Genomic DNA, 230,686 nt, shown 5'->3' with positions numbered 1-230,686 from the left:
AAGGCGCCCCGGGAGCCGCCGTGGTCGTGCCACCCGGTGCCCGTACCGGGCGGCCAGCCGATCAGCCACGCCTCGCTGCCGCCCGGGCCGTCCAGCCGGATCCAGGTGCGGCCTTCGGGGTCGAGCGGGAGGGAGGCGACGAGCGCGGTGTCCGCGGCGGTGCGGCGGGCGAAATCGAGGAGCGCACGGGCGCTGGGGCCGCTGTCGGCGGCGGCGTCGTTCGGGCGCGCGAGGGCGTGTACGTCGGGCACGGGAACCGTCCTGGTGATCGATCGCGAAAGCGCGCGGTCGCGTCGCCAGGAAAGGCGGAAGGCCGCGCGGGGAAGGGGATGCGGATCAGTGGGACGGACGACACGTGCAGCCCGCGTAGCGGACCAGGTCCAGATGGACCCTCCGCCACAAACGCGAGCCGTGATCAGTCACCTTCGGAGTGAAACACGCGGCTTCCCGCACGGTCAACCGCCGTACCGTCCCCCTTCCCCGCCCCGGCCCCCGCTCCCGCGCCGGCCGTCACCTCGCGCCCGTACGCGCCGCCCCGTACCGCGTTCGCGCACGCGTACAGGTCTGCCGGACGCACCCCGGACAGTGCCGTGACCAGATGACCGTCGGGCCGCACCACCAGGACGGTGTGCGCCGCCGCACCCGGATACGCCTCGGTGACCAGCACCTCGCCGGGCATCGGCAGCGCCGAGACCGCGCTGGTCAGCCGCGGCATCAGACCGGCCGACTTCCAGTGCCGCCGGTCCCACACGCCGGTCCCGGGCGCCACCAGCACCACCAGCAGCCCGCGCCCCAGCCGGTCGCGCAGCCGCACCGCGGCACCGTCCGCCGCCGTCACCGGAACGTCCGCGACCGGCGCGCCGGGGAGCGTGGCGACGGGCACCGTCGTCGTCTGCCCGGCGGGGGGCGCGAGGGGGGAGCGCGCGTACGCGGGCGGTGCGCCCAGCGGGCCGCGGCCCAGATGCCCGTCCGTCAGCAGCGCGCCGCGCCCGCGCGCCGTACCCGGCAGCAGCGGCCGCCAGCGCACCCCACCGCCCTCCCGCAGCAGCGGAAGCGCCTGGTCCGCGGCGCGCAGACGGGCCGCGACCGCGCCCCGCCGTTCGATCTGATAACTGTCCAGCAGCGTCTCGCACGCGCCCTGGTGCCAGGCCAGGGCCAGCTTCCAGGCGAGGTTCTCGGCGTCCCGCAGACCCTCGTCCAGGCCCTGTGTGCCGAGCGCGCCCAGCAGATGCGCGGCGTCCCCGGCGAGGAAGGTCCGGCCCTGCCGCCAGCGTCGCGCCAGCCGGTGGTGGACGGTGTGCACGCCGGTGTCGAGGAGTTCGTACGGCGGGACGGGGCGGCCGGGGCCGCGTCCGCGCCCGTACCCGCCGCCCCCGGCGGACGGCTCCGCCGTCCAGCCGGCCAGCGAGTCGCGGATCCGGGCGACCAGCGCGTCGGGGGTGACCAGGTCCCGGCCGGGCGGCAGCAGCCAGTCCAGCCGCCAGACGCCGTCGGCCAGCGGCCGGGCGCTGGCTTCGGCGCGGGGCCCGCCGTGCCGGGTCGGGGAGCGGTGCAGCAGCGCCTCGCCGGGCCAGGGGAGTGTGGTGCGCAGCGCGGCCACCGCGTGCCGCTCGACGGCCGTGCGGCCGGGGAAGCGGATGTCGAGCAGCTTGCGGACCGTCGAACGCGGCCCGTCGCAGCCGACCAGGTAACTCCCGCGCCACCAGGTGCCGTTGGGCCCGCGGGTGTGCGCGCCGACGCCGTGGTCGTCCTGCTCCAGCTCGGCCAGCCGGCTGCCGGTGACGATCTCGGCGAGCTTCTCGCGGGCCAGCGCCGCGCGCAGCGCACCGGTCAGGGCGTGCTGGGGCACATGGACGGGTGAGACGGTGGCGGTGCCGGCCTCGTCGAAGGCGACCCGCTCCAGCAGGCGACGACGGTGCATGGTGCGCCAGGCCGCCCAGCGGGTGCCCGCGCTGTCCAGGGTGTCGGCGCAGCCGAGCCGGCCGATGAAGTCCGCGGTGTCCCGGCGAAGGACGGCGGTGCGGGCCGGCCGGGTGTCCTCCTGGCCGGCGGTCTCGTCCAGGACGACGCACGGAACGTCGAGGCGGGCCAGGGCCAGGGCGAGCGAGAGGCCGACCGGCCCGGCCCCGACGACGATCACCGGGTCCACGGCGTGGCTCCCCGAGTCCAGCGGTGCTTACGGGGCGTGCGGGAACTGGCAGTTGGAGCCCGGTGCGTGATCACACAGCGTATGCAACCCATTGCGGCCGTCCGCGTCAAGTGAGCAAAGGCGGCGGCTGGTGCGCCGCCGCCTTCGGACAGTCGCCGGACGGTCCGGTCCTACCGTCAGCTCTTCTTCCCGGCCGGCCCGTCGGGAGCGGCGTCGGAGACCTCCAGCGCGTCGGCGGCCGTCACCGGCTCGCCGGCTCCGGTGACCGAGATACCGGTCTTCGCCCGCCGGCCGCGCCGCTCGATCCAGTTGGCGACGGCGGACAGCGCCAGGCACATCGCGACGTAGATGGTGCCGATGACGATGACGAACGGGACGTAGGTGTCGTCACCGTTGACGATGACGGTGGTGCTCATCTGGCGGGCGGTGTAGAGCAGTTCCTCGAAGGTGATGATGTAGCCGAGGGAGGTGTCCTTCAGCGTCACCACGAGCTGGCTGACGATCGTCGGCAGCATCGCCCGGACGGCCTGCGGGATCAGCACCGTCGTCATGACCTGCGTCTTGGTCAGCCCCAGCGCGTAGGCGGCCTCGCTCTGCCCCTTCGGCACGGAGTTGATGCCGGCCCGCAGCACCTCGGCCTGCACCGAACCGTTGTAGACCATGAGGCCGATGACCAGCGCCCAGAACTGCGGCGCGCTGCCCGTCAGGCCCAGGCTCTCCCGGTTGCTGAGCAGGATGACCCACAGGACGTAGATCGTGATCAGCAGCGGGACCGCGCGGAACAGTTCGATGAACCCGGTCGCCAGCCAGCGCACCGGCTTGTGGTCCGACAGCCGCGCCACGGCGAGCAGGACGCCCAGGAGCAGCGACAGGACCGCCGCTACCGCGAAGACCTCAAGGGTCGTCAGCACGCCGTCGCGGATGTTGGTCCGGACGCCCGCGTTGTTGAAGATGTTCCACTTCTCGGCCTCGAACTGGCCCTTGGCCTGCAGCCGCAGCACGAGGAACGCGAGCAGGGCCACCACCGCGAGCGACCCGACGACCGTGTAGAGACGGTTGCGCGTCCTGCTCTTCGGCCCGGGTGCGTCGTAGAGAACTCCGGCGCTGCTCATGCCCATACCTCGCTTCGTTCCGCCGCGCCTGCGCGTGGCACCCACGTCGTGCGCTCCCGCCTGTCGCGTCCGTTCATCGGGCGACTCCCATCCGGCGCTCCATCAGCCGGAAGAGACCGCTGATGGCGAAGGTGATGACGAGGTAGGCGAGCGCGGTCCACAGGAAGATCCACGCGACGGCGTATCCCTTGTCGTTGAGCAGCTTGGAAACGTTGAACAGCTCACCGAAACCGAACGCGCCGGCGATCGCGGAGTTCTTCGTCAGCGCGATGAAGATGCTGCTCAGCGGCGGCAGCACGGTGCGCGTGGCCTGCGGGAGGATCACCAGGCGCAGCGTCTGGGCGAACGTCATGCCGATGCTGCGCGCGGCCTCCGCCTGCCCCAGCGGCACCGTGCTGATGCCGGACCGCACCGCTTCGCACACGAAGGAGGAGGTGTAGAAGCCGAGCGCCAGCGTGGCCAGCACGAACGGGCTCGCGCCCTGGAAGAGGATCTGCGGCACGACGAAGAACGCGACCAGGAACAGCAGCGTCAGCGGCGTGTTGCGCAGCACCGTGACCCAGGCCGTTCCGAAGGCGCGCAGCGGCGGAATCGGAGAGACCCGGAAAGCGGCTATGAGAACGCCGAGCACCAGGGCGAGCAGCGCGCTGGACGCGGTGATCGCCAGGGTTCCGAGGAACCCGTCCCGGAACTCGGGCAGATAATCGAGGAGTACGTTCATGGGGTCTCCGCGGTAGCGGTCAGGTCGGCGGCGGGAAGGACGGCGGGAAGACGGTCACAGCGGCGCGGGGCGGAAGACAGCGCGCCCCGCACACCCGCCGCGGCGGGCGTACGGGGCTGCGTCGGCCGGGTGCGCGAGCGCCTTCAGTACCGCGGCAGCGGCGTCTCGGGGGCCTCGTACTTCGAGCCCGACTTGCCGAGCGTGCCTTCGTAGGCCTTCTTGTATTCGCCGTTCTTGATGTGGCTCTCCAGGGCCTTGGTGATCGCGTCGCGCAGGGCCTTGTCGTCCTTGTTCATCCCGACGCCGTAGGGCTCCTTGGTGAACGGCTGGCCGACGACCTTGAGCTTCTCCGGGCGCTGGGCGGCGTAGCCCTTGAGGATCGCGTCATCGGTGGTGACCGCGTCGACCTGGCCGTCGAGCAGGTACTTCACACAGTCCGAGTACTTCGACGCCTCGCTGGTCACGGCGCCGTACTTCGGCTTCTTGATCTCCTGGAGGGGGGTGGACCCGGCGATCGAGCAGACCTTCTTGCCCTTGAGGGCGTCCGGTCCGGTGATGGCCTTGTCCTCCTTGCGCACCAGGAGGTCCGCACCGGCGGTGTAGTACGGGCCCGCGAAGCCGACCTGCTTCTTGCGCTCGTCGTTGATCGTGTACGTACCGACGTAGAAGTCGACCTGTCCCTTGGAGATCGTCGTCTCACGGACGTTGGAGTCGATCGTCTGGAACTTGATCTGCTTCTCCGAGAAGCCGAGGTCGGCCGCGACCATCTTGGCGATCTCGATGTCGAAGCCGGAGTACTCGCCGGAGGTGTCCTTGAAGCCCAGGAACGGCTGGTCGGCCTTGACGCCGACGACGATCTTCTTGGCCGCGTGCGCCTTCTTCAGCACCGCCGAGTCGATCTTCGGCGCCGAGGCGACCTTGTAGGTGCCCTTGAACACATCGCCGCCGGCCGGCTTGTCGCCCGCCGCCCCGCCCTCGCCGCCGCAGGCCGTCGCCGTAGCCGCCAGGGCCAGTACCACCGCACCGGCCGCGGCCGTCTTACGAATCCTCATGGTGAACATCCTTTGGTTCAGCAAGTGTTGGCAATCATGGTGGCCCAACTACGGCCTCAGTGGTGAAGGATCTTCGACAGGAAGTCCTTCGCCCGGTCGCTGCGCGGGTTGTTGAAGAACTGGTTCGGCTCCGCCTCTTCGACGATGCGGCCGTCCGCCATGAAGACGACACGGTTCGCCGCGGAACGCGCGAACCCCATCTCATGGGTGACGACGATCATCGTCATGCCGTCCCGGGCGAGCTGCTGCATGACTTCCAGCACCTCGTTGATCATCTCCGGGTCCAGCGCGGAGGTCGGCTCGTCGAAGAGCATCACCTTCGGGTCCATCGCCAGCGCGCGGGCGATCGCCACGCGCTGCTGCTGGCCACCGGAGAGCTGGGCGGGGTACTTGTCCGCCTGCGTGCCGACGCCCACCCGGTCCAGCAGCGCGCGCGCCTTCTCCTCGGCGGCCGCCTTGTCGGTCTTGCGGACCTTGGTCTGCCCCAGCATCACGTTCTCGAGCACCGTCTTGTGCGCGAAGAGGTTGAAGGACTGGAAGACCATGCCCACGTCGGCGCGCAGCCGCGCCAACTCCCGCCCCTCCTGCGGCAACGGCTTGCCGTCGATGCTGATGCTGCCGGTGTCGATGGTCTCCAGGCGGTTGATCGTGCGGCAGAGCGTCGACTTGCCGGACCCCGAGGGCCCGATGACGACGACGACCTCGCCGCGGCGGATCGTCAGGTCGATGTCCTGGAGCACGTGCAGCGCGCCGAAGTGCTTGTTCACGTTGTCCAGCACGACCAGATCCCCAGCCGGCGCGGGACCCTCGGCGTTCTTGGTCACCGATACTTCGCTCATCGGCGTGTAGCTCCGTCCTCCTCGGTTGGGAGGACCCTAGTAACGGCCCGCGACCAGCGTCATTACATCTGAGGGGAAATTGAGCATAACGATCCGGCCGCAAAGGGACACACCGCGTGAAGGGGACGCGGGCGAAGGGGGGAAAGCGGGTGGCGCGGCGTACCGGCTGGGTAACGGATCGTGGCGCGGAGGTGGCCCCCTCTTGACGCGCACGCCCCCTATCGCCGTAGATGCCCTGTGGCCTGTACGCACGCACCGAAGGAGGAGGCCGATGAGACTGCTGCTCGTCGAGGACGACGACCACGTCGCCGCGGCCCTGTCCGCGGTGCTGGCCAGACACGGCGTCGCGGTGGTGCACGCGCGCAGCGGTGAGGAGGCCCTGCGGGCCCTGCTGCCCGCCGACGCCGAACCGTTCGCCGTGGTCCTGCTCGACCTCGGCCTGCCCGACCAGGACGGTTTCGAGGTGTGCGGCCGGATCCGCAAGATCTGCGCCACCCCCGTCATCATGGTCACCGCGCGGGCCGACGTCCGCTCCCGCATCCACGGCCTCAACCTCGGGGCCGACGACTATGTCGTCAAGCCCTACGACACCGGGGAGCTGCTGGCCCGTATCCACGCGGTCAGCCGGCGCAACGCCACCGGCGGCGAGCAGCACGCCGAGGAGGGCGGGCCCGAGGACGCGCTGCGGATCGGCGCGGTCACCGTCGAACTCCCCACCCGCCAGGTGTCCGTGGACGGCACCGCCGTCCCGCTCACCCGCAAGGAGTTCGACCTCCTGGCCCTGCTCGCCCAGCGCCCCGGCGTGGTCTTCCGCCGGGAGCAGATCATCAGCGAGGTCTGGCGTACGAGCTGGGAGGGCACCGGCCGCACCCTGGAGGTCCACGTCGCCTCCCTGCGCGCCAAGCTGCGGATGCCCGCGCTGATCGAGACGGTGCGCGGCGTCGGCTACCGCCTCGCCACCCCCGCCGCCCCGGCCCCGCGCCCGCCGGCCCCCTGACGCCCGCCGCCCGCCGTTGCGTACCCGCCTCCTCCCGCTCCTCATCGTCCTCATGGCCGGTGTGCTGCTCGCGCTCGGCATCCCCCTCGGCGTGATCACCGCGGGCGTCGAACAGCAGCGGGTGGTCGTCGACCGGATCGACGACGCGGCCCGCTTCGCCTCCCTCGCCCAGTTCGTCACCGCCCGCCCCGACCCCGACGACAAGGGCGCCGAGGAGGACGAGCGGCGCGCCACCCTGCGCTCGGAACTCTCCCGCTACCACGACCTCTACGACATCCGCGCCGGTGTCTTCTACCGCGACCACACCCCGATGGCCGCCGCCCCCAGCGGCCTGCCGGTGCCCACCGACAAGGAGGGCGCGCAGGCTTTCAGCGAGGCGCTGGCCGGCCGCCGCAGCCACGATCCGCACCAGATCTGGCCGTGGGACGACGACGGCCGCCTCCCGGTCGCCTCGCCCGTCATCCGCGACGGCGACGTGGTCGCCGTCGTCCTCACCGACTCGCCCACCGGCCAGATGCGCGCCCGGATCCTGCACGGCTGGCTGCTGATCGCCGCGGGTGAGGCCGCGGCGATGCTCGTCGCCGTCGCCGCGGCCTTCCGCCTGACCGGCTGGGTCCTGCGCCCCGTACGCGTCCTGGACGCCGCCAGCCACGACATCGCCACCGGCCGGATGAACTCCCGCGTCGCCGCCACCGCCGGACCGCCCGAACTGCGCCGCCTGGCCCGCTCGTTCAACGAGATGGCCGACAACGTCGAGGACGTCCTCGAACAGCAGCGCGCCTTCGTCGCCGACGCCTCCCACCAACTGCGCAATCCGCTCTCCGCCCTCCTGCTGCGCATTGAACTGCTGGGCCTGGAACTCCCCGAGGGCAACGAGGAGATCGCCGCGGTGCGGACCGAGGGCAAGCGGCTGGCCGGGGTCCTGGACGACCTCCTCGACCTCGCGCTCGCCGAACACACCGCCGCCGACCTCCAGCTCACCGACGTCGCCGCGCTCGCCGCCGAACGCGTCGACTCCTGGCGCCCGCTGGCCGACGACAAGGGCGTCCGGCTGACGTACGAGGGCCACCGCGCCGTCACCGGCTGGGCCGACCCCATCGCCCTCTCCAGTGCCCTGGACGCCGTCGTCGACAACGCCCTGAAGTTCACGCCGGCGGGCGAGCCGGTGACGGTGGCCGTCGCGGCGGACGGCGAGAGCGTGCGGGTCACCGTCGCCGACCGGGGACCGGGGCTGACCGATGACGAGCTGGCCCGGATCGGGGACCGCTTCTGGCGCAGCGGCCGCCACCAGAACGTCTCCGGCTCCGGCCTGGGACTGTCGATCACCCGCGCCCTGCTGGCCGCCGGCGGGGCCGCCATCGCCTACGCGCCGCACCCGCCGCACGGCCTGCGCGTCACCGTCACGGTGCCCCGCACAGCGCCCTGAGGCCGGTCCTCCGGCCCCGCGGCGGCCCTGTGCTACCGTTAACAGCGTTGCAGTTGTGGTACCCATGAACTTTGTGTGCGCCCGGATGGCTTGTAGCCCCGGGCGTTCATTGTTTTCCGGACCTTTTCCGGTGTGGGGCAATCATTTCGGCGACACGGAGTTCGCGAGGTGCGGACTCCGGTTTGCCCCATGAAGGAGAAAAAAGATGGCTACTGGCACCGTGAAGTGGTTCAACTCGGAAAAGGGCTTCGGCTTCCTCGAGCAGGACGGCGGCGGCCCCGACGTCTTCGCCCACTACTCGAACATCCAGGCTCAGGGCTTCCGTGAGCTGCTGGAGGGCCAGAAGGTCTCGTTCGACGTGACCCAGGGCCCCAAGGGCCCGCAGGCGGAGAACATCATCCCCGCCTGACGCACCCCGCGTCTTGACAGGACGGGGCTCGCACCGGCAGGCCGGTGCGAGCCCCGTCCCGCATGTGCGGGAGCCGGAACGTCGCGGACGCCCCCGGGACCGGCACCACCCACCTCTCTCCCGTGAAGGGCCTTCAGTGACACGAGCGACCGCACCGCGTCAGAGCGCCGCCGCCCCCCGGACGCCCGCCCCGGCCTCCGAGCCCACGCCCGCCGGCTCCTTCGAGGAACTGCCGCTGGCACCGGCCCTGCTCACCACGCTGCGCGCGCAAGGCGTCACCGCGCCCTTCCCCATCCAGGCCGCCACCCTCCCCGCCACGCTCGCGGGCCGGGACGTGCTCGGCCGCGGCCGTACCGGCTCCGGCAAGACCCTCGCCTTCGGCCTGGCACTGCTCAGCCGTACGGCGGGCAGGCGAGCCGTGACCAAGCGCCCGCTGGCGCTGGTGCTCGTGCCCACCCGGGAACTCGCCGGCCAGGTCACCGAGGCCCTCGCGCCGTACGCCGCCGCACTGGAGCTGCGCACCGCCACCGTCGTCGGCGGCACCCCGATCTCCCGCCAGGTCGACATCCTGCGCAAGGGCACCGAAGTGCTCGTCGCCACCCCCGGCCGGCTCGCCGACCTGCTCGACCGCCGGGCCTGCAAGCTCGACCAGGTCGCCGTCACCGTCCTCGACGAGGCCGACCAGATGACCGACATGGGCTTCCTGCCGCAGGTCACCCGGCTGATGGAGAAGGTCGACCCGAACGGCCAGCGGATGCTGTTCTCCGCGACGCTCGACCGCAATGTCGACAAGTTGGTGCGCCGCTTCCTGACCGATCCGGTCACCCACTCCGTGGACCCCTCGGCCGCCACCGTCACCACCATGGACCACCACGTGCTCTACGTGGACGATGCCGACAAGCGCGCCACCGCCACCGAGATCGCCGCCCGCGAAGGCCGCGTGATCATGTTCGTGGACACCAAGCGCGGCGCCGACCGGCTCACCAAGCACCTGCTCGCCCAGGGCGTGCGCGCCGCGGCGCTGCACGGCGGCAAGACCCAGCCGCAGCGCACCCGCACCCTGGAACAGTTCCGCACCGGCGACGCCTCCGCGCTGATCGCCACCAACGTCGCCGCCCGCGGCATCCACGTCGACGGCCTCGACCTCGTCGTCAACGTCGACCCGCCGAGCGAGGCCAAGGACTACCTGCACCGCGGCGGCCGCACCGCCCGGGCCGGCGAGTCCGGCACCGTCGTCACCCTCGTCACGCCCGACCAGCGGCGCGACATGACCCGGCTGATGCACCAGGCGCAGATCACGCCGGGCACCGCCGAGGTCGGCCCCGGTCACACCGAGCTGATACGGATCACCGGCGCCCGGACACCCACCGGCGTGCCCGTCGTGATCACCCTGCCCGCCGGGGCCGCCGGTGACGCCCCGGCCGGCGGTGGCGGCCGGCGCCGTGCCCGCCGTGGCGCGGCCGGGCGCCGTCCCGCCAAGGGCCCGCGCGCCTGATCACGGGCCGAGCCCCGGGCGCCGCGCGGGCGCGTGGGGAGGCTCAGGGCTTGACCGACACGTAATACCGGCGTGCGCCCTGGTGCAGCGGCAGGGGATCGGTGAAGACCGCCGTGCGCAGGTCGACCTTCTGCGCGGCGTGCACCTGGCGCCCGATCCGGTCCCGGCTGCCGATGACGGTCCGGGTGATCCCCTCCGTCAGCGCGGCGTCCTCCCCGTCCGTGGTCACCAGGAGGTTGGCCACCGCGATCGTCTTCACCGCGTGACCGTCCTGGGCGCCCGGGTAGGCGTCGGCGGGCATCACCGCCGCCCGGTAGTGGCGGGTGCGCTCGCCCTGCCGGTGCAGCGCCTGGCTCAGGTCCCCCAACTGCACCAGCCGTACCGGGAAGCGGTGCACCAGGTGCTGCACCGCCGTCGTCGGCAGCCCGCCCGACCAGAAGAAGGCGTCCAGCTCCCCGCGCTCCAGCAGCCCGGGCATCTTGTCGATGCCCACCCGTACCGGCTCGATGTCCTTGTCGAAGTCCAGTCCGGCCGCCTCCAGCAGCCGCCGGGTGATCAACTGGACGCCCGAGCCGTCGGTGCCCACGCCCACCCGCAGGTGCCGCAGCCCCTTGGCCGAGCGGACCGGGGAGTCCTTGGGGACCACGAGCTGCATGTAGTCGTCGTAGAGCCGGGCGCAGGCCCGCAGCCGGTCGGCGTCCCGCTCGCCACGGCTGCGGTACGTCGAGACCGCGTCCGCCGTGGCGATGGTGAACTCCGCCCGCCCGGCGACCAACTGCCGCAGATTGTCGATGGACCCCTCGCTGCGCGCCAGCCGCAGGTCGACCTCCGGCATGTCGCGGGCCAGGTCCTGCTTCAGCAGCTCGCCGTAGCGCGCGTACACGCCCGTGGGCACACCCGTCGCGAGCGTCACCCGGCCACCGGGTGACGGCGGGCCGCCCATCGACAGCAGTCCCCACAGGAGCAGCCCGAGCGCGACCGGCGCGGCGAGGGCGGTCATGAGCGCCCGGCGGCCGGCGGTTCGGGGGAATGCGGAGACCATGGGCGGGATCCTGCCAGGAGCGAGGCCGGAAAGGGAGGGGTGACCGGTGCGCGGGACGCGGTACCGCCGTGCGGCGTACCGGCCGTATGCCGCGAAGTGGGACATCTTGACAGGCGGGGTGGCGCGGTCTATGAGGGGAAGCGAGAAGGTTCGCCCCCGTTCGGCGGGTCAGAGCGCCGCGGGGTCTGAGCGCTGCGAGGTGAGGACGGTGGCAGAGGCGACGGGACCCGGCCGCGGGCGTGATCACTACGCGGTCCTCGGAGTGGCGCCGACCGCTTCGCCCGCCCAGATCACCGCGGCCTACCGCCGGCTCGTCCGCCACCTGCACCCCGACGCGCACCCCCGGGGCGCGGCGCCGGACGGCGGGCTCGCCGAGGTGGTCGCCGCCTACGGCACGCTGCGCGATCCCGCCCGCCGCGCGGCCTACGACGCCGGGCGGCGGGACGGCGGCGGCCCGCGGAAGCCGGCGAGGCGTCCCGTCCCGGTGAGAGTCACGGCGGACCGGCACCGGCCAGGGGCGGTCGTGGTCGTCGAGGTGTCGGTCTCCTCGGCGCGCGCGGACCGGGCCGCACCGCTGCGCGCTGGCCCCACCCGGGTGGATCCGCGGGGCGGCGGGCCCGACACGCCGCGGCGGCACCCGCCCTCGGCGTGGGACCTGCTGTGGAGTTGGACCACAGGGTGAGGAGCAAGCCATGGCACGTGCAGTGGGTATCGACCTCGGAACGACGAACTCGGTGGTCTGCGTACTCGAAGGCGGTGAGGCCACGGTCGTCACCAACACCGAGGGCGCCCGCACCACCCCCTCGGTGGTGGGCTTCGCCAAGAACGGTGACGTCCTGGTGGGCGAGGTCGCCAAGCGGCAGGCCGTGACCAACATCGAGCGCACCGCCCGCTCGGTCAAGCGCCACATGGGAGAGGGCCCGTGGCGGTTCCCGGACACCGGCGACATCGACGGCAAGCGCTACACCGCGCAGGAGATCTCCGCGCGGGTGCTGCAAAAGCTCAAGCGGGACGCCGAGGCGTACCTGGGCGAGGACGTGACGGACGCCGTGATCACCGTCCCGGCCTACTTCAACGACTCCCAGCGCACCGCGACCAAGGAGGCCGGCGAGATCGCGGGCCTGAACGTCCTGCGGATCATCAACGAGCCGACGGCCGCGGCGCTCGCCTACGGGCTGGACAAGGAGAACGACCAGACCATCCTCGTCTTCGACCTCGGCGGCGGCACCTTCGACGTCTCGCTGCTGGAGATCGGCGAGGGCCTGGTCGAGGTCAAGGCGACCAACGGCGACACGCACCTGGGCGGCGACGACTGGGACCAGCGGGTCGTCGACCATCTGACCAAGCAGTTCAAGAACGCCTATGGGGTGGACCTGTCCAAGGACAAGATGGCCACCCAGCGGCTGCGCGAGGCCGCCGAGAAGGCGAAGATCGAGCTGTCCGCCGCGACCGAGACGACGATCAACCTGCCCTACATCACCGCCTCCGCCGAGGGCCCGCTGCACCTGGACGAGAAGCTCACGCGCTCGCAGTTCCAGCAACTGACCGCCGACCTCCTGGAACGCTGCAAGGATCCGTTCCACAACGCGGTCAAGGACGCCAGGATCAAGGTCTCCGACATCAACCACGTCATTCTCGTCGGCGGCTCCACCCGGATGCCCGCGGTGACGGAACTGGTCAAGGAACTGACCGGCAAGGACCCGCACAAGGGCGTCAACCCGGACGAGGTCGTCGCGATCGGTGCGTCGCTGCAGGCCGGTGTCCTCAAGGGCGAGGTCAAGGACGTCCTGCTCCTCGACGTCACCCCGCTGTCCCTCGGTATCGAGACCAAGGGCGGCATCATGACCAAGCTGATCGAGCGGAACACCACGATTCCGACGAAGCGGTCCGAGACGTTCACGACGGCCGAGGACAACCAGCCGTCCGTGCAGATCCAGGTCTACCAGGGCGAGCGCGAGATCGCGGCGTACAACAAGAAGCTCGGGATGTTCGAGCTGACGGGTCTGCCGCCGGCCCCGCGCGGCGTGCCGCAGATCGAGGTCACCTTCGACATCGACGCCAACGGCATCATGCATGTCACCGCCAAGGACCTCGGCACCGGCCGCGAGCAGCGGATGACGGTCACCGGTGGCTCCGCGCTGCCCAAGGACGACATCGACCGCATGATGCGGGAGGCCGAGCAGCACGCCGAGGAGGACCGCAGCAGGCGCGAGGCCGCCGAGACCCGCAACCAGGGCGAACAGCTCGTCTACCAGACCGAGAAGTTCCTCAAGGACAACGAGGACAAGGTCCCCGGCGACGTCAAGACCGAGGTCGAGACCGCGGTCGGCGAGCTGAAGGAGAAGCTGAAGACGGAGGGTGAGAACACCGCCGAGATCCGCACCGCCACGGAGAAGGTCGCGGCCGTCTCGCAGAAGCTGGGCCAGGCCATGTACGCCGACGCCCAGGCCGCCGGTGGCGCCGAGGGTGCCGCGGCGGGCGACGCGGGCCGGTCCGCGGGCGAGGCCGGCGGTACGGGCGACGCCGAGGACGTCGTGGACGCCGAGATCGTCGACGACGACAAGCAGGAGGGACGCTCCGGATGAACCGCCCGACCGACGTCCGCGGCCGCCCGCCGCTGATGATCGTGCGGGACGGCCCGTCCACCGACCCCGGCCGCGACACCGCCGCCACCTCCCGCCCGGCGTCCGGCGGCGAGGAGGCGCTCCGCGCAGAACTGGCGGCACGCACCGCCGAGCTGCGCGAACGCACCGCCGACCTGCAACGGCTGAAGGCCGAGTACGACAACTACCGCAAGCGGATACGCCGCGACCGCCTCGCGATCCGCCAGATCGCGGTCGCCAACGTCCTCGACCGGCTCCTGCCCGTCCTCGACGCCCTCGCCCAGGCCACCGGCCAGGGCGAGGTGACCGGCGGCTTCCAGCGCGTCGCCCGCCTGCTGGAAACCGAACTGGCCGCCCTGGGCCTGGAACCCTTCGGCACACCGGGCGACCCCTTCGACCCGTTCGTCCACGAGGCCGTCACGTACACCGTCAGCGACCGCTTCGACCGCCCCACCTGCACCGCGATCCTGCGCCCCGGTTACCGCGTCGGCGACCACCTGCTGCGCCCCGCGCAGGCCGCCGTCGCCGGACCGCCGCCCGCCACCAGGTGAGGGCGGCGGCCCCGTTTCCCGGCGCGACCACTGTGACCCGCGCCATTGACGACACCCCGTGCCATAGGCCCACGATGACGGACGATCCCGCACACAACGGAAGGCGGCTCCCCATGGGTGAGCACGTGCACGTCCGACATCGCCAGGCCGTGGCCGTCTCCGAGGACGGCGAGCTCATCGAGCACTCCCACTGCCGCTGCGGCGCCACCTGGACCGAGACCTACCGCGAAGAGGACACCGGCCGGGACTGAGCCCCGCCTTCGCCCGCGCCCCGCACGCCCGGCGGGGGTGAGTGCTTCTCCGGCGCCCCCTTACCCTTGAGGGATGACCACCAGCAGTGACCGGAGCCATGACGTGGGCGTTGAGCGAAGCTACGAGATCCGCACCTACGGGTGCCAGATGAACGTCCACGATTCCGAACGGCTTTCCGGCCTGCTGGAGGACGCGGGCTACGTCCGCGCGCCCAAGGACGCCGAGGGCGCCGACGTCGTCGTCTTCAACACCTGCGCGGTCCGGGAGAACGCCGACAACCGGCTCTACGGAAACCTCGGGCAGCTCGCCCCGAAGAAGGCCGCGCGCCCCGGCATGCAGATCGCCGTCGGCGGGTGCCTGGCGCAGAAGGACCGCGACACCATCGTCAAGAAGGCCCCCTGGGTCGACGTGGTCTTCGGCACGCACAACATCGGCAAGCTGCCGGTCCTCCTGGAGCGGGCCCGCGTCCAGGAGGAGGCGCAGGTGGAGATCGCCGAATCCCTGGAGGCGTTCCCCTCCACGCTGCCCACCCGCCGCGAGAGCGCCTACGCCGCGTGGGTGTCCATCTCCGTCGGCTGCAACAACACCTGCACCTTCTGCATCGTCCCGGCGCTGCGCGGCAAGGAGAAGGACCGCCGCACCGGCGACATCCTCGCCGAGATCGAGGCACTCGTCGGCGAGGGCGTCTCCGAGATCACCCTGCTCGGCCAGAACGTGAACGCCTACGGCTCCGACATCGGCGACCGCGAGGCGTTCAGCAAGCTGCTGCGCGCCTGCGGGAAGATCGAGGGCCTGGAGCGGGTCCGCTTCACCTCCCCGCACCCCCGCGACTTCACCGACGACGTCATCGCCGCCATGGCCGAGACGCCCAACGTCATGCCGCAACTGCACATGCCCCTGCAGTCCGGCTCCGACACCGTCCTCAAGGCCATGCGCCGCTCCTACCGCCAGGAGCGCTACCTCGGCATCATCGAGAAGGTCCGGGCCGCGATGCCGGACGCCGCCATCTCCACCGACATCATCGTCGGCTTCCCCGGCGAGACCGAAGAGGACTTCGAGCAGACCCTGCACACGGTCCGCCAGTCCCGCTTCGCCCAGGCCTTCACCTTCCAGTACTCCAAGCGCCCCGGGACCCCGGCGGCCGACATGGAGGGCCAGATCCCCAAGGCCGTCGTCCAGGAGCGCTACGAGCGTCTGGTCGCCCTCCAGGAGGAGATCTCCTGGGAGGAGAACAAGAAGCAGGTCGGCCGCACCCTGGAGGTGCTGGTCGCCGAGGGCGAGGGCCGCAAGGACGACGCCACCCGCCGGCTGTCGGGCCGCGCGCCCGACAACCGCCTCGTCCACTTCACCCGCCCCGAGGAGCCGGTCCGTCCCGGCGACATGGTCACGGTGGACATCACCTACGCCGCCCCCCACCACCTCCTGGCCGAGGGCCCGGCGCTCGGCGTCCGCCGCACCCGCTCCGGTGACGCCTGGGAGCGGCGCAACGCCGCCCCGGCGCCCGAGACCAAGGGCGTCCTGCTGGGCCTGCCCACCGTCGGCGCCCCGCCCGCCACCCCGGCCCCCGCCCCGGGCTGCGGCTGCGACTGAACCGCCCGCCGGCGACGGCCCCCGGGGGCGTTACCCTGCGTGGCATGCTCGTTGCCGCCGCCCTCTGCCCCTGCCCGCCGCTGCTCGTCCCGGAGGTCGCCTCCGGGGCCGCGCATGAGCTGGACGCGCTGCGCGCCGCCTGCCTCGACGCGGTCGGCGTGCTCGCCGCGGCCCGCCCGGACCGGCTGGTCGTGCTCGGCCCGGCCGAACAGACCGGCAGAGGCCCGCACCCGCAGGGCGCACGCGGTTCCTTCCACGGCTTCGGCGTCGACCTGGAGGTCACGCTGGGCGCCGCGGAGACCACCGCTCCCGACCGGGAACTGCCGCCCTCACTCTCCGTCGGCGCCTGGCTGCTGTCCCGTACGGACTGGGCCGACGCGCCCGTCGAGGGCCTCGGCGTCGGCGAGCCGCTGACCCGTGACCGGTGCCTGCCGGTGGGCCGGGAGATCGCCGCGTCGGCCGCCCGCGTGGCGCTGCTGGTGATGGGCGACGGCAGCGCCCGCCGGACGGTGAAGGCGCCCGGCTACTTCGACGAGCGCGCCGAGCCGTTCGACGCGTCGGCCGCCCGGGCCCTGGGAGCCGCGGACCTCGACGCGCTGACCGCGCTGGACGAGGAGCTCGCCGCCGAGCTCCAGGTCTCCGGCAGGGCCTGCTGGCAGGTCCTGGCCGGCGCCGCCGAGGGCGCCGGCCTGACCGGCCGGCTGCTGCGCGAGGAGGCCCCGTACGGCGTCGGCTACTTCGTCGCGACCTGGTCCTAGACCGCGAACCGATCCGGCGCCGCGGCCCGGCCCCGAACGGGACCCGGGCGGCGGAGCCTCACATCGCCCCGCCGCCGGGCTTCTCCGGGCCCGGCATGCCCGTGTCCCCGCCGCCGGGCTTCTCGGGGCCCGGCATGCCCGTGTCCCGGCCGCCCGCCGGATGCCCGGCCTGCTGGGACAGCCGTTCCAGCGCGTTCCTGGCCTTGTGGGTGCCCGTCTCGATCCGGCTGCTGTACTTGTGCTTGGTCTTGTCGTCGACCACCCTGGCGGCCTTCTCCAGACCGGACTCGATCTTGTCGCCGTGCTGCTGCGCGAGATCGCCGGCCTTGCCCTTCAGGAGGTCGGCCTTGGCCTTGAGATTGTCCTTCAGACTCATCGGGACCACCTTTCGTCCGCCGCTGTCAGCCGCCATGCCTACGGCCGGGCGCCCTCCGCGGAGACCGCGCGAACACGCCCATAACTGCTTTTACCCTACTCATCCGGACGAAATCCCGCGCTGCCCGGGCATCCCCCGCCACGCGCCGCCACCTCCTCCGTGGCCCGGCACGTCGCTCGTTCGAGATGGGGGCGTGATGTTTGCGAGACTGGCCGGGTGAACATCGCCGTTCCCGCTCCGCGGGTCATCGCCGTCGTCGGTCCCACTGCTGCCGGAAAGTCCGATCTGGGCGTCGCGCTCGCCCGGCACCTGGGCGGCGAGGTCATCAACGCCGACTCCATGCAGCTCTACCGGGGCATGGACATCGGCACCGCCAAACTGACCCCCGAGGAGCGCCAGGGCATCCCGCACCGCCTCCTCGACATCTGGGACGTCACCCGCGCCGCGAGCGTCGCCGAATACCAGCGGCTGGCCCGTGCCGAGATCGACCGGCTGCTCGCCGAGGGCCGCACCCCCGTCCTCGTCGGCGGCTCCGGCCTCTACGTACGCGGCGCCATCGACGCCCTGGACTTCCCCGGCACCGACCCCGAGGTCCGCGCCCGCCTGGAGGCCGAGCTCGCCGAGCTGGGCAGCGGCGCCCTGCACGCCCGCCTGGCCGCCGCCGACCCCGAGGCGGCCCGGGCGATCCTCGCCGGCAACGGCCGCCGCATCGTGCGCGCCCTCGAAGTCATCGAGATCACCGGCCGGCCCTTCACCGCCAACCTCCCCGGACACGAAGCGGTCTACGACACCCTCCAGATCGGCGTGGACGTCGAGCGTCCCGAACTGGACGAGCGGATCGCCCGGCGGGTGGACCGCATGTGGGAGGCCGGGCTCGTCGACGAGGTGCGCCGCCTGGAGGCCCAGGGACTGCGCGAGGGCCGGACGGCGTCCCGGGCGCTCGGCTACCAGCAGGTCCTCTCCCAACTGGCGGGGGAGTGCACCGAGCGGGAGGCGCGCGAGGAGACCGTCCGCGCCACCAAGCGCTTCGCGCGCCGCCAGGACTCGTGGTTCCGCCGGGACCCGCGCGTCCACTGGCTCAGCGGCGCCGCCGACCGCCGGGCGGAACTCCCCCGGCTCGCGCTGGCGTTGCTCGAACGACCGGTCACAGCCTGATCACGTCATGGCATCGGGACGCTCCGGCCGTCCTCCGGGCCCCTGAGAGCGTGTCATCATCGACCTTCGATCGAAGCGTGCAATCTGCAGTGGGGAGGGCGCGTGGCAATGGAGGCCGGCCCTCGCAACAGAGCGCAGCAACCGGACCGCGACGACATGGCACCGCCGGCCGGGGACGGCCTGGACGACCTGTCCGGTCCGGCCGCGCTGGACGACTCGGACAGCCCCGAGGGGCCCGCCGAGGGCGGCGAGTCCTTCCGCGAACTGCGTCCGCCGCGCAGGCTGCGCCTGTGGCAGCTCGCGCCGATCGTCATCCTCGCCGCCGTCGGATCCCTGATGTTCGCCTTCCCCCTCGCCTTCGAGTTCGGCGGCGACGGGGGCGCGGTGATAGCGATGCTCGGCCTGCTGCTGTGCTGCTGCGCCGCCGGCTGGGGCATGATGGCCGCCCGCCGCGTCGGTCACACCTGGCCCGGCTTCCCGGCCCGCGACTCCGGACGCCGCCCGAGCTGGCGCGTCATCGTCCTCTACACCGCCGTGGTGGCCACCCTCGCCGCCCTCGCGATCTGGCGCGTGGCCCGGCTGCGCTGACCCGGGCCCCGCTCCCGGCCGCCCGCGCACCCCGTACGATTCAAGGGTGACCACGCGCATCGCCTTCCTCAAGGGCCACGGCACCGAGAACGACTTCGTGATCGTTCCGGACCCGGCCGGCCGCCTCGACCTGTCCGCGTCCGCCGTCGCGAGGATCTGCGACCGCCGCGCCGGCCTGGGCGGCGACGGCCTGCTGCGCGTGGTGCGCTCCGCCGCCCACCCCGAGGCCCGCGCGCTGGCCGGCGAGGCCGAGTGGTTCATGGACTACCGCAACGGCGACGGCTCGATCGCCGAGATGTGCGGCAACGGCGTCCGCGTCTTCGCGCGCTACCTGCTGCACGCCGGCCTGGCCGAGGCGGGCGATCTCGCCCTCGCGACCCGCGCCGGCATCCGCCGCGTGCACCTGGCCAAGACCGGCGACGTGACCGTCTCGATGGGCCGCGCCGAGCTGCCGCCGGAGAGCGTCGTGGTCACCGTGGACGGCCGCAGTTGGCCGGCCCGCAACGTGAACATGGGCAACCCGCACGCCGTCGCGTTCGTCGAGGACCTGGCCCACGCCGGTGAGCTGCGCGGCGTACCGCCGTTCGGCCCAGCGTCGGTTTATCCCGACGGCGTGAACATCGAGTTCGTCGCCGACCGCGGCCCGCGCCATGTCGCGATGCGCGTGCACGAGCGCGGCTCGGGCGAGACCCGCTCCTGCGGCACGGGCGCCTGCGCGGTCGCCGTGGCCACCGCCCGCCGGGACGGCACGGACCCGGCCCTGACCGGCGAGCCCGTCACGTACACCGTCGACGTGCTGGGCGGCAGCCTGTCGATCACGGAGCTGCCCGACGGCACGGTCGAGATGACGGGCCCCGCGGTGATCGTCGCCGAGGGCACCTTCGACCCGGCCTGGCTCACCACGGCCCTCGCCTGAGGGACACGGCCCACCCCGAAATATTCGCTCGAATGGGTGATCCGTTTCACTCTGGGCGAGAGGGGGACAGCGCTGCGTGATGGGCTCGATAGCATCAAGCACCGGCCCGGACGTCCGACTGACGACGCCCCACCGCCGGTCGACGCTGCCGGAGGTGCCCATGAGCGCAGAGGCCACTAACCCTGGTAACCCTGAAGCAGCGGGCCGCAGGCGCGGCCTTCCCCGTCTGGAGCTGGCGGGGCTGCGCAGGATCGGTCGCGCCGCGCTGCTCGGCCCCGCGCCCCGCGACGGCCTCCCGGACGCGCTGGAGCACGTCGCCAAGGTCCACCGCGGCCACCATCCGGACGCCGACCTCGACATCCTCAGCAAGGCGTACGCGCTGGCGGAGTCCTCGCACCGCGGCCAGATGCGCAAGAGCGGCGAGCCGTACATCACGCACCCCCTCGCGGTGACCCTCATCCTCGCCGAACTGGGCGCCGAGACCACGACGTTGACCGCCTCGCTGCTGCACGACACCGTCGAGGACACCGAGGTGACACTCGACCAGGTGCGGACGGAGTTCGGCGCCGAGGTCTGCTACCTCGTCGACGGTGTCACCAAGCTGGAGAAGGTCGACTACGGCGCGGCGGCCGAGCCGGAGACCTTCCGCAAGATGCTGGTCGCCACCGGCAACGACGTCCGGGTGATGTCCATCAAGCTCGCCGACCGGCTGCACAACATGCGCACCCTGGGCGTGATGCGCCCCGAGAAGCAGGCCCGGATCGCCAAGGTGACCCGCGACGTGCTGATCCCGCTCGCCGAACGCCTGGGCGTGCAGGCGCTCAAGAGCGAACTGGAGGATCTGGTCTTCGCCATCCTCCACCCGGAGGAGTACGCCGCGACGCGCCGCCTGGTGCTGGAGCACGCCGGCCGGCCCGGCCCGCTGGACGCCCTCGCCGAGCGGGTGCGCCACACCCTGGACGAGGCCGACATCGGCGCCGAAGTCCATGTCGTCCCACGGCACTTCGTCTCCGTCCACCGCGTCCGGCTGGCGCGCGGCGAGGTGACCGGCGCGGACCTGGGGCGGTTGCTGGTCCTGGTGGCCGAGGACGCCGACTGCTACGCCGTCCTCGGCGAACTGCACACCTGTTTCACCCCGGTCGTCTCCGAATTCAAGGATTTCATCGCCGCCCCCAAGTTCAACCTCTACCAATCCCTGCACACCGCCGTCACCGGCGAACGCGGCGAGATCGCCGAGACGCTCATCCGCACCCACCAGATGCACCGGGTCGCCGAGGCCGGGGTGATCGCCCTGGGCAATCCGTACGCGCCCCCGGACGGCACCGACACCCCCGACGGCGAGCGGGCCGACCCGACGCGCCCCGGCTGGCTGTCCCGGCTCCTGGAATGGCAGCGGACCACCCCCGACCCGGACACCTTCTGGACCTCCCTGCGCGACGATCTCGCCCAGGAGGGGGAGATCACGGTCTTCTGCGCCGACGGCCTGCCGGAGGCCGCCGAGGGTGGCTCGGGCGGCGCCATCGGGCTGCCACCGGGCGCCAGTTGCGTGGACGCCGCGTACGCCCGGCACGGCGAGGCGGCGCACTGCTGCATCGGCGCCCGGGTCAACGGCCGCCTCGCGACGCTCTCCACCGTCCTGCACGACGGCGACAGCCTGCATCTGCTGATGGCCCCGGATTCCGCGACCGGCCCCTCACCGGAGTGGCTCGATCACGCCCGGACGCCCGCCGCGCGGCTCGCCATCGCCCGGTGGCTGGCCGACGCGCGGCGGGGCGGCGGACGCCAGACCCCGCACCCCACGGCCCACCCCGTCCGCCACGCCCACCCCACCCGCCCCGTGGATGGCCACGGTGCCTCCGCCGCCCACGACACCCCCGCCCCGGACTCTGCCACACCCGCCGCCGGCCTGGCCGTCGCGGACCTGCCCGGCGCCGCCGTACGACTCGCGGGCTGCTGCACCCCCGTACCGCCCGACACCGTCACCGGCTTCGCCGTCCGCGGCGGCACGGTCACCGTCCACCGCGCCCTGTGCCCGGTCGTCGCCCGCATGGCCGCGACCGGACGGCAGCCGGTGGGCGTGCGCTGGCGGGGCGCGGGCAAGAGCGGCCAGGGCTGCCGGGTGACCCTCCTCGCCGAGGCGTTCAGCCGGCCCCACCTGCTGGCCGACCTCACCGAAGTGATCGCCACCCAGGGCGCCGCCGTGGTATCGGCCGCCGTCGAACCCCCGCACGAGCAGCGGGTCCGCCACACCTACACCCTCCAGTTGCCCAACGCCGCCGGCCTGCCGTCCCTGATGCGCGCGATGCGCCAAGTCCCCGGCGTCTTCGACGTGTTGCGCGCCGGCCGCGCCCGGCCGGCCGCCGCCCTGCGCCCGTAGCGGCCGCCGGAGCCGGCAGCGTAAGCCGGACGCACCAACCGCCGCCCGTTCGGGTGCAGTAGGGCCGCGCCACCCACGGGCGGGCGGGTCACGCTGATAGCGGTAGCCCATGTCGCTTCCCTCGCGCCACCCGTCCGGCGATCCCGACCAGCCCGACCGCGCCCTGGCGCGCGCCCCGCGCGGCCGGCTCCCCGCGCGGGCCGGCCGCCGCGCCGCCGCCGTGGGCCTCGCCGCCCTCGTCACCCTCGGCGCCGCCGCGCCCCCGGCCACCGGCCCGCGCGGAATCGGTGACCGCCTCTTCCCCACCCTCGGCAACCCCGGCTACGACGTCCTGTCCTACGACGTGGCCCTGGACTACTCCGGCCACAACGACCGCCCGCTGACCGCCGTCACCGAGATCACCGCCCGCGCCACCACCGAGCTCGACCACCTCAACCTCGACTTCGCCCACGGCACCGTCCGGTCCGTGGAGGTCGACGGCCTGCCCGCGCGCCACGAGCGGCACGGCGAGGACCTGGTCGTCACGCCCATGATCCCCGTCTTCGCCGGCGACGAGATGGAGATCGTCGTCCACCACACCAGCGACCCGCGGGGCAAGAGCGACGGCGGCTGGATCCGCACCTCCGACGGACTGGCGATGGCCAACCAGGCCGACGCCGCACACCGCGTCTTCCCCTGCAACGACCACCCCTCCGACAAGGCCCGCTTCACCTTCCGCGTCACCGCGCCGCGCGAGCTGACGGCCGTCGCCAACGGACTGCTCCTGGACAAACGCGCGGGAGACGGCCCGCGCCGCACCTGGACGTACCGCACCGCGCACCCCATGGCCACCGAGCTGGCCCAGGTCTCCATCGGCAGGTCCAGCGTGGTCACCCGCCGCGGTCCGCACGGCCTGCCGGTGCGGGACGTCCTGCCGACCGCGGACCGGACCGCGCTCGGGCGCTGGGCGGCGAAGACCCCGGCCCAGATCGCGTGGCTGGAACGCAAGATCGGCCGCTACCCCTTCGAGACGTACGGGGTGCTGATCGCGGACGCCGAGACCGGCTTCGAGCTGGAGACCCAGACCCTGTCGCTGTTCGAGAAGCGCCTGTTCACCACACCCCGCCTGCCCGCCTGGTACGTCGAGTCGGTGATGCTGCACGAGCTGGCCCACCAGTGGTTCGGCGACAGCGTCAGCCCGCGCCGCTGGTCCGACGTCTGGCTCAACGAGGCGCACGCCACCTGGTACGAGGCGCTCTACGCCCAGGAGCGGAGCGGAAAGCGGGGCACCCTCCAGGAGCGGATGCGCCGGGCGTACGAGTCCTCCGACCGCTGGCGCGCCGAGGGCGGCCCGCCCGCGGCGCCCAAGGCGTCCAGCCCCGGCAAGAAGATCAGCATCTTCCGTCCGGTCGTCTACGACGGCAGCGCGCTGGTCCTGTACGCCCTGCGGCAGAAGATCGGCCCGGCCGCCTTCGACCGCCTGGAGCGCGCCTGGGTGGCCGAGCACCGCGACAGCGTGGCCGGCACCGCGGACTTCGTCGCGCTGGCTTCCCGCGTCGCCGGCCAGGACCTGACCGGCTTCCTCAAGAGCTGGCTGTACGGCACGAAGACCCCGCCGATGCCCGGGCAGCCCCAGTGGAAGGCCCTGAAGCCTCAGAAAGCCCAGAAGGCGGAGAAGCCCCACAAGGCCCACAAGGCCCGCTGAGGCCACGGCTCGCCCCCGAAGCCGCCGCCCGGGCCCAGGGCGGCGGCTTCGGGGGCGAGCGCCCGGAAAACCCGCGTGACGGCCGCCACCGCCCGTGGGACCATCGACGGGTCGACGCCGGCGGGCCCGGGAATCTCCGGGACGGTCCGGGCGTTGTCACCACTGACAGTCCCAGGGGGCCGGCAGGTCCCCGGCGAGGACTTCCCAACGACACAAAGGATCAAATGACCTCCTCTTCTTCCCTTCCGCAGGACCGACAGCGCCTCCCCGAGAGCCTTCGGGCCGACGCCCTGATGGAAGAGGACGTCGCCTGGAGCCACGAGATCGACGGGGAGCGTGACGGCGACCAGTACGACCGCTCGGCGCGCGCGGCGCTGCGACGCGTGGCGGGCCTTTCCACCGAACTCGAGGACGTCACCGAGGTCGAGTACCGCCAGCTCCGCCTGGAGCGCGTGGTCCTCGTCGGCGTATGGACCTCGGGGACGGTGAACGACGCGGAGAACTCGCTCGCCGAGCTGGCCGCGCTGGCGGAGACCGCCGGTGCTCTCGTGCTCGACGGCGTCATCCAGCGCCGCGACAAGCCGGACCCGGCCACCTACATCGGCTCCGGCAAGGCGCTGGAGCTGCGCGACATCGTGCTCGAATCCGGGGCGGACACCGTCGTGTGCGACGGTGAGCTCTCCCCGGGCCAGCTCATCCACCTGGAGGACGTCGTCAAGGTCAAGGTGGTCGACCGCACCGCCCTGATCCTCGACATCTTCGCCCAGCACGCCAAGTCCCGGGAGGGCAAGGCGCAGGTGTCCCTGGCGCAGATGCAGTACATGCTGCCCAGGCTCCGCGGCTGGGGCCAGTCGCTGTCCCGTCAGATGGGCGGCGGCGGATCCAGCGGTGGCGGCGGCATGGCCACCCGCGGCCCCGGTGAGACCAAGATCGAGACGGACCGGCGGCGGATCCGCGAGAAGATGGCGAAGATGCGCCGGGAGATCGCGGAGATGAAGACCGGCCGCGACATCAAGCGCCAGGAACGCCGGCGCAACAAGGTCCCCTCGGTCGCCATCGCCGGCTACACCAACGCCGGCAAGTCCTCCCTGCTCAACCGCCTCACCGGCGCCGGGGTGCTGGTGGAGAACTCCCTCTTCGCCACCCTGGACCCGACCGTCCGGCGGGCCGAGACGCCCAGCGGGCGGCTCTACACCCTCGCCGACACCGTCGGATTCGTCCGGCACCTGCCGCACCACCTCGTCGAGGCGTTCCGCTCCACGATGGAGGAGGTCGGCGAATCCGACCTCATCCTCCACGTGGTCGACGGCTCCCATCCGGTGCCCGAGGAGCAGCTCGCCGCGGTGCGCGAGGTGATCCGCGACGTCGGAGCCACGGACGTGCCCGAGATCGTGGTCGTCAACAAGGCGGACGCCGCCGACCCGCTGGTCCTCCAGCGCCTGCTGCGCAACGAGAAGCACGCCATCGCGGTCTCGGCGCGCACCGGCCAGGGCATGACGGAGCTGCTGACCCTCCTGGACGAGGAACTGCCGCGCCCCGAGGTCGAGATCGAGGCACTGGTGCCCTACACCCAGGGCGCCCTGGTCTCACGGGCGCACGCCGAGGGCGAGGTCATCTCCGAGGAGCACACCGCCGACGGCACGGTGCTGAAGGCGCGGGTGCACGAGGAACTGGCCGCGGAGTTCGAACCGTTCGTGCCGGCCGCGTAGCGGCCCCGGCACGGAACGGCGGCCACGGCACGAACCGTTCCGGACAACACGAAGGCCCGCCCCCGGGAACACGGGGGCGGGCCTTCGCACGTCGGGCGTCAGGGGCGGTGCCATTGACCGGCACCGCCCCGTGGGGCGCTTACTGCTTGGCGGCCCACTTCTTGCTCATGCTGTCGAAGATCGACTTGGCCTCCGGGCCCAGGTGCGGGCCGGCCGACCAACGGGCCGGGCGCGGCCCCATCGACATGTTGGAGACCAGGACGGGCTTGCCGTCCTTGCCCTTGACGAACCAGGGGCCACCGGAGGAACCACCGGTCATGGTGCAGCCGATGCGGTACATGGTCGGCTTCTGCGCGTCCATCGACAGGCGGGTCGGCTTGTCGGTGCACTGCTGCTGGACGGCACCGTCGAACGGCGCCTCGGCCGGGTAGCCCTGCGCGGTCAGGCTCGGGATCTTGTTCATCGCCGGAGCGTTGAAGTCCACCGCGTACGCGCCACCGGCGACCTCCTCCAGCGACTTGCCGCCGGTGTTCGCCTCCGGCTTGACGTGCATCAGCGCGTAGTCGTACGGGGCCATCGGAACACCCGGAACGGCGCCGCCGGCCTTGATCCACTGGTCGGACGTCGCCATGTCGTCCGCCCACCACTTGCCCGACGGGACGCGGTCCTCGAAGGGGGTGGTCTTCATCTTGGTGGCGGGCTGGCCGGTCCGGTTGAAGTTCGGCACGAACATCATGTTGCGGTACCAGCCGCCGTTCTTACCGGCGTGCACACAGTGCGCGGCAGTCCACACCAGGTTGGACTTGCCCGGGTGCGCCGGGTCCTTCACGACGGTCGCCGAACAGCGCGACTCGCCCTCGGGGGTGCTGAACAGCAGCAGGCCGACGCCCGGAGCGGTGGAGGTGTACGGGGTCCGGACCGGCTGGGCCGGGACCGCGGCGGGCTCCGGGTCGGTCTTGCCCTGGTCCTCGGAGATGTCCTCAGGCTTGCTGGGGTCCTTCGGCGGCTTGACCTTGTCGATCTTGTCCGGGTTCCAGAAGTCCTTGATGATCGGGTTGATGAACTCCCCGGCCTCGCGGAGCCACTTGTCCTTGTCCCAGTTCTTCCACTCGCCGTTCTTCCACTTGTCCAGGTCGATGCCGTGTTCCTTCAGCTTGTCCTGGATCTCCTGGGGAATCTTGATGTCACCCCCACCCGTGGTGTCCTGACCCGCGGACTGGGTGGGCTTGGAGTCCGCCTGGTCACCCTCGGGGCCGCAGGCGGTGACGGTCATCGCGAGCACGGCGGTGAGGGCTGCGGCGGCCAGGACTGGCCGACGTATGGATCGCATGGGTGGGTTCCCCCTGGTCAATTCGCTCTTCAGGCTGGTGTGGCCGGTGTGGACTCGCGCCGAGGTGCCTCTTGTCATGAACCTCAAGATCCCGGCGCAAGCCACCACTATGCCGGTGCCGATGGGGACGGCGGCAGCCGGGTCCCCGGTTCCCGGAGCAAGGATCTTGGCGCCGACCGTGATCCGGCACCCGCACCGTCGTTGGTACGTACGGGGGAGCGCCGGGCTGTCCGCAGCGGGCCGCGCGGCATCATGCAGCTCATCAGCAGGAGGACACAACTGCCGTGGCCCTGACCGAAACCGCGCCGGCGGCGGCACCGCCGGCCCATGAGGGGATCCTGCGCCGGCAGTCCCTGCGGGAGTCCGCCGCCCGCACGTACGCGCGCTCGCTGCCCATCGTCCCGGTGCGCGCCCGCGGCCTGACCATCGAGGGCGCCGACGGCCGGCGTTATCTCGACTGCCTCTCCGGCGCCGGCACGCTGGCCCTCGGGCACAACCACCCGGTCGTCCTCGAAGCGATCCGCACGGTCCTCGATTCCGGCGCGCCGCTGCACGTCCTGGACCTGGCCACCCCCGTCAAGGACGCCTTCACCACCGAGCTTTTCGCCACCCTGCCACCGGAGTTGGCGCGAAACGGGCGCATCCAGTTCTGCGGCCCGGCCGGCACGGACGCGGTCGAGGCCGCGTTCTCCCTCGTACGCACCGCCACCGGCCGCGACGGCCTGATGGCCTTCTCCGGCGCCTACCACGGCATGACCTCAGGAGCCCTGGCCGCCTCCGGCGGAGCGCGCCACCCGGGCGTGACCCGGCTGCCCTACCCGTACGACTACCGCTGCCCGTTCGCCACCGGCGGCGAACGCGGCGCCGAACTCTCCGCGCGCTGGACCGAGAGCCTGCTCGACGACCCCAAGAGCGGCGTGCCGCGCCCGGCCGGCCTGATCGTCGAACCTGTCCAGGGGGAGGGCGGGGTGATCCCCGCACCGGACGCCTGGCTGCGCCGGATGCGCGAGATCACCGCCGACCGCGGGATCCCGCTGATCGCCGACGAGGTGCAGACCGGCGTCGGCCGCACCGGCACCTTCTGGGCGGTCGAACACAGCGGGATCGTGCCCGACGTCCTGGTCCTGTCCAAGGCGATCGGCGGCAGCCTGCCGCTGGCGGTGATCGTCTACCGCGAGGAACTGGACCTCTGGCAGCCCGGCGCGCACGCCGGCACCTTCCGCGGCAACCAGCTCGCGATGGCCGCCGGGGCCGCCACCCTCGCCTACGTCCGCGCCAACGGGCTCGCGCGGCGCGCCGGGGAGCTCGGCGCCCGCATGCTCGCCCGGCTCGGCGGCCTCGCCGCCCGCCACGACTGCGTGGGCGACGTGCGCGGCCGCGGCCTGATGATCGGCGTCGAACTCGTCGACCGGGAAGCCGACGCCGACGCCACCGGCGCCCGGCCCGCCGACCCCGCCCTCGCCGCCGCCGTCCAGCGCGCCTGCCTGGACCGCGGCCTGATCGTCGAACTGGGCGGCCGGCGCGGCGCCGTCGTCCGGCTGCTGCCGCCCCTGACCATCACCGACGAACAGGCGGACGCCATCCTCGACCGCCTCGCCGACGCCATCGCGGCGGCGGTCCGCACCACCCCCGGGCCGACGGGCTCCTCCCCCACGACACTGCGAGGCACCTCCCCATGAACGAACGCCCCGGCTCCGACGGGACCCCGGCCGCCGAGCGGCTCCCCGCCCACCCCCAGGGCGCGGACACGATCGAGCAGGCCGTACCGCGCCAGCAACGACGCGCGGCGGACGACACCCGCCCCGCCCCGGCCGCCCCCCTCGCCGGCGCGCCCCACGACCGCGCCACCGGCGACGACCCTCTCGACCACCCGGACCCGGCCGCCGCCGCCGACGCCGCGGGCGTCGAGAACCTCCTGCGCTGCTGGATCCGCGAAAGCGGCGCCCGCCGCCCGGCCGACGGCTCGCTGCGCCTCGTGCTGCACGCCAGCGCGAGCGCCCTGCACATCCCCGTCCGCTACTGGTCGCCCACCGGCTGGCACCGGCTCGGCGCGCCCACCCTCGAAGGCGCGCCCGATGACGCGGCACCGGTGGACGCCGTCACCCTCGCCGCGCTGCTGTGCCGCGAAGCCGCGTACGGCGACGCGTGCCAAGGGCCCCAGGGCGAGCAGGGGGTCCGCGGCAACGGCGGCACGCCCCCCGGCGGGGACGGCGCCGACCTGGTCGGCCGGGTCGCCGACTCCGTCCGCGGCACCGCGCTCTTCCTCGCCGACCGGCGCGCCCACCCCGCCGACGACCACGGCTCCCTCTTCCTCGACGCCGAACAGTCCCTGCTCCTCGGCCACCCCCTGCACCCCACCCCCAAGAGCCGCGAGGGCCTCAGCGAGGCCGAGACCCGCGCCTACTCACCCGAGCTGCGCGGCGCCTTCCCCCTCCACTGGGTGGCCGTGCACCGCTCCGCCGTCGCCGCCGACTCCGCCTGGACCGAACGCGGCAAGACGGTGCCCGCCGAGCGGCTCGCCGCCCGCCTGTGCGGGGACGCCCTGATGCTGCCCGTCGACACCGTGCCGCTGCCGCTGCACCCCTGGCAGGCCCGCGAACTCGACGCCCGCCCCGACGTCGGCGCGCTCCGGGAGGCGGGCCTGCTGCACGACCTGGGCCCCCGGGGCCCCCGCTGGCACCCGACCTCCTCGGTCCGCACCGTCTACCGCCCCGGCGTGGACGCGATGCTCAAGCTCTCCCTCGGCCTGCGCATCACCAACTCCCGCCGGGAGAACCTCCGCAAGGAACTCCAACGGGGCGTCGAGGTGCACCGCCTGCTGCGCACCGGCCTCGCCGAGCAGTGGCAGGCCGTCCACCCCCGCTTCGACATCGTCCGCGACCCGGCGTATCTCGCCGTCGACGGACCCGACGGCCGGCCCGTCCAGGGACTGGACGTCGTCATCCGCCACAATCCCTTCAGCACCACCGACGACGCCGTGTGCATCGCCGGCCTCACCTCCCCGCGCCCCTGGCCCGGCCACGAGCGGATGCGCTCCCGGCTCGCCGCGGTCGTCACCGCGCTCAGCGCCCGGACCGGCCGCACCGCCGGCGCCGTCGCCACCGAATGGTTCCTGCGCTACCTCGAAACCGTCGTACGTCCCATCCTCTGGCTCGACGGCACGGCGGGCGTCGCCCTGGAAGCCCACCAGCAGAACACCCTGGTGCTGCTGGACCCCGACGGCTGGCCGACCGGCGGGCGCTACCGCGACAACCAGGGCTACTACTTCCGCGCCTCGCGCCGCGCGGAGCTCCAGCGGCGGCTGCCCGGCATCGGCACCGCCAGCGACACCTTCGTCGCCGACGACGTCACCGACGAGCGGTTCGCCTACTACCTCGGCATCAACAACGTCCTCGGCCTCATCGGGGCCTTCGGCGCCGAGCGCCTGGTCCGCGAGGAGATCCTGCTCGCCGCCTTCCGGCGGTTCCTCACCGCCGCGGCGGCCGCCCCGCGCGCCCACCGCTCCACCCTCCCGGAGCGACTGCTGACCGCCCGCACCCTGCGCTGCAAGGCCAACCTCGCGACCCGGCTGCACGGCCTGGACGAACTGGTCGGCCCGGTCGACACCCAGTCCGTCTACGTCACCCTGACCAACCCCCTCACCCCATAGCCGCCCCGTCTCCCTCCGTCCCGCCGCCACCCACCCGTCCCCGATCCCGGACCCCGGTCCCCGACCGCCACGACCCCTGACCGCTCCGACCCGTCCGCTGTCACCGACCGGCCTCCGTCCGACCCGGCACCGCCGCCCCCCCGACCCGGGGGGCCGCGTGCCGGACGGCCACGAGAGGAGAGAGTTGCCGTGCACTCCACCGACTCCGCCCTCAGCTCCAGCTCCGATGACACCCTCGACCTGCAACTCGCGCCCGAATGGGGCACATTGCTCGCCGAGGCGGAGTGCCGGCCGGTCGCGGCCGGCACTCCCGCCGCCGGTCCGCTGCTGGACAACCCGGCGGGCTGGGGCCCGGCCGACACCCCCGCCGGCCCGTTCGAACTCCTCCCCGTCCGGCTCGGCCGCGACCTCGACCGGATCACCCGCTGGATGAACGATCCCGCGGTCGCCGCCTTCTGGGAGCTGGCCGGGCCGCCGGAGACCACCGCGGCCCATCTGCGCGCCCAGCTCGACGGCGACGGCCGCAGCGTCCCCTGCCTGGGCGTGCTGGACGGCGTGCCCATGAGCTACTGGGAGATCTACCGCGCCGACCTCGACCCGGTGGCCCGCTCCTACCCGGCCCGGCCCCAGGACACCGGCCTGCACGTCCTCATCGGCGGTGTCGGCGACCGCGGCCGCGGCCTCGGCGCGACGCTGCTGCGCGCCACCGCCGATCTCGTACTCGACCACCGTCCCCGCTGCGGCCGGGTCATCGCCGAGCCCGACCTGCGCAACACCCCCTCCGTCGCGGCGTTCCTCGGCGCCGGCTTCCGCTACGCCGACGAGATCGACCTGCCCGGCAAGCGCGCCGCCCTGATGATCCGCGACCGCGCCCACCGCCGCCTGCTCTGACCCAGGGGCCGCCGCCACCTGCCCGGCCGCGCCGCCGTCCGTCCGACGGCCCCGTCACCCGCACCGGTTCGCCACCCGGGGCCCGTCCCGGCCCTCGTACCCGCCCGCTTCCCCGCTCTCGCCCCTCGTCCACCGTCCGCCCAGACCCTCCCCATCCGTCCCGCCGCCCCGGTTGTCCCCCCGCACCCGCCGGGCCGGTTCCGACCAGAGGAGTCCCGCCTTGTCACCTGCGCCCCGCCCGTCACACACCGCCTGGCAGCACGCCGCCCGCCGGCTCTTCGCCAAGACCCTGGCGGAGCTCGCCTACGAGGAAGTGCTCACCCCCGAGCCCGACGGCACCGCCCCCGACGGCACCCCGCGCTACCGCCTGCCCGTCACCGACGACCTCGTCTACCGCTTCCACGCCCGCCGCGGCGCCTACGGACACTGGCGCGTCGACCCCCGCTCGCTCACCCCGGACACCGACCCCCTGCGCTTCCTCGCCCACGCCCACGACACCGTCCTGGGCCTGTCCGGCGACACCACCGGCCATCTCATCCGCGAACTGACCGCCACCCTCGCCGCCGACACCAGGCTCGACGCGACCGCCCTGAGCGCCGCCGACCTCGCCGACCTGGACTACGCCACGCTCGAAGGACACCAGACCGGCCATCCCTGGCTCGTCGCCAACAAGGGCCGGCTCGGCTTCTCCGCCTCCGACGCGGCGCGCTGGGCCCCGGAAGCCCGCACCCCGCAGCGGCTGCCCTGGCTCGCCGCACACCACACCCTCGCCCACTACCGGGGCGTCCCCGCCCTGGCCACCCCCGACCGCCTCTACGCCGAGGAACTCACCCCCCGCGCCCGCGCCGCCTTCGCCCGCACCCTCCGCGACGAGGGCCGCGACCCCGCCGACTACCTCTACCTCCCCGTCCACCCCTGGCAGTGGGACGAGACCATCGCCCCGCTCTTCGCACCGCAGCTCGCCGACGGCTCCCTCATCGCGCTGCCCACGGACGACGACCTCAGGATCCCGCAGCAGTCGATCCGCACCTTCCTCAACACCAGCCGCCCCCAGGCGCGCACCGTCAAGCTGCCGCTGTCCATCCTCAACACCCTGGTCTGGCGCGGCCTGCCCACCGAACGCACCCTCGCCGCCCCCGCCGTCACCCGCTGGGTCCACGGCCTGCGCGACGAGGACCCCTACCTGCGCGACGAGACCCGGGTGATCCTGCTCGGCGAAACCGCCTCCGTCACCGTCGAGCACCCCCTCTACGACCGGCTGCCCGGCGTGCCGTACCAGTTCAAGGAGCTGCTCGGCTGCATCTGGCGCGAGCCCGTCACCGCCCACCTCGACCCCGGCGAGCGCGCCCGCACCCTGGCCTCCCTCCTCCAGACCGACCCCGCCGGCCGCGCCCTGACCGCCGAACTGGTCCACCGCTCCGGGCTGGCCCCGCGCGCCTGGCTGCGCCGCCTGTTCGCCGCCCTGCTGCCGCCCCTGCTGCACTTCCTCTACCGCTACGGCACGGTCTTCTCCCCGCACGGCGAGAACGCCATCGTCGTCTTCGACGAACACGACATCCCCACCCGGCTCGCGGTCAAGGACTTCGTGGACGACGTCAACACCAGCTCCGAGCCGCTCCCGGAACACGCCTCCATGCCCGCCGACGTGCGCGCGGTGCTCCTGACCGAGCCGCCCGGCTTCCTCATCCAGTTCCTCCACTCCGGCCTGTTCGTCGGCGTCTTCCGCTACCTCGCGCCGCTGTGCGAGGAACAACTCGGCGTCCAGGAGGGAGAGTTCTGGTCACTCGTACGGGCGGAGATCCTGCGCCACCAGGCGCGTTTCCCGGAGCTCAAGGAGCGCCACGAGACCTTCGACCTGCTCACCCCCCGCATCGAGCGGCTGTGCCTGAACCGCAACCGGCTGCACACCGACGGCTACCGCGACCGCCGCGACCGCCCGCACGCCGCGGTGCACGGCACCGTCCCCAACCCCCTGCACTTCCCGTGACGGACCCGGCTGTCAGTGGTCCCGCGTAGGCTTGCCAGCGCTATGACGAAGCCCTCCCTCCCCGATCTGCTCCATGCCGCCGTCACCGCCGTCGGCGGCACCGAGCGCCCCGGCCAGGTGGCGATGGCCGAGGCCGTCGCCGAAGCCGTGGACGAGCAAGCCCATCTGCTGGTGCAGGCCGGCACCGGCACCGGAAAGTCCCTCGGCTATCTGGTGCCGGCGCTGGCCCACGGCGAGAGAGTGGTCGTCGCGACGGCCACGCTCGCCCTGCAGCGCCAGCTCGTCGAGCGCGACCTGCCGCGCACGGTCGAGGCGCTGCACCCGCAGCTTCGCCGCCGGCCGGAGTTCGCGATGCTCAAGGGCCGGTCGAACTACCTCTGCCTGCACCGCCTGCACGAAGGCGTCCCGCAGGAAGAGGAGGACGGCCTGTTCGACCCGTTCGAGCAGGCGACGCCCACCAGCAAGCTCGGCCAGGACCTGCTGCGGCTGCGTGACTGGGCGGACGAGACCGAGACCGGCGACCGGGACGCCCTGACCCCCGGCGTCTCCGACCGCGCCTGGGGCCAGGTGTCGGTGTCGTCCCGGGAATGCCTGGGCGCCTCGAAGTGCGCCTACGGCGCGGAGTGCTTCGCCGAGGCCGCCCGGGAGCGCGCCAAGCTCGCCGACGTCGTGGTCACCAACCACGCGCTGCTGGCGATCGACGCCATCGAGGGCGCGCCGGTCCTCCCGCAGCACGAGGTGCTGATCATCGACGAGGCCCACGAGCTGGTTTCCCGGGTCACCGGCGTCGCCACCGGCGAGCTGACCCCCGGCCAGGTCAACCGTGCCGTGCGCCGGGCCGCCAAGCTCGTCAACGAAAAGGCCGCCGACCAGCTCCAGACCGCCGCGGAATCCTTCGAGCGCCTGATGGAGCTGGCCCTGCCGGGCCGTCTGGAGGAGATCCCCGAGGACCTCGGCTACTGCCTGATGGCGCTGCGCGACGCGGCCCGCGCCGTCATCTCGGCGCTCGGCTCGACCCGTGACAAGTCGGTGCAGGACGAGGACGCCGTCCGCAAGCAGGCCCTGGCCGCGGTGGAGAACGTCCACTCCGTGGCGGAGCGCATCGCGAACGGTTCCGAGTACGACGTGGTGTGGTACGAACGCCACGACCGCTTCGGCGCGTCCTTGCGCGTCGCGCCCCTCTCGGTCTCCGGCCTGCTGCGGGAGAAGCTCTTCGCGGACCGTTCGGTCATCCTCACCTCCGCCACCCTCAAGCTCGGCGGCGACTTCAACGGCGTCGGCGCCTCCCTCGGCCTGGCGCCGGAGGGCACCGAGGGCGAGGACGTCCCCGTGTGGAAGGGCCTGGACGTCGGCTCGCCCTTCGACTACGCCAAGCAGGGCATCCTCTATGTCGCCCGCCATCTGTCGCCGCCCGGCCGTGAGGGCGACCGTGCGGACATGCTCGATGAGCTGACGGAGCTGATCGAGGCCGCCGGCGGCCGGACGCTCGGCCTCTTCTCGTCGATGCGCGGCGCGCAGGCCGCGGCCCAGGCGCTGCGCGGGCGCCTGGACATGCCGATCCTCCTCCAGGGCGAGGAGACGCTCGGCGAGCTGATCCGTACGTTCGCCTCGGACGCCCGTACGTGTCTGTTCGGCACGCTGTCCCTGTGGCAGGGCGTCGACGTGCCGGGGGCCAACTGCCAGCTTGTGGTGATGGACCGGGTGCCGTTCCCGCGTCCGGACGATCCGCTGATGAGCGCCCGGCAAAAGGCCGTGGAGGAGGCCGGCGGCAATGGCTTCATGGCGGTCGCCGCGACGCACGCGGCGCTGCTGATGGCGCAGGGCGCCGGCCGTCTCGTCCGCGCGACGGGTGACCGGGGTGTGGTCGCGGTCCTGGATCCGCGGGTGGAGCGGGCCCGCTACGGCTCGTTCCTCCGCAAGTCGATGCCCGAGTTCTGGTACACCACCGACCGCAATCAGGTCCGGCGGTCCCTGGCCGCCATCGACGCGGCGGCGAAGGCCGCGGAGGCGGAGTGACGGGCTCCCTCTGGGGCCCGGGCGCGGGGTAGAGGCCCCGCTCCGGGCAAGGGCAGAGCCCCGGAACCGGCGCAGTGGTTCCGGGGCCCAGTCGCGCGGGCGGGGTCAGACCCGGCGGAGCACCGCCACGACCTTGCCGAGGATGGTCGCCTCGTCTCCGGGAATGGGCTGGTAGGAGGCGTTGTGGGGCAACAGCCAGACATGGCCGTCCTCGCGCTTGAAGCGCTTGACGGTGGCCTCGCCGTCGAGCATCGCGGCGACGATGTCGCCGTTCTCGGCGACGGGCTGACGGCGGACGGTGACCCAGTCGCCGTCGCAGATCGCGGCCTCGATCATGGAGTCACCGACGACCTTCAGGACGAACAGTTCGCCGTCGCCGACAAGCTGGCGGGGGAGCGGGAAGACATCCTCGACCGACTCCTCGGCCAGGATCGGGCCGCCGGCCGCGATCCGCCCGACCAGCGGGACGTAGGACGCGGCGGGCTTGCCGGCCGTCTCCGTGGCCGCGCTGGTGGACTGGTCCGAGCCGCGGACCTCGTACGCCCGGGGGCGGTGCGGGTCGCGCCGCAGGAAGCCCTTGCGCTCCAGGGCCATGAGCTGGTGGGCGACGGACGAGGTGCTGGACAGCCCGACCGCCTGGCCGATCTCGCGCATCGACGGGGGATAGCCGCGCCGCTGCACCGAATCCCGGATCACTTCGATCACCCTGCGCTGGCGATCGGTGAGCCCCGAGCTGTCGGCGCGGATTCCTGGGGGCCGGCCGGGCAGCGAGCGGGTGGGCTTCGGCTCTTCGGAGTCCAACGTGGCGTCGTCCATCGTCGTGTTCCGTGCCGATTGGGAAGGCTCGAATCGGCTCTGGGAGTGGCTTTGTGCGGTGATGGTCGCGCTGTCTGCGGTGGTGGTCACGTCGGCCCCTCTCGAAATGTTCTCCCTAGTTAGCCAACGGTAGTTGCTTTCGAAAGGTTGCGCCAAACACACGTTCGAGTGAAAAAGTCACTGATTTAGTGACCTGATCAAGATGCTGGGTGTATGGCCGCCGTCCGATCCGGCCCTGCGCGGCACGCTCTCGCCCGGCCGTCCCGGGCGCGGCCGATTCTGTCATCCCGGCCCCCGCGCCCCGCCGACCGGGTGGCTTCCCGTACCCTCGTGGGCGACCCCCCGGCCCGCCTGCGTCACGACACGCCGTAGGCAGATATAAGCGGCCCGACACCACATGTAGTGCTTGCATGCGTTCGACCGCCTACAAGTTGTGGTGCTGGTCCCTGAGGGTCCCCCGGATCACCTATGCTGGTGGCTGCTCCGAAGGGCCCGTACGGACCGGCCGGAGGCTGTTTCGCCGTACGCCGGAATCATTGGCGTGCGTCCGTATCCGAGGGTGAGGAGGGTGAGCCGTGCACTGCCCCTTCTGTAGGCACCCGGACAGCCGGGTCGTCGACAGCCGCACCACGGACGACGGCACGTCGATCCGCCGGCGCCGCCAGTGCCCCGACTGCTCCCGCCGTTTCACGACCGTCGAAACGGCATCACTGATGGTGATCAAGCGGAGCGGGGTCACCGAGCCCTTCAGCCGCAACAAGGTCATCGCCGGCGTGCGCAAGGCGTGTCAGGGCCGCCCGGTCACCGAGGACGCCCTCGCCAAGCTCGGCCAGCGGGTCGAGGAGGCGGTGCGCGCCACCGGCAGCGCCGAGCTGTCCACCCATGACGTCGGGCTCGCCATACTGGGCCCGCTGCAGGAGCTCGACCTCGTCGCGTACCTGCGCTTCGCGTCCGTCTACCGGGCCTTCGACTCGCTCGAGGACTTCGAGGCGGCCATCGCCGAACTGCGGGAGCAGCGCGAGCAGGAGCCGCCCGGGCGGGACCGCGGGACCGGCGGCGAGGCCGGCGGCCCGGCCGTTCCCGTGCCCGCCACCGCCGCCGACTGAGTTCGGCGCGCATCCAGGACCTGGCCGGGGCCACAGCAGGACGCCCCGGCATCGGAAAGACATAACCGTGCCACGGAATGAGTGTGCACATATGGGCGTTTTGCCCGTATAGGGAGGCGGAATGACAGAGACGACGAGCGGCCCGGCACGAGGCTCCCGCGCCAAGGGCAGCAAGGCGAGCAAGGGTCTGCGCATCGAGCGCATCCACACCACCCCCGGCGTACATCCGTACGACGAGGTGGAGTGGGCGCGCCGTGACGTCGTCATGACCAACTGGCGCGACGGCTCGGTCAATTTCGAGCAGCGTGGCGTCGAGTTCCCCGACTTCTGGTCGGTGAACGCGGTCAACATCGTCACGAGCAAGTACTTCCGCGGCGCGGTGGGTTCGCCGACGCGGGAGGCGAGCCTCAAGCAGCTCATCGACCGTGTGGTCAAGACCTACCGCAAGGCCGGCGAGGACCACGGCTACTTCGCCTCCCCGGCGGACGCCGAGATCTTCGAGCACGAGCTGGCGTACGCCCTCCTCCACCAGGTCTTCAGCTTCAACTCGCCGGTCTGGTTCAACGTCGGCACCAAGCAGCCGCAGCAGGTCAGCGCGTGCTTCATCCTCTCCGTGGACGACTCCATGGAGTCGATCCTGGACTGGTACAAGGAAGAGGGGATGATCTTCAAGGGCGGCTCCGGCGCCGGCCTGAACCTCTCCCGCATCCGCTCCTCCAAGGAACTGCTCTCCTCCGGCGGCAACGCCTCGGGACCGGTCTCCTTCATGCGCGGCGCCGACGCCTCCGCCGGCACCATCAAGTCGGGCGGCGCCACCCGCCGCGCCGCCAAGATGGTCGTCCTGGACGTCGACCACCCGGATGTCGAGGCCTTCATCGAGACCAAGGTGAAGGAAGAGGAGAAGATCCGCGCCCTGCGCGACGCGGGCTTCGACATGGACCTGGGCGGCGACGACATCACGTCCGTCCAGTACCAGAACGCCAACAACTCCGTCCGCGTGAACGACGAGTTCATGAAGGCCGTCGAGTCCGGCTCGAAGTTCGGCCTGCGCGGCCGGATGGACAACGAGGTCATCGAGGAGGTCGACGCCAAGGGCCTGTTCCGCAAGATGGCGGAGGCCGCCTGGGCGTGCGCCGACCCCGGCATCCAGTACGACGACACCATCAACCACTGGCACACCTCGCCGGAGTCGGGCCGGATCACCGCGTCCAACCCGTGCAGCGAGTACATGCACCTGGACAACTCCTCGTGCAACCTCGCCTCGCTCAACCTCCTGAAGTTCCTGCGCGCCGACGACGACGGCAACCAGGCCTTCGAGGCCGAGCGCTTCGCCAAGGTCGTCGAGCTGGTCATCACCGCGATGGACATCTCCATCTGCTTCGCCGACTTCCCCACCGAGAAGATCGGCGAGACCACCCGCGCCTTCCGCCAGCTCGGCATCGGCTACGCCAACCTCGGCGCCCTGCTGATGGCCACCGGCCACGCCTACGACTCCGACGGCGGCCGCGCGCTGGCCGGTGCCATCACCTCCCTGATGACCGGCACCTCCTACAAGCGCTCGGCCGAACTCGCCGCGGTCGTCGGCCCGTACGACGGCTACGCCCGTAACGCCGACGCCCACAAGCGCGTCATGAAGCAGCACTCCGACGCCAACGGCACCGCCGTGCGCATGGACGACCTCGACACCCCGGTGTGGGCGGCCGCCACCGAGGCATGGCAGGACGTCCTGCGCCTCGGCGAGAAGAACGGCTTCCGCAACGCCCAGGCGTCGGTCCTCGCGCCGACCGGCACCATCGGCCTGATGATGGACTGCGACACCACGGGCGTCGAGCCGGACCTGGCCCTGGTCAAGTTCAAGAAGCTCGTCGGCGGCGGCTCCATGCAGATCGTCAACCAGACGGTCCCCAAGGCGCTCAAGCGACTCGGCTACCAGCCCGAGCAGGTCGAGGCGATCGTCGCCCACATCGCCGACCACGGCAACGTCGTCAACGCCCCCGGCCTCAAGCAGGAGCACTACGAGGTCTTCGACTGCGCCATGGGCGAGCGCGCCATCTCCCCGATGGGCCACGTCCGCATGATGGCCGCGGCGCAGCCCTTCCTCTCCGGTGCGATCTCCAAGACGGTCAACGTCCCGGAGTCCGCCACCGTCGAGGAGATCGAAGAGGTCTACTTCGAGGGCTGGAAGCTCGGCCTGAAGGCGCTCGCGATCTACCGCGACAACTGCAAGGTCGGCCAGCCGCTGTCCGTCAAGAAGCGGGACAGCGCCGAGGCGAAGGCCGCCGACACCGCGGCCGCTCCGGCCGCCGAGAAGAAGGTCGTCGAGTACCGCCCGGTGCGCAAGCGCCTCCCCAAGGGCCGTCCCGGCATCACCACCTCCTTCACCGTGGGCGGCGCCGAGGGCTACATGACCGCCAATTCCTACCCGGACGACGGTCTCGGTGAGGTCTTCCTGAAGATGTCCAAGCAGGGGTCGACCCTCGCGGGCATGATGGACGCCTTCTCCATCGCGGTCTCGGTGGGCCTCCAGTACGGCGTGCCGCTGGAGACCTACGTCTCGAAGTTCACCAACATGCGCTTCGAGCCGGCCGGCATGACGGACGACCCGGACCTGCGGATGGCGCAGTCGATCGTCGACTACATCTTCCGCCGCCTGGCGCTGGACTTCCTGCCCTTCGAGACGCGTTCGGCGCTCGGCATCCACTCCGTCGAGGAGCGCCAGCGCCACCTGGACACCGGCTCCTACGAGCCGTCCGACGACGTCGACGTCGAGGGCCTGGCCCAGTCCGCCCCGCGCCAGACCGAACCGCCCAAGGCCGCCCCCGCGGTCAAGGCCGTCGAGAACACCGCGGTCCCGGCACCGAAGCAGGCGCACAACAACGCCGAACTCGTAGAGATGCAGCTCGGCATCAACGCCGACGCGCCGCTCTGCTTCTCCTGCGGCACGAAGATGCAGCGAGCCGGTAGCTGCTACCTGTGCGAGGGGTGCGGGTCTACCAGCGGTTGTAGCTGACAGCGGGTTGTAGTTGACAGCGGGCGGAATCGCGGCTGATGCGACATTGAGCGGGGAGCGTCTGCCGCCGAGCGCGCCGAGCTGTGCTTGAGAGAGGGTGCCGACCACGAGGTCGGCACCCTCTCCGGCGTTTTCGTCCGCGGCGCGCGTTTGTCGCTGCTCTTCTCCCTGCCTTCCTCGCGAGTACCCGTACGCGGCTGGCATCCCGCGCGCACGCCGTCACGTCGGTCGGTCGGGAAGGATGGGGCGCGTGGTGAAGGAGAAGCCGGTGCTGAGGAACGGCTCGGTGTGGGAACGGTCGCTGCATCAGAGGGGGACCGCTTCCCGAGTGGCGGCCACGGGGGAGGACGTCGTCGTCCATGAGCGCCACACCCGTCTGGTCTGCCTGCGCCGCCGTGACGGTTCCGTCCGGTGGGACGTCCCGCTGGGTACCTGGCCGCGTGGCCTGGTCCTCGCCGACGGGCGCTGCCTGGCGCTGGCGCAGGACACCGACATCCTCTCCTGCCTCGACCTCGCCACCGGGGCGGTGGTGTGGCGTGCCCAACTGCCGCCCTTCTCGGGCCACGTTGTGGTCGCGGACGAGACAGTGATCGCGGGCGGCTGGCGCGGTTACACGCCCCTGGCCGCCTTCGACCTGCGGGACGGGCGGCCGCTCTGGCAGACGCCGCACCCGGTGGAGACGGTGCTTCCGGTGCGGTGGGGAGGGGGCGTGCTGCTCGGCACCGGTACGGAGGCGTGGCTGATCGATCCGCGCGACGGCCGCGAACTGGCCCGCTGGCGGTTGCCCGAGCCACTCGCCCCGACGGATCACCGTTCGGCGTTCACCGTGCTCGGTGCGGAGCGGTGCCTCGCACGGTGTGGCGGGCGGTCGCTTGTGACCTTGCGACAACGACAGACGGGCCTCGCCGAGCGGTTCTTCCGTCATGAGGCCGATCTCGCGACGGCACCCGCCGCGTTCACGGGCGGTGTGGTGTGGCTGCGGGAGCGGCGGGCGGCCGGCTATCTGGCAGTTGATCCCGTAGACGGCTCGGTGTTGGGGGACGTGGCTCCCCGGCAGGCGCTCGTCGACGGGGTCGTGGCGATGGTGGGCGGCAGGGGGTTCGTGGTGGGGGGAGTGGACGGCGCGCTGTTTCGTCTGGCCAGTGACGGGGGGATCCGCGAGCGGTCCTCATTGGGCGCCCGGCTCATCGCGCTGCGAGATCTTGGAGCGGGGGAGATGGTCGCGGTGACCCGGGGGACCGTGAGGATAATCGCCGTTGATGAGCGGGTTGGCGGGGGAGTTGACGGGCTGTAGGGGGAGGGGTGGAGGAGGGCTTCGGCGGTCGCGTGGGTTCAGGGGTGAGAGGGGGGGCGGGCGCGGCTGCCGGGCTGCCGGGCTGCCGTCGGTGGCGGCTGGTGCCGCGCCTGACGTCGGGGTAGCCCGGATACCTGGTGCTTTCGCTGTCTCGACCCTCCCTGTTGCCTCTTCTGTCTCGGCCGTCCCCGTTGCCTCTTCGGTCTCCAGTTCCCCGCTATGCCGGGTTCCCTTCCCGCCCGTGTTCCCCGGCCGATCGCGGCACCGCCACCGGCCCCACTTCTTCCCGCACCGCCCCTGGGCCGTCACCGGCCGCTGCTCCCGGCCCTCTGGCTCCTATCGCTGCTGCTCCCGGCCCACGGTCCGCACCAGGGCCCGCGCGACGAGCTCGGATCGCGACGTACAGGACTGCCGCCGCAAGCTGAACCCCCGCGATTACGAGCAGCAATGCGGGCGGTGGCAGCGCGGCGGCCGAGCCGATGAGGGCGGCTCCGCAGGCGGCCGCCGACAACTTCAGTCCGGCGCCGATTGTGAAGACCTGCGCCCGCAGACGTGGTGGGGCGTGGTCGGCCCGGATGCGGAGGGTGGCGGTCAGCAGCGGCCCGTCGCACACTCCCGCGAGGACGAACAGGGGCGTGCAAGCCGACGCGGCGGGCACGAGTGCGGCGGCGGCCAGCGCGAGTCCGGTGCCGAACAGGGCGGCGGTGGCCAGCAGATGGACCGGCGGCGGGCGGCGCCACCTCGCCACAGCCTCCTCCAGCGCGCTGGCGCTCGCTCAGATCGTCACCGAGTACGGCCGCGTCCCCTGGGGCGAGTGCGCCGCCTCCCGGTGCGCCACCCTCTACCTGGGCACCGGCCCGGGCAGCGCGCGCCGCTACTGCTCGACCGCCTGCGCCTCGCGCGAGCGGGTGGCGGCCCATCGTCGGCGCAGGCGGGAGGGTGAAGGCACGGCGTAACGGTCGGCCCCACGCGTATACGGAGGTGGTGTGTCCGCCCCGCCTCGGATGGGTGGTGTGCCCGCCCTGCCTCGGATCGCAGGGGTGTTCGCCTGCCTCGGATCAGCGGTGTATTCGTCCTGCCTCGATCAGCCGCGCCCCATCAACCCGGCGAACGCGTTCGGGTCGGCGTCGAACCCGCGCAGGCCCGCGCGGAAGCGCCATTCGCCGGTCTCGTCCCGGACGAACTCGGCGACGGTCGCGGCGGTGGCGTCGGCCACGTCGGCGAAGTCGCTCTCCGCGAGGTCGGTGCGGCCTTCGCGGATCAGTACGCCGGTGTTCTCTATGTCGCCGAACACCTTCCGGCCGTCGCCCTGTTGGATGGCCACTCCCACGACGACGCGCGTGTAGACATCGGCGAGCCGTTCCAGCTCCAGCGTCATGACCTCATCGGAGCCGAAGCCCTGACCGGTCCGGCTGTCCCGGTTGAGCGTGATGGTGCCGTCGGGCGAGCGGCTGTCGAAGTGCACCAGGTACGACGGATCGCCGTTCGGCGCGTCCGCCGTGTAGGTCGCGGCGACGAGATCGAGGTCGTTGTCCGGCATGCCGAGGGGACTGGGGTCCCACTTGAGCGTGACCTCGACCTTCCCGATCCCTTTGTTGAGAGTGCTCACCGGGCTTCCCTTCCGTCGAGTGTGCGGAGTGCGTCGAATGCGCTCGCGGGAGCCCGGGACAGAGCGGCCCGGCCACACGGCCGGACTGTCCACATGCTCCAACTGTCCGCATGGCCGTGCGGGCAACTCCCCAGAACCCCCGTTGATGGACCATCGTGCCATGCCCGGCCGTCTTGCAGGGTGGGTGAAGTGCGCCCGCTCGCGGTGAGGTTGGGACCTGACGCGTCTCGCCGTGGCTGGATAGCGACGTCCGGCCAGGAGATGGCGAAGGTGCGGGCGCTCGGGCCGTACGAGGCGCGGGCGTAGAGGGGGTGGGGGCGCTCGGCGTACGGATCGGCGAGGGGCGTGCGGGGGCGCTCGGCGTACGGGCCGTGCGCACCGCTCGCCTCAATGCGCCGACTCCCCCCACAGGCGGCCGAGATGACCGTCAAGGACGTCGAGCGCCGCGCCGGGGGAGAGGTGTCCGATCAGGACGTGCGCGGTGAGACCGTCGGCGAGGGCCAGCAGGGTGCGTGCCTCGCGTTCCGGGTCGCGGGTGTCGGTGGCTTCGGCGACGAGCCGGGCGAACATCCGCTGCAAGCCCGCGTAGTTGGAGCGCAGAATTTCGGCCAGTGACGGACTGACCGCCGCCTGGGCCACGAAAACGAGCCAGACCCGGGCCTCGGCGCGATGCTCCTCCTGGAGCAGCGAGACCTCGGTCGTGGCGTGCCCGAGCGCCGTACGGGCCGACTGGGCGGGCGATTCGACGAGCCGGGCCGTCACGCGCGCGGCGATCCGCTCGCCGACATGCGTGAGCGCGAAGACCAGCATCTCCTCCTTGGTGGCGAAGCACCGCTGGACGGCGCCCATGGACACCTCCGCCCGGGCCGCCACGTCCCGGAGCGTGACGCCTTCCAGGCCGCGTTCGTCGGCCAGCCGGCAGACGGCCTCGGCGATCAGCCGGCGTCGGCTCTCGTGGTCCACGTGCTTGGGCATGCCGCGCTCCGCTTTATTCGATGCGTATGTATCGGAAACAAGGTTACGATGCCGAAGCGATGCAACCGCATCGGAACGTCCGGTGAGTCCTGAAGTCGGCGGCCGGCCCAGGTCGCGGACCAGATCGCGGCCCCGCCCGTGGCCTCGGCGCGGCGGCGTCCGGCCTCACCACGCCACAAGAAAGTAGGAAAAATGCCCGACGCGCTGTGGAAAAGGACGGCCCGCGCCCAAGCAGCGGCCGTACGCGACGGCGAGGTGACGGCCGTAGAGCTGGTCGACAGCCACCTGGAGCGGATCGCCGAGGTCAATCCGACGGTCAACGCCGTGACCCAACTGCTCGCCGAACGGGCGCGGACCGAGGCGTCCGAGCTGGACCGGCGGCGGGCGGCGGGTGCCGAGCTGGGTCCGCTGGCAGGTGTGCCGTTCACCGTCAAGGAGAGCACCGCGATCGAGGGCGTGCCGACGACGTACGGCGCGGAACGTTTCCGCGACTTCACGGCGAGCACCGATGCGCCCCCCGTCGCGCGCCTACGCGCCGCCGGAGGCATACCGATCGGGCACAGCAACATGCCGACGCTCATCCTGGCCGGCGTCCACACCCGTAGCGAACTGTTCGGCGACACCGCCAACCCGTGGAGCCGCGCCGTCACACCGGGCGGCACCAGCGGTGGTGACGGCGCGGCCGTGGCGAGCGGCATGGCCGCGCTCGGGCTCGGCAACGACTCCGGGGGATCGGTACGCATTCCCGCCTCCTTCTGTGGTGTGGCGGGGCTGAAGCCGACCTACGGGCGGTTCCCGGCCGACCACCGCATGGGACCGGACGACCCCGCGTTCGGCTCCCAAGTGCTCGTGGTCGACGGGCCCTTGGCGCGTTCGGTCGGTGACCTGCGGCTCGCGTACGAGGTGCTGGCCGGCACCGATCCTCGCGACCCGAGGGCGGTGCCGGTGCCGCCCTATGGAGAGCCGCTGCGACCTCCCCTGAGGGTGGCGATGGTGACGGACCCCGGTGGCCGCGGCGTGCATCCCGCCGTCCGTGACGCCGTGGAGAGCGCGGCGGACGTGCTGCGGGACGCGGGCTACGAGGTGTGCGAGGTCGCGGACGTGCCGCGGCTCTCCGACGCCCTGGAGGTCTACGGCCAGATGACGCTCACGGAGTTCGCCCCCTCCTGGCCGGTGGTCAAGACGCTGCTGGGGGAGGGTGGCCATCGCTATATCGAGCGCGGGATGGCGAAGTACGCGCCCGTGGAAGTGGCGGAGTACCTGCGGCTGACCGGAGTACGGCTGGGCATCCAGAGGGACTGGGCGGCGTTCCTGGACACCTACCCGCTGGTCCTGGGTCCGGTCTTCACCGATCCGCCGTTCGAGCCGGGGGAGGAGGCGCGGGACGCGCAAAGCTATGAGCGGGTGCAGACGGCGATGCGGCTGTGCACGGCGACGAGCTTCGTCGGCGTCCCGTCGGTCGCCGTGCCCACCGGCGTGGTGGACGGCCTCCCCTATGGCGTGCAGTTGATCGGACGCGCCTACCGGGAGGACGTCTGCCTGGCGGCGGCGGAGGCGGTGGAGCGGCGGCTCGGGGTGCTGACGCCCATCGACCCGCGAACGTAGGGGAGTTCGTCGTGACGAGGGCGTGACGGGCAGCGATGCCGGGCCCCCGGGGCCGTACGATGGCGCGGTGCTGGTCAAGTGGATTCGCCTCACCGTTGTGGACCGTCGAGGGTTCGAGCGGGGGCAGCGGAAATGGGCGGGGCTGCTGGGTGAGCCGGGGTTTCGGGGGCAGGGCGGGGGGTGGAGCCGGAGCCGGCCGGGCGTCGCGCATCTGGTGGCCTTCTGGGAGAGCCGCGCGTTCTACGACTCCTTCATGGCGCGCTCCCACGACCGGCTGGCGGCCGCGCAGGTGGGTACCTTCAAGGATGCCCAGGTGCGGCTGTTCGCGCACGAATTCGACGTGAAGGTGGGCTTCCGCCCGGTGTTCGGCGACGCGGACGTGCTGCGGCTGGCGCACTGCCAGGTGCGCCAGGACCGGGTCGATCACTTCATGCTGATGCAGGAGAAGGTCTGGAACCCGGCGATGGCGGGGTCGCCGGGCATGCTGCGGGGGATGTTGGGGCGGGCACCGGGGGAGGAGTTCTTGGTGTTGTCGATGTGGCAGTCGGCGGCCGAGCGGGGAAAGTACCGGCCGGAACGGGTGGAGCGGCTGGCGCTACGGGCCCAGATAGCCGCGGATGTGCGGGCGATCGCGGGAGATGTGATCCAGCTCGAACCTTCCTGGACGGTGTAACGGTGTGGGGGCGGGCGTGCCAAGAGAGCGAGCATGTCAAGAGGGCGGGCGCGCCAAGAGAGCGGGCGCGCCGAGGGATCAGGCAGGCCAAGGGATCAGGCGCCAAGAGAGCGGGCGCGCCGAAGGAGCAGGTATGCCACAGGATCGGGCGCCAAGGGCTCAGGAGGCGGCCCCGGACGCTGTGGTCGAGGTGAACGCCCCGGCGCGGGCGGCCGCCAGCGCAGCCGCCGCCGACTGGTCGGCGAGCGCGTCGTCGACCGGCTCCCTGGTGATGAACAACCGGAAGAACAACGGCGCGCACGCCGACCGCGCCAGTGCGCCCACGTCGATCACCGCGCCCGAGGCCGGATCGGGCACCGGCAACTCACCCCGCTCCACCGCGCGTTCGACCAGGACCTCGCAGCGCGCGAACCGTTCGCTGTAGTAGGCGCGCAGCGCCGCGGCGGCCCGTTCCGACTGGAACGCGGCGGCGATCATCGCGGAGCCCGAGGCGGCCACCGCGGGGTCGGTGAAGGACGCGACGACCTCCCGCGCCAGGGCGCGCAGATCACCGCCGAGCGAACCGGTGTCCGGCGGGACCCAACTGTCCTCGCCCGCCAGGTCCAGGGCGTCGGCGACCAGCCCCTCGACGTCCCCCCAACGACGGTAGAGCGTCGTCTTGTGGACCCCTGAATGCTCGGCGACGTACTCGACGGTCAGGCCGGGATAGCCGTGTTCGGCCAGCCCCGCCAGGACGGCGTCGCGCACCGCTGCCCGGGTGCGTGCGGTACGGCCGCCGGGGCGCCGGGTGCCGGCCTGCTGGCTGCCCGCGGCGGCCGCGGGCTCTTTCTCGGCGGTCAATTGCAACTCCTGTTGCGTTAGCTGGCTTCGCGTGCCATCATCATCGTAACGCAACAAGAGTTGCTTTTACGTCTTCTTCGCGTGCCCTGCGCCCAACTCCCGCCCCCCTCTCCCCCTCTCCTCGGAGGATTGCTTGCCCACTCAGATCTCGCTGCGCGACGTCACCAAGTCCTACGCCGACCGACTTCTGCTCGACCACGTCTCCTTATCGATACGCCCCGGCGAACGTGCCGGCATCGTGGGGGAGAACGGCGCCGGAAAATCGACGCTGCTGCGCATCATCGCGGGCGCCGAGCAGCCCGACGACGGTCATGTCGTATGCCGCGCCGACGGCGGCATCGGCTACCTCGGCCAGACCCCCGATCTGCCCCCCGACCGCACCGTCCAGGACGCGATCGACGCCGCCCTCGCGGACCTGCGCGCGATGGAAGGCCGCCTGCGGGAGCTGGAAGAGCAACTGGGCCGCGCGGACGCCGGGCAGTTGGAGGAGTACGGCCGACTGCTCACCCTCTTCGACATGCGCGGTGGCTACGAAGCCGACGCCCGCGTCGACAAGGCCCTGCACGCCCTGGGCCTGGAGCGGGTGACCCGCGACCGCACCCTCGGCAGCCTCTCCGGAGGAGAACAGGCCCGCCTGGGACTCGGCTGCCTGATCGCCGCCTCACCCGAGGTCATGCTGCTCGACGAGCCCACCAACCACCTCGACGCCGCCGCCCTCGACTGGCTGGAAGACGCCCTGCTCGCCCATCGGGGCACGGTCCTCGCCGTCTCCCACGACCGCCTCTTCCTCCAGCGGATCGCCACCTCGATCATCGAGGTCGACGCGGACCGCCGCGACACCATCCGCTACGGCGACGGCTACGGCACCTTCGTCGCCGCGAAGACCGCCGCGCGCCGCCGCTGGGAACAGGACTACGCCCAGTGGTGCGAGCAGATAGCGCGGCTCACCGACTTCGCGACGGGCGCGGCCCACAGCGTCGCCAAGGGCCGGGCCATCAAGGACGGCAACAAGATGGCCTACGACCGGGACAAGGGCCGCGTCCAGGCGTCGGTCTCCAGCAGGGTGCGCAACGCCCAGGAGCGCCTGCGCAGACTGCGGGAGGAGCCGGTCCCCAAGCCACCCGATCCCCTGCGCTTCCGGGCGGCTCCGGGCGCCGGCGATACCGAGGGCACCCTCGTCCGGCTCGACGGCGTGCGCGTGGGCGACCGCCTCACGGTGGACTCCCTCCACGTCGCGGCCGGCGAACGGCTGCTGGTCCACGGCGCCAACGGCGCGGGCAAGAGCACCCTGCTCCGGGTCCTGGCGGGCCGTCACCGAGCCGGACAGCGGCACGGTCACCCGACGCGGGCGTACGGCCTTCCTCGCCCAGGAAATACCGGTCTCCCGCCCCACCGAACCCCTGCTGGCCGCCTTCCGCCGGGGCCTGACCGGAGACGCGGAAGAGCTTTCCGCCCTGCTCCTGTCGTTCGGACTGTTCCGTCCTTGGGATCTACGAGTGCCCGTCGGCGCCCTCTCCGCCGGTCAGCGGCGCCGCCTCGCCCTGGCCCGGCTGCTGGCCCGCCCCGCGGATCTGCTGCTGCTCGACGAGCCGACCAACCACCTGGCCCTCGGACTGGTCGAGGAACTGGAGGAAGCCCTGTCCGCCTGGCCCGGAGCCCTCGTCGTCGTCTCCCACGACCGCCTGCTGCGCCGCCGTTTCACCGGCCGCACCTACGAGATACGCGACGGCCGCCCGGCCCTGGCGGGGGAGCCGCGCCCAGGAATTCCTCGATCAGCGCGCTGACCTGCCGCGTCAGGCAGATCTTCTTGATCCGGTCGGGATGCGGCGCGCTGCGCACCAGACCCTCCGGCTCGTCACCCCGCAGCAGGATGTCCGCGCCGCCGTCCACCGGCGGGCGAGGAGCCGGCTCGGGGTGCGGGGGGGGGCACGGCAGATGACGGCGCCGGCAGCGTGCGCCACGTACCGAGCAGGCGTTTTAGGCTGGCCGCATGGCTCGCCCCCGACGCATAGTCCTCATACGCCACGGAGAGTCGGAGGGGAATATCGACGACACGGTCTACGAACGCGAACCCGACCACGCGCTCAGCCTCACCAAAGCGGGACTGCGGCAGGCGGAGGAAGCCGGAGTGACCCTGCGCGAGCTGTTCGGCGGCGAACGGATATCCGCCTACGTCTCGCCCTACCGCCGCACCCACCAGACCTTCGCGGAACTCGGCCTCGACCAGGAAAAGGTCCGCGTCCGCGAGGAGCCCCGCCTGCGCGAGCAGGACTGGGGCAACTGGCAGGACCGCGACGACGTACGCCTGCAGAAGGCATACCGGGACGCCTATGGCCACTTCTTCTACCGCTTCGCGCAGGGTGAGTCCGGCGCGGACGTCTACGACCGGGTCGGGGCGTTCCTGGAGAGCCTGTGGCGCAGTTTCGAGGACCCGGACCACCCGCCGAACGTCCTGATCGTCACGCACGGTCTCACGATGCGCCTGTTCTGTATGCGGTGGTTCCACTGGTCGGTGGCGGACTTCGAGTCGCTGTCCAACCCCGGCAACGCCGAGTGGCGGGCCCTGCTCCTCGGACCCGACGGGCGCTACTCCCTGGATCGGCCATTTGAGCGCTGGTGTAAACCGGAGCCTTACGGCATCACCGGTTAGAGTGCACACCGATGACCGCCGACCACCGTGACGCAGACCGCAGTGAGCGGGCCCTTGCAAGCCTGCGGGGACTGTCCGTGGGTGACGCCCTCGGGTCCCAGTTCTTCGTCCCCGCCCACTACCCCTCCCTCAAGCGCCGAGAGCTGCCCCCCGCCCCCTGGCAGTGGACCGACGACACCGAGATGGCCTGTTCCGTCCTGGCCATCCTCACCACCCACGGCCGGATCGACCAGGACGCGCTCGCCCGCTCCTTCGCCGACCACCACGACTTCGACCGCGGCTACGGCCCGGCCGTCAATCGCATGCTGCGGCTGATCCGCGAGGGTGGCGACTGGCGGGAGCTGGCGTCCGGGCTCTTCAACGGCCAGGGCTCCTGGGGCAACGGCGCCGCCATGCGCATCGCCCCCCTGGGCGCCTGGTACGCGGACGACCCCGAGCAGGCCACCCACCAGGCGGAAATCTCGGCGTACACCACGCACCAGCACCGCGAGGCCGTCGTCGGCGCGATGGCCGTCGCCGCCGCTGCCGCGCTCGCCGCCGACCCCGCGCGCGGCCTGCGCCCTGAGGAGCTGCTCGACGGCGTCATGGAGCTGATCCCCCGCAGTGCCGTCCAGGCGGGACTGCGCCGGGCCCGGGACATGCTCGACTACGCCGACTCCGGCACGGTCGCCGCCGTCCTCGGCTGCGGACGGCGCACCAGCGCCCACGACACGGTCCCCTTCACCCTGTGGGCCGCGGCGCGGCACCTCGGCGACTACGAGAAGGCGTTCTGGACCACCGCGCAGGCGGGCGGCGACGTGGACACCACCTGCGCCATCGTCGGCGGCATCGTCGGCGCGAGCGGCGGCGGCGCCCCGCCCCACGCGTGGCTGGAGAACACCGAGCCGCTCCCGTCCTGGACGCCGAACCTGTCGGGCTGACCTCCGCCCGCCGCCGACCCGGCCGCATCACATCGGTGCGGGCGGCCGCTCCCGCACGCCACCCCCGCCGTCGGCGCCGCCCTCGCCATCAGCCGCGCCGTCGTGGTCAGCGGCACCTCGTCGCGCCGAGCACGCCGACCAAGCGGCCGCGCCACCCGGCGACTTCACGCCCGTCCGGTCCTGCCATGCCGCCGTCCCGCCGTCCCGCCGTCCCGCCATGCCGCCGTCCCGTCACGCGGCCGGCGCCACGCGGCCACGCCGCCCCTCAGCCTCTCCGTCCCCCACCCACGTTGCCCCCAGCCACGCCGCCCAGCAGTCAGGCCGCACGCCCCGCCTCATCCCGCCCGCCATGGCCCCGCTTCGCGACCAGTGCCGACCGCCCGACATACCCATCGGTAGCCCCGCCGATGGGCGCCGCCCGCCCGGCCGCGGCACCGTTGCGCGCAAGGTGCGGATCCGGTGCGGACGCCCGAGCCGAATAGGCGTAACCTGGCTGCGCCATGCCGTACGAGCCTCCCACCCATACCGTCGAGCGATCACTGCGCGCCACGACCGGCGCCCGGACAATCGCCGGTGTCGACGAAGTCGGGCGCGGAGCCTGGGCCGGCCCGGTCACCGTCTGCGCGGCCATCACGGGCCTGCGCCGGCCACCCCCCGGACTCACCGATTCCAAGCTGCTGACCCCCAAGCGCCGCACCGAACTCTGCGAAGTGCTCGGCGAGTGGGTCACGTGCTACGCCCTGGGGCACTCCTCCCCGCAGGAGATCGACACCCTGGGCATGACCGCGGCCCTCCGGCTCGCGGCCGTACGCGCCCTGGAGGCGCTGCCGGTCGTCCCGGACGCGGTCATTCTCGACGGCAAGCACGATTACCTGGGCGGGCCGTGGCGGGTCCGTACGGTCATCAAGGGCGACCAGTCCTGCGTCGCGGTCGCCGCGGCGTCCGTGATCGCGAAGGTGCGACGCGACGCGATGATGGCCGAATTGGGCCTGGCATACGCCGACTTCGGCTTCGATGCCAACGCCGGCTACCCCTCGCCGACCCATCGCATCGCCCTGGAGGAGTACGGTCCTACGCCGCACCACCGGGTGTCGTGGTCCTACATGGACGCACTGCCCCGGTGGCGGCACCTGAAGAAGGTGCGCGTCACCCCCGAAGCAGCCGCTCTGGAGGCCGGTGGCCAACTCGGCTTCGACTTCTGAGCGGTGCGGGCACAAATGCGGTACCCGCTGACATGTCCCGCACTAACGTTTGATAGACATCCCTTTATGCCTCTCATCCCCGAGGAGCCTCAGATTCACGAGAGTGTCCCGGGTCCCCGCGCTACTCCGGCCGCCGGCCGCACCGCGCCGACCCCCCGTCCCGTTCCTGGCCCCGGCCCCCGCCCCGCTCCGCCGCGTGGCGGTGCCGCGACCAGTGCCCGTCCCGGCAAGCCCGGGCCCGCTGCCCCGCCTCGTGGGCCCGTCGCCGCTCCGCCGGCGCAGCGCACCGGCTCCCAGCAGCCCGCCCCCGCCGACCCCGGCACCCCCGCCGGAGCGCAGCTCCAGTTGATCCCGGCCCCCGCCGACGGCGCGATCGACGCCGCCGACGAGGCCGTTGATCTCCTGCTGGACTCAGGCCGCGCCCCCGGCGAGATCCTGGTGCTGACCACCGGCGAGAACCACCCCTGGGCCGCGCATGAGCTGTCCTTCGGCGAGGCGTCCTACTGGGCCCAACACGACGCCGCGGACGACGTGTTCTACGCGGACGCCGCCGCGGAACGCCTCACCGGGCGCCCCGTCGTGGTCGTCGCCGTCAACGGCGGTAGTGACGAGGTCACCGCACAGGCGCTGCCCGCCGCGATGACCCGTGCCGGAGTGCTGCTGATCGTCTGCGGTGACCCGCAGCGGATCACCGCCGTTCTCGGCGCGAACGCCTAGCAGCCGTCGCTCGCAGAGCCCGCCGGCCCACACGGGCCGGCCGGGCTCGCTGGCGTGCCCGCACCAACACCAGGCGTGCGCCCGAGAGTTCGGCGCCGCGGCCGGGCTCGGCGGCCGGCGCCCCGTGGCCCAGGCCGTCGACGCCGAGCGCGGTGCGGGTGGCGCGTCAGCGGACCGCCGCGCGCCGACGGGCCTCCGCGGCGCCACTCCCCGTACGCCGGGGCGCCGCCCGGGTGCCGCTCCGGGGCGGCATGGACGGCTCGGCCGGCGCGGACGCCTGCGCGGCATCCGGCGTCCCCGACCGCCCCGGGCCACCCGTACCTGCCGTACCTTCCGGCCCGCCCGAGACCCCGCTCCGCTCCCGGACGCCCGCCCGCCCACCAGGCGCGCGCTGCGCCGGCACGGACGACACGGCGACCGGCTCGCTCCGCCCGCCCGCCTCCGCGGGTGAATCCGTACGCGATCCATGGGGCGCAGGGGAGGCTTCCGCAGCCCCCAAGGCCGTCGCGGACCGCCGTGGCCGGCGCCCGCCCCGGTCTTCCCCCAGCACCTGCCAGCGGTCGCGGGTCAGCGTGATGTACGCGCCGCACCGGAGGCCGTGCAGCGTGCAGGCGTCGCGCAGGCCCCACATCCACGCCCCGTCCGCCTCCGTCCAACGCGGCTCGCCCTCACGGCAGTAGAGCAGCACCGCCGTCCGGACCGGGGCGCGCCGGCGCAGGTCGTGCGGGATTATCCGGCGCAGATGCGACAGCAGCACATTGCGGAATTCCCAGCCGTCCGGAGCGGCCGCCGGCTCGGTGAACGACGCGCTGGCGGCCACCCGCTCCTGCGGGTCCAGCACCGCCACGATGGCCGTCGACGGCCCCGGAAGGTGACGTTCGTACAGGCCGGCGACGACCTCACGGGGGTTGCGCAGCAGGGGGATACCGGCCGAGGCCCACTCGGAGGGCTCCAGCATCCGGCTCAGTCGGGCGGCGGAATCGGCGTACGGGGGCAGAGACCCATTCGTGGGCGGGGCGAAGCCGAAGGCCACGGTCCTCCCTTCGTCTACGCGTCCACGCGTCGGGCCGTGGCCGGGCGCGAGAGCGCGCCACGGCATGGCCCTGCCGGACCGCGGACGGCCGGTACGGGGATGCGACGTCAATTCTTGCGGTCGCACACGCATGCGGCAACGAGCAATTCCCACGCACAACCCGGAATCGCCCGGTGCGTCACCTAAATACTTGCCCGCCGCATCGGCCTCTGATACCCGATGGCCCCCGTCATCTCCGCTCCGACGGTTCACCCCTGTACGGCGAGGACCAGCGGAAACACCCCGTCGGCTCCCGCCCGGCGCAGCAGCCGGGCAGCCACGGCCAGCGTCCAGCCCGTATCGGCGTAGTCGTCCACCAGCAGGACCGGGCCACCCGCCGACGCCAGCGCCTCCGCCAGCTCCGGCGGCACGCTCAGCGCACCGTGCAGGGCCCGCAGCCGCTGGGCGCTGTTGCTCCGCGGAATCCTGGCGGCGTCCTCGTCATGCGCCGACGTCACCGTGCCCAGGAACGGCATCCTGCCGACCGTGGAGATCCGCTCCGCGAGCGAGTGGATGAGCTGCGGACGGGAACGGGAGGCGACACACACGACACCCACCGGGCGGGCCGGCGCGTCCGCCGCGCCCGAGGCCCAACCCCCGGGCCCCTTCGCCCAGTCGGCGAGGACGGTGACCACCGCCGCGGCCACATCGTCGGGGACCGGGCCGTCCGGGGCCTGCGGCGCGAGCATCGGGCGCAGACGGTTGCCCCACCCGATGTCGGAGAGCCGGCCCAGCGCCCGGCCGGTCGCGGCCAGCTCTCCCGCCGGGATACGTCCCTTGAGATCGACGCCGATGGCGGGCAGGCCCGTGGGCCACATCCGACGGGGCTCCACCTCGACACCAGGGCGGCCCAGCTCACCGCGCGCCGCGTCCAGCGACGCGGCGGACACCTCGGTGGTGAACCGGGCGCCCGCGCAGTTGTCGCAGCGGCCGCAGGCCACCGCCGCCTCGTCGTCGAGCTGCCGGCGCAAGAACTCCATCCGGCAGCCCGTCGTGGTGGCGTAGTCGCGCATGGCCTGCTGCTCGGCTTCCCGCTGGCGCGTCACCCACGCGTAGCGTTCGGCGTCGTAGGACCACGGCCGGCCGGTGGCCGTCCAACCGCCCTTGACCCGGTGCACCGCGCCGTCCACGTCGAGCACCTTGAGCATGGTCTCCAGCCGCGAGCGGCGCAGCTCCACCTGCGGCTCCAGCGCCGGCAACGACACCGGCCGACCGGCCGCCGCCAGCACCTCCAGCGTCCGGCGCACCTGCTCCTCGGGAGGGAACGCCAGCGACGCGAAGTACTTCCAGATCGCCTCGTCCTCACGACCGGGCAGCAGCAGCACCTCGGCGTGCTCGACCCCGCGCCCGGCACGCCCCACCTGCTGGTAGTACGCGATGGGCGACGACGGCGACCCCAGGTGCACCACGAACCCCAGGTCGGGCTTGTCGAACCCCATCCCGAGCGCCGAGGTCGCCACCAGCGCCTTGACCCGGTTGGCGAGCAGATCGTCCTCGGCCTGCTGGCGGTCGGCGTTCTCCGTCTTGCCGGTGTACGAGGAGACGGTGTGTCCCCGGTGCCGCAGAAACGCCGTGACCTCCTCGGCCGCGGCGACGGTGAGGGTGTAGATGATCCCCGAGCCCGGCAGTTCGTGCAGATGGTCCGCGAGCCAGGCGAGGCGGTGCGCGGCGTCCGGCAGCGGCAGCACGCCCAGACTCAGGCTCTCCCGGTCCAGCGGACCGCGCAGCACCAGGGCCGCGCCGCCCTCACCCGTCCCCAGTTGCTCGGCGACATCGGCCGTCACCCGGGCGTTGGCCGTGGCGGTCGTGGCCAGCACCGGCACCCCGGGCGGGAGGTCGGCGAGCATCGTGCGCAGCCGTCGGTAGTCGGGCCGGAAGTCGTGGCCCCAGTCGGAGATGCAGTGCGCCTCGTCGACCACCAGCAGACCGGTGGCCGCCGCGAGCTTGGGCAGCACCTGGTCGCGGAAATCGGGATTGTTCAGCCGCTCGGGGCTCACCAGCAGCACATCCACCTCGCCCGCGGCCACCTCGGCCTGGACGGTGTCCCACTCCTCGGTGTTGGAGGAGTTGATCGTGCGCGCGCGGATCCCGGCCCGCGCGGCCGCCTCGACCTGGTTGCGCATCAGCGCGAGGAGCGGGGAGACGATCACCGTCGGGCCGCTGCCGCGCTCGCGCAGCAGGGCGGTCGCGACGAAATAGACGGCGGACTTCCCCCAGCCCGTGCGCTGCACGACCAGGGCTCGGCGGTGGTCGGCGACCAGCGCCTCGATCGCCCGCCACTGATCTTCGCGCAGCCGGGCCTTGCCGTCGGGGTGCCCGACGAGTCGGGTCAGGACGGCATCGGCCGCGGCACGCAGATCGTCGTTGCTCATGCCCCCATGCAACCCGATGCCACTGACAAAGCGCGAACTTCCCTCCGGAGCTGTGGATAACCGGGCCTGTGGATAACCGCGTCACCCGAGAGTTATCCACAGGGGTCGCGGCGGGACGGACCGACGCGGGATCTTCGAGCCATGAATCCGCACAGCGAACCGCCCAAGTCCGCCCGCACCTCTCACAACGCCTCCGGCACGAGCCGCCCCACCCAGCCCAGCACCGCCCCCGACGCCGCGCCCGGCCGTCCCGAGCCCGCCGAAACCCCCACCCAAGCCGATGCCACCAAGCCCACCAAGCAGCCCCCCAACCCTTCCGACCCCACCACCCCTCCCGCCGCGTTCGTGCCTTCCCAACCGTCCGGGCAGGCGGGCCGCGCACATTCCTCCCCGCCCGACGACACCCTCCCGGACACCACCGAAGCCCAGGTGACCCTGCGCAGCGCGGCCGAGCTCGCCGACGCACTGCCGTATCTGATGGGCTTCTATCCGGACGACAGCGTGGTTCTGGTAGCGCTCCACGGCCGGCGCGGACGCTTCGGTGGCCGGGTCAGGCTCGGCATTCCCAAGGACACCGCCCAGTGGCCGGATGTCGCCGACCAGCTCGCCGACTGCCTGGTCTCCGCGGGCAAGGACCGCGATGCCCGCCCCGACGGCATCCTCGTCTTCCTCTGCCAGGAGCCCGCCGCGGGGGAGAGCGGCAAGGACGTCAAAGACCGTCTCCGCCCCCTCGCCCAGCGGCTTCGCACCGCCTGCGGCGCGCTCGACGTGCCGGTCCTGGAAGCCCTGTGCCTCTCCAACGGCCGCTACTGGTCCTACTGCTGCCCCGACTTCCGCTGCTGCCCCGCCGACGGCACACCCATGGTCATGCCCGGCACCTCGGTGATGGCCGCGGCCGCCGCGTACGCCGGAATGCGGGTGCGCGGCTCACTCAAGGAAATGGAAGCCCGGCTCACACCGCGCACCGGACGCCGGGCGGCCGAACAGGAAAAGGCCCTCGACGCCGCGGCCGCCGCGCTGGTCCCGCGCATGCTCCGAAGCGACGGCGCGGTGCGCGTCCGGCGCGACACCCTCCGCCTGGCCGAAGCGATGATCCACCGCTTCCGGCTGGACACCCCCGCCGGCAGCGACCGGGCCCGGGACGCCTGCGACGACGCGCTGCTCACCGACGGAGAAGCCGCCGAACTCGTCCTCGGGCTCCAGGACCGGGTCACCCGTGACCGGGCCGCCGAGTGGATGGACGGTTCCGCCGCCGCGCCGGCCCTCCGCCTCTGGCGCGCCCTCGCCCGCCGCTGCCCCGGCGGCTACCTCGAACACGCCGTGGCACCGCTCACCCTCGCCGGATGGGTCTGCTGGTCGACGGACGACGTGCCCTCGGCGCGGATCGCCCTCAGCCGCGCCCTGTCCATCGACCCCGACTACCTCTTCGCCCAGTTGCTGCACCGCGCCATCAACGACGGCCTCGACCCCGACCCGCTGCGCCGCTGTCTCCTCGAACAGCGGACCGACGAGGAACGGGCAGCGGAGGAGCGCGCAGAGAACGAGCGTGCAGACGAGGAGCGCGCAGACGAGGAGCGGGCGAAGGAGAAGGAGCGGGCGAAGGAGAAGGAACGGGTATCGGAAAGCGGTGCGCCGGCCGGTTCCGTCAGCGCAGCCCCTCCGGCCACCGGCCAGACACCGCCGCCCGCCAAGCGCCGCTCGGCGGGGCGCGGGGGCGCCGCCGAGCGGCCCCGCGCACCACGCGGCAGCACGGGCCCCGGCACCCGCACGACCGGCGGCCGAGCCAGGCGCCGGGCGGGCCAGGAAGATGGCCGGAGTCGGCGGTGAGCGCGCCGTCGCGGCGCGGCCGGCGTGACCTGGATGCCGACCGGGCCGTTCAGCTCTGTGGCGCAGGCCGTACGAAGCCCCGACCACACCAGGGAGCGCAGAGCGTGCCAGGCATCGTCCCCACCACACAGCCGGCCCGTCGGTCACCGGGAGAACGGCGCCCCACCCCGCCCCCGGCCCCCCAACCCCAACCCGTCCACTCCGCCCTCGTCTGTGTGGCCCTCCCGGCCCTCGCCGTCTCGTCCCCCTCCGGACAGCTCACCGGCCAGGGCCTGGACGGCTACTACCGCGACGGCCTGCGGATCCTCTCCCGCTGCGAACTGCGCGTCGCCGGCGGTGAACCGCTCATCGTCCAGTCCAGGCTGCTCGGCGCGGACCGCGCGCGGTTCATAGGCACGGTCCGCAGGCCCGGCGAACGCGGACCGGATCCGGAGATCCACATGGAGCGGCTGAGGTCCGCGGACGGCATCGAACGCATCACCTTCCACAGCAGCGCCGCCCGGCCCGTTCGGCTCCCGGTCGAGATCCGGCTCGGCACCGACCTCGCGGCGCTCGGCGCCGTCGCCGTCGGCCTGGCGGGCGCCGAACTGCGGCCGGCGGTACACGGCCCGGGCCTGCGCTGGCCCGGGCCGGACGCCCACGTGGTGGCCACCGTAACGCCCACCCCCCAGGACGCCGTGGCCTCTGCCGGCCTGCTGCGGTGGGAGCTGGATCTGCCGCCGGACGGCCGGCGCACCATCGAACTCCACATCCGACTCGACCGCGACGCCCCCGCACCCGACCAGCCCACGGCCGTCACCAGGCTCCGCGCGCCCTTCCCGATTCCCCGCCCGCGAAGCCGGCCGATCGTGCCCCGGCCACGCGGTGACCGGCCACCGCTCCCCTGGGGAGCCGCACGCCTGGAGTGCGACGACCCACGGGCCGACGCGCTGCTCGCCACCAGCCTCGACGATCTGCGCGGCCTGCTGCTGCGCGCACCCGGCGCGGCATCAGATGTCTACGTCGCCGGCGGATTCCCCTGGCGGTGCGGCCTCGCACCCGCCGAAGCACTGTCGACCGCCCGGATGACCCTGCCGCTGGGCACCAGGCTCGCCGCCGGCACCTTGCGCGCCCTCGCCCGCACCCAGCACACCGCGGGGGCGGATTCCGGCCGAATTCCCGGCGCCTTAAGAGACGCGGGACCGCACGCCCCGCCCCGCTGCACCGCCGCCGAAGCCACCCTCCTGTTCCCCACCCTCCTCGCCGAAGCCCGCCGCTGGGGCCTGCCCCAACAGGAAACCGAGCGGCTGCTGCCCGCCGCCGAGCGCTGCCTGACATGGCTGCGCCGAGCCGCCGCGCGGTCACCGGCCGGCCCCCACCACGGCTACGTCCCCGACCCCGCACCCGACGGGCCGTACCGCTGCGAAACCCAGGCCCACGCCCACCGCGCCGCCCTGCTCGGTGCCGACCTCCTCGACGCCTTCGGCCGACCTGACGCGGCAGCACTGCGCGAGTGGGCCGCCGACCTGCGCACGCGGTTCCGCGACGACTTCTGGCTGGAGGACCACGGGGGCGGCCGGCCCGCCGCCCTCCTCACCCGCGACGGCCGACGCCTGCCGCACCTCGGCTCCACCGCGGCGCATCTCCTCGACACCGGCCTCCTGGGCGGCGGAACCCTCGCCCCCGGCCTGCTGGACGCGGCACAGACCGGCCGGCTCGCCAGGCTGCTGGGCAGCCCCGCCCTGGACTCCGGCTGGGGCCTGCGCGCGCTGGGCACCAACGAGAACGGCTACAACCCCTTCGGGCACCGCAGCGGAGCGGTCCGCGTCCACGAGACGGCGATCGCCGCGGCCGGGCTGGCGGCAGCCGGCCACGACAAGGAAGCCGCCGCCCTGACCCGGGGCGTCCTCGAAGCGGCGGCCGGCTTCGGCTACCGCCTCCCGGAGATGTACGCGGGCGAACAACGCACCGCGGACGGCGAGGCCCCCGTCCCGCACCCGGCGGCCTGCCGCCCCGCCGGTTCCGCGGCGGCCGGCGCGGTACAGATACTCGTCGCGCTCGCCGGCCTGCGCCCCGATGCCCCCGCCGGTACGGTCGCGGTGCGCCCGCTAGGCAGCGCCCCCCTCGGAGCGATGCGGTTCACCGGACTGAGCGTCGCCGAGGAGCCGTTCGCGGTACGCATCAGCAGGCTCGGCATGGGCATGGTGGAGGCCGCGTCCGATGGCCTGCGACTGGGTTCCTGAACCGCTTCGGGGCCTGTTTATCGTCAAGCGGACGACTATGATCGCGCCATGCCTCCCTACGACCCGTCGGCCTTCCCGCCGTTCGCCGTCACTGTCGACCTGGTCGTGCTCACCGTGCGCCGCCACGCCCTGTGCGCGCTGGCCGTGCGCCGCGGTGAGCAACCCTTCCAGGGCCGTTGGGCCCTGCCGGGTGGATTCGTCCGGGCCGACGAGGATCTGGAAGCCGCGGCCGCCCGGGAACTCGCCGAGGAGACCGGCCTGCACGCCCACGCCCCCGCGGGCCCGCCGCCCGCGTACGCCGCCCACCTCGAACAGCTCGCCACCTACGGCGACCCCAAACGCGACCCGCGGATGCGCGTCGTGAGCGTCGCGCACCTGGTGCTCGCCCCCGACCTGCCCGCCCCACGGGCCGGCGGCGACGCCCACAGTGCCCGCTGGGCGCCGGTGGAGACCCTGCTGGACCAGGACGGCGCGCTCGCCCGCGAAGGGGAGATGGCCGCCCCGCTCGCCTTCGACCACGCGCGAATCCTCGCCGACGGCGTGGAACGCGCCCGCTCGAAGATCGAGTACTCCTCCCTCGCGACAGCCTTCTGCCCCCAGGAATTCACCGTCGGCGAGCTGCGACGGGTCTACGAAGCCGTGTGGGGCGTCGCCCTCGACCCCCGCAACTTCCACCGCAAGGTGACCGGCACCCCCGGCTTCCTCGTGCCCACCGGCGGGACGACGACCCGTCAGGGAGGCCGCCCCGCCCAGCTCTTCAGAGCCGGCGGCGCCACCCTCCTCAATCCGCCGATGCTGCGCCCCGAGGTCTGACCCCGGGCCCGGACGCTCGGGCTCAGCCGGCCGGCAAGTGACACGGCGTCACCCCATCGGCCTGCGGCCACCCGGGACACGATGCCCGCCAAGCCGCCCAATTGCCAATAAATAGGACATGTAGCGTTACCTTGGCCGGGTGAGTCCTCTCGTACCGCCCGCTGCTTCCGAACGGCCTCACGCCCCGCGAGGGACGCGATGATCCAAGCCATCGGACTGACCAGCGAACCCCGTGGCGAGCACCCGCCCGCCGTCGACGACCTCACCTTCGAGGCGCGGCCGGGCCGGGTGACCGTGCTGCACGGCACCCCCGGTGCCGGCAAGACCACCGCCCTGCGCCTGATGCTCCAACTCCAACGAGGCCGCGGCGTCGCCCTCTTCCGCGGCCGCCCGCTGCACCGCGTCCCCCACCCCGCCCGCGAAATCGGCGTCGTCCTCGGCGACGTCCCCGGCGACCCCTCCCGCACGGCCCGCGGACACCTGCGCATGCTCAGTGCCGCCGCCGGAGTGCCGGCCACCCGCGCCGACGACGTGCTCGACCTCGTCGGCCTCAGCGGCCTCGCCGACCAGCGCCTGGGCGCGCTCTCCCGGGGAATGGACCGCAGACTGGGCGTGGCCGCGGCCCTCATCGGCGACCCCCACACCCTCATCCTCGACGAACCTGCCCAAGGCATCTCCCCCCGCGAGGCGGCCTGGCTGCACGGACTGCTGCGTGAGTACGCCGACCAGGGCGGCGCCGTACTCGTCACCTCACGCGACGCCAAAGAAGCGGCGCGGATCGGCGACCGCGTCGTCACCGTCAAAGACGGCCGGCTCGTCGCCGACCAGGAAGCCGCCGACTTCGCCCGCACCCGCCTGCGCCCCCGGGTCGTCGTCCACTCCCCGCAAGCCGACCGTCTCGCCACCCTCCTCCTCGACGAATCGCAGCGCGCCCACCGCGCCGACACCCCCACGGTCGGCCGCGCCGTCGAAGTCGTACGGGAGAGCGGCAGCCGCATCGCCGTCTACGGCAGCAACTGCGCAGCGGTGGGGGAGACGGCGTTCCGCCACGGCATCCTGGTGCACCGCCTCGCCGACGAGGTGGGCGACACCGCACCGCTCACCCCCCTCCCCCGCGCGGACGGCCGCCCCGGGGACCGGGCCGCCGGTGCCTCATCCCCCACCGACCCGACCCCACCACCCCAGGAAGCCGCACCCACCCCACCCCCCGGAGCCGCCCACCACCCTGCCCGCACCACCACCCCCACCACCCCCGTCGCCGACACTCCATCCGGCACTGACGCGGACTCCGGCACCCGCACGACCCCCGGCACCCGCACGACGCCCAACATCCGCACGGCATCCCACCTCCGCACCCTCCCAACCCTCAGCAGCGCGGACCCCTCGGACCGCCCGCCCCGCCCGCCACCCCCCATCACGCCCGTCACCGCACGCCTCACCATCCCCCGGCTGCCCGCCCCCGGCCCGGTCTGGCCGCTGCGTTACGAACTGAGTCGCACCGCGAACGACCGCGCCGGCGCCCGCGTAGCGGTCGCCGCCCTGCTCGCTTCCCTGGCGCTGGCGCTGCTGCTGGCCCGCCAAGGGCAGGCCCCGATGTCGCGAGTGCTCACCGGCTGGCCGCGTCAACTGCCCTTCCCCCCGGCCGCGCTGGGCACCGGCCTGCTCGGAGCGCTCGCTTTCGGCCAGGAGTTCCGCTACCCGACCCTGGCACCGGAAGCCGGCAGCGTGCCCCGCCGCCTGGGCGTGCTCCTCACCAAACTCACGGTCAGCGGCGGCACAGCGCTGGCCCTCGGCACATGCGTACTGGCCGCGAACGCGGCGACGGCCCGCCTGCTGTTCGGACGACAGGCCGTCGCCGGCCTCGCCGAATGGCCTGTTCTCGCTGCCGGTTGGGCCGCTCTGCTGGTCGGCTGTGCCTGGGCGGGCGTGCTGGCGGCCGGCGTATTCCGGTCCACCGCAATGGGATTGGCGGCGGTACTCGCCGTACCGGTCCTCGTCGTACCGCTCGTGCAACGGGTGGCGGCCGAGCCCGCGGCCCGCTCCCTGGCCGGACTGCCCGCCCGACTGGGTGCGTCAACTCTCCTGATGTGGCCTTCCGGAATCGACCACGCCGTATCGGTCGCGTTACGCCTGGCGACCCAACCGGTCGGCGGCGCAATGGCGTTGTCGCTGACCGCCCTGGTCTGCGCCTACGCCCTCACGGTGCTGCGCGGCCGGACGCGCTGACCGCCATGGCGCCTGTTTCGGTCCCCTGTTGTGGTTCTCGCTGCCCAAAAACCGCCGGAGAAAGCGCATTTCTTTCCGATAAAGCGTCAATTGCGAGATGGCGGGCGATCACCCTTTCGTGTGCTTTTCACCAAAGACCTCAAGGCCGTTCAGGGTGTCGCCGACAAAAGATGCGTGAGTACCCTTGCGCACACCATGATGACCGCGGCTCGCCCCGGCGACACCGGCCTCGCAGGCCCGGGCGAGCTTGACCGCTACCCCTATGCCGGCGCCAACGCCGCCGCCAACGCGGCCGGCGCGGACCGCGCCGAGCGCGTTGCCCCGGTCTGGGACAGCTCCGAAACAGACATGGGCCGGGCCGGCCGCCGCGCGGCGGGCAGCCGCGGCCGCGGCCTGCACGGCCAACTCGTCCAACAGCTCGGCCAGATGATCGTCTCCGGCGATCTCGGCGCCGACCGCCCACTCGTCCCCGAGGAGATCGGCCAGCGCTTCGAGGTCTCCCGCACCGTCGTCCGCGAGTCGCTGCGCGTCCTCGAAGCCAAGGGCCTGGTCAGCGCCCGCCCGAACGTCGGCACCCGCGTACGCCCGGTCAGCGACTGGAACCTTCTCGACCCCGACATCATCGAGTGGCGCGCCTACGGCCCCCAGCGCGACGACCAGCGCCGCGAGCTGTGCGAGCTGCGCTGGACCATCGAACCCCTCGCCGCCCGGCTCGCCGCCTGCCACGGCCGCGAGGACGTCCAGCAGCGCCTCGCCGACATGGTCGAGATCATGGGGCACTCCGCCGCCCAGGGCGACACCATGACCTTCGGCCGCGCCGACGCCGAGTTCCACTCCCTGCTGCTCCAGCTCGCCGGGAACCGCATGCTGGAGCACCTCTCCGGAATCGTTTCCTCCGCCCTGCACGTCTCCGGCGGCCCGGCCGGCGGCTGCGAGCGCCCGATCGAAACGTCCGTGGGCCAGCACATGCGGATCGTCGACGCCATCGGAGCCGGCGACGCCACGGCGGCCGAGTCCGCGATGCGCCAGCTTCTCGCCGCCCACGTCGAAGCCGGCGGCCAGGGTCCCGGGTCGCCCGTCGACCACGTCGTCCCCGCGCCCCGCGAGCACTGAAGGCTCGTACCCGCGCGTACGGAACGAAGGCACCGCACGGCCGTCGCCCCGCACTCCATCGGGCGCGGGGCGCGTCGCACGCGCCGCAGCAGCCCACCGCCGGATCCGGGAGGTCGCCCGGATCCGGCAAGGGAGCCTTGAGAGGGTTGCATGTCATACGACCGGGAATGGGTCGGTATGAGGTGTGACTCGGGCCACGTGGATTGGGCGTAACGCTCTTCGGGGAAGCGCGATGACTTAAGAGGTGATAGCCGAGGAGGAATACGAACCGCGTTCGTGACGCTGTTCAACTCCCCGGTTACCCCCCGCGCCGTCGGTCCATCCCCACCGGCGGTCGTCGGCTCCGATCCACAGTGGACGGGGTCGGAAGCCGTTTCCATCGTTCCGAGAGGTTGTTCGTGTCGGCCAGCACATCCCGTACGCTCCCGCCGGAGATCGCCGAGTCCGAGTCTGTGATGGCGCTCATCGAGCGGGGAAAGGCTGATGGGCAGATCGCCGGCGATGACGTGCGTCGGGCCTTCGAAGCTGACCAGATTCCGCCAACCCAGTGGAAGAACGTTCTGCGCAGCCTCAACCAGATCCTCGACGAGGAGGGTGTGACGCTGATGGTCAGTGCCGCAGAGGCGCCCAAGCGCACCCGCAAGAGCGTCGCAGCGAAGAGTCCGGCGAAGCGCACCGCCACCAAGACCGTCGCGGCCAAGCCCGCCACGGTCAAGAAGGCCACCACCGCGGCCGCCGCCCCCGTGGCGGACGGCGCGGTCGATGAGTCCGAGTCCGCGCCTGCGAAGAAGGCCGCGGCGAAGAAGGCGACCGCCAAGAAGACGGCCGCGAAGAAGACGACGGCCAAGAAGGCCACCGCGAAGAAGTCCGCGTCCAAGAAGGACGTCGACGAGCTCCTCGACGACGAGGCGACCGAGGAGACCCCGGCGCCCGGCAAGGGTGAGGCGACCGAAGCCGCCGAGGGCACCGAGAACGCCGGCTTCGTCCTGTCCGACGACGACGAGGACGACGCCCCCGCGCAGCAGGTCGCCGCGGCCGGCGCCACCGCCGACCCGGTCAAGGACTACCTCAAGCAGATCGGTAAGGTCCCCCTCCTCAACGCCGAGCAGGAGGTCGAGCTCGCCAAGCGCATCGAGGCGGGCCTGTTCGCCGAGGACAAGCTGGCGAACGCGGACAAGCTCGCGCCGAAGCTCAAGCGCGAGCTGGAAATCATCGCCGAGGACGGCCGCCGGGCCAAGAACCACCTCCTGGAGGCCAACCTCCGTCTGGTCGTCTCCCTCGCCAAGCGGTACACCGGCCGCGGCATGCTTTTCCTGGACCTGATCCAGGAAGGCAACCTCGGTCTGATCCGCGCGGTCGAGAAGTTCGACTACACCAAGGGCTACAAGTTCTCGACCTACGCGACGTGGTGGATCCGCCAGGCCATCACCCGCGCCATGGCCGACCAGGCCCGTACGATCCGTATCCCCGTCCACATGGTCGAGGTCATCAACAAGCTCGCCCGCGTGCAGCGCCAGATGCTCCAGGACCTGGGCCGCGAGCCCACCCCGGAGGAGCTGGCCAAGGAACTCGACATGACCCCCGAAAAGGTCATCGAGGTCCAGAAGTACGGCCGCGAGCCGATCTCGCTGCACACCCCGCTGGGCGAGGACGGCGACAGCGAGTTCGGTGACCTCATCGAGGACTCCGAGGCGGTTGTCCCGGCCGACGCGGTCAGCTTCACGCTCCTGCAGGAGCAGCTCCACTCGGTGCTCGACACCCTCTCCGAGCGCGAGGCCGGCGTGGTGTCCATGCGCTTCGGCCTCACCGACGGCCAGCCCAAGACGCTGGACGAGATCGGCAAGGTCTACGGCGTCACGCGTGAGCGGATCCGCCAGATCGAGTCCAAGACGATGTCGAAGCTGCGCCACCCGTCGCGTTCGCAGGTGCTGCGGGACTACCTCGACTAGCCGTACCAGCACAGAGACGCCCCGAGCCCGGTCCCTCCTTCGTGGAGAGGCCGGGCTCGCCGCCGTCCGGGTGCGGGGCGCCGCCGTTTGGCTCACTCTGGGTGGGCGACCACTGTCCCAGAGTCAGGAGTCCGTATGCGTCCGCCCGCCCACGCAGTTCTCGGAGCCCTCGCGCTGGTCCTGGCCACGCCGTCAACGGCGGCAGCGGACGGTTCGGTGATCGGCGGCAAGCCCGTACGGGTCTCGCAGAGCCCCTGGGCGGTGGCACTCGCCTCCCGTGACCGCTTCGGCGCCCAGCGGTCCGGACAGTTCTGCGGGGGCGTCCTCGTGGGCCGCTCCACAGTCGTGACAGCCGCGCACTGCCTGAGCAAGGAAGTGCTGGGGGTGCCCTGGCGGCAGGTCAACGACCTGCGGATCGTGATCGGACGCGACGACCTCGCCCACAGCGGGGGGCAGGAGCTCAAGGCCGCGAAAGTGTGGGTGAACCCGCGCTATGACAGTTGGACCAACGAGGGGGACATGGCCGTCCTCACCCTGCGGGAGCCCGCCCGGAAGCAGCCGATCCGGCTGGCCGGGCCTGGCGACGCCGCCTACGGGCCCGGCGGCGCGGCCACGGTCTACGGCTGGGGAGACACGACGGGCGAGGGCGCGTACGCGACCCGGCTGCGGGCGGCCCACGTGAACGTCCTGAAGGACTCTGTGTGCGCCCACGCCTATCCGGGCAGCCCCGATGGCACGTACAAGGCCGACTCGATGCTCTGCGCCGGCGAGCCCCGCGGGGGCCGGGACGCCTGCCAGGGGGACAGCGGCGGGCCTTTGGTGGTGGACGGGCGGCTGGTGGGCCTGGTGTCGTGGGGGACCGGCTGCGGGCGGGCGGGAAACCCCGGCGTCTATACGCGGGCCTCGGAGCTCGTGCCGGCGGTATCGGAGCACGGGGCCGGGTGAGGAACGCATGTTTTCCGGGCGTACGAGTGCGGGCGGTCTCCCCGATGGTGCCGGGGAGACCGCCCGCCGCACGGCCCTAGGCCGCTACTCGCTCGTCGTGGATGCTGCGATGTGTCAGCGTTCCTCTTCGGTCGCAGACGCCGGAGGGGCGGTCAGCCGCTCCGTCTCGTCCTGTATTTCCGCGGCGATCTTCTTGAGTTCTGGCTCGAACTTACGACCGTGGTGGGCGCAGAAGAGCAGTTCTCCGCCGGACATCAGGACGACGCGCAGGTAGGCCTGGGCGCCGCAGCGGTCGCAGCGGTCAGCGGCCGTCAGCGGGCTCGCGGGTGTCAGAACAGTAGTCACGTCGCCTCTTCTCTAGCTCGACGAGCTGTCGTACCAGGGTCAACATCCAACCAGGCCGAAAACGTTCCCGCTCGTGCCTTTTCCTCGAAAAAACTTCTCCGAGGGGGCCGGGTGCTGCCGGGTGGCGGCGAATGAGCCGTATTGCTTGGTCTGATTCACGTTGGTTGGGGGTGCGTCCTCCCGGCTGGCTTGCCGGTTGTTGATGAGGACGTGCCCGGAGCCTAAATGGTTCATGCCTCGAAGGGAACGTGATGTGCACGTCACTACGACGTCACCCCATCGAGGGATCGAACGCACGAGCGAAATTCTACTACCATGGGCGTGCTTACGGGTGGCGTCACATCGGCTCTACCAGGCCTCGGTACCCTCTGACGGGCGACACCGCCACAACCGAGTCCGCGGAATGCGGACTGCCAGAAATTCAGCGAGGAGCGAACCGCGTGACCGCCGAGATGTCCGTGCCGTCCACCGCAGTGCTGACCGGGGCAGACCGGGACGGTTCCAACTACACCGCGCGGCATCTGCTCGTCCTCGAGGGGCTGGAGGCCGTTCGCAAGCGCCCCGGCATGTACATCGGATCCACGGACAGTCGCGGCCTGCTGCACTGCCTGTGGGAAATCATCGACAATTCCGTCGATGAGGCGCTCGGCGGCTACTGCGATCACATCGAGGTGATCCTCCACGACGACGGCTCGGTGGAGGTCCGCGACAACGGCCGCGGTATTCCCGTCGACGTCGAGCCGAAAACCGGCCTCAGCGGCGTCGAGGTCGTCATGACCAAGCTGCACGCCGGCGGAAAGTTCGGCGGCGGCTCCTATGCCGCCTCCGGCGGTCTGCACGGCGTCGGCGCCTCCGTCGTCAACGCCCTCTCCGCGCGCCTCGACGTCGAGGTGGACCGCAACAGCCGGACCCACTCGATCAGCTTCCGCCGCGGCGTCCCCGGCATCTTCACCGAATCGGGCCCCGACGCCCCCTTCGACCCGCGCAACGGCCTCCTCAAGGGCAAGCGCGTCCCCAAGACCAAGACCGGCACCCGCGTGCGCTACTGGGCGGACCGGCAGATCTTCCTCAAGGACGCCAAGCTCTCCCTCGAAACGCTCTACGCCCGCGCCCGCCAGACGGCCTTCCTCGTGCCGGGTCTGACCCTCGTCGTCCGTGACGAGCGCGGCATCGACGGCGCCGGCAAGTCTGAGGAGACCTTCCGCTACGACGGCGGCATCAGCGAATTCTGCGAGTACCTCGCCCAGGACAAGGGCGTCAGCGACGTCCTGCGGCTGACCGGCCAGGGCACCTTCAAGGAGACCGTGCCGGTCCTGGACGACCGTGGTCACATGACACCCACCGAAGTCACCCGCGAACTGGGCGTCGACATCGCCATGCGGTGGGGCACCGGCTACGACTCCACCGTGAAGTCGTTCGTGAACATCATCGCCACACCCAAGGGCGGCACCCACGTCGCCGGCTTCGAGCGCTCGGTCACCAAGACCGTCAACGAAGTGCTGCGGTCGAGCAAGCTGCTGCGCGTCGCCGAGGACGACGTCGTCAAGGACGACGCCATGGAGGGCCTCACCGCCGTCGTCACCGTGCGGCTCGCGGAGCCCCAGTTCGAGGGCCAGACCAAGGAGGTCCTCGGCACGTCCGCCGCTTCCCGGATCGTCGCCCAGGTCGTCAGCAAGGAACTCAAGGCGTACCTGACCTCCACCAAGCGGGACGCCAAGCAGCAGGCGCGCTCCGTCCTGGAGAAGATCGTCGCCGCGGCCCGTACGCGCATCGCCGCCCGCCAGCACAAGGAGGCCCAGCGCCGGAAGACCGCGCTGGAGACCTCCTCGCTGCCGGCCAAGCTCGCCGACTGCCGCAGCGACGACGTCGAGCGCAGCGAGCTGTTCATCGTCGAGGGCGACTCCGCGCTCGGCACCGCGAAACTCGCGCGCAACTCCGAATTCCAGGCGCTGCTGCCCATCCGCGGCAAGATCCTCAACGTCCAGAAGTCGTCGGTCTCGGACATGCTCAAGAACGCCGAGTGCGGCTCCATCATCCAGGTCATAGGAGCCGGATCCGGCCGGACGTTCGACATCGACACCGCCCGCTACGGCAAGGTCATCTTCCTCGCCGACGCCGACGTCGACGGCGCGCACATCCGCTGCCTGCTGCTGACCCTCTTCCAGCGCTACATGCGCCCGATGGTCGAACAGGGCCGGGTCTTCTCCGCCGTGCCCCCGCTGCACCGCGTCGAACTGACCAACCCCAAAAAGGGCCAGGACAAGTACATCTACACGTACTCCGACAGCGAACTGCGCCAGACGCTGCTCGAGCTCCAGCGCAAGAACGTCCGCTACAAGGACAGCATCCAGCGCTACAAGGGCCTGGGCGAGATGGACGCCGACCAGCTCGCCGAAACCACCATGGACCCGCGCCACCGCACCCTGCGACGGATCAACATCAGCGACCTCGAAGCGGCGGAGAAGGCCTTCGACCTCCTCATGGGCAACGAAGTCGCCCCCCGCAAGGAGTTCATCACCAACTCCGCCTCCACTCTGGACCGTTCGCGCATCGACACCTGAGCGGCTCCGCGAGCCTCACCGGGCGCCTCTCCACCCACGGGGGGAGAGGCGCCCGTCGTCATGTCCACCCCCTCCCCACCCTGGCTCCGATCCGGGTGGCGAGCCGGCTCCGTAGCGTCGGCGGTGTCGTCACAACTCGCCCCACGGAGGCTGAAGGACATGAGCGGCTCGCTCAACACTCTGGTGATCGTCGGTGTCGTCGCGATCGTGTTCATCCGGCAGTTCCAGGCACAGCGCCTCACCGCGGACAGCAAGACATGGTGGGCGGCGCCAGCCGTCCTCACCGTCATGGCCGTCAGGGAACCGGGAATCCTCGGTCCGACGCACCACACCGCCTCCGCCGTACTCCTCGCCGCGGAAGTCGTCGTCGGACTGGCCGCCGGCGCCGCCTGGGCCTGGACCACCCGGATGTGGACGGACGACGAAGGCGCGGTGTGGACCAAGGGCGGATGGGCCACCGCCGCCGCGTGGCTCGGCGGCCTCGTGCTGCGGCTCGGCCTCGCCGGCGTCTCCGCCGCCCTGGACGTCCACCAAGGCAGCCCCGCCATGATGCTCTCCCTCGCCGCCATGCTGCTGACCCGCACCGGCGTCACCACCTGGCGAGCCCAATCCCTACGTCCGACGTACCGTGTTCCTGTCGCCGGCTGAACCAGGTCACCGGCCGGGGGAAGGACCGTTTGTGCCGCCCAACCCCTGGACGAGCTGGCCGTCTCCGGAGGCGCTCTCCCGTGACGGCATCAGCGAGACCCGGCTGTGGATCGGGCGGGCAGTCCGCGTCCTGCTGCTGGCCGGAGTGCTGTGGGGCGCCCTCACGGAGCCGGTCTTCCGCGGTTGGGGACTGCTCGCCGGCGGCACCGGAATCATCCTGAGCGCGCTGGCCTTCAAAGGCTTCTTCCGCACCACTCTGCGACGCCGCCTGTGGCCGTCCATCGGCCTGTTGACGCTCCTGGAAGGCGGCGCGTACGCCTTCCACGCCTCGGGCGCGCGGATGCCGGCGATCGTCCTGTGGTGCGGCTGCGCCATCACCTGCATGGAACGCCTGCCCCTGGGAGTCGCGATTCCATGCTCCGCCGCCGCCCTCGGCGCGTACGCCGCGGTCGCCCACGACGACTTGATGACGACCCTGGCCACCACTGCGGGTCTGGGCCTGGCCGGATACGTCCTGCGGCTCGACGCGGAGGCGCGCGGCAACACCCAGCGGCTCCTCGCCCAGGAACGCGCCGCCCGCGAAGCGGAGGCCGAAACCGCGGCACTCGCCGAACGCGGGCGGATCGCCCGGGAGATCCACGACGTGCTCGCGCACAGCCTGAGCGCCCAACTGGTGCACCTGGAGGCGGCCCGGCTGCTGATCCGGGGCAGCACCGACCTCGAAGCCGACCGTGACCAGATCCTTCAACGGGTGGTGGCCTGTCGGGGGATGGCCCGCGACGGGCTCGAAGGCACCCGTGAGGCGCTGTCCGCGCTGCGCGGTGAGATGGCCCCCGTCGAGGACTTCCTGCGCCGGCTGACCACCGCTGAGGGCGCGCGCCTGGACGTGGTGGGGGAGAGCCGGCCCCTGGCGGCCGAAGCGGGCCTCGCCGTCCGCAGGGTGGCTCAGGAAGCGCTGACGAATGTCCGCAAGCACGCGCCGGGCGCGCGGGTGAGCGTGCGGCTGGAGTACACGGAGGGAGAAGTGGGACTCGTGGTGAGTGACTCGGGCGGGCGCGGCAAGGCCGGCGCGCTGGCGAAGAGCGGGTCCGGGTACGGTCTGCTCGGGATGCGGGAGCGCGCCGAACTCCTCGGCGGAACGCTGGAGTCCGGTCCCGCCCAGGAGGGTTTCGTGGTGCGGTTGCGGGTGCCCGCGTGACGGCGCGCGCGGTGGCACGCGTCGTGGTCGCCGACGACCAGACAGTGGTGCGTGAGGGAATCGTGATGCTGCTGGGACTGTTGCCGGGCATCGAGGTCGTCGGCTCCGCCGGTGATGGCGAGCAAGCGATCCGCCTGGTCGCCGAACTCGCGCCCGACGTCGTCCTCATGGACCTGCGGATGCCGCGCTGTGACGGCGTCGAGGCGACCCGCCACATCCGTACGGAGCACCCCGGCACTCAGATCGTGGTGCTGACGACCTACGCCGACGACGACTCCCTCTTCCCCGCCCTGCAGGCCGGTGCCCGCGGCTACCTGACCAAGGACGCGGACGGCGACGAGATCGTCCGCGCCATCGACGACGTCCTCTCCGGCGAGGCGGGGCTGTCCCCGAAGATCCAACGCAGACTGCTGGAACGCCTGGCGGAGCCCGTACGGACCCTCCCGGACGCCACGGCCGCGCCCCCGGACGGGCTGACCGCGCGCGAGGTGGAGGTGCTGCGACTCATCGCCGAGGGGAAGTCGAATCCGGAGATCGCGCGGACGCTGCATGTCTCCACGGCCACCGTGAAGACGCACATCAACAACCTCTTCGCCAAAGCGGGGCTGAGGGACCGGGCCCAGGCGATCCACTACGCGTACCGCAACGGTCTCGCACAGCCGCCCGGATAGTCCATCACCTTATGGAGTGAAGCATTCGGAATGAAGAGTCCCGGATCTTCCTTTCTGTCCATCCTTGGGGCACACGGTCAACAGGCCCGTGCAACAAGGAGTGTTCGGTGGACAAGCAGGACGGCTACGCGGCCGGTGAGTCAGGAGCCGTGCGGCTCGACGACCCCTGGTACGACGCTCTCGCCTCCGGTTGGGGCGAGTTGGACGACGCGGCGCACGAAAGGGGCGAGCCGGAGCGCACACAACCGCCTGCGCCCGTGCCCGTGCCCGCACCACGATCCGCGCCCCACGACGAGGTGTATCTGGCGGTCCAGCGCAGCCCCGCCTTCCAGGAAGTGCGCCGCCGCTACCGAAGCTTCGTGGTACCCGCCACGGCCCTCTTCCTCGCCTGGTACCTCGCCTACGTAATCGCCGCGACGGCAGCACCCGGCCTCATGGCGCATCGCGTCGCCGGCGCCCTCAACGTCGCGATGGTCGCCGGACTCGGCCAGTTCGCCACCACCTTCCTGCTCACCTGGGCCTACGCCCGGCACGCACGGCTGCGCCGGGACCGCGCCGCGCTCGACATCCGCTGGGAGACCCAGGAACTGACCGGAGGGAACATCCGTTGACCGGCCACCACCAGACCCTGGCGCTGGTCCTGTTCAGCGCGTTCATCGCCGTCACGCTCGCGATCACCACCTGGGTGAGCCGCCGCAGGCACGGCTCGGCCGAGGAGTTCTACGCGGGCGGCCGGCTCTTCTCCCCCATGGAGAACGGTTTCGCCATCGCGGGCGACTACATGTCCGCCGCGTCCTTCCTCGGCATCTCCGGGCTCATCGCCCTCTTCGGCTACGACGGCCTGCTGTACTCCGTCGGCTTCCTCGTCGCCTGGCTCGTCGTCCTCTTCCTCGTGGCCGAACTCGTCCGCAACTGCGGCAGATTCACCCTCGCCGACGTCGTCGCCTCACGAATGCGCGAGCGCCCCGTCCGCATCGCGGCCGGCGCCGCCTCCGTCACCGTCTCCGTCCTCTACCTGGTGGCTCAGATGGTCGGCGCCGGCAGCCTGGTCGCCCTCCTCCTCGGCGGCGCCGGCCCCCACGCCCGCACCTGGATGGTGATCGGCGTCGGCGCGCTGATGGTGATCTACGTCGCCTTCGGCGGCATGCGCGCCACGACCTGGATCCAGATCGTCAAAGCCGTCCTCCTCATGGGCGGCGCCGTCGCACTGACCGTTCTCGTACTGGCCCGGTTCCACGGCGACCTCAACACGCTGCTGAACACCGCCGCCGAACGCAGCGGCCACGGACGGGCCTTCCTCGCACCGGGCCTGAAGTACGGCGGCGGCTGGACGGCACGCCTGGACTTCATCAGCCTCGGCATCGCCCTCGTCCTGGGCACGGCCGGACTGCCGCACATCCTGTCCCGCTTCTACACCGTCCCCACCGCGCGATCCGCCCGCCGTTCCGTTGTCTGGTCCATCGGCCTGATCGGCGGCTTCTACCTGATGACCATCGTGCTGGGCTTCGGCGCGGCCGCGGTCCTCGGCAGTGATGCCGTACGCGCGTCCAACGCGGCCGGGAACACCGCGGTCCCACTGCTCGCCCTGGACCTGGGCGGCGGCGCCGGTTCGACCGGAGGAACGGTTCTGTTCGCCGTCGTGGCCGCGGTCGCGTTCGCCACCATCCTGGCCGTGGTCGCCGGCATCACACTCGCGTCGTCCGCCTCGGTGGCCCACGACCTCTACGCCTCTGTGCGGCGTCCGCGCGGCACCGCACAACAGGGACAGCGCGGTGAGGTGATGGTCGCGCGCGTCGCGGCTGTGGGCGTGGGCGCGGTCGCCATCGGCCTCGCGCTGCTCGCTCAGGACCTCAACGTCGCCTTCCTGGTGGGCCTCGCCTTCGCCGTCGCCGCATCGGCCAACCTGCCGGTCCTGCTCTACGCCCTGTTCTGGCGCCGCTTCACGACCCGGGGCGCGGTCTGGTCCGTCTACGGCGGTCTGATCCCCGCCATCACGCTCGTCCTCCTCTCGCCGGTCGTCTCCGGCAGCCCGGAGTCACTCTTCCCCGGCGTGGACTTCGCTCTCTTCCCGCTTCAGAACCCCGGAGTCGTCTCCATCCCGCTGGGCTTCCTGATGGGCTGGCTGGGCACGAGGCTCTCCCCGGAGTGCGCCGACCGAGCCCGACACGCCGAGACCGAGGTCCGGGCGCTTACGGGGGCGGGGGCGGTTTAGGGCGTGGGGACGTCGGGTGCGGAATGGGACGCGACTACGTCGATGTGTGTCTCGCTGGTGGGCGGGCACGGGGGCGCCCGCTCGGACGGTGCCCGTGGACGGTGCGGAGCCGAGCGTGGGCCGCGAGGTGAGCAGCGGCCAACCGGCCGCACGGGGCTGGGCCCTACACCCACTCGTAACGGTGCTCGGGGCGGCCGGTCTCGCCGTAGCGGAGACTGAGGCGGACCCTGCCGGTGCGCTCCAGCAGCTTGAGATAGCGCTGGGCGGTCTGCCGGCTCAGCCCCGCCTGGAGCGCGACGTCCTGGGCGGACAACGGCGTCTCCGCGGAGCGCAGCACCGAGCGCACGCGGTCAGCGGTGGCTGTGGAATGCCCCTTGGGCAACTCGGCGGGGCCGGCGTTGGCGGCCCCGAGTGCACCGAATATCCGGTCCACTTCGGACTGTTCCGCCTGACCGCCGCCTTCGAACGTACGGTGCAGGGCCGCATAACCCTCCAGCTTGGAGCGCAGGCCCGCGAAGGTGAACGGCTTGACCAGGTACTGCAGGGCGCCATGACGCATGGCGGCCTGTACGGTCGCGATGTCGCGGGCCGCCGTCACCATGATCACGTCGGTGAGCATGCCGCGCCTCCGCAGATCGGCCACCAGCTCGAGCCCCGTCTCATCCGGGAGGTAGTGATCCAGAAGGATCAGGTCCACGGGGTGGGTGTCGAGGGCGGCCAGGGCCTCGGCGGCGGTATGAGCCAGGCAGCGGACACGGAACCCCGCGATCTTCGCGACGTACGCCGCGTTGATCTCGGCCACTCGCACGTCGTCGTCCACGACCAGTACGTCGATCATCCGGCGGCCCCCGCTGTGTCGTCGGGACGATGAGCGTCCCCGGCGTCAGGGGAATACCCGGCGTCACGGGGAGCTCTTGGAGGCATGGTGGCGGAGGCGCCGCAGTGCGGGCCGCCACGGCGCGTCTCCTGCGGTCCGGTGAGTTCGTCTGCCAGTGCGTCGGGCACGGTGACGGTGAACACGGCGCCGCCACCGGGGCGCTCGCCGACCTCCGCGGTGCCTCCGTACCGCTCGGCGAGCCGGCGTACGAGTGCGAGGCCGATACCGCGCTGCCCATGGGCGGGCGGTTCCTTCGTCGTCCAGCCCTCGGTGAAGATCTCTCCCCGCCGAGCCTCGGGGACGCCCGGCCCGTTGTCACTGACGCGGATCACGGCGGTGCGTCCTTCGGCGCGGACTTCGACCTCCACCTGCGCGTCGCGGTCGCCGGCCGTGGCGTCCAGGGCATTGTCGACAAGGTTGCCGAGGACGGTGACGAGGCTGGGCGGATCGATCAGCCGGTCTGGCAGGTGGGAGTCGGCAGAGATGCTCAAGGAGACGCCGCGTTCGGTGGCGACGGTGGCCTTGCCGACCAGGAGGGCGGCCAGCAGGGGATCGTGGACCCGCTCGGTGACCTGTTCCGCAGTCGCGCGGTGCACGCCCACCGCCTGCGTCACAAACTCCGCGGCCTCCTCGTAGAGCCCGAGTTCCAGCAGGCCGAGGAGCGTGTGCAGCCGGTTGGCGTGCTCGTGGTCCTGTGCTCGGAGCGCGTCGATCAGGCCGCGGGTGCCGTCCAGCTCGCGGCCCAGCCGCTCCAGCTCGGTGCGATCCCGCAACGTGATCACTGCGCCGCCGTCATCGGTCGGCATGCGGTTCGCCACCAGGACGCGCTGCCCGCTGACCGCCAGCAGGTCCGCACCCGACACCCGGCCGGCGAGGACATCGCTCGTACGACCCGGCGGAAGCGTCGCCTCCAGAGGGCGGCCGGTGTCCTCGGATCGCAGGTCCAGCAGACGCTGAGCCTCATCGTTCATGAGACGGATCCGGCCGTGCTTGTCGAGTGCCAGGAAACCCTCCCGGATGCCGTGCAGCATTGCCTCGCGCTCGGTGAGCAGCGCGGAGATATCGGAGAAGGCGAGGTCGTGGGTACGGCGCTGGAGGCGACGGGAGACGAGATAGGCGGCCAGGACTCCCGCAGCGAGCGCTCCACCCGCGTAGGCGAGCAGCTCGGGCACGGTGGAGAGCAATCGATCCTGCACGCTCTCGTACGCGATGCCGACGGAAACGGCGCCGACGACCTTGCCGTCCTCATCACGCAGCGGCACCTTGCCGCGTGCCGAACGGCCGAGAGTCCCCTCATCGATCTGCATCACCTCCTGGCCGGCGAGCACGACGCTTGGATCGGTGGAGACATGGTGGCCGATCTCGTCCGGATCGGTGTGAGACCAGCGCACTCCTCGCTCATCCATGATCACTACGTACTCCGCTCCCGTGGCGACCCGAATCCGCTCCGCTTCGTTCTGCACCGGCCCGTTGCGCGTCGGGCGAGAGCCTTCAAGGGCGTCATCGAGACGCGGCTCGGCGGCGGTTGTCTGAGCGATGGCCAGCGCGCGGCGCATCGCCTGGTCATCGAGCTCGGCACTGAGCGGACGCAGAAACAACCCGGTCGCCAGCGCCGTGACACCAGTGGCGATGGCCAACTGCATCAGCAGGACCTGGGAGAAAACGCGACGCGGCCAGCCGAGGCGGGGACGAGCGAGCTGCAGCCGACGGGGGCTGCGCGAGCTTTCGCCCGGGGAGCGGCCCTGGCCGGGTAGCCGTGCTGAGCCGAGCTCGTCTGCTGTACGTGACCGGCTCGTGGCGGCATGGGACGGGGGCGTATCCCGGGAATACGGTGCCGACCCCGAGCGCCGCGCGGCACTCGGGCGCGGAGCCGATGCTTCCTTTTCGCCCATCGCACGAACAGTAAGCGGGACGACAGTCGGGTCGGTAATTCTTGGTGCTTCGACTTCGGAGGGTGGCGGAGGCGCAACTAGCCGCTGTGAGTGGCGCTGGCCGCCCGTGAAGATGGGGGCTTCCGGGCTTCAGGCTGTCTTCTTCTTTCCGCCGCGTCACGCGTGGTCTCGGATGTCCGCGGTTCTGCGCTCCCTCGGACGACTCCGGTTGTTCGTATGGCCTGCCGGACCGATCTCGGGCATAGCGCGGCCGTCGGCCTTCTGACCTGCGTCTTCGCCTCCGCACGCAGACGGAGATGTAGACGGGCAGGTGGCACCCGCGAGAGTTATCCACAGGGCTGTCGGACGCAAGCTGTCCGCGCTTAATCTCGCGAGTGTGAGTGCACCGTGACCGCAGGGAAAGAGCTGCGGGCCTGGTCTTCGGCGCGCGGTACTGAGCGTGCTCGGAAGGTGGGTGAGGGGGCGCGAATGTGCGGGGGTCGGTTATGTGGTCGGTGGGGGACCGGTGGGGCAAGGGGCGGGGCGCGGGAGGTCGCGGCGCCGGGTGCCGCAAGGTGGCGTTACAGGTGGTGGGGCCGATGTTCAGCCTGAGCGTCGGTCTGACGCTCGGACTGACGGTCGGGGCTGTGCTGGCCGGAAAGCGCGTAAGCCGAGAGCGAGGCAGAGGCGGGCAGAGATCGAAATTCCTCTGCGGGCCTCGGCGTAAGACCGATGACCGGGGGCGGTCTCCGGTTTCAGGGACGCCGGCGGGCGGAAGAAGGGGGACGGCCCGGGCCGGAGCCGTCCGGGAGCGCGGTGATCGACGTGACCGCCATACGAGCCGGTGGACCGAGCGGCGCACCACAGCTAGCGGGCGCCGGAGCACTGTCGGACCGTTGCTCCACCGCGACCCGCCAGCGGCGGCCGTCGGCATGGGCGACGCAAAGGACCCAGGCGGGGAGGCTAGCGGTCAGCGGCCCGCCCGCGGTCGCCGAGCTGTCGCGCCGCATCGGTTCGGCCCGCACCGCGTCGGTCCGTACGATGTCGAGTGCGTCCGCCCGCTCCTCACGGATCAGCTCGCGGACAGCGAGGTCGGCGGCCTGCGCCGGTCGGTCCCAGGTCGAGCGGCCGCGGCAGTGGTCGATCGCGATCCGTCCGTGGCGCGCCGCCTCCACGGCGTCCTTGACGAGATGAGCGGAGGCCCGTCCGTAGGCGTAGCCGTAGGGGAGGACGAAGAGGGTGGGGGAGAAGCGGTGACCACCGATGTGGGTGACCTCCCAGGTCTCCGTTCCACTGGTGGCGAGCTCGGCGGCCAGGGGCCTTCCGAGGAGAGCGCAGCAGCGGTCCCGCTTGCCGTTGGTGCAGACGAGGACCAGCGGCTCACCGGTGTACGGCTCCCACACGCCTCTGTGTTCGCCGCCGCCCAGAGCGGCGAAGTCCAGGCCGAGAGCGGTGCGGGGGTCCGTCGTGGTGATCGTCCGGATCCAGGAGCGGCCGGGCGCGGTGTGGGCGAGGAAAAGGCGGCGCCTGGGGGCGCTGTGACAGTCGGCGTGGCGTCCAGGCCGGCGGATCAGGGCGACGCGTACGTCCGTACCGTCTGTCGCGGCCTCCAGTGCCCGCCCGATGTCAGGGTCGAGGTGGCTGTCCGTCAGCGCTTGGGCCCCCCAGGGTCCTGTCTGCTCGATCAGCAGCCAGGTCCGGGCAGTGGCCGCGGTACCGGCCAAAGCTTCGGCCGCTTCGCGGGAAGCGGTAGCGCATGTACTCACAAAGGTGAGCCTAACTCGGCGCGTCCGACATCGACGCCCGGGAGGCAGACCAGGGCTTCCGCTCAGCGTCCGAAGGGCCGACAGCGCGACGCTCGGTGACGGGAGCGACAGCGTTCACCGCAGGCGCTGACGCCATCCGCTATCAGGGCGTGACAGTCGCCAGAGAGGGCCTTCCCCGTAGCCCACCTGGGTCTCCCCACGAGTGGGGTGAGCCCAGCGTCGGCCGGAGAGTGAGGGCCCGCACCCGGCGCCTGGCACCTGCGCCTACGGGCCCGTTACGATCGGTAGCTCGTTCGCCGGCGGTCCGCGCGGCTCGCCGCCCGCACCATGGAGGCGCTCCCTTGGCCACGCAGCAGATCCCGGTCGTCGTGCTCGCGGGCTTCTTGGGGTCGGGCAAGACCACGCTTCTCAACCACTTGCTCAGCGCCGGCCACGGCACGCGCATCGGCGCGATCGTCAACGACTTCGGCAGCATCGAGATCGATGCCATGACTGTCGCCGGGCAGGTCGACTCGATGGTCTCGTTGGGCAACGGATGCCTGTGCTGTGCGGTCGACACCAGCGAACTCGATACCTACCTGGAGCGGCTCGCCCGCCCGGCGGCCCGCATCGATGTGATCGTCATCGAAGCCAGCGGCCTGGCCGAGCCGCAGGAGCTCATCCGGATGATTCTCGCCAGCGAGAACGACCGGATCGTCTACGGCGGGCTCGTCGAAGTTGTGGACGCGGCCGAGTTCGGAGCCACCCGCGCCCGTCATCCGGAACTGGACAGGCATGTGGCTATCGCTGACCTGGTGGTCCTCAACAAGGCCGACCGTATCGGGGAGGCGGCACGCCAGGAGCTGAGGGAAATCCTCGCCGATCTTGCTCCTGGCCGGCCGGTGGTGTGCACGGCGTATGGGCGGATCGACCCGGAGCTCTTCTTCGACCGTGGGGCGGGGGAGGACCTCGATGCGACCGTGCGGCAGCTCTCCTTCGAAGACCTGCTTCGGGAGGCCGCCGCCAGCCGCGACGCCGGCGCGGCGGGCCCGGTCGGCGGTGGCCATGGGGACGAGAGCGCCCAACCGGGCGGCTCGGCCTGCGCGGGCGGTCCTGTTGGCCCTTGTGATCCGGCCCATCACCCTGATGACTGCCACGAGTCCGGCCCCTGCGACCACGCCGACCACACGGACCACCTGCACGCCGCCTATCAGAGCGTCGAGTTCAGCTCCTCCGAGCCGATGAACCCACGTCGACTTATGGACTTTCTCGACAGCCGGCCCGCCGGTCTCTACCGCATCAAGGGCTTCGTCCACTTCGACGTCCCGGGCAGCCGGCAGAAGTTCACCGTTCACGCCGTCGGCGACTTCCTGCGCTTCTACCCCTCGCCCTGGGGCCGGGACGAGGAGCGCAGCACGCAGTTGGTCCTCATCGGCAGCGGTATCGACGCCTCGGCCCTGCGCAAGGAGCTGTCAGGCTGCCGCGAAGCGCTCCCCGAGGTCGCCGCCGGCTCCGGAAAGGCGGAACGCCCCACAGCCGAACACAGCATGTGGGGCGTCCTGCGCTACGTGGCCTCCCGCGAGGAGTGACCCCGGGGGGAGGCGCGGCGGCAGCCGGTTAGACCGGCCCCGCCAGCGCTGCGACCGGCTTCGCCAGCGGCACGCCGGATCCGTCCCGTCGCGGGTCCACCTCGGGCAGCGTCACCGGAGCTCCCTTGGCGTCCGCCGCCCGCACCGGTGCGGGCCCGGCCCAGGCCAGCGTCAGGCAGTCCTCGCCCTTGAGGAACCGCTGGCAGCGCACACCGCCGGTCGCCCGGCCCTTGCGCGGATACTGGTCGAACGGGGTGAGCTTGGCCGTCGCCACCGAGTCGTCCAGAGTGCCGTGCGAGCCGGCGACGGTGAAGACCATGGCGTCGGCGGCCGGATCGACCGCCGAGAAGAAGATCACCTTCGTGCCCTCGCCCAGCTTGATGCCCGTCATGCCGCCCGCCGGCCGGCCCTGCGGCCGTACCTGCGCGGCCGGGTAGCGCAGCAGTTGGGCCTCGTCGGTGATGAAGACCAGGTCTTCGTCGCCGGTGCGCAGCTCGGCCGCGCCCACGATGCGGTCACCGTCCCTGAGGGTGATGACCTCCAACTCGTCCTTGTTGGCCGGGTAGTCGGGCACCACCCGCTTCACGACTCCCTGTTGCGTGCCGATCGCCAGGCCCGGCGAGGACTCGTCCAGTGTCGTCAGGCAGATCAGCGTCTCGCCGTCCCCCAGCGTCAGGAACTCGGAGATCTGCGCGCCGCCGGAGAGGCTGGGGGCCGCCGCGGTGTCCGGGAGCTGCGGCAGGTCGATCACCGCGATCCGCAGCAGCCGGCCCAGGGAGGTCACCGCGCCCACCTCGCCGCGGGTCGTCGCCGGCACCGCGGAGACGATCACGTCGTGCTTGACGCGCTTGGCGTCGGTGTCGAACGGCACCTCGCCGGTGGCCGTACGCGCCAGCAGGCCCGTGGAGGACAGCAGCACCCGGCACGGGTCGTCGGAGACCTCCAGCGGCACCGAGGCGAGGGAGGTGCCCGCCGACTCCAGCAGCACCGTGCGCCGTTCCGTGCCGTACTTCTTCGCGACGGCGGCCAGCTCCCCGGAGACGAGCTTGCGCAGCTCCGTGTCCGACTCCAGGATCCGGGTCAGCTCCTCGATCTCCGAGCGCAGCCGGTCACGCTCCGACTCCAGCTCGATACGGTCGAACTTGGTCAGGCGGCGCAGCGGGGTGTCGAGGATGTACTGCGTCTGGATGTCGCTCAGGGAGAAGCGTTCGATCAGCCGCTCCTTGGCCTGCGCGCTGTTCTCGCTGGAGCGGATCAGCCGGATGACCTCGTCGATGTCAACGAGGGCCGTCAGCAGCCCCTCGACCAGGTGGAGACGGTCGCGCCGCTTGCCGCGGCGGAACTCGCTGCGCCGGCGCACCACGTTGAAGCGGTGGTCGACGTAGACCTCCAGGAGTTCCTTCAGGCCCAGCGTCAGCGGCTGGCCGTCCACCAGCGCGACGTTGTTGATACCGAAGGACTCCTCCATCGGCGTGAGCTTGTAGAGCTGCTCCAGGACGGCTTCGGGGTTGAAGCCGTTCTTGATCTCGATCACCAGCCGCAGGCCGTGTTCGCGGTCGGTGAGGTCCTTGACGTCCGCGATGCCCTGCAGCCGCTTCGCGCCGACCAGGTCCTTGATCTTGGAGATGACCTTCTCCGGGCCCACGGTGAAGGGGAGTTCGGTGACGACCAGGCCCTTGCGGCGGGCGGTGACGTTCTCCACCGCGACGGTCGCGCGGATCTTGAACGTGCCGCGCCCCTTCTCGTACGCGTCCCGTACGCCGCCCAGGCCCACGATGCGCCCGCCGGTCGGCAGGTCCGGGCCCGGCACGAAGCGCATCAGCGTTTCGAGGTCGGCGTTGGGGTGCTTGATCAGGTGGCGGGCGGCGGCGATCACCTCGCCGAGGTTGTGCGGCGGCATGTTCGTCGCCATGCCGACCGCGATACCGGAGGCGCCGTTGACGAGGAGATTCGGATACGCGGCGGGCAGGGCGACCGGCTCCTGCTCCTGGCCGTCGTAGTTCGGGGTGAAGTCGACGGTGTCCTCGTCGATGGACTCCGTCATCAGGGACGTCGCGGACGCCATCCGGCACTCGGTGTACCGCATCGCCGCGGGCGGGTCGTCGTTGCCGAGCGAGCCGAAGTTGCCGTGGCCGTCCACCAGCGGCAGCCGCATCGAGAACGGCTGCGCCATGCGCACCAGCGCGTCGTAGATCGACGCGTCGCCGTGCGGGTGGAGCTTGCCCATGACCTCGCCCACGACGCGGGCGCACTTGACGTAGCCACGCTCGGGCCGCAGGCCCATTTCGTTCATTTGGTACAGGATGCGGCGGTGCACGGGCTTGAGGCCGTCGCGGGCGTCCGGCAGGGCGCGGGAGTAGATGACCGAATACGCGTACTCGAGGAAGGAACCCTGCATCTCGTCGACGACGTCGATGTCGAGGATCCTCTCCTCGAAGTCGTCCGGCGGCGGGGTCTTCGTGCTGCGGCGGGCCATCGCGGCTGCGGCTCCTTCTGCTGCGTCTACTGCCGATGTGTGATCAAGCAGATGTGGGATCACGCCGGGGCTGGACCAACTGGCGTGATCGGCCGGTTGATCGACCGGCCTGATCAGCCGGTGTACCACCCGGCGTGGTCAACCGATGTGATCAGCCGGTGGCATCGACCGGTGAGTCTGCCCGAGTCTGACGCCCACCATTGTGGACCGCCCCACTGACAACGCCGACCGCGACTCCCCCTTCGACCGCGCCGCGACCGTGCGCGGCCGCCGCCCGCGACCGCGCATGCTCTTCACAGGCGAGCGCGCGCACCCCTCTTACGCGACGACGCGCACCCCTCTTGAGCGACGATGCGCGGCCCTCTTACGGGGCGGCTCGATCGGGAACTTCGCCAGATGCCGACGCGCTTGCATACAGTGACAGAACTTCCTCGCAAGCGGATCGAAGGGACGTACATGCCCATGGGTCACACGGCCACAGAACAAGCCGGCTCCGGCGGCCTGACAGCGACCGAACACCGGCTGGCCAATGGCCTGCGCGTGGTGCTCTCCGAAGACCACCTGACCCCCGTCGCCGCGGTCTGCCTGTGGTACGACGTCGGTTCCCGCCACGAGGTCAAGGGCCGTACGGGCCTGGCTCACCTCTTCGAGCACCTGATGTTCCAGGGTTCCGCCCAGGTCAAGGGCAACGGCCACTTCGAGCTCGTCCAGGGCGCCGGCGGCTCGCTGAACGGCACCACGAGCTTCGAGCGCACCAACTACTTCGAGACCATGCCGGCCCATGAGCTGGAGCTCGCGCTCTGGCTGGAGGCGGACCGGATGGGCTCGCTGCTCACCGCGCTCGACGACGAGTCCCTGGAGAACCAGCGTGACGTCGTCAAGAACGAGCGCCGCCAGCGCTACGACAACGTGCCCTACGGCACGGCCTTCGAGCGGCTGACGGCCATGGCCTACCCGGAGGGCCACCCCTACCACCACACCCCCATCGGGTCGATGGCCGATCTGGACGCGGCTTCCTTGGAGGACGCGCGGGCGTTCTTCCGTACGTACTACGCGCCCAACAACGCCGTCCTGTCGATCGTCGGGGACATCGACGCCGAGCAGACGCTGGCCTGGGTGGAGAAGTACTTCGGGTCGATCCCCTCGCACGACGGCAAGCAGCCGCCGCGCGACGGGTCGCTGCCCGAGATCATCGGCGGCGAGCTGCGCGAGGTCGTCGAGGAGGACGTCCCCTCGCGCGCCCTGATGGCGGCCTACCGGCTGCCGCACGACGGCACCCGTGAGGCGGACGCCGCGGATCTGGCGCTGACCGTCCTGGGCGGCGGCGAGTCCTCGCGCCTCTACAACCGTCTGGTACGCCGCGACCGCAGCGCCGTCGCGGCCGGTTTCGGCCTGCTGCGGCTGGCCGGCGCGCCGTCGCTCGGCTGGCTGGACGTCAAGACGTCCGGCGGCGTCGAGGTCCCGGACATCGAGCGGGCGGTCGACGAGGAACTGGCCCGCTTCGCCGCCGAGGGGCCCACCCCGGAGGAGATGGAGCGCGCGCAGGCCCAGTTGGAGCGCGAGTGGCTGGACCGCCTGGCGACGGTCAGCGGCCGCGCCGACGAACTGTGCCGCTTCGCCGTCCTGTTCGGCGATCCGCAGCTCGCGCTGAGCGCCGTCCAGCGCGTCCTGGAGATCACCCCGCAGGAGGTGCAGGCCGTGGCCAAGGCGCGGCTGCGCCCCGACAACCGCGCGGTGCTCGTCTACGAGCCGACCGAGGCCACCGATCCGTCCCAGTCGTCCGAGGCTGCCGAGCCGGCTGAGTCCGCCGCGTCCGCCGGCATCAAGGAAGAGGAGGCGGCCCAGTGAGCGATGCCACGACCCGCGCAGAGTCCGCCACGAGCAACGGTTCGGTCATGAGCAGCATGGAATTCCACCCGCGCCCCCAGGGCGGCGCCCCCAAGCCGTGGGCCTTCCCGGCCCCCGACCGCAGCCAACTGGCCAACGGGCTCACCCTCCTGACCAGCCATCGCCCCGGCCAGCAGGTCGTCGCCGTCGAGATCAACCTCGTCGCTCCCCTGGAGGCCGAGCCGGCGGGCCTGGACGGCGTCGCCACGATCATGGCGCGCGCCCTGTCCGAGGGCACCGGAAAGCATGACGCCGAGGAGTTCGCCGCCGAGCTGGAGCGCTGCGGCGCCACCTTGGACGCGCACGCCGACCACCCCGGCCTGCGCGTCTCTCTGGAGGTGCCGGCGTCCCGGCTGGCCCGCGCGCTGGGCCTGCTCGCCGACGCGCTGCGCACCCCCGCCTTCCCCGACAGCGAGGTCGAGCGGCTGGTGCGCAACCGCCTCGACGAGATCCCGCACGAGCTCGCCAACCCCGCCCGGCGCGCCGCGATGGCCCTGTCCAAGGAGCTGTTCCCGGCCACCTCCCGCATGTCCCGGCCCCGCCAGGGCACGGAGGAGACCGTCCAGCGCATCGACGCGGCGGCCGTCCGCGCCTTCTACGACGCCCATGTGCGCCCGGCGACGGCCACCGCCGTCATCGTCGGCGACTTCACCGGCGTCGACCTGGACGCGGCGCTCGCCGACACCCTCGGCGCGTGGACGGGCTCCACCGCCGAGCCGGTGAAGGCCACGCCGATCACCGCCGACGACACCGGCCGGGTGGTGATCGTCGACCGCCCCGGCGCGGTCCAGACGCAACTGCTCATCGGCCGCATCGGCGCCGACCGGCACGACCGCGTCTGGCCGGCGCAGGTGCTCGGCACGTACTGCCTGGGCGGGACGCTCACCTCCCGCCTGGACCGCGTGCTGCGCGAGGAGAAGGGCTACACCTACGGGGTGCGCGCCTTCGGGCAGGTGCTGCGCTCGACCCCCGACGGCAGCGGTGCCGCGATGCTCGCCATCAGCGGCTCGGTGGACACCGCCTCCACCGGCCCGGCGCTGGAGGACCTGTGGCAGGTGCTGCGCACCCTGGCGGCCGAGGGGCTCACGGACGCCGAGCGTGACGTCGCCGTGCAGAACCTCGTCGGCGTCGCGCCGCTGAAGTACGAGACCGCGGCGGCCGTCGCGGGCACGCTCGCCGACCAGGTGGAGCAGCACCTCCCGGACGACTTCCAGGCGCAGTTGTACGCCCGGCTGGTCGAGACCGGCACGGTCGAGGCGACCGCGGCGGCGGTCAGCGCCTTCCCCGTGGACCGGCTGGTGACGGTCCTGGTGGGCGACGCGGCACAGATCGCCGAGCCCGTCAAGGCGCTGGGTATCGGCGAAGTGACGGTCGTCGGCGGCTGACTCGCCGAGGCGGTGCGCGGGCGGCTCGGCCGCCCTCCTGAACCGCTGGTCATAGTGTGACAAAAGGGATCCCGTGGCGTTCGCGCGCCACGGGATCCCCTTTATGTCCGGATTGCTGTGGATGGTTGCGTGGTGCCCCTGTGGCGTGCGGCACAAAGAGCCGGTTCTGTTTGCCGATTGAAAGATGTCCCGTTTAGCGTCAGTCCGGCTGTTCGTCAGAAGTACGCCGCAACCGCGGCACCGGGCAGTCATCGCCGAGTCCCCGTACGGCGCGAGCCAGGGGAGCCGGGGACCCACACGTCCCTTGGGGTGAATCGGGCCTCTCTTTGGAGGAGCCCGTAGGAGACCTTCCTGCTCCGAACCCGTCAGCTAACCCGGTAGGCGAGAAGGAAGGAAAGGACAAGCCAGCACATGGCGTTCACCCGTGCCACCGGGAAGCATCGTCGTGCGAGCCGCACCGCTCGCGCGACCCGCAACATCGCCGGCATAGCCACCCTCGCCGCCACCGGCGTCGTCGCCTCCGTCGCCTCGCCGGCGCTGGCCGCCACGGACGAGGCGCGCATCAGCGACACCGGCCTGCGACAGGCCGTCGTGCTCGGTGACGAGCTCGCCAACCGCATCGAGGCGCAGGCCGACGCGCAGCAGGCCGCCGCCGAAGCCGCCGCCGCGAAGGCGAAGGCCGAGGCCGAGGCCAGGCAGCTCGCCGAGCAGGCCAAGCAGCGCGCCGAGGAGGCCAAGAAGAAGGCCGAGGCCAGGGCCAAGGCCGAGCGTGAGGCCAAGGAGCGGGCCGCCCGCGAGGCCGAGCGCAAGCGCCTCAACGCCTTCGCCTCCCCGATCGAGGGCTCCTACGTCTCCACCGCCTACAAGGCGTCGAGCGGCCTGTGGTCCTCCGGCAGCCACACCGGCATCGACTTCCACGCCGCCTCCGGCACGTCCGTCCGCGCCGTCGGCGCGGGCACCGTGGTCGAGGCCGGCTGGGGCGGCGCGTACGGCAACAACGTCGTGATCAAGATGAACGACGGTACGTACACGCAGTACGGCCACCTGTCGTCCCTCGGCGTCTCGGTCGGCCAGACCGTCACCCCGGGCCAGCAGGTCGGCCTGTCCGGCGCCACCGGCAACGTCACCGGCCCGCACCTGCACTTCGAGGCCCGCACCGGCCCGGACTACGGCTCGGACATCGACCCGGTCGCGTACCTGCGCGGGCACGGCGTCAACGTCTGACCCACCGCTTTCCCCGAAGCCCCGGCCCACCCGGCCGGGGCTTCGGCGTTTCCCGGCCGGAGCCCGACCGGCGAAGCCCGCACCATGAGGGGTTTGCCCTCACCCTCCCGCGTACGCCGTTGGCCAAAAAATATCCATGAATACCCGGTCCCTGTCGGAAAAGCCGTCCCGGTCGAATAGAGTCACGGAAAAGTCGCCGATCGGCGGCGTTTCCAGGGGATTACGGCGGAGGCACGGACAATGCGAGGCCATATTTCCGCGCATGCGGTGTGCACGGCGATTCGCGACGACATTGTCTCCGGTGCGCTCGCGCCGGGGAGCCGGCTGATCGAGGACATCCTGGCGGCCCGCTACGGCGTCTCCAGGGTGCCGGTGCGCGAGGCGCTGCGCACCTTGCAGTCGGAGGGGTTCGTCACCACGCGCCACCACGCGGGCGCCTGCGTCGCCGAACCGACCGAGCAGGAAGCCGCCGATCTCCTCGACATCCGCGCCCTGTTGGAGCCGCTGGGCGCCGCCCGCGCGGCGACCCGCCGCAGCGCGGCCCACCTCAAGGTGCTGCGCGGCCTCGTACGGCTCGGGCGCGAGCGGGCCCGCCACGGCCACCCGGCCGACCTGCGCCAACTGGACGGCTGGTTCCACGAAACGCTCGCCCAGGCGGCCGGCAGCCCCAGCCTCACGGCGCTGCTCACCCAACTGCGGCGGAAGATCGAGTGGATGTACGTCGTCGAACTCCCGGCCCGTGTCGCCGAGTCGTGGGAGGAACACGGCGCGGTGCTCGACGCCGTGGCCAGGGGTGACGCGGACCGGGCCCGCGCCCTGATGGCCGCTCACATCGAACGCGCCCTGCCGGTCCACCGGCTGCGGCGGCCCGCCGGGACCCAGGTGAGCGTTTCGAAACAGCCCGTCAACACCGCGCGCGTCCGGCATTAACAATCGCCCCGTATACAAAGAAGGGCTCGGCAGGGTTCGGGTGGAGGGGCGGCATGGTCCGCCGCTATTCGACCCGGTGCCGTCTCGCCATGCGGGGTAATTCGCCATTCCGCGCGGGAGAGGGATATTGGGCGGGCCGCCTATTCGGCTTTCCCGCCGACCCCGCCCGCCCGACGTTCCGCCGTGCGCGCTTCGACTTTGACGCGTCCGGGAGAGATTCCGCTATTCCATGACGGCGAGGCTCGGCATTTCCGTATGCGGAAATCCCGCCGGGTGCCGGTAACGCGCGTTCCGCGCCCTCTCGTCCGTTCCGCCGCCGCCCTCTTCCTCGCCCCCGCCTCCCGACACGCGAAACGGCCCCGCGGCGGCAACCGGAGTGCGGTCGCCGCGGCGGGGCCGTGAGCGCGGGAGCCCAGGGGGTCCCGTACGGACTCAGACGGTCTCGGGCAGCTCGTCGAGGCCCTCGGCGACGAGCTTGGCCAGGCGGTCGAGCGCGACCTCGGCGCCCTCGGCGTCGGAGGCCAGCACGATCTCCTCGCCACCCTGGGCGCCGAGGCCCAGGACCGCGAGCATGGAGGCCGCGTTGACCGGGTTGCCCTCGGCCTTGGCGATCGTCATCGGGACGCCGGCCGCGGTGGCCGCACGGACGAAGATCGAGGCGGGGCGGGCGTGCAGGCCCTCGGCCCACCCGACGTTGACGCGGCGCTCAGCCATGATGTTGCCCTTCAAGTCGTGACTGTTGTCTAGACCAGTCTCTCACGCTGCCGCGACTGCTCCGGCAGCCCGCCGTCCCGGCCTGCTTGCCCTTCGTTCCCCAGCGGGGACCACGGAGCGGACGGGTCCCGTACGGCTTCCCCACGGCACCCTCGGCCCGCTCCGCACCCAGAGCGTACGCACGCCGGGCCGGTTGTCGGTGCCCGGCCGTACCCTGTCCGCATGCAGACGCCGCCGGACCTCGCCTACCCGACCCACTGGGAAGCCGATGTGGTGCTGCGCGACGGCGGAACGGCGCGCATCCGGCCCATCACCCCCGACGACGCCGCGCGGCTGGTCTCCTTCTACGAACAGGTCTCGGACGAGTCGAAGTACTACCGCTTCTTCGCGCCCTACCCGCGCCTGTCCGACCGCGACGTCCACCGCTTCACCCACCACGACTACGTCGACCGGGTCGGCCTGGCCGCCACCGTCGGCGGCGAGTTCATCGCCACCGTCCGCTACGACCGGATCAACGACCAGGGGCTGCCGGCCAAGGACCCCGAGGACGACCAGGCCGAGGTCGCCTTCCTCGTGCAGGACGCCCATCAGGGCCGCGGTGTGGCCTCCGCCCTCCTGGAGCACATCGCCGCGGTCGCCCGCGAGCGCGGCATCCGCCGCTTCGCAGCCGAGGTCCTCCCCGCCAACTCAAAAATGATCAAGGTCTTCACAGACGCCGGCTACACCCAGAAGCGCACGTTCGAGGACGGCGTGGTCCGCCTGGAGTTCGACCTCGAACCCACCGAGCAGTCCATGGCCGTGATGCGCGGCCGCGAGCAGCGCGCCGAGGCCCGCTCCGTCCAGCGGCTGCTCGCACCCGGCTCGGTCGCCGTCATCGGCACCGGCCGCGCCCCCGGCGGCCTGGGCCGCACCACCCTGCGCAACCTCCTCGACTCCGGCTTCACCGGCCGCCTGCACGCCGTCAACCACGCCTTCGCCCCGGGCATGGACCGGCTCGACCCCGAGGGCGTGCCCGCCGTGCGCTCCCTGCGGGAGATCCCCGACCCGGTCGACCTGGCCGTCATCGCCGTCCCCGCCGCCGGAGTCCCCGACGTGGTCCGCGACTGCGGTGAGCACGGCGTCCAGGGCCTGCTGATCCTGTCCTCCGGCTACGCCGAAGCGGGCCCCGAGGGCCGCGAACGCCAGCGCGCCCTGCTCCGCCAGGCCCGCTCCTACGGCATGCGGGTCATCGGCCCCAACGCCTTCGGCCTGATCAACACCGCCCCCGAGGTCCGGCTGAACGCCTCCCTCGCGCCCCGGATGCCCGGCGCCGGCCGCATCGGGCTGTTCACCCAGTCCGGCGCGATCGGCATCGCGCTGCTCAGCGGACTGCACGCCCGCGGCCCCGGCGACGGCGGCATCGCCGGCATCTCCTCGTTCGTCTCGGCCGGCAACCGCGCGGACGTCTCCGGCAACGACCTCCTCCAGTACTGGTACGACGACCCGGACACCGACGTGGTCATCCTCTACCTGGAGTCGATCGGAAATCCGCGCAAGTTCACCCGGCTCGCCCGCCGCACCGCCGCCGCCAAACCGGTCGTCGTCGCCAAGGGCGCCCGCCACCACGGCGCCGCGCCGCCCGGCCACGCCGTCCCCACCGTCCGTATCCCCGACAGCACCGTCGCCGCCCTGATGCGCCAGGCCGGCGTGATCCGCGTCGACACGGTCACCGAACTGATCGACGCCGGCCTGCTGCTGGCCTCCCAGCCTCTGCCACCGGGCCCGCGCATCGCCATCCTCGGCAATTCGGAGTCGCTGGCGCTGCTGGCCTACGACGCGTGCCTGACCGAAGGGCTGCGCCCGCAGAGCCCCCGGGTGCTGGCCTCCGCGGCGACGCCCGGCGACTTCCGCGCGGCGCTCGCCGAGGCGCTCGCCGGCGACGGCTGCGACGCCGTCGTCGTCACCGCCATCCCCTGGGTGGGCGAGGGGGAGGGCGGCTCCCCGGGCGAGAGCAACGGCGCCGCGCTGGCGGCGGCCCTGCGCGCCGCTGCCACGATGGCCCCGGAGAAGCCGGTCACCGTCGTCCACCTGGCGATGGACGACCTGGCCGAGACGCTCGCGGCACCGGGGGAGCCGGCACTGGGGGAGCCGCAGCCGGGGGAGCCGGCACCGGACCTGCCCTCCGGGCCGTCGGAGACGTCTGAGCGGTCCGATCCGGCCGAGCCGCCGAGCCCACCGCAGGCCGCGCCCCAGGTGCCCCAGGCCGAGCCCCCGTCCGCGCCGCACTCCCCGGCCACCGGCCACCCACAGCCCCCGCACCCGCCAAAGCCCCCGCACCCCCCGTCCCGGCCGTACGCCGCGGACCCGCCCCGCCCCCTCACCCCGCCCGGACCGCCACCCGCGCCCTACGCCTCCCCGCCCTCCCCGGCGCCCGAAGGCCCGCCGCCCGCCCCGCCGCACACCCGCCGCGCGCCCGTCCGCATCCCCGCCTACCCCGCCGCCGAGCGGGCCGTCCGCGCGCTCGCCGAGGCCGTCCGCTACGCCGCCTGGCGCCGGGAAGCCGCCGAACCGGGCCGCGTGCCCGAATACGACGACATCCAGGAAGCGGCGGCCGGCGCCGACATCGAGCGCCTCCTGGACCGGCTGCTGCCCGACCCGGACGCCGACCGGTCCGTCCCGTTGCCGCCCGACGCCGCGGCCGCCCTCCTCGCCCGCTACGGCATCCGCACCCACCCCGCCCTCCCGGCCCCCGACCCGGACGCGGCGGTCCGCGCCGCCGCGACCCTCGGCTATCCCGTCGCCCTCAAGACCACGGCCCCCCACCTGCGCCACCGCGCCGACCTGGGAGGCGTCCGCCTCGACATCGCCAACGAGGCCGAACTGCGCCGCACCTACACCGAACTCACCGATTTCCTCGGCTCCCCCCAGGAGCTGCGCCCGGTGGTCCAGGCGATGGTGCCGCGCGGCGTCGACACCGTCATCCGCGCCGCCATCGACCCGGCGGCCGGCGCCGTCCTCTCCTTCGGCCTGGCCGGCGCCCCCTCCCAGTTGCTCGGCGACATCGCCCACCGCCTCATCCCTGCCACCGACCGCGATGTCGACGGGCAGATCCGGTCGATCCGCACCGCGCCGCTCCTGTTCGGCTGGCGCGGCTCCCAGCCGGTGGACACCGCCGCACTCGCGGAACTGCTGCTGCGGGTCTCCCGGCTCGTCGACGACCACCCCGAGGTCGTCGGCGTCGACCTCGAACCGGTCGTCGTCGCGCCGCGCGGCCTGTCCGTCCTGGGCGCCACCGTCCGCCTGGCCCGGCCGCCCGCCACCACTGACCTGGGCCCTCGCCGTCTGCCCGTCTACTGAGCCGCCACGCGCGGGCCCCTGCCGCCGCCCGGCGCCCGAAGAGCCGCCGACTGACGCGTCCTCGCGGCCCGGTACGCCCCGTAAGATGGACCCCATGGCTAAGACCGGTACGACGACCCAGGGGCTGCGCGCGGCGATCGAGCGCAGTGGCTACTACCCGACGCTCGTGGCCGAGGCGGTGCAGGCCGCGGTGGGCGGCGAGCCGGTCGTGTCGTACCTCGTGCACCAGGAGACGACCTTCGACGCCAACGAGGTCCGCCGCCACGTCACCGTCCTGGTGCTGACCGGCACCCGCTTCATCGTCAGCCACACCGACGAGCAGGCCGCCGACGCCACCTCCCCGTCGCCGTACGCCACCACCTCCACCGAGTCCGTCAAGCTCGGCCGGATCTCCTCCGTGGTGCTCAGCCGCGTCGTCGCCAACCCCGAGTCCTACACCCCCGGGCAGCTCCCCCGCGAGGTCGTCCTGACCATCGGCTGGGGCGCCGTCGCCCGGCTGGACCTGGAGCCCGCCAGTTGCGGCGAGCCCAACTGCGACGCCGACCACGGCTACACCGGCTCCTCCACCGCCGACGACCTCTCGCTGCGCGTCAGCGAGGCGGGCGACGGCCCGGACTCGGTCCGCGAGACGCTCGCCTTCGCCCAGGCGCTCTCCGAGGCCACCGCGGCCACCACAAGCACCCGCTGATGGTCCACGCCGCCCCCGCCTGGCCGGAACCCGAACCGCTCGACCCGCTCACCGCCCCGGTGCCGCGCTACGGCACCGCCTCGCTCGCCGACCTGCTGCCCGCCATCGTCGCCGGCCAGGGCCTGACCGGCCTCGCCGCGCCCATGGAACTGGCCCCCGCCGACCGCGCCTGCGTCTTCCTCATCGACGGCCTCGGCTGGGACCTGCTGCGCGCCCACCCCGACGAGGCGCCGTTCCTGACGTCCTTGCTGGGTACGTCGTTCAACCGCAGCGGCCGCCCGCTCACCGCCGGCTTCCCCTCCACCACCGCCACCTCGCTCGCCTCCGTCGGCACCGGCCTCCCGCCGGGCGCCCACGGCCTGCCCGGCTACACCTGCGAAAATCCGGCCACCGGCGCGCTGATGAACCAGCTCCGCTGGCAGCCGTGGACCGATCCGTACGCCTGGCAGCCCCACCCGACGGTCTTCCAGTTGGCCGACGCCGCGGGCATCCACACCTGCCAGGTCTCCGCGCCGCACTTCCAGCAGACCCCGCTGACCAAGGTCGCGCTCAGCGGCGGCACCTTCCACGGCCGGCTCTCGGGCGAGGAACGGATGGACCTCGCCGCCGAACAGCTCGCCGCCGGCGACCGCTCGCTGGTCTACACCTACTACTCCGAGGTCGACGGCAAGGGCCACCGCTACGGCGTCGACTCCGACGCCTGGCGCGGCCAACTGATGTACGTCGACCGGCTCGCGCAGCGGCTGGCCGAGCAGCTCCCGCCGCGCTCCGCCCTGTACATCACCGCCGACCACGGCATGATCGACATCCCCTTCGACCCCGACTCCCGGATCGACTTCGACGAGGACTGGGAACTGCGCGCCGGCGTGCGCCTGTTGGGCGGCGAGGGCCGGGCCCGGCACGTGTACGCGCATCCGGGCGCGGCCGCCGATGTGCTCGCCGTGTGGCGCGAGGTGGTCGGCGAGCAGATGTGGGTGGCGAGCCGCGACGAGGCCATCGCCGCGGGCTGGTTCGGACCGCACGTCGATGACAGGGTCCGCGGTCGTATCGGCGACGTCGTGGCGGCCGCCCACGCCGACATGGTGATCATCGCGAGCGAACGTGAGCCCCGCGAATCGGAGATGGTCGGGATGCACGGCTCGATGACCGCGGTGGAGCAGCTCGTGCCGCTCCTGGAAGTCCGCACCTGACCCGCGCGCCCACCGCCCGCCCTGTCTCCAGCCCCGTCCGCACACGCGCCCGAAAGGCCCGCAACCCCCCATGCCCGAGCTGGTGTTCTTCAGCGGAACGATGGACTGCGGCAAGTCGACCCTCGCGCTCCAGATCGAGCACAACCGCTCGGCCCGCGGTCTGCAGGGCATGATCTACAGTCGCAACGACCGGGCCGGCCGCGGCAAGCTGTCCTCCCGCCTGGGCCTGGTCACCGAAGCCGTCGAGGCGGCGTCCGGCATGGACTTCTACGCGCACCTGGTCGGCCACCTCACCTCCGGCGGCCGGGTCGACTACGTCATCGCCGACGAGGCGCAGTTCCTCGCGCCCGAGCAGGTCGACCAACTGGCCCGCGTCGTGGACGATCTCGACCTGGACGTCTTCGCCTTCGGCATCACCACCGACTTCCGCAGCAAACTCTTCCCCGGCTCGCAGCGCCTGGTGGAGCTGGCCGACCGGATAGAGGTCCTGCAGGTCGAGGCGCTGTGCTGGTGCGGTGCGCGGGCCACGCACAACGCCCGCACCGTTGACGGCCGGATGGTCGTCGAGGGTGCGCAGGTCGTCGTCGGCGACGTGGTCGGTGAGGCGGCGGGCCGTCAGGCCGAGGTCGGCTACGAGGTGCTGTGCCGGCGTCACCACCGCCGACGGCAGACCTCCGCCACCGCCCGCGCGGCGGCCCTCTCCCCGGACGTGCTGCCGGTCGACGCGCCGCGCTAGTCCCGGTCTCGCGGCCGGGGTCGGCGGCTGACGGGGGATTCGGCCGTTCAGGGCCGTTCAGCGCTGCTGGATGATGGTGAAGACCGCACCCTCGCTGTCGGCGACCGTCGCCAGCCGTCCGTGCGCGGAGTCCCGTGCCGGCCGCAGCACATGACCGCCCAGCTCGGCGACCCGGCGTGCGGCGGCGTCGGTGTCGGAGACGGCGAAGTACGTCATCCAGTGCGGCCCGCGGTCGTGCGGCAGGGCGGCCCCCACCCCGTGAATGCCCGCGACCGCGCGTCCCTTCAGATGGAGCGTCACATAGTCCTCGCCGTCGGCCGTTTCCGCGGTGTCGGCCTCGAAGGCGAAGACGTGCTCGTAGAAGGTGCGGACGGAGTCACTGTCCTGGGTGAGGAGTTCGTTCCACACCGGGGTGCCGGGCTCGTCGCTGACCGCGTTGCCGGTCATCGACTTTCCCTGCCAGATGCCGAAGATGGCACCCTGCGGGTCCGAGACGATCGCCATCCGCCCGGCGTCGTCCGCTTCCAGCGGTCCGACGCCCACCGTTCCGCCGCAGGAACGGATCTGCTCGGCGGTCGCGTCGGCGTCGTCGCTCGACAGGTAGGTGGTCCACGCGACCGGGAGGTGACGGTCGGGTGCCAGCTCCCCGACTCCCGCGACTTCCCGGCCGTCGAGAAAGGCACGGGCGTAGGGACCGAAGTGCTGCGGTCCGGGGCGGAACTCCCAGCCGAAGAGCGCGCCGTAGAACTCCTGCGTCGCGGACAGGCTGTGTGCCAGAAGGCTCACCCAGCAGGGCGCGCCGGGCAGCCGCCGAGTCGCTGGCTCGGTTGTCATTCGTCACTCTCCTCGGACCAACGGATGGTGGCCATATGGGGTACGGGGGCGGTACCGAGCAGATGCTCGCACCCTGCGACGTGGTGTGTGCCCCGGCCGCGCCGTCCATGGCACGTTCGCAAAAGAGAATGACCGTTTTGCTATTTCACGTCCGTTTCGGTCACGTTGCCCTTCGGCGTAACTCCGCCATACGGAGGGTGCGCGCCCGCCTTCCGAACGTAGCCGTCGCTACGCAAGGATGAGGGTCATGAACGCCATCATCACCGCTACCGAACTCGCGAGCGAGTTGACCGGGCCCGCCGCCCCGGTGCTCCTGGATGTCCGCTGGCAGCTCGGCGGTCCGCCCGGCCGCCAGGAGTACGAGGCCGGGCATCTGCCCGGTGCCGTCTTCGTCGACCTCGAACGGGAGTTGGCCGGACCGGCCGGCGCGGCCGGCCGGCACCCGCTCCCCGACCTCGCCGTGTTCGGCGAGGCCATGCGGGCGGCCGGCGTCCGCGCGGACCGCCGCGTCGTCGTCTACGACGGAGGGCAGGGCTGGGGCGCCGCCCGCGCGTGGTGGCTGCTGCGCTGGACGGGCCACCCCGATGTCCGGGTCCTCGATGGCGGCCTGGCCGCCTGGCGGGCATCCGGCGAGGCCGTGAATGTCGACAAACCGACTCCGCGAGCCGGTGACTTCACACCGGTGCCCGGGTCGCTGCCGCTGCTGACCGCTGACGACGCCGCCGCGCTGGCCCGCCGCGGAGTGCTCTTGGACGCGCGGGCGGGCGAGCGCTACCGGGGCGAGGTCGAGCCCATCGACCGGATCGCCGGCCACATCCCCGGTGCCGTGTCCGCACCGACGACCGAGAACGTCACCGAGGGCGGCACGACCTTCCGCGACGCGGCCGAGCTCGCCGAGCGCTTCGCGGCGCTGGGCGCCAAACCCGGGACGGAGGTCGGTGTCTACTGCGGCTCGGGTGTCTCCGCCGCCCACGAGGTGCTCGCCCTCGCGGTCGCGGGCATCCCCGCCGCGCTGTACGTCGGTTCCTGGAGCGAATGGTCGTCCGACCCGGACCGTCCGGTCGCGACCGGCCCCCAGCCGGGCTGAGCGCCCCGCCCGCCGCCTCCGGCCGCACGCGCGTCCACTCGCACACGCGTCCGCCCGCCCCTCGACAACAGGGGCGGGCGGACGAGCGACGGGGGAACAGGTGCGATGTCGCTACGGCAGACCGCCGTAACGGTTCACCAGGCGGAGGCGGAGGCTGCGGCGGAACGGCCGGTAAGGGCGGAGCGGGTAAGGCCCGCCCCCGTCATTCCGGCTTCTTGCGCCGGGTGCCGAAGACGATCTCGTCCCAACTCGGCACCGCGGCCCGGCGCCCGGGCCGCACGCCGTCGGCCTCGGCCTGCCGGTCCGTCGTCCCGGTCAGCCGGTCGCGATGACCGGCCACGGCCCGCGGCATCAGCACATCGGCGTACGCCGAACCCGCGCTCGCGCTCGCCGCGGGCGGCTCCTCGACCTCGGCCTCCGACGCCTCCTCGCTCTGCGGCGCCTTGGCGGTCTCGGGCACGACCATGTCGCCACGGAAGCTCGGCACCGCCTCCAGCAAGCTGGTCAGCGAATCCCGCTCGCGCTCCCGCTCGCCGACGGCTTCCTCCAGCGCGCGCGCCTCGTTGTCCTCCTCGGACGCGGCGGCACGCTCCGCCCGCTCGGCGCGGTCGGGCATCTGGCGGTCCAGGGCACGGTCCAGCGGCCGGTCGCGCGGCAGCCGCGCGATCCGGGGCACGAACGGGAAGCTCGGCTCGGGCGTGTCGTCGGTCTCGCCGATCAGCGCGCGCGCCTCGTCGTCCACGGCCTGGACGAGCCGGCGGGGCGGGTCGTACGTCCAGCTCGCGGAGTGCGGTTCGGCCGCGACGCGGTAGACGAGCAGCACCTCCCAGGTGCCGTCGTCCCGGCGCCAGGAGTCCCACTGGACGCTTTCCTTGTCGGCGCCACGCAGCAGCAGCCGTTCCGCGACGGCCTCGCCGAGCGGCGGGCCGGCGTTCTCGCCGGGGCGTCGTACCGGTGTCTTACGGGCGCGCTCGGCCATGAAGGCGCGCTCGGCGAGTACCGGACCCTCGAACCGGCGCACCCGGTCGACGGGGATGCCGGCGAACTGGGCGACCTCTTCGGCGGAGGAACCGGCTCTTATACGGGCCTGGATGTCCCGCGGGCGCAGGTGGCTCTCGACCTCGATCTCGATCTGGCCGAGACGCGCACGGTCGTTGCGGACGGCGGCGCGCAGCCGCTCATCGATCGGAAGCGTGTACTCGGTGCTGTCCGCAGCTTTGAGCACCAGCCGTGTGCCGTCGTTGGAGACGGCCACGACACGCAGTTCGGGCATGGGGACCTCCCGGGTGGTGCCTGCCGACGTCACGTGCGTCGCTGCTTCCGCTAGTCGAGTGTGGCCTGCCCGGGTGCAGCCTGCCACAACATTGCCGAGTTGCCCGGCGCGTCGGGGTCTGGCCCAGAAACGCCGTCATGACACGGTTACCAGTTCGCAACGTTCGGTGACCATGTCGCTGCCCTGTGACCGATCACCCGTGCCGAGCGACGGCACCCCAGGGAGAGTGCCGACTTCAGGGCCCCTCCCGCGGGTCCGGGCAGCCGGACGGGAACCGGGGCCAGGGCTCGCCACAGTACTCCATTCGGGCCACCGAGGTGGACCGCCGCGCCGCCGAAGTTCTGGCGCGCCAACGGAGTTGGGTCGTCTTGTCGATCTCTCTACCTGCCCAGGCGTGGCGATGTTCACACAATCACCGGAACAGGAACTATCGACTCCGCCGAATGGTCTCTTCTCCGTGCAAGATGGATCGAAGGGGCGATCAGAGGCTGGAGATGGACGAACAAACCAAAACGGACACGAAGAAGAAGGAGAAGCGGTTCGACCTGAGCGTCGCGCAGGTCGCGGGCAGCGCGCTCGCGGCGGCCATCGCCGCGTACCTGGCGGGCCGGCTCGGCGTCTACGGAACCATCATCGGCGCGGGTGTCGTCAGCGTCGTCGCCACGACCGGCGGCTCGATATTCCAGCACCTGTTCCGACGCACCGGCGAGCAGCTCAAGGAGGCGACGGTCACCACCCGGCCGAAGCCACGCCGTTTCTCCACCGCCGACTCCCGATCCACCACCGGCGCACCACCCGCCGAACCCACGATGGTGCTGCCCACCTTCGACAAGCAGGGCGCGGAGGACGAGGTCACCTCCGTCGCGGCCAGGAGGCCGGGCGCCGACGCCGACCGTACGCAGCTCCTCGCGCGGGCAGCTCCGCCGCACCGCCGGGACCCGGCCGGCGCCCACCCCGCACCCGACGGCGCCCACCCCGCACCCGACTACGCCCACCCCGGGTCCGACGGCGACGCCGAGGGCGACGACTCCACGCGGATGCTGCGGGCCGCCGACCGGACGCAACTGGTGCCGCGCCTGGACGAGCGGACCATGGCACTGGGCCACGCCGATTCCCGGCCGGCCGCCAACGCCGCCGCCACCGCCATGATGCCCGCGGCGCGGGCCGAAGAGGTCAGCACCGCCACCTACGGCACCCGGCTGCGTGGCTGGAAACGGCCGGCGCTCGCCGCGCTCGCCGTCTTCGTGCTCGCCATGGGCGTGGTCACCGCCACGGAGCTGATCACCGGTCAGACGCCGAGCGGGGAGAAGGGCACGACGCTCAGCAACCTCACCCGCCCCGGCGGCGCGGGCCGGCACCAGCCCGCCACCCCGCCGTCGCCCGGCCCCGATCACTCGGCGGGCACCGGCACCGGCGATGACAGGGGCGACGAGCCGTCCCCGGACCCCCGTGGCTCCGACGGCTCCGGCACCGGCGAGGAGACCGGCCCCGGGCAGCCGTCCCCGTCGCCCACACCCTCCGACGGCGGCAGCCGCTCGCCCGACCCGGAGTCCTCCCCGTCAACCAACCCTTCGCCAAGTCACTCTTCCGGAACGGGCACGGGCACGAGCGGCGACGGTTCGACCACCGACCAGGACGGCGGAACTCAGCAGCGACAGCAGGACTCCGGCGCCCAGGGAGCACCCGCGCCCGGCGCCTCCTGAGACCGGACGCCTCCCGGGTAGGGGCGGACCGCGTGGCCGTGAACCGGCGCCCCGTTGAGAGGGCGGCGGGTCATGGCCGTCGGCGCGTCAGTCGCCCAGGACCCGCCGCAGATACCCGTTGGCGAAGCGGCGCTCGGGGTCCAGCCGGTCACGCACCGCCGTGAACTCGCCGAAGCGGGGATAGGCGGCCGCGAGATACTCCGCGTCGCGGGTGTGCAGCTTGCCCCAGTGCGGGCGCCCGTCGTGCGCCGTCATGATCCGCTCGGCGGCCGTGAAGTACGCCTCGTACGGCGTCCCCCGGTACATGTGCACGGCGATGTAGGCGGTGTCCCGGCCCGAGGCGGTGGACAGCGGGATGTCGTCGGCCGGCGCGGTGCGCACCTCCACCGGGAAGCTGACCCGGAAACCGGAACGCTCCACCAGCGCCTTCAGCTCGCCCAGCACCGTCACCGCCGCCTCGCGGGGCACCGCGTACTCCATCTCCACGAACCGCACCCGCCGCGGGGAGGTGAACACCCGGTAGGGGATGTCGGTGTACGTACGGGCCGACAGCGCTCGGCTGGAGATCTTGGCGATGCCCGGGACGGCGGCCGGCACGGTCCGGCCGGCGCCGCACGCGAGCTGGAAGACGCCGTTGGACAGCAGCTCGTCCTCGATCCAGCCGCTGAGCCTGCCGGGCGGCGCCGCCGGGCCGTGGCTGCGGTTGTTGCGCTTGGTGTTGCAGCGGAGGGTGTGCGGGAACCAGTAGAACTCGAAGTGCTCGTTCTCGGCGAACAGCTCGTCGAACCGGGCGGTGACCTCGTCGTAGGACATCGGTTCCTCACGGGCGGTCAGCAAGAACTCCGGCTCCACGGCGAAGGTCAGCTCGGTGATGACGCCCAGCGCGCCCAGGCCCAGTTGGGCCGACGTGAAGACGTCGGCGTTCTCCTCGGGGGAGCAGGTCAGGACCGAGCCGTCGGCGGTGACCAGTTCCAGGCCGGTTATCTGGGCGGATATGGAGGCCGAGTCGCGGCCGGTGCCGTGGGTGCCGGTGCTGGTGGCCCCCGAGACGGTCTGCTCCATGATGTCGCCCATGTTGGTCAGCGACAGTCCGTGCGCGGCCAGCGTCTGGTTCAGCACCTTCAGGGGCGTGCCGGCGGCCACCGTCACCGTGCCCGCCGCGCGGTCGATCTTGCGTACGCCGGTCAGCCGGTCGGGGCGGATCAGCAGCCCGTCGGTCGCGGCGACCGGGGTGAAGGAGTGGCCGGTGCCGGCCGCCTTGACGGTCAGGCCGTCCGCAGCGGCCGCGCGGACGGCGGCGGCCAGTTCCTCGGTGGTGGCGGGGGCAACGGTGCGGGTGGGGCGGGCGGTGACGTTGCCCGCCCAGTTGCGCCACGGACCTCCCCGGCCGCGTCCTCCCGAGCCGCCGACGGCGTTGCTGGCTGCCATGGTGACGTCCCCTCCCCTCAGCGCGGGCCGACCGGGCTCCGGCGGCCGTTGGTGTGAGCGCATGATGTCAGTCGGCGACGTGTCATCCAGGTGGGGTGACGGGAATCACACGATCAAGGAATCGGCCGGAATCGCCCGCCTCTCGGACATCCCGCCTCGGCCCTCGGCGGCCCGTCTCCGGTCACGCGACCCGCTCCCCGTCCGGCTCCTTCGCGGCCCGGCCCGCCGCCTGGTCCGCCGCTATTCCGGGACCCGTCGCCGGCGCGGGCGGCGGGCGGAGCCTGCGGTAGCCCGCGAACGCCACCAGCGCCGCGATCAGGCCCGCCACGCACGGCACGAGATAGCCCCGGCCGGCCCCGGCGGCGTCCACCACCCAGCCCGCCGCCGACGCGCCGAGCGCGACGCCCACCGCCAGGCCGGTGCTCGTCCACGTCATGCCCTCGGTCAGCTTGGCGCGCGGTACGTGCTCCTCGATGAGCGCCATGGTCGTCACCATCGTCGGGGCGATGGAGAGGCCCGCGACGAACAGCGCCACCGCCAGCAGCGGCAGGGAGCCCACCAACTGGAGCGGCACCATGCTCACCGCCATCGCGCAGACCCCCACCACCCAGCGGCCGGACGGGTGCCCCTTGAGGTGCAGCAGCCCGAAGACGGCGCCGGCCAGGCACGAGCCGAGGGCGTAGACGGCCAGCACCAGGGAGGCGGCGGCCTTGTGGCCCTCCTCCTCCGCGAACGCGACGGTCACCACGTCGATCGCCCCGAAGATCGCGCCGGTCGCCACGAACGTCACCACCAGCACCTGAAGGCCCCGCGAGCGCAGCGCGGACCCCTTGGAATGCTGCTCACGCGGATGCGGCACCGGCTCCGTGGCGCGCTGCGCGGTCAGCCAGAAGACGCCGACGGTCAGGAAGGCCGCGGCCAGCAGCGGCCCCGCCTCCGGGAACCACGCGGTGGACAGGCCGATGGACAGGATCGGTCCGACGATGAAACACGCCTCATCGACGATCGACTCCCAGGAGTAGGCGGTGTGCAGCTCGCGCGGCGAGCCGCGGTAGATCTCCGCCCAGCGCGCCCGGACCATCGAGCCCACGCTCGGCACGCATCCCGCGCAGGCGGCGAAGAAGAAGAGCGTCCAGTCCGCCCAGCCCTGCTGCGCGCTCAGCAGCAGACCGGCGACCGCGGCGATCGACACCAAGGTGGCCGGACGCAGGACCCGCCGCTGGCCGTGCCGGTCGACCAGTCGGGAGATCTGCGGGCCGAGCACGGCGGCGGACAGGGCGAGGGTCGCGGACAGGGCTCCCGCCAGGCCGTAACGGCCGGTGAGTTGGGAGACCATCGTGACGATGCCGATGCCCAGCATCGACAGCGGCATACGGCCCAGCAGTCCGGCGGCGGAGAACGATGTGGTGCCGGGGCGGCCGAAGATGGCGCGGTAGGGACTGGGCAACGGGGGTGCTCCGCCGGGTGAGGACCGAAGATCGGTAAGGGACGACTGACGTCTATACAGCTTACGGGCGGCGGGATGCCGGACGCTCCCGGTTTTCGCCGCCCGCCCGCGCACCGCGAGGACCGGGCCGCGACCGCGCCGCCGCGCGGATCCACCGCGAACGGGGCCTGTCCGCCGCGTCCCGGGGAAGGGTGGCAGGATCGGTGACATGCCCGAACAGTGCGATCGCGCCCCTCGCTCCGCCGGGGGGACACCCAGCCCTTACGACGCCCTGCTGCTGCTGTCCTTCGGCGGCCCCGAGGGTCCCGACGACGTCGTGCCCTTCCTGGAGAACGTCACCCGGGGCCGCGGCATCCCCCGCGAGCGCCTCAAAGAAGTAGGACGGCACTACTTTTTGTTCGGCGGCGTCAGCCCCATCAACGGCCAGAACCGGCTGCTGCTGGACGCGCTGCGCAAGGACTTCGCCGAGAACGGCCTGGACCTGCCGGTCTACTGGGGCAACCGCAACTGGGCGCCCTACCTGACCGACACCCTGCGCACGATGGCCGGTGACGGCCACCGCCGCATCGCCGTCCTGGCGACCAGCGCCTACGCCTCGTACTCGGGCTGCCGGCAGTACCGCGAGAACCTCGCCGACGCGCTCGCCGTCCTGCACTCCGAAGGGCTGCCGGTGCCGCGGGTCGACAAGCTCCGGCACTACTTCAACCACCCCGGGTTCGTGCGGCCGATGATCGACGGCGTGCTGTCCTCGCTCGCCGAGCTGTCCTCGCAGGCCCGGGCGGGCGCCCATATCGCCTTCACCACGCACTCGATCCCCGTCGCCGCGGCCGACACCTCCGGCACGCCCGAGGACCACACGGCCAACGGCGCGGGCGGCGCCTATGTGGCGCAGCACCTGGAGGTGGCGGGGCTGATCGCGGACGCGGTGCGCGCGGAGACCGGCGTGGACCACCCCTGGCGGCTGGTCTACCAGTCCCGCAGCGGCGCCCCGCACATCCCGTGGCTGGAGCCGGACATCTGCGACCACCTGGGGGACGCGCGCGACGCGGGCGCCACCGCCGTCGTCATGGCGCCCATCGGCTTCGTCTCGGACCACATGGAGGTCAAGTACGACCTCGACACCGAAGCCACCGCCAAGGCCGCCGAACTGGGGCTGCCGGTCGTCCGGTCGGCCACCGTCGGCGCCGACCCGCGGTTCGCCGCCGCCGTACGCGACCTCCTCCTGGAGCGCGCGGCGGCCGAGCGGGGTGAGTCCCCCGAGCGCTGTGCGCTGGGCGCCCTCGCCGCCTCCCACGACCTGTGCCCGGTGGGCTGCTGCCCCGCCCGGACGCCGCGCCCGGCCGCCGCCGGCGCGGACTGGCAGGGCCCGTCGGCCACGGCTCCCGTATAGCCCCAAGGCCCGGGAGCCCTGCAACCGGAAGCCCGGCAGCCAGGAGGCTTGGAGGCCAGACCGATCCCGGCGCCCCGATCGGCACCGGTTACCCGGCCGGCCCCGGCCCGACCGCCCCGCCTCCCGCCCGACCACCGCTCACCCGAGCAAGGAGCACCGTGTCCGACCCGCTGCACCCCGACCCGCACGCCGACCGGTTGAAGGACGAACTTCTCGAACTGGCGCTGGAGGCCGCCCGCCGCGCCGGGGCCCTGCTGCGCGACGGCCGGCCGGCCGATCTGGGCGTGGCCGCCACCAAGACCAGCCCCATCGACGTCGTCACCGAGATGGACCTGGCCTCCGAGAAGCTGATCACCGGCTTCCTCGCCGAGCACCGTCCCGACGACGGCTTCCTGGGCGAGGAGGGGGCGAGCGTCGAGGGCAGCAGCGGTGTGCGCTGGGTCATCGACCCCGTCGACGGCACCGTCAACTACCTCTACGGGCTGCCGTCCTGGGCGGTGTCCATCGCCGCCGAGAAGGACGGCGAGACCGTCGTCGGGGTCGTGGCCGCCCCCGAGCGCGGCGAGACCTGCGAGGCCGTCCTGGGCCGCGGCGCCTTCAACAACGGCGAGCGGCTGCGTCACCGGCCCGCTCCACCGCTCTCCCAGGCACTGGTCGCCACCGGCTTCGGCTACCTCACCGAGCGCCGGGTCGCCCAGGCCGAGGTGCTGCGCACCCTCATCCCGCGGGTCCGCGACATCCGGCGCGGCGGCTCGGCCGCCATCGACCTGTGCGACGTGGCCTGCGGCCGGGTCGACGCCTACTACGAGCGCGGCCTGAACCCGTGGGACCTGGCGGCGGGTGTGCTGATCGCCCGCGAGGCGGGCGCCCTCACCGGCGGCCGCCCCGGCCGGGCCGCCTCGGGTGAGCTGACCGTCGCCGCCTCACCGGCCGTCTTCCACGAGCTCCAGCCGCTCCTGGAGGAGCTCGGGGCCTGGCACGACTGACCGGCGGGCGCCGGTGTAGTCCCGCTCGCCGGTGTAGTCCCGCTCGGGGCACGACAGCGCCCCGGCACCTCCACCGGGTGCCGGGGCGCTGTCGTACGGGAAAGCGGGATCAGGCGGGGCTGGCCACGCCGACCTTCACTCCGTGCTCGGTCGCCAGTCGCTGCAGGTCTTCGAGCTCTGCCTGCTCGACCTCGGCGAGGAAGTCGTCGCCCGCCGCGCGGGCCCGGTCCAGATCGGCTTCGGTGTTCCGTATGCGCTGCAGAATGCCTGCGGTGAACGCGTCCATGGTGCGCCCCCTCGTCGTGGGTCGGTGGCACGGGGGTGTGCCGACGGGTGGGTCGATCACGGCGTGGTCCCTGTTGTGCGGAGCAGGCTGTGGCATGCCGCCGCACAGGGCGTGATCGCGGGTGTGCAGTCGTCCTCCCCGCACGCAACCTCAGGGAAACCTCAACCCGTACGGGAATCCCCCCGATCGGGCGTCGCGCACCCGCCCCGTACGCCCGTGGTCCCCCCTTACCGCCGGTTTATCGCTCTTCGGGGCAGGATGGAAGGGCTGTCAAGACATTGTTGTGCTGCCCGTGAGGGCCCTGAGGAAGGACTAGCGACGTGCGTGTTCTCGTCGTCGAGGACGAGCGGCTGCTCGCCGATGCGGTGGCCACCGGACTGCGCCGGGAGGCCATGGCCGTCGACGTGGTCTACGACGGCGCTGCCGCCCTGGAACGGATCGCGGTGAACGACTACGACGTCGTCGTCCTGGACCGCGACCTCCCGGTCGTCCACGGCGACGACGTGTGCCGCAAGCTCGTCGAGCTGGGCGTGCCCACCCGGGTGCTGATGCTCACCGCCTCCGGTGACGTCAGCGACCGCGTGGAGGGCCTGGAGATCGGCGCCGACGACTACCTGCCCAAGCCGTTCGCGTTCACCGAGCTGACCGCCCGGGTGCGCGCCCTGGGACGGCGTACGACCGTCGCCCTGCCGCCGGTCCTGGAGCGGGCCGGCATCAAGCTCGACCCCAACCGCCGCGAGGTCTTCCGTGACGGCAAGGAGGTCCAGCTCGCGCCGAAGGAGTTCGCGGTGCTGGAGGTGCTGATGCGCAGCGAGGGCACGGTCGTCTCCGCCGAACAGCTCCTGGAGAAGGCCTGGGACGAGAACACCGACCCGTTCACCAACGTCGTCCGGGTGACGGTCATGACGTTGCGCCGCAAGCTCGGCGAACCCGCGGTGATCGTCACCGTCCCCGGCTCGGGATACCGGATCTGACCGGCGATGCCTTCCCTTCCCTCGTTCTCCAAGGCGCCCACACCGCCCCCGGGCACGCCTCCCAAGCCCACCTGGGACCCGCAGCCGGTCCCCCTGCGGCCGTTCCCCTGGCTGCGGCCCACCATCCGGATACGGCTCACGCTGCTGTACGGCGGCATGTTCCTGATGGCCGGCATCGTGCTGCTGTCGATCATCTACATGCTGGCGGCGGACGCGCTGAGCGTCGGCAACCAGTTGCCCTTCAGGATCGTGGACGCCGACGAGCTGCACATCACCAGCACCACGTGTCCCCGGCTGTCCGACGTCACCGTCGTGGAGCAGCTCAACGGCGCCGTCGGCCAGTGCCTCCAGACCCAGCGGGCCGTCGCGCTGAACAACCTCCTCAACCGTTCGCTGCTGGCCCTGCTCGGGCTGACCGTCGTCGCCTTCGCGTTCGGCTACGCCATGGCGGGCCGGGTGCTGTCGCCGCTGGGCCGCATCACGCGGACCGCCCAGCGGGTGGCCGGCTCCGACCTGCACCGCAGGATCGAGCTGGGCGGACCGGACGACGAGCTCAAGGAGCTCGCCGACACCTTCGACGAGATGCTGGACCGCCTCGACCGGGCCTTCGAGTCACAGCGCCGCTTCGTCGCCAACGCCTCGCACGAGCTGCGCACGCCACTGGCGATCAACCGCACGCTGCTGGAGGTGCAGCTCGCCGACCCGGACGCGTCCCCGGAGCTGGCGCAGTTGGGCAAGACGCTGCTGGCGACCAACGAGCGCAGCGAGCAGTTGGTGGAGGGGCTGCTGCTGCTCGCCCGCAGCGAGAACAAGATTGTCGACAAAAAGCCCGTCGATCTCGCGGAGGTCGCCTCGCAGGCGGTCGAGCAGACGCGTGCGGAGGCGCAGGAAAAGGGCGTGGAGTTCCGGGGGGCCCGCCGGCCGGTCGTCGTCCAGGGCAACGGGGTGCTGCTGGAGCGGGTCGCGCTGAACCTCGTCCACAACGCCGTCCGCTACAACGTCCCCGAGGGCGGCTGGGTGGAGGTCACCACCGAAGAGCAGCCCGGCTGCGCGGTCCTGGTGATCGCCAACACCGGCCCGGTGATCCCGGCCTATGAGGTGGAGAACCTCTTCGAGCCGTTCCGGCGGCTGCGTACCGAGCGCACCGGCAGCGACAAGGGCGTCGGTCTGGGGCTGTCCATCGTGCGCTCGGTGGTCCGGGCGCACGACGGCAGCATCATGGCCGAGCCGCGCGAGGGCGGCGGACTGGTCATGCGGGTCGTACTGCCGCTCTGACGGACCCGCCGGGGCGCTCCCGCGGGGCCCGCAAGGGGGTTGTGCGGCCCGTGGAGGGCCCGCGGGAGGCCGCGGGTGACCTCGGACATCTGTGCGTGAGGTCGCCCGCGGGGCGGGCGCACACCGCTTCGCCTCGCGGTTTGACGTGAGGGCGGGTGGGCGAGGATCCTTCGCCTCGTTCGCTTTGCGCGGAATTCGGCTGGTCCGCCCGCCACCTTGACCGTGTGTGATCCCTCACAGGCGCGAAATTCCGGCCATCTACCCTCCGTGATCGAAATGCCCGGTGGAAAGCCGGGAAAATCCGGGTTTCCCGGGGCCCTGATCACGGGAAGTACACGGGATGGGCTGCGCGAGGTGCGACTTTCGGACCGTGTACGGTCCTGATCGCATCCAAACCGATCGCCTCTTCAGAGGTGCGGTTGGGTGTCGATTGAGTAACAGACCTTGATGTGAGGCAAAATCTCCGCCTCAGGTCGGGCACAAGTCCGGCCTCTCACGCGTTACGAGCGCTGAGACACCGCAGACACCCAGAGGGGGAGAGCGACACATGGCTACGGATTACGACACCCCACGAAAGACCGATGACGACCTCAACGAGGACAGCATCGAGGAGCTGAAGGCCCGGCGGAACGACAAGTCCACCTCGGCCGTCGACGTCGATGAGTTCGAGCAGGCCGAGGGCCTGGAACTCCCCGGCGCCGACCTCTCGAACGAAGAGCTCGCGGTCCGCGTGCTCCCCAAGCAGCAGGACGAGTTCACCTGCATGAGCTGCTTCCTGGTCCACCACCGCAGCCAGCTCGCGGCTGAGGACAAGAACGGCCAGCCGATCTGCCGCGACTGCGCGGCCTGAGCAGCGGTCTACGCCGTGGCAGGCGTGAACCCGTTCCGTAAGGGCCACAAGGGCGAGAAAGGCTCGGCGGCCGGCGCACGATCACGCGAGGAAACCGCGCCCGTGCCCGCCGACCCGACCGCCCTCCCCGCGGAGCGGACGACCGGTGCACCGCAGGAGCGAGGCCGCACGGCCTCGCTCGCGGGGGCGTTCGGCCGTGGCGCGAAGAGGGGCGGAGTCAGCGCGCGGGCCACGCTCGCCGTCATCGCCGACCGGATCATCGCCGCCGCACCGAGGATCCCGGTCCGCGATCTCGCCACCCTGCGCGCGCAGTTCCCCGGTCTGACCCCCGAGGAACTCGCCGACAAGCTCGTCGCGGGCGCCTCCCGCGCCGCCGCCACCGTCGGAGCGGGCGTGGGCGCGGCCGCGATGCTGCCCGTGCCACCCGCCATGCCGGCCGAACTGGCCGCCGAGGTCGCCGGCGTCGCCTCCGTCGAGATCAAACTGATCGCCGAACTCCACGAGGTCTACGGCCTGCGGCCCCCGGGGAACCTCAAACAGCGCGCGATGGCCTACCTCACGTCCTGGACCGAGGAGCGGGGCGTCGAGATCAGCAGACCCGCGTCGCTGAACGCCGCGCTCGGCGGGCAGCTCAGGCGCGAACTGCGCCAGCGGATCATGAAGCGCACGCTGCGCAACCTCCCCAACCTCGCGCCGTTCATGGTCGGCGCCGCCGTCGGCGCGTTCATGAACCGCCGGGACACCAGAAAGCTTGCGCACAAGGTCCGCGAGGACCTGCGCTCCCGGCAGATCCCGTGGGACGCCCTGCCCGCCTCCGCCGCGCACGCCCCGCAGGACGACGCGACGGCCGGGAGCGGCCCGCTCCCGTAGAGGAGCCCCCGGAGCACCCGGCGTCCCCCCGGCAGCCGCCCGTCAGGTGTGGACCGCCGCCAGCGCCGCCACCAGGCGCTCCGGTTCCCGCGTCGAGAGATACGCGTACGGCGTCGGGTCCGCCGGATCGATGATCTCCACCCGCACCGCCGTCGGGATGTAGCCGCGCAGCAGCATGAACGCGCGGGCGTCGGCCTTGTGCGTCCGCCAGGCCCGCGCCTCGTCGGCGTCCAGCACCACGGCCTCGCCGAGCGCCGTCGCCGGGATCTTCGCGTCACCCGCGATCAGCGCACCGCCCACCACCCGGATCCGGGCCGAGCCGTAGGCGCTGACCACCACCGCGGCCAGCGCGCCGCCGCCGATCAGCCCGCCGAGCATCGGCAGCGTCCCCAGAGGGAGCAGCATCAAGGCGCAGGCGACGCCGATCAGGGCGGCGATCACCCACCAGGAGCGGGGCGCGGTGAGGCGTTCTTCGTACGACTGCATGGCTCCAGCTTGGCACGGCGGAGCGGGCCCCTTACCCGCGCGGGTAGGGTCTGCACTCGTGAGTGCAACTGACGAACCCAGGGCGCGGCTGACGCCACCGAAGGACGCCGTCGCTCCGCTCCGGCATCCCGACGCGCCGGCCCCCGGAGAACTCCTCGGCGCGCACTACGACCGGTGCTTCGGCTGCGGAACCGGCCAGCCGCACGGCCTCCACCTGGAGGCGCGGGCCGGCGACGGTGTGAGCGTACGCGCGGAGTTCACCGTCAAGGAGGCCCACCAGGGCGCGCCGGGCCTGGCCCACGGCGGTGTCCTGGCCACCGCGCTGGACGAGACGCTCGGCTCGCTGAACTGGCTGCTGCGGGTGATCGCGGTGACCGGCCGGCTGGAGACCGACTTCGTGCGGCCGGTGCCGCTGGGCACGGTGCTGCATCTGGACGCGCGGGTCACCGCGGTGCACGGGCGGAAGATCTACTCGACGGCCGTGGGGCGGATAGGCGCTCCGGACGGTCCCGTCGCGGTGCGCGCGGAGGCGGTGTTCATCGAGGTGAAGGTCGACCACTTCATCGACAACGGACGGCCCGAGGAGATCCAGGCGGCGATGGCAGACCCGGACCAGCTCAGGCGCGCGCGTGCATTCGAGGTGAACCCGTGAGCGAGGTACGCAATCCGGTGGATGTGCTGCTGCGGCGGCTGGACGCGGACGTGCCCGTCCCGTCGTACGGGCATCCCGGCGACGCGGGCATGGATCTGGTGACCACGGTGGCCGCCGAACTCGCGCCGGGGGAGCGCGCGGTGCTCCCCACGGGAGTGTCGATCGCCCTGCCTGACGGTTACGCGGCATTTGTGCACCCGCGGTCGGGGCTGGCCGCCCGCTGCGGGCTGGCGTTGGTGAATGCCCCCGGGACGGTGGATGCCGGGTACCGTGGGGAAATCAAGGTGATCGTGGTCAATCTGGATCCGCGCGAGAGCGTGCGATTCGAGAGGTTCGACCGGATCGCCCAACTGGTCGTCCAGCAGGTCGAGAAGGTGCGCTTCCACGAGGTGGCGGAGCTTCCCGGCTCGGCGCGGGCCGAGGGGGGATTCGGTTCCACCGGCGGTCATGCGGCGGTGGGCGGCTCCACGGGCGGGAATGGATACGCATCGGTCGGTGCCGACCGGGAAGGACAGTGACGTGTTCGGACGTCGCAAGAAGAACGAGGCTCCTGAAGAGCCCGCGAAGGACACGGCGCTCGCCGAGGAGGCAGCGGCGAGCGACGCCGACGGGGACGAGGAGACAGGCCGGCGGGTGGGCCTTCCGCCCGCGCCGCGGCCGGACGGCCCCTGGGACGCGTCCGAGGTCAAGCAGCCGGGCGAGGGCCGGGTGGACCTGGGCGGACTGTTCGTGCCCGGTGTCGAGGGCATGGAGCTGCGGGTGGAGGTCGCCGGTGACGCGATCGTCGCCGCGACCGTGGTGCTCCAGGACAGCGCCGTGCAACTGCAGGCCTTCGCCGCCCCGAGGAACGAGGGGATCTGGGGCGAGGTCCGCGAGGAGATCGCCTCCGGAATCACCCAGCAGGGCGGTGTCATCGACGAGGTCGAGGGCCCGCTGGGCTGGGAGCTGCGGGCGCAGGTGCCCGTGCAACTGCCCGACGGGACGAACGGCGTGCAGGTCGTGCGCTTCGTCGGTGTCGACGGCCCGCGGTGGTTCCTGCGCGGTGTGATCTCCGGCCAGGGCGCGGTGCAGCCGCAGGCCGCCGGGGTGCTGGAGCACATCTTCCGGGACACCGTCGTCGTCCGGGGCGACGCCCCGATGGCGCCGCGCGACCCGATCGTCCTGAAGCTGCCCGACGACGCGCAGATGGTGCCGGACGGCGTCCAGCAGGAGCCGGCCGAGGGCTCGCGCTTCGGCGGCGGCGTGGACCGGCTGGAGCGCGGACCGGAGATCACCGAGATCCGCTGACGCGACCGTGGGGGCCGGCCGGCCGGCGCGGCGGACGCCCGCCGGCGGTGCACGAGCGACGGTTGCCAAGGGCCGTATTCCTCAAGGGGAGTACGGCCCTCGGCCGTGTGAACGGGCGGGTGTCCCAGGGCCCTCACCACACGTCGCCGTCGCGCCAGTCGCAGGTCAGGTCGCCGTCGAGGTCCAGCGGCACGGGGCCGGGCAGGACGTACAGGCAGCCGTCCTCCTCCGCGGTGCGGCGTACGCCGGCCGGGGTCAGCGCCCAGGACGGGCCCCGCCACAACTGCCAGCCGCGCGCCGCGTAGAAGGCCGCGCCCTCGTCGGAGGCGCCCAGCGCGCCGAGGTCGTAGGCGCCGCGCACCACCCGCTCCAGGGCGTTCATCAGGGCCGCGCCGTGCCCGCGGCCGCGGCGGTCCGCGCGGACGCCCACCCCTTCGACGTAGCCGCAGCGCAGCGCCCGGCCGCCGTGCAGCAGGCGCCGCTGGATCACCGAGGCGTGCCCGATCAGCTCGCCGTCCTGGTGGACCAGCGCGTGCACACCGCCCAGAGCGTGTTCCCAGTCCTCCGCGGTCATGTCGTCGAAGACGTCGTACAGCAGGGCGCGGGCCGCCTTGCGGGTGGCGGCGTCCAGGTCGGCGGTATGGGCGAGAGTGACCTCGGTCATGCGGCTCATCCTCGCAGCCGGGGTCGTGCCCCGGCGACGGACTTTTCCGGCGCCTGCCCGGTCCGGCCGCCCTGCGGTGGCGTGCTCGCCCGGGCGCATCAGGGTCGCGTCAAGACCCGGCGAGAAGACGCCACCCGCGGCTTTCGTCCCGTTGTCCCCCGGTAGGGTCGGGTCAGGTCCAGCCCGGTGGGGGCTGTCCTCCCGTAAGACGAAGAGGCCATGGCACGCGGCAAGCTACGCATATATCTCGGTGCGGCACCGGGGGTCGGCAAGACCTACGCGATGCTCGCCGAGGCGCACCGCCGAGTGGAGCGGGGTACCGACGCGGTGGTGGCGTTCGTCGAGCACCACGACCGGCCGCGCACCGAGGTCATGCTGCGCGGCCTGGAGCGGATCGAGCGGCGGCGGCTGGAGTACCGCGGGACGACGTTCACCGAGATGGACACCGACGCGGTCCTGGCCCGCGCGCCGGCCGTCGCGCTCGTCGACGAACTGGCGCACACCAACGTCCCCGGCTCGCGGCACGGCAAACGCTGGCAGGACGTCGAGGAGCTGCTGGAGGCCGGCATCGATGTGGTCTCGACCGTCAACATCCAGCATCTGGAGTCACTCGGCGATGTCGTCGAATCGATAACGGGCGTCCGCCAGCGGGAGACCGTGCCGGACGAGATCGTCCGCCGCGCCGACCAGATCGAACTGGTCGACATGTCGCCACAGGCACTCCGCCGCCGCATGGCACACGGCAACATCTACCGGTCCGACAAGGTCGACGCCGCCCTGTCGAACTACTTCCGGCCGGGCAATCTCACCGCGCTGCGCGAGCTGGCGCTGCTGTGGGTCGCCGACCGTGTCGACGAATACCTCCAGGAGTACCGCGCGGAGCACTCCATCCGCTCCACCTGGCAGGCCCGCGAACGCATCGTCGTCGGCCTGACCGGCGGCCCGGAGGGGCGGACGCTGATCCGCCGCGCCGCCAGGATGGCCGCCAAGGGATCGGGCGGCGAAGTCCTCGCCGTCTACATCGCGCGCAGCGACGGACTGACCTCCGCCTCGCCCGAGGAACTCGCCGCGCAGCGCACCCTGGCGGAAGACCTGGGCGGAACGTTCCACCACGTCATCGGCGACGACATCCCCCGCGCGCTGCTGGACTTCGCGCAGGGCGTCAACGCCACCCAGATCGTTCTCGGCTCCAGCCGCCGCAAGGCATGGCAGTACGTCTTCGGGCCCGGCGTGGGCGCCACCGTCGCCCGCGATTCCGGCCCCGACCTCGACGTGCACATCGTGACCCACGAGGAGGCCGCCCGCGGCCGGGGACTGCCGGTGGCGCGCGGCGCGCGACTGGGCCGGGCCCGGCTGGTGGCCGGCTGGCTCGTCGGCATCGTCGGCCCGGCGCTGCTCTCGCTGCTGCTGCCCAGCGACCCGGACGGCCCGGGGCTGGCCAACGAGGTGCTGCTGTTCCTCTTCCTGACCGTCGTCGCGGCGCTGCTGGGCGGGCGGTTGCCCGCGCTCGCGTCGGCCGCCGCGGGCTCGCTGCTGCTGAACTTCTTCTTCACGCCGCCCACCCACACCCTGACCGTCAGCGACCCTGCCAACCTCGTCGCCATCGTGATCTTCTTCGCGGTGGCCGTGTCCGTCGCCTCGGTGGTCGATCTCGCCGCCCGCCGCACCCACCAGGCGGCGCGACTGCGCGCCGAGTCGGAGATCCTCTCCTTCCTCGCGGGCAGCGTGCTGCGCGGTGAGACGACCCTGGACGCGCTGCTGGAGCGGGTCCGGGAGACCTTCGCGATGGAGACGGTCGCGCTGCTGGAACGCGGCGGCGACACCGAGCCGTGGACGTGCGCGGGCCGCGCCGGCGGCACCGGGGGCGGCGAGCCGCCGCGGCGCCCCGAGGACGCGGATGTCGACATGCCCGTCGGCGACCACCTGGCACTGGCGCTGACCGGCCGGGTGCTGCCCGCGGAGGACCGCCGCGTGCTGGCCGCGTTCGCCGCCCAGGCCGCCGTCGTCCTGGACCGGCAGCGGCTGGTGGACGAGGCGGCGCGGGCCAGGGAACTCGCCGAGGGCAACCGCATCAGGACCGCGCTGCTCGCCGCCGTCAGCCACGACCTGCGCACCCCCCTCGCGAGCATCAAGGCCTCCGTCACCTCCCTGCGCTCCGACGACGTCGCCTGGTCCCCGCAGGACGAGGCGGAGCTGCTGGCCGGCATCGAGGCGGGCGCGGACCGGCTCGACCACCTGGTCGGCAACCTCCTGGACATGTCCCGCCTCCAGACCGGCACGGTCACCCCGCTGATCCGCGAGATCGACCTCGACGAGGTGGTGCCGATGGCGCTCGGCGGGGTGCCCGAAGGCAGCGTCACGCTCGACATCCCCGAGGAGCTGCCGATCGTCGCCGCCGACCCGGGCCTGCTGGAGCGGGCGGTGGCCAACGTCGTGGAGAACGCCGTGAAGTACAGCCCCGACGGCGAGCGGGTCCTGGTCGCCGCCAGCGCGCTCGGCGACCGCGTCGAGCTGCGGATCACCGACCGCGGCCCGGGCGTCCCCGACAGCGCCAAGGACCGGATCTTCGCGCCGTTCCAGCGCCACGGCGACGCCCCGCGCGGCGCCGGAGTGGGCCTGGGTCTCGCCGTCGCCCGCGGCTTCGCCGAGGCGATGGGCGGCACGCTCACCGCCGAGGACACCCCCGCGGGCGGCATGACGATGGTCCTCACCCTGCGCGCGGCCGGCGGGCCGGCCCAGGCGACGCCCGAACCGCCGGCCGGGGCCACCACGTGAGCCCGGCCGCCGTGACCCCGCCCACCACCCCCGCCGGGCCCGGCCCGGCGGGGACCGACAGACCCGACCCGAAGGGGAGAACGCCAGTGAACCGGGTGCTCGTGGTCGATGACGAGCCGCAGATCGTCCGCGCCCTCGTGATCAACCTCAAGGCGCGCAAGTACGAGGTGGACGCGGCCCCCGACGGGGCGACCGCCCTGAAGCTCGCCGCCGCCCGCCACCCCGACGTCATCGTCCTCGACCTGGGCCTGCCCGATATGGACGGCGTCGAGGTCATCAAGGGACTGCGCGGCTGGACGCGGGTGCCGATCCTGGTGCTGTCCGCCCGGCAGACCTCCGACGAGAAGGTCGAGGCGCTCGACGCGGGCGCGGACGACTACGTCACCAAGCCGTTCGGCATGGACGAGCTGCTGGCCAGGCTGCGGGCCGCGGTGCGCAGGGCCGAGCCCACCGGGCCGGCCGGCGAAACGTTGATCGTGGAAACCGACGCGTTCACCGTCGACCTGGCCGCCAAGAAGGCCCACCGCGACGGCCGGGACATCCGGCTCACCCCCACCGAGTGGCACCTGCTGGAAGTCCTCGTACGCAACGCCGGCCGCCTGGTCAGCCAGAAGCAGCTCCTCCAGGAGGTCTGGGGACCCTCGTACGGCACCGAGACCAACTACCTGCGCGTCTACATGGCCCAACTGCGCCGCAAGCTGGAGAGCGACCCCTCCCATCCGCGGCACTTCATCACCGAGGCCGGGATGGGCTACCGGTTTGAGCGGTGACCCGCGCCGCGGCAGTTGGCGAGGCGGGGCCGTACGGGCAGTGCTGCGGCGCGGGGCGCACCGGTACGCTGGGCTTATGAGTGCTGGGACCCGATCCGAGAAGCCGGCCGGTCGCTTCCGCCGGATGCTCGACAGGCTGTCCTCCTCCGAGGAGGAGCTGCAGAGCGCCGAGTTGCGGGAGGACACGCAGGCGGCGGGATGCACGCGCATCTGCGACTGCGACGACCGCCAGATAGTCAAGGTCACCGGCACCCTGCGGCATGTGACGCTGCGGCCGCGCGCCGGTGTGCCCGCGCTGGAGGCGGAGCTGTTCGACGGCTCCGCCGCACTCGACGTGGTGTGGCTCGGACGCCGCTCCATCGTCGGGATAGAGCCGGGCCGTAAGCTCATCGCCTCGGGCCGGGTCTCCATGAGCCACGGACGCCGGGTGCTTTTCAACCCGAAGTACGAACTCCGACCGCTCGGACAGGAGTAGCCGGTGACGTCTCACGACCGACCGACCACTGACGCTTCCGCAGGCCCCTCGCCCGCCACACCCCCCGCCCCCGCGGCATCCACCGCGGCGCCCGACTCTCCACCGCCACCTTCCGGCGCGGGCGAGGACACCGGAGACCGGAACGTCACGGAGGCGGCCCTCTTCGAGGCGTTCGGCGGCGTGCGCGGCATGGTGGAGACCGTTCTGCCCGGCCTGCTGTTCGTCACCATCTTCACGGTCAACAAGGACCTGCACCTCTCGGCGATCGCCGCGCTGGCCGTCTCGCTGGTCCTGGCCGCCGTGCGCCTGGTCCGCAAGGACACCGTCAAGCACGCCTTCAGCGGGGTCTTCGGCGTGGTCTTCGGCGTGGTCTTCGCGATGATGACCGGCAACGCCAAGGACTTCTACCTGCCGGGCATGCTCTACACCCTCGGCATGGCCCTGGCCTACGTCCTCACCACCCTCGCGGGCGTCCCGCTGCTGGGCCTGATCCTGGGCCCGGTCTTCAAGGAGAACCTCTCCTGGCGGACCCGCAACCCCGGCCGCAAGCGGGCCTACGCCAAGGCGAGCTGGGCCTGGGGCCTGATCCTGCTCGCCAAGTGCGCGATCCTCTTCCCGCTGTACTGGTGGGCGGACACCACCCAGTTCGGCTGGGTGCTGATCGCCCTGAAGATCCCGCCGTTCCTGCTCGCGGTGTACCTGACCTGGGTCTTCCTGGCCAAGGCGCCGCCGCCCATCGACGTCTTCGCCGAGATGGAGGCGCGCGAGGAGCGGGAGCGGGCCGCGAAGGAAGCCGGACGGGAGCAGGCCGGACCGGAGCACAAGGTCCTGGGCGAGGTCGAGGACGGTCCGGCGCGGGGGATCGCCGCCGAGGCGCTCGCCGAGCGCCCGGCGCAAGGGCCGCGCCACCGCCGCTGAGCGGGCCGCCCCGGCACACGCGAGGGCCCCTGGGACCACATGCGTCCCAGGGGCCCTCGGCCGTTCTCGCGGCCCCCGCGCGGGGGCCGCGCCCGTCAGCCCGCCGGCTCCTCGCGGCGTACCGACAGCAGGTCCTCCAACTGCTCCTCACGCGACTGGGCCGCGACGAACAGCAGCTCGTCGCCCGCCTCCAGCACGTCCTCCTTGTTGGGCGTGAGCACCCGCGTCCCGCGGATGATCGTGACCAGGGAGGTGTCCTCGGGCCACTCCACGGCCCCGACCCGGGTGCCGGCCAGCGCGGCCTCCGGCGGCAGCGTGAGCTCGACGAGGTTGGCGTCGCCGTGGCTGAAGCGCAGCAGCCGTACGAGATCGCCGACGCTCACCGCCTCCTCGACCAGCGCCGACATCAGGCGCGGCGTGGAGACCGCGACATCGACGCCCCAGGACTCGTTGAACAGCCACTCGTTCTTGGGGTTGTTGACGCGGGCCACCACCCGCGGCACGCCGTACTCGGTCTTGGCCAGCAGCGACACGACGAGATTGACCTTGTCGTCACCGGTAGCCGCGATGACGACGTTGCAGCGCTGCAGCGCCGCCTCGTCGAGCGAGGTGATCTCGCACGCGTCGGCCAGCAGCCACTCCGCCAGCGGCACCCGCTCCACCGAGATGGCGGTCGGCGCCTTGTCGATGAGCAGGATCTCGTGCCCGTTCTCCAGCAGTTCACCCGCGATGGAACGACCCACCGCGCCCGCGCCCGCGATCGCGACCCTCATGCGTGCGCCTCCTCAGGACCTTCGGCGAATGCCGCCTCGACCGTTTCGACCTCGTCGGAACGCATCATCACGTGCACCAGATCGCCTTCCTGGAGCACCGTCTGGGAAGTCGGCAGCATCGCCTCGCCCAGCCGCGTGAGAAACGCGACGCGTACGCCGGTCTCCTCCTGCAACGTGCTGATCTTGTGGCCCACCCAGGCCGCGGCGGCGTGCACCTCGGCGAGCTGGACGCCGCCGCTCGGGTCCCGCCACAGCGGCTCGGCGCCCGCGGGCAGCAGCCGACGCAGCATCTGGTCCGCGGTCCAGCGGACGGTGGCGACGGTGGGGATGCCCAGACGCTGGTAGACCTCGGCGCGCCGCGGGTCGTAGATCCGGGCCGCGACGTTCTCGACGCCGAACATCTCGCGGGCCACCCGGGCGGCGATGATGTTGGAGTTGTCGCCGCTGGAGACGGCCGCGAAGGCGCCCGCCTCCTCGATGCCCGCCTCGCGCAGCGTGTCCTGGTCGAAGCCGACGCCGGTCACCCGGCGGCCCCCGAAGGACGAGCCCAGGCGGCGGAACGCGGTCGGGTCCTGGTCGACCACCGCGATGGTGTGCCCCTGGCTCTCCAGGGTCTGTGCGAGCGCGGAGCCCACGCGACCGCACCCCATGATGACGATGTGCATGCTGATTACCCCGTGCCCTGGACTAGCGCGCTGACCTGCACAAACACCCTGCTCACTACTTTCTTTTCCCAGTGCCGGCGACACGAGGCCACGGCTCGCGACGATGACCGGGTGCCTCAACGGGCGGGTTGGCGCACCGCGGTCCGGTACAACCGTAGCCGTATCGGCCTGCCCCGCACGGGGCGCGGTAGGCGCCGGCCGGGCGCGAACGGGGGGAGCGGTGCCGCGTTCTGACGCGCCGGGCTGCGCCGCCCGGGGCACGTAAGGCAGGCTACGAGGCGTGCCCAACCTGCCTCAGCAGCCCCAACAGGGCTCTCCCGCCCCGCACATGGTGGTCTGCGGTGACGACGCGCTCGCGCACCGGCTCGCCGCCGAACTCCAGGGTGTCTACCGCGAACGGGTGACGCTCGTCGTCCCCTCGGCCCGCGAGCCGCACCGCCCCCGCATCCCGCCGCCGGCGCGCGGCGGCCTCGGCCGGGCCACCGCGCTGCTGGGCCGCGTCTCGGCGGCGATGGTACGGACCGCACCCGGCTCCCCGGGCGCGTCGGGCTCCGGCGCGTCTGCCGGAGAGCCGGCACCCGCCGAAGCCGAAACCGACACCGACGCCGACGAACCCGCCGAGGAGGCGATAGAGATCCTGGAGGCGGCGGAGGCCGACGACGCCGCGCTGACGCAGGCCCGGATCGCGTCGGCCGGCGCCCTGGCGCTCGTCTACGACGACGACGAGACCAACATCCACGCCGCGCTGCGCGCCCGCCGCCTCAACCCGCGGCTGCGCCTGGTCATCCGCCTGTACAACCGCAAACTCGGCCAGCACCTGGAGGAGTTGCTCGACCAGGCCGCGGCGGTCGCGGCCACCGGCGTGGAGGGGGAGGGCGGCGTCGACGCCTCGACCGCCGTGCTGTCCGACGCCGACACCGTGGCCCCGGCGCTGGCGGCCACCGCCGTCGCCGGCACCAGCAAGGTCATCGAGGCGGACGGGTTGCTGCTGCGGGCCGTGGAGCGTCCCCCGGTGCCGCCCGGCCGGCTCTCCGGGCCCGGACTGTGCACCCTCGCCCTGCTCTCCGCCGGCGCCAGCGACCCCGCGGACGCGCCCGCGCCGGCGATGGGCGACGACGGCCCGGTGCTGCTGCCCGACGACGCGGCGGTCGCGGCCGCCACCGGTTGCGGCACCGTCGTCCTGGAGACCGTCTCCTACACCGGCCGCCCGGTACGCCGCAGCCGGTTGCGCGGCCGCGGCGCCCCCCTCGCCTCCTTCTTCTCCCGACGACTGCGGTGGTCGCTGGCCGGCGTCGTCGGCGCGGTCCTCGCGCTGGCCGTCGCCTCCTCCCTGACCACCGGCGACGACCCGCTGCACGCCGCGTACCTGTCGCTGCTGGACCTCTTCGCCATCAACGATCCGGCGATCGGCCAGCCGCTGCCGCGCAAGGTGCTGCAACTGCTGTCCGGGCTGACCGGCCTGTTGCTGCTGCCGGTGCTGGTCGCGGCGGCGTTCGAGGGGCTCGGCACCTTCCGCAGCGCCTCCGCCCTGCGCCGCCCGCCACGCGGCCTGTCCGGACACGTGGTGCTGCTGGGCCTCGGCAAGGTCGGCACCCGGGTGCTGGCACGGCTGCACGAGATGGGCATCCCGGTGGTGTGCGTCGAGGCCGACCCCGACGCGCGGGGCATCGCACTGGCCCGCCGCTTACGGGTGCCGACCGTGCTGGGCGACGCCACACAGGAAGGCGTCCTGGAGGCGGCCATGGTCGAACGTGCCTCCACGCTGCTCGCCCTGACCAGCGCGGACACCACCAACCTGGAGGCCGCCCTCTACGCCCGCTCGGTCAAGCCCCGCCTGCGGGTCACGCTGCGGCTGTTCGACGACCGGTTCGCCACCGCCGTCTACCGCACGCTGCGCGCCGCCCACCCCCGCGCGCTGACCCGCAGCCGCAGCGTCAGCTTCCTGGCCGCGCCCGCCTTCGCCGGCGCGATGATGGGACGCCAGATCCTCGGCGCGATCCCGGTGGAGCGCCGGGTGCTGCTGGTCGCCCGGGTCGGCGTGCGCGGCCATGCCGCCCTGGAGGGCCGTACGGTCGGCGAGGTGCTGCGGCCGGGTCGGCTGCGGATCCTGGCCGTCGACACCTCGGCCCCCGACACTCCCGATCCGGACGCCGCGGCCGCCTCGCCCCCGCCCGCCAAGGACCGCGAGCCGGCGCGGCTGGTGCACGAACTGGGTGACGGCTACGTCCTGCGTCCCCAGGACCGGGTGCTGCTGGCCGCCACCCGCCAGGGCCTGGGCGACCTGGTGGCCCGGCAGCCGCGCACCGGGCGGGGGAGCGGCGAGTGGTGACACGGGGCGCGTGACGAATGCCACGGGAGCCGGAGGCGAGGCCGCGCGCCCCCCTTGGGCCCGGTGCGACGTCGCCGTTCCCCCGTGGGGCCCCTGTTCCGCGTGGGGATTGTGTGCAGATTGCGGTGTTCCCGTAGGCCCGGAGCGCACCCGGCCTGCGGCTCCCCACCCAACTGTCCCCCCGTGCGGGTGGCGGGTGGGCGCCGGGCTGAACCAAGGCTTAGCATCCTCTGCGTGTCCAAACTGACCGACGTGCCCAAACGGATCCTCATCGGGCGCGCACTGCGCAGCGACAAGCTTGGCGAGACCCTTCTCCCCAAGCGCATCGCGCTGCCCGTGTTCGCCTCCGACCCGCTCTCCTCCGTGGCGTACGCGCCGGGAGAGGTGCTGCTCGTCCTGTCCGTGGCGGGTGTGTCGGCGTACCACTTCAGCCCCTGGATCGCGGTCGCGGTCGTGGTGCTGATGTTCACCGTCGTCGCGTCGTACCGGCAGAACGTGCACGCCTACCCCAGCGGCGGTGGCGACTACGAGGTCGCCAACACCAACCTCGGCCCGAAAGCCGGCCTCACCGTGGCCAGCGCCCTGCTGGTCGACTACGTCCTGACCGTCGCCGTCTCCATCTCCTCCGGCGTCGAGAACCTGGGCTCCGCGATCCCCTTCGTCGTCGAGCACAAGACGCTGTGCGCGGTCGCGACGATCGTGCTGCTGACGCTGATGAACCTGCGCGGCGTCAAGGAGTCGGGCAAGCTCTTCGCGATCCCCACCTACGTCTTTGTGGCCGGCGTCTTCGTCATGATCATCTGGGGCGCGGTGCGCAGCCTGGCCATGGGCGACACGATGAAGGCTCCCACCGCCGACTACACCATCCACGCCGAGCAGGGCGGCCTGGCCGGCTTCGCGCTGGTCTTCCTGCTGCTGCGCGCGTTCTCCTCCGGCTGTGCCGCGCTCACCGGCGTCGAGGCGATCAGCAACGGCGTGCCCGCCTTCCGCAAGCCGAAGTCGAAGAACGCCGCGACCACCCTCGCGCTCATGGGCGGCCTGGCCGTCACGATGTTCTGCGGCATCATCGCCCTTGCCATGGTCACCGACGTCAAGATGGCGGAGACCCCGGCCAGGGACCTACTGAACAACGGCGTACCGGTCGGCGCCGGCTTCACCCAGGACCCGGTCATCTCGCAGGTCGCCTCGGCGGTCTTCGGCCAGGGCTCCCTGCTGTTCATCGTGCTGGCCGCCGCCACCGCGCTGGTGCTGTTCCTCGCCGCGAACACCGCCTACAACGGTTTCCCGCTGCTCGGCTCGATCCTCGCCCAGGACCGCTACCTGCCGCGCCAGCTCCACACCCGCGGCGACCGGCTGGCCTTCTCCAACGGCATCGTGCTGCTGGCCGGCGCCGCCGCCGTCCTGGTCTACTTCTACGGCGCGGACTCCACCCGGCTGATCCAGCTCTACATCGTCGGCGTCTTCGTCTCCTTCACGCTCAGCCAGATCGGCATGGTCCGGCACTGGAACCGCCACCTGCTGACCGAGAAGGAGCCCGCCAAGCGGCGCCGCATGCACCGCTCGCGGGCCATCAACGCCTTCGGCGCCACCTTCACCGGCCTCGTCCTCGTCGTCGTGCTGCTCACGAAGTTCACCCACGGCGCCTGGGTCGCCCTGCTCGGCATGGTCATCTTCTTCGTGACGATGAGCGCGATCCGCCGCCACTACGACCGTGTCGCCGACGAGATCGCCGCCGAGGAAACCCCCGACGACGACGTCGTGCGCCCCTCCCGGGTGCACTCCATCGTCCTGGTGTCCAAGGTCCACAAGCCCACCCTGCGGGCCCTGAACTACGCCAAGCTGATGCGCTCCGACACCCTCGAAGCGGTCAGCGTCGACGTCGACCAGGCCGACACCAAGGCGCTGCGCGCCGAGTGGGAACGCCGCGGCATCGAGGTCCCCCTCAAGGTCCTCGCCTCGCCCTACCGCGAGATCACCCGGCCGATCATCGACTACGTCAAGTCGCTGCGCCGCGAGAGCCCGCGCGACGCCGTCTCGGTCTACATCCCCGAGTACGTCGTCGGCCACTGGTACGAGCACCTGCTCCACAACCAGAGCGCCCTGCGCCTCAAGGGCCGGCTGCTGTTCACGCCCGGCGTCATGGTCACCTCCGTGCCCTGGCAACTGGACTCGTCCGAGGCCGCCAAGAAGCGGGCCCGCAAGCGCGCCGAGTGGAACGCGCCCGGCGCGGTCCGCCGCGGCCCGGTCACCCAGCCGAAGAAGGAAAAGGCCGGCACGAAGAAGTAGCGGCGGCCGCGGCCGGCGGCCCGGGTGCTCGTACGGATCGGTACGGGCACCGGGACCGCCCCGCGGCGTCGGCGTTCCAGCGGCGGGCCTGATGACGGGCCCGCCGTTCCGCGTTCCCGGCGGGGAACGGGGAAGGGGGCGCCGGGCCGGCCGCCTCCGCAGCCCGGCGACCGTCACGCTCCACGGCACGTAGAATCGAAGGCTGTTGTCCCGCCGCACCCGCGCCCTACCCGCCGTACCGCCCCACCAGCCCTACCCGTCGTACCCCGGTCGCGGCCGTCCGCCGCGCCACCCCACCTCAGGAGCCCCGCCGCCATGCAGACAGAACCGAAGAAGTCGCTGGTCGGCGAGGAGTACGAGGTCGAGGTCGGCCCGGTCGCGCACGGCGGCCACTGCGTCGCCCGCACCGACGAGGGCCAGGTCCTCTTCGTACGCCACGCCCTCCCGGGCGAGCGCGTCACCGCCCGCGTCACCGACGGCGAGGAGGGCGCCCGCTTCCTGCGCGCCGACGCCGTCGAGATCCACACCGCCTCCAAGGACCGCGTCGAGGCCCCCTGCCCGTTCTCCGGCCCCGGCAAGTGCGGCGGCTGCGACTGGCAGCACGCCGCGCCGGGAGCCCAGCGCCGCTTCAAGGGCGCCGTCATCGCCGAGCAACTGGAACGCCTGGCCGGCCTGACGCCCGAGGACGCCCGCTGGGACGGCACCGTCGAGCCCGCCCCGGGCGACAAGGTCGCCAAGGGCGAGGTACCCGCCTGGCGCACCCGCGTCCAGTACGCCGTCGACGACGAGGGCCGCGCCGGACTGCGCAAGCACCGCTCGCACGACATCGAGCCGATCACCCACTGCATGATCGCCGCGCCCGGTGTCTCCGAGCTCGGCGTCGAGCAGCGCGAGTGGCCGCAGATCGAGACCGTCGAGGCGATCGCCGCCACCGGCTCCAACGACCGCCAGGTCATCCTGACCCCGAAGCCCGGCGGCCGGCTCCCCCTCGTCGAACTCGACCAGCCCGTGTCCGTCCTGCGCGTCAACGAGAAGGACGGCGGCGTGCACCGCGTGCACGGCCGCCCCTTCGTCCGCGAGCGCGCCGCCGGCCGCACCTGGCGCGTCGGCAACGGCGGCTTCTGGCAGATCCACCCGAAGGCCGCCGACCTCCTGGTCGAGGCCGTCATGCAGGGCCTGATGCCGAAGAAGGGCGACACCGCCCTCGACCTGTACTGCGGCGTCGGCCTCTTCGCCGGCGCGCTCGCCGAACGCGTCGGCGAAAAGGGCGCGGTCCTCGGCATCGAATCCGGCAAGCGCGCCGTCGAGGACGCCCGCCACAACCTCCAGGACCTCGACCGCGTCCGCATCGAACACGGCAAGGTCGACCAGGTCCTGCCCCGCACCGGCATCACCGAGGCCGACCTCATCGTCCTCGACCCCCCACGTGCCGGCGCCGGCAAGAAGACCGTCGCCCAACTGACCGCCCTCACCCCCCGCCGCATCGCCTACGTGGCCTGCGACCCGGCCGCCCTCGCCCGCGACCTCAAGTACTTCCAGGAGGCCGGCTACGTACCCCGTCGGATGCGGGCGTTCGATCTCTTCCCGATGACCTCGCACGTTGAGTGCGTGGCGATTCTGGTGCCTGCCGCGAAGGCCGTCTGACCTGCGGTTTTGTTGATGTGTATTAGGTGTGGTGCGGGCGTTATGGGCGATATCTTTACGCTGAAATGACGCTCCCCGAGGCATCGTGACGCTAATTTAACGCTCGTTCTGATGGGGTGCCAGGTGCTCTATTTGGCAGGCCAGGCGCCGTCGAGGTGGCCGGTATCGACGGGGCGCTGCAGGTAGGCGACGCTGAGCGTTCGGGACGCTGATTCCGACTGGTCAGGCGTCCCCCACGGGGGCAACTGATCTGTTTTGCAGACTGTCTGAGCTATTAGCGGTGACCGAGGCGAGGGTGGATCGTTGCGTGCTTCGTGAGTTTTCGACGCGCATATCGCAGTGACGTCTCGGATACCCACGGACGTTGATCGAGCCTATGTTCGCGACCTGTCGAGCCGCCCGGACCGGCCTGGGAACGAGACGCCTGTTCGACGAGCCCGCAGTCTCGCATCCCAGCGTAACGAAGGTCTGGGCCGACAGCGGCACCAGCACAGCGCCTTCCAGCACGGAGTCGCCCGAGGATTCGACGTCGAGGTCGTGAAACGACCCGCCACCAAAGGACGGGGCGCATTCCTGTATGCGCTGGCCAGCCCGGGACCCCCAAGGGGAATTCCGGTCAAGGGGCTCAGAGGGCAATCGCCGTGCAGTCCTCACCGCCGACGTCACAGCCCTGTTCTCGGAGGGCTCCAGACGATTCGTGCCCCGGGTGAGCCCGACGAGCAGGTTTTCGGCACGCAGCGCACGCCTGCCTCGGCGAGCGTCGATGGACCGTTGGTGCGGGGTGCCGTTACGCCGCGGTGGTCCGAGCGATCTCGGCTGCCGTCGGCACGGGAACGACCTCGATACTTACCCCGCGTGTGGTGAGCTCCCTTGCTGTCTGGTGGAGCGTTATTTGGGAGAAGGCGAAAAGCGAGTCGGGCGTGAAGGTGGCTCCGGACTTGTGCCGGACCGCAAGGACCAGCCGACGAGGTGTGAAGTCCTCGGCCAGCCTGATTCTCCTGTCGCTGTCCCGTGCGACCCGGCGGACGAACTGGCAGCGCGCCTCAGGTGAGTTGACGAGGAGTTCGACGGCGACCTGTGCTTGCCCGAGGAGGTGGCTGAAGGAGCCGGAGGAGCCGGACTGCTTGACCAGGATAAGGGTACCGTCCGGAGTCAGCAGGTCGCAGATTTCGACCCGGTCGGTGCGCTTGAGGGGGTTATTGATGAACTCGCCGTCGAGGAACAGCCATTCGGGCCGGGCCTTTGAGACCGCTCGGTTGTAGGCGCGTTCGTTCGCGCCTTCGGGCCAGTGCGGCAGGCCGTACGCGGCGGCATCGGTGAACAACTGTCGCAGGTTGTCTCGGACGGAGTCGATGTAGCAGGCGCCGAGCTCGTACCAGTCGCCGTCCAGAAGGCAGTACGTCCGTGGACCGAGGGAGACATCGGCCTGGATCCAGTCCAGGGCGTGGGTGGTTGCCAGCGGGACGGAGGATCTGGGCGACGGGTCGCGGTGGAGGGTCACCGTGCCGTCGCGCAGGGCGGCGATACGGGTGCCGGGGCGGTGGATCCTGGCCCGGGTGAGGACGTACTCCAGGTCGAAGTCGTCGCAGAGGTGGGCCTCGGTGCTGCCGATGCAAGTCCGGTATGCGGTGGCCTCGGCGTACGTCTCGTGCAGGTCGAGGGGTACGGAGGACGAGATCCGTCCGTCGGCGGGGGCGCCGAGCAGACGGTCGAGGGCGGCTTCGAGTGCGGCGCGGGTGACGGTGTCGGTGACCGGGACGATGTGGTCGACGAATCCCAGCTCGGGGTGCGGGATGTCGTCCTGGCAGACCCGGGTGATCGTGCGCAGGTCCTCGACCAGGTCGGCCGGCTCGATGCCGAGCGGGAGCCGCAGGCCGACACCGCCTTGGGCGGTGCAGGCCCGGCCGTTGGCGTGGCGGTTTCGGGTGAGCGGGACGTCGTCGAGGTGGCCGCCGAGGTGGCGGACCACCCGTGCCTGGTCGCGGATGCCGAGTGCCGGGACCGAGGTGCCGGCGGCTACCAGGGAGATGTCGGTGCGCGGCCGGCCGAGCGCTTTGGTGACGGCGCCGCTGATGTGCCGGGGGTCGATCATGCGGATGGCGAAGCAGAGGCCGAACCGCTTGTCCTTGAGGGCATCGGGAACCAGGCGGTAGCCGTTGCCGCAGGTCACGGCGTAGACCTGGCCGTCGACGGCGAGGAGCAGCAGGGCTCCGGTGCGGCGGACGGGCTCGAAGACCGTGATTCCGGTGGTACGGGCGTTGGGGGCGCACCAGGTGTCGGCGGCCTCCTCCTTGCCGTAGGTGAGGTAGATCGCGGGCACGCCGAGGACCACGGGGCGGTGCAGTTCGGCTCCCAGCCGGTCGAGCTGTTCGTGGTCGAGGGCCTCGAACATCGCCTCGGGGGTCGGGGAGACGGTGGGGAGTCGATAGACGGTGCGGACTGCGGTGTGGGTGGCCATGGGAAGTTCTCCGAGCGTCTGCGGGGGCGGTGCAAGAAGGCTGACGAAGTCTCACCTGTATACGCAGAACGATGACAGTAATCTGTGTACGTTGTCAACGTGGTATTGATGTTCTCATGGTCGGGCCACTGCGTGTACGGTGGCCGCATGTCGGACCAAGCTGCCCCCGCCACCGGCCCCCTCGTCACCGGATCAGAGATCGCGAGGCTGGCCGGCGTCACCCGCGCCGCCGTGTCCAACTGGCGGCGCCGCTACGAGGACTTCCCCGCGCCCTCGGGAGGTGGGGCGAGCAGCAGCCCCCTGTTCGCGCTGGCCGAAGTCCAGGCGTGGCTGGAGAAGCAGCGGAAGGGGCAGGAGGTCTCGGTCGAGGTCCAGGTCTGGCAGGAGCTGCGGGCCGCCTACGGAGAGGACATGATCGCCGGACTCGCCGATGTGGCCGAGCTGCTCTCCGAAGCGCACGGTCGACGGCTGCCGGGGTTGCGCCTGCCGCGAGAAGCCGTGGCGCGCGTCCGTTCACTCGCCGAAACCGAGCGGCCCGTTGACGTCGTGAACGCACTGACCGAACGGTTCGCCGACGCCGTACGGCGCGCCGGGTCGGATCAGGTGACGTCCCCCCGCCTGGCCCTCGCCGTACGACACTTCGCGCCGCCGCTGCCGCCCGGGGCGACGGTCTTCGATCCTGCCTGCGGCATCGGTCTGTTGCTCTTCTCCGTCGCCGGGCAGACCGGGGCGCTCTGCCGCGGGCAGGAGGCCGATGCCGACTCCGCGCGGCTCGCCAGGCTCCGTGCCGCCCTGTCCTCGATGCCCGACACCCGGATCGAGACGGGCGACTCGCTCCGCGACGACCGATGGCCCGACCTCCGGGCCGAACTCGTGGTCTGTGATCCTCCGGTGGGCGTCACCGGATGGGGCCGCGAGGAACTCCTTCTCGATCCACGCTGGGAACTCGGCACCCCGTCCAAGGCGGAGGGCGAACTCGCCTGGCTGCAGCACGCCTACGCACACACCGCGCCGGGCGGGCACGTTGTGATCGTGCTGCCCGCCTCGGTCGCCTACCGCAAGGCCGGGCGAAGGATCAGGGCCGAGCTGGTCCGCAGGGGCATCCTCACCCAGGTTGTCGCCCTGCCGCCGGGCACGGCCTCCTCGCACGCCCTCCCCGTTCACCTCTGGACTCTGCGTCGTCCCGGGCCGGCCGACGTCCCCCCGTCCACGGTGCGGATGGTGGACCTCACCGCCAACGATCCCGACGGCAGCCTCGCCCCCCGCCCCGAGCAGATCGTGGACGTCCCTTCGATCAGTCTCCTCGACGACATGGTCGACCTCACCCCGGGCAGCCACCTCCAGGCCGTGCACCGCGACTACTCCGGCGAGTTCAGGGCTCTCCGTGGCGATCTGGAGGAGCAGATGCATCGGCTGGCCGCACTGCTGCCTCAGCTACGGCCCGGTACGGGGGCAGGCTCGCTCGACGGTGCCACGGCGGGCGTCGCCGAACTCCTCCGGGCAGGCCTCGTGACCTACGAAGGCTCGGAGCCGGTCTCAGCCAGCGACCAGCTCGACACCGATTACCTCCAGGGCTTCCTGCGCAGCCCGGCCAACACCCGCCGTGCCACCAGTGCCTCCGGCACCTACCGGCTGGAGGCCAAGGGCGCCAGGATTCCGCAGCTGGCCATCGAGGAACAGCGCCGCTACGGTGCGGCCTTCCGGGAGCTCACCGAATTCGAGGCGACGATGCGGGCCGTGTCCGAGCTCAGTCGCCGGCTCGCCGAGCTGGCCCGCGACGGACTCGTCACCGGCGCTCTGGCCCCGGAGGACTGAGGACATCCGGCGGGGCGGCTCTGGGAGGCGGAGCCGCCGCAGTGCCGGGGCCCCGCAGCCCCGGAGCCACCCGTTCACACCTGGGTCGGCAGGAACTCGCTCGGTCTTCCGGTCCAGGTCACGCTCAGTGCCTCGCGCGCCCTGGTGCAGGCGACGAAGAGCAGGCAGCGCTCGCGCAGGAGGTCGGCTTCGTGCTGCGGTGCGTCCGTCTCCAGCGGGGTGATCTCGCGGGCGAAGGGCACCGTTCCCTTCATGACCCCGAGCACGGAGACCGCCCTGAACTCCAGCCCCTTCATGGCGTGCATCGTGGCCAGCCGGACCCCTGGCGTCTCCGCGGCGACCTGCCCCTTCACTCGCACCACCGGGATCCCGGCGTCCTTCAGCCGGGACTCCGCCGCGTCCAGTGCCAGGTTGAACCGGGCGCACACCCCGATCTCGTGAGGTGCGAGCCCTTCGCCGATCCATGCCCGCACCCGGTCCACAAGGGCGGCGTACTCCTCCGGCTGGGTGGCGTACCCGCCGGCCTCGGGTCGGCGGCCGCGCAGCAGCGAGCGGTAGCCGGCCAGGGAGTCGGTTCCGTCGCCCTCCAGGGCGTCCACGCTGACCGGTGCGAGCAGGCGCGCCGACCAGACCAGGATCTCCTCGGTGGAGCGATAGTTGAGACGCAGCCGGAAGCTGCGGCCGACGGTGGCGATCCCCAGCGAGCCGAGCGACACCCGGGAGTCGTAGATCCGCTGGTGCGGGTCGCCGGTGAGGAACAGGTCGTCGGGGCCGGGGGTGACGGCGGCCCGGAGCACCCGCCACTGTGCGGGGTGCAGGTCCTGTGCCTCGTCCACCACGACATGGTCGTACGGGGCCGGGCCGACGGCGAGCAGGTCGGCCGCCCGGGCACAGACCCGCAGGTGGGTGGTGGCACCGCGCTCGAGCAGCAGCTTCTCGAAGCACTCGACGCCGTTCCACACGAGCCCGCGCCTGGCCGCTCCGAGGCCGGTGCCGCGTCCGCGCCGGCTCGCCGCGAGATAGCCGTCCAGATCACGGATGTCCTGGCCGAGCACCACGTGACGGTACTCCTGCGCCAGGAAGCGGGCCTGGAACGGCAGATCCAGCTGCTTGACCGCCTTCTCCCAGAGCTGCCGCTGGTCGCGGTCGCCCACCGGCTTCGGGGTGACGCCGGTGTGCTGCCGCACCACGCCGTTGGCATAGGCGTCGACGGTCGTGACATCGACCCGGGAGAGGAGGAGTTCGTCGCCTTGGAGGAGAAGACCGAGCATGTCGCGCAGTCCGGCGGCCAGCGCGTTGGTGTACGTCGTCAGCAGGATCCGGCTGTCCGGCGACCGTCCCAGCAGGTGCCGGACCCGGTGCAGCGCGGCCACGGTCTTCCCCGTCCCCGGGCCGCCGGTGACCTGCACCGGACCGCCGTACGAGGTGCGGTGGGCGACCCGCCGCTGGGAGGGGTGCAGGAAGACCCGCCAGGCCGCGAACGGTTTCGCCAGGATCTCCTCCAGCTCCTGCGGGCCGGTGACGAGACGGATCCGGGCGGTGGTGTTGCTGATGACGGTGGCCAGGTCCTCGTCCGGCTCGGGCGGCGCGTCCACCGGGCGGCGCACGGCCACCACGTCCCGGTAGACCTCCTCCGGCGAGAATCCTTCCGCGAGGTACTGGAGGACCTCCAGCTGGTCCTCGGGCAGCAGCGTAGCGAACGCCTCCAGCTGCGCCTTGTCCGCCATCGAGCGCGCTGCACGCAACACCTGGGCGTCGATGCCCAGTTCGCGCAGGACTCCGTCGGAGACGCCGGAGAACAGCAGCTTCGGCGCCTTGCGGGAGGCCGTCTCGTACAGCGGTGTCAGCTCGTCCAGTGCGACCGCGTCGCGTACCTCCAGGCCGCGGGTGGCGCTGTTCGTGCTGTACAGGCGTTTCGCCGCCCAGGTGTACGCGTCGTCGTGCGGCAGCACATGGACGAGGAGGAAGAGATCGCTGCCGTCGTCCGGCGAGAGGACCACGCCGCGCCAGAAGTCGGTGATCCGTATGGTGCGCATCCGCCGGTCACGGGCGTTCTCCACGGACTCCAGATGCAGACCTTTGTCAGCGTTGAGCTCGGCCACGCTCAGGGCCTGGAACTTCGTCATAGCCTTGCGGACGCCGGCTCTGACCGGCTTCTCCAGGGTGTCGAATCCGTCCCAGAAGCTCTGGGCGAAGGCGAGTCGGGGCATGGGCCGTGGGCCCCCTTTCCGTGGGTGTCAGGCGGTGGGCCCGGCCAGGCGGGCGGCGAGCTCCCGGAAGGTCCGCAGCAGCGCCGCGGGTTCCGAGGTGAGGTCGAGGCTGTGCTGGAAGAGCCGCAGACCGCCGGTGCCGCGGACCTCGGTCGTCCGCTCGGGCAGGCGGCCCGCCGCGTACACCAGATGCGCCTCGCGCAGGCCGAGCACAGTGGCGTAGGCGAGCGCCTGGTACAGGTCGGAGTTCGGGTAGCCGTGGGCCCGGTGGGACTTCTCGGTCTTGTACTTGGCGTCGACGACGGCGACAGGTGTACGGCCGTCCACGCCGTACACCACCAGATCTGGCTTCATCCGAATCTGGCCGCCCGGGTCGAGAGTGTGTACGTCCTGCAGCCGCGCCGTCAGGCCGTACTCCCGGAGGGCCTCGCGCAGTGCGACCGTCACGAAGTCCTCGAAGAGCTGGTGCATGTCGAGCAGGAAGCCGTCCAGGGCGAGCGGGCCGGTCCGGTGCTCGGGCGAGGTGGAGCGCAGTACGGCCTCGGCGAGCCGCAGGGCGGGCTGGTAGCGGGAGTTGAGACGGGATGGCTGCCAGTGCGGCAGGTCCTGGCCGCGGACCAGGGGACCGGCGTCCGCGAGGCGGATTCGCTGGTGGGCGAGACGGCGCCGCACCGGCCCAGGAACGGACGGCAGCCGCAGCAGCCGTTCCACCGCGGCGCGCAGGATGCGGTTCTCGGCGGTGTCGGCGGTGTACGCGTCGTAGACGATCTCGGCGGGCGGCATGCGGCCGAAGTGGAGCCGGATCTGCTCGGCCTCCCGCAGTCGGCCTCGTACCACCAGGGCGGACTCCGCCACCTCCCGGTAGCCCTGGAGGACCCCCTGCCGCAGCGCGCCGTCGATCTGCCGTTCCACCGCGTACGCGAGCGCGGGTACCACCTCGTCGTGCGCACCGGTGCTGACCGTGCCCTCACGGCTGTCGCGCCAGGCGCCAGCCGGGTCGAGGCTGAAGCCGAGCAGGAAGAACAGCCGCCCCACCGGTGTCTTGGGCGCGATCCGCAGGACCGTCCCGCCCGGCAGCCGGACCGCGCCGACCTGGTGGCCCGCCCGCAGTCTCCAGTGTCCGGGCCGCTCGGGGTCCGGCGCGGCGGCGTCGAGGAACCGCGCCGCGACGAGGGCCCGCCCGGTGGCCGCGTCCAGCGGTACGGACAAGGCGGCGCCGTACTCCCGCAGCGTGATCTCGCCCGGGATGTAACTACATGCTGGGCCCGCGTCGTCTGCCGCGTTGCTGTCGGTGGTCGCGGCCGGGATGTCACTGTGCGCCAGGGCGGCGCCGCCCGCCGCGTTCCCGCTCATGACCGCCGGGTCCGCTCGCGCAGCGCGTCCAGGCCGTAGCGGGCGTCGATGTCGATGCCCTCGCCGTAGTGGTGCTCCTCAAGGAGGGGGAGGATCTTGGTGCGCCAGGTCCGGTCGAGGCCGCCCTCGCGGTATACGCCGGGCTTCATCAGGTAGGACGGGCCGATGGCGAAGTCGGGGTCGTCGATCGCCGTGTTGAGGGCGTCGAGCAGGCGGGCCGGTTCGGGGTCCTTGCCCTCGCGCTTCAGCCAGCGGGTGAGGAGGCTGGCAGTGGGCTCCACGCGGGGGGAGAGCTCCACGAAGGCGAAACGGCGCCGCATCGCCGCGTCCACCAGCGCGATCGACCGGTCCGCGGTGTTCATGGTGCCGATCACGTACAGGTTCGGCGGCAGCCCGAAGTCGTCCCCGGAGTAGGTCAGTCGTACCGAGCGCTTGCGGTACTCCAGGAGGAAGTACAGCTCGCCGAAGACCTTCGCCAGATTGGCCCGGTTGATCTCGTCGATGATCAGGAAGTGCGGTACGTGCCGGTTGCCCTCCCGCGAGGCGGTGTCGGCGAGCTCCCGTAGCGGTCCCGCCGTCAGCCGGAAGGCGACCTCCCGTGTCTCGGGGTCCTCGACCGGCCGGAAACCCTCGAAGAAGTCCTCGTACGCGTACGACGGATGGAACTGGACGATCTTGACCTGCTCAGGGCCGCCGCCGAAGTACTCTGCCAGCTTCAGCGCCAGATACGTCTTTCCGGTGCCGGGCGGACCGTAGAGGACCATCTGCCGCTCGTCGAGAAGGAGTTCACGCAGCTCGTCGAGGAAGGACCGGTTGTGGACGAGGAGCTTCCGGGCGAACTCGTCGGTGACCTCGGGGACGGTCAGGACGCGCTGCTCGGAGGATTCCAGGACCTGCCCGGCCTGCTCCGGCGCTGTCTCCGGGCCGCCGGTGAGCGCGGTGAGCTGTTCCAGGACGGGGGTCAGGTCGACCACGTCGTGCTGGGCGGAGAGCTTCTGCTGCACCTCCTCCGGCAGCTCCTCGTACGGATGGGCGGTCTCTTGCCAGGCCACCGGGCGCCGGAGGTTGGAGAGCTCACCGGGGGAGCCCGACTGCACCAGGTCGCCGGTGATCCGCCCGAGGTGGAGCAGGCCGTCGCTGAGGGTGGCGACGGTGTCGCCGATCCGCATCTGGGTGAAGAAGGCGTGCAGTTCGTCGACGAGACCGCGCTTCTGGTGGTACGTCGCCGAGCCCTCGTAACCCTCCTCGACGAAGCGGCGCAGCACGCTCTTGGTCGGGTCGGGCTCGTCCACCTGCGGCAGGTGGGGTGCGTCGAGCGAGACGAAGCCCTCCTTCAGCCAGAGCCGGCGGACCAGGTTGTGGCCGGAGACGTTGTTCCCCCGCACCAGCCAGGCCTTCTGCGGGGCCCGCCAGCTCTGCGGCAGGAAGTCGCCCAGGCGGTGCCCGTCCTCGGCGCTGCGCCAGGTGCCGGGGCCGGTGGCTCCGTAGCCGAGGACCAGGGAGGCCGCGGCGGACGGCGAGTTGCACACGATGTCGCGGGACGCGGTCCAGGCGCCGGGGCGGGGGCCGTCGGCCAGCGTTCCGTTCTCCCGCAGTCCGGAACGGAGTCGGCGAGCGAAGTCGCTCAGCCCCGGCCAGTCCTCCGCCGACACCGCCGAACCCGCGGTCACCAGGAACTTGTGCGAGCCGTTGTCGCCGGGCTCGGCGAGCAGGAAGCCGCGAGCCTCCCCGGCGTCCTTGGGCAGGGCGATCCGGAAGTCCGGGAAGCCGGGAAGACGGTCGGGGAGCTGCGGCATGGGGACCTTCCGGGACGCGGGTGGTTCGGGTGGCACGAAGTGCGTTCCAGCCTACGTGTTGACGGTGTCAATCGGTGCGTTCGGTGTGCTGGACGCTCACCGCGCCCGTTCGGCTACCGGCGCTCGGGGAACACCTGGGCGCTGTCCCGCTGCTTGCGCGCCGCCGGGGCAGGCGCCTGCGAGTGACCGGCGAGCTCGTTCAGTTTCATGTGCAGCGCGTCCTGGGCGGCGTAGTCCCCGCGAGAGGCCGCGGCGCGCAGGTCGTCCCAGGCGGTCAGGACGGGACGGCGTACGGACTCCGGGAACCGGCCGAGCTCGGCGTCGTGGGCGGCGAGCATGGACTGCCAGGTGGTCGTGTCGAGCTGCCGCCACAGGCTACGGGCGTGCTCCGTCGCTGCCCGCATCGCGGGCAGATCCAGCCGCTCGCGTGCCGCGTCCAGGGCGCGCCGGGCGTCGGCTAGCTCTTCGGCCGGCGCGCCGAGGCCCAGCTCCCGGCCCCGGCGCGCGGCGACGGACGCCTTGGCCGACCAGCAGCGGGCGTCCCGGCACGTCTCCACCGTGTCGCGAGCCTCGTCGAGGAATCCGTCAAGGGACCGGCCGAGGGGTTCACCGCGCACGATCGCGGTGAGCTGTTCTGTCAGTTCGGCGAAGACGCTGTGCTCTGCCGCCGTCAGCCCGTCGCCGAAATGGGCGCCATGGGTACGGATCACGTCGAGGAGCCGAGAGGCGTCGCGGCCGATGCCGTCGGCGACGGCGCTGCGGCGCAGCCGCGCGCCCAGCTCCTCGCCGTCGCCGATGCGGTAGGCGAGGTTCACGGTGCGGTTCTCGTCCAGCTGTACCCGGAGTGTGAGCCGCTCGACGCTGTCGGTGCCCCTGTCGAAGACATGTGTGTGCTCCCCGCAGAACTCGTTGCGGGCATGGGACTTCTCGTGCGGTCCTTCGACGATCCGGAAGGTCAGCGCGGTGGTGCCGTCCGGCCGGATCTGAAGGTTCTCGATGTTCTGCCAGTCGGTCGGGTACGTCGTTCCGGCGGTGAAGAGGACCGCGACGGTGCCGTCGTCGAGTGCCAGTCCCAGGTTCTGGGCGGTGACCTGTTCCGGTCGGTCGGTCCGGAACGATGTGCCGCAGGCCGAACATGCTGTCAGCCCGGTGGCGTTGACCATCTGGCACTCGGGGTCGGGGCACTTCAGTCCGCCCGTGTCCAGCGGCTCGTCACAGAGTTGGCACACGGTGGATGAGGTGGAGTTCTGCTCGCCGCAGTGTGGGCACGATGCTCGGGATGCGACGGGGGCGGCCGCCCGCAGCCCGGAGAGGCTGACGGCACAGACCGGACAGCTCGTGGTCCCCTCGGCGGCGGGCACGTGGCAGCCGGGGCAGTCGACCGTCGCCGTGCCGAGCAGAGTGGTGCCGCAGTCGGGGCAGGCGCTCTCGGTGATCGGGATTCCGGTGGTCAGGCACGGCTCGGAGGGGCAGGCGAGAGCGGACGCGAGCCCGGCCTCGATGCCGGCGCCCAGCGCGACGGCGGACATGGGATCGATTCCGCTGTGCACCTTCTCCTCGCCGAACAGTTCGGCCAGGCGGCGGCGGACCAGCGGGATCCGGGTCGAACCGCCGACGAGCAGGACCTTGTCGATGTCCTCGGTCGTCCTGGACGCGTCGCGCAACACGCCGCGGGCGAGCTCCAGGGTGCGGTCGATCTCGGCGCCGATCAGCTCCTCGAAGTCGTCGCGGGTGACCTCTCCCGTCCAGGAGCCGCCGTTCTTTCCGAGCGGCGCGAGGATGATCTCCGCTGCGGTGACATCCGAGAGTTCGATCTTGGTACGTTCGGCGGCGGCGCGGATCCGTGCCGCGTCGCCGGTCCCGGATAGGTCACGGCCGCCGAGTCGCTTCTCGGTGAGCATCCGGCACAGCGCGGAGTCGAAGTCGGCCCCGCCGAGCGACTTGTCCCCGCCGAGCTTGTACACCTGGAAGTACCCCGACCCGATGACCAGCAGGGACACGTCGAAGGTACCGCCGCCGAGGTCGTACACGAGCACCGAGCACATGTCGTCGTCATCCTCGACGAGGCGCTCCACCCCGAAGGCGTGGGCCGCCGCGGTCGGTTCGGGCAGGATCCGTGCGACGGTGAAGCCCGCAAGCTCCCCGGCTTCCCGCACCGCCGCGTACTGCGGTTCTGTGAAGTACGCCGGGACGGTGATCACGGCTCGCGGGAAGGGTTCGCCGGCGGTGTTCTCGGCGTCCGTGCGCAGCCGTCGCAGCAGGATCGCCGAGATCTGTACGGGCGTCAGCCAGTGGGCGCCGAGCTGGATCTCGACCCCGCCGTCCGTGGACTCCCGTACCGGCGGTGCGTCCGCGGGCCGCTCGTCGAGCAGCCGCTGGACGTCGGCGTCGGCGTGGCGGCGGCCGATTAGCCGCTTCACCTCGGTGATCACGGAGCCGGGCAGGTGGTCGCGCACGCCGAGCGCCTCGCTGCCCACCAGGAGGGATCCGTCGGCGCCTGTACCGACGGCGGACACCGTGGCCTGCTCGCCGTGGCGGTTGGGGAGGACCACCGGCACGCCGCCGTCCATCCAGACGGTGACGGAGTTGGTGGTGCCGAGATCGATTCCGAGTGTGCGGTACGGCATGACGTGGCCTTCGGGTGGCAGGGACGGGAAGGGTGGTGTGGAGCGGGTTCAGCGGCGCCGCTTGGAAGTCTTGCGAGGCAGCGGCTGCCGGCGCCGGGCGCGGCTGGTGCGGCGCGGCTGGTTCCGGCGCTCCCGCGTGGCCCCGCCGTCGGAGGTCCTGGCGGGTGCCCCCTGTTCGGTGGCGGGCGCGGGCCCGGGTACGGCCAGGACGACATCGGCACGGCGCAGGCAGTCGGTCCCGTGGCGGAAGCCGGTGACGGTCTCCCGCAGGACGGTTCCCTCGGGGGCGGTCGGATGCGGTTCGACGCCCGTCGCCCGTGCCTCCACCGGGTCGGGGATCTTCCCGATGAGGTCCATCGGATGCACCCCGTGGCGGGCGAGTTCGGCCCGGAGCATCCGGTGGGCGGCGTCCGTCTGCTGTTGCACGGCGGCTGCGATCTGTCCGGTCCGGCCTGCTCCGGAGCGGCCGAACTGCTCGGACCGGTGTGCCGTGTCGGCGAGGAGATCGTCGAGTGGCAGCAACGCGGTGAGGAGGTCGGTCAGTTGGGCCACGGCCTCTTCGCGTTTGCGGGAGAGGGCCGCGACGCGAACGCGCAGTTTGCGCAGCTCGTCGGTGCCGGGCGGGGGAGTGGTCACTTGGATGCGGGACCTTTCGGAGCGGCGGACGCCGGGAGGGGAGGAGTGAGCAGTTCGCTGACGAGGGCGTCGCCCGGGGTGCGGGCCGCGTCGTGGGCGGCCTTCAGGGCGCGCTCGCGGTCCGTGTCCCGTGCGCGGCGGGCCCGGGAGACCGCCACGCCCGCCGCCTTCGCGAGGTCCCCCTGGCCGATGCCCGGCCGGGCATACGGAAGGAGCTCGAACACGGTGGGGCCGAAGGAGGGCATCGGTGTGCGGGGGTGCGCGGTCACAGGGTCTCCTGGATGTACGGCGGGTCGTCCGGGTCCGGTGTTCCAGGTGAGTCGAAGAGGCCGGGGAACATCATCGGTTCGAGCGGGAGGGAGGTCTGCCGGCCGGTCTCCAACCCCAGGGCGGACGCGGCGCGTTCGTCGCGTACGGCACCGGCGCGGTCGCCGTCGGCACGGCGGTCGCGGGCGCGCCGGTGGTATGCGACGGCAAGAAGCTGGTCGTACGCCGCGGAGCGGCCCGGCGTGATCAGCAGTCTGACCTGGAGGTCGATCAGTTCGGACCAGCGTCCGGTGTCGACCAGTTCCCCGGCGAACGGCACGACGGTCTCCAGTGCCTGCCACTCCGCCTCCGCCCCGGTGAGCTGTGCGAAGGACGCGGCGGCGGAGAGCAGCAGGGGCACCTGCTGGGTGTAGTCGCCGGACCGTGCTCCGAGCTGCCGGACGGCCGTGTCGTGCAGGAGGCGGGCGATGTCACCGTCGTCGGCCTGTACTCCCCACTCGTCCTCGGAGGGGCGGACCTCCCGCAGTCGCCGCAGGACCCGACGGGCCTCACTCTTCTTCCCGTCGAGCGCCTTCCGCGCGGTCCGTTCGATCATCCGGTCGCAGTACCAGGAGTACACCTCGTGCAGATCCTCGGCCGGGTTCTCCGCACGGAACCCGCGGTGCAGAAGTTCCCCGACCCGTTGCAGGCCGGGCTGTTTGCCCCGCCTGTTTCCCGTGACGACGGAAGCGATGTCGGCGAGATCCAGCGCGTCCAGCGCGTCCTGTGCCACCGGATCGCCGGGGCGTACGCACAGCGCCCGCTGGAAGCGGGCACGGCCCTGATTCCTGTCCTTCGTCCCCAGCGCTTCGGTGCCGCGCCGGACCAGGGCGGCTGCCAGCTCCTTGGCGAGGGCGGTGTCATCGGGAGCGAGCGCGTGCGCGGACTCCAGCCAGAGGATGCGCTGGACGAGCGTGGCCCGCTGGTAGCCGTTGCCGTTCCGGCCGGCGCTCAGTCCGGCTTTGCGGGCCATCTCGTGGTGGCGACGGTCGAGTACGAAGCCGAGGCGGGCGGCCGAGGTGAGGTCGACGAGGGTGTTCTGCCAGTCGCCCTTCGTGAACCGTTCGTGGGCCCTGGTGACCAGGGCTCCGGCAAGGTGCGGTGCACAGGCCCGGTGGGTGTCGGAGTCCGCCTGCCAGGTGGCGGGTTCGCCGTGACGGCGGGTGTACGCGGTGAGCAGGGCGAGGTGTTCACCGTGTGTCTCCAGTTGCTCGGCGGCGGTGTCCACGGTGACGGGGGAGCCGGCCCAGGGCCGGCCGCCGAGCAGCAGCCCCAGGCACGGGGAAGCGGTGTCGGGCGTGGGTGGCTGCCAGGTGTCGACGTCGCACCGGCAGCCGAGACCGCCGAACCAGGCCTCGTCCCGGGAGTCGTGCTGGTCGTTGTCGCACTGGCCGAAGCACTCCTCGGTCCGGAGATCGGCGAGTTCGCCGCGGACGAGCTCGCTGCTGTACTCGTACTCCTCGACGTTCCAGACGGTGTCCCAGCCGTCGAGGACGTCATGGCCGTCCCGTTCGTCGACCGAGCGGAGCGCCGTACGGATCCGGTCCGTCAGGGTGGCGCGCGCGGAGCGCCAGTCCTCTGCGTCGAGGGGAGCCCCGCGCCGGGCGGTCACCATGTCTTCGAAACCGAGCGGGTCCTCGTCGTCGAGCAGCAGGTGCCAGACGGCGATGGCGAAGACCGCGTGAGCCGGGTCGACCTTCTCGCTCTGGGCGAGCGACCTCAGCGTGCCGACTGCCAGCGCGTGCACCACGGCGGTGCGGCGGTTCCCGGACGGGTCGGGGACGGCGTCGAGGACCTCGCTGATCGCGCCCTGGCGGGCCGCCTGCCACACCAGGCGCCACAGGGCGTGCGCCGGGCAGCAGAGGCAAGGCGCCTCGCCGGACGTGGCGTCCGGAGCGTCGAGTACGGTGCGGACGTCGCAGTCGCAGCCGAGGTCGCAGGGCTGGTCCTCGCCGCTCGCGGGCGGGGTGGAGCCGAACACCGCGAGCCAGCGGTGGACCGCCTCGGGCCAGTTGCCCGCGCGTTCGGCGAGCAGGGCGCGCAGTGCGTCGTAGGAGGCGCGGTCGTCCACGGGGAGGCCGGGACGGTCTGTGGAGATCCGGTCCAGCAGGTTGAGCGTGCGCGCGAAATTACCCGTGCCGTAGGCGTGTTCGGCCTGACGGAGCATGCGGGTGGCGTCGGTGGTGTGCAAGCAGGTCCCCCATGTGCACGTGGTGCGTGGTTGACCTTATGTGGCGTCTGTTGGCTCGGTCAACGGACCGTCAGATACCAGACAGTGTGGCCAGTTCCGCCCGTACGGTCTTGCCGCCCGGTGGGCGTGGGACGGTCTCCCAGTGGTCGGCGAGGAGGGTGACGACGGTCAGGCCCCGGCCGCCGGTGGAGAGGTCGGGGTCCTCGCCGGCGGTTCGGGGGAGGCGGGCGCCGCGGGCGTCGGAGACCTCGATCAGGAGGCGGCCGGGGCGGGGCAGCGGGGCGTAGGTCAGGGCGAGTTCCAAATCGCGGCCTGGGACGCGGCCGTGCAGGACGGCGTTGGCGGCGAGTTCGGCGACGACGAGTTCGGCACGTTCCGTGATGTCCGGCGGGAGGCCCCAGGCGTGGAGTTCGGTGACGGCGAGGAGTCGGGCGAGACGTGCGCCGCGACGGGTGGAGGACAGACTGTTGCCTGAATGTCCGGGTGGGAGGCGTGAGTTGGGGTGCGGTGTGGTTCATGGGGTCAGCGTGGCCCGCGCGGGGGTGGGCCGGCGAGAAGGGAGGCCCGTACGGGAGGTCACCGTACGGGCACGCAGGGTGGACGGTACGGGGCGTATGCCGTCACTGTGGGTGCGTGTGATCGTGCGGGAGGAAGGGGCGGCGGATGGCCAACGTCGGAGAAGGGGCCGGTGCGTTCTCGGAGGGGGAACGGGAACCGCATCCGTCGGACAGCCTGCGGACGTTCGGGGCGGTCGTGCAGGCGCTGCGCGAGCATGCGGGGCTGAGCCGGGTGGAGTTCGGCGAGCGGGTGCGGTTCTCGAAGCACACCGTGGAGTCGGTGGAGCTGGGGCGGCGGATGCCGGACGAGTTGTTCGTGGAGCGCGGGGAGGAGGCGACGGGGAACACGGGGGCTTTGCGGAGGGCGGCGCCGTATCTGTCGCGGGGGGAGGTGGGGCTGGCGGCGTGGTTCCGCGAGTGGGCGAGGCTGGAGCGGACGGCGGTGAGCCTGTGTACGTATGAGTGCCGACTGGTGCCGGGGTTGTTGCAGTCGGAGGCGTATGCGCGGGCGGTGTTCGAGGGCACGATTCCGGTGGTGACGGACGAGCGGCTCGATGCGCTGCTGGCGGCGCGGGCGGAACGGCAGCGGATGCTGGTGGAGAGGCCGACGACGCTGTTCAGCTTCATCGTTGAGGAGCATGTGTTCCGGCGGCGGTTCGGGGATGCGGAGGCCATGCGCGGGATGCTCGATCACGTGCTGGAGTTGACGTCCCAGCGGAATGTGACGTTGCAGGTGGTGCCCTTGGACTCGGCGCTGCATGCGTGCCTGGACGGCCCGGTGCGACTCCTTGAGACGCCGGATCGGCGGCGGGTCGGATACGCCGAAGGGCAGCAGAGTGGTCGGCTCATCACGGACGCGAATGAGGTGAGTCTCCTCCATCAGCGCTATGACACACTGCGCTCGCAGGCCCTCAATCCACAGGAAACCAGGGCCCTTTTGGAGAGACTGCGAGGAGAGCGATGACGAGCGGTACGGCGGAACTGGTCTGGTTCAAGTCCAGCTACAGCGGCAGTCAGGGCGATGACTGCGTCGAGATCGCGATCGCCGAACAGGCCGTCCACGTAAGGGACTCCAAGGACGTGACGCGTCCGGCCTTCGCCGTCGGTCGCGACGGGTGGGGTCGGTTCGTGCGGTTTGCGTCGGAGCGCTGATACGTCGAGGGGCGCCGTCCGCTGGGTAGCGGGCGGCGCCCCTCGTGTTGTCCGGACGTCAGCCGTCCTGGCGGGGCGGGTGGCGTGGGCCCTGCCCTGGGGGCGGGGTGAGCGTGGACCGGTATGTGCCGGAGTCGCTCTCGTCGAGCGGGGTTTCCAGGGTGAGGCTGGCGGTGGCCATGCGGTCGTACTCGGTGAGGACGAGGCGCTTGGTGCGGTACTCGCCGAACTTGGCGATCTCGTTGTTCTTGAGGCCGCCGGACTGGGACTGGAAGGTCTCCAGGACGTAGTCGGTGTCCTCGCGGGAGATCCCGTAGAGGTGGAAGAAGTACGCGTCCAGCTCGGCGCGGAGCTGGGCGCGGCGGTCCTCGCCCCAGTGGAAGGGCTCGCCGTCGTCGCCCAGGTCGCGGGCGAGCGTGGTCATGTCGTAGGCCGTGTAGACGAGTTCGAGGAGGCGGGGGAGGAGGAAGGGGAGGTGGGGTTCGAGGGCGATGGGGGTGGGGACGGGGAGCTGCTTCCAGATGAAGAGCTTCATGTGGGCGTCGCTGATCTTCTGGCGGCTTACGTAGTCGAAGATCAGGGAGGACTGGGTGGCGACCAGGGCGGCGACGAGAGGGGGGGCGACGCGGGGGAGCATCAGGGGGCAGGTGTGACCGACTGCTGTGCGCGGGAGGAGGACGGGGATGGCGGTGCGCTCGTTCGTCGATGCGGTGACATCGCACCAGCCGCACAACCAGTCACGCTCCCACTTCTCCTCGGCGAGGCGCAGCTCGATCCCCTTGGCGCGAACGTCCTTGTTGTTGCGCCGGGTGGGAATCGTGCCGTTCTCCTGGATCCAATTGAGCGGCAGTGCGAGACGCGCGGGATCTTGCAGATCTTCGGGCGCGAGGTACTTGGGCTGGTTCTGACGGTTGACGGCGGTCAGGCTCTTGACGACGTCAGCAGCCCGGTGGTTGTAGAAGTCCACCATCTTCGCCTCGTACAACGGCAGCATCCGCTCACCGGTCCGCTCAAAGAGGTTCCCCTTGAGCTCCCACCCCTCGGCCTCCAGTCGCTCGCGGCTGCGGAAGAGGTCGGAGTCGTCGGTCATGTCGAAGAGGCGCTTGAAGGACATGGTCCACGGGTTGCCGTCCCGGCGCCCCTCGTTCCACAGCACCGGCACGCGGCGGTACACACCGGCCGTGATGTCCGCGTCGCGCTGCGTACGGAAGACCGGGAGCGTGCCCGTGTTCGGGTTGATGCGGGCCAGGTCCTCCGGGTCCAGCGCGAAGACGCGGTTCGGGTCTTCCAGCTCCGCGATCTCGGACAGGAAGAAGCCGATGCGGCTGGCGTCGGCGTGCGTGGCGCGGCCGGTGAGGGAGAGCAGACAGAACTTGTAGCTGGAGTGCACGCCTTCGAACCATGCGCCGCCCTTCGGTAGCGCGGGAGACTTCGGGCGCTTGTTTTCGAAGTCGTACAGCGAGGCCAACGCGCCACGCCGCGTGAAGTCCGCGAACAGGTGCTGGGACCCCGCGCCCGTCGCGACGGCCGTCGGAAGGATCAGCCCGAACCTGCCCTCTGCGGCAGTCACATTCGCCATCCGCTCGGCGAACAACGTGTCCGTCTGGAGCGAGTTGACACCCTTGACCGTCAACCCCTTCGCGCACAACGGGAACACCCCCGAGTCCCCCGCGAAGTGGAACATCCCCTTGACCGAGCGCCGCGCCTCCCGGTACCGCTTCCCGGCCTCCGGGTGCTCCTGTTCCCACTCGGCGATCCGCGTGCGACGAGCCGTCCCGGAGATCTCCGCGATCTCGGGTGCGACCACGCTGAAGTACTTCTTGTCTTCGAAGTCGACCTTGTCCCACGGCGGGTTGCCCACCACGCACGAGAACCCACCGGCCCACCCCGTCGCCGGGTCGACCGTACCCGTTGCCGCCGTGTCACCGTCCTCCGGGACCGTGAAAACCTCAGGAAACTCCAGGTGCCAGTGGAAGAACGTGTACTGGTCGCGAAGGCGGACGATTTCGTCGTGCGTCGACTTCGGCGCGGCGTCGGCGTCGGGGTCTTGCAGGGCCCGGAACATCTTGTGGGTGAGGGCCGGCGGCGCGTCCTCGCGCTTGACCCAGACGAAGGCCGCGCACCACGCGTCCGCGAGGTGCAGGGCGCGCAGGTAGTCGGTGGAGGTCGACCAGTCGCGGTAAGCGGTCTCCTTGCGGCGGATGTCCGTGAGATCGTCCGCCGGAGCGGAGGTGATCCGGCGCAGGCCGCTCGCGAAGGTGGCGTTCGCGACCTTGGTCTCCGTCTCGATCTCGAACAGGCCGTCCTGGCCCCGGCGTTCCTCCGTGTTGCGGGCCAGAAGCTGGCGCGCCCATCCCTCGTCGTCACCCTCGGCCTTCTTGAAGGCCTTGTCCGGGATGCCGTCGCGCATCAGGGACGGGGTGGCCCCGATCAGGCCGTTGCCGTGCTTGATCCGGGAATCGAGGAATCCGAGCGGTCGGCCCGGCTCCATGGCCTCCAGCCACAGAGAGACCTTGGCGAGCTCGACCGCCATCGGGTTGAGGTCGACGCCGTACACGCAGCGGGCGACGACCTCGTGCAGGGCGTGTCGTACGGCGTCCGTGGTGGGCTCGGGGTTGCGGTCGCGAACGGCGGCCACCCGCTTGGCGATGCGGCGGGCGGCCCCCACCAGGAAGTGGCCGGAGCCGCAGGCCGGGTCGCAGACCGTGAGGGAGAGGAGCTCCTCGACGATGGTGCTCGCGGGGTCCGGGCGGCCCTCGGCGCTCGCGCGCTGTTCGCCGCGCTTGACGGCATCGTCGATCACCGGGTTGAGGGTGGAGTCCAGGAGTGTCTCGGTGAGCGCGGACGGGGTGTAGTAACTGCCGGTCTTCTTGCGGTCGTTGCCGATACGGTCGACCAGTTCGAAGGTGCGGTTGGTGGCGCTGTGCTTCGGCACCAGTTCGAGCAAGGCCTCGTAGACCGAACCGAGTTCCTCGGCGCCCATGTGCAAGTAGTCGACCGGGCGCCAGCGGTGGGAGCCGGCGTCCCGTACCCGGGCCAGGTGCTTGACGGCCTCGAAAAGGTGGCGGTTGGACAGCCGGGCGCCGTGCAGCGGCTCGTCGGCGGGGGTGTCGTTGAAGAGGCCGCCGAGCCCCTTTAGACCCAGCTCGGGGCGGCCCTGCTCGGAGCCGAGCGCCTCGATCAGCAGCTCCAGGACGCGGTACTGGTCGTCGTGGGCGGTGCCGAGCCGGCGCAGGGCGTGACGGCGCAAGCGGGACGTGGAGAAGTAGCGGGCGAAACGGTCCTGCGTCTGCTCGTCCGCGCCGGGGTCGAGCAGCGCACCTCGGTCCTCGGCGACGAAAAGGAAGATCATGCGGTAGGCGAGGCGGAGGAGTGACGTCTGGAAGGCGTGGACGTCCAGGTTCTCGCGCAGATGTCGGTTGTGCGGGTGGCTCAGGAAGCCGGTGCCGAGGACGGTGAGGGCGGCCTGGACTCCGTCGCGGAAGTGGTCGAGCGCCCTGCTGCCGGACTCGAGGGCGACCGTCCGCCACTTCTCCAGCCAGCACCCGGACGGCGCCGCCCCCTCCGCCACCTCGAACCGCGACGCGTGCAGCACGCAGTACAACAGCACGAACTCGCTGAACAGTTCACCGTCGAAGATCGCCTCCAGGTCGAACTCGACGTACGCGGCCGTCGCGAACGACGACGAGTCGCGAAGGAGTCGCAGCGTCCGCCCGTTGGTGAGGACCGCCCACAGGTGGGCCTCGGTCCGGTTGAGGCAGTCCTGTACGAGGGACTGCGGCGGCACCTGCCCGGCCGCCGGCCGTTTGTCCGGTTCCTGGTTCCAGGGGATCAGGTGGAGCAGCGCGGGCCCGTGCCGGTGCGAGATGCGGAATCGGGTCTCCGGATCGGAGTCGGCGGGGATGCCCTCCGGGCCGACCTCCGTCAGCGCCCCGAAGTCCAGCTTGCGGAAGAGCTGGGAGAGCCAGTCGGAGGAGGCCCGGCCGGTCGGGTCGGCAGCGGGCGCGCCGGTTTCCGGGTCGGCGGGCAGCGCGGCGCGCAGTTCGCGCCAGAGCGGCTTGAGGTACTCCCAGGCGCGCTCGGCCTCGTCGCGGACGGCGACCGAGCCCGGCAGCCCGTAGTCCGCGGACTTGGTGCCCGGCAGGTTCCGTGCCTCGGCGATGCGGACGAGCATGTCGCCGGGGAGCAGCCCGCCGACGGTGGTGACGGCGGTGAAGACCGGTGCGGTGCGGGTGGCGGCGGACATCAGGCTTCGGCTCCGGTCACGAGAGGGGCGGGTACGGCGGCGGGCTGCTGCGGCAGATACACGTACACGCCGAGGACGTCGGCGGGCTCCTGGGGGACGACCTTCAGGCCGCGGACGATTTCGGCACGGTCGCTGGTGTCGGCCTTCCGTACCCGGCGGTGCGAGGCGTCGAGGCCGGCGGCGAGTGTGACGCCGTATTCCGCGATGTGGCCGGTCAGTTCAGGCAGACCGTCCAGGGTGCGGGTGATCTGGTTACGGGCCAGCTGCTCGTGGGTGTTCGTGGCGGCCCGTGCCCCGAGGAGCGCCGCCGCAGCGTCGTCGTCGAGCCAGCGGGCCCGGGAGGGCAGGCCCTCGAAGGCGAGCAGCCGGGCGTCCTCGGCGACGATCTGCCGGCGCTCCCCGGTGCGGGACGGCAGCGTCAGGTGGAAGCGGTAGCGGACCAGGAGCAGGGTGGTGCGGATGGTGACCGCGTCCGTGGTGACGACGCCGCAGCGGCGGGCCGGGCGCGGGCCCGGAGTGTTCGCGTCGAGGGCCGAGTCGAGGACGTAGGAGGCGAGCGCGCCGACCGCCGGGTCGGTGCGGACCAGGGCCGCCTCGCCGCGCCCGATCGCCGGGGAGGCGCGGAAGGGGATCTCCCGGTCCTCCTCCACGATCCGTCCGCCGAGGACCGCCGCGAGACCGTCGCGCACACCGGCCGGCGTACCGCCGACCTGCGCGGCGAAGTCGCCGGAGCCGTCGCGGGGGTCGCGGACCTGGGCGTCAAGGTCGCGCAGCGCCTCCAGGACGAAGTCGCGGACCTCTTCGGAGCCGCCGAGCGCGGCCCGTACGGCGGTGACCTCGCGGGCCACCTCCTCCGGGTGGATGGCGCGCTGCGCGTACTTCGAACGGGAGGTCCGCTCGCGCTCGGCGGCCGAGTTCCACTCCCGTTCCATCCGGTCCAGGGACTCCTGGTGGCCGTCGAGGTCGAAGAGCCCTTCCTGGGTGCCCTGCCTGCCGTGCAGGAGCAGCCATTCGACCACCGCGTCGGTGACGCCCGAGGCCGTCTCGTCCGGGACGGAGACCGAGATGCCGAGGTCCTTCTTGATCTGCCGGTGCTTGGCGAAGAGGACTTCGAGGACCTTGCCGTCGATGCCGTTGTCCTCACCGAACATGGTGATCACGCGAACCTGGTCGCGCTTCTGCCCGTACCGGTCGACGCGGCCCTCCCGCTGGTCGTGCCGGGTCGGATTCCACGCCAGGTCGTAGTGGATCACCGCGTCGAAGGCGTGCTGGAGGTTGACGCCCTCGGAGAGGCAGTCGGTGGCGATCAGGACCCGGCGGACGGCCGGGTCGTCGGCGTCCTCGGCGGCCAGCTTCTCGATGCGTTCCAGGCGCTGCTGCGGGGAGAGCGTGCCGGTGACGGCCGCGATCCGCGTCTTCGCCCCCAGCTTCTTCTCCAGGTGCGTCGCCAGGTACTCGGCGGTGGGGATGTAGCGGCAGAAGACGATCGGGCTGTAGCCGTCCGCGATCAGCGACTTGAGGTGCTTGGTCAGGTCCTTGAGCTTGGCGTCGGACGCCGGACCGTGCAACTTGGCCGCACGCGCGGCGAGTTCACGCAGCCGCGGGTCGCCCTGCTCGCTCTCCGCCGCGCCCGGCGCGACGTCCATGCCCTCCAGCCGGTCACTGTCCGAGGAGTCACGGGTCAGCGGTGCGCCGAGGGCGTCCGCCTCGACGGCGGTTCGGGCGGCGGCGGACTCGGAGCGGGTCTCCAGGGTGCGGGCCGCGGCGGCGGGCGAGGACACCATCGACCGGAGCAGCGCGATCACCGACCACCAGGCGATCCGGGCCTCCCGCTTGCCCTGGCGACCGGCGGCCTCCACCCGGTCCGCGGCGTAGGCGATCGCGTCGTCGAGCAGCGCCCGGTAGGCAGGGGTGAGCTTGTACGGCTCGTCCTTGGTCCACCGGTCGGAGGGGAACGCGGTCCTCTCGACGAGGGAGTCGTCGGCGAGACCGTCCTCCTTGGTGAGGTACTGGCGAACGTCGGCCCGCTTACGGGCGACGAAGTGCTCGGCGAGACGGGCCCGGCCCGCCGGGCTCTCCAGATCGACCGTGGCCAGGTCCGGCCGGACGAGACCGAGCAGATTGCGGAACGCGGACTCCTTGCCGGAGTGCGGGGTGGCGGTCAGCAGCAGCAGATGCCGGTTCTCGTCCGCGGCGACGCGCTTCAGCAGTTCGTAGCGGAGCTGACTGGTGGACGAGGAGGCCGGGCCCTGCGCGTCGTCGGCCGCGACGCAGGTGTGCGCCTCGTCGACCACCACCAGGTCCGGACAGTGCCGTACGAAGTCCTCGCGGTGCCGGGTCGACTTGATGAAGTCCGTCGAGATGATGGTGAAAGGGTGCCGGTCGAAGAGCGACTGCCCCAGTTCCAGGCCGCGTTCCAGACGCGACACGGTGGAGGCGAGGACCAGCTCGGCATCGATGCCGAACTTCTCCCGCAGCTCTCCCTGCCACTGCTCGGCGAGCGAGGGGGAGCAGAGCACCGCGAGGCGGCTCGCCTCGCCCTGCGCGAGGAGCTCCTTGACGATCAGGCCGGCCTCGACGGTCTTGCCGATGCCGACGTCGTCCGAGATCAGCAGCCGTACGGTGCGCTGCCGCAGCGCCATGAGCAGCGGCACCAGCTGGTAGGCGCGCGGCTCCACGGCGATCGACGCCAGCGCGCGGAAGGGCCCGGCCCCGGAACGGAAACCGATCCGCAGCGCGGTCCGCAGCAGGCCGGCCGCCCGCTGGTCACCCAGGTCGGACGGGCTCGGCGCCGCGAACTGGGCGGGCCGCACCTCCTCGAAGGCGGGAAAGACCGCCGCGACGTCGTCCTCGCCGCCGCCCAGCGGGCGCAGCACCAGCATGCCGGAGGCGCTCTCGGGGAGCACCACCCATTCCCGGCCGCGGGCGTTCACCAGCGAACCGGCCGTGTACGTGGGGCTCATGAGTCTCTCGGTTCCTTCGAGGGCGGCGGGGTGGAGTGGTCGGGGTGGGACCTGGGCGGTGAGCGTAAGGATCGACGGGGAGAACGTAACGGTCAACGGGTCTGGAAATACGTCGCGTTGTCGTCCGCCACGGCGTCCCAGTCGGATCCGGCCCGGAAACGCAGCACGTCCCAGCCGGCCTCCTCCAGGCGGTAGCCGGCCTCGCGATCCCGGGTGGAATCGGCGCCGTGGTCGGGAAGGTCGACGAAGACCGCGAGACGGGCACCGTCCATACGGAACACCAGATCCGGCTTGGCGGCGGCCTCCGGAACCAGGACGTCGACCTCGTCCGGCAGCCGGTAGCCCTTGGCCTTCAGCCAGCCGAGAAGATCACCCGAGGCGATCAGGGCTTCGAGGTCGGCCTCCAGCGGAGTGGGCGCGGCGGGACCATCGCTGCCGGTCAGGGCGGGGCCGCCGGACCCGGTCGCGGTGGGTGCCGCCAGCCGGTGGAACTGCTCGCTCCGGGATTCGCCTCGGTCCTCGCGTTCGGTCTGCGAACCCGCGAGGCGCAGCAGCAGCGGGCGGGCCGCGAGGCGGCTCAGCAGGCGGTGATGGGTCTGGTTTCCGTACGTCAGGAGACAGGCGTAGCAGCCGCGGGCGCACTTCTCACCGCCCTCGGGACCGCCCAAGTCCTCGCCGGTGTCCGGGTCGAAGTGGCAGATCTGCAGGGCGGCGCGGGCCGCCTTCGCCAGCGCCCCTCGCTCCTGTCGCAGCCGGCGCAGCACACCGGCTCCGCCCTCCGCGGCCTCGGTGAAGAGCAGCCGGCGGCGCGGTCCCTCGGGCGGCGGCAGGAGTTCGGCCGTCAGCTCGGAGTCCTCCAGCTCGAAGGCGGCCTCGATGCCCCGTTCCAGGGCGTACAGGACGGAGAACGCGATCGGCTCCGGCAGCGGCTCGTCCAGCGTCGCCACCAGGATGTTCCGCCGGTCCTCCACGTACGGCAGGACGCGCTTCCGGCGGCGCTTCTCGTTGCCGTCCTCGTCGACCACCGGCATCCCGGTGCCCTCCACGGCGTCCGCCGCGGCCCGGTCGTTGAGCCAGCGGCCGTCGCCCAGGTCCAGCCAGTAGCCGTCCTGCACGTCCTCCTTGTCGCGGACCCGGCCCAGGTTGGTGATCCGGACCGTGGCCGAATCGCCGTAGTCGAGGGCGAGGACGGCGGCACCTTCTCCGTCCGTCACCTGCGAGGTGAGACGGCCCTTGCGGACCCCGTGGTCCTGGAAGGCGTACGAGGTCTCCAGCCGGAAACCGGCCCGGCGCCGCTCCTCCTCGTCGGAGGAGATCCGCTCGCGGGGGGTGGTGTACACGGTGTGGAGATGGATCAGGCCGGTGCGCTTCCCGGTCAGCTCCGTATCGCACATCGCGCAGCGGTCGAGGCCGGGACGGACCGGGTGGTGGTAACCGCAGGTGTCGCAGCGGCGTGCCTCCGCCGTCGCCAGATCGCCGGAGGCGTCCGGCGGCAGCTGGATCCGGGTCACCTGGTAGCGGGCGCCCTCGTGGTAGATCAGCGCACCCGGGCCGAACTCGCGGATCGCCAGGAACCGCGGCCGCTGGAGATAGTCGCCGTCGGCGTTGCGCCGGTTGCCCGAACGTGGGATGTACGCGGCCAGCGGCAGGCGCGGGAAGCTGTAACCGGGGAGGAAGCCCTCGGAGGCCAGATAGCGGTAGGGGTTGAAGTCGCTCATCACCGACTTGTTGTCGGTGGAGCGGTTGAGCAGCAGATTGGTCTGCGTCTCGGCCTCCCGGCGGCGGGTGCGGGCGCGGCCCTGCTCGCCCTGGCTGAGCGTGTGGTCCACCACCCGCTTGTTCTGCTCGTACTGGTCGAGTACGGCGGCCCGGAACAGGTCACGCCACCGGTCGAAGGACTTGTCGAACCTGTCGGCGGCCCGCTCGATACGGTCCTCGATCCACTCGTCGTACCACCAGGTCGTGTCCTGGAAGTCCGAGATCAGCGGCGCGAGCACGTTGTGTGCGGCGGTGACCGCACGGCGCCGGGCCCCCTCGTCGAGCGACCTGTCACGGATGTGCGTGTGCAGCGGCAGCACCATCCGCGGATCGGGCCGGTCCCCGCTTTCCGGGTCGTACGCCACGTCGACGACGTCAGGTACGGCCGTACCGAGCTTCATCTCGGTCTCCGCCAGCCAGATGCTCTGGACGTGCGAGCGGACCAGGTCCTCGTTGGCCAGATCGAGGCGGGGCGGCGCGACCTGGCCGGAGACCATCGCCTCCGAGCGGCGGAAGTAGTACTGGTCGTGGCTGTTGCCCGTCGCGCAGTACGTGGTCACCAGCGCCGGCTGCCCCGAACGGCCCGCACGGCCGGAACGCTGGGCGTAATTGGCCGGCGTCGGCGGCACGTTGCGCATCATCACCGCGTTGAGCGAGGAGATGTCGACGCCCAGCTCCATCGTCGGCGAGCAGTAGAGCAGCGGCAGTTCGGCCGTGCGGAACTCCTCCTCGCGCAGCAGCCGGTCCTCCGGCGGCACCTGCGCGGTGTGCTCGCGGGCGTAGAGCCCCGCCAGCTCGGTTGCGGCGTCGCGGTACAGATCGCGGAAGAAGGGATTGACGCGCGGCCCCTCGCCGTGGCTGTAGGTGCGGGTCAGCGGGTCGATCGCCCCCGTCTCCCCGGTGCCGGCCCGCCACACGATCGCGGCGGCCGACACCCGGTACCCGGTGCGCTTCTCCGCCGCACGCCGGCGGAACGCCGGCCCCGAACGCTCCGGGGCCGCCTCCACCTCGCGCACCAGGTCGGCGTCGCGGAGCACGGTGAGCAGGGTCTCGATCACCCCCTGCACATCGTCCTGCGGGGCCTCGCGCAGCGCGGGGACGTTCCGGCGCAGATACTTGCCGAACTTCCCGCGCGGCGAGAGGAACAGGGCGGTGCGCTCCATACCGGGCTTGGAACCGTACGGGTAGGCAGTGCCGACATTCGGCTTGTCGCTTTCACTGAGGACCCAGGGGCCGGTCAGCCGCTCCTCGCTGGCGCCCTTCAATGCGTCGAAGTCGTCCCGGAAGTACTGCACATCGATGGCCAGGCCCCGGCGCAGGAAGTCCAGGAGGGTGCGGGCGATCTCGGCACGCAGCTCCGCGTCGATCTCGCGGAGCACCGGGTGCGCCGATTCCCAGCGCTCGGCGCGGGCGGCCACCCACTCCAGGTCCTCGTAGTCGATGCGCAGCAGGCCCGTCTGCTCCAGGTTGGGCATGGTGATCCGCCAGCCGCGCTCCAGGTCGCGGTAGAGGCGGTAGCCGACGACGTCCCGGAAGGTCTTCGTCGCCCGGCGCTCCATGGACGGCGGCTGGTCGGCGACACCGGTGTACTCGCGCGGTGCAAGGCCCATCACCTCCGTCACCGCCGCCGTCAGGTCGTCGTGGCGCACCCCCTCCTCACCGGAGCGCACGACCGCCGCGTACAGCGCCCCGCGCAACTGGGTGACCTGCGCGAAGTCGTTGAAGTGGCCGGCCTGCAGCGAGGCGTCCTGACGGTTGTCGACGAAGGTGAGGAGCTTGCGGGCCTCCTTGTCCAGGCTCTTCTCCGGCACCGCGCGCAGCGACTTGAGGATGGAGGCCGAGATCAGGGAGGTGGCCGAGGAGCGGCCCTCCTGGTCGAGCGTCGCCAGCTTGGCGAAGTCACGGCCGCGGGTCTGCTCGTACGACACCTGGCAGTGCAAACAGAACAGGAACGGCGCCGGGACGAACGCCGCCTCAAGACCCTTGCCGCTCTCCGTGCTCTCCGCGCCGAGGGGGTCGACGACGACGCGCCTGGGCACCCGCTCCCGGTAGGTCTTCTTCACCACCGTCAGACCATTCGCGTCCTGCTCCAGCCAGGACTCCGGAATCCGCCGGTCGTCCACGGCCCGCTGCGGATCGGCGGGCCAGACGTAGTCCTCGTCCGGCACCCCGACGTACAGACAGCCCTCGCCCTCGCGGCCGCCGGAGGCCGAGGTGCCACGCCGGGGCTCGTAACGGAAGACACCGTCACGGCCCTCGGTGCGCCAGACCGTGAGGTACTCCTGACCGCACTCCCGGCAGAACGACAACGGGTACAGCGGCATGCCGCCGCTGCCCGGCTGCTCCAGCTGGAAAGTGCGGGTCAGCGGGCGGGTGAGCGGGTTCTCCAGGGTCGTGTACACGGTGTCGCCCTTGGAGAGGAACTGGTGCAGGCGGAAGGCGAAGAGGGGCCGCTCGGTCACCGGGTGCTTGGCCTGGGAACCGGCCTCCAGGGTGGCGCGGATCGCCTCCCGGACCTGGTCGGCGGGGACCCCGGAGCCGGTGGACAGTTCCTCGGCGGCCGACTCGATGGTCCGCGGCGCACAGCGGCGCAGCCGCCCGGTGTCCGGCTCCTCCTCAAGGCCGAACCGGGACTCCACCCAGCGGGCGAGGGGGTCCCGGGTGAGTGCCTCGTACGCGCGGGGCGCCGCGGGCATCCGCAGCCGCTCGGGGGGAACGGCCGCCGGGGGCTGATCGGTGGCCCGGACCAGCGTCTCGCCGATCACCCGGGTGGGCAGCACCGTGGTGCCGAAGAGCCGGCCCGCGACCCGGGCGACCTCCCGCCGCTGGTCCTCCCAGGTGCCCTCGGTGGACATGGTCGCCGAGGTGCCGATGCACTGCAGGTTCTGCCCCGCACGGCATGCCTCGCGGACCCGGCGGATCAGCAGCGCGACGTCCGCGCCCTGCCGGCCCCGGTAGGTGTGCAGCTCGTCGAAGACGAGGAACTGCAGGCCTTCGGCGTTCCGGATCAGACCGTCGCGGTCGTCCGGCCGGGTGAGCATCAGTTCCAGCATCACGTAGTTGGTGAGCAGGATGTCCGGCGGATTCCGGCGCAGCTCCTTGCGCCGTTCCTCGTCCTCCTGGCCCGTGTACCGGGCGAAGGTGACCGGCTCGTGGCCCTCCCCGAAGCCGTGCCGCAGGTACTTCTCCAACTCCTTGAGCTGGGAATTGGCCAGCGCGTTCATCGGGTAAACGACGATCGCCCGTACCCGTCGCGGAGCCCCCGGAGCGGCCGCGTCCCGCTCCTTCAATACCTGGTTCACGATCGGCACGATGTAGGAGAGCGACTTGCCGGAACCCGTGCCGGTGGTGAGCACGTACGAGTCGCCTTCCTGGGCCGCCTCGATCGCCTCGCGCTGATGGCGGTGGAAGGTGAGCGGCCGGCCGTCCGGACGGCGGGCGTCCTCCTTCTTGCCGGCCTGGAAGATCTCGGCACAGCGGGGATGCAGAAGCCCGTCCCTGACCAGATCGGTGACCTGGCCGCCGTCGGCGAAGAACGGATTCAGCGAGAGCCAGGGGTCGGGCCACTGCGACTTCGAGGCCAGGTCGTCCTCGACGAAGTTCTCGATCCGGGCGTCACGGATGACGGTGGCGCTCCGCGTGAAGCTCTCGTACTCCTCGATCAGATTCTTGTGGATGCCGAAGACATCCATGGTCTCCGGCAGGCGGGGCGAACGGCGCGGTACCAGGGCTGGCTTCACGGCGGCGGGCTGCGGCAGTTCGGCGCGGAGCCGGACCACCGGGTCCATGGCCGTCCACTCCGGGGCGAGCAGGTCGACCGTCGCGTCGGGGGCGAGCGCATGCGGGATCAGGGCCTCGCGGACCAGGGTGGCGTTCTCCGGCCGGTTTTCCGGCTCCTTCTCCAGCAGCCGGGAGACCAGGCGCACCAGGGCCTGCGGCAGATCGGGCCGGACGATGGTCAGCCGCGGCGGCGGGTCGTACTGGTGCTGCACGGACAGCTCGTAGGCGGTCCGCGCGGAGAACGGGGGGCGGCCGATCAGCATCTCGTAGAGGACGCAGCCGAGCGCGTACAGATCGGCCGCGGCGGAGGCCGGTTCGGCGCGGAACTGCTCGGGCGCCATGTACCGTGCCGTGCCGACGCTCACGCCGGTGCTGGTCAGTCGCGTCTGGTCGGGGTCGTCGACGATCGAGCCCATGCCGAAGTCGAGGATCTTCACGGTGCCGTCGCGGAGCAGCATCGCGTTGGCCGGCTTTAGATCGCGGTGGACGACGCCAGCCGTGTGCGCGGCGGCGAGGCCGGACGCGATCTGCGCGCCGATCGCGGCGACCCAGGAGACCGGGAGCTGCGGCTCTTCATCCATGAGCAGGCCCAGGGTGTGGCCGTCGAGCAACTCCATTGCCAGATAAGGGAGACCGCTGGCACCCGGTGCGTCGTCGATGCCGCCTGCGATCAGATGGGTGAGGTTGGGGTGACCCTGGGAAAGCATGCGCATGATCTTCACCTCGCGGTGGAAGCGCTGTGTCTCCTTGTTCCCCTCCGCAGCCTCGACCAGCAGGCCGGTGCGGTTGCGCAGCACCGTCTTGAGCGCCACCTCGTACTGCGTCGAAGCGGGTGCGGCTTCCAGGTCCACGGCCCGGTGCACCTCGCCCATGTTTCCGCGACCCAGGTCACCGGTAATCCGGAAACGTCCACCGACCTGCTCCAGTGCCACTGCTGCTCCCCGTCACTCGCGTCGTGGTGGAAGGTATCTAGCGGGGAGCGTACACCAGAAGTGACGGTATGGACTGTGAAGTGCTGTTGACTATGTCAACACGCCTTTACTTCGACTGCGGCAATGAATGGAGGGGGCGGTGGTTGTCGTTTCGGTCCATGACCGGCGACGGTGTGCCAGATGGCCTGCGGGCCATGGCGACGCTTCTGGCCCGCCCTGCGGCAGGCGGCGGTAGGTGGAGCGGTGCCCAAGGCGGCGCTCCGGGTGCAGGTGGGAGCACCGGTCCTCGGCGGTCATGCGCAGTAGGGGGAACGGGGGGTTGGGTGCCAGTACGGCAGGCGGTGGTGCATACCGAAGTCGACCCTTCAGCCTCTAAAAAGTTGCACGGCCCCATGAGGGAATGAGTGCGACAGAGGGAGTTCCCGTTCCCGGACGCCGCGGCGAGTTGTTGCTCGAGCGATACAGAGACAGTGAGGGCCAAGTGTTGCTGAAGTGCCAGCGTCACCGGAGTCATCCGGTCACCTCGAAGGTTTTCTCCTAGGCGTCCTAGGCATCCTAGGCGCCAGGCGAGCGGAGAAAGTCGGTCGCTATCGGGGCTGGCAGCCCCAGTCGAGACTAGTGCGGTGACTCTGTCTGGGGGCCGGTTCGGAACCGTGCAATGTGCGCGTTACCGCACGCCATGCCCGTCAATGCACAACATGCGCCCGGAAATTGTCCGTTATGCGCAGACGGTGCCGGTCACCCGCAATTCTGGAGTCAAGGGGCCGCAGGCTCGAACCCTGTCGTCCCGACCAGCGTTTCACGCCGGTCGGAGGTCATCTTTGCGGACATGAGGAAGCGGCCTTGAGCGTTTTCGGGCCTGTGCTGGCGACAGCACACTCGGCATCCACGAGAGACGCGCGTGCCTAGACGTCGTTTCAGTTGGTGAGTCGGCGGTGGTTGATGAGACTGGTCGCGATGGCGGTGAAGGCCAGGAAGGGTTGGGGCTTGCGTTCGTAGCGTCGGTGGAGGCGGCGGCACCCTCCGAGCCACGACATGGTGCGCTCGACTACCCAGCGGTGTTGGCCCAGGCGTTGCGAGTTTTCGACACCGCGCCGGGCGATGCGAGGAATGATGTTTCGTTCGCGGAGCCATCGACGCAGGTAGGGATAGTCATAGCCCTTGTCGCCTGGAGCTTTGCCGGCCTGCGTCGCCGCGGTCCGCGTGGGCTGCGGATGGGCGAGATCCCCATGACCAGCGGTTGCAGGGCCAGGTTGTCATGAGTGTTGGCGGCCGAGATGGCAACGGAGACGGGCAGTCCGGACCGGTTCACGATGAGGTGGATTTTCGACCCTGCTTTGCCGCGGTCGGTCGGATTCGGTCCGGTCAGTTGCCCCTTTGAGGGCGCGGACACTGACGGAGTCAACGGCGAATCGTGACCAGTCCAATCCGCCCTGAGCACCGAGTTCGTCGAGGATGACGCGGTGCAGACGAGCCCAGACACGCTCCTGGCTCCAGCGCGCGAAACGCCGGTAGACGGTCGGCCAGGCCGGCCCGAACACCGGAGGCAGCTGCCGCCAGGAACAGCCTGACGTGGCCACGAACACGATCGCAGTCAGGCATTCACGATCCCCGGCTCGCCGACGGCCCCCGCCCTGCGGGCGTACCACCACCGTCTCCGGCACCACCCGCCGAAACAACTCCCACAACTCATCCGAGACCAGATGCTCAGCAAGACTCGTCATACCAACACAATGACGCTACCCGCCAAAGGAAACGTTGCCTTAGGGACTGGTCAGACGCAGTCGCCTGACGCTCGTTTGACGCTCCAAGGGGGTTTCGGGCAGGGGGATGGGGACGAAAGTGCGGTCTGACCTGGGATTTTCCGAAAGTCGGAATTTACGACATCTTTTCGATGACGCATCACGTGGAGTGCGTAGCCATTCTTCAGCCCGCAGCAAAGGGCCTCTGACCTCGTGGTTTCCTGATTTCCCAGGATCCGGGCCGGTCGCGTCGACATGTTTCCGTGGGCGCACCACGTGACCTGGTGTCAATCCTGGAGCCGGCATGGCGTCCCACCGGAAAGGCCGGTCCCGTGCGTGCGGGGTGGTAGACGCATGGTGCACGGCCATCCGTAGAAATCCGGTTTCGTTCGGTGCCACTGGGAGTTCCAGACCGCAGTGATCTGAAGAAGCCAGAGATCATCCAGTGGTACCGATCACCGTGTCTGAGCGGAAAGGACGCGGTCCGCTCCCTCGGGGAGAGCGGAGCGGGGCGCCTCCCGGCGAGACGCCATCCGTCGGAACGGAACCGCGGTGGTCAGGAGACCGCGCGGGACGCGTAGGCGCGGATGTCGGCGTCGGGATCTGTGGCGACCGTGGCGAGGGCGGTGCGGGCTTCGGTGTCGGCGCGGTGGGGGAGGAGGGAGAGGACGGCGGCCTTGCGGACGTCCGCGTTGGGGTCGGCCAGGGCCTTGGCGAGAGCGGGGACGGCCTGGGCGGTCGAGGCCGCCCGGAGGGCGGTCGCGGCGCCGGCTCGGACCTGCCAGGCGGGATCGTCGAGGGCGGCCGAGGCCAGCGTGGCGTAGTGCGGCGGGCAGCCGGTGGCGGCCAGCGCGCCCAGCGCGGCGCTCCGGACGAGTGGGTCGGAGTCGTCCAGCAGCGGGTCGAGCGGGGCCGGGGCCGGGGTGTGCACAGCCGCGAGGCCGCGGGCCACCGCGACCCGGACCTCGCGGGCCGGGTCGGCGGCGGCCACCGCCAGTTCCGGGACCGCGTCCACCGAGACCAGGGCCCGGACGGCGGTGATGCGGACCTCGATGTCGTTGTCGGCGAGCGCGGCGACGTACACTCCGGCGTCGCCCAGCCGCAGGGCGCGCAGCACGTCGAGCGCGGCGGCCCGGACGGCCGGGTCGGCCACGCCCAGCGCCTCCCGCAGTCCCGACCCCAACTCGGGCTCGGCGGGCAGCACTTCGACCAGCTCACGCAGGGCGGCCGCAGCGGCGGCCCGGACCTGCGGGGCGCTGTCCCGCAGGCGCTCGGCGAGCGCGGGTCCGGCGCCGGCCGGCACCGTCTCGCCGAGGGCGGCCACGGTGGCTGCCCGCACCGTCGGGTCGGCATCCACGAGGTAGGGGCGGAGCGCCTCCAGGTCGGGGGATTCCTCGGTGAGGGAGAGGAGACGGAGGAGGGTGGGGCTGGGCGCGGTGACGTCGAGGGCCGAGTCCGTGGCCGGTGCCGCGCCGCCCGGCGCCGCCGCGGGCGTGGCGCGGGCGGCCGGCGTGGCCTCCCGCGGGCCGGCCGTGGCCACCGGCACCGGCGCGACCTCGCCGAGCCACCTCTCCGGCCCCGGCTCCGGGGCGAACTCCGGCACCGCGACCACGTACGGCTCTACCGGTCGGGCGGTGAACTCCATAGCACCAGAGGGCGACTTGCGCAGGTCCAGGTGGTGCAGCCAGCCTGCGTCGTCCTGCTCCGGGTGGTCCAGCCGCTCGTGGTAAAGGCCCCACCGGGACTCGGTCCGGGCCAGCGAGGCCCGGGCAGCCATCTCCGCGCAGTCCCGGATGAAGGTGACCTCCGCGCACCGCATCAGTTCGTGCGGGGTCCGCGCCCCCATTCCGGCGATCTCCTCCGACATCCGGGTGAACGCCTCCACTGCCAGGGACAGCTTCGCACCCGTCTTCGGCGGTGCCACGTAGTCGTTGACGAACCGCCGCAGCTTGTACTCCACCTGCGGCTGCGGCGGCCCGTCCGGGTTGCGCAGCGGCCGGTAGACGAGCTGGTGGGCGGCGGTCAGCTGGTCCCGGGGCAGCTCTCCCTCGTAGGCCCGGTACCGTGCCGCGTCCTCACCGGCCAGGTCACCGAAGACGAACGCGCCGATCATGTAGTTGTGCGGTACGCAGGCCAGGTCGCCGGCCGCGTACAAGCGGGGCACGGTGGTGCGGGCATGTGCGTCGACGCGTACCCCGGAGGCGGAGTGCCCGCCGCACAGCCCGATCTCCGAGATGTGCATCTCGACGTCGTGGGTGCGGTAGTCGTGGCCGCGGCCTTCGTGGAACGTGCCGCGGGTGGGCCGCTCCGTCGTGTGCAGAATCCCTTCGACGGCTGCGATGGTCTCTTCGGGCAGGTGGCTGAGCTTGAGGTACACCGGACCTCGGTCGGAGGCGAGTTCGGCCGCGAACTCGGCCATCATCTGCCCGGACCAGTAGTCCGACTCCACGAACCGCTCGCCGTGACGGTTCACCTGGTACCCGCCGAACGGGTTCGCGACGTACGCGCACGCCGGCCCGTTGTAGTCCTTGATCAACGGGTTGATCTGGAAGCACTCGATTCCGGTGAGCGCGGCCCCCGCGTGGTAGGCCATGGCGTAGCCGTCGCCCGCGTTCGTGGGGTTCTCGTACGTTCCGTACAGGTAGCCTGAGGCGGGCAGACCGAGCCGGCCGCACGCCCCGGTCGCCAGGATCACCGCGCCCGCCCGGACGGTGACGAACGCGCCGGTGCGGGTGTTGAACCCGGCCGCGCCGATGGCCCGGCCGTCGTCCGGGTGGGTGAGCACCCTGACCGGCATGATCCGGTTCTCGATGCGGATCCGCTCCCGCATCTCGCGTCGCCGCAACTGCCGGTAGAGGACTTTCTTGACGTCCTTGCCCTCCGGCATCGGTAGCACGTACGAGCCGGACCTGTGTACTTGGCGGACGGCGTACTCGCCGTGTTCGTCCTTCTCGAACTTCACTCCGTAGGACTCCAGGCGCTTGACCATCGCGAAGCCGCGGGTCGCGGTCTGCCGGACGGTGGACTGGTCGACGATGCCGTCGTTGGCGCGGGTGATCTCGGCGACGTAGTCGTCGGGTTCGGCCCGGCCCGGGATGATCGCGTTGTTGACGCCGTCCATGCCCATGGCGAGCGCGCCGGAGTGCCTCACGTGCGCCTTCTCCAGCAGCAACACCTGTGCGCCGCGTCCGGCGGCGGTCAGCGCGGCCATGGTGCCGGCGGTGCCGCCGCCGATGACGAGGACGTCGCAGGTCAGTTCGGTCGCGTCGGCGAGGGCCGGGACGGTCAGCGGGGTGTCCACCAGGGTGTCCACGGGAAGTGCCTTTCAGAGGGATTCGAGTATGCGGCGGCGTAGTTCGGCCGTGCCGGGGGCGTGCCGCCCCTCGCGGTCACGCGGGTGGGGTACGTCCAGCACCTGCCCAGTGGCCAGCAGGGCGACCCGGTCGCCGAGGTAGAGGGCCTCGTCCACATCGTGGGTGACGAAGACGACGGTCGAGCCGGTGCCTCGCAGGATGTCCACCAGCAGGTCCTGCATCCCGGCGCGGGTCTGCGCGTCCAGCGCGCCGAAGGGTTCGTCCATCAGCACCACCCGGGGCCTGCCGGCCAGGGCCCGGGCCATTTGGACCCGCTGCCGCTGCCCACCGGACAGCTGGTGCGGGAGCTTGTGGCCGTGTCCGGCGAGACCGACCCGCTCCAGCCAGTCGCCTGCCGCCCGCCGCCGCTCGGCCCGGGGGATCCGGCGGATCGCCAGCGGCAGCTCGACGTTGGCGCGGACGGTCCGCCAGGGCAGCAGAGCGTCGTGCTGGAATACCAGCGCCCGGTCGGCTGCCGGCCGGGCGACCTGCTCACCGTCCTGGGTGACCCGCCCGTCCAGCGGAGGAAGCAGGCCGGCGAGGGTGCGCAGAAGAGTGGACTTCCCGCAGCCGGATGGCCCGACCACGGCAAGCAGTTCCCCTGGCGCGATCCGCAACGCGACCGTGCCGGGGAGGGCGGCGCCGTCCGCGTGACCGAGCCGCACGTCGTGCAGGGCGAGTTCGGCGCCTTCCGGCGCGGGGGCAGCAGGCAGGGTTGCCGTGCTCATGGGACGGGCTCCTTCCGGGGGACAGCGGAACGGATCGCGGCGGCGGGTTCGGCGCCCACGTCCCCGGGAGCACGGCGGGACCCGCGGGACCCCGGACGCGGTGCGTCGGCATCTCCCCACCCGACCGGGCGGGGCAGCCAGGAGGTGGCGCGACGGCCCAGCAGCTCCACCGCGGTCGAGGTGAGCCATCCCAAGGCCCCGATGGTGGCCATGCCGACGAACACCGCCGGGTAGTCGACGATCGTGTAGTCCTGCCAGGTGCGGTAGCCCACCCCGTACTCGCCGGAGATCATCTCCGCAGAGATCACGCAGATCCACGACACGCCGATGCCTACGGACAAGCCGCCGAAGATGCCTGGCAGGGCACCCGGCAACACCACGGAGAACAGCACCCGTAGCCGGCCCGCGCCCATGGTGAGCACGGCCTCCTCCCAGACCGGGGTGAGCGCCCGCACCGCGTGCCGGGTCGACACCACCACCGGGAAGAAGGCGGCGGCGAAGGTGATGAACACGATGCCCTGCTCGTTGGTGGGCAGCAGCAGGATGGCGACCGGGACCAGGGCGATGGCGGGCACGGGCCGCACCACCTCCACCAGCGGACCCAGCAGGTCGGAAACCCATCGGGACCGGGCGATGGCCGTGCCGGTCGCCACCCCCAGCACGGCGGCCAGCAGGAATCCCAGGACGATCCGGCGCAGGCTGTGACCCAGGTCCTGCCAGTACGGATCGGTGCCGACCCGGTCGGCGAAGGCGGACGCCACCTCACCGACTGTGGGGAACTGCTCGAAGCGCAGCCACATGTTCACATCAAGGGAAGTCAGGAGCTGCCACCCCCCGAGAGCCGCGGCCAACGAGGCCACGCGGAGCAGCCGACGGCCCGGGCTCATGACGCCAGCCTCACGGCGTCTGCGTAGCGGATGATCCTCGCTCCGGCGTTCCGCCCGGTGAACTTCTCCGCGTTTGCCCGGGTGACGAAGGCGCGCAGCTCGGAGCCGTCCTCGACCCATACCGCCTTGTCCGCGAACCACAGGGTGCCGGTCAGCGCGTCCGGCACATAGGCGGCCCGCACGTCGGCGCCCTTGGCAGCCGCCAGCAGTTCCTCAGGGCTGTCGAAGGTGTGGGTGGTGGTCTTGCCCTTCAGCCACAGTTCGGGCTTCGCGGCGCCCGCCTTCGGGTAGGCGGAGGCCCGCACGGCCCGCTTCAGCGGCGCCGGGTCCACGAAGGCGTCCACGTCGACGTCGCGCACCAGCCCGGCGGCCCGCAACACCGGCAGGTCCTTTTTGAGAGCGGCGATCAACTCCGGGCGGAGCTCCGGGTCGAAGGTGGCGATGCCGTTGGCGCCGTTGTAGAGGTAGACCACCTCGGCCGGCAGCCCGGTCTTCTTCGCCACCGACTCGGCGGCGGCGACCGGCTGGGCGCGCAGGTAGTCGGTGGCCCGGCGCTGTGCCCTGAGGAAGTCGTCGAGGACCCCGGCCCGTTCGTCGGCGAACCTCTCCCGGACTGTGACCCCGTGGAAGGTCGGCAGGTTCAGCTCTGCCCCGTCGTAAAGAGCGGTGGCCCGGCCCTCGAAGGCCAGCTTGCCAGGCCAGGCGACGAACTGGGACAGCGCGTCGGCGCTGCCTGCGGCCAGGGCCGAGGCACCCACGCTGGGCTGCTGGTTGAGCTTCCGGATGCCCTTGCCCGGGTCGATGCCGGCCCGCTGCAGAGCCCGGACAAGGGTGCCGTCGGCGGCCGATCCGACGCTGGTGGACACCTTCTTGCCACGAAGGTCGGCCAGCGATCGCAGGGGTGAACCGGGTGGGGTGACGACGGTGTTCAGGCCGCCGCGCAGGTTGTATCCGGTGACCGCGACGAGCCGGGTCGGCTGCTTGAGCTCCTTGCCGCGGGCCGCGTTGATCAGCAACGGGAAGTCGCCCATCGAACCGATGTCGATCTTCCCCGCCGTCATCTGGGCTGTGATCGGGGCGCCGGTCGCGTAGTCCTGCCACTCGACCTTGTAGGAGATGCCGTCCTTCTTCCCGCGGGCCGCGAGCTCCTCCTCGAAGTAGCCGAGGGAGCGCAGCAGGGTGCCGGCGGTGACGGTGTTGATGGTCTTGGACTGGTAGCCGACGGTCACGGTCACCGTCTTCGCGTCGCCGTCGGCGTCGGCGGTGCCACCGCAGGCGGTGGTGAGCGGGAACAGCAGGGCGACCGGGAGGAGCGGCAGGAGGGGAATTCTCTTGCGGTACATGAAGGTTCGGCCTTTCACCGGAGCAGGTAGGGCATGTTGACGGTGACTGCACCGGTGGGACACCGGGCCGCGCACGGACCGCAGTACCAGCACTCGTCCACGTGCATGTACGCCTTGCCGTCGTCCTCGCGGATCGCTAGTGAATCGAGCGGACACATGTCGACGCAGAGCGTGCAGCCGTCGATGCACTTGGACTCGTCGATGGTCACGGGCACGTCGGCGCGCTGCGGGACGAGAGGCATGGTTGGTCTCCAAAGGGCCCGGCAGAGCCGGAACGGCGGGGAACGGAAGGAAGCGGGGAAAACGGGGATCATGGGGAGCGGCGCAGCACGCCGCTCATGGTGATGCGGTCGCCGCGGAACCGGATGAACTCCAGGTCCACCGGCCGCCCGTCGGGCAGACAGGTCAGCCGTTCCAGCATCAGTACGGCAGCACCGCGCGGGGCCTGGAGTACCGCGGCACAGTGCGCGTCGGCGTTGACGGCCTCCAGGGTGATCTCGGCATGCCCCAGCGGGCCCCCGGTCAGCGACTCCAGGAGCCGGAACACGTCGGTGTTCTCGAGGTCGCAGCCGAGCAGTTCACCGCCCACGTCCATGGGCAGGTAGGACAGGTCCAGGGACAGAGGCAGGCCGTTCAGGCGGCGCAGCCGCTCGATGCACAGCACGTCGGCCTGCTCAGGCAGGCCGAGTCGATGAGCCACCGGGCCGGTGGCGGTGACCGGTCCGACGGTGCGTACCTCGTTGGTGACCCGGCCGTGCTCGCGCAGTGTCTCGGCCAGGCCCTGGAGGCGGTCCAGTCCGTGCGGGTACTTCTCGCAGACGACCACCGTGCCGACGCCCGGTTGCCGGTTGACGAGTTGCTCGTCGCGCAGCAGGTCCAGGGCCTGCCGGACGGTGTTGCGGCTGGCCCGGTAGTCGGCGGCGATGACGTCCTCGAGGGGCAGGATCCCGCCGGGGAAACTCCCCGCCAGGATCTGGTGTCGCAGCAGGTCTGCGAGCTGCCGGGCCCGGTCCGCACGCAGCCGTCGGCGGCGAGCGGCGGCTACCGGAAGGGCAGCGGGGGCGGGTTCGGCTGGCATGAAGGGGAACGTACAAGGAGAGCCACCCCGATGGTGTTGCCGCAGTATTGCGCCACCTGAGGCTCTCTGCACACCCACCTGAGCTGGGGCTTTATGAGTGCAGTGCCAAAATCCGCCACTCCGTCGCCCACATCCTGGACTCCGAGTGACCACGATGCGGCGGCGGCCTCGCCCTCGCAACTGTCGACGAAGCCCTGGTACGGACCGAGCCGCCCGCCGCCACACTGTGAGAAGCGGTTGCCCCGGCGCACGTCGTGTTGTAGTCATGGGGCATGAGCGACACTGTCCGGCACCTGTGGCGGAGGGTCCACATGGACCTCGTCCGCTATGCGGGCTGCGTGTGTCGTCCGTCCTGCTGAATTCGCCTTTCCTCTCGCGCGGCGCCCTGTGTGCCGCCCGCGCGACCCCAGCGATCTCCAGGACGTCACCCGTGTCCAGCACGACGATCACCTCTGCGCCCGTTCAGGCCACCTCACCCACAGAGAAGTCCGCCGACTTCCCGGGCCCCACCCCTGCCCAGCTCCTCGCATTCGTGCGTCGCACCGCCGCGGACGCCGACCTCGTCGCCGCGCTCCCGCTCGACCCCCAAAGCCGCACCTGGGTACGCCTTGAGGGCCCGGGTGGCAGCGAGGCATGGCTCATCGGCTGGCCGCCCGGCGCGGGCACCGGCTGGCACGACCATGCTGAGTCGATCGGTGCCTTCACCACGGCGGCGGGCGAGCTGACGGAGAACGCGCTTGCGGTGCGTCTCCCCGCCGACGGGTGGAGGACCCTGGAACTCGCAGAAGGCTTCGACCGCCGACGGAAGTTGCCACCCGGTGAGGGCAGGGCCTTCGGCCACCACCACGTACACGAAGTGCGGAACGAGTCGCGCACCGAGCATGCCGTCTCCGTTCACGCCTACTACCCGCCCCTCCCTCTGATGCGGCGTTTCAGCCGTACCGGCGCGGTGCTCCGGCTGGAGCAGGTCGAGAGGCCGGAGGACTGGCGATGAGCGGAGAAACCTCCATCGACGAGCACGTGGCGCGTGTCCGCGCCGGGCTCGACCGCGTCGGCCCGAAGGAGGCTTGCGCGGCGGCTGCCGACGGTGCCGTGCTGGTCGACATCCGGTACGGACTGCACCGGGCGACCGACCTGGTCGGCGGTTTCCAGGCGTGGCGTGCGGCGGGCCTGCCCGTCACCGCACCGTAGCCAGGCGGCCGATGGCAGGGGCATCGGTCATCTCGTCCCGTACCGCGGACGGCGAGGGCAGCTTGTAGGCGGGGGTGACCTCGGCCCACACCAGCAGATGCCAGCCAACGAGCACCAGCGTGAGGGCGGTGATGGGCGGCAGCACCTTGCGTGTCAGGGGTTCACCCAGGCTCTGGGGGTCTTCGTCAACGCGGTTACGTCCGACGGCAGTTGGGCCGATGCGACGTCGGCGAGCGATACGCCCTCCAGGATCTCGCGCACATTGGAACGCAACGCGATCCAGAGGGGGAGCAGTGACTCGGCGGGACCGGTGTAGGACAGCTCAGGGGGGCGGACCCCACGTACCGACACCAGTGGGCCGTCCACGACGCGGATGACGTCGGCGATGCTGATGGACTCGGAGGGCTTGGCCAATCGGTAGCCGCCGTTGCCGCCGCGCTGGCTGAGCACGAGGCCGCCCCGTCGCATGTCGTTGAGAATGCCTTCGAGAAACTTGTGCGGAATGTCCTGAGCCTCGGCGATGGCCTCGGCCTTCAGTGGACCGCCGTCCTGGGACGCGGCGAGCTGTAGTGCGGCACGTACCGCGTAGTCCGCCCTGGCTGAGATCCGCATACGCACATTCTCCCGCACAGCTCGGTCGGTGTCCGGGGCGGGGGCCGCAGGGCACGGTGCTCCTGCCCTGCGGCCCCGGGGCTCAGACCGCGGCGGGGGTGTAGTGCGAGGCGTCGTCGCCCTCGATGGCGTGGCTGAGGGTGCCGTCGACACCGGCGGGGACGTCGCCCGCGACGGTAACCCGGTGGAGCAGGCGCGGCAGGTCGCCGTAGTCGTCCGGGGCGTAGTGCTGGGTGATGCGGTTGTCGAACAGGACGAGGTCGCCCGGCGTCCAGGCCACGCGCACGATGTTCTCGGGGCGGGTGACGTACGACTGGAAGATGCGCAGCAGGTCCCGGGAGTCGGAGGGACCGAGGCCGACGATGCTCTGGGCGAAGCCACCGATGAACAGCCCGCGCTCCCCGGTCTCGGGGTGGACGCGGACGATCGGGTGGGCGGTGCGGTACTTCCGGGAGACGAACCGCTTGCGGTGCTCGGCGGCCTTGTCGCTCTTCGGGGCGGCGTAGTCGTAGTCGTTGCTGTGCACCGCCCACAGCCTGTCCGCCAGCTCGCGCAGCGGCTCGGGCAGGTCCCGGTACGCGGCGGCCGAGTTGGCGATGAGGGTGTTTCCGCCGTAGGGCGGGACCACGATGCTGCGCAGTGTGGACGCCTTCGGGGGAGTACGGACGAAGGTGACGTCGGTGTGCCAGTGGTTGGCGCGGATGCCCTCGTCGCCGTCGACGGGCAGGATCTGGGGCCGGCCGTCGACGGAGGGGACGGTCGGGTGCGCGGTGGTGAGGTCGCCGAAGAGGGAGGCGAAGCGGAGCTGGCCCGCGTCGTCGAGGTTCTGGTCGCGGAAGACGAGCGCCTTGTGTTCCAGGAGCGCGGAGTTGATCTCGGTGACGACGGCGGGGTCGAGGTCGGTGGAGAGGTCCACGCCGAGGATCTCGGCGCCGATGCGGCCGCCGATCCTGCGGATGTCGAAGCCGGTGCTGGTGGTCATGTGCGGGTGTTCCCTTCAGGAGGTGATCAGCGGAGAGGTGATCAGTCGGGTCGTCAGGAGGTGAGGGGCGGGGAGGTTCCCTTGGACCCCGGCGGTCCGAGGGGAGGGCCGACGGCCCGCAGTGCGCCGGGGGTGCGGCCTTGTCCCCAGCCGATGTGCCGGCGGTAGCTGCCGAGGAGGCCCGCACGGTCGAGGTGCTCCTCGTCCCGGGCGGTGGGGTCGTCGGGCAGTGGGCGGGTCAGGGGAGCGACGTAGAGCGCGTCGGCCGGGCAGTTCGCCTCGCACTGGAAGCAGGTCTGGCAGTCGTCGCGGCGGGCGAGCACGGGGATGCCGTCCTCGCCGCGGTCGAAGACGTTGGTCGGGCAGACCTTGATGCACTTGTCGCAGGTGATGCAGCGTTCCGCCGAGACCAGTTCGATCACGAGGCCACCTCCAGAGGTGCGGCCGGTGCCGTCGATGCGGTGGGCGCCGTGGTCAGGGGCTCGGCGCGGGTCCACACCTGGTCGAGGCCGCCCGTCACGATGCGGTGGTGCTGCCCGGGATCCTGCGCCGGGAAGTCGAGTCGTTTGGCCATGCCTCGGGTCTCGGTGCGCGCGAGAGCTGAGGCGTACATCCAGCGCGCGTGCGCCGTCATCGCCGCTGCCTGCCGGGCCCGTACGGTGTCTCCGCCCCCGGCGTGCAGTGAGGCGCGCGACTCCTTCCAGAGGCTGTCGAGCACCTCCAGCGCTGCGGCGAGCCGGTCTCCGTGGCGCAGATAGTTCTTCTCGTACGGCAACACCTGGCCCTGGACCGCGGTGACGACCTCGCGGAAGCCGTCGGCCGGACCCGGCGTCCCGGTGGGCCGGACCCCGGCGCCGCCCGCGGCCACCAGGCGCCTCGTATCGGCGTGGACGCCGAGTGAGCGGGCGTGGCGGGCCGCGCCCCGGCCCGCCCAGGTGCCGGAGGAGAGGGCCCAGGCGGCGTTGTGGCTGCCCCCGCCCGTGAAGCCGCCGCAGATCAACTCACGGGTCGCCGCGTCACCGGCCGCGTACAGCCCGGGGACGGTGGTGGAGCAGTCGTCGCCGGTGATGCGGATGCCGCCGGTGCCGCGCACGGTGCCCTCGGCGAGGAGCGTGACGGCGAAGCGCTGGGTGAAGGGGTCGATGCCGAGCCGGTCGAAGGTGAGGAAGAAGTTCGGCTGGGCCCGCCGCATCGACTGCCGGGCGGCCGCGTCCGCCCGGTCGAGGCGGCAGTAGACCTTCTCGCTGAGCAGCGCACGCGCGATGACGGACCGGCCGCCCTGACTGGCCGCACCCTCCAGGACCGTGCCGTCCTCGCGGTAGAAGGTCGCGAAGGAGTAGAACGCGGTCTTGGTGACGGAGGTGCCCTCGGGTGCGATGCCGTACGCGTTGGAGAACTCCATCCCGGACAGCTCCGCGCCCGCCTCGGCGGCGAACAGCGCGCCGTCGCCGGTGTTGACGTTGCAGCCGAGCGCGCCGCTGAGGAACGCGCAGCCGCCGGTGGCCAGGACGACCGCCCCGGCGCGCACCCGGTAGGGCCGACCGGCCTGCCGCTGGTGGCCCCTGGCCCCGGCGACCGCCCCGGAGGGGTCGGTGAGCAGTTCGGTGACTGGGCTGTGGTCGAGGACGCGGGCCCCGGCCCGCTGGACGCGGATCCGCATCCTGCGCATGTACTCCGGTCCCTGCAGGCCGTTCCTGAGCTGCTTTCCGTCCGGCCCTGTGGGGAAGGGGTAGCGTCCGGCCGCCGCAAGCTCGTTCATGCCCGCGTACGTCTGGTCCAGCACCCGGGTCATCCATCGTCGGTCGGCCAGGAATCCGCCCAGTGCCTCCCTGCTCGCCATGGCGGCCTCCCGCGCGGCGGGCTCCGGGGGGACGTACCAGACGCCGGTGCCGGCGGAGGCGGTGGCGCCGCTGGTGCCGCAGTAGCCCTTGTCGGCGAGGACCACGTCCGCTCCGTCCTGGGCCGCCTTGAGCGCGGCCCAGGTGGCGGCGGGGCCGCCGCCGACCACCAGGACGTCCGTGGCGAGGTCCAGCCCGGTCATGCGGGCCGGCTTTCTGCTGCTGCCGCCGCGGCCAGCCGGTTGGCGGGGCGGGCCAGGCCGTAGTTCTCGCGCAGGGTGCGGCCGGTGTACTCGGTGCGGAAGAGTCCGCGCCGCTGCAGGATCGGGACGACGTGGTCGACGAAGTCCTCCAGGCCGCCCGGCAGATGTGGCGGCATGATGTTGAAGCCGTCGGCGGCACCCTGGGTGAACCACTCCTGGATCTGGTCGGCTATCTGTTCGGGGGTGCCGGCGAACACCCGGTGGCCGCGTCCGGCGCCGAGGCGGGCGATGATCTCACGCAGGGTGAGGCCGTCGCGGCGGGCGAGTTCGGCGACGAGCGTGAAGCGGCTCTTGTTGCCGTTGATGTCCCGTTCCTCGGGCAGCTCGGGCAGCGGTCCGTCCAGCGGCAGCCCGGTCAGGTCGGTGCCGAGCATCCCGGAGAGCTGGGCGAGCCCGTACTCGGGAACCTGAAGCTCCGTCAACTCTTGCTCCAGTGCGCGGGCTTCGGCCTCGGTCGAGCCGATGACAGGGGCGATGCCGGGAAGCACCAGCAGTTCGTCCTCGGCGCGGCCGTAACGGGCGAGCCGGGACTTGAGGTCCTTGTAGAAGGCTTGGCCGTCGGCGAGGGTCTGCTGGGCGGTGAAGACGGCCTCGGCGTACTGGGCGGCGAACTCCCTGCCGTCCTCCGAGGAACCGGCCTGCACCAGCAGTGGGTATCCCTGGGGGGTGCGCGGTACGTTCAGCGGACCCTGCACGCCGAAATGCTCTCCGCGGTGGTTGATCTCCCGCACCTTGTCGGTATCGGCGTAGACGCCGCGTTCACGGTCGAGCAGGATCGCGTCGTCCTCCCAGCTGTCCCACAGCTTGGTGGCGACCTCGACGAACTCCCGTGCCCGCTCGTAGCGCAGCCGGTGCTCCAGGTGCTCGTCCTGCCCGAAGTTGCGGGCCTCGTTCACGGTGCCGGAGGTGACGATGTTCCAGCCGGCCCGGCCGCCGCTGATGTGGTCCAGGGAGGCGAACTTGCGGGCGGTGTGGAAGGGCTCGTTGAAGGTGGTGGAGACGGTGGCGATCAGGCCGACGTGTTCGGTGACCGCTGCGAGGGCGGACAGCAGGGTGAGGGGTTCGAAGCCGCCGAGGGCGTTGTGCCGGACCTTTCCCCACAGGGCGAGGCCGTCGGCGAGGAAGACGGAGTCGAGCAGGCCACGCTCGGCGGTCTGCGCGAGCTGCTGGAAGTAGCGCAGATCGGTGACCCGTTCGGGCTGGGTACGGGGGTGGCGCCAGGCGGCGTCGTGGTGGCCGGCGTTCATCAGAAAGGCGTTGAGGTGGAGCCGACGGGGTCTGGTCGTGGTCATGAGGTTCCTCGGATCAGGGGCGGCGAGACGATCGGGAGAAGGCGGAGATCGGGGAGGCCAGCGGGACGAGAAGGCGGCCGAGTCAGCCGCCGACTGGTACGCGCCAGGAGCTGAGCCGCCGCTCCACGGCCATCAGCAACTGGTTGAAGGCCACGCCGATGGCGGAGATCGTGATGATGCCCGCGTACATCTGCGGGATCGCGAAGTTGTACTGCGAGGCGTTGATCAGATAGCCGAGGCCCGCCTTGGCGCCGATCATCTCCGCGGCGACCAGCACCAGGATGGACCAGGCTCCGGCCAGCCGGATGCCGGTGAACATCACCGGCACCGAGGAGGGCAGGATGACCTTCTGGAACAGCCGGGGCGCGGACAGGTCCATCGACTTCGCCAGCTTCAGCAGGGTCGGGTCGACGTTGCGGACCGCGCTGATGGTGTTGAGCAGGATCGGCCAGGTGCACGCGTACACCACGATGGAGATCTTCGAGGTCTCGCCGATGCCCAGCAGCAGTACGAACACCGGCAGCAGGGCCAGGGCGGCGGTGTTGCGGAACACCTCAAGGAGCGGTCCGAGGAGGTCGGCGACCGGCCGGTACCAGCCGATCAGCAGGCCGAGCGGCACGGCGACGGCCAACGCGAGTCCGAATCCGCTGAACGAGCGGACCAGGCTGGCGCGTGCGTTGTCGGCGAGCTGACCGTCGACGGCCAGCCCCCACCAGGCACGGGCGACCTCACTGAACGGCGGCAGGAAGATCCGGTCGACCAGGCCGAGTCGGGGTGCGGTCTCCCACAGCAGCAGCAGCGCCACGATCGCCGCGGACTTGGTCGCCCCCTTGACCAGCAGGTGCGGCAGTCGGCGGACCGCCCGGCGGCCCCGGGCCGCCGTGGAGGGGACTTGGCGCACTCTCGACGGCGATGCGTCATGCGGCGCGGACAGTGTGGACTCGGCGGAGGAAGGGCCGGGGACGGGCACGGGTTCGGCGGCGCTCACCGAGTCCGGCGCCGTGGTCTTCTCGGTGGCCGTGCCGGTCATGGGGCTCATACGGAAGCCTCCTCCTTCTCCAACTGCTGGGCCCTGGCCACCTCGTCGTGCAGCAGCGACCAGATCTCGTGCCGGTGTCGTGCGAACTCGGGACTGGAGCGGAGGTCGTCCGTCGCCGTACGGGAGTCGAAGGCGACCGGCACGATCTGCTTGATGCGGCCCGGCCTCGATGTCATGACGGCGACGCGCTGTCCCAGGTAGACGGCCTCGTCGATGCCGTGCGTGATGAAGACGACGGTCTTGCCGGTGCGCTGCCAGATGCGCAGCAGTTCGTCCTGCAGCGACTCCCGGGTCTGGGCGTCCAGCGCGGCGAACGGTTCGTCCATCAGGAGCACATCGGGGTCGTAGGCGAGGCTGCGGGCGATCGCCACCCGCTGTCGCATCCCGCCCGACAGCTCATGCGGATGGCGCTCCTCGAACCCGGACAGACCGACCAGGTCCAGGAACTCCCGGGCCCGTGAGGCACGCTGACGCCGTGGGACGCCGACGGCCTCAAGGCCGAACTCGACATTGCCCTGGGCCGTGCGCCACGGCAGCAGCGCGTACTGCTGGAACACGACGCCCCGGTCCAGGCCGGGGCCGGTGACGGGTTCGCCGTCCAGCAGGATGCGCCCGCCGGTGGGTCGGGTGAGGCCGCCGAGCAGGTCCAGCAGCGTCGACTTCCCGCAGCCGCTGGGACCGACCAGGACGACGAACTCGCCGGCTGCTATCTCCAGATCGATGCCGTCGAGGGCGGTGAACCGGCTTGTCCGTCGAGCCCCCGTGCCGTCCTTGACGGTGAAGTCCTTCCGGACGTTCTCGAACACGATCTTGGGTGTGAGGGGTTCCTTGGTGGATTCCGGCATGGGATCAGCTCCCGCTCTTCGCAGTGGCGGAGGACTTCTGCTTGCCGTTGAACTCATTGGTGTAGAGGTCCGACAACGTGACCTGGCCCTTCTGGACGTCACCGCGCTCGACCAGCCAGTCGATCCACAACTGGAGTTCCTTACCGGTGATCCGGCCCGCCGTTTCGGCGACGCCGTAGGACCGCCAGTACTTCAGTGGTGCGGTCTCCTCGTTGCGGCCGCGCTTCTTCACGATGTCCGTCATCCGAGCGATGACCTCTTCGCGCGGCGTGGAACGGGACCACTCGATGGCCCGCCCCACGGCGGTGACGAAGATTCGGGCCGTGTCGGGGTTCTGCTTCAGAAAGCGGTCCGTCATCACAAAGGTGCCGGCGCTGAACGAGCCGAGCAGTTCATGGTCTGTGAACAGCGGACGGATGCCCCCGGTTGCCAGGGCCTTGTCGCGCAGAATGCCGCCGAGCACGGCCACGTCGATCTGCTTCTGACGCAGCGACTGCTCCGTGTTGACCGGAGGTACCACGAGGGGCTCGACCTTGCCGATCTCCGCCCGGGAGAGACCGCCTCGCTGCAGATAGATGTCGAGCATGGCCTCGGAGTGGGCTCCGAGGGTGTTCATCCCGATCTTCTTGCCGATCAGGTCGCGGGCGGAACGGATGGGGCTGTCCTTGAGGACGTAGAAGCCGTTGTAGGCGTACTTGTCGGAGCCGTAGTAGCTGATGACGGCCTTGATGGAGGCGTTTTTCGCGGCCAGTTTGACAACTGCGCCGTTGAAGGCACCGCCGAAGTCGATCTGGCCCGTGGCCGCGGACTGGATGTCCTGGGGCCCGCTGATGGTGTTGCCGACCCACTTCAGTTTCACGTCCTCCAGATAGCCGAGATCCTCGGCCAGCTCCGGCAGGGTGACCTGGCCCGCCCAGCCTTGGTATCGGAGTGTTTTGGTCTGTCCCTTGCCGGAGGGGGCTCCGGTTGCGGTGGTGCCGCAGCTCACGGCCACCGCCGAAAGTCCGAGCAGAGAGAGGAACTGGCGTCGGGTCGATGCCGTAGTGGCCATGGAAAGGTCCTGTTCAAGCGAATGGGGACGGACGTGGGATCGGCGGACGTGCTACCCGAAATGGCGAGAATCGACGCCTGCCGGGGTTCGTCGGCAGGAAGAAGCCCCAGATGAAAGGAGTGCTCGGCAGTTGAGCGCGGCAGGGCGGAAACCGAATGAGGAAGGAGACCTCGTCAGGAATGGCTGCGAGAAATCAATGATCTACGACAGCAGCGGCGTGGTCGTAGCAGCCGACTTCGAAAGGGAGCGGGAGAGGGCAGCGCCCGTCAGCGGGTTCAGCGGCCGACGGCACAGATGGCGCTGGCCTGACGTCGCAGATCGACATGCAGACGCGCGGCGAGGTCCTCGATGTTGCTCACAGCTAAGAGAGTTGCAGCGAAATTCGGCCAGGTCAACGTCGCGTGCGCGTATGTCTCATATCCTGAACCGCCTGTCATGCGAGCGAAGTGCGGCGTTCACAATTGCCTGGATGTCAGGTCGCGTGGTGATTCCCGATCATGCCGATTTCGGCCCCGAGATACCGAGCCAATTCGTTCTTGGAGGGGGGTTTTCCGGAGCAGGCGGCTTGTCACAGATCCGGAGCTCCGGGTCCTCGAGGTCGGACTAAGGTCGGACAGGCAGGACGAACGGAGGGTGCGCACCGTTGAGGAAGTAGTCCCCGACGTCGCGGAGCCGGTGGGCGACGGGCTCGTACAAGGTGTGAGTTCGGGCGTTGCGCCAGAAGCGGTCGAAGCCCAGCCGCGAGGACGCGGAGCGGGCGCCGATGATGTCGAGGGCTCGGGCGGTGGACTCCTGCGCTGCCCTGGAAGCGGCGGCTTCGGCCATGGCCACGAGGACGGAGATCTCCGCGTACTCGTCGTAGGTGAGGTCTTCGCCGCGTGCCAGCCCGCCGTTCACGGCATCCACTGCCTGATCGGCGAGCGCGGACGCGGAGCGGGCGAGGACGGTGAGTTCTCCGTAGGCGGTCAGCACCTGTAGGTCATGGGGGGAGCCGGCCGGCCAGTCCGGGTGCCAGGGCGAGTGGCCCGTCCTGCTGTACTCACGGGCTTCGGCGAGCACCCCCTCAGCCATGCCGAGAAGGAGCTGGACCGAGAGAAGACGTCCGACCGGCGATGCCAGAGCAGTCAGGGGTGACAGAACGTCCTCGTCCGCGGACAGGGAGCCGAGTACGTCGTGGGCGGCGACCGGTACGGCGTCGAACTCCACGCTCCCGCCGGCCGCGAGCCGCTGGCCGAAGGTGTCGGTGCCGCCGTCGATCCGCACGCCGTGACGGGCGGAATCGACGACGACCGCGAGTGGTTCGCCGGTGTCGGCCCGCTTGGCCCGCACGGCGAGGCGGTCGGCGACCAGAACCCCCGTGGCGTAGCTCTGCCGACCGTCGAGCACATGGCCACTGCCTTTCCCGGCCAGCGTCAGAGGCAGTTCCTGACGGGCGAAACCACCACCCCAGCACCACTGCTCCGCCGCGGACTTCCGCTCGACCTGAGCGGCGAGGGCGGGCTCGGCGAACAACCGGGCGCTCCACGACAGGAAGTAGTGACAGCCGAGCACTTGACCGATCGCGCCGTCGGCGACGGCGATCTCCCGGACGACGGCGTAGGCCGTGGGCCAGTCCGCGCCGCCTCCCCCGAGCTCGGCCGGTATGAGGAGCGTCAGCAGTCCCGCCTCACGAAGCCCGGACACCTCGTCGAACGGGGCCTTGCCTGCCTGCTCCCTGGCCACCGCGTCCGTGGCCAGGTCGTCCGCCGTCTCACGGGCCACGCGCAGCCAGTGCGCACGGCCGGGCCCGATCCGGTCGGAATCCGAGGCGGGTCCGGACGGCGCAGTGGCAACGCCCATGGCGGTGGTCTCCTCAAGGTCGGTGGCAAGGTGCGGTGTTGGGGTCCTCTTGCTGGTCGGGCACGTACTTGTAGCCCACGCGCCGTACAGTGACGATCCGGTGCCGGTGAGCTCTGCCCAGCTTGCGGCGCAGCCGCGCGATGTGGACATCCACGGTGCGGCCGTCGCCGATGTGGTCGTAGCCCCAGATGCCGGCCATCAACTGCTCGCGCGAATGCACCTGGTGGGGATGGAGAACGAGATGGGCCAGCAGTCCGAACTCCAGGTAGGTGAGGTCGAGTTCGCGTCCGTCCAGCTCTGCGACATGTCGCGCGGGATCGATGCGCACGCCGCCGCCTCCCGTCTGCTGCACGGGAGGTGCGTCCGTAGGGGCGATCGGCCGGATCTCCGGTCGTGTCACGTCCTTCGCGAAGAGCTGGGCGGGATCGGTGCCCTCGGGGACCAGTACGAGGTAACCGACGAGGGGAGCGGAATCGTTTCCCTCGTCGCCGGACTGCGCGGTGTCGCCCACGAGGCGGAGATGACGCATGTCGGGCAGTGGCGAATGCAATCGAGTGGCCTGGGCCGGAAGTGCCGTGGTCATGGCGGTCGTCCTTCAGGAGTGCGTCGGGCCATCAGGCGCACGGGTGGCTTTGCCTGATCACCTGGGATGAGAGAGAAGGAGCGGAGTGGCACGCGCAACGTGTGAGCGGCGTGCCCTCTACGCGCGACAGCAGGCGGCGCTGACGACGTGACCAAAGTCGACATGCCGACGACGAACGAGTCGCTGCTGCGTGTGGGCCATGTGCGTCATCCTGCGCACCCGCTGGGTGGGCCGTCAATACTTTCCTAGTAAATCGATGGGAAATGTAGGGAACGCAACACCGCGGGTGGGCTCACCGGCCACCGTCGACTGCCGGGCGGGCGTCGGGCGCCGTCGCCCTGTACAGCCGGACGCGCAGCGCGGCCACATGGACCCTGAGCCTCTGCAGGGGGGTGGGCGGCAGGGCGCGGGCGGAGCCACGCGCGTAGTGGCGCTCGACGTAGAACTGCCCCGCGCTGAGCACGGTCGTGACGGCGATGTACCAGAGGGTGGCGACCATCAGCAGCGGGATGACCTGGTAGGTCTGGTTGTAGACCAGCTGCACCGAGTACAGCAGGTCGTGCACGGCCAGCACGCTGACGATGCTGGTGCCCTTCAGGGTGCCGATCAGCATGTTCCCCGCGGTCGGGACGATGGAGCGCATCGCCTGCGGGATGACGATCCGGCGCAGGGCGCGCCCTCTGCCGATGCCGAGAGCCTGGGCGGCTTCCGTCTGGCCGGAGTCGACGGAGAGGATGCCGCCGCGCACCACCTCGGCGGCGTAGGCGGCTTCGTGGAGGGTCAGGCCGATGACGGCGGTGAGGGTGGGGCCGAGCAGGTTGACCGTCTTGACGGTGACGAACTCAGGCCCGAAGGGGATGCCGAGGCCGAGCGTCGGGTAAAGGGCGCCGATGTTGAACCAGAACAGCAGCTGTACCAGCAGCGGAGTGGACCGGAATATCCACACGTAGCCCCAACTCAGCGTGCGCAGCACCGGGTTGGCGGACAGCCGCATCACGGCCAGGGGGATGCCGAGCAGGAAGCCGAGCACCATCACCACGCCGGTCAGCCACAGGGTGAGCAGCAGCCCGTCGAGCACGGCGGCGGTGGTGAAGTACCGGCCGACGACATCCCACTGGAAGGCGCGGTTGCGGACGACGGAGTCGACCACCATCGTGAAGACCAGCAGCGCGGCGGCAGCGGTCAGCCAGCGGCCGGCGTGCCGGCGCGGCACGATCCGTGGCAGATCGTCGTCGGGGCCTGGGCGGCCCGGGGCGTGGCCGGAGGCTTTGAGGCTTTCTGTGAGTGGGATGGTCGCTGAGATACGGGAGGAATCGGCGATGTCGGACGGCGAGACCATCAGGAGGCTCTCCAAGGGAGGGAAGCGCGGGCGTCGGTGACCACCCGACGGCGCACGCTCGTGGATTCCGAGCAGGCACGGTGCGGGCACGGTGCGGTGTGGCTGGAGTTCGGTTCGGCGTCATCGCGCGCCGCGTCCCTCAACGCGGCCGGTACGGCTGCCGCGCGGCGGAGCCGGTCCCTTCTCGATCGTATGGGCGCACCACGCGCATGTGTCAACCACGCGCTGGAACCGCTGGGCGCCGGTCCGGCATCCGGGCCGTAGTTGACGAGAAGCGAGATGTACTGCTCAATTACTCGCATGAATGCCGAGCAGCGCCTGGTCACCCGTGACCACATCGACTTCGGTCGGGTGTGGTCCGCAGCGTGTTGCGCCTGACGCGGCAGCGGGCCGTCTGACCGGCCCTTCCCTCCCTCGGTGACCCCGTCGCGGGCCGAGTTCCTCCCTTCGCGGCACCGTCGTACGCATGCGCTGAACCCACGCTGAATCCGCGTACGAACGGTCCTGCGAGACCTGACACGCGCTGCCGCCGCCCCACCTCGCCCGAGGCCCGTGCCCGGCGTCATCACACCTGCTCACCACCTGGCTCCCAGCACCTCGAAGCGCCGGCACACCCGGCCGCTCCGAGGGCTGCTCCGCCGTGCCCGCCCGCTGCCCACGGAACGGCCCGGCCCAGAGGACCTGAGGAAAGGCCATCTCCCATGCCAGTGGAATTCCTTGGCATCGCCGCCACCAACGACGGCTCCGAAACCACCCCGCGCTCCGGCGCCGCCTTCGACAAGGAGTTCACACTCCGGCTCGCCCGGGCGCATGAGGACCACGGCTGGGACCGGGTGCTGTTCGCGTACGGTTCCGGATCGCCGGACCCTGCGCCGGCCGCGGCCTACATCGCGAGCAGGCTGGACCGCCTCCAGATCCTGCTGGCCCACCGGCCGAACGTCTCCTACCCGACGTTCGCCGCGAAGACCTTCGCCACCCTCGACCAGATCAGCGACGGCCGGCTGACCGTGCACTTCATCACCGGTGGCAACGACCGCGAGCAGGGCCGTGAGGGCGACACCCTCACCAAGGACGAGCGTTACGCCCGCACCCGCGAGTACATCCGGATCGTCAAGAAGATCTGGACCACCCGCGAGCCCTTCGACCACGAGGGCGAGCACTACCGCTTCCACGACTTCGTCAGCGATGTCTTCCCGGTCCAGCAACCCCGCCCGAACGTCTCGTTCGGCGGCTCCTCGCCCGCCGCGTACGCCGCGGGGGGTGCCGAGGCCGACATCTACTGCCTGTGGGGCGAGCCGCTGGAGAAGACCGCCGAGCAGATCGAGGCCGTGAAGTCCGCCGCGAAGGCCGCGGGCCGCACCGACGTGCCCCGCATCCAGGTGGCGTTCCGCCCGATCATCGCCCCGACGGAGGAGCTGGCCTGGGAGAAGGCCCATCGCACGGTCGGCGCGATCAAGGCCCGCAGGGAGAAGGGCGAGGCGATCACCAAGCGCCACAACGGCCACACACAGCCACAGGCCGCAACACCTCAAAACGTCGGCTCGCAGCGACTCATCGCCATCGCCGAGGCGGGAGAGCGCTACGACCGGGCCCTGTGGACCCCGACCGCCGCCGCGACCGGAGGCGCGGGCAACTCCAACGCCCTGGTCGGCACCCCCGAGACGGTCGCCCAAGCCCTCCTCGACTACTACGACCTCGGCGTCGACATCCTCTCCGCCCGCGGCTACGACCTGCTGGGCGACGCGGTCGACTTCGGCCGGTACGTGATTCCGCTCGTCAGCGCGGAGGTCGCCAAGCGCGACGCCGAGCGGGCGGCCCGCGGCACGCAGACCCTCGCGGCGGTGAACGCATGACGTCCGTCGCCCAACCACCACTGCCAGCAGCGGAACTGACGGCAATTCAAGTAACCGTGTCCGACCCGCGGGTGAGACCCCTGTTGCGCGAACTCGGCGACGAGTACTCCACGCGCTACGGCAGGGACGCCCACGCCGAACTCGCCCGCTACCCCGACGAGGAGTTCACCGCCCCGCACGGCGGTGTGCTGCTCCTGCTCCTCCAACACGGCGAGCCGGTCGCGGGCGGTGCCTTCCGCCGGTACGACGAGACCACGGCCGAGCTGATGGGGGTCCCCCCGGACGGAGTCTGGGGGAGGATCTGGACGCACTCCGCCCACCGTCGGCGCGGTCTGGCCCGCCGTGTCGTCGCCGAGCTGGAGCGCGAGGCGAGCGCCCGCGGCTACCGGCGGATCTACCTGACCACCGGGCCGCGCCAGCCCGAGGCCCGCGGCCTGTACCTGACGACCGGCTACACCCCGCTGTTCGACACCGAGGCCGACCCGGAAACCATCGGCCCGCTGCCCTTCGAGAAGCACCTGCCGACCGCACCACCCCAAGGAGAGGCAGCCGGCCTGTGAACGTCCGTGGCACCAGAACTCGTCTGCGCATGGCCGCCACCATCGCGCTGCTGCCCGTCCTGACGTTGACCGCCTGCGGGGCCGGCGACACCTCCGGCACCACACCGGCGGGTGCCCAGGCATCCCCCGCACCGACCGACGACCCGGTCGCCGCCGTACGCAAGGTGGACTCCGTCGCCGCCCTGCTGCCCGCCGACGCCCGCGAGTCCGGCACGTTGCGGGTCGGCAGCTCGATCGGCTTCCCGCCCGGGGCGTACTACCCGAACGGCACGGACAAGGCACCCGCGGGCCAGGACATCGACCTCGCCGACGCGGTGGCCAAGGTCCTCGGCGTGAAGCTGGAGCGGCAGGACGCCTCCTTCGAGACGATCCTGCCCGCCCTCGGCAGCGGCAAGTACGACTTCGGCACCGGCAACTTCGGTGTCACGAGGGAGCGCCTGAAGACCGTCGACTTCGTCACCTACATCAACGACGGCCAGGGCTTCGCGGTGAAGAAGGGCAACACCGCGGTCAAGACGAAGGTCACGGACCTCACGCGGCTGTGCGGGCTGACCATCGGTACCGGCGCCGGCACCACCTTCGAGGCGACGCTCACCGCGCAGAAGGGGGTGTGCGCGAAGGCGGGCAAGAAGCCGTACGACGTGAAGGTCTACTCGGAGAACGGGGCGACTCTCACCGCGCTGCAGCAGGGCCGGATCGACGTGATCATGTCGACCATCAACGGTCTGCGCTACCAGGCGTCGCAGCCCGCCTCGCAGACCACCTTCCTCGGTGAGTACCACCGCCTCGACGTCGGCTTCGCCTTCAAGAAGAGCTCCCCGCTCACCAAGGCGTTCCAGGCCGCCGTCAACGAGCTGATCAAGGACGGCACATACGCCCGGATCCTCAAGAAGTGGGGCACCTCCCCCTCCGCGATCGAGACGTCGCGGATCAACCCGCCCGAGCACACATAAGAGTCGAGCAGGAACACCACGATGAGACCGACCACCGACACCGCGCCGCCCTGCGTGGCCATCCGGGGCGACGGCCGCGAAGCCCCTCCCACGCCGGACGACCCTCCTTCGCTCAAGGTCGTCCCCGCCCGCCACTACGCACGCTGGGCGGCGGCCGTCGCCGTGACCGTGCTGGTCGCCCAGTTCGGGCACGGTCTGGCCACCAACCCGGTCTGGGAGTGGGACGTCTTCCGCGCCTACGTCCTGTCCGAGACGATCGTCCAGGCGGTGTGGGTGACCCTCCAGCTCACCGCTTACGCCACGGTGCTGGGCTTCCTCCTGGGAACCGTCCTGGCCTTCATGCGGCTGTCGCGCAGCCCGGTGCTGCAGACTGTCGCCTGGACCTACATCTGGATCTTCCGCTCCCTCCCGATGATCGTCCAGTTGGTGTTCTGGTTCAACCTGAGCGCGCTGTACGAGAGGCTGGGCTTCGGCATCCCCTTCGGCCCGGTGTTCTGGTCCGTCGACAGCAACAGCGTCATCGGCACCATGGGCGCGGCCATCATCGGGCTGACGCTGCACCAGGCCGCCTACGCCGCCGAGATCGTCCGCGGCGGCGTCATCTCCATCGACCACGGACAGATGGAGGCCGCAGCGGCACTCGGCATTCCCCGGCTGCGGCAGATCCGCCGGATCGTGCTGCCGCAGGCCATGCGCGCCATCCTGCCCACTGCCGGCAACGAGATCATCGGCCTGCTCAAGGGCACCTCGGTGGTCTACGTCATGTCGATCGGGGAGCTGTTCTACCAGGTGCAGGTGATCTACGGCCGCAACGGGCGGGTTATCCCGCTGCTGCTGGTCGCCACCGCCTGGTACGTGGTGCTGACCTCGCTGCTGTCGGTCGCGCAGTACTACGTGGAGCGGCGCTACGCCCGGGGCGCGAACCGCACCCCTCCTCCCACCCCGCTCCAGCGCGCCCGGCGCTTCGTCCGCTCCCTGCGCGCGGCGGCCGCCCAGCGCAACCAGCCCGTCGTACCCCTGAAGCCTTTGGGAGACAGCCGATGAGCGACGTGACGGTGGCCGTCAAGGACGCGAAGCCGACGGTCGACGGTGTGATGGTGGACGTCCACGGCGTCCACAAGAGCTTCGGCCCGCTGGAAGTGCTGCGCGGCGTGGACCTCCAGGTCCGCACCGGCGAGGTCACCGTGATCCTCGGCCCGTCCGGCTCCGGAAAATCCACACTGCTGCGCACCATCAACCACCTGGAGAAGGTCAACCGGGGCTGGATCGCCATCGACGGCGAACTCATCGGCTACCGCCGCTCCGAAGACAGAAGGGCGGCCCGAAGGGCCTCGGTTGAGGGTGGTGGTGGGCGACGGGCGGGAAAACTGCACGAGCTCAAGGAGAAGGACGTTCTGAAGCAGCGCACCCACATCGGGTTCGTCTTCCAGAACTTCAACCTCTTCCCGCACCTGACCGTGCTGGAGAACCTCGTCGAGGCTCCCGTCTCCGCGCTGCGCCGCCCGCGCAAGGGGGCGGAGGAAACCGCCCGCCGGCTGCTGGAGAGAGTCGGACTCGCCGACAAGACCGACGCCTATCCACGGCAACTGTCCGGAGGACAGCAGCAGCGCGTGGCCATCGCCCGCGCACTCGCCCTCGAACCCAAGGTACTGCTGTTCGACGAGCCCACCTCGGCGCTCGACCCGGAACTCGTCGGCGAAGTCCTCGACGTCATCAAGGACCTGGCCCGCACCGGAACCACCATGATCGTCGTGACCCACGAGATCGGCTTCGCCCGCGAGGTCGCCGACACCGTGGTGTTCATGGACGGGGGTGTCGTCGTGGAACAGGGCCCGCCCGCGGCCGTCCTGGACCACCCGCGGCACGAGCGCACCCGCGCCTTCCTCTCCAAGGTCCTCTGACCACCCCTCACCCCTCCCCACCAGCTAGGAGCACGACCATGTCCACCTCGATCACCCGCCGCACCGCCGCCGCCGCGCTGGGACTGACCGCCGTGCTCGTCCTCGCCGCGTGCAGCAACCCCTCCGACGGCGGCACGACCGAGGTCGCGGCTGCGTCGGGCGGCAAGACGAAGATCAACGTGAGCCCGGACCAGGACCGCATCACCACCGACAAGATCGACTCCATAGCGGCCGAGGTCCCGGAGAAGATCCGCAAGAGAGGCACCCTGGAGATCGTCGACTCGTCCGGCTCCGCTGCGCCCCTGACCTTCTACGCCACCGACAACAAGACCATCATCGGCGTCGAACCCGACATCGCCTCTCTGGTCGCCGACGTGCTCGGCCTCAAGCCGCACCTCAACACGGTCTCCTGGGAGAACATCTTCGTCGGCCTCGACAGCGCCAAGTACGACGTCGGCTTCAGCAACATCACCGTCACCGAGGAGCGCAAGGAGAAGTACGACTTCGCCCCCTACCGCGAGGACAACCTGGGCTTCGAGGCGAAGAAGGGCAGCGGCCTGAAGATCACCGGGCCGAAGGACGTGGCGGGCAGGACCGTCGCCGTGGGCAGCGGCACCAACCAGGAGAAGCTGCTGATCGAGTGGAGCAAGGAGAACGAGAAGGCCGGCCGCAAGCCGGTGAACATCAAGTACTACCAGAACGACAGCGACACCTACCTCGCCCTCCAGTCCGGCCGGATCGACCTCTACCTCGGCCCCAACCCGACCGCCGCCTACCACGCGGCCACCACCGGGAAGACAGAGGTGGTCGGCACCTACTCCGGCGCCGGCTCCACCCTCCAGGGCCTCATCGCGGCCACCACCAAGAAGGACAGCGGCCTCGTCAAGCCGCTCGCCCACGCCCTCGACCACGTCATCGAGAACGGGACGTACGCGAAGGTGCTGAAGCGCTGGGGCCTGTCCGACGAGGCCGTGACCAAGTCCGAGATCAACCCGCCCGGACTGCCCAAGACCGACAAGTAGCTGTCGAGGACGCGGGGCCGCGGTACGCCGCGGTACACGGCCCCGCACCAGTCCCACACCTACCTCACGCTCCCGAAGGATCCGCCATGGCCACCGTCCTGTCCGTCTCCGGAAGTCCCTCCGCCACCTCTCGTACCGCCCGCCTGCTGCGCCACCTGGACCTGCGGCTCACGGAACAGGGACACGAGGTGATCCCCCTGGACGTCCGCACCATCCCCGCCGAGGCCCTGCTCGGCGCCGACTTCCGGCACCCGGCGATCGTCGAGGCGACCGAACTGTTCGACCGCGCCGACGGGGTCGTGATCGGCACGCCCGTCTACAAGGCCGCCTACTCCGGGCTGCTGAAGTCCCTGCTGGACCTGCTGCCGCAGTACGGCCTGGTCGGCAAGACGGTCCTCCCGCTGGCGACCGGCGGGAGTACGGCGCACGTCCTGGCGATCGACTACGCGCTGCGCCCGGTGCTCAGTTCCATGGGCGCCGCGCACATCGTCCAGGGCTGGTTCACGCTCGACAAGGACCTCGCGGTGGGCGTCGACGGCACCCTGACCGTCGCGCCGGGCCCGGCCGAGGCCCTCGCACAGGTCGTCGACCAGTTCTCCGAAGCCCTCGGCAGCCGTACGGCCCTGCCGGCGGCCGCCGGACGAGCAGCTTGACCGTGACCGCCGACGACGAGCGAAAGGCGTGAACCTCCATGAGCCTCACCTTCCACTGGTTCCTGCCCACCAACGGCGACAGCCGTCATGTCGTCGGCGGCGGCGACGGCACCCCGGTCACCGCGGCCGGCGGTGACCGGCCGCCGAGCATCGGCTACCTCACCCAGATCGCCCGCGCCGCCGAGCAATTGGGCTTCACCGGCGCGCTGACCCCACCGGAGCCTGGTGCGAGGACGCCTGGCTGGCCACCGCCATGGTCAGCCGGCACACCGAGCGGGTGAAGTCCCTGGTCGCCTTCAGGCCCGGCTTCGTCTCTCCCACGCTCGCCGCGCGGATGGCGTCCACCTTCCAGCGGCAGACCGGCGGCCGGCTGCTGCTCAACGTGGTCACGGGCGGGGAGAGCCGTGCGCGCCCTGCTCGCCTCCTGCGCGACGGACCGGGCGGCGTAAGCCCTCCTTCCATCATGTGAGACACCGGGCGAGACGCGGGAAGGCCCCCTTGACGTGGCACGGAGGCCGCCTGACACTCCAGAGCAGAGATTCCTAGTGAATGGGTAGGAAATGATGGAGCGTCTGGAGTCGCCCGCCGACCGCGCCGTGCGCGCCGGACGGCCGCCTCTCCTGCTGACCTCCCGCCGCCACATCGATCTCCTGCGTGTCTGCAGCGCGGCGAACCCTCTGCGCTGACACCGGCGGTGCCCACCGGCACCGCATCCCCGCCGGGTACGGGTACGCGCCGACGCCGCCGCGCGCCCATCACCCCACGTGCGCCGCCTGCCGCACCTCTGAGAACCAGAAGCCGGACCCGGACCCAGGGAGACACATGCCCGCCGCACCCTCGACCACCGTGCCGTCCCTCCCCTCCCCGCCGTCGTTCCGGGGAAGGATCGGCTGTGACGCGAGCAGTGGCTACTACGCTGTGTCGCGCCGTTACCGCCTCCATCTCTCGCTGTCCTGCTCCGATTGTCTGCGGATCGCCATCACACACAGCCTGCTCGGCCTGGAAGAGACCCTCCCGGTGGCGCTGCTGCCGGCCGTGCCCGACAGCCCCGACGGCGGACACTCCGCTCTGCGCCCGTTGTACGAGGCCAGTTCGCACCGGCATCCCGCGCCGGCCGCCGCACCGGTGCTGAGCGACGACTGGACGGGGCGGATCGTCAGCACGGACACGCCGGGCATCCTCCGGGACCTGGCCAGGCACTTCGGTGGTGACGGCTCCGGCCGGCCCGCCCTCTACCCACACGGCGCGGAGGAGGAGATCGAAGCCGTCGGACGCCTCTGCGAGTACCGCATCAACGAAGCCGCACAGCACACCGGGCAGGCCGGCGCCGACGCCACGACACGGCGGACCGCCCTCAGTTCCCTGCTCCGCGTTCTGAACTCACTGGAGTGGCGGCTCACCCACCAGGACTTCATCCTGGGCGACGAAATGACCGCCGCCGACGTGCAGTTGTGGGTGACCCTGGTGCAACTCGACACCGTGCACCGTCTGCATCTGGACGCCGCCGCGGTCCACCACATCGCCGACCATCCGCACCTGTGGGCCTACGCACGGCGACTGGCCGCCCATCCCGCCTTCGGCACCCACCTCGACCTGGACGGCATCGCCCGCCGACACCATGCCCACTGCCAAGGGCTGGAGGCCGCAGGGGCGGCGGTGCAGATCCTGGACTGGTCCGTACACATCGTGGACGGGGCCGCCGCCCAGCCCGCCCAACGGTGTCCGGACGGTTTCATGGAACCGCAATACGCTCTCCACCTTCGTCCGTCCAGCTCCGCCTAACGTGCGACGACATGGGGACCGCCATGCCGGAGCATGGCAGCGCCCGTTCCGAGCAGGACAAGCGGCCGGAAGAGCGGAGGTGACGGTGTTGTCCCCCGTTTCCCGCGTGCTCGTCCCCGCTGTCGGGGTTCGCGCCGCGCATGGCTGCGTCCGCCTGTACTCCCGGCCCCACATCGACCTGCAACGGGTGGCCGGCGCCCTCTGTTGTTCCTGACCTGTTCCTCGCCGATGGGCCCTCCGCATCAGGGCCGGTGATCACATACGGTCGACCAGGAAGGCACCCTCTTCGTGTCCGCACATCCCCCTCTCCACCTTGCCGTGGCGCTGGACGGCACCGGCTGGCACCCGGCTGCATGGCGCGAGCCGGGCGCCCGGCCCCACGACCTGTTCACCGCCGGCTACTGGGCCGACCTCGTGGCCGAGGCCGAACGCGGCCTGCTCGACTTCGTGACGTTCGAGGACTCGCTCGGGCTGCAGTCCTCGCACCTCACGGAGCCGGACGGGCGCACCGACCAGGTGCGGGGCCGGCTGGACGCGGTGCTCGTCGCCGCCCGGGTCGCACCGCTGACCCGGCACATCGGGTTGGTGCCGACCGTGGTCGCCACCCACACCGAGCCGTTCCACATCTCCAAGGCGATCGCCACCCTGGACTACGTCAGCGCCGGTCGCGCGGGCCTGCGCGTCCAGGTGTCGGCACGGCAGAACGAGGCCGCGCACTTCGGCCGCCGTACCTTCCCACGTCTCCGCTTCGACGACCGGGACACCCCGGACGGCCGAGAACTGATCGCTGAGCTCTTCGAGGAGGCCGCCGACCACATCGAGGTGGTGCGCCGCCTGTGGGACAGATGGGAGGACGACGCGGAGATCCGCGATGTCGCCACCGGGCGGTTCATCGACCGCGACAAGCTGCACTACATCGACTTCGAGGGCAGGCACTTCAGCGTCAAGGGACCCTCGATCACCCCTCGGCCACCGCAGGGACAGCCCATCGTCAGCGCGCTCGCGCACCAGAGCGTGCCGTATCAACTGGTGGGCCGTTCGGCCGACATCGGCTACGTCACCCCGCACGACACCGACCAGGCTCGCGCCGTCATCGCCGAAATCCGTGCCGCCCAGGCTGAGGCAGGGCGCGCGGAGGAGCCACTGCACATCTTCGGTGACCTGGTCGTGTTCCTGGACGACGATCCCACGGCGGCGGAGGCCCGCAAGTCCCGCCTGGACGGCCTTGCGGGCTACGCCTACACGAGCGACGCAGAGGTGTTCACGGGTACACCCGGGCAACTGGCGGACCTCCTGCTGGAGTGGCGCCGGGCCGGCCTGAGCGGCTTCCGGCTGCGTCCCGGAGTGATCGGTCACGACCTGGAGCAGGTCACACGGGGCCTGGTGCCCGAACTCCAGCGCCGCGGCGCCTTCCGGCACGCCTACGAGGCGGACACCCTGCGCGGGCTGCTCGGACTCGCCCGCCCCACAAACCGCTACGCCGCTGCCTGAGGCCGGAGGAGTCGTACGACCATGAGCAAGCCGACCACCGGCACGCCGGCCACGAGCAAGGCGACCACGGGCAAGTCCCTGAAGCAGATTCATCTCGCGGCCCATTTCCCCGGCGTCAACAACACCACCGTGTGGAGTGACCCGCGGGCGGGCAGCCACATCGAGTTCAGCTCGTTCGCGCACTTCGCACGGACCGCCGAACGAGCCAAGTTCGACTTCCTGTTTCTCGCCGAGGGGCTGCGGCTGCGCGAACAGGGCGGCCGGATCCATGACTTGGACGTCGTGGGGCGGCCTGACGCTTTCACCGTCCTCGCCGCGCTCGCCGCCGTCACCGAACACATCGGCCTGACCGGCACCATCAACTCCACCTTCAACGAGCCCTACGAGGTGGCCCGCCAGTTCGCCGGCCTGGACCACCTCTCCGGCGGACGCGCCGCCTGGAACGTCGTCACCTCCTGGGACGCCTTCACCGGCGAGAATTTCCGGCGCGGCGGCTTCCTCCCGGAGGAGCAGCGCTATTCCAGGGCCAAGGAGTTCCTGTCCACCGCCACCGAGCTGTTCGACTCCTGGCATGGCGACGAAATCGTCACCGATCAAGAGTCCGGCATCTTCCTGAAGGACGCGCAGGCCGGAGCCTTTGTCCACCAGGGACAGCACTTCGACATCGCTGGTCAGTTCAACGTCCCGCGCAGCCCGCAGGGCCGCCCGGTGATCTTCCAGGCCGGTGACTCCGACGAGGGGCGCGACTTCGCCGCCTCCAGAGCCGACGCCATCTTCAGCCGGCACAGCACCCTGGAGGCGGGCCGGGACTTCTACGCCGACGTCAAGGGACGCCTGACCCGCCACGGCCGAACCCACGACGAGCTCCTGATCCTCCCCGCGGCGACCTTCGTACTCGGCGACACCGACGCCGAGGCGCAGGAGCTGGCGCAGGAGATACGACGCCAACAGGTCAGCGGCCAGACCGCGATCAAGTACCTCGAACACGTCTGGAACCGGGACCTCTCCGCCTACGACCCGGACGGCCCGCTCCCCGACATCGACCCGGACCCCGGCGAGAACACCATCGCCCGCGGCCGGGCCAGCGTCCGGATGTTCCGCGACCCGCTCGCCGTAGCCAGGCAATGGCGCGAGCGCGCCGCAGCGGAGAACCTGTCGATCCGCGAGCTGGTCATCGAGACCACCGGCCGCCAGTCGTTCGTCGGCTCCCCGGCCACCGTCGCCGAGACCATCGACAACTTCGTCCAGGCGGACGCAGCGGACGGCTTCATCCTGGTCCCGCACCTCACCCCCGGCGGCCTGGACGAGTTCGCCGACACCGTCGTCCCGCTGCTCCAGGAACGCGGTGTGTTCCGCCACGACTACACAGGCACCACGCTCCGCGACCACCTCGGCCTGGCACACCCCGACGCCCGCGCGGAGCCGGAGACCCGGCGGGCGGCGTCGTGAAGTTCCTGGCCATCACCCTCATCGTGCACGCCCCGGATCCGGTGACCGGCGTCCAGAAGTCCACCAACGAGCGCTTCCGCGAGGTGATCGACAACGCGCTGCTGGCCGAGGAACTCGGATTCGACGGCTTCGGCGTCGGCGAACGCCACGAGCGGCCGTTCATCTCCTCCTCACCACCGGTCGTGCTGAGCCACATCGCTGCGCTCACCTCCCGGATCCGGCTGTTCACCGCCGTCACCACCCTCAGCCTGCTCGACCCGGTACGCGCGTACGAGGACTACGCGACCCTGGATCACCTGTCCGCGGGCCGTCTCGACCTGATCATCGGCAAGGGCAACGGCACCGCCCAGCGAGAGCTGTTCCACGTCACACCCGAGGACCAGTGGGACCGCAACGCCGAGAACTACGAGCTGTTCCGCCGGATCTGGCGACAGGACAAGGTGAGCGCCTCCCCGCGCTTCCGCCCCGAGCTGACGGACGCCGAGGTGTGGCCGAGACCGCTCCAGCAGCCCATCCGGGTCTGGCACGGCAGCGCGACCAGCCAGGAGTCGGTCGATCTCGCCGCCCGCTACGGAGATCCGCTCTTCTCGGCCAACGTCACCCACCCGATCGAGCCGTACGCCGATCTCATCCGCTACTACCGGGAGCGGTGGGAGCACTACGGCCACGACCCGGGTCAGGCCGTCGTCGGCGCGGGGACGGCCGGCTACCACGCGGCCCGCACCTCACAGGAAGCGATCGCCGCATACCGGCCGGTGTTCGAGGGCTATCTCGCGTTCCAGAAACGCCTGGGCCTCGATCCGGTGTTCGCCACCCTGGAGGACTTCGTCGAACGCAGCTCGGCGTTGATCGGCAGCCCTCAACAGGTGATCGACAAAGTGCACCGCTACCACGAGCAGTTCGGACACAGCGTGCTCCACCTGCACGCCGACGCAGGCGGTCTCACCCCCGCCCAGCACCGTGCCTCGCTCGAACTCTTCCAGTCCGACATCGCCCCCGTTCTGCGGCGCGACATCCCCGACCCGCCGTTCCCCTGGGCTCCGGTCATCGCCCAGCCCGAGCCCGAGCCCGAGCCCGAGCCCGAGCCCGAGCCCGCATCCGCATCCGCATCCGCATCCGCATCCGCATCAGAGTCCGCATCGGCACCCGCGCCCACCGACCGCTGAGGAGCAACACCCGACCATGTCCGGCATCCCTCTTGGAGTCCTCGACCTCGTCCCGATCCCGTCCGGCTCCACCGCCGCGGAGGCGTTGCGCAACACCATCGACCTCGCCCAGCAGACCGAGCGTCTCGGCTACACGCGCTACTGGTTCGCCGAGCACCACCTCAACCCGGGCGTGGCCGGGACCTCTCCCGCCGTCGTGCTGGCCCTGACCGCCTCCGCCACCTCCACGATCAGGATCGGATCCGGGGCCGTACAGCTCGGTCACCGCACCGCGCTGTCCACCGTCGAGGAGTTCGGGCTGATCGACGCCCTGCACCCCGGGCGACTCGACCTGGGCCTCGGCCGCTCGGGCGGACGTCCCCCCGGACAGGCGGCAGGACCCCGGCCGACCACGACCCCCGTCGCCGACGGGCGCGCCCCCAACGGTCTGAAGGTCCCGCCACGGTTTTCCCCTGAACACCTGATCGGTTCGCCGCGGTTCCTGCTCCAGCAGCAACTGTTGCACCAGCCGGGCGCGCGCCCCCAGGACTACGGCGAGCAGATCGACGACATACTCGCGCTCCTGCGCGGCGACTACCACTCCTCAGACGGGATCGAAGCGCACGCCGTCCCCGGCGAGGGCGCCGAGGTGCAGGTATGGATCCTCGGCAGCAGCGGCGGACAGAGCGCCGACGTCGCGGGTCGCAACGGCCTGCGCTTCGCGGCCAATTACCACGTCAGCCCGGCCACCGTGCTGGAGGCGGCCGAGGGCTACCGGGCCGCGTTCCAGCCGTCCGACCACCTCGACAAGCCCTACGTCAGCGTCTCCGCCGACGTCGTCGTCGCCGAGGACGACGCGACCGCCCGTGAACTGGCCACCGGATACGGCCCGTGGGTCCGCAGCATCCGCACCGCCGAGGGCGCCATCCCCTTCCCGACTCCGGAGCAGGCCCGCGCCCACACCTGGACCGAAGCGGACCGGGCCCTGGTCGCCGACCGCGTCGACACCCAGTTCGTCGGCTCCCCGGGGCGCGTCGCCGATCAGCTCGAACAACTACAGGAAGCCACCGGCGCGGACGAGCTGATCATCACCACCCTCACCCACGACCACGCCGACCGGGTGCGCTCCTACAAACTCCTCGCGGAAGAGTGGCAACGACGATGAGCTGGCGGTGGCCCGGTTCCTGTGACCGGGAGGTGAAGTGGCAGGGTCGGTGGAACCGTACGGGCTGGCCGTCGGCCTGACGATCGCGGTGGTAACCGCGCCCGTTGGGGTGTCGGGTGCGGTGTTCCTGCTGCCCCTGCAGCCGGCCTGTGGCTGATCGCCCGCACCCTCCGGCCCGCCCTGCCCGCCCCGGCGGCGGAGCCCTCCCCCCGCACCCTCACCGGCCTGGCCCTGGTCGTCGGCATCGTCGGCGGGATCTACGGAATCGGCGGCGGCTCCATCCTCGGCCCCGTCCTGGTCGGCCGGGGCATGCCCGTGAGCCAGGTCGCCCCGGCAGCCCTCGCCGCCACCTTCGCCACGTCCGTGGTCGGCGCCGCGACCTTCGCACTGCTGTCCCTGACCGGCTCCGGGGACATCGCCCCCGACTGGTACCTCGGGCTGGCCTGTGGCCTGGGCGGGCTGATCGGCGGTTACCTTGGGGCGCACCTGCAGTCGCGCCTGCCCGAGACCGCCCTGCGCCTGCTGCTCGGCACCCTCGCCGCAGCCTTCGGGGCCCTCTACGCCGTTCAGCCACTGCGATGACGCCACGGATCCCGCCCCCGGGATCCGAAAGGGAGCCGACGTCCGCAGGCCCGCGAAGTCATCCTGGAAAGGGCGGAGCGATCACGTGTCTTGCTTGGGCAGGATTCGAGGAGGGCAGAGACAGTTCGGTCATGACGCTCTGTCGCTTGCTGATCGGATCTCATCCGGACGTGATCAGTCGATGTCCGGCTCATGGGCCTCTTCGAGGAGACGGGCCGCGAGGACGGGGCCGTACGGGTTCTCGCCGACCGGCCGCCAGAAGATCTCCTTGAGGACGTCGACCTGGCAATCCTGCCCGGTCGCGGGGCAGCCACGGTGGGCGGACTTCGGGTCGGTCTCCAGCGCCCGCACTTGCCAGCCCCGTGCTTCGAGACCGCTACGGAGCGCCGCCGCGATATCTGCCTTGTGCAGCGGCAGCTCCACGACCCCCTGAGTGGAGACCTGTAACTCGTCCAGCGACTTCGGCAGGCGCCGCCGGAACTTCTCCCGGACAACGCGAGGTCCTCGGCCTCCGCTCCCGAGAGGTTCCTCGGCGCGGGTGTGGGGTGCGGGGTGCTGTGGGCTGGAGGGCGTGACTCCATTATTGCGGCCGGGCGCGGGTCGTGATGTGCGAGCCGGTGGCCGGAGCGAGCGGGGGCGGATCCCCGGGTGAGCTGGTTGCCGCAGTCTGCTCAGCCCTGAGCAGGACGGACTCTCGGCCGTGACGCTCATCCGGCGCTCGCTCTGACGGGGCGTCGCCTCGCGGCTGTTCTGCTCAGGCGGTTGAAGGACGGAGCTGCCCGGGGCCGGCTTTGTGGAAACTCGGCCTTTCGCCGCCCGTCGGTCCGGACCCCACAGTCAGCGGTGGGCGGAGTCGGCGCCGAGACCTCTACGGCAGCGGATGTCCGGGGTGCCGGCTGACGGCACCCGGGGTCGTCAGGTCACCGTTCGGGGCGAGTGGCCGGGTGGGGGATCAGGTTGGTGTCGAAGTCGCCGTCGGCGATCTCGCGGGCGAGCTGTGCGAGCTGACGTTGGTGGGCGCGGGCGTAGGAGCGGAAGGCGGTGAACGCGTCGTCGAGTGAGAGGTGCCAGCGTTCCGCGAGGATCCCCTTGACCTGTTCCAGGACGATGCGGCTGGTAAGGGCGTACTGGAGTTGGGCACGCTCGATGTGGCTGTGGTCCAGGGTGCGCTGCTGCAGGATGGCGATGGTCGCGATGTCGGCCAGTGCCTGAGCGAGGGTGACGTCCTGTTCGCTCAGGGGTTCGGGGTCGGTCTGGAACAGGGCGAGTGCGCCGATCACGCGGCCGCGCAGCCGTAGCGGGAGTGCGTTGGTGGCCACGAATCCGGTCTGGTGAGCACGGGTGGCGAACTGCGGCCAGCTCTCCGTGGTCTTCGGATCGGTGAGGTTGATGTTGGTGCGGGCCTGACCGCTCTTGTAGCAGTCCACGCAGGGGCCTTGGTCGTGCTGCAGGGCGAAGAGTTCCAGCAGCCGGGTATGTTCGTCGGAGGCGGCGATGGTCTGCAGGATGTCGTGCTGGTCGGCCAGCAGGATGCCGACCGCCGCCACGTCCAGCAGTTCCATGCAGCGCACCGAGAGCTGCTGGAGGAAGTCGATGAGGTCGAAGTCGTCGGTCAGGGAGTCTGCGACTTCCACGAAGACCTCGGTGAGCCGCTGTTCGCGGGGCATGTCGATCAGTCCTTGTCTACGACGGTCGGGGGGCGTGCCGTTGCCGTTGTGGTCCAGGCGAAGCCGCCGGTCCACCACGTCCTGGGAGATGTCGGTGATGGGCTGAAGGTCCTCGAAGCGGAGCGTCGCGGCGTCCGAGCACCACAGGAGCTCGGTGAGGTCGCCCTCGGTGACCAGGGAGACCGCGAGGCCGTCCACGCCCAACGCGGCGGCGCCGGCCGCGGTGGCATCGGCGACCTGGCCGGAGCCGTCGTCGCACTGCAGCAGACGCTGAACCCCGACCATGCGGTCACTGATCACCCACCACCACCTTGCCCCGTCCTGCCGGCGCCGAGCGGGGTCTTGGTCATGCTTCCCGGCCCGGTCACGAGGCCAGCGATGTGCGACGCCCGGCGGCCAGGTCGTCCGCGACGGCGGCACGCGACGCGGATACCAAGGGCCGGTCGTAGAGGAGGTAGCCGGTGGTGGTCAGATCCAGGAGGCGGGTCACCATCGGACTCGGGTGGCGCAGATACAGCGACCCCCCGGCCGTGGTGGTGACCCGAGATGCGACGAGGAAGGTATTGAGGCCGCTGATATCGCAGAAGGTGAGGAGGGCCAGGTCGATGTCGACCGTACGGATTCCGTCCCCCAGGCAGTCTTCGATCACCACGCGCACGGAGTGTGCCGTCGTCAGGTCGAGTTCACCTGCCAGGGTGATGGTCGCGTGGCTTTTCCGGTCGCGTCGGTGGATGTTCAAGCTTGAGAGAACAGGCATGGTGCCTCAGTTCTTATGACCACCTGGTGCGGCGCTGGGCGGGCCTGAACTTTCGGCTGTGCCTGGCACGTATTCCGCGTGGTCGGACGCCTTTACAGGTCAGGCAAGAGCGACGGATGGCAGCCCTGTTGCAGGGCCGTGAACCCGACCGGCCTCACCTCGAAGGTGGGCCTGTGGCGAACCAGACGTCCTCTCCACTCCCCGCAGGCACCAGCACGACAACGGCATTTCGGGCCACGTCGGGGTCTGGGACGTCCGTCACAGCATAGCCCTCGCGCCCACACCCCGGCAGCCGTTCCTCGGTCACAGCCCGCCATCGACCCCGCGGCACCTTGCACCGGCGTCCGGCTTCACGGAACGTCTTTTCCCCGGTGCCTCACCGAATCACTTGTGATCCTCGCGATCCCGACGGTCCCGACGGTCCTGACGGTTCCAGTGGCTCTGGCGCTGCCGCCTGTACCGGCGGTCCCAGCGGTCCTGACGGTCCCTGTAAGCCCGGTAGTCCTGGTAGCCCTGGTACCCGGAATCGCCGCCGCGGGACCCACTCCTGGCGCCACCTCGGCGGAAGTGCACGAGACCGAAGACGAGAACGGCTGCGGCCACCCACCAGACCGGGCTCAGGAAGCCGAGGCCGAACAGGGCCATGAGGAGGATGAGAAGTAGGACGGACACGGCCAGCCTTCCCGGAGCGCAACAGAACATCGCTGCCGGGGACTGGGGCTTCGCTCGACACCGTAGTCCTGCCCGGAGGTTACGGCTAGCGCCCCTGCTTCGGCCTGCGGGAACGGCCTGAATCTCGGATGCGAAGTAGCTGAAGCCGCGCAGGTACGGGCTGACCCTGCGTTGCGGGGTGTGCGATATGGGCGTTGTGCATGTTATGCCCGATGCCCGATGCCCGATGCCCGATGCCCGATGCCCGATGCCGATGCCGATCTGTCGATCTGGTCTTGCCGAGGCCGCAGGTGTAGTGCACCGTATGCGAGCGAAAGGCCCGTCGCGGAAGCGGCGGGCCTTTCGTGGGAATGCGAGGAGCAGACGGTCCGGTGGGGTCAGGCCGCCGGGGCCGGGTAGGTCGGGTATTCCACGCCGGAGACGTGCTGGACGACGCGGATGACCTGGCAGGAGTAGCCGAACTCGTTGTCGTACCACAGGTAGAGGATCGCGTTGTCGCCGTCGACCTTGGTGGCGCCGGCGTCGACGATCGAGGCGTGCCGTGAGCCCATGAAGTCGCTGGAGACCGCGTCGGGCGCGGTGGTGAAGTCGATCTGGCGCTTCAGTGGGGAGGTCAGCGACACGTCGCGGAGGTAGTCGAGGACCTCCGCGCGGGTGGTCTCGCGGCCGAGCCGCAGGCTGAGGATCGCGATGGAGACGTCCGGCACCGGGACGCGGATCGAGCTGCCGGTGATCGGCGCCTTGAGGTCGGGCAGCGCCTTGGCGACGGCGGAGGCGGCACCCGTCTCGGTGATGACCATGTTGAGCGGCGCCGAGCGGCCGCGGCGGTCGGCCTTGTGGTAGTTGTCCAGCAGGTTCTGGTCGTTGGTGAACGAGTGGACGGTCTCCACGTGGCCGCGCAGGACGCCGTACTCGTCCGCCATCGCCTTCAGCGGCGGGACGATCGCGTTGGTCGTGCAGGACGCGCAGGACAGGATCTGCTCGTCCGGCTTGATGGTGTCGTGGTTGACGCCGTGCACGATGTTGGGGACGTCGCCCTTGCCCGGCGCGGTCAGGACGACCTTGTCGATGCCGGGGCGCAGGTGCTTCGACAGGCCCTCGCGGTCGCGCCACTTGCCGGTGTTGTCGATGAGGATGGCGTCCTTGAGGCCGTACGCCGTGTAGTCGACCTCCGACGGGTCGCCCGCGTAGATCACCTTGATCTCGTTGCCGTTGGCGATGATCGTGTTGCTCGCCTCGTCGACGGTGATCGTGCCCTGGAACTGGCCGTGGATGGAGTCGCGGCGCAGCAGCGAGGCGCGCTTGACGAGATCCTCGGCGGCGCGGCCGCCGCTGGGGCGGACGACGATGGCGCGCAGCCGCAGGCCGTTGCCGGAGCCGGCCTTCTCGATGAGGAGGCGGGCGACGAGGCGGCCGATACGGCCGAAGCCGTAGAGGACGACGTCGCGCCCCTCGCGGCGCTCGATCTTGTTCTCACCCGTGGCGCCGACGACGGCCTCGGCGGTGAAATCCTCCACCGAGAGGCCGCGGTCGTCGGTCTTGTGCATCGCGGCGAGCATGCCGATGTCGATCTGGGAAGGGCCGAGATCGAGCGTCGTCAGAGCCTGCAGGAAGGGCAGCGTCTCGGTGACCGAGAGCTCCCCGCCCGCGATCTGCCGGGCGAATCGGTGGGTCTTGAGGATGCTGACCACCGACTTGTTCACCAAGGAGCGGCTGTGCAGCAGGACTGTGACGTCCCGCTCCCGGTGCAGCTTCCCGATGATCGGGATCATCGACTCCGCGATCTCCTCGCGGTTCTTCCAATTGGTGAACGAGTCCTCATTGACAGTCACAGGTTTATCTTTCGAGCTAGGCGGTGCTCATATGCTAGCGCCCCGCTGTTTTGGTCATTTCATCGGTCCCGGGTGAGCCGCGCGCACTGCCGGCCGGGCCACCCGCGCGCCGCCCTCAACGGCGGACGGGAGCGTCCTTGGCGCTACGGATGCCGGCCGCCGCGAGGACGGCGCCGGCCGCGCACAGCACGCCGGTGACCAGGGCCGCGGTGTGGACGCCGTTGAGGAACGCCTGGCCGCTGCCCTCGATCACCGCGGTCCTCAGCCCGGCCGGCAGGTCGGCGGAGACCGGGGCGATGCCCATGGCCACCGCGTCCTTGGCCGTGTGCATCGCCTCGGCCATCGGCGCGGGTACCCCGGCGCCGGCCAGCTCGCCGGTCAGGGTCGAGCCGACCCGGCCGCTGATCAAGGACACGAGTACGGAGGTGCCGAGCGCGCCGCCGATCTGCAGCGCGGTGGCCTGGAGGCCGCCCGCCACGCCCGCGTCCTGGACCGGCGCGTTGCCCACGATCGCGTCGGAGGAGGCGGCCATCACCATGCCGACGCCGAGACCGAGCGCGAGGAACGGCGGCCACATCGCGGCGTAGGAGGAGTGCACGCCCCAGCCGAGCATCGCGAAGGAGGCGGCGGCCTGGAGCACCATGCCCAGCGGCATGGTCAGCCGGGCGCCGAACCTCTCGGTGAGCTTCGCGCCCAGCGGTGAGGCGACGACGGAGGCGAGGCTGAGCGGCAGGGTGCGCACGCCGGCCTCGACGGGCGTGAGGCCGCGTACGTTCTGCAGGTACAGCATGACGAAGAAGATCACGCCGAGGAGGACGAAGAAGTTCACCGCGGTGATGAGCGTGCCGATGGTCAGCGCCGGGTCGCGGAACAGCCGCATCGGCAGCAGCGGGTGGGTGACGCGCGTCTCGTACCAGCCGAACGCCAGCAGGACGACGAGGCCGGCGGCGAGGGTGCCCAGCGTCGTGCCCGAACTCCAGCCCCGGCTCTCGCCCTTGACCACGCCGAAGACCACGACGAGCAGGCCGAGCGCCAGCAGGACGACACCGGGGACGTCGAACCGGTGCCGGCCGGCGGGACTCTTGCTCCGCGGCAGCACCAGCAGGCCGAAGACGAGCGCGGCGACGCCGATGGGGGCGTTGATGAAGAAGACCGACTCCCAACTGACGTGCTGGACGAGGAGTCCGCCGACGATCGGCCCGAGCGCGGTGGACACCGAGGACACCATCGCCCAGATCCCCACCGCCATCCCGAACTTCTTCGGAGGGAACACGGCCCGCAGCAGACCGAGGGTGTTGGGCATCAACAGGGCGCCGAAGAAGCCCTGTACGGCGCGGAAGGCGATGACGCCCTCGATGGAACCGGCGAGTCCGATGGCGACCGAGGCGAGGGTGAAACCGGCGACCCCGGCCAGGTAGAAGGTGCGTCGCCCGAAGCGGTCGCCGAGCTTCCCGCCGAGGATCAGCGTGGCCGCCAGGGCCAGCAGGTAGGCGTTGGTGACCCACTGGAGGTCGGCCGTCGACGCGTGCAGGTCGCGGCCGATCTCCGGATTGGCGAGGGCGACGACGGAGCCGTCCAGGCCGACCATGAACAGACCGAAGGCGACGGCGATGAGCGTCAGCCAGGGCCTGCCGCGGCGGCCGGCCGGGGCGTCGGGCGGGGTGTGTGCGGGCAGGGGTGAGCGATCCACAACGGTGGAGGGCATGGAAGGGCCTTGCTTCCTCGTACGGACGTAAAAAGAGGGCGGTCGTACCGATTTTTGGTACGGCGCGGCGTCAGCCGGCGGGGTGGAGGTGTCGCGCCAGTTCCTGGAGCGCGCCCAGCGCGGAGCCGATGGCGTCCAGGTCCCCGTCGGTGAGGGCGTGCAGCGCCTCTACGACGTATCCGTCCAGCAGGGTGCCGACCTCGGCGAGCCGGCGGCGGGCCTCGCCCGTCAGGTGAAGATGCGCGACCCGCTTGTCGGCCGGGTCCGGCCTGCGCTCCAGCAGCCCCTGGTGTGCGAGCTGGGTGACCAGGGCGCTCACGTTGTTCGGCTTCATCAGCAGCGCCTCGGCCGCGGCGCGCACGGTGACGCCGTCCCGCTCGCCGGCGAGCCGCAGCAGCGCCAACTGGCTCTCGGGCGGCTTGGGATACGGAAAGTCCCGGGCCAGGCGCCGGTCGAGCGCCCGGTGCAGCGCGGGCAGGACGGCCGACATCGCCGAGGCGAGGTGGCGGATGTCCTGTTCGGACGCGCTGGAGGCGGGCATGCGGCGAGTGTAGGTATGAACCTATAGCTATGTCAATATAGCTAATGGGAATCGCGGTCGGTTCATTGTGGTCGGGAGGGCTCGGGAAAACCCCGGGGAGGTGGCGGGACTCCCCGGGGAACGGTCAATCCGAGCGGTTGTCCCTGAGGCGATTCGGCGAGCGGATCGCCGGGCCTTTTACCAGGACCCCCACGCCAGGTCGGCTTCGGCGAGTGGGAGTGCGAGTGCGGGCGAAGGTGCGGATTCGATGGGTGCTGCGATGGGTGTGTTTTCTTCGGACAGAGCCGTGCGGAATCTCTTACTCATAACTCCCCCTGTGTACGAGCATAAGCAATTGCGCTGAAGAGGTGTGGTCCCCGGTCGATTCGCCGCAGAGTGGCCGGCTCGGCGTAACTTTCCATGGGTGAGAACGCCGCTTCATGGGCCCCCCGGAGCGGCGTGACGGCATTCGACAGAGCGTCAGAGGGGTCGCCGTTCACCGCAACTGACCTTCCATCATGTGGAAGAATAGTTCTGTATGGCGGTAGGATATGGGCACGTAGTGGACGTGTCAACGGCCGCCGAGGGCAGTCCCCGGGCGCGCCGGTTCGGGCTCCGGGGTGTCGATCAGGCCCAGCGCGGCGGCTTTCACGCCGGCCGCGAAGCGGCTCTCGGAGCCGAGCTTCTCCATGATCGCCGTGGTCATCCTGCGCAGCGTGCGGGAGGAGACACCCAGCGCCCGGGCTATGGAGTCGTCCTTGCTGCCGTTCGCCATCATCTTGATCACCGCGATCTCGCGCTCGTCCATGTGCGGCGCGCGGGCGGGGTCACGGTCGTCCTCGGCGCCGGAACCCGCGCCCGCGGCGGTGCCCGTGCCGGCGCCCGGCGGCACCGTGCCGTGCACCCAGCAGTGTTCGAAGGTCTGACGCAGCAGCAGGCAGATGTCGGGGCCGCGGGCTTCCAGCGCGGCCATCTGCCCGTCGCGGGGCGGCGCGGACATGTAGGCGAGCGCGTTGTCCACGAGGATCATCCGGAACGGCAGCACGGAGGCGAGCCGCACCTCGCAGCCGGCCTGTTGCAGCGCCGCCAGGTGGGCGCGCCCATGGGGGGAGCCCGTCATGGTGTTGAGGTGGATGGCCCGCATGGTCACGCCCCGGTCCAGGGCGGTCTGATTGCGCTCCATGCTCTCCTGGAGCATGCGCTGCGGCAGCGGGGAGCCCGGGTGCATGCTCAGGATCTCGTTCTGCGCCTTGATCCCGGCGCCGTGGAGTGCCGCCGTGATGGTGTCCTCGCCGATCAGCAGGCTGAGCCGGGTGTCGCTGCGCGCCCGGGCCTGCAACGTCACCAGGTTCGAGCCCAGGGCCGCGAGCGTCCGGGACACTTCCTCGTTGAGGGCGAGCCGTTCGCGCAGCCCGCGTTGTTCCAGAGCCAGGAGCTGGGCCACGGCCGTCTCCGGCGGGACGGTGACGAACCTGTCGGTGCCGACGGCCGGGCGGATGAACCCCATCTCCAGCAGGAGGGCCCGGGCCTCCTCGAAGGCCTCCTCGGTCAACTCCAGCTCTTCGCGCGCCCGGCCGGGACTCCAGTCCGTTTCGGCCATCATGTGGCGGAACAGTTTATGAGCGTCTGCTGCCGTGTCAGGTTGCATGGGTACCTCGAGATCGTGCGGGGTCGGGCAGGGTTCCCGCCCGCTTATTCGCTGAACATTGCCATGGGGCCGGTTGGTTCCCGCGGGCCTTCCGCGGCCGGCGCGAGCACGCTAACTCATCGGTTCCGTTAGAGGACATGGCACCGTTTGGCCACGTTCTGCTCTGGACGTCATCCGGTCATGTTGGAAAGGATCGGGGGTGTCGACACCCGCTGTGCGCCGAAAGGGCCGGCAGGGTGATCGTCCGGCATTCGCGCGGTCGCCCATTCCCGTACCGGAATGGGGGCCGCCGTCACCCGAAATCACCATTCTCTTGGTGCAGCAATGAGGCTGTCAGGGTGTCACTTCGGGAATTCCGGAGGCGTCCACGCCCCGGCCCGGACCGAAGCCGGTTCTTTGCATCACGGGGGAAGGGGAGGACTGCGCGATGGCATGGACCTTACTGCCGGAACGCGTCGCGGGGCACGCCGAGCTGCGCCCGGACGCGCCGGCGCTGCTCTGGCACGGACGGGAGATCGGCTACGCGGCTCTGCGCGGCATGACCGCGGCCGCGAGGAGAAACCTGGAGACCCTCGGGCTGCCGGGCCCGCGGCCCGTCGCCCTGGTGGCCAAGAAGTCGCCGGAGGCCATCGCGGTCCTGCTGGCCTGCATGGAGATCCGGCAGCCCGTGCTGGTCCCGTCCGCCGACCTGGGCGAGGACTCGCTGCGGGCACTGCTGGCCAACGCGGGAGCCCAACGCCTGCCGGACCCCCGGGACTTGGCCACCCCCGGATCCGTCCCACGCCTCGAACCGGCCGCCGCGGGCACCGGCCCCACCGTGCCACGGGGCACCGCACTCCTGCTGACCACCTCCGGATCGACCGGGCTGCCGAAGGCGGTGCCGATCGCGGGGGCCGCCCTGGACCGCTTCACCGCGTGGGCCGGCGAACGGTTCGGCATCGGCCCCGGCACCACCGTGCTCAACTACGCACCGCTCAACTTCGACCTGTGCCTGCTGGACATCTGGACGACGCTCGCCCACGGCGGCCGCGCGGCTCTCGTGGACCAGGACCTGGCGGCCAACCCGGCGCATCTGCTCACGCTGTTCCAGACCGGGCCGGTCCAGGTGGTGCAGGGCGTACCCATGCTCTTCGCGCTGCTGGCCCAGGCCGCCCGGCACGTCCGCGGCGGCGAGTTCGAGCGGGTCGAGCACGCCCTGCTCACCGGCGACGCGATCTCCGAGAAGGGACTCGCCGCCCTGCCCGCGCTCTTCCCCAAGGCCCAACTGCACAACGTCTACGGGTGCACGGAGACCAACGACAGCTTCGTCCACGAGATCGACCCGCTCGCCGACCGGCAGCGCTACGGTTCCCTGCCCATCGGCCGCCCGGTCCCCGGAGCCGAGGCCCTGGTACTGGACGAGGACGGATCCGTACTGAGAGGTCCCGGCCGCGGCGAACTCCTGGTCCGTACGCCCTTCCAGGCCGCCGGATACCTCGACCCCGCGCTGGACGACGGTGTGTTCGTCCCGCATCCCGACGGCGTCTCGCACGCGCGCTGCTACCGCACCGGCGACCTCGTGCGCCGGCACCCGGACGGCACCCTGACGCTGGAAGGCCGCCGTGACTTCGTGGTCAAGGTCCGGGGCGTACGGATCAACACCGCGGAGGTCGAGGAGGCGCTGCGCGGACACCCCGAGGTCGTCGACGCCGCCGTCCTCGCGCTCCCCGACGAACGGGCCGGCAAGCGGCTGCACGCGGTCGTGCAGCGCGCGGCGGACTCGACGCTCAACGGCCTGCGGCTGCGCGAACACGTGGCGAAGGTGCTGCCGCGCGTCGGCATTCCCTCCTCGGTCGAGCTGGTGGACACCCCGCTGCCGCGGACGTCCACCGGAAAGCTCGACCGCAAGGCGGCCCTGCGCCCTCCGCGCGACCTGGCCGCGTGACTCCCGCATGACTTCCGCATGACTCCCGCAGGGCTCACGACACCCCCTGCGACCGACCCCTCACCCACCCTGGAGACCGACATGGCGCGTATCGACGACATCAAGAAGTACCTGGTCGAGGAGTTCCTGCTGGACATCCCGGCGGACGAACTGGCCGACGACTACGACCTGCTGGCGAACGGCGTGATCGACAGCCTCGGTCTGCTCACCCTCGTGAGCTGGCTGGAGAACCGCTACCGGCTGGACATCGACGCGATGGAGATCGCCCCCGACAACTTCCGCTCCGCCGCCGACATCAACGCCTTCGTCGGGTCCGCGGACACACCGGCGGGGGCCAAGTAGCCGTGACGGACCTGCTCCACAGTCTCGTCGCCCGCACCCGCCCGGTCGACGCCGGTACCTGGACCGACTTCTGGGACCGGCTGCGCGGCAAGGAACTGCACCCCGGCGAGGCGCTGGCCGTGCTCTCCTCCCTGTCCACGCGGATGCCGGACGCCCCGACCGTCGCGGCGTTCCTCACCTCGCTGGACGCGCGGCGCCCGCCGGCGCCGGCGCCGTGGCCCGGCACCGTCAACATGGTCGGCACCGGAGGCGGCCCCGCCACCTTCAACCTCACCACCGCCTCCGTGCTGGTCGCTGCCGCCATGGGCGTCAAGGTCGTCAAGACCGGGTCGCGCGGCTACCGCAGCCGCTTCGGCTCCCTCGACATCCTCGAACGGCTGGGCATACCCACCGCCGCGTCCTACGCCGAGTGCGAGGACCTGCTCGGCACGTACGGCATCGCCTTCGCCGGCGGGTTCGTCTATCCGGCGGAGCTGACCCGGCTCGCCCGCGCGATCCTGCCGTACGGCCTGAAGCAGGTCGGCCACATCCTCAACGTGCTCGGCCCCTTCCTGGCCGACGCCCCGGTGAGCGTCCGGCTGACCGGGGTGTCCGACGCCGCGCTCTTCCCCCGCCTCGCCGAGGTCGCGGACGCCCTGCCGGACCGCGATATCTGGCTGATCCGCAACGAACTCGGAGTGGACGAACTGGTCAGCTTCACCGAGAACACCGTCCGCACCGGAGCCGCCCACGCCCCGCTGCGCATCGCGCCCGGATCCCTGGACGGGGTACGGCTGGACGGCGGTTCGCTGGCGGACCTGCTGCCGGTGTACGAGGACGAGTCACCCGTCGGCCAACTGCTCGCCCTGCTCGGCGGGGACGGGCCGGCCGCCGCCGTACAGAGCATCTGCCTCAACGCGGCCGCCGCGGCCCTCGCCGCCGGCGCCCGCACCCAGTGGGCGGACGCCTTCTCGGCGGCCCGGGAGACGGTGCGCGCCGGGGCCGCCGTCGAGCTGGTCGAGCGGCTGCGCGGGCACCGGAACGCGTCGCGAGGGCAGGTGGCCGGTGTCCGCTGACACGAACGCCGCCGGGGCGGTCGAAGCGGACGCCCCGCTCGCCGTCGGCGCGCCGCGAGAGGGCGCCCCGTTCTTCGCCGGCCGCGGCCCCTCGGACCCGGGGCTCGCGCTCTTCCTCAACGCCGGCGACCCGGGCCTGGACCAACTGCGGGACCTCGTCCTGCTCCTGGACGACGCCGAGGTGGACTGCCTGGAGCTGGCCGTGCCGTTTCCCGACTCGGTCACCGACGGCCCGGTCATCCGGCGCTCCGCCCGCAGAGCGCTGGACGACGGCGTCGACCTCGACGCGGTCCTGGACTTCCTCGCACACCTCCGGCCCCGGCTGCGGCACACCAAGGTGGCGCTGCTCGCCGACTGGCGGCACTCGGTGCGGCCGGTGGGCATCGAGGAGTTCGTGCGCCGGTCGCGTGACTGCGGGGCGGACGCGGTGCTGCTGCACGGCCTGCCGCCACGGGCCGGCGACCGCTATCTGGAGGCCGCCGAGCGGGCCGGACAGCGGATCGTCACGAGCTGCTACGCCGGGTCCGAACCCGAGGTCCTCGCACGGGCCGCGCGCCACGCCACCGCGTACCTCTACCTGGTCGCCCACTACGGGCGCTCCGGCACCGCCCCGGCCCCCGACGCGCGCACGCTCCGACCGGTCCTCGCCACCCTGCGGAGCATGACGGCCGCGCCGGTCGCGGTGGGCTTCGGGGTGCGCACCGGCGAGGACGTACGGGCGATGGGCGCACTGGGCGCGGACGCCGCGATCGTCGGAACCGCCCTGGTCGACCGCGTCGAACGGGTTCGGCTCTCCGGCCGGGATCTTCTGGCCGAGGTCGGGCGGTTCGTCACCGCCCTGCGTGCGGCACCGGTGCGCTGACCGGTTCGGCGCCACCGCGACACGGACGAAAGCAAGGAGGACACACCATGATCATTCGCCAACTGGAAGACGTGAAGACCGTGGATTGGGGGAACGGCGTCAGCCGCCGGTTCCTCCTGCGGTCCGACAACATGGGCTACACGGTGACCGACACGATCGTCACGGCCGGCACCAAGTCCCTGCTCGAATACCGACGCCACCTGGAAGCCTGCTACTGCATCGCGGGCCGGGGCGAAGTGGTCGACATGGCGGGCGAAAGCCATCTCATCGAGCCGGGCACCCTCTACGCCCTCGATCAGCACGACGCGCACTGGCTCATCGCCTGGCCGGACGAGGACCTGCGCCTGGTCTGCGTCTTCACGCCCGCCCTCCAGGGCGACGAAATCCACTCGCTGGACGGCGCGGCCTCCTCCCACTACTGAGCCGCGCACCGCGGGCCGTACGAAACCATCCCCTAGGAGCTCCACCGTGATCGAATGGTCCAGCGACCAGCGTGCGCTGCGCGACGGCCTCACCCCGTGGTTCGAGAAATTCGGCGAGGACCACTTCCGCTACGACAAGGCGGCCGAGTTTCCCCGCGCCCCGTGGGAGGCCGTGGCCGAATCCGGGCTGCTGCGGCTCCCGTTCGGCGAGGAATGGGGCGGGCTCGGGCAGTCCCTGCTCAGCACGATGTACGTCCTCGAAGGGCTCGGGCACGGCTGTCGCAACGGTGGGCTCAACTTCTCCGTCACCACGCACATGGTCAGCACCGGAATTCCCCTGGAACGCTTCGGTTCGCGGGAGTTGAAGGACCGCTTCCTGCCGGGGATCTGCGACGGCAGCACCATCGGGGCCCACGCGATCAGTGAACCGGGCGCCGGCTCGGACGCGATGAACATGCGCACCACGGCCGTCGCCGACGGCGACCACTATGTGCTGAACGGCAGCAAGACCTTCGTCAGCAACGGCCCGGTCGCCGATCTGGTCGTCGTCTACGCGAAAACCGATCCGTCCGCCGGACCGCTGGGGGTGACCGCCTTTCTCGTGGAGCGGGACACTCCGGGACTGACCGTGGGCAAACCGATCGAGAAGATGGGCATCAAGGCGTCACCGCTGTGCGAGCTCTTCTTCGACGGCTGCCGGGTGCCCAAGAAGAACGTGATCGGCCGGGTGGGCACCGGATTCCTGGTGCTGGACCACGTGATGAAGTGGGAAATCCTGTGCTGCTTCATCGTCGCCACGGGAGAAATGCGGCGCCGTCTGGAGAGCTGCGTCGAGTACGCCGGGCAGCGGACCGCGTTCGGGCAGACCATCGGCGCGTTCCAGTCCATTTCCAACAAGATCGTCGACATGAAGATCGGCCTGGAGACCTCCCGCAAGTGGCTCTATGACACCGCGGGGAAATTCGCCGCCGGACAGAAGATCACGGTGGACCTGGCCGCCGCGAAACTGATCGCCAGCCGGGCCGCTCTCGACTCCGCGCTGAACGCCGTCCAGATCTTCGGCGGCAACGGCTACATGGCCGAGTACGGCCTGGAAGCGGAACTGCGCGGGGCGGTCGCCGGAACCATCTACTCCGGCACGACGGAGGTCCAGTACAGCCGCATCGCCGCGATGCTCGGCCTCTGACCGGAACCCGGTAATCCCAAGGCCCACGAAGCCACGAAGTCAGAGATCCCCGAACCCAGGAATCCCCGAACCCAGGAACACGGAAGAAGAGGCATGCAAACGGAGCCGGACAAGGCGCTGGCCGCCACCGCTTTCCTCGACCACCACGCGCCCGAGGTACGCGCGTTCGTCGCCAAGGCGCTGCCCGAGGGCGGCGCCGACGACCAGGACAGGGCGGTCCGGCTGTATTACGCGGTCCGCGACGGAATCGGCTACGAGATCTACGGCGCCGACCTGTCCCGCCGGGGATTGACCGCGTCACAGGTCATACGCGCCGGCAAGGGACTGTGCGTGCACAAGTCGGTGCTGTACGCGGCGGCCCTGCGCGCGGTCGGAATACCGGCCCGCCTGGTTCTGACGGATGTGCGTAACCACCTTTCGTCCCCGGCGCTGCGTGAGTTCATCGGCGGTGACGTCTTCCACTACCACGCGCTCACCTCCATCCGGTTGCACGGCCGCTGGATGCGGGCGACGCCGGTGTTCAACCAACTGCTGTGCCGGCTGTACGGAATGCGGCCGCTGGAATTCGACGGCAGCGCCGACAGCGTCTACCACCCCTACGACGAACAGGGCCGCGCCCACATGGAATTCGTCCGCGAACACGGCGAATTCGACGACCTGCCCTACGAGCGGATCCTGGACGGAATGCGCCGCGCGCACCCGAAGATCTTCGTCGGCCCCGACCGCACCCGATTCGCCAACGGCTCGCTGGTCGCCGACGCCACCACCGCCACCTGACGGCGCGTCCATCCGAGCGCAACGCGCCTGACGCACCAGCCATCACTACTGAGGAATACCGACGTGGACACCATGGAAACCATCAAGTACCAGCTCCGTGACGACCAGATACCCACCAACTGGTACAACATCGCCGCCGACCTGCCGCACGTCGACCCGCCCCTGCACCCGGGGACCGGCGCGGCCGCCACGGTCGGCGACCTGACCGGCATCATGCCCAAGGAACTCGCCGAGCAGGAGCTGAGCCTGGAGCGGGACCTCGAGATCCCCGGCACGGTCCGGCAGATCTACGCCCAGTGGCGTCCCGCCCCGCTGTTCCGCGCCCGCCGGCTGGAGCGGGCCCTGGGCACCCCGGCCCGGATCTACTACAAGTACGAGGGCGGCAGCCCGGCCGGCAGCCACAAGCCCAACACCGGCATCGCCCAGGCGTTCTACAACAAGGAAGCCGGCATCCGTCGCCTCGCGACCGAGACCGGGGCCGGCCAGTGGGGCTCCTCACTCGCGCTCGCCGGCGCCTTCTTCGGCCTTGAGGTCAAGGTCTACATGGTGAAGGTGAGCTATCACCAAAAGCCCTACCGCAGGGCCCTGATGCACACCTACGGCGCCACCTGCGTCCCCAGCCCCTCGACGGAGACGGCGGCCGGGCGCGCCATCCTGGCCGACGACCCGGACTGCCCCGGCAGCCTCGGCATCGCCACCTCCGAGGCGATCGAGGTCGCCATGAACGACCCGTTCACCAACTACGCGGGCGGCAGCGTCCTCAACCACGTCGCCCTGCACCAGACGGTCATCGGGCAGGAAGCGCTCCTCCAGATGGAGATGGCCGCCGACTATCCGGACATCGTGATCGGCTGCGCGGGCGGCGGCAGCAACCTGGCCGGCCTCACCTTCCCGTTCCTCGGCCAGCAACTGCGCGGGGGCCCGCGGGTACGCGTCATCGCGGCCGAGCCCGAGGCGTGCCCGACCTTGACCAAGGGCAAGATCGCCTACGACTTCGGCGACACCGCGCAGCTCACCCCGCTGCTGAAGATGCACACCCTGGGCCACTCCTTCGTACCGCCGTCCATCCACGCCGGCGGCCTGCGCTACCACGGCATCGCCCCGCTGGTCAGCCAGGTGCTCCAGGACGGCCTGATGGAGGCGCGCGCCGTCCCGCAGACCGCCTGCTTCGAGGCCGGACTGGCCTTCGCCCGGAGCGAGGGCATCGTGCCGGCCCCCGAGTCCACGCACGCCATCCGCGTCGCCATCGACGAGGCGCTGCGCTGCCGCGAGGAGGGCCGGTCGCAGGCCATCTTGTTCGGGCTGTCCGGGCACGGCCACTTCGACCTCGCCGCGTACGAGAAGTACCTGGGCGGTGAGCTGGTGGACGAGGGCTACGACGAGGAGCTGGTGGCCCGTTCGCTGGCCCGGATCCCCGCGCCGTTCGGCCAGGACTGATCCCCGTGTGGCTGAAGGTGTGCGGGCTCACCCGCAGAAGCGAGGTCGGGCTGCTCGCCCGCTCCCCGGTGACCATGGTCGGACTCTGGCACGGCGTCCCGCGCGGCAAGGCCGACCTCCCGCTCGCGACGCTGTCCGAGCTGGCGGCCCTGGCCACGCGGCGCGGCCTGGAGCCGGTCCTGGTCACGCTGCTCGACGACCCCGACCACCTGCGCGCCGTGGTCGCGGCGTCGGGCGTCCGCCGCGTTCAGTTGCACGGCTACACCACGCCGCGGCAGGTCGCCGCGGTCCGGGCGGCGCTGCCCGGCGTCGGACTGGTCAAGGTGCTGCACGTACGTCGCGGCACGGTGCTGGAGAAGCCGCTCGTGACGGCCTTCGAGCGGGCGGGCGTCGACCTGTTCCTGTTCGACTCGGTGGCCGACGACGGCCGGATCGGCAGTACCGGCCGGCCACTTGACGCCGCCGCGGTGGCCCCCGTCCTGGAATCCGTCCGCATCCCGTTCCTGCTGGCCGGCGGCCTGACCGCGGCCGTCGCGGGGGAACACGGCGCGGCACTGCGGCACGAGGGGTTCCTCGGCATCGACGTGGACAGCGGCGCGCGCCGACCCGACGGGACGCTCGCGCCGCTGCTGATCGACGCGATCCGGCACGCCTGGAGCACCGAACGCGAGCACCGTAGGAAGGAGCACCGTCATGCCGTCACTGCCCGCTGACCGCCCGGACGCCGGTTCTCTCGCGTGCCCGCCCGCGGCGGTGGGGCTCGGCGAGGGCGGCCGGTTCGGCGCGGCGCTGCTCGCGGCGGCCACCCCCGTCATCATGGAACTCAAGCGGCACAGCGCGCACGGGGCCGACCTGTTCCGCGGCCGACCGGTCGCCGAACTGGTACGGCGTTACACGGCGCTCGGGGCGCCCGCGCTGTCCGTGGTCACCGGTTCCTGGTTCGGCGGCACCCAGGAACTCCTGGACGAGGTGGCCGCGGCCACCGATCTGCCCCTCCTCGTCAAGGACTTCTTCACCAAGGAGAAGCAGATCGCCCGGGCCGCCGCCGCGGGAGCGTCCGCCGTCCTGCTCACCGCCACCGTGCTGCCGCGCACCGTCCTGCCGCGGCTGATCGAGTCCTGCCTGGAGCACGGCGTGACGCCGTTCGTGGAGGTCACCTCCGAGGACGAACTGTCCTCGGTGGTGCGCGCCGAGTCCTGCGTCGTCGCCGTCAACAACAAGGACATCCGGCAACGCGAACAGGATCCGGGCGATCTCGGCCGCAGCCACCGGCTGCTGCGGCCGGTACAGGCCACCGGCAGCCCGGTCCCGGTCAGCGCCAGCGGCATCGCGACCCCCGGTGACGCGGCGGACCTGCTGGCCGCGGGCTACCGGGGCCTGTTGATCGGCACGGGCCTGCTGGGCGCCGCCGACCTCGACGCCTGGTTCGCCGAGCTGACCGTCCTCATGAACCGGCCCCCGGAGCCCGGACGGGACGGGCCTGCGAGGCAACGCGCCCCGCACGCCGGGGAGGAGCCCGACCCGCACCCGCGACAGGAGAGCGCGCGATGACCGACCACCACCCCGGCCTCTCGCTGCGCGCCGCCCTCGACGACCTCCGGGCGCACGACCCCGGCTCCGTGCGCGTCCGCACCGAACCGATGCCCGCCGCGGCGGTGGCGGCCCACTTCGCCGCTACCCACGCGGGGGTACCGGCGGTCGGGGTGTCCCGCGACGAACCCGCCGTCCGCTACACCGCGGTCGAGGACTCCCCGCTGCCGGTCCTGCTCGGCCCGTACGGAGACGCCGCACGGCTGGCCCGCTGGCTCCCCGGCCTGCCCGCCCGCACCGCCCCCGACTCGGTGGCCGGACTGCTCGCCGCCGCGGCCCGTACGCCGGCCCGCCACGTGACCGACGCGCCCTGCCAGGAAGTCGTGGCCACCGGCAAGGACGTCGACCTGCGCCAACTGCCGGTCCTGACCGCCACCCCCAGGGACGCCGGCCCCTACCTGACGGCCGCCCTCGTCCACGCCCGCGACCCGGCCACCGGAGAGTCCGCGCTGTCCTGCCACCGGATGCTCGTCCTGGACTCCGGCCGGCTCACGGTCTGGATGGTCCCCGGCCGCCGGCTCGGCGCGCTCCACCAGCGGGCCCTGGACCGAGGCGAACGGCTGCCGGTCACCGTCAGCATCGGAGTCCCCCCGGCCGCCATGGTGGCGTCCGCCGTCAACACCGCGTTCCTCCCGACGGGGCCGGACGCGGCGAGGCCGGACACGACGGGGCCGGACACGACGAGACCCGACATCGCCGGGCCGGACAAGCTCGCCCTCGCCGGGGCCCTGGCGGGGGAGAGCGTGGAGCTGGTCGCTGGGGTGACCCAGCCGGTGCCCGCCCTCGCCCGGTCCGAGATCGTCATCGAGGGCTACCTCGACGACACCGTCGCGGACGAGGCGCTCGACGGCGCCGTGCCCGGTCTCTCCCTGCCGGAGTTCCTCGGATACGACGGACGCGCGCGAGCCGGCCTGCCCGTCCTGACGGCGACGGCCCTCACCACCCGGCGCGACGCCCTCTACCAGGCGGTCATCGGCCCGGGACGCGAGCAGTCGAACATCCTGGGCACGGCCGGAGCCCTCTCCGTCGCGATGTCCCTGCCCCACAACCCCGCGCTCACCGTCCGCGATCTGCACTTCGCGGCGGCCGGCGGCGGCATGCTGCTGCTGACCGCCGCCGTACGCAAGGAGTCCGCCCGGGGCGACACCGCCGTCACGGGCCTGGCGCGGGAGATCCTGCGCCGGCACCCCTTCGTCAAACTGGTCGTCCTCACCGACGACGACATCGCCGTCTCCTGTGCGGAAGACGTGCTGTGGGCCATGACCACCCGCGCCAACCTGGGCACCGACTGCACGCGGTGGACGGACCTCGCGCCCGTACCGATGGACCCCTCCCAGACGGAGGTCTGGGCGCGGCACAGGTCGGGCGACGCCGCCGGCACCGAAGCGCGGCCGGCGGGCCGCACGGCACTGGACGCCACCACGCCGTTCGCCCTGCGCCCCGTGACCCACCGCAGTTTCACCGCGCCGTCCCCCGGCTGACCGGTCCGCACCGGCCGGTGCCCACCGGCCCGGTCCGCCGCTGGCCGATGGAGGTCATGTCCGCTTTCTGACACCGAGCGACGCCCCTTCCGCGTACGGGCGTCGCTAGGGTCTGAGCCGACTGGTGTCTCCTTACCGGCGAACACCGCCTCGCCCCCCGACCAGGGTTGAGCGCCTGAGCGGCCGATCGCCCGAGCACGTACGAATCCGCATTCATTCCGCAGCGAGCAAGCAACCGAGCACACGAACAACTGGACGTTGCGCGGGCGTCATCAGTGAAGGAAGACGGGGAAATGCCGAAGAGTTCCGAGATATCGCACGGCGCGCAGCCCGACGGCCCGACCGGCCGCCGCCCGCTCCTGAGCGAGGACGCATACCGCGCCCTCGTCGAAGGAAACCGCGGCGGTGACCTCCCGGAGGCACCGGGCCCGGACACCACCCTGCCCGCGCTCTTCGAACGGGCCGCCCGCGAGCACCCCGCCCGCACCGCCGTCACCTGCGACGGCGACTCCCTCACGTACGCCGAACTGGCCGCACACGCCAACCGCCTGGCCCGCCTCCTGGCCGCCCGCGGCATCGGCCCCGGCCAGGTCGTCGCGCTGGCCCTGCCCCGCTCCCTCGCGCTCGTCGTCGGCCTGCTCGCGGTCGCCAAGTCCGGTGCCGCGTACCTGCCGCTGGACCCGGACTACCCGGCCGACCGGCTGTCCTCCATGCTTGAGGACGCCGCCCCGGCCGCGCTCCTCACCGACTCCGCCACCGCGCCGCGACTCCCCGCGAACGACCTCCCGCGCCTCCTGGTCGACGGCACCGCGCACACGGCCTACGCGCCGGAGGACCTGACCGACCACGAACGCACCCGGCCGCTGCTCCCCGCCGACCTGGCGTACGTCATCCACACCTCGGGCTCCACCGGCCGCCCCAAGGGCGTCCCGGTCACCCAGCACAACGTCGTACGCCTCTTCTCCGCGACCGGCCACTGGTTCGACTTCGGCCACCGGGACGTCTGGACCCTGTTCCACTCCTACGCCTTCGACTTCTCGGTCTGGGAACTGTGGGGCGCGCTGCTGCACGGCGGCCGCCTCGTCGTCGTCCCCCACCTCGTCAGCCGTGACCCGGACGCCTTCCTCGACCTGCTCGCCCGCGAACGGGTCACCGTCCTCAACCAGACCCCGTCCGCCTTCTACCAACTGGCCGCCGCCGACCGGGAGCGCCCCGGCAGCGCACTGGCCCTGCGCTACGTCGTGTTCGGCGGCGAGGCGCTGGACACCGGCCGCCTCACCGACTGGTACGACCGCCACCCGGACGACGGGCCCACCCTGGTCAACATGTACGGCATCACGGAAACCACCGTGCATGTCTCCTACATGCCCCTCGACCGCGCCACCGCTGCCACGGGCCCGGCCGGCGCCATCGGCGTCAACATCCCCGACCTGCGCGTCTACGTCCTCGACGAGCGGCTGCGGCCCGTGCCGCCCGGGATCACCGGCGAAATCTACGTCGCCGGCGCGGGCCTGGCCCGCGGCTACCTGGGCCGCCCCGCGCTGACCGCCGAACGCTTCGTCGCCGACCCGTTCGCCGCGCTCTTCGGCGAGCGCGGCACCCGTATGTACCGCTCGGGCGACCTGGCGCGACGCCGCGCCGACGGCCTGCTCGAATACGCCGGACGAGCCGACCAGCAGGTCAAGATCCGCGGTTTCCGTATCGAGCTGGGCGAGATCGAGGCCGTGCTCGCCGGGCACCCGGACGTCACCGACGCCGTCGCCGTCGTCCGCGAGGACACTCCGGGCACCCGGCGGCTGACCGGGTACGCCGTACCGGCCCGCGACGGTGTCACGGGCGCGGCCCTGCGCGACCACACCACCACCCGGCTCCCCGCCCACATGGTCCCCTCCGCCGTCGTCCTGCTGGACCGGCTGCCGCTCACCGCCAACGGCAAGCTCGACCGCGCGGCCCTGCCCGCCCCGGAACCGGTCTCCGCCGCCACCGGGAGCAGGCCCCCGGCCGACGTCCGGGAGGAGCGGCTGTGCGCACTCTTCGCCGAGGTGCTCGGCCTTCCCCAGGTCGGCGTGGACGACGACTTCTTCGACCTCGGCGGCGACTCCCTGCTCGCCGTCCGCCTGATCCGGAGCATCCGCAAGGAGTTCGGCACCGAGCCGGCCGTCGCCGAGGTGTTCCGTACCCCGACCGTGAGCGCGCTCGCCCGGGCCGTCGGCGGCACCGGCCAGTACTCCGCGGCCCTGGAGCGGGTGGCCGAACGGCCGGACCGCACACCGCTGTCGTACCAGCAGCGCGGACAGTGGTTCCTCAACCGGATCGACACCGACAGCGACGGCGCGCTCTACACCATCCCGCTGGCCCTGCACCTCCACGGAAACCTCGACCACGCCGCTCTGCGCGCCGCGCTCGGCGACCTCGTGGAGCGGCACGAGGTACTGCGCACCGTCTTCCGCGAGGCGGACGGCGAGCCGTACCAGCTCGTCCTGCCCGCCGAGGAGGCCCGTCCCCGGCTGACCGAGCACACGGTCGACCACGCACACCTGGCCGAGGCACTGCGCTCCGCCGCCGCCGATACCTTCGACCTGAGCGAGGAGATCCCACTGCGGACGCATCTGTTCCGCGTGGGTGACGACGGGGCGAGTGAGGGCGCGCACGCATACGTGCTGTTGCTGGTGCTGCATCACATCGCCGGTGATGGACGTTCGCTGGGCCCGTTGGCGCGGGATGTGTCGCGGGCGTATGCGGCGCGGTGTGGCGGTGGTGTTCCGCGTTGGTCGGAGTTGCCGGTGCAGTATGCGGACTTCGCGTTGTGGCAGCGTGAGGTGCTGGGTGATGAGGCGGATGAGGAGAGTTTGAGCGCGCGCCAGTTGGCCTACTGGAGGGGCGTGTTGGCGGAGTTGCCGGATCAGTTGGATTTGCCGGTGGATCGGCCGCGTCCGGTGCGGGGGAGTTTTCGTGGTGGGTCGGTTCCGGTGGTGTTGTCGGCGGAGTTGCATGAGGGGTTGCGTGGGGTTGCCCGTGCGTATGGGGTGACGTCGTTCATGGTGTTGCAGTCGGCGTTGGCGGTGGCGTTGACGCGGTGGGGTGCGGGCACGGACATCCCGCTCGGCACCCCCGTCGCCGGACGTACGGACGAAGCCCTGGACGACCTCATCGGCTTCTTCGTGAACACGCTGGTGCTGCGCACCGACACCTCGGGCGACCCGACGTTCGCGGAGCTGCTGAGCCGCGTCCGCGAGACGAACCTGGCCGCGCTGGCTCACCAGGACGTCCCCTTCGAGCGCTTGGTGGAGGTCCTCAACCCGACGCGTTCCCTGTCCCGCCACCCCCTCTTCCAGATCCTGCTCGCCTTCCAGGAGAGCCCGCAGACCGACCTGAGCATGCCGGGCCTCACCGCCCGGATGGAGGAGATCAACTCCGGTGCCGCCGGCTTCGATCTGGTGGTTGATGTGGTGGAGCGGTTTGGTGCGGGTGGGCGTGCTGGTGGGGTTGAGGGGGTGGTGGAGTTTTCTGCGGATTTGTTTGACCGGGTGACGGTGGAGCGGTTCGCGGGGATGTTGGTGCGGGTTGTCGAGGCGTTGGTGGCGGATCCGGGTCGCCGTATTGGTGCGGTGGAGGTGGTCTCGCCGGGTGAGCGTGCTCGGGTGGTGGGCGAGTGGGTCGACACGGTGCGGGAGGTTCCCGAGCTGACGTTGCCGGAGTTGGTGCAGGCGCAGGTGGCGCGTACTCCGGACGCGGATGCGGTGGTGTTCGGCGAGTGCGTGGTGTCGTATCGGGAGTTGGATGAGCGAGCCAATCGACTGGCGCGTCTTCTCATCGGGCGGGGTGTGGGCCCGGAGCGGTTCGTGGCGTTGGCCGTCCCGCGCTCGGTGGAGATGATCGTTGCGTGGTTGGCGGTGTTGAAGACCGGTGCTGCCTATCTGCCCATTGATCCGGGGTATCCGGCGGACCGTATTGCCTACATGCTCGACGACGGGCGGCCCATCGCCGTCGTCACCACCACCGCCGTCGCCGACCAGATCACCGCATCCGGAGCCGGGACCGGCATACCGGTCGTGGTGCTGGACGCCCCGGCCACCATCGAGGCGCTGGCCGGCTATCCGGAAACCGCCCCGACGCCTGACGAGCGGCACGGCGACGCACTGCGTATGTCGCATCCGGCGTATGTGATCTATACGTCGGGTTCGACGGGTCGTCCGAAGGGTGTGGTGGTCTCCCACGCGGGTGTGGCGAGTGTGGCGGGGGTGCATGCGGAGCGGCTCGGGCTGGGGGTGGGTTGCCGGTTCCTCCTCGTGGTGTCGATCAGTTTCGATGTGTCGATGGCGGATATCGCCATGACGTTGAGTTCGGGTGCGGCGTTGGTGGTTCCGGGCCCGGAGCAGCGGGTGGTGGGCGAGGAGTTGGCCCGGCTGGTCTCCGATTTCCAGGTCACGCACACGGATCTGGTGGCTCCGATGCTGATCTCGTTGCCGGAGGGTGATCTGCCGTCGTTGCGGGGTTTCGTGGTCGGTGGTGAGGCGTTGCCGGCGGACATGGTGGAGCGGTGGTCTCCGGGTCGTACGGTGATGCAGGTCTATGGGCCTACGGAGTCGACGGTTGTGGCGACGATGAGTGATCCGTTGGCGCCGTCGGAGGTGGCGCCGCCGATCGGCCGGCCCATCTGGAACACCCGCACCTATGTCCTGGACAGTCGGCTTCAGCCCGTCCCGGTCGGTGTGTCGGGTGAGTTGTATATCGCGGGGGCGGGTCTGGCGCGTGGTTATCTGCGGCGTCCGGCCCTGACCGGCGAACGCTTTGTCGCCGATCCGTACGGTCCGTCCGGCTCACGTATGTATCGGACGGGTGATCTGGCGCGGTGGCGTGCCGACGGCAATCTGGAGTTCCTCGGCCGGGTCGACCATCAGGTCAAGATCCGGGGCTTCCGCATCGAACTCGGCGAAATCGAAGCCGCGTTGAAGCAACATCCGCAGGTGGCTCAGACAGTCGTTGCCGTACGCGAGGACGCGGGCGGGCTCAAGCAGTTGATCGGTTACGTCGTGCCGGCGTCCGGAGCCGCTCCCGACCCTGCCGCCGTACGCTCGTTCCTTGCCGGGGAGCTGCCGGACTACATGGTCCCGGCCGTGATCGTGGTGCTGGAGGCGTTGCCGCTGACGCCGTCGGGCAAGCTGGACCGCAAGGCACTTCCGGAACCGGACCTGGCCCTGGCTGTGTCCGGTCGGGCTCCGCGCACCCCTCGCGAGGAGGTGTTGTGCGGGTTGTTCGCGGAGGTGCTGGGCCTGGCCCGGGTCGGTATCGACGACAGTTTCTTCGAACTGGGTGGCCACTCTCTCCTCGCCACCCGCCTCGTCAGCCGCATCCGCACCACTCTGGGTGCGGAACTGAGCATCCGCACCCTCTTCGAAGCACCCACCGTCGCCACCCTCACCAACCAACTCGACCACACGGATACGGCACGCCGCCCCGCCCTGCGGCCCGCCGAGCGCCCGGAGCGGATACCGGCCTCGTACGGCCAGCAGCGGCTGTGGCTGGTCGGCAAGCTGGAGGGCAACAGTGCCTTCTACAACATGCCGATCGCGCTCCGGTTGTCGGGCGATCTCGACGTGGCGGCGCTGTATCGCGCGCTCGGCGACCTCGTGGAGCGGCACGAGGCGCTGCGCACCGTCTTCCGCGAAGCCGGCGGGCAGCCGTACCAGCTCATCCTCGACCCCGAGGACGTCACCGTGCCGCTGGAAGTCACCGAGGTCAGCGCGGACGCTCTGGACCGCGCCCTCGTGACAGCCGCAGGACGCGGCTTCGACCTGAGCGAGGAGGTGCCGCTGCGGGCGCACGTGTTCCGGCTGGGCATGCAAGAGCACGTGCTGTTGCTGGTGCTACATCACATTGCTGGTGACGGCTGGTCGTTGGGTCCCTTGGCGCGGGATGTGTCGTGGGCGTATGCGGCGCGGTGTGGCGGTGGTGTTCCGCGTTGGTCGGAGTTGCCGGTGCAGTACGCCGACTTCGCGTTGTGGCAGCGCGAGGTGCTGGGTGATGAGGCGGATGAGGAGAGTTTGAGCGCGCGCCAGTTGGCTTACTGGAGGGGCGGGTTGGCGGAGTTGCCGGATCAGTTGGATTTGCCGGTGGATCGGCCGCGTCCGGTGCGGGGGAGTTTTCGTGGTGGGTCGGTTCCGGTGGTGTTGTCGGCGGAGTTGCATGAGGGGTTGCGTGGGGTTGCCCGTGCGTATGGGGTGACGTCGTTCATGGTGTTGCAGTCGGCGTTGGCGGTGGCGTTGACGCGGTGGGGTGCGGGCACGGACATCCCCCTCGGCACCCCCGTCGCCGGACGTACGGACGAAGCCCTGGACGACCTCGTAGGACTGTTCCTCAACACCCTCGTCCTGCGCACCGACACCTCGGGCGACCCGACGTTCGCGGAGCTGCTCGGCCGGGTGCGGGAAACGGACCTGACGGCGTTCGCGCACCAGGACCTGCCCTTCGAGCGCTTGGTGGAGGTCCTCAACCCGACGCGTTCCCTGTCCCGCCACCCCCTCTTCCAGATCCTGCTCGTTCTCCAGAACACCCCGGATCAGGAGCTGCGATTCCCCGGCCTCACCGCCACCGAGCACACCTTCGACCGCGAGACCGCCAACTTCGATCTGGTGGTTGATGTGGTGGAGCGGTTTGGTGCGGGTGGGCGTGCTGGTGGGGTTGAGGGGGTGGTGGAGTTTTCTGCGGATTTGTTTGACCGGGTGACGGTGGAGCGGTTCGCGGGGATGTTGGTGCGGGTGGTCGAGGCGTTGGTGGCGGATCCGGGTCGCCGTATTGGTGCGGTGGAGGTGCTGTCGCCGGGTGAGCGTGCTCAGGTCGTGGGCGAGTGGGTCGACACGGTGCGGGAGGTTCCCGAGCTGACGTTGCCGGAGTTGGTGCAGGCCCAGGTGGCGCGTACCCCGGACGCGGATGCGGTGGTGTTCGGCGAGTGCGTGGTGTCGTATCGGGAGTTGGATGAGCGTGCCAATCGTCTGGCGCGTCTTCTCATCGGGCGGGGTGTGGGCCCGGAGCGGTTCGTGGCGCTGGCCGTCCCTCGCTCCGTCGAGATGATCGTTGCGTGGTTGGCGGTGTTGAAGACCGGTGCGGCCTATCTGCCCATTGATCCGGGGTATCCGGCGGACCGTATCGCCTACATGCTCGCCGATGGGCGGCCCATCGCCGTCGTCACCACCACCGCCGTCGCCGACCAGGTCAGGGAAGCGGGGACCGGGGTATCCGTGCCGGTCATCGTCCTCGACGCCCCGGACACCGTGGCGGCGATGGCCGAGTGCGCCGCGCACACCGTGTCGGACGCCGAGCGTCTGTCACCACTGCGGATGTCGCATCCGGCGTATGTGATCTATACGTCGGGTTCGACGGGTCGTCCGAAGGGTGTGGTGGTTTCGCACGCGGGTGTGGCGAGTGTGGCGGGGGTGCATGCGGAGCGGCTCGGGCTGGGGGTGGGTTGCCGGTTCCTCCTCGTGGTGTCGATCAGTTTCGATGTGTCGATGGCGGATATCGCCATGACGTTGAGTTCGGGTGCGGCGTTGGTGGTTCCGGGCCCGGAGCAGCGGGTGGTGGGCGAGGAGTTGGCCCGGCTGGTCTCCGATTTCCAGGTCACGCACACGGATCTGGTGGCTCCGATGTTGATTTCGTTGCCGGAGGGTGATCTGCCGTCGTTGCGGGGTTTTGTGGTCGGTGGTGAGGCGTTGCCGGCGGACATGGTGGAGCGGTGGTCTCCGGGTCGTACGGTGATGCAGGTCTATGGGCCTACGGAGTCGACGGTTGTGGCGACGATGAGTGATCCGTTGGCGCCGTCGGAGGTGGCGCCGCCGATCGGCCGGCCCATCTGGAACACCCGCACCTATGTCCTGGACAGTCGGCTGCAGCCCGTCCCGGTCGGTGTGTCGGGCGAGTTGTATATCGCGGGGGCGGGTCTGGCGCGTGGTTATCTGCGGCGTCCGGCCCTGACCGGCGAGCGTTTCGTCGCCGATCCGTTCGGTCCGTCCGGCTCGCGTATGTATCGGACGGGTGATCTGGCGCGGTGGCGTGCCGACGGCAATCTGGAGTTCCTCGGCCGGGTCGACCATCAGGTCAAGATCCGGGGCTTCCGCATCGAACTCGGTGAGATAGAGACCGCGCTCGTACGTCATCCCGCCGTCGACCAAGCGGTCGTCGTGGTCCGTGAGGACGCGGGCGGGCTCAAGCAGTTGATCGGTTACGTCGTGCCGGCGTCCGGGGCCGCTCCCGACCCTGCCGCCGTACGCTCGTTCCTTGCCGGGGAGCTGCCGGACTACATGGTCCCGGCCGTGATCGTGGTGCTGGAGGCGTTGCCGCTGACGCCGTCGGGCAAGCTGGACCGCAAGGCACTTCCGGAACCGGATCTCGCTCTGGCTGTCTCGGGTCGGGCGCCGCGCACCCCTCGCGAGGAGGTGTTGTGCGGGTTGTTCGCCGAGGTGCTGGGCCTGCCCCGGGTCGGTATCGACGACAGTTTCTTCGAACTGGGTGGCCACTCCCTCCTCGCCACCCGCCTCGTCAGCCGCATCCGCACCGCCCTCGGTGCGGAACTGAGCATCCGCACCCTCTTCGAAGCACCCACCGTCGCCACCCTCACCAACCAACTCGACCACGCCGACAGCCAGGGCGACTTCGACGTACTGCTGCCGCTCCGCTCCCAGGGCACGCGGCCGCCCCTGTTCTGTGTGCATCCCGCGGCCGGCATCGGCTGGGTCTACTCCGGACTGCTGCGGCACCTCGACGTCGACACACCTCTGTACGGGCTGCAGTCGCGCGGGCTCACCGAGCCGGACAACAGGGCGTCGACGCTCGGCGAGATGGCGGAGGACTACCTCCAGCAGATCCGCAAGGTCCAGCCGACCGGCCCCTACCATCTGCTCGGCTGGTCCTTCGGCGGCGGCGTCGCCCATGAGATCGCCGTCCGGCTGCAGGCCCAGGGCGAGCGGGTGGCCGTACTGGCCCTCATGGACAGCTACCCGGCCGGCGGCCGGACGCGTGAAGCCGTACCGCCGCGATCCGCCGACGGCGACGGGCACGACCTCGCCGGACTCCTCGACTCGCTGGGCTTCCGCACCCATGACGAGGACGGGCGGCCGCTGTCCACGCCCCGCCTGCTGGAACTTCTCGAAACCGAGGGCAGTCCGCTGGCGGCGCTGGAGGAGAGCAGGCTGACCGCACTCGCCACCGTGTTCGCGGACCATGTCCGGCTGGCGCGGGAGGCCGAGCACGGGGTGTTCGACGGCGACCTGTTGTTCTTCAGGGCGACGCTCGACAAGACCGCCGCCGACCCGACGGCCGAGTCCTGGCGGCCCCATGTCACGGGACGCATCGAGGACCTGCACCTGGCCTGCGAACACGGCGCGATGACGCAACCGGGGCCGTTGTCCGAGATCGCCGGTCCACTCGTCGCGGCCCTGCGCCGGTCCGCCGCCAACTGAGCGGAAAACCGCCCTCCCCACCCCTCCCACCCGTCCATCTCACCCGCACGCACCCGCACACACGCCCAACGAGGGAAGAGACGCAGACAGTGACAACGACAGCGCAGACGACGAACCCCTTCGAGAACGCCGAAGGCAGCTACCTGGTGCTCGTCAACGAGGAAGGCCAGCGGTCCCTGTGGCCGGCCGAGCTCGACATACCCGCCGGCTGGACGGCCGAATTCGGCCCCGCGCCGCGGCAGCCGGCCCTGGACCACATCGAAGCCACCTGGACGGACATGCGTCCGCGCAGCCTGGTCCGCGCGATGGAGGGCGAGGCCGCGTGAGGGGCGCCCGAGCCGCCGAACCGGCCGGATCGCCACCGCCGTTCCGCGAGCGGCTGCTGACGAGGATGCGTACGCCCTGGTGGGCGATGTTCGCCATCTGCTTCGCCAGCGCCGTGGTCCTGCTGGACACCACGGCGGTGAACGTGGCACTCGCCGAAATCGGTACGGGCCTCGACGCGGGCCTCGACCAGGTGCTGTGGGTGATCAACGCCTATCTGCTCTCCTACGCGGCGCTCCTGGTGATCGGCGGCCGCCTGGCCGACATGTTCGGCCCGCGCCGGGTCTTCCTGGTCGGCCTGGCCGGCTTCACCCTCGCCTCGGTCTGCTGCGGACTGGCCCAGGACCCGGGCCAGGCCATCGCGGCCCGGCTGCTCCAGGGAGTCGGCGCGGCCCTGCTCACCCCGCAGACCATCGTCATCATCACCCGCGTCTTCCCCGCGGACCGGCGTGGCAGCGCGATGGGCGTGTGGGGCGGCTTCGCCGGGATCGTCGCGGCGGCCGGCCCCACCTTCGGCGGACTGCTGGCGGCCACGCTGGGCTGGCGGTGGATCTTCTACATCAACGTCCCCGTCGGCGTCATCGGCGCCGTCCTGGTGATGCTCGCCGTGCCCAAGCTGGAGAGCGAACGCAAGCAGCGACTCGATGTGCTCGGCGCGGCGGTCCTGGCCGCCGCGATGCTCGCCGTCGTCTACGCGCTCCTCGAAGGCGAGGCGCACCACTGGGGCACCCTGTGGGGGCCGGTCACCGTGCCGCTTCTCTCCGCCGCGGGTGTCGTGGCGCTCGCCGTGTTCTTCCTGGTCGAACGCGGGCGGCAGGACCGCGATCCGCTGGTGCCGTTCGCGGTGCTGCGCGACCGCAACTTCTCCCTGATGGCTCTGGTGGTCGGCGTGCTGCCGTGCGGACTGGGCGGAATGATGCTGCTCACTCCGCTGTACCTCCAGGAAGTGCAGGCGTTCTCCGCCTTCCAGGCCGGTCTGCTGGTGGCCGTGGCGCCCCTGGTGTCGGTGTTCATCGCCCCGTACTCCGGCAAGCTGACCGACCGCTTCGGCGGCAAATACGTGCTGATCGTCGGCCTGGCCTTCTTCGCGGGCGGCATCGGACTCATGGCGGCACTGATCCGGGACGGCTCCGGCTGGCCCGTCCTGCTGCCGGGTCTGTTCTGCGTCGGCGTGGGCATGGGGGTGGCCTTCGCGCCGGCGAGCGTGATGGCCTTCAAGAACATCGCGCCGACCATGGCGGGTTCGGCCTCCGGCGTGTTCAACACCACCCGGTTGTGCGGCAGCCTGCTCGGCTCCGCGGCCATCGGCGCCGTACTCCAAACGCAGTTGGCCGACGGCGACACCACCAGCGCCATCCGGATCGCCTATCTGCTGCCCGTGGCGATCATGACAGCGGGCGCCCTCGTCACCCTCGCGGTACGCAAGCCCCCACCGGACACACCCGAAGAGGCCGAGACCGCGCAGCCGGCAACGGAGGACGCCCCGGCAAGCGCCCGCTGAGGCGAGGCGGTCCGTCGGGCTACGAGTTGACGGCGGGGTGACGGGCGGCGGGCGGCGGGCGGCGGTGCGAGGGTGCGAGGGTGCGACGGCGACGGCGACGGTAGCGGCCCGCATACCGGGTCCGGCGGAGATCCTTGTACGGGTCCGGACTACGGGCCGTCACGCGCACGGGAAACAGTCAGACGACGTGCCGACCGCCGTCGACGGTCAGGATGTCGCCGGTCGTGTAGGCGGCGTTCACCAGATACAGAGCCGCCTCCGCCACGTCCTGAGGCGTGCCGACCCTGCGCAGCGGGGTGTTGGCGGTGATCCACTCCCGCGAGCTCTCCCAGACATCCTCCGCGTCGTCGTACCAGGGCGTGTCGATCAGCCCGGGTGCGATGGCGTTCACCCGGATCGAGGGGCCGAGCTGGGTGGCGAGCAGACGGGTCATGTGGTTGAGCGAGGCCTTGCTGACGGCGTAGGGGATCGAACTGCCCAGTGCGCGGGTGCCCGAGACGGAGGAGATGTTCACGATCGCCCCCGAGCCGCTGGCGCGGAGATTGGGAAGGGCGGCGGTGATCATCTGCCAGACGCCGATGACGTTGACCTCGAAAATGGACCGCCAGACGTCGGCGTCGGCCGCGTTGACGTCGTCGAGCGGTATGAATCGGGTCGCGCCGGCGTTGTTGACGAGAATGTCCAGCCGCCCGTAGGCGTTGACGGCGGTTTCCACAATGCGCCGGGCGTCGTCCGGATCCGCCACATCTCCTCGCACGTATATCGCGTCCGGCAGCTCCGCGGCCAGCTCCTTGCCGGCGGTCTCGCTCCGCGCGGAGTTGACGACGACGTTGATGCCTTCCGCCGCCATCCGCCGGGCGATGGCGGCACCGATTCCAGAGGACGAACCGGTGATCAGGGCGACGCGGGTCTCGCTCATTTCCTGCCTCCTGGCGGGAGTCGATGCGGGTCAGTGCATGCGGCGGTGGCGCACGAGAGGAGCGCCCCAAGCTTACCGTCAGGCGGAATCAAGTTTCCGCTGAAAGGAAAAGTTGGCTGTGTGGTGAGGGTGGCGCGGCCTCAAAGGACCTGACTCGGCGCTCACCGTGCGGGGGTCGTGGCCGTCATCTGGCCTGGACTCCTCGCCCTCAGTCGGCCGGGGCGCCGGCGGGCCGACGCACGGAGGCCGTGAGGTCGGACGAGCCGTCCGCTGTGCTCCGGGAGGCCGCGCCGCTCCGGGAGGCCCCATCGATTCGTGATTCGCCCTGGGGGCGCCAAGGCCGCCGAGTCGAGTAAGTCACCGCGCTCGAAAAACCATTCGGTTCACGGCGGATATCGCTGGTACGTTACCGACGTGGCGAAACTCAATCAGATAATTGCCGTGGAGAAGGGCGTCAAGTCCAAGACCCACCAGGACTTGACGGCCGCTCACCACGGCCTGCAGAAGCCGGCGCTTTTGGCCGGGATCTCCCGTACGTACCAGCCCAAGGACGAGGAGGGCGAGCAGTTGCCGCCCGAGTCGACGCGGGTGCAGGTGAAGGCCGAGCAAGTGCTCCGGGAGACGGCCGAAACGCTGACGCGGCTCTTTGACGTGACCGCCACCAAGGACTGGGCCAACTGCACGGCGCGGGCCGACGTGAAGGTGGAGGGGCGGACGCTGCTCAGCCAGGTCCCGGTCTCCTACCTGCTGTTCCTCGAGAAGCAGCTCACCGATGTGAACACCTTCATCCGGAAGCTTCCGGTGCTGGACGCGTCGGAGTCCTGGGTCCAGGACCCGTCGACGGACGCCTGGAAGACCGAGCCGGTCAGGACGGTGCGGACGAAGAAGGTCCCCCGCAACCACGTGAAGGCGGAAGCCACCGACAAGCACCCGGCGCAGGTCGACGTCTATTACGAGGACGTCCCGGTCGGCTACTGGACGACCGTGAAGTTCTCCGGCGCGCTGCCGGCGCGACGGGTGAACGAACTGCTGGACAGGGTCGAGAAGTTGCAGCAGGCGGTGAAATTCGCCCGGGAAGAGGCGAACGGCATCGACATCACCGACGAGCGGGTGGGCGAGCTCGTCTTCGGCTACCTGTTCGGGTAGCGTCCATAACTCCCCGGGCGCCCCAGTGCGGCCGGGGTGCGCGAGGAGCGCAAGCTGAAACTGAAGCTTGTCGTGACGAAAGCGGTCTCCAGTGGGGGTTCAAGTCCTCCCCGCGGCTCACATGCCGCGGTAGCCCAACTCGGCAGAGGCGGACCGCTATCAATCTCAGACTCTTGCTCCAGTCTCAGTATTCGCCACCCATCGCCGGATCGACCGGGCCGGGCCTGGTCGTCGGATGCCGGTTCAAGTCCGGCCCGTGCAGCTCTTTTTTCCGATGCGCGGTAGTTCAAAGGCAGAACACGACGACATGATGACTGACCCGCGCTCTTAACCGTGCCGGCGTGCGCAATGGGGTGGCATCACAGGGCTCGGGGGCAGGCTACGCCCCCGGGCCCGCTCCCGTTTCGGGCTGCCTTAACGGTGCCGCTTGGCTGTCCGTACATCGTCCCCGTCCCCGCCCTGTCCCTGGCTGTCCCCGCCCCGTCCCCTCCTCGATGCCGTCCGTTCGCGGAGACACCCGATTGCCGCGACGGGGCTCCGCGACGCCGACCGGGGCGACAGGCGGTGGCCCACCCTCCATACGGAGTAGGTGCGCATCGTCGGACGTGCCCGGGCGTGAGGTGATGGGAAGAGCGATGCGGCAACGTCACGCACGCATCCAGTCCCCGACAACTTCAGGAGTCAGCATGGGCGGCGAACGCAAGGACATCGACCCGCGTCAGACCGACGCGGATCAGCCTTCCGTGCGAGGCGAGAAGCCCAAGAGGGCGCCGAAGCGTTAGCGGCGGCCGGCGGCGGGGCCGACTGCCCGCCGTCCCCGCGGCCGTTCCCCGTCCGGTGCCCACCCCCTCGTCCCCCGGATTCCGGAGGCTCAGCCAAGGTTCTCTCCGGTGTTCAGCGCGCTGAACACCGGAGCAGTAGCGGTCCGTAGGGGCGTAGCGGCTGGGGCGCGAGTCGCTGAAGGGAGCCCGGGATGTCAGGATGGCGCCATGACGACCAAGGTTTATTTCGACATCACCATCAACGACGCGCCTGCCGGGCGGATCAACTTCAACCTGTTCGACGACGTCGTGCCCGACACGGTGGAGAACTTCCGCGCGCTGGCCACCGGCGAGAAGGGGTTCGGGTACAAGGGCTCGTCCTTCCACCGGGTCATTCCGGACTTCATGCTGCAGGGCGGCGACTTCACCCGCGGTGACGGCACCGGCGGCAAGAGCATCTACGGCGAGAAGTTCCCCGACGAGAACTTCAAGCTCAAGCACAACAAGCCGGGCCTGCTGTCGATGGCCAACGCCGGCCCGAACTCCAACGGCTCCCAGTTCTTCATCACCACCGTGGTGACGTCGTGGCTGGACGGCAAGCACGTCGTCTTCGGAGAGGTCGCCGACGAGGAGAGCATGGGCCTGGTCAAGAAGATCGAGGGCTACGGCTCGTCGAACGGGAAGGTCAGCGCCAAGATCACCATCTCCGACTGCGGAGCGATCTGAGCACGTAGACGTACGTGCGCACGTGTCGACGGCCGGGGCTGCCGTCGACACACGTGCCGGACCGGCCGGGCCGCACGGCGGGACGGATGGCACCTCCCCGTCCCGCCGGACCGCGGAAGCCCAGGTCATAGGGCGTACGCGCGACTTGCGGCCCGGCCGACCGGGGCAACTCCAGCGCCTGTGCCCCCAGTTCCTGGTCCAGCTTCGTTGCGTCGTCCCGTTGTCCCGCGTGCACCGGTTCCGTCCGGTGCTGGGCTGGCGCGGAGACCGACCGGGGCGCCCGGGCTCGGCAGGGTCCGCTTGCCGGGGGGAACGATCGTTCCCATGGTGCGGCGGCACACGCAAACGGTGAGGCCGTAGGAGAGAGAGCCGTAGGCTCTGCGCCACTGGAGCGATCCGTGCCCCCGGTGCGTGCCGACTACTGACGCCGGAGATCGAGCCACCGCCCCGCTCCGTCACCGACCCGAAATGCGGCAGATCACGGTTCGGCGCACGCTGGAGGCATGGCCGCTCACCTCACGGTTCATGACATCGACGACCAAGGCGGGCGCCGGGTCTCGGCGCGCGCGGCCGGCCGCATCCAGGTCCTGGGCACCGCCTACAACGACGGCGACCTGCTGAGGTTCCTGAGCCGCGCGGGACTGCCCGCGGACGAGGCACTGCTGGACGATCCGGCGCGAGTGCAATGGCGCGGTGGCCGCCCCCACGAATGGGTCCCCACCCCCGACCCCGCCTTGGCGGAACAGCCGCAGGATCCAGGGCCCGGGCACCATCATCCGGGGACCGGCGGGCCTCCGTCGTAGCGCGCACACGTGGCCGACGCGCGACGGCAAACCCGTCCCGCTGGACGGCGAACCGCATCGGGGTGGTGGTGCCGCCACGCGGACGTCGCGGCACCACCGGCCAGTCAGACCATCAGTGGTTCGAGCACGTGACGCCGAATACCGGGTTCAGCAGCCCGATGAAGTTGACGGAGTTGCCGCACACGTTGATCGGGATGTGAAACGGGATCTGGATGATGTTGCCGGAGAGGAATCCCGAAGAGTGGTGTGCCTTCGCATGAGCTTCGGAGTCGGCGACGGCACCACCCGCGGCACCCAGGACTGTGCCGACGGCCAGGCCGGCCGCGGCGATAGCGGTTCGGATCCGCATATTGATCTCCCATCGGTTGGGGTTGAGGCAATTAATACGACAACAAGCCCTTAGTGGGCACGCGTAATTGACCCATTAGTGGGTGAGGCGCTCAGGGCGCCGAGCGGGTGTCGATTCTGCGGCTGTCGCAGCCTCCGGCAACTGACGGTTGAGGGTTTCGCGCTATATCCCTGACCGGGCCGCGCCACTCGATCGGAGTCAGGGCCGGGAATTCCTCCGCATGGGGCGCGCGAGATCACTTGCATGGCGGCGGTCGGGGAGCGCGACGGTGTGCCATCCGCCATCCGCCATCTGCCATCTGCCATCTGCCATCCGCCAGCCCCCGGGGCAATCACCGCGAGCCCCGTCACTCCTGCGCCCGCGCCTGCGCCGTCGCCACCGCCGCCGACGCCCGCCCGGGCAGCGAGTCGAGGAACCGCTCCAACGCGGTGTTGAACTCGGTCGGGCGTTCCAGGTTCGGCATATGTGCGGCCTGCTGGATGACTGCCAGTCGGGAATCGGGCACCCGGTCGTGGATGAGCTGGGCGTCGCTTACCGGAGTGAACTCGTCCTCCGTGCCCACGACCACCAACGTCGGTACGGCGACCTGCGCGAGCATGCGGGTGTAGTCGGGTCGCTCGGCGCGCCCACGCAGTGCCGCCGCGGCACCCGTGGGGTCCGTTCCCCGCATCATTTCCAGGACGTGCTTCGCGACCGCCGGCTGCGTGCGGATATTGTGAGGCGAAACCATTTTCGGCAGCACTTCCTGCGCATAGCCGGACATGCCCTCGTTGAGAAGGCGCTCCGCCATGGCGTAACGGTGGGCCTTGCCTTCGTCCGTTTCCGCGGCGGCGAAGGTGTCGGCGAGCAGGAGGCCCCGAATACGCCCCGGGAAGAGCCGGTAGAACTCCATGGCGATCTGCCCGCCCATGGAGAGGCCGCCCAGGACGAATTGCTCGATCCCGAGATCGTCGAGCAGAGCGACAATGTCGCGCACGAAAACATCCAACGTGGTCTTGCCGGGTACGACGCTGCTCTCGCCGTATCCACGCAGATCCGGGGCTATCACCCGCCATCCGGCCCGGCTGAAGAAGTCGATTTGCGGACGCCACATCGAACGATCGAAGGGGTGGCCGTGAATGAGTACCAGGGGATCTCCCGCCCCCTCGTCCTCATAGGCGACCTCGACCTCTCCGGAAAATACCCGCCCCATGGCGACACCCCTCCCGCTGCTATTTGACGCCTCGATGCTATAGACGCCAGTACCTCAAGGCAATGAGAGAAATGCACTCGGTGCAATGTGGATCCGGGAGTGGTCAAGCCGTCCGCAGCGCAGAGCTGCGGACGGCACGCGAGTTCCCTGCCACGGCCCCGGGGGGGGGGGGGGGGGGGGGGGGGGGGGGGGGGGGGGGGGGGGGGGGGGGGGGGGGGGGGGGGGGGGGGGGGGGGGGGGGGGGGGGGGGGG

177 protein-coding genes, 6 pseudogenes and 1 riboswitch (1 of these 184 cut by a window edge) are annotated in these 230,686 nt (G+C 71.3%); of the genes and pseudogenes, 111 read left to right on the top strand and 72 right to left on the bottom strand.

What is annotated here, in order from left to right:
• The 7 genes from ACZ45Z_RS24000 to ACZ45Z_RS23970 form a co-directional block, all read right to left on the bottom strand.
• Positions 1–251, bottom strand: partial view of a cupin domain-containing protein gene (locus ACZ45Z_RS24000; RefSeq protein ID WP_468365884.1) — the beginning only. The gene continues 292 nt to the left of window position 1, outside the view; 251 of the gene's 543 nt are visible here — the first part of the coding sequence; it begins with the start codon at positions 249–251; its stop codon lies beyond the left edge, outside the window.
• 85 nt (positions 252–336) lie between these two features.
• Positions 337–423, bottom strand: coding sequence for a putative leader peptide (locus ACZ45Z_RS23995; RefSeq protein WP_468365956.1), 87 nt, complete (start codon positions 421–423; stop codon positions 337–339).
• Complete coding sequence (locus ACZ45Z_RS23990) at positions 416–2,149, bottom strand: FAD-dependent monooxygenase (RefSeq protein ID WP_468365881.1); 1,734 nt, start codon at positions 2,147–2,149, stop codon at positions 416–418. The genes ACZ45Z_RS23995 and ACZ45Z_RS23990 overlap by 8 nt, the downstream gene beginning before the upstream one ends.
• Before the next feature lie 176 nt (positions 2,150–2,325).
• On the bottom strand, positions 2,326–3,261 hold the full coding sequence (locus tag ACZ45Z_RS23985) for an amino acid ABC transporter permease (RefSeq protein ID WP_468365878.1): 936 nt from the start codon (positions 3,259–3,261) through the stop codon (positions 2,326–2,328).
• A gap of 73 nt (positions 3,262–3,334) precedes the next feature.
• A complete protein-coding gene (locus ACZ45Z_RS23980; RefSeq protein WP_468365876.1) occupies positions 3,335–3,982 on the bottom strand; it encodes an amino acid ABC transporter permease in 648 nt (215 codons plus the stop codon).
• Positions 3,983–4,125: 143 nt separating this feature from the next.
• Complete coding sequence (locus ACZ45Z_RS23975) at positions 4,126–5,034, bottom strand: glutamate ABC transporter substrate-binding protein (RefSeq protein ID WP_468365873.1); 909 nt, start codon at positions 5,032–5,034, stop codon at positions 4,126–4,128.
• Between the two features lie 56 nt (positions 5,035–5,090).
• Positions 5,091–5,873 (bottom strand): amino acid ABC transporter ATP-binding protein, encoded by a 783-nt coding sequence (locus ACZ45Z_RS23970; RefSeq protein ID WP_468365870.1) that lies wholly within the window; start codon positions 5,871–5,873, stop codon positions 5,091–5,093.
• Positions 5,874–6,144: 271 nt separating this feature from the next.
• Between ACZ45Z_RS23970 and ACZ45Z_RS23965 the strand changes: the two genes are divergently transcribed.
• The 4 genes from ACZ45Z_RS23965 to ACZ45Z_RS23950 all read left to right on the top strand — a co-directional run bounded on the left by ACZ45Z_RS23965 (position 6,145) and on the right by ACZ45Z_RS23950 (position 10,200).
• On the top strand, positions 6,145–6,870 hold the full coding sequence (locus tag ACZ45Z_RS23965; RefSeq protein WP_468365867.1) for a response regulator transcription factor: 726 nt from the start codon (positions 6,145–6,147) through the stop codon (positions 6,868–6,870).
• A 16-nt stretch (positions 6,871–6,886) separates the two neighbouring features.
• On the top strand, positions 6,887–8,296 hold the full coding sequence (locus ACZ45Z_RS23960; RefSeq protein ID WP_468365865.1) for a sensor histidine kinase: 1,410 nt from the start codon (positions 6,887–6,889) through the stop codon (positions 8,294–8,296).
• A gap of 205 nt (positions 8,297–8,501) precedes the next feature.
• Positions 8,502–8,705 (top strand): cold-shock protein, encoded by a 204-nt coding sequence (locus ACZ45Z_RS23955; protein WP_393893324.1) that lies wholly within the window; start codon positions 8,502–8,504, stop codon positions 8,703–8,705.
• A 13-nt stretch (positions 8,706–8,718) separates the two neighbouring features.
• A complete protein-coding gene (locus tag ACZ45Z_RS23950; RefSeq protein WP_468365862.1) occupies positions 8,719–10,200 on the top strand; it encodes a DEAD/DEAH box helicase in 1,482 nt (493 codons plus the stop codon).
• A gap of 43 nt (positions 10,201–10,243) precedes the next feature.
• Here the strand turns inward: ACZ45Z_RS23950 and ACZ45Z_RS23945 are convergent, their stop codons facing one another.
• Positions 10,244–11,242, bottom strand: coding sequence for a TAXI family TRAP transporter solute-binding subunit (locus ACZ45Z_RS23945; protein ID WP_468365858.1), 999 nt, complete (start codon positions 11,240–11,242; stop codon positions 10,244–10,246).
• Between the two features lie 208 nt (positions 11,243–11,450).
• Between ACZ45Z_RS23945 and ACZ45Z_RS23940 the strand changes: the two genes are divergently transcribed.
• The 6 genes from ACZ45Z_RS23940 (at position 11,451) to ACZ45Z_RS23915 (ending at position 16,996) form a co-directional block, all read left to right on the top strand.
• Positions 11,451–11,924, top strand: a complete 474-nt coding sequence (locus tag ACZ45Z_RS23940; protein ID WP_468365855.1) for a J domain-containing protein — start codon at positions 11,451–11,453, stop codon at positions 11,922–11,924.
• Positions 11,925–11,934: 10 nt separating this feature from the next.
• Positions 11,935–13,827, top strand: a complete 1,893-nt coding sequence (gene dnaK, locus ACZ45Z_RS23935; RefSeq protein ID WP_468365853.1) for a molecular chaperone DnaK — start codon at positions 11,935–11,937, stop codon at positions 13,825–13,827.
• Positions 13,824–14,396 carry a nucleotide exchange factor GrpE gene (gene grpE, locus ACZ45Z_RS23930; RefSeq protein WP_468365850.1) on the top strand — a complete coding sequence of 191 codons (573 nt, stop codon included), beginning with the start codon at positions 13,824–13,826 and terminating at the stop codon, positions 14,394–14,396. The genes dnaK and grpE (ACZ45Z_RS23930) overlap by 4 nt, the downstream gene beginning before the upstream one ends.
• Positions 14,397–14,509: 113 nt before the next feature.
• A complete protein-coding gene (locus ACZ45Z_RS23925) occupies positions 14,510–14,647 on the top strand; it encodes a hypothetical protein (RefSeq protein WP_468365847.1) in 138 nt (45 codons plus the stop codon).
• A gap of 73 nt (positions 14,648–14,720) precedes the next feature.
• Entirely contained in the window at positions 14,721–16,238 is a 1,518-nt protein-coding gene (gene miaB, locus ACZ45Z_RS23920) for a tRNA (N6-isopentenyl adenosine(37)-C2)-methylthiotransferase MiaB (protein WP_468365844.1), read from the top strand.
• 44 nt (positions 16,239–16,282) lie between these two features.
• On the top strand, positions 16,283–16,996 hold the full coding sequence (locus tag ACZ45Z_RS23915; RefSeq protein ID WP_468365841.1) for a class III extradiol dioxygenase subunit B-like domain-containing protein: 714 nt from the start codon (positions 16,283–16,285) through the stop codon (positions 16,994–16,996).
• Between the two features lie 58 nt (positions 16,997–17,054).
• Here the strand turns inward: ACZ45Z_RS23915 and ACZ45Z_RS23910 are convergent, their stop codons facing one another.
• Complete coding sequence (locus tag ACZ45Z_RS23910) at positions 17,055–17,372, bottom strand: antitoxin (RefSeq protein ID WP_468365839.1); 318 nt, start codon at positions 17,370–17,372, stop codon at positions 17,055–17,057.
• 216 nt (positions 17,373–17,588) lie between these two features.
• On the opposite strand from ACZ45Z_RS23910, the gene miaA reads away from it, so the two are divergent.
• The 6 genes from miaA (at position 17,589) to hflX (ending at position 25,801) form a co-directional block, all read left to right on the top strand.
• Positions 17,589–18,527, top strand: coding sequence for a tRNA (adenosine(37)-N6)-dimethylallyltransferase MiaA (gene miaA / locus ACZ45Z_RS23905; RefSeq protein WP_468365836.1), 939 nt, complete (start codon positions 17,589–17,591; stop codon positions 18,525–18,527).
• A 108-nt stretch (positions 18,528–18,635) separates the two neighbouring features.
• A complete protein-coding gene (locus ACZ45Z_RS23900) occupies positions 18,636–19,115 on the top strand; it encodes a hypothetical protein (protein ID WP_468365833.1) in 480 nt (159 codons plus the stop codon).
• Positions 19,116–19,161: 46 nt separating this feature from the next.
• On the top strand, positions 19,162–20,031 hold the full coding sequence (gene dapF / locus ACZ45Z_RS23895; RefSeq protein WP_468365830.1) for a diaminopimelate epimerase: 870 nt from the start codon (positions 19,162–19,164) through the stop codon (positions 20,029–20,031).
• 160 nt (positions 20,032–20,191) lie between these two features.
• Entirely contained in the window at positions 20,192–22,408 is a 2,217-nt protein-coding gene (locus ACZ45Z_RS23890) for a RelA/SpoT family protein (protein ID WP_468365828.1), read from the top strand.
• Positions 22,409–22,517: 109 nt separating this feature from the next.
• A complete protein-coding gene (locus tag ACZ45Z_RS23885; protein WP_468365825.1) occupies positions 22,518–24,092 on the top strand; it encodes a M1 family metallopeptidase in 1,575 nt (524 codons plus the stop codon).
• Between the two features lie 224 nt (positions 24,093–24,316).
• Positions 24,317–25,801 carry a GTPase HflX gene (gene hflX, locus ACZ45Z_RS23880; protein WP_468365822.1) on the top strand — a complete coding sequence of 495 codons (1,485 nt, stop codon included), beginning with the start codon at positions 24,317–24,319 and terminating at the stop codon, positions 25,799–25,801.
• Between the two features lie 139 nt (positions 25,802–25,940).
• Here the strand turns inward: hflX and ACZ45Z_RS23875 are convergent, their stop codons facing one another.
• Entirely contained in the window at positions 25,941–27,131 is a 1,191-nt protein-coding gene (locus ACZ45Z_RS23875; RefSeq protein ID WP_468365819.1) for a trypsin-like serine peptidase, read from the bottom strand.
• Between the two features lie 284 nt (positions 27,132–27,415).
• On the opposite strand from ACZ45Z_RS23875, the gene ACZ45Z_RS23870 reads away from it, so the two are divergent.
• From ACZ45Z_RS23870 to ACZ45Z_RS23850, 5 genes are all read left to right on the top strand, one after another.
• Positions 27,416–28,810: a diaminobutyrate--2-oxoglutarate transaminase family protein gene (locus tag ACZ45Z_RS23870; protein ID WP_468365816.1), complete on the top strand. Its 1,395-nt coding sequence runs from the start codon at positions 27,416–27,418 to the stop codon at positions 28,808–28,810.
• Positions 28,807–30,780, top strand: coding sequence for an IucA/IucC family protein (locus ACZ45Z_RS23865; RefSeq protein WP_468365814.1), 1,974 nt, complete (start codon positions 28,807–28,809; stop codon positions 30,778–30,780). Before ACZ45Z_RS23870 ends, ACZ45Z_RS23865 begins: the two co-directional genes overlap by 4 nt.
• Positions 30,781–30,969: 189 nt before the next feature.
• The gene (locus ACZ45Z_RS23860; RefSeq protein ID WP_468365811.1) at positions 30,970–31,671 is read left to right on the top strand and encodes a GNAT family N-acetyltransferase; all 702 of its coding nucleotides are present in this window, start codon (positions 30,970–30,972) and stop codon (positions 31,669–31,671) included.
• Positions 31,672–31,891: 220 nt separating this feature from the next.
• Positions 31,892–33,658, top strand: coding sequence for an IucA/IucC family protein (locus tag ACZ45Z_RS23855; protein WP_468365809.1), 1,767 nt, complete (start codon positions 31,892–31,894; stop codon positions 33,656–33,658).
• Between the two features lie 42 nt (positions 33,659–33,700).
• Positions 33,701–35,674 (top strand): ATP-dependent DNA helicase, encoded by a 1,974-nt coding sequence (locus tag ACZ45Z_RS23850; RefSeq protein WP_468365806.1) that lies wholly within the window; start codon positions 33,701–33,703, stop codon positions 35,672–35,674.
• 105 nt (positions 35,675–35,779) lie between these two features.
• Here ACZ45Z_RS23850 and lexA read toward each other — a convergent pair whose 3' ends face one another.
• A complete protein-coding gene (lexA, locus tag ACZ45Z_RS23845) occupies positions 35,780–36,580 on the bottom strand; it encodes a transcriptional repressor LexA (RefSeq protein WP_468365804.1) in 801 nt (266 codons plus the stop codon).
• 485 nt (positions 36,581–37,065) lie between these two features.
• On the opposite strand from lexA, the gene nrdR reads away from it, so the two are divergent.
• From nrdR to ACZ45Z_RS23825, 4 genes and pseudogenes are all read left to right on the top strand, one after another.
• Positions 37,066–37,596 carry a transcriptional regulator NrdR gene (gene nrdR / locus ACZ45Z_RS23840; protein ID WP_468365801.1) on the top strand — a complete coding sequence of 177 codons (531 nt, stop codon included), beginning with the start codon at positions 37,066–37,068 and terminating at the stop codon, positions 37,594–37,596.
• 121 nt (positions 37,597–37,717) lie between these two features.
• The gene (locus ACZ45Z_RS23835; protein ID WP_468365798.1) at positions 37,718–40,606 is read left to right on the top strand and encodes a vitamin B12-dependent ribonucleotide reductase; all 2,889 of its coding nucleotides are present in this window, start codon (positions 37,718–37,720) and stop codon (positions 40,604–40,606) included.
• 250 nt (positions 40,607–40,856) lie between these two features.
• Positions 40,857–41,900 carry an outer membrane protein assembly factor BamB family protein gene (locus tag ACZ45Z_RS23830; RefSeq protein WP_468365795.1) on the top strand — a complete coding sequence of 348 codons (1,044 nt, stop codon included), beginning with the start codon at positions 40,857–40,859 and terminating at the stop codon, positions 41,898–41,900.
• A 752-nt stretch (positions 41,901–42,652) separates the two neighbouring features.
• Positions 42,653–42,856, top strand: a pseudogene (locus ACZ45Z_RS23825) (CGNR zinc finger domain-containing protein); the annotation flags it as partial.
• Between the two features lie 128 nt (positions 42,857–42,984).
• Here ACZ45Z_RS23825 and ACZ45Z_RS23820 read toward each other — a convergent pair.
• Together ACZ45Z_RS23820 and ACZ45Z_RS23815 are read right to left on the bottom strand one after the other, a co-directional pair.
• Positions 42,985–43,509: a TerD family protein gene (locus ACZ45Z_RS23820; protein ID WP_468365792.1), complete on the bottom strand. Its 525-nt coding sequence runs from the start codon at positions 43,507–43,509 to the stop codon at positions 42,985–42,987.
• Positions 43,510–43,896: 387 nt separating this feature from the next.
• Positions 43,897–44,484, bottom strand: a complete 588-nt coding sequence (locus ACZ45Z_RS23815; RefSeq protein ID WP_468365789.1) for a TetR/AcrR family transcriptional regulator — start codon at positions 44,482–44,484, stop codon at positions 43,897–43,899.
• Between the two features lie 192 nt (positions 44,485–44,676).
• Between ACZ45Z_RS23815 and ACZ45Z_RS23810 the strand changes: the two genes are divergently transcribed.
• Both ACZ45Z_RS23810 and ACZ45Z_RS23805 read left to right on the top strand, forming a co-directional pair.
• Positions 44,677–46,089 carry an amidase gene (locus ACZ45Z_RS23810; RefSeq protein ID WP_468365786.1) on the top strand — a complete coding sequence of 471 codons (1,413 nt, stop codon included), beginning with the start codon at positions 44,677–44,679 and terminating at the stop codon, positions 46,087–46,089.
• A gap of 67 nt (positions 46,090–46,156) precedes the next feature.
• Positions 46,157–46,762 carry a YdbC family protein gene (locus ACZ45Z_RS23805; protein WP_468365784.1) on the top strand — a complete coding sequence of 202 codons (606 nt, stop codon included), beginning with the start codon at positions 46,157–46,159 and terminating at the stop codon, positions 46,760–46,762.
• 159 nt (positions 46,763–46,921) lie between these two features.
• Here ACZ45Z_RS23805 and ACZ45Z_RS23800 read toward each other — a convergent pair whose 3' ends face one another.
• Positions 46,922–47,608 (bottom strand): TetR/AcrR family transcriptional regulator, encoded by a 687-nt coding sequence (locus ACZ45Z_RS23800; protein ID WP_468365781.1) that lies wholly within the window; start codon positions 47,606–47,608, stop codon positions 46,922–46,924.
• A 127-nt stretch (positions 47,609–47,735) separates the two neighbouring features.
• Here ACZ45Z_RS23800 and ACZ45Z_RS23795 point away from each other — a divergent pair.
• The 5 genes and pseudogenes from ACZ45Z_RS23795 (at position 47,736) to ACZ45Z_RS23775 (ending at position 53,091) form a co-directional block, all read left to right on the top strand.
• Positions 47,736–49,386, top strand: a pseudogene (locus ACZ45Z_RS23795) (ABC-F family ATP-binding cassette domain-containing protein).
• 206 nt (positions 49,387–49,592) lie between these two features.
• Positions 49,593–50,252, top strand: a complete 660-nt coding sequence (locus ACZ45Z_RS23790; RefSeq protein WP_468365779.1) for a histidine phosphatase family protein — start codon at positions 49,593–49,595, stop codon at positions 50,250–50,252.
• A gap of 11 nt (positions 50,253–50,263) precedes the next feature.
• A complete protein-coding gene (locus ACZ45Z_RS23785; RefSeq protein ID WP_468365776.1) occupies positions 50,264–51,172 on the top strand; it encodes an ADP-ribosylglycohydrolase family protein in 909 nt (302 codons plus the stop codon).
• 500 nt (positions 51,173–51,672) lie between these two features.
• Complete coding sequence (locus ACZ45Z_RS23780) at positions 51,673–52,374, top strand: ribonuclease HII (protein ID WP_468365774.1); 702 nt, start codon at positions 51,673–51,675, stop codon at positions 52,372–52,374.
• Positions 52,375–52,440: 66 nt separating this feature from the next.
• Positions 52,441–53,091, top strand: a complete 651-nt coding sequence (locus tag ACZ45Z_RS23775; protein WP_468365771.1) for a hypothetical protein — start codon at positions 52,441–52,443, stop codon at positions 53,089–53,091.
• A gap of 385 nt (positions 53,092–53,476) precedes the next feature.
• Here the strand turns inward: ACZ45Z_RS23775 and ACZ45Z_RS23770 are convergent.
• Positions 53,477–54,124 (bottom strand): annotated as a pseudogene (locus ACZ45Z_RS23770) (hypothetical protein); the annotation flags it as partial.
• A 248-nt stretch (positions 54,125–54,372) separates the two neighbouring features.
• Positions 54,373–56,535: a RecQ family ATP-dependent DNA helicase gene (locus ACZ45Z_RS23765; RefSeq protein WP_468365768.1), complete on the bottom strand. Its 2,163-nt coding sequence runs from the start codon at positions 56,533–56,535 to the stop codon at positions 54,373–54,375.
• 141 nt (positions 56,536–56,676) lie between these two features.
• Between ACZ45Z_RS23765 and ACZ45Z_RS23760 the strand changes: the two genes are divergently transcribed.
• The 7 genes from ACZ45Z_RS23760 to ACZ45Z_RS23730 all read left to right on the top strand — a co-directional run bounded on the left by ACZ45Z_RS23760 (position 56,677) and on the right by ACZ45Z_RS23730 (position 67,630).
• The gene (locus ACZ45Z_RS23760) at positions 56,677–58,362 is read left to right on the top strand and encodes a DUF4192 domain-containing protein (RefSeq protein WP_468365765.1); all 1,686 of its coding nucleotides are present in this window, start codon (positions 56,677–56,679) and stop codon (positions 58,360–58,362) included.
• A gap of 104 nt (positions 58,363–58,466) precedes the next feature.
• Positions 58,467–60,584, top strand: coding sequence for a glycogen debranching N-terminal domain-containing protein (locus ACZ45Z_RS23755; RefSeq protein ID WP_468365762.1), 2,118 nt, complete (start codon positions 58,467–58,469; stop codon positions 60,582–60,584).
• A gap of 48 nt (positions 60,585–60,632) precedes the next feature.
• A complete protein-coding gene (locus ACZ45Z_RS23750) occupies positions 60,633–61,397 on the top strand; it encodes an NUDIX hydrolase (protein ID WP_468365759.1) in 765 nt (254 codons plus the stop codon).
• 198 nt (positions 61,398–61,595) lie between these two features.
• Complete coding sequence (locus ACZ45Z_RS23745) at positions 61,596–63,623, top strand: ABC transporter ATP-binding protein (RefSeq protein WP_468365755.1); 2,028 nt, start codon at positions 61,596–61,598, stop codon at positions 63,621–63,623.
• Positions 63,624–63,743: 120 nt separating this feature from the next.
• The gene (locus ACZ45Z_RS23740; RefSeq protein ID WP_468365752.1) at positions 63,744–64,736 is read left to right on the top strand and encodes a FadR/GntR family transcriptional regulator; all 993 of its coding nucleotides are present in this window, start codon (positions 63,744–63,746) and stop codon (positions 64,734–64,736) included.
• Between the two features lie 392 nt (positions 64,737–65,128).
• Positions 65,129–66,685, top strand: coding sequence for an RNA polymerase sigma factor (locus tag ACZ45Z_RS23735; protein ID WP_468365749.1), 1,557 nt, complete (start codon positions 65,129–65,131; stop codon positions 66,683–66,685).
• A gap of 135 nt (positions 66,686–66,820) precedes the next feature.
• Entirely contained in the window at positions 66,821–67,630 is an 810-nt protein-coding gene (locus tag ACZ45Z_RS23730) for a S1 family peptidase (protein WP_468365746.1), read from the top strand.
• Positions 67,631–67,744: 114 nt separating this feature from the next.
• Here the strand turns inward: ACZ45Z_RS23730 and ACZ45Z_RS23725 are convergent, their stop codons facing one another.
• A complete protein-coding gene (locus ACZ45Z_RS23725; protein WP_401471325.1) occupies positions 67,745–67,975 on the bottom strand; it encodes a DUF7455 domain-containing protein in 231 nt (76 codons plus the stop codon).
• Positions 67,976–68,415: 440 nt separating this feature from the next.
• On the opposite strand from ACZ45Z_RS23725, the gene ACZ45Z_RS23720 reads away from it, so the two are divergent.
• The 6 genes from ACZ45Z_RS23720 (at position 68,416) to ACZ45Z_RS23695 (ending at position 75,265) form a co-directional block, all read left to right on the top strand.
• A complete protein-coding gene (locus ACZ45Z_RS23720; protein ID WP_468365742.1) occupies positions 68,416–70,536 on the top strand; it encodes a DNA gyrase/topoisomerase IV subunit B in 2,121 nt (706 codons plus the stop codon).
• 159 nt (positions 70,537–70,695) lie between these two features.
• Positions 70,696–71,184 carry a DUF1453 domain-containing protein gene (locus ACZ45Z_RS23715; RefSeq protein ID WP_468365740.1) on the top strand — a complete coding sequence of 163 codons (489 nt, stop codon included), beginning with the start codon at positions 70,696–70,698 and terminating at the stop codon, positions 71,182–71,184.
• A gap of 31 nt (positions 71,185–71,215) precedes the next feature.
• Entirely contained in the window at positions 71,216–72,382 is a 1,167-nt protein-coding gene (locus ACZ45Z_RS23710; protein ID WP_468365737.1) for a sensor histidine kinase, read from the top strand.
• Entirely contained in the window at positions 72,379–73,053 is a 675-nt protein-coding gene (locus ACZ45Z_RS23705; protein WP_468365734.1) for a response regulator, read from the top strand. The genes ACZ45Z_RS23710 and ACZ45Z_RS23705 overlap by 4 nt, the downstream gene beginning before the upstream one ends.
• Positions 73,054–73,160: 107 nt before the next feature.
• Positions 73,161–73,664 (top strand): DUF485 domain-containing protein, encoded by a 504-nt coding sequence (locus ACZ45Z_RS23700; protein WP_468365731.1) that lies wholly within the window; start codon positions 73,161–73,163, stop codon positions 73,662–73,664.
• Complete coding sequence (locus ACZ45Z_RS23695) at positions 73,661–75,265, top strand: solute symporter family protein (RefSeq protein WP_468365729.1); 1,605 nt, start codon at positions 73,661–73,663, stop codon at positions 75,263–75,265. Before ACZ45Z_RS23700 ends, ACZ45Z_RS23695 begins: the two co-directional genes overlap by 4 nt.
• Positions 75,266–75,428: 163 nt before the next feature.
• Here the strand turns inward: ACZ45Z_RS23695 and ACZ45Z_RS23690 are convergent, their stop codons facing one another.
• The 3 genes from ACZ45Z_RS23690 to ACZ45Z_RS23680 all read right to left on the bottom strand — a co-directional run bounded on the left by ACZ45Z_RS23690 (position 75,429) and on the right by ACZ45Z_RS23680 (position 79,779).
• Entirely contained in the window at positions 75,429–76,103 is a 675-nt protein-coding gene (locus tag ACZ45Z_RS23690) for a DUF7342 family protein (protein WP_468365727.1), read from the bottom strand.
• Positions 76,100–77,785, bottom strand: a complete 1,686-nt coding sequence (locus tag ACZ45Z_RS23685) for a sensor histidine kinase (RefSeq protein ID WP_468365724.1) — start codon at positions 77,783–77,785, stop codon at positions 76,100–76,102. Before ACZ45Z_RS23685 ends, ACZ45Z_RS23690 begins: the two co-directional genes overlap by 4 nt.
• Positions 77,786–78,768: 983 nt before the next feature.
• On the bottom strand, positions 78,769–79,779 hold the full coding sequence (locus tag ACZ45Z_RS23680; RefSeq protein WP_468365722.1) for a sucrase ferredoxin: 1,011 nt from the start codon (positions 79,777–79,779) through the stop codon (positions 78,769–78,771).
• 341 nt (positions 79,780–80,120) lie between these two features.
• On the opposite strand from ACZ45Z_RS23680, the gene ACZ45Z_RS23675 reads away from it, so the two are divergent.
• A complete protein-coding gene (locus ACZ45Z_RS23675; protein ID WP_468365719.1) occupies positions 80,121–81,347 on the top strand; it encodes a CobW family GTP-binding protein in 1,227 nt (408 codons plus the stop codon).
• 28 nt (positions 81,348–81,375) lie between these two features.
• Here ACZ45Z_RS23675 and ACZ45Z_RS23670 read toward each other — a convergent pair whose 3' ends face one another.
• Positions 81,376–83,823, bottom strand: coding sequence for a DNA gyrase/topoisomerase IV subunit A (locus ACZ45Z_RS23670; protein WP_468365717.1), 2,448 nt, complete (start codon positions 83,821–83,823; stop codon positions 81,376–81,378).
• A gap of 462 nt (positions 83,824–84,285) precedes the next feature.
• On the opposite strand from ACZ45Z_RS23670, the gene ACZ45Z_RS23665 reads away from it, so the two are divergent.
• The 4 genes from ACZ45Z_RS23665 (at position 84,286) to ACZ45Z_RS23650 (ending at position 89,249) form a co-directional block, all read left to right on the top strand.
• Positions 84,286–85,671, top strand: coding sequence for a M16 family metallopeptidase (locus tag ACZ45Z_RS23665; protein WP_468365954.1), 1,386 nt, complete (start codon positions 84,286–84,288; stop codon positions 85,669–85,671).
• Positions 85,672–85,718: 47 nt separating this feature from the next.
• Positions 85,719–87,095, top strand: a complete 1,377-nt coding sequence (locus tag ACZ45Z_RS23660) for a M16 family metallopeptidase (RefSeq protein ID WP_468365714.1) — start codon at positions 85,719–85,721, stop codon at positions 87,093–87,095.
• A 242-nt stretch (positions 87,096–87,337) separates the two neighbouring features.
• Positions 87,338–87,494: riboswitch (cyclic di-AMP (ydaO/yuaA leader) on the top strand.
• 12 nt (positions 87,495–87,506) lie between these two features.
• Positions 87,507–88,319, top strand: a complete 813-nt coding sequence (locus ACZ45Z_RS23655; RefSeq protein WP_468365711.1) for a M23 family metallopeptidase — start codon at positions 87,507–87,509, stop codon at positions 88,317–88,319.
• 240 nt (positions 88,320–88,559) lie between these two features.
• Entirely contained in the window at positions 88,560–89,249 is a 690-nt protein-coding gene (locus ACZ45Z_RS23650; RefSeq protein ID WP_468365709.1) for a GntR family transcriptional regulator, read from the top strand.
• Between the two features lie 432 nt (positions 89,250–89,681).
• Here the strand turns inward: ACZ45Z_RS23650 and ACZ45Z_RS23645 are convergent, their stop codons facing one another.
• A complete protein-coding gene (locus ACZ45Z_RS23645; RefSeq protein ID WP_468365706.1) occupies positions 89,682–89,963 on the bottom strand; it encodes an HPr family phosphocarrier protein in 282 nt (93 codons plus the stop codon).
• 222 nt (positions 89,964–90,185) lie between these two features.
• Between ACZ45Z_RS23645 and ACZ45Z_RS23640 the strand changes: the two genes are divergently transcribed.
• The 4 genes from ACZ45Z_RS23640 (at position 90,186) to ACZ45Z_RS23625 (ending at position 95,913) form a co-directional block, all read left to right on the top strand.
• Positions 90,186–93,299 (top strand): bifunctional acetate--CoA ligase family protein/GNAT family N-acetyltransferase, encoded by a 3,114-nt coding sequence (locus tag ACZ45Z_RS23640; RefSeq protein WP_468365703.1) that lies wholly within the window; start codon positions 90,186–90,188, stop codon positions 93,297–93,299.
• A 94-nt stretch (positions 93,300–93,393) separates the two neighbouring features.
• Entirely contained in the window at positions 93,394–93,987 is a 594-nt protein-coding gene (locus ACZ45Z_RS23635) for a DUF5998 family protein (RefSeq protein WP_468365700.1), read from the top strand.
• Positions 93,987–95,177: an alkaline phosphatase family protein gene (locus ACZ45Z_RS23630; protein WP_468365697.1), complete on the top strand. Its 1,191-nt coding sequence runs from the start codon at positions 93,987–93,989 to the stop codon at positions 95,175–95,177. Before ACZ45Z_RS23635 ends, ACZ45Z_RS23630 begins: the two co-directional genes overlap by 1 nt.
• Positions 95,178–95,247: 70 nt before the next feature.
• Positions 95,248–95,913 (top strand): thymidine kinase, encoded by a 666-nt coding sequence (locus ACZ45Z_RS23625; protein ID WP_468365694.1) that lies wholly within the window; start codon positions 95,248–95,250, stop codon positions 95,911–95,913.
• Between the two features lie 57 nt (positions 95,914–95,970).
• Here the strand turns inward: ACZ45Z_RS23625 and ACZ45Z_RS23620 are convergent, their stop codons facing one another.
• The gene (locus ACZ45Z_RS23620) at positions 95,971–96,747 is read right to left on the bottom strand and encodes a VOC family protein (RefSeq protein WP_468365691.1); all 777 of its coding nucleotides are present in this window, start codon (positions 96,745–96,747) and stop codon (positions 95,971–95,973) included.
• A 247-nt stretch (positions 96,748–96,994) separates the two neighbouring features.
• On the opposite strand from ACZ45Z_RS23620, the gene ACZ45Z_RS23615 reads away from it, so the two are divergent.
• Positions 96,995–97,834, top strand: coding sequence for a sulfurtransferase (locus tag ACZ45Z_RS23615; RefSeq protein ID WP_468365689.1), 840 nt, complete (start codon positions 96,995–96,997; stop codon positions 97,832–97,834).
• A gap of 202 nt (positions 97,835–98,036) precedes the next feature.
• Here the strand turns inward: ACZ45Z_RS23615 and sepH are convergent, their stop codons facing one another.
• Positions 98,037–99,107 carry a septation protein SepH gene (gene sepH, locus ACZ45Z_RS23610; RefSeq protein WP_468365687.1) on the bottom strand — a complete coding sequence of 357 codons (1,071 nt, stop codon included), beginning with the start codon at positions 99,105–99,107 and terminating at the stop codon, positions 98,037–98,039.
• Positions 99,108–99,601: 494 nt separating this feature from the next.
• Between sepH and ACZ45Z_RS23605 the strand changes: the two genes are divergently transcribed.
• Positions 99,602–100,810, top strand: coding sequence for a DNA polymerase III subunit gamma/tau domain-containing protein (locus tag ACZ45Z_RS23605; protein WP_468365685.1), 1,209 nt, complete (start codon positions 99,602–99,604; stop codon positions 100,808–100,810).
• A gap of 87 nt (positions 100,811–100,897) precedes the next feature.
• On the opposite strand, the gene ACZ45Z_RS23600 is transcribed toward ACZ45Z_RS23605, so the two are convergent.
• Positions 100,898–102,238 (bottom strand): D-arabinono-1,4-lactone oxidase, encoded by a 1,341-nt coding sequence (locus ACZ45Z_RS23600; RefSeq protein WP_468365682.1) that lies wholly within the window; start codon positions 102,236–102,238, stop codon positions 100,898–100,900.
• Positions 102,239–102,419: 181 nt separating this feature from the next.
• Positions 102,420–103,685: an MFS transporter gene (locus ACZ45Z_RS23595; protein ID WP_468365679.1), complete on the bottom strand. Its 1,266-nt coding sequence runs from the start codon at positions 103,683–103,685 to the stop codon at positions 102,420–102,422.
• Positions 103,686–103,893: 208 nt separating this feature from the next.
• Between ACZ45Z_RS23595 and ACZ45Z_RS23590 the strand changes: the two genes are divergently transcribed.
• Together ACZ45Z_RS23590 and ACZ45Z_RS23585 are read left to right on the top strand one after the other, a co-directional pair.
• Positions 103,894–105,075: a ferrochelatase gene (locus ACZ45Z_RS23590; protein ID WP_468365676.1), complete on the top strand. Its 1,182-nt coding sequence runs from the start codon at positions 103,894–103,896 to the stop codon at positions 105,073–105,075.
• A gap of 158 nt (positions 105,076–105,233) precedes the next feature.
• Entirely contained in the window at positions 105,234–106,061 is an 828-nt protein-coding gene (locus tag ACZ45Z_RS23585; protein WP_468365674.1) for an inositol monophosphatase family protein, read from the top strand.
• 109 nt (positions 106,062–106,170) lie between these two features.
• Here ACZ45Z_RS23585 and ACZ45Z_RS23580 read toward each other — a convergent pair whose 3' ends face one another.
• Positions 106,171–106,347, bottom strand: a complete 177-nt coding sequence (locus ACZ45Z_RS23580) for a hypothetical protein (protein WP_468365672.1) — start codon at positions 106,345–106,347, stop codon at positions 106,171–106,173.
• Positions 106,348–106,667: 320 nt separating this feature from the next.
• Here ACZ45Z_RS23580 and ACZ45Z_RS23575 point away from each other — a divergent pair, with 320 nt between their 5' ends.
• The 4 genes from ACZ45Z_RS23575 (at position 106,668) to ACZ45Z_RS23560 (ending at position 110,316) form a co-directional block, all read left to right on the top strand.
• Complete coding sequence (locus tag ACZ45Z_RS23575) at positions 106,668–107,321, top strand: response regulator transcription factor (protein WP_468365669.1); 654 nt, start codon at positions 106,668–106,670, stop codon at positions 107,319–107,321.
• Positions 107,322–107,327: 6 nt separating this feature from the next.
• Positions 107,328–108,596: a sensor histidine kinase gene (locus ACZ45Z_RS23570; protein ID WP_468365667.1), complete on the top strand. Its 1,269-nt coding sequence runs from the start codon at positions 107,328–107,330 to the stop codon at positions 108,594–108,596.
• 547 nt (positions 108,597–109,143) lie between these two features.
• Entirely contained in the window at positions 109,144–109,446 is a 303-nt protein-coding gene (locus ACZ45Z_RS23565; RefSeq protein WP_393893387.1) for a DUF4193 domain-containing protein, read from the top strand.
• A 15-nt stretch (positions 109,447–109,461) separates the two neighbouring features.
• Positions 109,462–110,316 carry a hypothetical protein gene (locus ACZ45Z_RS23560; RefSeq protein ID WP_468365665.1) on the top strand — a complete coding sequence of 285 codons (855 nt, stop codon included), beginning with the start codon at positions 109,462–109,464 and terminating at the stop codon, positions 110,314–110,316.
• 42 nt (positions 110,317–110,358) lie between these two features.
• On the opposite strand, the gene ACZ45Z_RS23555 is transcribed toward ACZ45Z_RS23560, so the two are convergent.
• A complete protein-coding gene (locus ACZ45Z_RS23555) occupies positions 110,359–110,802 on the bottom strand; it encodes a DUF3093 domain-containing protein (RefSeq protein ID WP_468365662.1) in 444 nt (147 codons plus the stop codon).
• Between the two features lie 58 nt (positions 110,803–110,860).
• Here ACZ45Z_RS23555 and ACZ45Z_RS23550 point away from each other — a divergent pair, with 58 nt between their 5' ends.
• From ACZ45Z_RS23550 to ACZ45Z_RS23540, 3 genes are read left to right on the top strand one after another with little or no spacing between them, the layout of a single operon-like run.
• Complete coding sequence (locus ACZ45Z_RS23550) at positions 110,861–111,454, top strand: PaaI family thioesterase (RefSeq protein WP_468365660.1); 594 nt, start codon at positions 110,861–110,863, stop codon at positions 111,452–111,454.
• A complete protein-coding gene (gene dut, locus ACZ45Z_RS23545) occupies positions 111,451–111,972 on the top strand; it encodes a dUTP diphosphatase (protein ID WP_468365658.1) in 522 nt (173 codons plus the stop codon). The genes ACZ45Z_RS23550 and dut overlap by 4 nt, the downstream gene beginning before the upstream one ends.
• A 1-nt stretch (position 111,973) precedes the next feature.
• Positions 111,974–112,741, top strand: coding sequence for a DUF3710 domain-containing protein (locus ACZ45Z_RS23540; RefSeq protein ID WP_468365655.1), 768 nt, complete (start codon positions 111,974–111,976; stop codon positions 112,739–112,741).
• 133 nt (positions 112,742–112,874) lie between these two features.
• Here the strand turns inward: ACZ45Z_RS23540 and ACZ45Z_RS23535 are convergent, their stop codons facing one another.
• A complete protein-coding gene (locus ACZ45Z_RS23535; RefSeq protein WP_468365653.1) occupies positions 112,875–113,414 on the bottom strand; it encodes a GNAT family N-acetyltransferase in 540 nt (179 codons plus the stop codon).
• A 210-nt stretch (positions 113,415–113,624) separates the two neighbouring features.
• Here ACZ45Z_RS23535 and ACZ45Z_RS23530 point away from each other — a divergent pair, with 210 nt between their 5' ends.
• From ACZ45Z_RS23530 to ACZ45Z_RS23515, 4 genes are all read left to right on the top strand, one after another.
• Positions 113,625–116,180, top strand: coding sequence for a DUF4118 domain-containing protein (locus ACZ45Z_RS23530; protein ID WP_468365650.1), 2,556 nt, complete (start codon positions 113,625–113,627; stop codon positions 116,178–116,180).
• Positions 116,181–116,266: 86 nt separating this feature from the next.
• Positions 116,267–116,950: a response regulator gene (locus ACZ45Z_RS23525; protein WP_468365648.1), complete on the top strand. Its 684-nt coding sequence runs from the start codon at positions 116,267–116,269 to the stop codon at positions 116,948–116,950.
• A 76-nt stretch (positions 116,951–117,026) separates the two neighbouring features.
• Positions 117,027–117,425 (top strand): OB-fold nucleic acid binding domain-containing protein, encoded by a 399-nt coding sequence (locus ACZ45Z_RS23520; protein WP_468365645.1) that lies wholly within the window; start codon positions 117,027–117,029, stop codon positions 117,423–117,425.
• A gap of 3 nt (positions 117,426–117,428) precedes the next feature.
• Entirely contained in the window at positions 117,429–118,343 is a 915-nt protein-coding gene (locus ACZ45Z_RS23515) for a DUF3159 domain-containing protein (RefSeq protein ID WP_468365643.1), read from the top strand.
• A 95-nt stretch (positions 118,344–118,438) separates the two neighbouring features.
• Here ACZ45Z_RS23515 and ACZ45Z_RS23510 read toward each other — a convergent pair whose 3' ends face one another.
• Entirely contained in the window at positions 118,439–119,116 is a 678-nt protein-coding gene (locus ACZ45Z_RS23510; protein WP_468365640.1) for a potassium channel family protein, read from the bottom strand.
• Entirely contained in the window at positions 119,113–119,781 is a 669-nt protein-coding gene (locus ACZ45Z_RS23505) for a potassium channel family protein (protein ID WP_468365638.1), read from the bottom strand. Before ACZ45Z_RS23505 ends, ACZ45Z_RS23510 begins: the two co-directional genes overlap by 4 nt.
• Positions 119,782–120,109: 328 nt before the next feature.
• On the opposite strand from ACZ45Z_RS23505, the gene ACZ45Z_RS23500 reads away from it, so the two are divergent.
• The 3 genes from ACZ45Z_RS23500 to ACZ45Z_RS23490 all read left to right on the top strand — a co-directional run bounded on the left by ACZ45Z_RS23500 (position 120,110) and on the right by ACZ45Z_RS23490 (position 126,040).
• Positions 120,110–122,110 (top strand): NAD-binding protein, encoded by a 2,001-nt coding sequence (locus ACZ45Z_RS23500; protein ID WP_468365951.1) that lies wholly within the window; start codon positions 120,110–120,112, stop codon positions 122,108–122,110.
• A 234-nt stretch (positions 122,111–122,344) separates the two neighbouring features.
• Positions 122,345–124,396, top strand: a complete 2,052-nt coding sequence (locus tag ACZ45Z_RS23495) for an APC family permease (RefSeq protein ID WP_468365636.1) — start codon at positions 122,345–122,347, stop codon at positions 124,394–124,396.
• A 315-nt stretch (positions 124,397–124,711) separates the two neighbouring features.
• Positions 124,712–126,040, top strand: a complete 1,329-nt coding sequence (locus tag ACZ45Z_RS23490; RefSeq protein WP_468365633.1) for a class I SAM-dependent RNA methyltransferase — start codon at positions 124,712–124,714, stop codon at positions 126,038–126,040.
• Positions 126,041–126,827: 787 nt separating this feature from the next.
• Here ACZ45Z_RS23490 and ACZ45Z_RS23485 read toward each other — a convergent pair.
• On the bottom strand, positions 126,828–128,498 hold the full coding sequence (locus ACZ45Z_RS23485) for a TIGR04141 family sporadically distributed protein (RefSeq protein WP_468365630.1): 1,671 nt from the start codon (positions 128,496–128,498) through the stop codon (positions 126,828–126,830).
• Positions 128,499–128,645: 147 nt separating this feature from the next.
• Between ACZ45Z_RS23485 and ACZ45Z_RS23480 the strand changes: the two genes are divergently transcribed.
• Positions 128,646–130,313 (top strand): N-6 DNA methylase, encoded by a 1,668-nt coding sequence (locus ACZ45Z_RS23480; RefSeq protein ID WP_468365628.1) that lies wholly within the window; start codon positions 128,646–128,648, stop codon positions 130,311–130,313.
• A gap of 74 nt (positions 130,314–130,387) precedes the next feature.
• Here ACZ45Z_RS23480 and ACZ45Z_RS23475 read toward each other — a convergent pair whose 3' ends face one another.
• The 8 genes from ACZ45Z_RS23475 to ACZ45Z_RS23440 form a co-directional block, all read right to left on the bottom strand.
• Entirely contained in the window at positions 130,388–132,523 is a 2,136-nt protein-coding gene (locus tag ACZ45Z_RS23475; protein WP_468365625.1) for a UvrD-helicase domain-containing protein, read from the bottom strand.
• A 27-nt stretch (positions 132,524–132,550) separates the two neighbouring features.
• The gene (locus tag ACZ45Z_RS23470; RefSeq protein WP_468365623.1) at positions 132,551–133,876 is read right to left on the bottom strand and encodes an McrC family protein; all 1,326 of its coding nucleotides are present in this window, start codon (positions 133,874–133,876) and stop codon (positions 132,551–132,553) included.
• The gene (locus ACZ45Z_RS23465) at positions 133,873–135,672 is read right to left on the bottom strand and encodes an AAA family ATPase (RefSeq protein WP_468365621.1); all 1,800 of its coding nucleotides are present in this window, start codon (positions 135,670–135,672) and stop codon (positions 133,873–133,875) included. The genes ACZ45Z_RS23470 and ACZ45Z_RS23465 overlap by 4 nt, the downstream gene beginning before the upstream one ends.
• A gap of 113 nt (positions 135,673–135,785) precedes the next feature.
• Entirely contained in the window at positions 135,786–138,299 is a 2,514-nt protein-coding gene (locus tag ACZ45Z_RS23460; RefSeq protein WP_468365619.1) for an Hsp70 family protein, read from the bottom strand.
• 48 nt (positions 138,300–138,347) lie between these two features.
• On the bottom strand, positions 138,348–138,935 hold the full coding sequence (gene grpE / locus ACZ45Z_RS23455; protein ID WP_468365617.1) for a nucleotide exchange factor GrpE: 588 nt from the start codon (positions 138,933–138,935) through the stop codon (positions 138,348–138,350).
• The gene (locus tag ACZ45Z_RS23450; RefSeq protein ID WP_468365615.1) at positions 138,932–139,204 is read right to left on the bottom strand and encodes a hypothetical protein; all 273 of its coding nucleotides are present in this window, start codon (positions 139,202–139,204) and stop codon (positions 138,932–138,934) included. The genes grpE (ACZ45Z_RS23455) and ACZ45Z_RS23450 overlap by 4 nt, the downstream gene beginning before the upstream one ends.
• The gene (locus ACZ45Z_RS23445; protein ID WP_468365613.1) at positions 139,201–141,432 is read right to left on the bottom strand and encodes a hypothetical protein; all 2,232 of its coding nucleotides are present in this window, start codon (positions 141,430–141,432) and stop codon (positions 139,201–139,203) included. The genes ACZ45Z_RS23450 and ACZ45Z_RS23445 overlap by 4 nt, the downstream gene beginning before the upstream one ends.
• Before the next feature lie 70 nt (positions 141,433–141,502).
• Entirely contained in the window at positions 141,503–141,895 is a 393-nt protein-coding gene (locus tag ACZ45Z_RS23440) for an ATP-binding protein (RefSeq protein ID WP_468365949.1), read from the bottom strand.
• 200 nt (positions 141,896–142,095) lie between these two features.
• Here ACZ45Z_RS23440 and ACZ45Z_RS23435 point away from each other — a divergent pair, with 200 nt between their 5' ends.
• Positions 142,096–142,953 carry a helix-turn-helix domain-containing protein gene (locus ACZ45Z_RS23435; protein WP_468365611.1) on the top strand — a complete coding sequence of 286 codons (858 nt, stop codon included), beginning with the start codon at positions 142,096–142,098 and terminating at the stop codon, positions 142,951–142,953.
• Positions 142,950–143,141: a DUF397 domain-containing protein gene (locus ACZ45Z_RS23430; protein ID WP_468365608.1), complete on the top strand. Its 192-nt coding sequence runs from the start codon at positions 142,950–142,952 to the stop codon at positions 143,139–143,141. Before ACZ45Z_RS23435 ends, ACZ45Z_RS23430 begins: the two co-directional genes overlap by 4 nt.
• Before the next feature lie 58 nt (positions 143,142–143,199).
• Here ACZ45Z_RS23430 and ACZ45Z_RS23425 read toward each other — a convergent pair whose 3' ends face one another.
• From ACZ45Z_RS23425 to ACZ45Z_RS23380, 10 genes and pseudogenes are all read right to left on the bottom strand, one after another.
• Positions 143,200–147,387 (bottom strand): Eco57I restriction-modification methylase domain-containing protein, encoded by a 4,188-nt coding sequence (locus ACZ45Z_RS23425; protein ID WP_468365605.1) that lies wholly within the window; start codon positions 147,385–147,387, stop codon positions 143,200–143,202.
• Complete coding sequence (locus ACZ45Z_RS23420; protein ID WP_468365602.1) at positions 147,387–150,350, bottom strand: helicase-related protein; 2,964 nt, start codon at positions 150,348–150,350, stop codon at positions 147,387–147,389. Before ACZ45Z_RS23420 ends, ACZ45Z_RS23425 begins: the two co-directional genes overlap by 1 nt.
• Before the next feature lie 92 nt (positions 150,351–150,442).
• On the bottom strand, positions 150,443–156,760 hold the full coding sequence (locus ACZ45Z_RS23415) for a protein kinase domain-containing protein (RefSeq protein ID WP_468365946.1): 6,318 nt from the start codon (positions 156,758–156,760) through the stop codon (positions 150,443–150,445).
• Between the two features lie 977 nt (positions 156,761–157,737).
• Positions 157,738–158,544, bottom strand: a pseudogene (locus ACZ45Z_RS23410) (IS5 family transposase).
• Between the two features lie 574 nt (positions 158,545–159,118).
• On the bottom strand, positions 159,119–161,875 hold the full coding sequence (locus tag ACZ45Z_RS23405; protein ID WP_468365599.1) for a fumarate reductase/succinate dehydrogenase flavoprotein subunit: 2,757 nt from the start codon (positions 161,873–161,875) through the stop codon (positions 159,119–159,121).
• 12 nt (positions 161,876–161,887) lie between these two features.
• Positions 161,888–162,643 (bottom strand): ABC transporter ATP-binding protein, encoded by a 756-nt coding sequence (locus ACZ45Z_RS23400; protein WP_468365596.1) that lies wholly within the window; start codon positions 162,641–162,643, stop codon positions 161,888–161,890.
• A complete protein-coding gene (locus ACZ45Z_RS23395) occupies positions 162,640–163,530 on the bottom strand; it encodes an ABC transporter permease (RefSeq protein WP_468365594.1) in 891 nt (296 codons plus the stop codon). Before ACZ45Z_RS23395 ends, ACZ45Z_RS23400 begins: the two co-directional genes overlap by 4 nt.
• A complete protein-coding gene (locus ACZ45Z_RS23390) occupies positions 163,527–164,873 on the bottom strand; it encodes an ABC transporter substrate-binding protein (RefSeq protein ID WP_468365592.1) in 1,347 nt (448 codons plus the stop codon). Before ACZ45Z_RS23390 ends, ACZ45Z_RS23395 begins: the two co-directional genes overlap by 4 nt.
• Before the next feature lie 14 nt (positions 164,874–164,887).
• Positions 164,888–165,115, bottom strand: coding sequence for a 4Fe-4S dicluster domain-containing protein (locus tag ACZ45Z_RS23385; RefSeq protein ID WP_017236562.1), 228 nt, complete (start codon positions 165,113–165,115; stop codon positions 164,888–164,890).
• A 68-nt stretch (positions 165,116–165,183) separates the two neighbouring features.
• Positions 165,184–165,951, bottom strand: coding sequence for a GntR family transcriptional regulator (locus tag ACZ45Z_RS23380; RefSeq protein ID WP_468365588.1), 768 nt, complete (start codon positions 165,949–165,951; stop codon positions 165,184–165,186).
• A 272-nt stretch (positions 165,952–166,223) separates the two neighbouring features.
• Between ACZ45Z_RS23380 and ACZ45Z_RS23375 the strand changes: the two genes are divergently transcribed.
• From ACZ45Z_RS23375 to ACZ45Z_RS23365, 3 genes are all read left to right on the top strand, one after another.
• Entirely contained in the window at positions 166,224–166,310 is an 87-nt protein-coding gene (locus tag ACZ45Z_RS23375) for a putative leader peptide (protein WP_468365943.1), read from the top strand.
• 86 nt (positions 166,311–166,396) lie between these two features.
• Positions 166,397–166,945: a cupin domain-containing protein gene (locus ACZ45Z_RS23370; protein WP_468365941.1), complete on the top strand. Its 549-nt coding sequence runs from the start codon at positions 166,397–166,399 to the stop codon at positions 166,943–166,945.
• Complete coding sequence (locus tag ACZ45Z_RS23365) at positions 166,942–167,142, top strand: hypothetical protein (RefSeq protein ID WP_468365585.1); 201 nt, start codon at positions 166,942–166,944, stop codon at positions 167,140–167,142. Before ACZ45Z_RS23370 ends, ACZ45Z_RS23365 begins: the two co-directional genes overlap by 4 nt.
• On the opposite strand, the gene ACZ45Z_RS23360 is transcribed toward ACZ45Z_RS23365, so the two are convergent.
• From ACZ45Z_RS23360 to ACZ45Z_RS23305, 12 genes are all read right to left on the bottom strand, one after another.
• A complete protein-coding gene (locus ACZ45Z_RS23360; RefSeq protein ID WP_468365582.1) occupies positions 167,129–167,287 on the bottom strand; it encodes a hypothetical protein in 159 nt (52 codons plus the stop codon). The two genes, ACZ45Z_RS23365 and ACZ45Z_RS23360, sit on opposite strands and share 14 nt — an antisense overlap.
• A gap of 8 nt (positions 167,288–167,295) precedes the next feature.
• Positions 167,296–167,754, bottom strand: a complete 459-nt coding sequence (locus ACZ45Z_RS23355; RefSeq protein WP_468365580.1) for an RrF2 family transcriptional regulator — start codon at positions 167,752–167,754, stop codon at positions 167,296–167,298.
• Between the two features lie 82 nt (positions 167,755–167,836).
• Positions 167,837–168,736, bottom strand: coding sequence for a TauD/TfdA dioxygenase family protein (locus ACZ45Z_RS23350; protein ID WP_468365577.1), 900 nt, complete (start codon positions 168,734–168,736; stop codon positions 167,837–167,839).
• A 53-nt stretch (positions 168,737–168,789) separates the two neighbouring features.
• Positions 168,790–169,158, bottom strand: a complete 369-nt coding sequence (locus ACZ45Z_RS23345) for a 4Fe-4S dicluster domain-containing protein (RefSeq protein ID WP_468365574.1) — start codon at positions 169,156–169,158, stop codon at positions 168,790–168,792.
• Positions 169,155–170,777: an FAD-binding protein gene (locus tag ACZ45Z_RS23340; protein ID WP_468365572.1), complete on the bottom strand. Its 1,623-nt coding sequence runs from the start codon at positions 170,775–170,777 to the stop codon at positions 169,155–169,157. The genes ACZ45Z_RS23345 and ACZ45Z_RS23340 overlap by 4 nt, the downstream gene beginning before the upstream one ends.
• The gene (locus ACZ45Z_RS23335) at positions 170,774–172,129 is read right to left on the bottom strand and encodes an LLM class flavin-dependent oxidoreductase (protein ID WP_468365570.1); all 1,356 of its coding nucleotides are present in this window, start codon (positions 172,127–172,129) and stop codon (positions 170,774–170,776) included. The genes ACZ45Z_RS23340 and ACZ45Z_RS23335 overlap by 4 nt, the downstream gene beginning before the upstream one ends.
• Positions 172,130–172,211: 82 nt before the next feature.
• Positions 172,212–173,168 carry an ABC transporter permease gene (locus ACZ45Z_RS23330; RefSeq protein WP_468365568.1) on the bottom strand — a complete coding sequence of 319 codons (957 nt, stop codon included), beginning with the start codon at positions 173,166–173,168 and terminating at the stop codon, positions 172,212–172,214.
• The gene (locus ACZ45Z_RS23325; RefSeq protein ID WP_468365565.1) at positions 173,165–174,013 is read right to left on the bottom strand and encodes an ABC transporter ATP-binding protein; all 849 of its coding nucleotides are present in this window, start codon (positions 174,011–174,013) and stop codon (positions 173,165–173,167) included. The genes ACZ45Z_RS23330 and ACZ45Z_RS23325 overlap by 4 nt, the downstream gene beginning before the upstream one ends.
• A gap of 4 nt (positions 174,014–174,017) precedes the next feature.
• On the bottom strand, positions 174,018–175,064 hold the full coding sequence (locus ACZ45Z_RS23320; RefSeq protein ID WP_468365562.1) for an ABC transporter substrate-binding protein: 1,047 nt from the start codon (positions 175,062–175,064) through the stop codon (positions 174,018–174,020).
• Positions 175,065–175,667: 603 nt separating this feature from the next.
• A complete protein-coding gene (locus ACZ45Z_RS23315) occupies positions 175,668–176,903 on the bottom strand; it encodes an acyl-CoA dehydrogenase family protein (RefSeq protein WP_468365559.1) in 1,236 nt (411 codons plus the stop codon).
• Positions 176,904–176,916: 13 nt separating this feature from the next.
• Positions 176,917–177,486 carry a winged helix-turn-helix domain-containing protein gene (locus ACZ45Z_RS23310; protein WP_468365557.1) on the bottom strand — a complete coding sequence of 190 codons (570 nt, stop codon included), beginning with the start codon at positions 177,484–177,486 and terminating at the stop codon, positions 176,917–176,919.
• A 292-nt stretch (positions 177,487–177,778) separates the two neighbouring features.
• Positions 177,779–178,825, bottom strand: coding sequence for an amino acid ABC transporter permease (locus ACZ45Z_RS23305; RefSeq protein WP_468365554.1), 1,047 nt, complete (start codon positions 178,823–178,825; stop codon positions 177,779–177,781).
• Between the two features lie 701 nt (positions 178,826–179,526).
• On the opposite strand from ACZ45Z_RS23305, the gene ACZ45Z_RS23300 reads away from it, so the two are divergent.
• The 16 genes and pseudogenes from ACZ45Z_RS23300 to ACZ45Z_RS23225 all read left to right on the top strand — a co-directional run.
• Entirely contained in the window at positions 179,527–180,678 is a 1,152-nt protein-coding gene (locus ACZ45Z_RS23300) for an LLM class flavin-dependent oxidoreductase (protein ID WP_468365551.1), read from the top strand.
• Positions 180,675–181,238 (top strand): GNAT family N-acetyltransferase, encoded by a 564-nt coding sequence (locus tag ACZ45Z_RS23295; RefSeq protein ID WP_468365548.1) that lies wholly within the window; start codon positions 180,675–180,677, stop codon positions 181,236–181,238. Before ACZ45Z_RS23300 ends, ACZ45Z_RS23295 begins: the two co-directional genes overlap by 4 nt.
• A gap of 29 nt (positions 181,239–181,267) precedes the next feature.
• Entirely contained in the window at positions 181,268–182,191 is a 924-nt protein-coding gene (locus tag ACZ45Z_RS23290) for an ABC transporter substrate-binding protein (protein WP_468365545.1), read from the top strand.
• 21 nt (positions 182,192–182,212) lie between these two features.
• Positions 182,213–183,235 (top strand): amino acid ABC transporter permease, encoded by a 1,023-nt coding sequence (locus ACZ45Z_RS23285; RefSeq protein WP_468365542.1) that lies wholly within the window; start codon positions 182,213–182,215, stop codon positions 183,233–183,235.
• Positions 183,232–184,092 (top strand): amino acid ABC transporter ATP-binding protein, encoded by an 861-nt coding sequence (locus ACZ45Z_RS23280; RefSeq protein WP_468365539.1) that lies wholly within the window; start codon positions 183,232–183,234, stop codon positions 184,090–184,092. The genes ACZ45Z_RS23285 and ACZ45Z_RS23280 overlap by 4 nt, the downstream gene beginning before the upstream one ends.
• A gap of 38 nt (positions 184,093–184,130) precedes the next feature.
• Positions 184,131–185,114 carry an ABC transporter substrate-binding protein gene (locus ACZ45Z_RS23275; protein ID WP_468365536.1) on the top strand — a complete coding sequence of 328 codons (984 nt, stop codon included), beginning with the start codon at positions 184,131–184,133 and terminating at the stop codon, positions 185,112–185,114.
• An 86-nt stretch (positions 185,115–185,200) separates the two neighbouring features.
• Complete coding sequence (gene ssuE, locus ACZ45Z_RS23270; RefSeq protein WP_468365533.1) at positions 185,201–185,767, top strand: NADPH-dependent FMN reductase; 567 nt, start codon at positions 185,201–185,203, stop codon at positions 185,765–185,767.
• 38 nt (positions 185,768–185,805) lie between these two features.
• A pseudogene (locus ACZ45Z_RS23265) lies at positions 185,806–186,185 on the top strand (LLM class flavin-dependent oxidoreductase); the annotation flags it as partial.
• A 142-nt stretch (positions 186,186–186,327) separates the two neighbouring features.
• A complete protein-coding gene (locus tag ACZ45Z_RS23260) occupies positions 186,328–186,453 on the top strand; it encodes a hypothetical protein (RefSeq protein WP_468365530.1) in 126 nt (41 codons plus the stop codon).
• A gap of 136 nt (positions 186,454–186,589) precedes the next feature.
• Entirely contained in the window at positions 186,590–187,549 is a 960-nt protein-coding gene (locus ACZ45Z_RS23255) for a glutathione S-transferase C-terminal domain-containing protein (protein WP_468365529.1), read from the top strand.
• Position 187,550: 1 nt separating this feature from the next.
• Positions 187,551–187,763, top strand: coding sequence for a putative leader peptide (locus ACZ45Z_RS23250; protein WP_468365528.1), 213 nt, complete (start codon positions 187,551–187,553; stop codon positions 187,761–187,763).
• A gap of 74 nt (positions 187,764–187,837) precedes the next feature.
• On the top strand, positions 187,838–189,040 hold the full coding sequence (locus ACZ45Z_RS23245) for an LLM class flavin-dependent oxidoreductase (protein ID WP_468365527.1): 1,203 nt from the start codon (positions 187,838–187,840) through the stop codon (positions 189,038–189,040).
• Between the two features lie 21 nt (positions 189,041–189,061).
• Positions 189,062–190,489 (top strand): NtaA/DmoA family FMN-dependent monooxygenase, encoded by a 1,428-nt coding sequence (locus ACZ45Z_RS23240; RefSeq protein ID WP_468365525.1) that lies wholly within the window; start codon positions 189,062–189,064, stop codon positions 190,487–190,489.
• Entirely contained in the window at positions 190,486–191,655 is a 1,170-nt protein-coding gene (locus ACZ45Z_RS23235) for an LLM class flavin-dependent oxidoreductase (RefSeq protein WP_468365523.1), read from the top strand. Before ACZ45Z_RS23240 ends, ACZ45Z_RS23235 begins: the two co-directional genes overlap by 4 nt.
• A gap of 16 nt (positions 191,656–191,671) precedes the next feature.
• Positions 191,672–192,799, top strand: coding sequence for an LLM class flavin-dependent oxidoreductase (locus ACZ45Z_RS23230; RefSeq protein ID WP_468365522.1), 1,128 nt, complete (start codon positions 191,672–191,674; stop codon positions 192,797–192,799).
• Between the two features lie 144 nt (positions 192,800–192,943).
• Positions 192,944–193,381 (top strand): annotated as a pseudogene (locus ACZ45Z_RS23225) (TSUP family transporter); the annotation flags it as partial.
• A 174-nt stretch (positions 193,382–193,555) separates the two neighbouring features.
• On the opposite strand, the gene ACZ45Z_RS23220 reads toward ACZ45Z_RS23225, so the two are convergent.
• The 7 genes from ACZ45Z_RS23220 to ACZ45Z_RS23190 all read right to left on the bottom strand — a co-directional run bounded on the left by ACZ45Z_RS23220 (position 193,556) and on the right by ACZ45Z_RS23190 (position 202,137).
• Complete coding sequence (locus ACZ45Z_RS23220; RefSeq protein ID WP_468365519.1) at positions 193,556–193,804, bottom strand: hypothetical protein; 249 nt, start codon at positions 193,802–193,804, stop codon at positions 193,556–193,558.
• Between the two features lie 497 nt (positions 193,805–194,301).
• Positions 194,302–195,348: a GAF domain-containing protein gene (locus ACZ45Z_RS23215; RefSeq protein ID WP_468365516.1), complete on the bottom strand. Its 1,047-nt coding sequence runs from the start codon at positions 195,346–195,348 to the stop codon at positions 194,302–194,304.
• Between the two features lie 64 nt (positions 195,349–195,412).
• Positions 195,413–195,805, bottom strand: coding sequence for an STAS domain-containing protein (locus ACZ45Z_RS23210; RefSeq protein ID WP_468365513.1), 393 nt, complete (start codon positions 195,803–195,805; stop codon positions 195,413–195,415).
• A 1,049-nt stretch (positions 195,806–196,854) separates the two neighbouring features.
• Positions 196,855–198,309 (bottom strand): glyceraldehyde-3-phosphate dehydrogenase, encoded by a 1,455-nt coding sequence (locus ACZ45Z_RS23205; RefSeq protein WP_468365510.1) that lies wholly within the window; start codon positions 198,307–198,309, stop codon positions 196,855–196,857.
• Positions 198,310–198,424: 115 nt separating this feature from the next.
• Positions 198,425–200,014, bottom strand: coding sequence for an MFS transporter (locus tag ACZ45Z_RS23200; protein WP_468365507.1), 1,590 nt, complete (start codon positions 200,012–200,014; stop codon positions 198,425–198,427).
• 70 nt (positions 200,015–200,084) lie between these two features.
• Positions 200,085–200,555 (bottom strand): MarR family winged helix-turn-helix transcriptional regulator, encoded by a 471-nt coding sequence (locus ACZ45Z_RS23195; protein WP_468365504.1) that lies wholly within the window; start codon positions 200,553–200,555, stop codon positions 200,085–200,087.
• 550 nt (positions 200,556–201,105) lie between these two features.
• Positions 201,106–202,137: a helix-turn-helix transcriptional regulator gene (locus tag ACZ45Z_RS23190; RefSeq protein ID WP_468365501.1), complete on the bottom strand. Its 1,032-nt coding sequence runs from the start codon at positions 202,135–202,137 to the stop codon at positions 201,106–201,108.
• Positions 202,138–202,609: 472 nt separating this feature from the next.
• Here ACZ45Z_RS23190 and ACZ45Z_RS23185 point away from each other — a divergent pair, with 472 nt between their 5' ends.
• From ACZ45Z_RS23185 to ACZ45Z_RS23120, 14 genes are all read left to right on the top strand, one after another.
• Positions 202,610–204,106, top strand: coding sequence for an AMP-binding protein (locus ACZ45Z_RS23185; RefSeq protein WP_468365498.1), 1,497 nt, complete (start codon positions 202,610–202,612; stop codon positions 204,104–204,106).
• Positions 204,107–204,187: 81 nt separating this feature from the next.
• Positions 204,188–204,448, top strand: a complete 261-nt coding sequence (locus tag ACZ45Z_RS23180; RefSeq protein WP_468365495.1) for a phosphopantetheine-binding protein — start codon at positions 204,188–204,190, stop codon at positions 204,446–204,448.
• Between the two features lie 2 nt (positions 204,449–204,450).
• Positions 204,451–205,503 carry a hypothetical protein gene (locus ACZ45Z_RS23175; protein WP_468365492.1) on the top strand — a complete coding sequence of 351 codons (1,053 nt, stop codon included), beginning with the start codon at positions 204,451–204,453 and terminating at the stop codon, positions 205,501–205,503.
• Complete coding sequence (gene trpA, locus ACZ45Z_RS23170; RefSeq protein WP_468365489.1) at positions 205,493–206,365, top strand: tryptophan synthase subunit alpha; 873 nt, start codon at positions 205,493–205,495, stop codon at positions 206,363–206,365. The genes ACZ45Z_RS23175 and trpA overlap by 11 nt, the downstream gene beginning before the upstream one ends.
• A gap of 47 nt (positions 206,366–206,412) precedes the next feature.
• On the top strand, positions 206,413–206,787 hold the full coding sequence (locus ACZ45Z_RS23165; protein ID WP_468365487.1) for an ectoine synthase: 375 nt from the start codon (positions 206,413–206,415) through the stop codon (positions 206,785–206,787).
• Positions 206,788–206,833: 46 nt separating this feature from the next.
• Positions 206,834–207,973, top strand: a complete 1,140-nt coding sequence (locus ACZ45Z_RS23160) for an acyl-CoA dehydrogenase family protein (RefSeq protein WP_468365484.1) — start codon at positions 206,834–206,836, stop codon at positions 207,971–207,973.
• Between the two features lie 93 nt (positions 207,974–208,066).
• Positions 208,067–208,750 (top strand): transglutaminase-like domain-containing protein, encoded by a 684-nt coding sequence (locus ACZ45Z_RS23155; protein WP_468365482.1) that lies wholly within the window; start codon positions 208,067–208,069, stop codon positions 208,748–208,750.
• 72 nt (positions 208,751–208,822) lie between these two features.
• Positions 208,823–210,187: a TrpB-like pyridoxal phosphate-dependent enzyme gene (locus ACZ45Z_RS23150; RefSeq protein WP_468365938.1), complete on the top strand. Its 1,365-nt coding sequence runs from the start codon at positions 208,823–208,825 to the stop codon at positions 210,185–210,187.
• 5 nt (positions 210,188–210,192) lie between these two features.
• The gene (locus ACZ45Z_RS23145) at positions 210,193–210,900 is read left to right on the top strand and encodes a phosphoribosylanthranilate isomerase (protein WP_468365480.1); all 708 of its coding nucleotides are present in this window, start codon (positions 210,193–210,195) and stop codon (positions 210,898–210,900) included.
• Positions 210,881–211,738, top strand: a complete 858-nt coding sequence (locus ACZ45Z_RS23140) for a beta/alpha barrel domain-containing protein (RefSeq protein WP_468365477.1) — start codon at positions 210,881–210,883, stop codon at positions 211,736–211,738. The genes ACZ45Z_RS23145 and ACZ45Z_RS23140 overlap by 20 nt, the downstream gene beginning before the upstream one ends.
• Entirely contained in the window at positions 211,735–213,258 is a 1,524-nt protein-coding gene (locus tag ACZ45Z_RS23135) for a UbiD family decarboxylase domain-containing protein (RefSeq protein ID WP_468365475.1), read from the top strand. Before ACZ45Z_RS23140 ends, ACZ45Z_RS23135 begins: the two co-directional genes overlap by 4 nt.
• Positions 213,259–213,551: 293 nt before the next feature.
• Positions 213,552–222,713 carry a non-ribosomal peptide synthetase gene (locus ACZ45Z_RS23130; RefSeq protein WP_468365472.1) on the top strand — a complete coding sequence of 3,054 codons (9,162 nt, stop codon included), beginning with the start codon at positions 213,552–213,554 and terminating at the stop codon, positions 222,711–222,713.
• Between the two features lie 89 nt (positions 222,714–222,802).
• The gene (locus ACZ45Z_RS23125; protein ID WP_468365469.1) at positions 222,803–223,039 is read left to right on the top strand and encodes an MbtH family protein; all 237 of its coding nucleotides are present in this window, start codon (positions 222,803–222,805) and stop codon (positions 223,037–223,039) included.
• Positions 223,036–224,538: an MFS transporter gene (locus tag ACZ45Z_RS23120; RefSeq protein ID WP_468365467.1), complete on the top strand. Its 1,503-nt coding sequence runs from the start codon at positions 223,036–223,038 to the stop codon at positions 224,536–224,538. Before ACZ45Z_RS23125 ends, ACZ45Z_RS23120 begins: the two co-directional genes overlap by 4 nt.
• A gap of 178 nt (positions 224,539–224,716) precedes the next feature.
• Here the strand turns inward: ACZ45Z_RS23120 and ACZ45Z_RS23115 are convergent, their stop codons facing one another.
• On the bottom strand, positions 224,717–225,457 hold the full coding sequence (locus tag ACZ45Z_RS23115; protein WP_468365465.1) for an SDR family NAD(P)-dependent oxidoreductase: 741 nt from the start codon (positions 225,455–225,457) through the stop codon (positions 224,717–224,719).
• 414 nt (positions 225,458–225,871) lie between these two features.
• Here ACZ45Z_RS23115 and ACZ45Z_RS23110 point away from each other — a divergent pair, with 414 nt between their 5' ends.
• The 3 genes from ACZ45Z_RS23110 (at position 225,872) to ACZ45Z_RS23100 (ending at position 228,893) form a co-directional block, all read left to right on the top strand.
• Positions 225,872–226,603 (top strand): DUF7873 family protein, encoded by a 732-nt coding sequence (locus tag ACZ45Z_RS23110; protein WP_468365462.1) that lies wholly within the window; start codon positions 225,872–225,874, stop codon positions 226,601–226,603.
• 989 nt (positions 226,604–227,592) lie between these two features.
• Complete coding sequence (locus ACZ45Z_RS23105; RefSeq protein WP_468365460.1) at positions 227,593–228,090, top strand: peptidylprolyl isomerase; 498 nt, start codon at positions 227,593–227,595, stop codon at positions 228,088–228,090.
• Positions 228,091–228,593: 503 nt separating this feature from the next.
• Positions 228,594–228,893 (top strand): hypothetical protein, encoded by a 300-nt coding sequence (locus ACZ45Z_RS23100; protein WP_468365457.1) that lies wholly within the window; start codon positions 228,594–228,596, stop codon positions 228,891–228,893.
• 112 nt (positions 228,894–229,005) lie between these two features.
• Here ACZ45Z_RS23100 and ACZ45Z_RS23095 read toward each other — a convergent pair whose 3' ends face one another.
• Complete coding sequence (locus tag ACZ45Z_RS23095) at positions 229,006–229,242, bottom strand: chaplin (RefSeq protein WP_468365454.1); 237 nt, start codon at positions 229,240–229,242, stop codon at positions 229,006–229,008.
• A gap of 346 nt (positions 229,243–229,588) precedes the next feature.
• Complete coding sequence (locus tag ACZ45Z_RS23090; protein ID WP_468365451.1) at positions 229,589–230,434, bottom strand: alpha/beta fold hydrolase; 846 nt, start codon at positions 230,432–230,434, stop codon at positions 229,589–229,591.
• Positions 230,435–230,686: the final 252 nt, after the last annotated feature.

The organism is Streptomyces sp. NPDC031210 (assembly GCF_055570395.1).
This window is presented reverse-complemented; position numbering and strand designations above follow the sequence as displayed.

Coding starts and splice junctions, on each gene's coding strand:
- ACZ45Z_RS23330 (WP_468365568.1), bottom strand. CDS start 173,168: ATGAGCCCCATGACCGGCACGGCCACCGAGAAGACCACGGCGCCGGAC.
- ACZ45Z_RS23865 (WP_468365814.1), top strand. CDS start 28,807: ATGAACGAACGCCCCGGCTCCGACGGGACCCCGGCCGCCGAGCGGCTC.
- ACZ45Z_RS23790 (WP_468365779.1), top strand. CDS start 49,593: ATGGCTCGCCCCCGACGCATAGTCCTCATACGCCACGGAGAGTCGGAG.
- ACZ45Z_RS23310 (WP_468365557.1), bottom strand. CDS start 177,486: ATGACCACGGCACTTCCGGCCCAGGCCACTCGATTGCATTCGCCACTG.
- ACZ45Z_RS23615 (WP_468365689.1), top strand. CDS start 96,995: ATGAACGCCATCATCACCGCTACCGAACTCGCGAGCGAGTTGACCGGG.
- ACZ45Z_RS23475 (WP_468365625.1), bottom strand. CDS start 132,523: ATGCCCCGACTCGCCTTCGCCCAGAGCTTCTGGGACGGATTCGACACC.
- ACZ45Z_RS23670 (WP_468365717.1), bottom strand. CDS start 83,823: ATGGCCCGCCGCAGCACGAAGACCCCGCCGCCGGACGACTTCGAGGAG.
- ACZ45Z_RS23240 (WP_468365525.1), top strand. CDS start 189,062: ATGAGCAAGCCGACCACCGGCACGCCGGCCACGAGCAAGGCGACCACG.
- ACZ45Z_RS23780 (WP_468365774.1), top strand. CDS start 51,673: ATGCCGTACGAGCCTCCCACCCATACCGTCGAGCGATCACTGCGCGCC.
- ACZ45Z_RS23685 (WP_468365724.1), bottom strand. CDS start 77,785: ATGCAGTTGGCCATCGCCACTGGTGTCACGGCGCTGGCGACCGGGTTG.
- ACZ45Z_RS23155 (WP_468365482.1), top strand. CDS start 208,067: ATGCAAACGGAGCCGGACAAGGCGCTGGCCGCCACCGCTTTCCTCGAC.
- ACZ45Z_RS23180 (WP_468365495.1), top strand. CDS start 204,188: ATGGCGCGTATCGACGACATCAAGAAGTACCTGGTCGAGGAGTTCCTG.
- ACZ45Z_RS23715 (WP_468365740.1), top strand. CDS start 70,696: ATGAGCGGCTCGCTCAACACTCTGGTGATCGTCGGTGTCGTCGCGATC.
- ACZ45Z_RS23470 (WP_468365623.1), bottom strand. CDS start 133,876: ATGAGCGGGAACGCGGCGGGCGGCGCCGCCCTGGCGCACAGTGACATC.
- ACZ45Z_RS23965 (WP_468365867.1), top strand. CDS start 6,145: ATGAGACTGCTGCTCGTCGAGGACGACGACCACGTCGCCGCGGCCCTG.
- ACZ45Z_RS23655 (WP_468365711.1), top strand. CDS start 87,507: ATGGCGTTCACCCGTGCCACCGGGAAGCATCGTCGTGCGAGCCGCACC.
- ACZ45Z_RS23745 (WP_468365755.1), top strand. CDS start 61,596: ATGATCCAAGCCATCGGACTGACCAGCGAACCCCGTGGCGAGCACCCG.
- ACZ45Z_RS23260 (WP_468365530.1), top strand. CDS start 186,328: ATGATGGAGCGTCTGGAGTCGCCCGCCGACCGCGCCGTGCGCGCCGGA.
- ACZ45Z_RS23645 (WP_468365706.1), bottom strand. CDS start 89,963: ATGGCTGAGCGCCGCGTCAACGTCGGGTGGGCCGAGGGCCTGCACGCC.
- ACZ45Z_RS23955 (WP_393893324.1), top strand. CDS start 8,502: ATGGCTACTGGCACCGTGAAGTGGTTCAACTCGGAAAAGGGCTTCGGC.
- ACZ45Z_RS23285 (WP_468365542.1), top strand. CDS start 182,213: ATGAGACCGACCACCGACACCGCGCCGCCCTGCGTGGCCATCCGGGGC.
- ACZ45Z_RS23165 (WP_468365487.1), top strand. CDS start 206,413: ATGATCATTCGCCAACTGGAAGACGTGAAGACCGTGGATTGGGGGAAC.
- ACZ45Z_RS23305 (WP_468365554.1), bottom strand. CDS start 178,825: ATGGTCTCGCCGTCCGACATCGCCGATTCCTCCCGTATCTCAGCGACC.
- ACZ45Z_RS23105 (WP_468365460.1), top strand. CDS start 227,593: ATGACGACCAAGGTTTATTTCGACATCACCATCAACGACGCGCCTGCC.
- ACZ45Z_RS23400 (WP_468365596.1), bottom strand. CDS start 162,643: ATGAGCACGGCAACCCTGCCTGCTGCCCCCGCGCCGGAAGGCGCCGAA.
- ACZ45Z_RS23315 (WP_468365559.1), bottom strand. CDS start 176,903: ATGGGCGTTGCCACTGCGCCGTCCGGACCCGCCTCGGATTCCGACCGG.
- ACZ45Z_RS23535 (WP_468365653.1), bottom strand. CDS start 113,414: ATGAGCCGCATGACCGAGGTCACTCTCGCCCATACCGCCGACCTGGAC.
- ACZ45Z_RS23100 (WP_468365457.1), top strand. CDS start 228,594: ATGGCCGCTCACCTCACGGTTCATGACATCGACGACCAAGGCGGGCGC.
- ACZ45Z_RS23425 (WP_468365605.1), bottom strand. CDS start 147,387: ATGTCCGCCGCCACCCGCACCGCACCGGTCTTCACCGCCGTCACCACC.
- ACZ45Z_RS23430 (WP_468365608.1), top strand. CDS start 142,950: ATGACGAGCGGTACGGCGGAACTGGTCTGGTTCAAGTCCAGCTACAGC.
- ACZ45Z_RS23510 (WP_468365640.1), bottom strand. CDS start 119,116: ATGAGGGTCGCGATCGCGGGCGCGGGCGCGGTGGGTCGTTCCATCGCG.
- ACZ45Z_RS23600 (WP_468365682.1), bottom strand. CDS start 102,238: ATGGCAGCCAGCAACGCCGTCGGCGGCTCGGGAGGACGCGGCCGGGGA.
- ACZ45Z_RS23885 (WP_468365825.1), top strand. CDS start 22,518: ATGTCGCTTCCCTCGCGCCACCCGTCCGGCGATCCCGACCAGCCCGAC.
- ACZ45Z_RS23185 (WP_468365498.1), top strand. CDS start 202,610: ATGGCATGGACCTTACTGCCGGAACGCGTCGCGGGGCACGCCGAGCTG.
- ACZ45Z_RS23335 (WP_468365570.1), bottom strand. CDS start 172,129: ATGACCACGACCAGACCCCGTCGGCTCCACCTCAACGCCTTTCTGATG.
- ACZ45Z_RS23480 (WP_468365628.1), top strand. CDS start 128,646: ATGTCGGACCAAGCTGCCCCCGCCACCGGCCCCCTCGTCACCGGATCA.
- ACZ45Z_RS23570 (WP_468365667.1), top strand. CDS start 107,328: ATGCCTTCCCTTCCCTCGTTCTCCAAGGCGCCCACACCGCCCCCGGGC.
- ACZ45Z_RS23505 (WP_468365638.1), bottom strand. CDS start 119,781: ATGCACATCGTCATCATGGGGTGCGGTCGCGTGGGCTCCGCGCTCGCA.
- ACZ45Z_RS23210 (WP_468365513.1), bottom strand. CDS start 195,805: ATGCCTGTTCTCTCAAGCTTGAACATCCACCGACGCGACCGGAAAAGC.
- ACZ45Z_RS23660 (WP_468365714.1), top strand. CDS start 85,719: ATGAGCAGCATGGAATTCCACCCGCGCCCCCAGGGCGGCGCCCCCAAG.
- ACZ45Z_RS23730 (WP_468365746.1), top strand. CDS start 66,821: ATGCGTCCGCCCGCCCACGCAGTTCTCGGAGCCCTCGCGCTGGTCCTG.
- dnaK (WP_468365853.1), top strand. CDS start 11,935: ATGGCACGTGCAGTGGGTATCGACCTCGGAACGACGAACTCGGTGGTC.
- ACZ45Z_RS23390 (WP_468365592.1), bottom strand. CDS start 164,873: ATGTACCGCAAGAGAATTCCCCTCCTGCCGCTCCTCCCGGTCGCCCTG.
- ACZ45Z_RS23490 (WP_468365633.1), top strand. CDS start 124,712: ATGCAGACAGAACCGAAGAAGTCGCTGGTCGGCGAGGAGTACGAGGTC.
- ACZ45Z_RS23665 (WP_468365954.1), top strand. CDS start 84,286: ATGGGTCACACGGCCACAGAACAAGCCGGCTCCGGCGGCCTGACAGCG.
- miaB (WP_468365844.1), top strand. CDS start 14,721: ATGACCACCAGCAGTGACCGGAGCCATGACGTGGGCGTTGAGCGAAGC.
- ACZ45Z_RS23255 (WP_468365529.1), top strand. CDS start 186,590: ATGCCCGCCGCACCCTCGACCACCGTGCCGTCCCTCCCCTCCCCGCCG.
- ACZ45Z_RS23690 (WP_468365727.1), bottom strand. CDS start 76,103: ATGATCGACGTACTGGTCGTGGACGACGACGTGCGAGTGGCCGAGATC.
- ACZ45Z_RS23520 (WP_468365645.1), top strand. CDS start 117,027: ATGAGTGCTGGGACCCGATCCGAGAAGCCGGCCGGTCGCTTCCGCCGG.
- ACZ45Z_RS23300 (WP_468365551.1), top strand. CDS start 179,527: ATGCCAGTGGAATTCCTTGGCATCGCCGCCACCAACGACGGCTCCGAA.
- ACZ45Z_RS23230 (WP_468365522.1), top strand. CDS start 191,672: ATGTCCGGCATCCCTCTTGGAGTCCTCGACCTCGTCCCGATCCCGTCC.
- ssuE (WP_468365533.1), top strand. CDS start 185,201: ATGGCCACCGTCCTGTCCGTCTCCGGAAGTCCCTCCGCCACCTCTCGT.
- ACZ45Z_RS23530 (WP_468365650.1), top strand. CDS start 113,625: ATGGCACGCGGCAAGCTACGCATATATCTCGGTGCGGCACCGGGGGTC.
- ACZ45Z_RS23910 (WP_468365839.1), bottom strand. CDS start 17,372: ATGAGTCTGAAGGACAATCTCAAGGCCAAGGCCGACCTCCTGAAGGGC.
- ACZ45Z_RS23635 (WP_468365700.1), top strand. CDS start 93,394: ATGGCTAAGACCGGTACGACGACCCAGGGGCTGCGCGCGGCGATCGAG.
- ACZ45Z_RS23900 (WP_468365833.1), top strand. CDS start 18,636: ATGGAGGCCGGCCCTCGCAACAGAGCGCAGCAACCGGACCGCGACGAC.
- ACZ45Z_RS23835 (WP_468365798.1), top strand. CDS start 37,718: ATGACAGAGACGACGAGCGGCCCGGCACGAGGCTCCCGCGCCAAGGGC.
- ACZ45Z_RS23985 (WP_468365878.1), bottom strand. CDS start 3,261: ATGAGCAGCGCCGGAGTTCTCTACGACGCACCCGGGCCGAAGAGCAGG.
- ACZ45Z_RS23915 (WP_468365841.1), top strand. CDS start 16,283: ATGCTCGTTGCCGCCGCCCTCTGCCCCTGCCCGCCGCTGCTCGTCCCG.
- ACZ45Z_RS23590 (WP_468365676.1), top strand. CDS start 103,894: ATGCCCGAACAGTGCGATCGCGCCCCTCGCTCCGCCGGGGGGACACCC.
- ACZ45Z_RS23275 (WP_468365536.1), top strand. CDS start 184,131: ATGTCCACCTCGATCACCCGCCGCACCGCCGCCGCCGCGCTGGGACTG.
- ACZ45Z_RS23925 (WP_468365847.1), top strand. CDS start 14,510: ATGGGTGAGCACGTGCACGTCCGACATCGCCAGGCCGTGGCCGTCTCC.
- ACZ45Z_RS23485 (WP_468365630.1), bottom strand. CDS start 128,498: ATGGCCACCCACACCGCAGTCCGCACCGTCTATCGACTCCCCACCGTC.
- ACZ45Z_RS23090 (WP_468365451.1), bottom strand. CDS start 230,434: ATGGGGCGGGTATTTTCCGGAGAGGTCGAGGTCGCCTATGAGGACGAG.
- ACZ45Z_RS23605 (WP_468365685.1), top strand. CDS start 99,602: ATGGACGAACAAACCAAAACGGACACGAAGAAGAAGGAGAAGCGGTTC.
- ACZ45Z_RS23290 (WP_468365545.1), top strand. CDS start 181,268: ATGGCCGCCACCATCGCGCTGCTGCCCGTCCTGACGTTGACCGCCTGC.
- ACZ45Z_RS23875 (WP_468365819.1), bottom strand. CDS start 27,131: ATGCGATCCATACGTCGGCCAGTCCTGGCCGCCGCAGCCCTCACCGCC.
- ACZ45Z_RS23295 (WP_468365548.1), top strand. CDS start 180,675: ATGACGTCCGTCGCCCAACCACCACTGCCAGCAGCGGAACTGACGGCA.
- grpE (WP_468365850.1), top strand. CDS start 13,824: ATGAACCGCCCGACCGACGTCCGCGGCCGCCCGCCGCTGATGATCGTG.
- ACZ45Z_RS23565 (WP_393893387.1), top strand. CDS start 109,144: ATGGCTACGGATTACGACACCCCACGAAAGACCGATGACGACCTCAAC.
- ACZ45Z_RS23890 (WP_468365828.1), top strand. CDS start 20,192: ATGAGCGCAGAGGCCACTAACCCTGGTAACCCTGAAGCAGCGGGCCGC.
- ACZ45Z_RS23095 (WP_468365454.1), bottom strand. CDS start 229,242: ATGCGGATCCGAACCGCTATCGCCGCGGCCGGCCTGGCCGTCGGCACA.
- ACZ45Z_RS23200 (WP_468365507.1), bottom strand. CDS start 200,014: ATGCCCTCCACCGTTGTGGATCGCTCACCCCTGCCCGCACACACCCCG.
- ACZ45Z_RS23850 (WP_468365806.1), top strand. CDS start 33,701: ATGACGAAGCCCTCCCTCCCCGATCTGCTCCATGCCGCCGTCACCGCC.
- ACZ45Z_RS23195 (WP_468365504.1), bottom strand. CDS start 200,555: ATGCCCGCCTCCAGCGCGTCCGAACAGGACATCCGCCACCTCGCCTCG.
- ACZ45Z_RS23500 (WP_468365951.1), top strand. CDS start 120,110: ATGGTGGTCTGCGGTGACGACGCGCTCGCGCACCGGCTCGCCGCCGAA.
- ACZ45Z_RS23135 (WP_468365475.1), top strand. CDS start 211,735: ATGACCGACCACCACCCCGGCCTCTCGCTGCGCGCCGCCCTCGACGAC.
- sepH (WP_468365687.1), bottom strand. CDS start 99,107: ATGCCCGAACTGCGTGTCGTGGCCGTCTCCAACGACGGCACACGGCTG.
- ACZ45Z_RS23435 (WP_468365611.1), top strand. CDS start 142,096: ATGGCCAACGTCGGAGAAGGGGCCGGTGCGTTCTCGGAGGGGGAACGG.
- ACZ45Z_RS23140 (WP_468365477.1), top strand. CDS start 210,881: ATGCCGTCACTGCCCGCTGACCGCCCGGACGCCGGTTCTCTCGCGTGC.
- ACZ45Z_RS23630 (WP_468365697.1), top strand. CDS start 93,987: ATGGTCCACGCCGCCCCCGCCTGGCCGGAACCCGAACCGCTCGACCCG.
- ACZ45Z_RS23320 (WP_468365562.1), bottom strand. CDS start 175,064: ATGGCCACTACGGCATCGACCCGACGCCAGTTCCTCTCTCTGCTCGGA.
- ACZ45Z_RS23970 (WP_468365870.1), bottom strand. CDS start 5,873: ATGAGCGAAGTATCGGTGACCAAGAACGCCGAGGGTCCCGCGCCGGCT.
- ACZ45Z_RS23150 (WP_468365938.1), top strand. CDS start 208,823: ATGGAAACCATCAAGTACCAGCTCCGTGACGACCAGATACCCACCAAC.
- ACZ45Z_RS23760 (WP_468365765.1), top strand. CDS start 56,677: ATGAATCCGCACAGCGAACCGCCCAAGTCCGCCCGCACCTCTCACAAC.
- ACZ45Z_RS23945 (WP_468365858.1), bottom strand. CDS start 11,242: ATGGTCTCCGCATTCCCCCGAACCGCCGGCCGCCGGGCGCTCATGACC.
- ACZ45Z_RS23640 (WP_468365703.1), top strand. CDS start 90,186: ATGCAGACGCCGCCGGACCTCGCCTACCCGACCCACTGGGAAGCCGAT.
- ACZ45Z_RS23280 (WP_468365539.1), top strand. CDS start 183,232: ATGAGCGACGTGACGGTGGCCGTCAAGGACGCGAAGCCGACGGTCGAC.
- ACZ45Z_RS23810 (WP_468365786.1), top strand. CDS start 44,677: ATGCCCGACGCGCTGTGGAAAAGGACGGCCCGCGCCCAAGCAGCGGCC.
- ACZ45Z_RS23815 (WP_468365789.1), bottom strand. CDS start 44,484: ATGCCCAAGCACGTGGACCACGAGAGCCGACGCCGGCTGATCGCCGAG.
- ACZ45Z_RS23580 (WP_468365672.1), bottom strand. CDS start 106,347: ATGGACGCGTTCACCGCAGGCATTCTGCAGCGCATACGGAACACCGAA.
- ACZ45Z_RS23750 (WP_468365759.1), top strand. CDS start 60,633: ATGCCTCCCTACGACCCGTCGGCCTTCCCGCCGTTCGCCGTCACTGTC.
- hflX (WP_468365822.1), top strand. CDS start 24,317: ATGACCTCCTCTTCTTCCCTTCCGCAGGACCGACAGCGCCTCCCCGAG.
- ACZ45Z_RS23365 (WP_468365585.1), top strand. CDS start 166,942: ATGAGCGGAGAAACCTCCATCGACGAGCACGTGGCGCGTGTCCGCGCC.
- ACZ45Z_RS23650 (WP_468365709.1), top strand. CDS start 88,560: ATGCGAGGCCATATTTCCGCGCATGCGGTGTGCACGGCGATTCGCGAC.
- ACZ45Z_RS23785 (WP_468365776.1), top strand. CDS start 50,264: ATGACCGCCGACCACCGTGACGCAGACCGCAGTGAGCGGGCCCTTGCA.
- ACZ45Z_RS23115 (WP_468365465.1), bottom strand. CDS start 225,457: ATGAGCGAGACCCGCGTCGCCCTGATCACCGGTTCGTCCTCTGGAATC.
- ACZ45Z_RS23130 (WP_468365472.1), top strand. CDS start 213,552: ATGCCGAAGAGTTCCGAGATATCGCACGGCGCGCAGCCCGACGGCCCG.
- ACZ45Z_RS23325 (WP_468365565.1), bottom strand. CDS start 174,013: ATGCCGGAATCCACCAAGGAACCCCTCACACCCAAGATCGTGTTCGAG.
- ACZ45Z_RS23350 (WP_468365577.1), bottom strand. CDS start 168,736: ATGACCACCAGCACCGGCTTCGACATCCGCAGGATCGGCGGCCGCATC.
- ACZ45Z_RS23465 (WP_468365621.1), bottom strand. CDS start 135,672: ATGCCGCAGCTCCCCGACCGTCTTCCCGGCTTCCCGGACTTCCGGATC.
- ACZ45Z_RS23765 (WP_468365768.1), bottom strand. CDS start 56,535: ATGAGCAACGACGATCTGCGTGCCGCGGCCGATGCCGTCCTGACCCGA.
- ACZ45Z_RS23555 (WP_468365662.1), bottom strand. CDS start 110,802: ATGCAGTCGTACGAAGAACGCCTCACCGCGCCCCGCTCCTGGTGGGTG.
- ACZ45Z_RS23190 (WP_468365501.1), bottom strand. CDS start 202,137: ATGATGGCCGAAACGGACTGGAGTCCCGGCCGGGCGCGCGAAGAGCTG.
- ACZ45Z_RS23385 (WP_017236562.1), bottom strand. CDS start 165,115: ATGCCTCTCGTCCCGCAGCGCGCCGACGTGCCCGTGACCATCGACGAG.
- ACZ45Z_RS23460 (WP_468365619.1), bottom strand. CDS start 138,299: ATGCCGTACCGCACACTCGGAATCGATCTCGGCACCACCAACTCCGTC.
- ACZ45Z_RS23625 (WP_468365694.1), top strand. CDS start 95,248: ATGCCCGAGCTGGTGTTCTTCAGCGGAACGATGGACTGCGGCAAGTCG.
- ACZ45Z_RS23375 (WP_468365943.1), top strand. CDS start 166,224: ATGAGCGACACTGTCCGGCACCTGTGGCGGAGGGTCCACATGGACCTC.
- ACZ45Z_RS23355 (WP_468365580.1), bottom strand. CDS start 167,754: ATGCGGATCTCAGCCAGGGCGGACTACGCGGTACGTGCCGCACTACAG.
- ACZ45Z_RS23775 (WP_468365771.1), top strand. CDS start 52,441: ATGCCTCTCATCCCCGAGGAGCCTCAGATTCACGAGAGTGTCCCGGGT.
- ACZ45Z_RS23975 (WP_468365873.1), bottom strand. CDS start 5,034: ATGAGGATTCGTAAGACGGCCGCGGCCGGTGCGGTGGTACTGGCCCTG.
- ACZ45Z_RS23340 (WP_468365572.1), bottom strand. CDS start 170,777: ATGACCGGGCTGGACCTCGCCACGGACGTCCTGGTGGTCGGCGGCGGC.
- ACZ45Z_RS23395 (WP_468365594.1), bottom strand. CDS start 163,530: ATGAGCCCGGGCCGTCGGCTGCTCCGCGTGGCCTCGTTGGCCGCGGCT.
- ACZ45Z_RS23415 (WP_468365946.1), bottom strand. CDS start 156,760: ATGGGCGAGGTGCACCGGGCCGTGGACCTGGAAGCCGCACCCGCTTCG.
- ACZ45Z_RS23620 (WP_468365691.1), bottom strand. CDS start 96,747: ATGACAACCGAGCCAGCGACTCGGCGGCTGCCCGGCGCGCCCTGCTGG.
- ACZ45Z_RS23980 (WP_468365876.1), bottom strand. CDS start 3,982: ATGAACGTACTCCTCGATTATCTGCCCGAGTTCCGGGACGGGTTCCTC.
- ACZ45Z_RS23420 (WP_468365602.1), bottom strand. CDS start 150,350: ATGAGCCCCACGTACACGGCCGGTTCGCTGGTGAACGCCCGCGGCCGG.
- ACZ45Z_RS23380 (WP_468365588.1), bottom strand. CDS start 165,951: ATGCCAGCCGAACCCGCCCCCGCTGCCCTTCCGGTAGCCGCCGCTCGC.